Source organism: Acinetobacter sp. YH1901141 (assembly GCF_013416935.1).
GTDB lineage: Bacteria > Pseudomonadota > Gammaproteobacteria > Pseudomonadales > Moraxellaceae > Acinetobacter > Acinetobacter towneri.
In genome coordinates this window covers 1-179,120 of sequence record NZ_VPEY01000003.1, presented here as the reverse complement: position 1 = coordinate 179,120, position 179,120 = coordinate 1, and the positions used below count along the sequence as shown (strand labels likewise).

Here is a 179,120-nt window from a genome sequence, read left to right as displayed (position 1 = left end):
TACATTAGCCAACCATTGAAAGAAACACTTAAAGAGCAAGGCATTGATTTAATTACTTATCCAAGAAAAAATATGAGAGTGACCTTATTGCCATTTTCTGATGAATTTCATCTACGACAACGTAAAAGAATTGAAACATTGATAGGATTATTGAAAGAAAAATATCACTTAGTTACGAGTAAACATCGTTCGATTGCTGGTTTTTTAGCAGGCGTATTTTCTTCACTATGTGCGTATCAACTTTGCCAAAAGAATAAGCCTAAAATTCATGTGATTAAATCTTTGGCTTATCCGTAACTGGGGTTATTCTAATAAAAATGCGAAGCCGAAGCTTCGCATTTTTGTATTGTGATGAATGCTTTTACAAATTAGATTTTAGCAATTAAATCTTGAATTTGTTTTGCTTGTTCAGCTGCATTACCTGTGTAAGTTGCAGGCGTCATTGTCGCTAAACGTGCGCGATCTGCTGCAGGAACGCCTTCCAACTCATTACCATTCACGAAATCTAGCATCATGTCACGTGTCATAGCTTGACCACGTGTAAGAGCTTTTAATTTTTCGTATGGTTTTTCGATGTTATAACGACGCATCACAGTTTGAATTGGCTCAGCCAATACTTCTTGAGCATTGTCTAAATCTTCAAGAATACGTTGTGCGTTCAATTCAAGTTTGCCAATACCTTTAGAGCAAGCTTCAAATGCGATCAAGCTTTGTGCAAAACCAACACCCATATTACGCAATACAGTCGAGTCAGTTAAGTCACGTTGCCAGCGAGAGATTGGTAATTTTTCGCCTAAGTGAGCCAAGACTGCATTGGCGATACCCAAGTTACCTTCAGAGTTTTCAAAGTCAATTGGGTTTACTTTGTGCGGCATGGTTGAAGAACCAACTTCACCTTCTTTCAGTTTTTGCTTGAAGAAACCAAGTGAGATGTAGCCCCAAACGTCACGGTTGAAGTCGATTAGAATGGTGTTGAAACGACGTAGCGCATCAAACAATTCTGCCATATAGTCGTGTGGCTCAATTTGAGTCGTGTATGGGTTAAAGCTTAAACCTAAAGACTCTACAAATGCTTGAGAATGTGCAGGCCAGTTGATTTCTGGGTATGCAGAAAGGTGAGCGTTGTAGTTACCTACTGCACCATTGATTTTGCCCAAAAGCTCAACTTGCTTGAACTGTTTGATTTGACGTGCAAGACGATATGCCACGTTTGCCATTTCTTTACCCAAAGTTGTTGGGCTTGCAGTTTGACCGTGAGTACGTGACAACATTGGTTGATCTGCGTGTTTTTCTGCCAATGCAACAATCGAATCAATGATTTGCTGCATCGCTGCAACCAATACTTCACGACCATTTTTAAGCATTAAAGCATGTGACAAGTTGTTGATGTCTTCTGAAGTACAAGCAAAGTGAATGAACTCACCTGCATTTTTTAACTCATCAATGTTGGCAATTTTTTCTTTTAAGAAATATTCAACTGCTTTTACGTCATGGTTGGTGGTGCGTTCAATTTCTTTAATGCGGTTGGCATCATCTTCAGAGAAATCTGCAACAATTGCATCTAATGCAGCATTCGTTGCAGCACTGAAAGCAGGTACTTCGGTAATTTCAGGACGATTGGCAAGCGCTTGTAACCAACGCACTTCAACAGTCACACGAGCATGGATTAAACCAAACTCAGAGAGGAAAGGGCGGAGTGCATCACATTTGCTTGCATAGCGCCCATCTAATGGAGAAAGTGCGGTTAAAGCGTTCATATCGATTCCTTAAACTTTGGAATTAAACCTAAAACAAAAGCGTGTTCAGCATGGTTTAAACCACCTGATACTGTAAACGCGCCAGATCTTGAATATCACGTAATAATTTACGTTTGCTAAATACCATGCCCCATGAACTGCCACCAAGTTGACGCCAAAGGTGTGCCATTTGTAAGCCTGTAAAAAGCGAAGCTCGAATTCGGTTGGTATGTGCAGAATCCTTAAATGCTTCTGCATTGCCACGTACCATAATGCGCGGGTTAATTTGTCCCGCAGTATCGACATAAGTTTGGGCTAAATTGGCAATAATACTGGGATGCAAATAGTTATGATCAAAAAATGAAAGTTGTTTTAAGATTTTTTGCTGTGACTGCTCAATAATTTCGACGTATTTAGGATTGCTATACACTTTCTTTTCTAATTGTAAGAGTGCCATCGCATACGACATGGGTAGTTTGGTATTGGATAGTTTAGGTAAACGCGATTTAGGAGCAGTATTAAAAGGTTGGTTGATGCTGCTTTCTAGCGTTTTTAAACCCAAAGAAATATCGGCCAAATGATTAAAAAAATCCAAAGTTTGCGAACTGTGGTTGCTACTTGGACGGATATTTAAACTGGCTTTAATCAATTGCTCAAAATAAAAGTTACCGCTTTCACCAATACTTTGTCTGCCTGTGAGTGCAGTCATGTGCGTGAGCTGGGTGGCTTGAAACACACCCGCTAACGCCAAGGCACGATTTTGGCGAACATTCAGAGTTGGTGACTGTTGAAACGGTAACTCTGTCATCCAAAACAATCCTTAAATAAAATCGGGTTTAGGTGCATTGGTATGGTGAATCACACCACCACCTAAACACACTTCGCCTGAATAGAATACGACACTTTGACCAGGAGTGACTGCACGTTGTGGCTCATCAAATTCCACACGTACACCGCCAGGCATGCTGTCATCATTGAAAATTACACAGTCCTGATCATCTTGGCGATAGCGAGTGCGACAAGTACAACGGAAGCCTGACGCTGGAATTTCTTGTTCACCTGCCACCCAATCAATTGCTTCGCTCCATAAAATAGTGCTTTGCATGAGTGGATGTTCATGACCTTGACCAATCACTAAACGATTGTTTTCAATATCTTTATGCAGGACAAACCATGCACCTTCAGCAACACCTTTTAAGCCGCCAATACCAATCCCGCCACGCTGACCGAGCGTATAGTACATTAAGCCGTGATGTTCACCAACCTCTTTGCCATCGTCTAAAACAATTTTTCCAGCTTGAGCAGGCAAATATTGTTTTAAGAAATCATTAAAGCGACGTTCACCAATAAAGCAAATCCCTGTCGAGTCTTTTTTCTTGGCAGTGACTAAATCTAGTTCTTCGGCAATTTTTCGGACTTGCGGCTTTTCAATTTCGCCCACAGGGAACAAGGTTTTATTGATTTCACGACCATGCACTGCATGTAAGAAATAGGTTTGATCTTTATTTTTATCTAAACCACGTAACAGTGGAGCGTATGCTTCACCTTTGGAGTTGTACTGCGTTCCACCACGACGAGCGTAGTGACCTGTGGCGATAAAATCTGCGCCTAAATTCATGGCGTGATCTAAAAAGGCACGGAACTTAATTTCTTTATTGCATAAAATATCTGGGTTTGGCGTGCGTCCTGCGGCATATTCGGCAAGAAAATGCTCAAAAACCCGATCCCAATATTCCATCGCAAAGTTGGCTGTATGCAACTTAATGCCTAGCTTGTCGCACACCGCTTGCGCATCGGCAAGATCTTCCATCGCGGTGCAATATTCAGTGCCGTCATCTTCTTCCCAGTTTTTCATGAAAAGCCCTTCAACCTGATAACCTTGTTGAAGTAGAAGTGCAGCAGAAACAGATGAATCTACACCACCTGACATACCGACGATGACACGTTGTTGCATAGGATTAGGCATCCAAACTAGAAATAAGGGGAGAATTTTGGTGCTCGTAAATGAGCGATAAAGGATAAGATTGACCACTGAGCGCATCTTGAACCGCTTTCAGTACCAACGGACTTCGGGCACGTGCTGATTCAGCCAGTTCGTCTGCAGACATCCATACTGTACCAATAATATCGGGATCGAGCTGGGCTTGCGCATCATGTTGCAGCGATTCGGCTAGAAAGCAGAAGCGATAATAGGTGCGGTCAGGAAACATAGGCGGAGTATAGCTATAAATACCGAGTAAGGCATTAATTTTCACCCGATGCCCAGTTTCTTCCATGGTTTCACGTATTGCTGCTTCAATTAAGCTTTCGCCAGCTTCAACATGCCCTGCAGGCTGATTAAACACGCTATGCGTCACACCTTCTGTATGTTCTTCAACAAACAGGAATTTTCCGTTTTTTTCGATAACGGTGGCGACAGTAACGTGAGCAGTCCAAGCGGTCATTGAAAAGCACCATGGGGTAAAACGCATATTCTACAAAATTTAGGGGGATGTGGCTATGTTGAAAGGGGATTTCTTTAAAACTGTAAATGTAGGTTTGTGTAGTTGTGGGAAGATGTGAGGGGTACTTTGTTCTTTGATTCATTTGGTGATGCTGGATGTGATCTCATTTGCGCTAGGTGTTGTTGCCAAAGTCAAAGCTATTGCACAAATAGAAAAAGAGGCAGATATTGACCGTAAAGCTTTGTATAAAACTCTAAGTCAAGATTCAGCCTCTCGATTTGATAAGATTAATCATGTCATTCATACACTGAGTTTAAAATTAACGGTGCAGAACGTGTAATCCCTCAAATTACAACAATCAAAAAGAACTTTGAGGGGTGGATTATTGATAATTCCCCGCCACTTTTACATAGTGCCGTGCAGAATAAGGCAAAAACTCTTTTTCCTTGTCGGTTAAAGGACGAACTTTTTGCACAGGGCTACCCACGTACAAATAGCCACTTTCCAAACGCTTACGCGGTGGCACTAAAGACCCTGCGCCAATCATTACATCATCTTCAATAATGACATCATCCAAAACAATTGTGTTGATGCCCAATAACACCCGATTGCCAATGGTGCAGCCGTGTAAGGTCACACCATGTCCAACTGTGACATCTTCGCCAATAATCAGCGGTGAACCTTCAGGTTTGTCGGCTTTTTTATGGCTAACATGCAGCATGGCATGATCTTGCACATTGGAATTTTGACCAATCCGAATATGGTTAACATCACCACGAATCACGGCAAATGGCCAAACCGATACATTTGCGGCCAAATGCACATCACCAATCACCACCGACAATTCATCTACATAACAGCTTGCGTCAATTTTTGGGGTTTGCTCTAAATAAGCACGCACATTTTTTTTCATGATGGACAAATCTTTAGCTTATAAATTTAGGATTGAGGACAGTATAAAATAAAAAAGCACACATGCGGGCATGTGTGCTTTGCGCTTTAGTCTAAGCTTATGAATCTTAGAATAAGTTGCTAAAGAATTGTTTGATATGGTCTAGCATACGTGCAAAGAAACCCGCTTCTTCCACTTCCTGCAACGCCACCAATGGTTTTTCAGCAATCACTTTACCATCTAAGGTTGCGACATATTTACCAATCACTTGACCTTTTTTCAAAGGAGCAGTCAATTTAGGTTGAACCACCAATTGAGTTTTAATTTGGTTGGCTTTGCCTTTTGGCATGGTCACGTTAAAGTTTTCTGGCAAACCAATTTGTGCTTCTTTGCTTTTACCGTACCATACTTTTGCTTTAGCTAAGACTTGGTTGGCAGGCTGTACACGTACAGTTTCGTAGTTTGCATAACCCCAAGCTAACAATTCACGAGTTTGAGTTGCACGAGCTTGCATGGTTGGCGCACCAAAAATCACCGAAATTAAACGCATTGGGCCACGTTTAGATGAAGTGGTTAAGCAGTAACCCGCTTCGTTGGTATGACCTGTTTTTAAACCATCCACGCTTGGGTCGGTATATAACAGGGCATTACGGTTGCCTTGTTTAATTCCATTAAAAGAAAACTCTTTTTCAGAATAAATTGGGTAGTATTTTGAGCTGTCATGGATGATGTGCTGCGCTAAAGTCGCCATATCTTTTGCGGTAGAAAAGTGACCTTCAGCAGGCATACCCGTAGAGTTCATAAACTGGGTATTGCTCATGCCAATACGTTTGGCTTCTTCATTCATCATGTGAACGAATGTGCCTTCATTACCTGCAATGTGCTCTGCCATGGCTTTAGATGCATCGTTGCCCGATTGCACGATAATTCCGCGTAGCATTTCAAGTACGGTTGCTGTGCCATTTAAAGGAACATACATACATGATTCTGTGCTGCTGCCACGACACCATGCAGACTCATTCATGCGGACTTGTTCATCTTCCGTGAGTTCGCCTTTTAATAACTTTTGTTCAATGATGAAACTAGTCATCATTTTGGTCATTGAGGCAGGGGCGAGTTTTTCGTTTTCATTTTTTGAAGCTAAAATTTGTCCCGTCTCATAATCCATCAAAACGTATGATTTGTTATTGAGTTCTGGTGGTGTAGCTAAGACAGTTGCTGCATAAGAAAAGCTTGGTAATAGTAATAATGCAGCAAGGGCGCTTTTTGGGGTCATTCTAAGAGGTTCCAATACTTGAGGTATGCACAAAAGAGCTAGCATTTTAGGGCAAAGCTCAGCCGACTTCTATGGGAGAAATCGGCTTATTGATAAAAGTATTGTAACCAAATTGTATTATCTGCTATATGCTGTCAATTCTTGGCAAATTGCTTGGTTTTTGGCTGTTCCAGCAGCTTTGGCATCGGCACGGGCTTCTTTTAAAATTGGCTGGAAGCTTTTTTGTTTGCTGAGTTTACTTAAGGCAGTAACAGCGTCTTTTTCTTTAGGCATATATTCTTGGGCAAGTTTTGTATAACCCTGATGAAATTGATCTTGTTCTTTGACTAGTGAAGGGCAAACTTCAGATAACACATAAATAGCGGCTAATTCTTGCTGAGTCACTTGTTGTAATGGCGTCACTTCAATATTTTCTTCTTGCGCAATTGCGGCTTGACTTAAACCCAAACTGAGCGCAACTGCGCCAAAAAAATGAACTGCACGTGAATTTTTTAAGCCAGAAAATTGCATATCAAGTACCTTAAATATTGTTTGAACTGAATCTACCGATTCATTTAAGTGCTTATAAGATGAATCATTTATTTGCGAATTGAAAGAGTGAAAATGTATTAAAGCTGTGTGATCTGAGCGCAAATCATGTATAAAAAGTGAAGATTAAAGTCTGAAATTTGAAAATCAGTGGCTTGATATAAAGCGTAAAATAATAGTGGAAAAATACCAGATATAAAAACTAAGCATAAAATTTAAGGCAAACTTTGAAAGTTTGCCTTAAAGGGTGAGTATGCAAAATTATTTACAGGCTCAAAATAGTATTTAAATCATGTGATTTAAAGTGCTAATTCTAAAGCTTCCTGACACACTACTTTTTGCTCTTCTTTGGCTGTATCTTTTGCTGCTTCACGCGCTTCAGCTAAAACGGATTGATATTCTGCGTCGGCTTGTAGTTTGGCAAGCGTCATGTTCGATTCTGAATAATCTTGTAGATAAGTTTGAATCAGTGCTTGAATATTGGCATCTAATTTTGCATTTTTTCCAATCAGTGCAGGGCACATTTCAGTCATGACTTGTGCCGCTGCAACATCTTCTTTCACAATCGTATTGGCTTCTGCTGCAGTCAAATCTTCTGCAATTACAGACTGCGTTAATACAGCAGCAAAACCTAGACCCAATAAACGACGAAATGACAAAGCTAAAATCATGAGAATCACATATATTTTTGGATGGATGTTAAGCGCTAAATATATATAATCTTTTGTATATTTCAATGAAATGTGCTGATCAGTCATTTTGTTGTCGTGTGCTTATTAAATGTGCTTAGGCATGAATCAGGCACAAACAAGTTTAAGATTGAACCGACGTTGCTATATTTTAGTATATAACCTTTATATTTGTTTTATCTGAGATTTTTCTGTGAATATTTTGATAGCCAATGATGATGGCGTGTTTGCACCTGGTATCCAAGCTTTGGCGAAAGCCTTAAAACCTTTGGGTCGCGTGGTGATTGTTGCACCCGAAAGTGAACGCAGTGGTTTTTCGAGTGCGCTGACTTTAGACCGACCATTACGTCCTGTGCAAATTGCTGAAGATGTCTGGGCAGTGAATGGTACACCTGCAGACTGTGTCTATTTGTCGATGAATGGATTGTTCGATTTCGAATTTGATTTGGTGGTCAGCGGCATTAACAGCGGTGCAAATCTAGGGGATGATGTACTGTACTCAGGCACAGTCGGTGCGGCATTTGAAGGACGTTTGATGAAACAGCCTGCGATTGCGGTATCACTTGCAGGGCATAATGTACGTGCTTATCAGCATCCGCAAGATTATATGCAGGCAGCGCAGTGGGTACATGACTTTATTGCTCAAGGTTTACCAAGTTTACCTGCACGACATATTTTTAATGTGAATATTCCAGATGTGCCAGTGTTGCAGGGCACAAAAATTACCTATCAAGGACAGCGTACCCAATCTAAGCCAATTACTAGTCAGGTCGATCCACGAGGGCGTCAAGTGTATTGGATTGGTTTGTCGGGCGAGGCAGTGGCTGCACCGAAAAAAGGCTTAACTGAAATTGAGTCTGATTTTTTTGCGGTAGCAAATGGCTATGTCAGCGTGACACCAATTCAGATGGATGCCACCAATTATGACGTTTTGCAATCATTGCACAGTCAATTTTCCCAAATTGGCTAACTAATGTTATAACTTTGTGAAAAAGTAGCTTGTAAGCCTCATTACAAGGACTTTTTTGCTACTCTTAGCGCAATAGAAAATATTTAGAATTTGTAGAGAGGAAAGAATGCCTGTGGTGTTTCAGTATCGTTTATTTAGCACACCAACAGCATTGTTGAAAACCTTAGTGTTATCAAGTGCTGTTGTGGCTACCGTCGTGTTGAGTGGTTGTGCCTCTAAACCTCAAGTGAATAATTCTGCACGTTATGCAACAGCGCCGAATTTTTATACTGTACGTTCAGGTGATACTTTAAGTGGTATCGCTGCACGTTATGGTTTGAGCTATCTCAGCATTGCAGAAATGAATGATATTGCACCGCCGTATCGTATTTATGTCGGGCAGTCGATTCGTTTGAAAGCGGGCAATGCACCACGTACAACAAGCACTCGCCCTGTAACGCAGGCTGCACCAATTCAACGTCAAACAGTCACTTTACCAACGACACCTGCACCGGTAACATCGACTACAACCACGACCACTAGCTCAACAACACCAAGTACACCGGTGCGTAGCAGCACATTGCGCTGGGTGAAACCATCTCAAGGTGCTGTGATTGCACAGTTTAATTTGGCAAGTAATATCAAAGGAATTCGTTACGGTGGCAATGTAGGTGACCCAATTTATGCCGCAGCAGATGGGCAGGTGGTTTATGCTGCAGATGGCTTAAAAGAATATGGAAACTTGATTTTAATCAAGCACATTGATGGTTATATCACCGCCTATGCACATAACAGTAAGATGAATGTGAGCAGTGGTCAAAACGTAACAGCGGGTCAAAAAATTGCAGAAATGGGCTCTTCTGGTGCAACACGTACCATGTTGGAGTTTCAGGTACGTCTAGATGGCAAGCCAATCAATCCAACTAATGTTTTACCAATAAATTAAATATCACGAATACAAAGCATAAATTTCACCGTATAATACAATAAGTTGCTTTTATCGATAGATGAGGGCAACGATTATAATTTCAGAGGGAATTTATGTTAGATCAACTTCGAGCAATGGGTGTATTTGCTTGTGTTGTTGAAAAAAGCTCGTTTAGCGGTGCAGCACGTGATTTAGGGATCACCACCAGCGCCGTCAGTCAGCAAATCCGTTCACTAGAACAAGATATGGAAGTCACGCTTCTGCATCGTTCTACTAGAAAACTGAGTTTGACTGAAGCAGGACAAGCTTTTTTCCACAGTTGTCAAGAAATGCTCGCCGCTGCTGAGCGTGGTAAAATACGCATTAATGAGTTAAGAGATGATTTGGTCGGTGATTTAAGAATTGCCACCACTCCAGAATTAGCCGCGAACCATGTGATTCCCGCACTTTCTCATTGGCTGTCTGCCCATCGTGGCTTGTCTGTACATCTAGAAACCGACAATCAATACATTGACCTGATTGATGGTCGTATTGATATTGCGCTGCGTATGAGTCCAATAATTGAAGATCAAAACCAGCATGTGATTCCTATTGCACATATTGACCAAGTTTTAGTCGCATCACCTAGTTATTTAAATCAAACCGCGCCCATTTCACGTCCTGAAGATTTAAAACATCATGAGTTAATTCCATTGACCATTATGAAGAATTTTCAGCAACTCAATTTTAAGCATATCAGCACTGCTGAAAATGTGGATGTAGAGTTGGGCTCGCGTCTATCGACCAATAATGTGTTGGTGTCTAAATCTTTGTGTATGCAAGGGCATGGGCTTGCGCGAATTTTGCATTTGGATATTCAAAAAGATTTGCTTAATGGCAGTTTGGTTGAAATTTTGCCTGAGTGGAAATTACCCGCATTTACTTTGTATGCAATCATTTCTAAGCACGAACAGCAACCGATGAAAGTACATCGCTGTTTGGAAGCTTTAAAACAATATTTTTCTCAATTGCCGGGTGGGCGAGTGTTTCAAGAAGCATCTTAATTGAATGTTGATAATATACTGATCGACCATTTAGTTAGCAAAAAGCCGCAGTTCAAACTGCGGCTTTTTGTTAGGGATTTATTTAACCCAAGAATTTTTTAATCATTGCTACAAGGCGTTCAATCAATTGATCTGCCTGGGCTTGAGTAATATTTAAAGTTGGTAATAAACGCACCACAGAACCTGCAGTTACGTTAATAATCATTTTGTATTCATCGCGGGCAATATCAACCAATTCTGCACATGGTTTTGGTAGTTCAATACCAATCATCAAACCAAAACCACGCACGCTTACATTTTGGTCTGCTAATTGTTGACGCAATTGTTCCACAATATAGCCGCCCATTTTTGCTGCATTTTCTACCAAGTTTTCTTTCTGGATGGTGTCAATCACGGTATAAACGACACGTGAACCAAGCGCAGTACCGCTATAGGTGGAACCATGATTTCCTGCGGTAAGAACGCCCACACCGCGACCTTGTGTCATCACCGCACCAATTGGGAAACCGTTGCCCAAACCTTTGGCAGTAGTCAGAACGTCAGGCACAATATTGGTGTGTTGATAAGCAAAGAATTTACCTGTACGACCATTTCCTGTTTGCACTTCATCTAGCATCATCAGCCAGTTGTGTTGATTGCATATGCGACGGATATCTTCTAGGTAACTAAAACCTTGTGGTGCAGTATTCACACCGCCTTCACCCTGAATCGGCTCGACTAAAATAGCTACAATATCAGGATACTGAATCGCAGCTTCTTCAATGGCTTCGACATCACCAAAAGGCACACGAATAAAACCTTCAACCAAAGGTGCAAAACCTTCCTGAACTTTTTTATTGCCTGTTGCAGATAGGGTTGCCAAGGTACGACCATGGAAAGAATGATCGGCCACAATAATTTTAGGATTGGCTACGCCTTGCATATGACCGAATTTACGTGCAATTTTAATTGCACCTTCGTTAGACTCTGCGCCACTGTTTGAAAAAAACACTTCTTCCATGCCAGCAACTTGCGCCAATTTTTGTGCAGCAGCAGTCTGCCACGGCACTTCAAACAAGTTACTGGTGTGAATTAAGGTAGCCGCCTGATCTGCAATGGCTTCGGTAATTGCAGGGTGTGCGTGACCTAAACCACATACGGCAATGCCTGTAAGTGCATCTAAATATTCTGTGCCATCTTCAGTATAAAGATAAGAACCTCGACCGCGGACAAAGCTGATCGGCTGACGGCCAAATACAGGCATCAAATGTGATGGTTGATCAGTTTGCACAGGAGCAAGGGTAATGTTATTCATGACTAACTCTTATCTGTTAGGTTGGAGGGAAAAACTTATATAAGCAAAATCTACTGCAGATGAAAAGCCTAATTGTAAATAAAATTGGATTTATTGCTTTAGACGTACTGTTTTGCTCGGTTTTGGGTATAATGCCACACAGATGAGTTGAGGATTTACCAATGACTGAACAAGTACGCGATACCGAAGCGTTAATTCGTGAACAAATTGCTAAACATGCTGTTCTTCTTTACATGAAAGGCACACCACAATTTCCACAATGCGGTTTTTCTGCGCGCGCAGTAGAAGCACTCAGTCAAATTGGTCGTCCTTTTGCTTATGTGAATATTTTAGAAAATCAGGATATTCGTACCACTTTGCCAAAAATTGCCAACTGGCCAACTTTCCCACAATTGTGGATTAACGGTGAGTTGATTGGTGGTAGCGATATTATGTTGGATATGTTCCAGAAAGGTGAGTTAAAGCCTTTAGTTGAGCAATACAGCCCAGCACCTGAAGCTTAAAGTATTGGACTTGGGTCACACTAGACCAAAGTCATCCATACAAAAAAGTTGATATAAAAAAAGCGCCTTGGCGCTTTTTTTATATCTGGAATTCACTTGAATAGCTGATTTGAATCACTGCACTTAGTTTACCGCAGTACTTTCAGTTGCAAGTTCAGCAGTTTCAGCCGACTCAGCAGTGACTTCATCAGAAGTTGCCGCATCAGATGGTTCAGCCGATTTCTGTTTTTTCTTGGCTTTTTGCGCTTTTTCCTTTTTCTCTGGGTCTTTTTTGTCCTTTTCTTTCTTGGACTTTTTCTTTTTCTTTGGCTCTTCTTCAATTTCAGCACCATCTTCAATGGCTTGCCAATACTCAAGTTGTTCCATCACTGCAGCGTAAATTGAACCTTTACTGTAACGTCCTTTTTTAGTGAGTTTACCCACAGGACGCGCCATTAAAATTTCTAAGGCTTGGTCAATGGTATCAATGGCGTGAATGTGGAACTGACCTTGTTCTACCGCTTCAATCACATCTTTACGCAACATAAGGTGCTGCATATTTTGACGTGGAATAATCACGCCTTGCTTGCCAGTTAAACCTTGCAGTTTGCAGGCATCAAAGAAACCTTCAATTTTTGCATTCACGCCACCAATTGGCTGTACTTGACCAAGTTGGTTCATGGAGCCTGTAATGGCCCAAGATTGGTCAATAGGTAGTTGGCTGATTGCAGAAATCAAAGCAGAAAGCTCTGCCACTGTTGCACTGTCACCATCAACCTGACCATAACTTTGCTCAAAGGCAAGGGCAGCAGAAAAATGTAAAATTTGCTCACGGCCAAAATGTGCTTTGAGGAAACTGGCCATCAACAACACGCCTTTGGCATGTAAAGAACCGCCAAGTTCAACACTGCGTTCAATATCTAAAATATCGCCGCCGCCTTGATAGACTGAGGCGGTTAAGCGCGAAGGTAAGCCAAACTCGACATCGGCATAGTGAATGACCGACAGGGCATTAATTTGCCCTAAACGATGTCCGCGAGTTTCTATTAACTGCGTACCGCGTGATAAATCTTGCCAGTACAGTTCTCTTAAATAGCCTAAGCGATATTTGCGATGATCCAGTGCGGTATTGATATGCTGTTCGGAAACCGTTTTATCGCCCGCCTGTGCCGCATGGTGATGCGATTCACGAATTAAATCCCCCAAGGTGAGGGCATGTAAGGAGAGTGAGCTTTGATCTTCAGCTTGACGACTTGAGTCAGTAAGTAAAGCTGCCAAAGCAGAACGGTCAAATGGTAATAATTTGTCAGATTGCACATAGTCGGCAATCAGCTGCATATATGCCTGCTCGTTTTCGTCATTACGTTGTAATGTATCGGTAAAGTCGGCACGGATTTTAAACACGCTGCCAAGTTCGGGTTCTAGCTCTAAAATTTCATAATAAATTTCAGGCTCTGCCAGTAAAATCACTTTAATATTTAGTGGAATGGCTTGTGGTTCAATTGAAATGCTGCCTGTTAAAGTTAGCATGTGTTCCAAAGATGAAAGTTTCAATTGCCCCGATTTTAAAGCGCGTTTCAGTCCTTGCCATGCATAAGGCTGTTCCAGTAACTGCTCTGCTTCGAGCATCAAAAAGCCGCCATTGGCTTTATGTAAGCTACCTGCACGAATTAAGGTGAAGTCAGTGGTAATGGTGCCGTTTTGCGTGAGTTGTTCTACATGCCCCAATAAATTGTAATGGGTTGGAAAATCTTCAAAAATAACAGGTACACCGCTGTTGGGTTTGTGCGTCACAATAATATTGGCTTGGTAGCGCGCAGGAATACGGCTAAAGGTGCCAGGACGGAAATCATCTTCTTCCTGTTCTAAAACAAACTCGACATTATTAATAATATCTTCGGCATAGTATTGTAAATATTCAGTCAAACCTTCGACACTAGGATATTTATTGTGAATAATATCAATGCGTGGCATTACCACTTGTTTGGCAATATCACGGTTCAGGTCTTGTACTTTGTCACGTGCGTCATCTTCTAAATCGCCTAAATGCAAACCCAAACGCTCCAGTTTTTTATTCATATAACGAATATTGGACGCAATTTCTGCACGGGTTTTGCTGTCCAAGGCGTTAATATCTTCCTTAGACATTTCCTGCATTTTGTCATTTTTCAGATGCACGGGTACAAAGCAATGTTCATCTTCCTGCGCAATCAGTTTTAAATCGAGTTCTTCACCTTCACTGGTCAGCTCAATTAAGGCTTGTTGCTGTTCATCACCCGCTTGCTGACGAATCATTTCAATGCGGTTGTGATAGGTTTCTGCGGTAAAGCGACGTTCGAGTTGCTTTAAAATAGTTTGCCAAGTTTGATGTAACAAACTTTGAAATTTAGGCGCTTGACCTGCAGGCAGTTGCAAGGCAATCGGTTGGCGCGGGTGTTTGAAATTATTGACATAAACCCAGTCATTCGGTGTGGGCATGCTCTTGGCATGTTGCTGCAGCAAACGCTTGACCATGGTACGTTTGCCCAATCCCGCCGTACCCACTGCAAAAATATTGTAGCCAGAATATGGCAGGGAAATACCTGCTTCCACCGAAGCGCGTGCCCGATCTTGTCCTAAAAAATTATTCAGCGGTTTAATGCGTCGGGTCGAAGCGGGAATGTTATCGTAATTTGGAATATGGGTTAGTTGTGTTGCTTTGAGTCGTGTATTTTCTAAAGTCGTTTGTATTTCGCTTTGTTCAAAGGCAGAGCTGAGAAGCGGTTGTTGTTCATCTTGCGCTGCTGTTGTTGTGTTGGTTGTCATTGATGGGGTGATTTGATCAAGTCTTTGGGTCACTGTAGAAATCCAAAACGAAATATTGCAGTTAGAAGTTTAAAGGTATACAGGTTTAAGCGGAAAATTCAAGCTAAGCCGTAATTTTTACTACAAAATGACAAAGCTGTTGTGGATAATTTCATAAATACTGTTGAAACAGAAGCTATTCCGCGATTGAATAACAACAATTTGACTTGATAGAAAATAATAATCGAATGACCACACAACAGACTGGGCAAACTTCAGCACAAAATACAGGGTGGAAAGCTGCATTTACGGCATTTTTAGACCGTCGTGCGCTGATTATGCTGTTTTTGGGCTTCTCTGCAGGTATTCCAATTTTACTGATTTTTTCCAGTCTATCTTTGTGGTTGGGCGAAGCAGGCATTGACAAAAGTGCGGTCACTTTCTTTAGTTGGGCTGCCTTGGGTTATTCCTTTAAATTTGTCTGGGCACCATTAATTGATGAATTACCCGTACCCTATTTAACCAAAAAACTGGGGCGACGTCGGGCATGGCTGCTCATCGCCCAATGTTTAATTGTTTGTGCAATTGCGGTGATGGCATTTTCTGACCCAGCTTTGGGACAGGCGCATTTATATCAAATGGCATTGGGTGCAGTATTACTAGGCTTTTCTGCAGCCACGCAAGATATTGTGATTGATGCTTACCGTATCGAACTGGCTGAAACTCAAATGCAAACCGTGTTGGCATCGACCTATAACGCGGGCTATCGCATTGGGATGATTGTCGCAGGGGCAGGTGCTTTATTTTTGGCAGCCTCGTTAGGTACAGCCAAAGGCAACTATATTTATAGTGCATGGAAAATTACCTATTTGGCGATGGCTGCGGTGATGCTGATTGGCATTATCACGACTTTGGTGATTCGTGAGCCGCAAGTGAATCGGGTCAGCAAGCATTATCAACGACGCGACTATTTTCGTCTGGTTACGGTGTTTTTTGTTGCGGTATTCAGTTTTGTATTGTGCTACGTCTTTTCGGGTAATTTTACCGAAGCCTTAAAACAACAATTCCAACTCAAAGATGCATTTTTATTATTTTCTATAGAAGCTTTACGTTTTATTGCATCGGGTGCGGCTGCTGTAGGCATGGGCACAATTTTGGTCAAATTGGGCGCAGTCAATAAACAGATGGCATTTGAAACATGGGTGCATCCTGTTGCAGATTTCTTTAAACGCTACGGCATGAAACTGGCACTGGTGTTATTACTCTTGATTGGTTTTTATCGAGTTTCAGACATTATTGCAGGTGTAATTTCCAATGTGTTCTATCAGGATTTGAACTTTAGCAAAGAACAAATTGCCGAAGCGGTTAAGGTTTATGGGGTCATTTTCAGTTTAGTGGGTGGCTTCTTGGGCGGTTTACTGGCACAGCGTATGAACATTATGAAATTAATGTTTGTTGGCGCGGTGTTGGCATCATCCACCAATCTTATTTTTATTGGTCTGGTGAAGTCAGGACAGCAACTGAGCGATGTGCAAGTTTCTGTGGGGCAACAACAATATCAAACCCAGGCCGATGAAGTTGGATATTGGAAAGTGGCTGTGCCTAGTCAGGTTTTAGCAACACAGGATGAAATTCAGGTACGTGCGCAATACCAAACGGGCGATACGCCGTCACGTTTAGTGTCGATGCCGTATTTGCACCAAACTGAGATTGAAACTGCACAACTCCAGTTTTTACCACTGACTTCGGATAATCGTATTAGCGAAAATGAAGCCAGCAACAGTATTGTCGTACGTGGGCAATATGCAGGGCCTGCCTTAACCGAACAGCAAAAAATTGTACTGCAGCTAGATGGTCAAAATTTTGATGCAAAACTAGATGCACAAGGAATTTTTACGGCAGCGATTGCAGGGCAGCTTTTGGCAGACTCACCAAGTAAACAACTGCAAGCCGTATTATTGAATAGACAGCAAACAGTACAACAACACAGCCAAACCTATCAGGTCGATTTAAACACACATGAAGGCAATGCTTTGGATGTAGATATACAACCTTTGCCGATCGTTCAATCATCTTCAAACAATATGGTTGAAATTCAGGGCAAGGTGATTAAGCCATATAGCACAGCATGGTTATATTTTGCGATTATTGTCGATAACTTGGCTTCAGGTTTAGCGGGCGCGGCTTTTATCGCATTTTTATCCAGTTTAACCAGTGTGTCATTTACTGCTGTGCAATATGCAATTTTTAGCTCACTCATGACCTTGACTCCTAAGATTTTAGGTGGTTATTCAGGTACTATAGTGACCAATATTGGTTATCCAAACTTTTTCCTCATGACCACATTAATTGGAATCCCTATTTTAATTTTAGTGGTGTGGGTGGCGAAATTGTTACGTGACCATCAACACATACAAGCAAAACCGATTGAACAAAAGGATGAATGACATGCGCATGCTGCATACCATGTTACGTGTAGGTAATTTAGAGCAATCATTAAAATTTTATACAGAAGTTTTAGGCATGACTTTGCTGCGTAAGCGTGATTATGAAGAAGGTCGTTTTACCCTTGCTTTTGTAGGCTATGGCGATGAAGAAAATCACACCGTTTTGGAGTTGACGCATAACTGGGATACAGACAGCTATGATTTGGGCAATGGTTATGGTCATATTGCAATTGCGGTAGACGATGCCTACAAAGCATGTGAAGAAATTAAAGCGCGCGGCGGCAATGTGGTACGTGAAGCAGGGCCAATGAAAGGTGGTGTAACTGTCATTGCTTTTGTTGAAGACCCAGATGGTTATAAAGTTGAATTGATTCAGCAAGATCAGAACGCACGTAATAACTAAGTCTTCATCAGTGAAGCAGTAAAAACCAAACCTTTATGGCGCAATAAACTGAATGTTGTTCAGTATTCATTTTGAAAATATTGAACATCGCCTGAAAATGCTCGCTTTTTGAATATTGCTCAGTAATATACCTTTATCGAAAGGTAAAAATTGCTGGGCTTTTTTGCAACAGTAAAAGAATATACAGGATGTGTTTATGTTGAAGTTATTGGCATTGGATCGCTTTACCATTCTTTTGTTTGTGATAGTCATCCTCGCCAGTGTCGTGCCTGTGTCAGGGCAAGCAGCCGAAGTTTTTAGTATGATTACGACAGTTGCCATTGCAATCTTATTCTTTTTGCATGGGGCGAAATTATCACGTGAAGCTGTCATTCAGGGCATGATGCATTGGAAATTGCATGCGTTGGTATTTACTTTTACCTTTGCGTTATTCCCAATTTTAGGTTTGCTGGCAAAGCCAATTCTAGTGCCAATGCTCGGGCAGGAGCTGTATTGGGGCTTTTTGTTCATGTGCTTTTTGCCTTCAACCGTGCAATCTTCAATTGCCTTTACGTCAGTGGCAAAAGGCAATGTTGCCAGCGCAGTCTGCAGTGCGTCATTCTCTAATTTAATTGGGATGTTTATTACCCCAGTTTTAGTAGGCATCTTTATTTTAGGGCAGTCTGAACACGGTTTTGACCCGACAAATTCGATTATTCAAATTACTTTATTGTTATTGGTGCCATTTATTTTGGGGCAGTTATTACGTCCTTATGTTTTTCCTCAGATGTTGAAATTACCAAAGCTGGTCAAGGTATTTGATCAGGGTTCGATTTTGATGGTGGTTTATGGTGCATTTAGTGGGGCAGTGGTAGCAGGATTGTGGCATCAAGTTAGTGGTATGACTTTATTGCTGTTGATTATTGCTTGTTCCGTGTTATTGACCCTTGTGATGTGGTTGGCGTGGGTTGTGCCGCAATGGTTGGGTTTTGCACGTGAAGACCAAATTGCCGCATTTTTTTGTAGCTCCAAAAAAACCTTAGCCAGTGGTGTACCGATGGTGCAAATTTTATTTATTGGGCAGCCGTTGGGGATGATTGTTTTACCGATCATGATTTTCCATCAAATTCAGTTGATGGTGTGCGGTGTGATAGCCAATTATCTCGAAAAGCAGCCCGATTCGACTGAACCTCAGGAATTAAATTCCTAAGAATAATTAGCTTTAAAATATTTTATTCCGTATAATATTGCCCAACTTGTTGTGCTTAGCTCTGACGGTATCCGTCTCGGTGGGCCAAAAGAATGGTCTGTTGTGGTGTTGGTCTGCTTTTAAAGCATGTCCTCATTTTTTTAATGAGAGTGACCAATTGCGATGACAGCTTAAGCCTTCTTAAATCTTAGGAGTAATCGACGATGCGCGCCGATATTCACCCAAAATATGAAAAATTAGTTGCAACTTGTTCTTGCGGTAACGTAATCGAAACTCGTTCAGCAGTTGGTAAAGAAACTCTTTATCTTGACGTATGTTCTGCATGCCACCCGTTCTACACTGGTAAGCAAAAGAACGTTGACACTGGCGGTCGTATCGACAAGTTCAAACAACGTTTTGCTGGTATGTCACGTTCTATCAAACGTTAATATCCAGTACGAAAAAAACGGGCAATTGCCCGTTTTTTTGTGCCTTAAATTTTAGGGTCTACAAATAGACCCTAATGCACAAGACCTTATTGGTCTTGCACATCAATTAAATGATCGAGTTTTTTCTGGAAATAATCACCCTGAATAAAGCGCGCATCGACATTCCACGCATTCGCAAACAGGTTCATATCATTTAAGTCACGCAATAACACTTCTACAGGTTTAATTTCACTATAAATGCTCAATTGTTCCTGTAATTCTTGCGTCGAGTCATCAGCAGCCAGTTTTTCAGTCAGTGCACTGTGCAAGGTCAAGTAGTGAATATCGACTTGTTTCAAGATAGATTCACTATAAATCGAATGACCAAAATCACGCAGAGAAATTTCAGCGCCGTGCTGACGTAATAAACTGATTTGTTTCTGCGCATCACCTAAGTTTTGGCTGATGTCTTCTTCAGAGAATTGCAAAATTAATGGATGGCTGAGGCGGCTACCAATAATCGTTATCAGTTTAGACACAAACTCAGGGAAGCTGCGGTCTTGTAATAAAACAAATTTGTTTAAATTGATAATCAGCTTCGCTTCAGGATATTGGGTGATGAAGTTGTGCAATTGTTTACAAGCTTCGACCAAAATCCAACGATCCAGTTTAATGGATAATTCTGGGTCTTCAGCCAAATCTATTAAGCCTGTCAGTGATTTCCATTCACTATTGAAAATAAAGCCACTAGTTACTTCATAGGTATATAAATTGGTGTCTTGCTTATCATAAAGTTGTTGATACTTCAGATGAATTTCACCACGATCAAGACTTTGACGTATCGCTGCAATAATCGCAGATTCACTATACGATTGTGGTACAGCTGCAGCAGATTCAATTACATTTAAGTTAGATTCACCAAAGGACAAGTCTAAGGTTAAACCTGAGTTATGTTGTTCTTGCTGTTGTGGTAATGCGTTGGCAAAACCTTGGCTAATCAGTTGCTCAAAACTGCTTTCATTTTGAATGTCTGGAGTGAATGGCACATAACCAATACGCAAATTAAGTGGGTAAGTATGTTGATCTACCGTAAGTAATTGCGGTTTCGTGAGTGAATTTAAGCCAATCAGTTTCGATTCTAAAATTGCAGGCGATTCTGCTTGGAACAAACCAACCACTAAACCATTACTCACATTAAATAATGGTACATTGGTCTGTTCTTTTAAAAAATTTTGAATGTTGGTAAAGTAATTTTTTGTGGTTTGCCAGTCGGCTTGGAAAATTGATTCAGGGCAGTTCGCCAAAGAAAACACCACCAAAGCATTGGCATTAGATGGCTGTTTGGCTAAAGTGCGATTTACCAATTGGTAGGTGCTTGGTTTTGTCGCTGCTTTGTCTGCTGTCGTTTGAGCAGGGACAGTATTTTGCGCCGTATTTTCAATATCTATGGTGATTTGTATGGCGTCGTCAGCTGCTCCAACAAATTCAATTTTGAGCGGGTTTTGTTTTGCTAATAGCGGGTTTTGGCTATGAATATCAAAACGGCCGTGTTCAAATTGTCCTTGACTGACTTTCTTAAAGCGGAATTTAAAATCTGTAATATCTTGCGGTTGCAATAAATCCAATAATGGCAAGCCAATAAGGTCATCTTCACTTTTTAAACCAAATAGCTGTAAATATTCAGCATTGGCTTGTGCATGAATTCCTTCCTGAATAATGGCTACTGCTTTGCTACTGTCTTCGACCAACGCCTGAGCTTGTGATTGTGCATTTTCCAGTTCAGTCATAAGTTGTTCTTGTGACTGCTGTAAGCGACTAAAAGACAGTGCGCGAATTAAGCCAAAATAGAAGCGTTCGGGGTAATCTAAATTGATAATGTCATAGATGCCTTTGCGCACATAACTGGTGTATTGCGTGGCATCGTAATCGTCTGGTTTGAGCAAAAGTAGCGGTAAATTTGGTTGCTGTGATGCACGAATTAAAGTGAGTGCCTGATCGACTTTTAGGTCATAAGCACGACCAAAGATCACCAAATCCCAAGTTAAATGTAATTGTTTTTCAAAGTTTTTAATGTCATCTAATAGATAAGCCTGAACACGGTGCTCATTTGCAGTGAGTTGTTCACAAATTTGATTAAAACGTATTTGGTTGTCATCGATTATGAGTAAACGTGTTTCGGTACGTTTGAGCTTTTTAGACAATAATGGATTTCTCACTTTAATGCTTCCCATAAATCGTGATTTTTAACTTCATTCACTTGTTTCTGAATAAAACCATCAAGTAAAGGCTGTTGTTGGTCATTCAACAACTCAAAATCAAAGCGCATAAAGCTTTGGGTAATCAATAACGGCTTAATTAAGAACACTTTTAGTTCTTCTTCACCTAAACGTAGCTGTACGGTTTGTTTGTCACGTAATAATTGCAGACTTGGCAAAATCAATGAGGTATTGACTTCATTGACCTGCGTACTTTGTACCAATAATGCTGGATGATAATGTCCTGTATGCCGATCTGTTTTAACAAAAACAGCACAAGGGTAAATATCTTGGGTTAAAATTTCCAAGCCAAGTTCTAAGCTTTTTTCAGCAGATTGTTTAATCCAGCGAATGACACCACCACGCCACGGACTTTGGCTATTTTCCTGAACCAGAATAAATTCACCTGTTTTAAGGTTTTTCGGTGTTTCACCCGTCCATTTAATACGATAGCCATTGACACTAATATCTAAAACATCGGCATTGTAAATTTGTTTGGCTTCACGGTCTAAGGTTTTAACAGCGCTAATATCTACCGTAGAGTTGGTATGCATGGCATTGATAAACTGGCTTTCATTCTGGAATTGGTAGTTATCGCCCAAAGCCAGCGTTTCATTGAAGTTTTTACCATTAGACAGATAAAAATGTGCCACAGTCAAACCAAAGCAAATTTTAATCCGTGCCGAATATTCATAACGCTCATGCACACGTTCTGCTGTATTGGTCAAAATATTGTGCAAGTGGAAATGCAAAGCAGGGGTTAAGAATAGCTTTTCATTGCGTGATAAATGTTCACCTTTACGACCTTGAGCTTCATTTAAATGATCGAGTAGGGGTTGAGTTGCAATAAAAATATTGGCATGAAAACCTTGGCTTTGGTGCGTATTGTAAATAGGTGGATGATCTTTGCTTGCATCGACCACATAACGTGAAAGCGTCGTTTCTTTGGGTAAAACTTGAATCAGTTTTGCCCAATCAAAGCTACAGAGATATAAGCCTTGAATTTCTGCAGGTCGAATTTGATGGGTATTGAAAATTTCCAATAAAATCAGCTGTGCATAGGCTTGAGCAATATTAATCAGTTGATGTTGTGTGCCTTGTAACTGATTAATATTATTTAAATAATAATGTTGTTGAATGGCTGTATCTAAAAGTTGGTGTGCAATTAACCACTGATTTGGCAAGGCGTGGCTATAAAGCATGTGTTGTTGATAGCGCAGTAGAGCTAATTGTTGTAAAGCATAATAGCTAGATAGAACTCGTGCAGTTTGTAAGTTCTTTTTTAAATTAAAGGCAAATAAAGAAAATTTTTGTTGGGTGAGTTGTTGGTGGCTACGTCGGGAAATATTAATATAGACTTTGGCGAAATGACTGCGTAATAACAGCGCGAGTTCAATAATATGATCGTTGCGGTCATTACTAATCAAAGCCTGGTTGAAAAAATGCTTTTCCAGACTGGTAAGCACATTTTCAAGTGTCGGATGAATAGCTTGAATTAAGTCAAAACGTAATGTTTCCTGACATTTCAGTTCTGAAATTTCTAAAAGTGCATTAAATAGAGCTTGGGAAGAATCACCCAATTGTAAAATGGATAAATCCGCTGCCCATGCCTGAATGCTTTTAACCGTATTTTGACAAAAACTCAATTGCTCCAGCTTTAGTTCGCTGGGAACTAGAAAAAGATCTGAAGTATTCATATTCATGATTGTTATTTAACTCAATAAGTTGAAACCCCAAAAAGCGGTGTCTTGTTTTTTTCGCCCGCAATTTCCCTAACGAGTTTAGGAACTAAATAGCCAGGTAAGTTCGCTAAAAGCTCTTTATAGATGTGATCAATGTCTTGCGGCATTAAATCAAAATGATGCGCTCCTTTTACTTTATCTAACAGGTGTAAATAGTAAGGCATCACCCCTGCATCAAAAAGACGATAGCTTAAATCGACCAAGACCTGAGCAGAATTATTGACCCCATTTAATAAGACTGCTTGATTCAGAACGGTGATGTTTTGTTCGACTAACTTGGCAAGTTGCGAACAGGTAAAGTCATCTAATTCTGATGCGTGGTTCGAGTGTACCACTAGAATAATACGCAGCCTACTATTTTTTAGTAAGGAAATCAGCGATTCATCGACACGGTTGGGAATAACAATCGGAACTCGTGAATGAATTCTCAAAAATTTTATTTGCGGAATAGACGCCAATCGCTCAATCCAGATATTTAATTTACGATTTGACAAAGTGAGCGGGTCGCCACCACTTAAAATCACTTCATTAATATCGGGCTGACTTTCAATGTAATTACGGATATTGTCCCAGTCTTCAGTTTTTGGCAGATTTTCCTGATAAGGAAAGTGCCTGCGGAAACAATAACGACAATGTACTGCGCAAGCACCAGTCAAGGTCAGCAAAAAGCGTGATTTATATTTGTGTAAGACTCCAGGTTGTTGATTGGCTTGTTCCTCACCCAAAGGGTCGGTCACAAATCCAGGATGATCTTCCAGTTCTAAATGATGCGGCAGAACCTGTAATAGTAAAGGATCGAGTGGATTGCCTTTTTGCATTTTGGCCACAAATGCACGCGGGATACGCAATTTAAACTGATTGGATGCCAGTAAAGCACCTGACAGCAACTGCTGTTCAGACAGCTCTAAAATATTTAACAATTCGCGTGGGTCGGTGATCAAGTCACTGAGTTGAGATTGCCAGTTTTGTTCTTGGTACAGGTAGTTGATCATGCCAGAAAAGATTTAAATATGAGGTGAAAGGAACCAAGTACAGATCTATTTAGCGTAGATGAATTCTTTGTTCATTGAGCGTGAATGCCGCGAATGATTAATCGCTTTGAATCAGAATCATTACAAAACAGCTGATTTTACCGATATCTTGAGGTGATCGGTAGTGGATTTTCATTGCTTCGTTATGGCTTGCTCATTTACAATACGTCCGATGAAAAAAGATGTTGCAAGATGGCGAGCATCGCAAAGCTGCGTTGGTCATTTGCTTTGTAACATAAATAGTTAAGTTAGTCAGTTTGGAGTGTGCCAGTCATGGCCTATTATTCTACGAATGATTTCAAGTCAGGCCTTAAGGTTATGCTTGATGGTAACCCATGTTCAATCATGGAAAATGAATATGTAAAGCCAGGTAAAGGTCAAGCGTTTAACCGCGTAAAACTTCGTAACCTTCGTTCTGGTAAAGTTTTAGAAAAAACATTTAAGTCTGGTGATTCACTAGAAGCAGCTGACATTGTAGAAGTAGAAATGGAATACCTCTACAACGATGGCGAAATGTGGAACTTCATGGATCCTGTATCTTTTGAGCAAATTGCTGCTGACAAAACCGCAATGGGCGATGCTGCAAAATGGTTAAAAGATGATTCAAACGAAAAATGTACCATTATGTTGTTTAACGGTGTGCCTTTAACTGTAAACGCACCAAACTTCGTGGTATTAAAAATTGTCGAAACTGATCCGGGTGTACGTGGCGATACTTCTGGTGGTGGCGGTAAACCAGCGAAATTAGAAACAGGTGCAGTGGTACGTGTTCCTTTATTCGTACAGCAAGAAGAAAGCGTTCGTGTAGATACACGTACAGGTGAATACCTAGAACGCGCATAGTGATTTATTGATAAATCATAAGTAAAAGAGGGGGATGATTCGCGTCATCCCCCTTTTTTGTTGATTTGATTATGTGGTAAAAGAATAGGTGAAAAGTATAGGAAACTGTTGGTGCTCCATTTAAGTGTACGGTAGCGCACACTATGGATGTAAGGGCAGCAGACATCAAAATAAAAGGAGCAGGATCAACCAAGGATTTAGGAAATAAAGCTACATCTCGACAATAAAAGTAACGCTTAAAAAATGTAACAAGAAGAGAGATTGACATGGAAACAGTTCAACCGAAGTCAGGTCTGACTTCAAAAATTATATGGCTTTTGGTCGCTATATTGGGTGCAGTATCTTTTGGGATATTGGCAGTCAGTAGAGGCGAACACGTCAATGCAGTCTGGTTAGTTTTAGCTGCGGTCTGTGTCTATAGCATTGCATACCGCTTCTACAGTTTATTTATTGCCACCAAAGTATTTGAGTTAAATGAGCGACGCTTAACGCCCGCACATCGTTTGGCTGACGGTTTAGATTATGTGCCCACCAATAAAAGTGTGTTATTTGGTCACCACTTTGCCGCGATTGCAGGTGCAGGCCCTTTAGTTGGGCCTATTCTTGCAGCACAAATGGGTTATTTACCCGGCACGATCTGGCTTTTAGTCGGGGTGGTGTTGGCAGGTGCAGTCCAAGACTTTTTGGTTTTGTTTATTTCTACACGTCGTGATGGGCGTTCTTTGGGAGAAATGGCAAAACAAGAGTTGGGTTCATTTGCTGGTGTGATTGTCATGCTGGGTGCGCTGGGCGTGATGGTGATTATTCTTGCCGTACTCGCTTTGGTTGTCGTGAAAGCTTTAACCAATAGTCCGTGGGGCGTATTTAGTATTGCAGCCACCATCCCAATTGCGATTTTCATGGGCATTTATATGCGTTTTATTCGTCCGGGGAAAATTGCTGAGGTTTCCATTATTGGTTTTGTCCTGATGATGATGGGTATTATTTATGGTGAAAATGTTGCACAGCATCCATTCTGGGGGCCTTTATTTACTTTAAGTGGCACAGAATTAACGTGGTGTTTAATTGCCTACGGTTTTATTGCTTCAGTTTTGCCAGTGTGGTTGTTATTGGCGCCACGTGATTATTTATCGACGTTCTTAAAAATTGGTGTTATAGCGGGTTTGGCTGTCGGGATTGTGTTTGCAATGCCTGAAATGAAGATGCCTGCGGTGACCCATTTTATTGATGGTACAGGGCCAGTATTTGCGGGTTCATTGTTCCCATTCTTATTTATTACCATTGCCTGCGGTGCGATTTCAGGTTTCCACGCCTTAGTGTCTTCAGGTACGACGCCAAAACTAGTCAATAACGAAAAAGACATTCGGATGATTGGTTATGGCGGCATGTTGATGGAGTCTTTCGTGGCAATCATGGCAATGATTTGTGCCACGGTGCTAGACCCAGGCGTGTACTTTGCCATTAATGCACCCACTGCAGTTTTAGGTACAACGGTGGAAAGTGCAGCAGAAGCGGTACGAAATTTAGGCTTTGTAGTGACTCCTGAGGCTTTAACCATTTTGGCAAAAGAAGTCGGTGAAAGCTCGATTCTGTCACGTACGGGTGGTGCGCCAACGTTTGCAATTGGTATGGCACATATCATCACCGAGATTTTTAATAACCGCTCAATGATGGCATTCTGGTATCACTTTGCCATTTTATTTGAAGCCTTATTTATTTTAACTGCAGTAGATGCAGGCACACGTGCTTGCCGTTTTATGGTGCAAGATACTGTAGGTATTGTTATTCCTGCAGTGAAAAACTCACATAACTTCTTTGGTAACTTGCTTGGCACAGCAGTTGCGGTGGCTGGTTGGGGCTTCTTCGTCTATCAAGGCGTGGTCGATCCTTTAGGCGGTATTAATAGCTTATGGCCTCTATTTGGTATTGGTAACCAAATTTTGGCAGCGATGGCGCTCATTTTAGGTACAGTGATTCTGTTTAAAATGAAAAAAGAAAAATATGTTTGGGTGACGATTATCCCTACAGTTTTCTTGTTCATTACTTCAATGACTGCAGGTTGGCAAAAGATTTTCCACGACAATCCCAAAATTGGTTTCTTGGCGCAAGCAGATCGTTTCAATGCTGCAATTCAACGCAATGAAATTTTAGCACCTGCAAAAACAGTGACTGAAATGCAAACCATTGTCATGTCCAATCAAATTAATGCCGTGTTATGTGGTTTCTTTATGATTGTGGCATTTGTGATGTTGTTCGCTGCCATTGGGGTGATTCGTCGTGCCTTGGCAAGTCCAACACCAACTGTACATGAAGCTGAAGCGATTTATCGTGATCCTGAAACGATTCAGCCGAATAGTGGTCATTAGGAGTGAGCACATGATTAAGCTTAAATTTGCCCAACAGAGTAAAACGGTGATTTACAACATCATTAAAATGACCATCATGTCGCAAAAGGATTTGATTCTGAATCCGAAAAACTGGTCGCGTATCGCTACTTTATGGCAGCGTTTGCAACAAAGTTTTCGTTTAATGGTCGGTGTACCCGATTATCAGAATTATTTGGAACACATGCGTAAGCATCATCCAGATTTAGAAGCCATGGATCCGAAGACTTTTTATCGCTACTGTGTCGATGCGCGTTATCCATCGGCAAAAGGTGGTTTGAAAAAGTGTCCGTGTTAATCCCGTATCACGATGGAAACGTATAGAGATACGAGCTGTTTAAAACTTACTTTTTTAGGCAGTTTAGAATATCTCGAGGATTTCTTTGGAAATTTAGCAAAACGGTGTATGTTTAAACATGCGCCGTTTTTTATTGGGGATAAGGGGATTTACTGTGATTTGGGGTACAGAAAAAGTTCAAAAACAACAACTGACGCAAGCGCAGCAACAGCTCAATGCACAGATTGAATCTTATGCTGGAAAAATTCAGGCTTTTTTGACTGAAATTAATACCATTATTTTAGATAAAGAACAGCAGACCAAATTGGCGTTAAGTTGTTTGTTGGCGGGCGGGCATGTGCTTTTTGAAGATTTACCCGGATTAGGTAAAACGACTTTATCGAGTGCCTTATCGCACTTGGCGGGTCTGCAATTTCAGCGTATTCAGTTTACCAATGACATGCTGGCCAGTGATGTGATTGGCGTGAATATGTTTAATCAAAAAGAACATCAATTTGAGTTTAAGCAAGGCCCTATTTTTACCCAAATTTTATTGGCAGATGAAATTAACCGTTGTTCGCCTAAAACCCAAAGTGCCTTGTTGGAAGCGATGGAAGAAGGCGCGGTTACGGTGGATGGTGTGCGTTATAGCTTGCCGCAACCTTTTTGGGTGATTGCCACACAAAATCCACTGTTTCAAAGTGGTACTTATGCGCTGCCAGAATCACAGCTTGATCGTTTTTTAATGCGTCTGTCTTTGGGTTATCCATCACGTTTTGCTGAAAAAATGTTGCTGCAACAAAACTCCAGACATGCGCTGATTGCCAGTTTGGCCCATATTTTTACTGAAACAGAAATTTTAAATTTACAGCAATTGGTCACGGAAATTTATGTGTCAGATACCGCGCTAGATTACTTACTCGACTTAGCCACAGAAACCCGTAAAGCGCGTCACGGATTATCTACCCGTGGTGTTTTGGCATTGAAAAAAGCAGCACAAGCACATGCTCTAATTGAGCAACGTAGTTTTGTCACTGCCGATGATATTCAAGCGGTATTTGTGGCAGTTGCTGCACATCGTATTGGATTGAGTGAGGCAGAAACTTTGTATGTGATGCAACAGGTTAAAGTGAGTTAGTACACGCATGTTTAAGCAGGCATGGCAAAACTGGATCAAGACACGTTTTAAATTTGATCGACACAAGGCCTTAAAACAAAAAGATATTTTGGTTTTTATTTACCAACAGGGCTATCTGTATTTAGTGCTGATTTTGATCACGTTTATTGCAGGCGTGAATTATGGCAATAACCTAATTTTAGGCTTTTGCTTTTTGATCAGTGCCATTTTATGTATCAGCTTTTATTTGACCTTTAAGCAGTTGCATGAATTAGAGATAGAAATTGTGACTACTGAAGTTGGGCAAGTGGGCGAAGTATTGCAATTACAATTGCATTTCAAACAAGAGGTCGCGCAGGCACGCTATTTATGGATTAAAGCCAATCATCAATTAGAAAAGGTTCTTATTCAAGACACCCAGCAGCAGTATGTATTGACATTTTTTGCGGAGCAACGTGGGCAGTTTAATTTCCCTCATTTACACATTTATTCGGTTTATCCTTTTGGCTTGGTACGTGCGTGGACTTATTTGAATTTGACACGTACCGCGTGGGTTGCGCCCAAAGCCGCCATGTATAGCGCAGAGAATAAACAGCATCAACACAGCTTTCAACCTGATTTAGACGAGTTTCGTGAGCTGCGTGATTTTCAATTGGGCGATTCTTTGCAAGCTGTGTCGTGGAAGCAAGCGGCACGAGGGCAAGGCTTATATGTCAAAGTTTTTGAACAATATCAGGATCAACAGAGTATCGACATTCACTATGAACACATGCCTGCACCGACCCACGAAGAAAAATTAAGTTTGATGATGGGTTTGGCCGAGCAATGTGAACAACAACAGTTGAATTATGCGATGTTTTTGCCACATGCGACCCTTGAAAAAGGCGTAGGTGAGCGGCAGTTGAAACAGGCAAAAATTCTTTTGGCACAGGCTTGATGATCATGCACAATTTGATTCAGCAATCTATTCTGCTTAGCCTGATCTTAATTTTGGCTGCTCACATGCTGTTTAGCCCTGTGGCATTGAGTGTCATTTTCGGACTCATGTTGTTGCTGTTGTATCTTCACTATAAAAACAAGACAGCGCGTATTTCTAAAGTTTGGACTTATGGATTGACCTGTTGTGCCTTAGCCAGCATTTATTTGAGTTATAAAAGCCTGATTGGTGTAGAGGCAGGGGTTGCCTTATTAAGCACCTTTTTGTTTGCCAAAGCTTTAGAAAGTCATACTCAGCGCGACCTGATTATTTTATTTAATTTTGCGCTTTTTGTGAGCGCCAGTTCATTTTTATACAGCCAAAGCATGTGGATGACCGTGTTGGTCATTCTATGTTTAATCAGTTGTTTAATTGGGTTATATCGGATTCAAAAAAGTGCATTTTCAGATTATGCGTCGCGTCATTCGAGCAGCCAAGATGCAAAGCATGACCTTAAAAATGTCGCCAAGTTTATCGCATACGCTTTGCCATTCTTTTTATTATTGTTTTTATTCTTTCCACGTTTACCGCCATTGTGGCATGTACCTATTCCTGATGCCAAAGGCGTGACAGGTATTAGTGACACGATGTCACCGGGCGATATTGCCGAATTATCACAATCTTCTGCTTTGGCATTTCGTATTGTGGGGAATATGCAGCAACTGCCGCCACGTTCAAAACTATATTGGCGGGCGATGGTACTGGATCAATATGATGGTCGCACATGGACAAGCAATTTCAGCAATCAACAACCCGTTCAGGCAGCACAATTACAGCCAGAGCAAGTCGATTTTCAGTATCAATATATTGCAGCAGATCCACGTGTACAGTGGATTTTGGCGCTGGAAAAATCTGTACCGAATCAACACGGCTATGTGTTACGCCGTGATTGGAGTATGGTGCCACAGCGTCAAAATGGTCGGATTCAACCGATTGCTTTGCAGTGGGTTGGGGAATCTGCACGTATTCAAGGGGATGATGCACAGAACGAGCGTTATCGACGCTTTAGCCAGCGTTTAAATGTTCAGGTACAGACGCAATCTGACCCAAAAGCTCAGCAATTTGCCCTGCAGATGTTTGCTCAAAGTCAGCAACAACCTGAACGCTACGTGCAGAATGTATTGCAGTGGTATCGCAATAATGGCTTTAGTTATACCTTAAAACCTGGAATGCTCGGACAAAACCGAGTCGATGAATTCTTGTTTCAGAGTAAGCAAGGTTTTTGTGAACATTATGCCTCAAGTTTTGCCTTATTGATGCGTTATGTCGGGATTCCAGCGCGTGTAGTCGTGGGCTATCAGGGTGGGGAACTTGCACCCGATGGACAAAGCTGGGAAGTACGACAGCAAGATGCACATGCTTGGACAGAAGTGTTGCTCAATCAACAATGGGTACGCATAGACCCGACAGCCATCATTGCACCTCAACGTATAGATGATGGTATGCAAAACCTAATGGCAGATGATCGGGCCGTTTTGGGTGCTGACACACAAATGTGGCAATACCAACATTCTAATTTTATTCGTTCTTTACGGGTGTGGAGTGATTATGCAAGTTATCAATGGCAAAGCAAGGTCGTGGGTTATGATGCCGAGTCACAGCGTCACTGGTTTGGACGCTTAGGGCTGCACTCAAACTATGCTTTGGCAGCGGTGTTGGTTTCAAGTATTCTCATGATCTTAGCAGGGTATTTTGGCTGGATTTTTTGGAAAAAACGTCAGCAAGGTTCTCGCATAAATCGTGCCTTAGACAAATTTTCTAAAAGATTGCCCGCTCAGTTGCAAAAACAGGATGCAGAAACAGTGAGTGTGTGGATGCAGCGTTTAGCAGCGCAGGTAGATGCAAATGAACAAGAGGCATTTAAGCGTTTAGGCGTGTGCTATCAACAATATTCTTATGCGCCTGAACATGACCGTGTTTCAGAGCAGGTGTTTTTTGATTTGCTTAAAACTTGCTCGGATGTGTTGAAAAAACACAGAAAGGACTTGTCTTAAAAATCAAAACTGAATATGATGCGAAGCACTTTAGGCGTATAGCTCAGTTGGTTAGAGCGCTACGTTGACATCGTAGAGGTCTCCAGTTCGAGTCTGGATATGCCTACCAAAATTAACTGTTAAATCAGTATATTAAAGCCCACCTTGAAACGTGGGCTTTTCTATTCGGGGTTCTTTCGGGGTATTTTCGGGGTATTAAATTATTCCGTACTGTTGATAAGTCCTCAATTAGAATTTAAAAACTATAATTAACGATAGCTTACCCGTTCCGGTTTTGGCGCTTCATGACCTTCCAGATAGTGATCTGTCATCTTCACAGTGGCGTGTCCAGCCAGTGCCTGTGCATACTTTTTTCCATACTTTTGAGTAATGTTATAAATACCCAAAGCACGTAGGTCATGCAGTGATGGCCGTTCATTTGGTTCCAGATGATCATATGCACCAGACAGGTCCCGATACTTCTTAAACTGTTTTGTCAGGTGGTCTTCAGTCACTGCAAAAGGATGCAGTTTAATATTCCGGTTGTGTGCGGTAATACGCTCTGGACGTGTAGCAATGAGGAAAGGGCAGCGTAGTCTCATTGAGTGCTCAATACACTGCAAAATCACTTCTCTCAATTCTGGATGCATATCCACTTCAATAAATACCGGCTTGTCATAATTCAGTGATTTATGCTGTAGCACAGTCATGGTGTTGTCTTTGATATTAATGCTGGACCGTTCAATCACCACCAGATCGGCACGCCGTTGAATAGAATGAATGGCTAGATCAATCGCAAGTTTTAACCATGATGGGCATATTGCCTTAATCACTTCAATCGATTCATTTGAATGTCGGGTTCGAGTCTTTTCTGGGCGTATCGGTTTTAAAGTCTTTTCAGCAATATTTTCATGTGCCCATCCATTCGCGACAAAATACTTCCAAATGTCGATTAATTGGGAACGGTGTTTTTCTGCCTGAAAATCGGTTTGCTGTTTTAAAAACTCCGAAATCATTAATAGGGAAATATCTTCACAATAATACTGATCCCACATTTCGTGATATTTGCCGATATTCGCCGTGATAATTTCCAAAGTGTTTTTGGCATATTTCTTTTTGGGCAAATGAATCTTTTCATATTCAGCCAGCGCCTGGGCAAATGTCGGGATGGTCGATTGCTTTTGAGCTTTTTCTACTGACGTTAGTATTTTTGAAACAATATCAGGATTACGTTCAAGCACAGAATTTAGTGCCTGGGCTGCTTTAATCGCTTCGGATTTATCTTTGCCTAGCGACTTCCGTTGACCATTTGGCAATAGGTAGCGGTAATAAACCGTACCATTTGCCTTTTTATCGATTTCAACATGAGGTGGGAGATCTCGATTTCCCACAGTACGACCACGAGGAGCCATATTAGATCTCCGCTAAAATTTTGTCTGCAATTGAATTTCCTGTTTTTGGTGGAGATTTTAATTCCACCTTAGGAGTTTCAGTTGTATAAAACAATGGTGCACCCCAAGACGTGCATTCAACGTACCAGTGCGTGCCAATTTTCTTGCCACTTAACCAACCGCGTTTAATGTGGTTGATCAGAGTTTCACGGCATGGACGAGATTCTTCATCCTGCCAGTAGCGTTTAGAAAACACGCCAAGCTTGATACGTTGAATACTGCTTGTCATTTCAGAACACCTCACTTAAACCCACATTTACTACAAAACACGCCACAGCGAACCGTGAACCTTTTACACATGAAGCAGTATTCAGTCATCCCAATCTTCCTCAAACACTGTTTCACTAAGCTCCCCACCACAAAAACAACAAAACTTAAAAGAATGTTCCGATGGCAGCATGCAATCATTAAAAACAAAGGTTTCACCACACCCTGTTTCCCAATTTGCATCTTGATTCTCAACCCAAGCACATTGTTTTTCAGTCATTGGCTGGCTCCTGTGCTTTAAGCACATCATCCAATACACTTGCTTGTTTGGCGCAAAGATCACCATCTTCATTAGATGCCCATTTCAAAGCATCAATCGCACATTCAAGATCTGTTTTTTCAACCAAAACAAACCCATTAGGAACGGCTTGGGCTTTGGCTGCTTGCCATGTGCACCAGCTTGAATTAATTTCATTCAGGGCTTCGCTATATTCCTCACCCCATTCAATTAGCTCATAAACATTTTCCAATTCGTTATATTGAATATTCGGCAAATATTTAAAATCCACACCTTGTGAAAGCAGGTGTATTTCATGAGCAATTTTTTCTTTCTGTAAATCCATCACGCCACCTCATATCTATGCGCTACGTCATAACAACGCTGAATCTGCGGTTTAAACCGTTCCTTGTAGCAAGCCTTGCAGTTAGCATCTAAACAAGGCGAACCATCTTTTTTCTTGCGACCAGTGCCAAAGAAAAATTGCTTTGTTGCAGGGTAGTAGTCACCACAGGTAATGCACTGCTTTTCAATACCAAGCTCTGTTTCGATGTACTTAGCCATCACGCCACCACTTCTTGACCAAAATTTTGATCATTTGGAGCAGCTATAAAACTTTCAAGTAATTGCTGTTTTTTACATTCAGCAACTGAGTCTAAGTTTTTTAATGCCATCACGACACCTCTCCCAATGCTTTAACCACACCATACTGGTCATGTTTATTAATATATAAAGCAAGCATGTTGTAGAGCGGATGCACAAAGTGTTTTTGCACACGGATAATGACTCCAGTGCCATTAGCCTTTCTGCTCTTTGTGACATTGATAACCCATTCAACAAAATCAGAATTTAAATGACGCATATCAACCGCTATTTCATAAAGAGCGCCTGTTTCACCTAGATCTAACACCAAGTCAAAGGGCAACATCTTGTGCAACTCACCAGCAATGAAATTCGCCACGCCGACGTTCGTTTGTTGAATTTCAGTCATTGATTTGCTCCAGTGCTGTCTTAACAGCAATTGCAATTAACTCTTGCAAGCGCTCATGGGTAACAGTTATGTAACCTGGTGCATCGGCTTGCGATTTGGCATCACGTTTTGCACGCAACCACATAACCCAACCAGTGTTTAAAACCTCATAAGCCAATTTACGATCCTCATCTTCGGCAAATTCACTTTTGATTTCGTAATCACCAGTGCTTTCATTGAAATTGAAATACGGTAGAAGGTGAGAGTGAATAAACTCAGCTTCAAATAGTGGGCGTTCTTGACGCCATTTTTCTTGTTTGATCGAAATATCCATCACGCCACCTCTTCTTGAGAAAGATGCACACCCACTAAACGGCTACCTTCAACACAAAAATTGACTGTGTTTAAACCGAATACACTTGATAAAAGTTCACTCAGTTGGTCTTGCTGTAGAGTCAATTCACTTTTACGTGTGACCACTGTTTTAATCTGGTCTTTTAATAAAGCGATAGCATCAGGCTCACTTGGTTGTGGATCTTGAGCAGACGTTTCTACAACAGGTTGCACTTCAATCGTATTTTCTTCAGCAACTGGTGCCGCAATAACTTCAGTATTCATTTCTTGGCCATTAGTTTTTAATTGGTATTTGTAGCCGCCGAACTTACCAGTGCGGATAATTTCACCCTCGTTTTTCAGCTTATAAATGCCATTGGTGAATTGCTTATCATTTAGTTGCAAAGCAGCCATCAATTCAGGCTTTGTTAAACCTGCAGGAAAGTCATGCAAATATTGCAAAATTGCATCATGAACCTTTCCCCGTACCACAGGTGTGACTTCTTCTGCTTGTGGCTCAGTTGAAATTTCTGCTCTAGCTACACCTGACAGAAAATAAACACCGTGTTCTTCTTTAACATCAATAACAGCTAGGATGTTTTTCACTGTCTTGATACTCAAGCGGCAAACAGTCATTAATTGGTTTGCAGATAAGCCAAGCGGGTCATTCTTTAAAGCATCAATTACCTTGTCTTTTGCTTTTTGTAGAGCTGTCTGCTCATGTAATCGTTTTAGATCAGCTGCTGAGTTCATCACACTACCTCTTTCAAACTTTCCAGAATTTCACCTGGCAAGGTGAGGCTGCCATCCGCACCACAATTCATGCAGTGAGTATAGGTTCCAAGGCCATCGGCTTCAGGATCCGGTTCAAAGTTTTCCGGCCATTCTTCTGGTGACGCAAAAGCGGTGCCGATCAGCACGCCGTTGTGCTTGTAGTGCGTATGCGGTGCTGTGCCGTAATATGGGAAAACGGTAACGTCATTCCCATCAAAACAGTCTTCACAGTATTTTTTACGAATCATTTTTCATTCCAATCTGTTGAATAAAATCCCCATCCGGCAAGCGCAGGGGGTGACGCCATGAATACCTTTCTGCCTAGTGATTACGGTTCATTGCTACTCTTTCATGCTGGTCATTCCTACATGACCAACAGACCGACCAAGGAGGAGTCTTTCACAAATTCTCCATCACCTACGGAGCTACAGGCCGATCCACCATGCTTACGGCCAAGCGACAATCCTTTGTCGGTGAACGTCAAATTTCTTCATTGGTTAATTTTTTAAGATGGTCTTCAGCGACAAATATTTGTCCATCACGCCATGCTTTATCCGCTTTGAGCATCTCTAGGCGGTTCGCCGTTTTGATGCGTGCCAACAGGTTTCTAAACTTCAGCCATACGTCCTGTGTGGCTTGGTCCTTAAACTGAACCTTGTCCGATTCATCCATGTCTTTCACTGGCTGGAACCCGAATACGGCGCACCAGCTGTAGAAATCATTCAGTGCCTGTTCCCGTTGTTGCGCTGCACGTTCCAGGTGGTTCATTGTTTTGCGCTCAAATTTGTCAAGGCTGCATTAATCTTTTCAATCTCATAACGATCAATGTGCGCATTTACGCTTTCATCAAAATGCACCACATTCAGGATGTCTAAAAACTCAACCGAGCCATCATCAAGCGCATATTCAACATAAATGCTGTATTCGTCAGCTTTGACAGTAGCGACACACACCTGGTTGCAATTCACGCTTTTAACTTCGTATTGCTGTGCAGCAATACTGATTTGTGGTTCTGCTGATTCGTTAGCAGTTTTAGTAGGCTGAAACGCATAAGCTGCGACCAGTCCTGTGCTAATAGATGCTGCAATGAATGCAGACTTGAGAATATTGGATTTAGTTGTCATAATGACCTCGTTGTATTCGAGCCCGCCTGATTTGACCGTCTGCGGGCTTTTTGTTGTTTACGAGGTTTAATTTAGTAAATACTAAATGATTAGTCAATAGTATTTACTAAATAAATTTAGTGTTGATTTAATTTTTGCTAAATTTCATGTTTTAATAGACAAAAGAAAACCCACCGCTGGGGTGGGTTGATTGGGGTTTGTTATGGATTTTGAAAATTTAGCTAGTGTGCTTCCAGCAGATGTGCCACCAGAATTAAAGGCATGGCGACATGAAGTGATGTGTAAATTGATTGATGTTGGTGTAACCAATCCTGACGAGATCAAGCAATCCGTTGATGCTCTTTATGAACTGGTAACTAGTCAATCAAATTTGCAAGATTTGAAACATCCTTGTTTGGATACTGAAACATTACAGGTTCGCTTGGAAGGTATATTACATGGTAAGACTTTTCTTGATCGTTTAACCAACTTTGTATATTTGCTAGAAGATGAGAAGCGTGCTCAAGCTCGAATAGAAAAACGCTAGTTGATAACACCTCGTAACCTTTGGAAGACTCGACTCCTGCAAGCTCATTAAAACGATTTAAGTTAAAATTGTGATTTTTTAAAATTAGCAAAGCTTTCATTCTTCTCTCCACCCGATCAACGAGCCGCTCGGGTTGCGACATTAATAAAACAACCTAAGCCGCATATAGCGGCTTTTTTTACTTATTAAAACTTCTCAGATGCTCAACCACCACACCGATAATGCGTATTTCTTGTTGTACTGAGTTCATGGTTGGGAAGTCGGGATTTAATGGAATCAATTCAAAGGTTTCGCGCCCATGCTCATCATACCCAATGGCGCGATACTTCTTAAATGTAGCCTCATGACTACCATTTTGAGCAATTACATAACAACCTGGATATGGCGGCTTTGATGCATCAACTACCAGCTTATCCCCTGGATTAAATTCGGGCGCCATGCTTAAACCTGACACCTCAAGCGAAAATACACATTCGGGCTTTGCGTTTTGGTAGGTTGTATATGTGTCGCCTTTAGGGTTGATGCCATCGTAACCACATTCATGGAACAATCCCGCTTGAACAAAATCAAGCACGGGGATTTTGTGCAGTGGCGAGGTACTGGGTTGAACATTACTAAATTTTAATTCTGCGGTGGACTGATGGGTTGCTTCATCCACTCTATCTAAAAAACCATCCTCCCAACCCACCTTTTTCTCAAGGTTTCGGGCTGCACGCTCGCCAAAACTCCCATGCCCTTTTACGAGTTGGGATATGTGACTGGGGTTTAAATCATAACGCTCACAAAATGCGGCATCTGAAGCAAGCCCTTCTGATTTATTTTTAGCATCAATTGCTCGGCGTAAATTCGCGCGTCGTAAAGAAGTAATGTCCATAACTCTATTTCATCTATTTTTTAGTAAAAAGTAAATTCGTAAAAACTAAATCCCTGTTGACTTGCTTAGTAAATAAAATTAGTATTTACTAAATATATCTAATAGGAGATTTAGCTTTGTCTTCTGCAAACACAACTGAACTAAAAACCTTCCTAAGCAAGCTTTCTTTGGATGCTCGCGAAGATTTTGCAAAACGCTGCCAAACATCATTGGGCTACTTAAACCAAATCATGTACGGCAATAGTAAGTGCAGCGCATCCCTAGCAATCAAAATTGATAAAGAAAGTTTTGGTGAGGTTAGCTGTGATCTGCTTTGTCCAGAGGCTGATTTTGATTACATCCGTAACCAAGCATTAATCGCATAGGTGGAAACATGGGGGTCGATGATTTGAAAGAAGCAATCGAAAAAGGATATTTGGGCGGGAAATACACCGTTCCAAAAACTATCAAACTTACACATGAAATGCTTGATGCAATCGCTGTTGCTAGTGAAACCAACGAGCAGGATACGTGTAGTTGGATGCGTGAAGTCATAGCGAAAGCCCTACTAGCTGAGGATGCTAAGTATGAGCGTATGGCAAGGGCGCGTAATCGGTCAAAGTGTACTTCGGGCACTTTGGTACACCAAAAAGAAAGCCCAGTGGGTGCAACCACTGAGCCTGATGTTCAATAAGGAGATTAGCCAAAATGAACATGCCAATTTTACCACAGTTCGGAAATTCCGAGCAATCAATGACAAGTCTGGAAATCGCAGAGCTTTGTCAAAAACGTCACGACAATGTGAAGCGCACAATAGAAATCCTTTCAGGGAAAACAGACAAGCGTGATGCCGTAATAGCACGTCCTCACAGTGAGGTTGTACAAAAGGAAGTAAACAACCGCATTTACGATGTTGAGGTTTATGTTTTTTCTGGCGAACAAGGAAAATTAGATTCAATCACTGTGGTTGCTCAGCTTTGCCCAGAGTTTACCGCAGCACTGGTAAAGCGTTGGTATGAACTAGAAAACCAAAACGCTGTGCGACTACCTCAAACATTTGCTGAGGCACTTCAACTGGCAGCCGATCAAGCGCGCCAATTAGAACTCGCAGCACCAAAGGTTAAATACTTCGACAAGGTTGTAGATCGCTCAACACTTCTCAATGCAACGCAAGTAGCTCAAAAGCTCGGTATGTCAGCAGTGGCAATGAATAAGTTGCTAGATGACTTAGATGTGTATAGCCGCAATGTGAAGCGCGCACGTGTGTTTAAGCAGTGGTTTATCGATGCTGGCTATGGCGAATTAAAACAAACAGAGCTTGGCTTTTCCCAACCAATGTTCACCACCAAAGGTGAGGCGTGGGCCATCGAGAAATTAGTAAGTGAGGGTGTGGCGTAATGCATTATTACAAACGCAACATAGGTGATTATGCCAAAAAAGCAGGGCGCTTATCCATGCTTGAACATGGCGCTTACACCTTGCTTATGGATGCAATTTATGACCGTGAAACATTCCCAACTTTAGAAGAAGCATTAGATTGGGCGTGGGCGCGTGATGAAGCAGAAGTGGCGGCAGTTAAATTCGTCCTAAGTAAGTTTTTCGAGCTTCGGGAAGATGGTCGTTTTGTGCAAAACCGTATTCAAGAGGAGCTAGATTCCTACAAATACAAGGCTGAAACAAATGCACGAATTGCCAAAGAGCGTGAAGAAAAACGTAAATATAAACACGAAGCGTCACGAACCGTGCACGAAGCGTGTGAGGAAATACACGAACCGTCACCTAACCATAAACCATTAACCAATAACCAAGAACCATTAACCAATATAAATATTACGGCAGATGAATCTGCAAAAAATCCGAAGCCGAAACGCATCACCAAAAAACAGAAAGCGATTAATGCGCTGATTGAAATGGGGGTTGGTGAGAAGTATGCGCAAGCCGTTATTGAAAAACGTAAAGGCTCTGAGTTCACAGAATTGGCGATAGAGGAAATCAAACTTCAGGCTGAAGCTGTGAATCTTAATTTTGTGCAGGCAATTGAGTTTGCTGCAAAGCAAGAATGGGGATCGTTTAGAGCTGATTGGTATCAAAACCGAATGGCTAAGCAGCAACAAGCATACCACCCACAAAGCCAAGCTAACCCATGGGCTGAATACAACCAGCGAGTAGGCGAGCAATTTAGCCAAAACGAAATGGTGGATGTCACACCAAAAAAGTCGGTACTGATTGAGGAGGTGGGTCATGCGTAATGAGTTCACCAGAGAGCAGACTTTGCTTCAAACATTGCAAGTACGCTATGGCGGTCAATTCCAAAAGCGTTATGCACACCTAAAACCCGAAGTGATGGAAACCGTTGTTCGTGGCGCTGTGATGATGCTAACCGATGAGCAATTCAATCAGGGTATGGCACGACTGTATTCAAGTCGATATTGCCCAGACATTGCTGAGTTCCAATCATGGTGTGTTGCTGGATCGTGGTGGACTGTCGAGGAAGCTTGGCAGCGTGCTTGTGATTACTCGAATCAATCAGAGCGTGAATTACTCGCTGAAAAACTAAAAGTTACCACTTTGACCAAAAAAGCTTGGGATTCGGTTTATTGGCTGGTTGAGCAGGGAAGCATGAAAGAGGCTTTCAAGCAGTTCAAATCGATCTATGAAACCTATTTGACCAAAGCGCAAATGCAAGGACGCCAACAAGAGTGGTATGTGCCACCAAAAATGATTGCCACAACACAACCAAAAGGAATTGCCAAAAACCTCAATAAAAAACTCAGTGACAAAGATCAGGCAATTTGTGATCTGACTCAAAAATTCATGTCTGAGGGACTTGGATGGAAAGATGCGTTTAATCGCGCTCAAGTCGAGGTTTTAGGGCAGCCAAAGCCACTTTTCAAAAACATGAATGCAGGCGGTGCGACGTGAAAGACCTAAACAAAGTTTTGATGTTTGTATTTATGGCGATTGGTGCTGCGTTGGTTAAGTGGGGTGGGGTGTGAGCAAAACAGTTGAAGATTTCTTAAAGAATGGCGGGGATATTAAACCAGTTGAAAGCGTGTTTGATAAAACAAGGAAGCTCACATTTGAAGATCAGTTAAATATTTTGCTTTTCGCATGCTATGCAACTCAGTTGTTCACTGTGAAAGATATTCAAGAAGACGTTATTGATGCACACAGGGCAACCGTTTATAGCCAACTGCAAAATTTTGTTGAATGGCGATATTTGGAGCGTGTTTCAGGTAGTCACTACAAGGCAACGCAGTACGCCAAAGACATCATGAATGTTGAAAGGGAGTTGAAGGCATGAATTTAACAATCGAACAGATGCGGAAAATTGTGGATGGTGCGCCTGATCGGACAGCGGATGTTTACTGTGTAGGCGATTGGGGTATTGCTTATTTTTCACTAGAGTTTAGGTCGGTTTGGTGTGAAGAAGAAAAAGACTGGTTCGATTCGGACTATGAAACAGTGGATGAATTGGGCTGTGATTACAGGGATATTGTCTTATTAAAAGACCTCCGTGCCGCAATTGCAGACCATGACCACACAGACTTTGTAAGTGATATCCGCAACCACATATCGCCGATGACGATTGTGCAGGGGGATTTATGAGCAATAAAGACTTTTTGATTTGTGTGCTGCTTAGCGCATTTTTATTTTTTGCAATTAGGTTCTTTTGGAAGTGGCTCAGTGGTGGATTCAATAACACCGCGGTTATGGAATGGATGAACCGAGGGTTTAGCTTTGGGATTGGATTTTGCAGTGCATTGGTTGTTGTGGCGTTGGTTTTGAAGTTGCTGCAGGGGGATTGAGCATGATTAAGGTAGGCAATCGCGTACATGTTGATTTTATTTCTGAATCAGCAACCAAGTTTTCAAATAATCACTTCACTGGTGATGGTGTAATTGATCGTATTGAAGATGGGCGTGTATTTGGTCGATTAGACGACGGCACGCCGTTCATGTGTGATTTATCGGATGCAATTGTTATTGAGCAACAGGACAAGCGCAAAGAGTACGAAGCTTTCTTCATGAAGCAACCGTTTTATCTGCAGTTGAAATATATCCACGGCGACCGGTTATTTGATTTTGATCAGGGAATTGGGTACCGCAATTTAACTGTTCAGGTCGGGTATGTGTGCTGGTGCAAGGGTGACAAGGAGTTTGTGATTTGAAAATCCTCATCGGTATCGATACTGGTGTTCATACAGGCTTCGCCGTTGCTATAGATCATGGCAACGGCGGGGAGCTTGAGCAGGTCACGTGTTTAACCATTACCCAGGCGATGCACCAGGTGAATGAGTTGATTATTCAGCATGGTAAAGGTTCCTTGCAGTTAATCATTGAAGATGCCCGGCAACGGACATGGTTCACCGGCGGCAGAGAAAAGGCGCAGGGCGTTGGATCGGTCAAACGTGATGCACAGATATGGGAAGACTGGTGCAATGAAAACCAGATCAACTTCAAGATGATTCACCCAAAAAACAACAGCACCAAATATAAAGCGGACACATTCAAGAAAATTACCGGTTGGACAGGCCGAACCAATGAGCATGCACGCGATGCAGCCATGCTGGTATTCCGCCGTTTCTATAAACCATCCATTGAAAAGTCAGAATTATTTTAGAGGGAAGCATGCAGGACGATATTTCAGATTTGAAAGGTGATTTACACGCAATTGCTGAAGTATTGGGCAGACAGAAAGCGTTGTATCTGGTGAGTAAGTGTCCGCGTTATAAAGTGGAAAAACGGCAGGGTGCGGGCCAGTTATTATTGTATGTGCCAAAGCTGAAAAACTTTGATCTCAAGCATAATCTGGTACAGATGATTGGTTATGAAGATGCATATAAACTCAGTCAGCATTTTGGCGGTGAGCTATTAACACTTTCCCAGTGCAAACAGATTATCCTGAAAAATCGCAATCTAGGCATTAAGGCCATGCTGCAGCAGGGGTTTAAAAAAGAGCAGATTGCAGAGTTCTTTGATTTAACGCCGCGTGCAGTTTGTATGGTTGCGTCTAGTATAAATTAATAATCAAGTGTTATATTGACCGACAAGTAAAACTTTAAAACCAAAGAAAAGAGATAAACATGGCATTTATTAATGGGTTATTTGCATTCGTATTTTTAGGGTGTTTAATTGCGTTTCTGATTGGTTTGGTCAAACCAAGTGTATTCAAAATAAAAGGCCAGCCGCTGAATCGTCAACAAGTTGCTCTTTATTCCATGATTGGTGTGATTGTATCGTTATTGGTGTTTTCTTCTACCCTATCTGATGAGCAAAAAGCCGAACAGAAAGCGCAGCAAGCCGTTGCAGTGGCTGAACAGGAAAAGCGGGATTCTGAAAAAGCCAAAATAGAACTTGAAGAACTTAAAAAGTCGGTAAACTTAACAGCAAATAATGTGAATGATGACATTATACGAAATGTAATTGTGGCAGTGGAGCCTGAAAAAGATCGAATTTCCAAGGTGGAAATTGAAGGGAATAACAGTTTGCACGTTTATTTAAAATCTAAAGATGCATTTAGTGAAAAATGGATTTTAACCCATACGGCCAAGACTGCTGAAACCATTTTAACCAACATGAAAAAACAAGGTTTGAAGAACTTTAAAAAAGTCATGTTGCATGCAAATGCTGAGTTGCTAGACCAGTACAATAATAAATCCGATGAGCGTGTTTTTTATATCGAATATGACTATCCAGAAGTTTTAAAACTTAATGCTCAACCTGGCTTATATCAGGAGTTTTTAAGATTTTCCAAATTTCATGTTTATCAGAAAGTTGGGCGTGAATCATTTAACCAGTGGTGCGATGATGAGGACAATGTGAAATGGTCGGGTAAATTCTGTTTTAATCCATAAAACGACATTTATCTTACAAAGCACCTTAGGGTGCTTTTTTATCGCCTAGTGAAAAACTACATAATGAAGAAAAACAGTAAATAACTTCAAATTGTTAAAAATTAGTCCATGAGATTGGCGAAACAATGAACTTGCATGAATTATATGCAGCAGCAATGAAGATTTTCGGGGATTTTCAGTATTTCATTGCCGGCTTATTAGGAGCATCGGTAGTGACAAGATATCACGCAGAACGACTTCAAACTCGGATGGATCATATTGTGTTTATTCTCTCTGGTGCCATCACGGCGCATTATCTCACCCAGTTGGTAATCTACTTACTGAATCAGTTCGGCATAGATTTTAAACCTGAACATACTGGTGGCATTGGTTTTCTACTTGGTGCTTTCGGCGGTATGTTTATTCAGGAGTTTATTTCATGGATTAAAACAGGTGCATATAAAGAACAGAATTTCTTTTCTTATTTCGCTGAAATCATCCGTGAATGGTTAAGCAAGGGGAAAAAGTAATGTCAGACTTTGAACAGAAAATTACCCGCTTGTTACGTGCCGAAGAAGGCGAAGTTTTACATGCTTATGATGACCATTTGGGTTATACCACGATTGGTGTCGGTCGTCTGATCGATAAGCGCAAAGGCGGTGGAATCACGGCGGAAGAATCTGCTTTCTTATTGAAGAACGACATCCAAAAACGTATTACCGCATTAGAAGCCAAATTACCTTGGATTAAAACACTGGACGATGCCCGCCGTGGCGTATTGCTATCGATGGCATTCCAGATGGGTGTAGAGGGTCTACTGGGATTTAAGAACACATTGCGTTTGATCCAGGCTGGTAAATATGCTGAAGCCGCCACCGGCATGATGAATTCCAAATGGGCCAAGCAAACGCCGTCACGAGCCCAACGCCATGCAGAACAGATGCGCACAGGCAAATGGGTCATTAAGGCAGGATTCTAATGAATATCAGATTAATTATCGGATTGTTGTGGATCGCATTTATTTGCTTTGTGTCCTGGTGCAGTTATGACTATGGCTATAAGAAAGCGCGAACAGAACAAATCGATAGTTATGAGAACATGATTCAGCAACTGAAGGCTGATGTAGGCAAGGCGCTCCAACGTGAGCATATTGCTTATGCTAAACAAGAGCAAATTGAATCCAACTACCTTGCCAAACAGAAGGAAATCGAGCACAATGCGAATAGCACTATTGATGAGTATCGCACTAACAATGTTAGGTTGCGCGAGTCACTCAAAGCCAAACAATGTCCCGATGTGTCCTCAGTTGCCAGCAGCACCAGCGGCAATCATGCAGAAACAACAGGCGGACTTCTCGACACAGATGTCGAATTTCTTATTCGTCAAGCCGCAAGGGCAGACCAAGTCGCAGAGCAACTAGCAGCTGCGCAGCAACTCCTAGAGCAAGATCGGGAGGTGTGCAATGGTCAGACGTGATGTAACTCGTTGTTTACAAATAATAGTTTCTCAAGGTACTTCCCAGGGGGCACCCCAAGCGGGGGCAAAGTCCTCGCGCCGTTCCATATCTGTGTCAATTTTCAAACCGGTTTAAACATCTATATCTCAACCATATTTGAGCTGGAACTTGTGCTTTTATGTCAGTTACACAAAAGGGTCGAATCGTAAACAGGACGGGGCTTTCAGAGGTTTTTGGAGTCGCGCTCAATACGATCGATTCTTGGGTTCGCCAAGGTTGTCCAGTTGTTCAAAAGGGTGGGGGAAAAGGGCAGGAATGGCAGTTCAATACAGCTCATGTTTCAAAGTGGTTGCGTGATCGAGATGTGGAAGAAGCTACTGGCGGCATTCCAGATGACATTGAGATGCTACGGATCCGTAAGCAGAAAGCAGAAACTGAATTGGCAGAGCTGGAACTGGCCACAAAAAAAGGTGAAGTGGCATTGGTTTCTGAATATGAAAAAGTCTGGGCAATGTCTATGGGGCAACTTAGACAAAATATCATGGGTGTTCCGCAACGTGCAGTTTTACAGTTGCTTGGTGAAACTGATGAATTGGTGTTTAAAGAAAAGCTCAGAGCTGAAATTGTATTAGCACTGGAACAGACTGTTGAATCAGAGGAATTTTTCGAGGAAGAAGAACTGTGATTGTAATCAGTAGAAATGAGGCTTTGGCGCAAGGTTTAAAACGTTATTTTACTGGAGTCGCTTGCAAGAATAATCACATTGCCGAACGTACGGTTTCTAATTTTACATGCATTGAATGTCAAAAAGAGAAAGCTAAAAAAGATTATGAGGAAAATCCAGATAAATGGATTAATCGTCGCATGGATTACTACAAAAACAATAAAGAAAGTGAACGTAGTAAGATGAAAGCCTATTATTTAGATAATCTGGAGAAGCAAACTGCTGCACGAAAAAAAAGATATTATGAGAAAGCAGAGGAAAATCGTGCTTATAGTCGAGAGTGGTCCAAGAAAAATAAATTACGCCGTAAAGTTAGTCATGCCAACAGAAAGAAAAAGATAATTCAGGCAACACCAAGCTGGTTTGGTGAGTTGGATCAGTTTGTTTTATCTGAATCTTATGCCCTCGCAGAATTAAGACAGCAAATAACGAGTATTGAATGGCAGATTGACCACATGATTCCAGTACAAGCAAAGAACGTATGTGGTTTGCATGTTTGGAATAATTTTCAGGTCATACCTGCATATTTAAACAATTCAAAGAAAAACAAATTAAAGTTTATTCATCCATTTGAATGGATTTATGCAGCATGATGATGTTTAGCAATATGAACGCTGTTTATTCTGCTATGCAACGATCAATGCAGAATTTACTACCCCCACCGGATCTAAAGCCAAGCGACTGGGCTGAGAAAAATATTAAAATTCCAGTGGGGAATGCTATTCCAGGTCCAATCAATTTTGATAATGCACCTTACCAGCGCGGCATGATCGATGCCATTAAAGAGCGTGGGGTAAGACGTATTTCCTATATGACCGGCGCACAGCTGGGGAAAACGACGGTTCAACAATGTGCAACCAGTTATTTCATTGCGCATGAACCAAGGTCTCAAATATTTGTCCAGCCGACCCAAGGCGATGTTCAGACATTTTTGGAAACCAAACTTCGCCCAATGCTGGAATCAAACCCAGAAATAGCGAGAAAGATGGCAAAGCCACGTAGCAGGGATGGTGTGAACAACAGTCGCATGATTTCTTATATTGGTGGGTGGTTGTTATTTAGTTGGGCGGGCTCACCAAAGACCTTGCGCGGCCGTTCAGCACCGGTGACGCACGCGGACGAAGTGGACGGAATGGAGGCTACAGCAGAAGGCGATCCGGTGGAGTTATTGTCTCAGCGTGCTGCTACGTTTGGAGACCAGGCACTAAGAACCGAGTCCAGCACACCAACGGTCGCTGGTGCCAGTCGTATCGAAAATGCCTTTAATGAAGGTGACCGCCGCCGTTATTACGTGCCATGTCCACATTGTAGTGAAGCCCAGTTTTTAAAATGGGAAAATGTCACCTGGGAGGGGCGTAAATCCAGCAATATTCAGGATGCGCGTGAAGATTTAGACCAGGAACATCATCCGGAAACCGCCGGTTATCGCTGTGAGTGTTGCGGTCAGGTCTGGACGGATGGCGAACGGATTGCAGCCATTCGTAATGCTGAAAAACTCGGACATGGCTGGAAAGCGGAAAAACCGTTCCGTGGCCATATCAGTTTTCATGCTCCTGAAATGCTGTCTACATTCCGTAAAATGCGGGACATCGTGCAGTCTTATCTGGATAAGCTGGCACTGGATGATTTGCAGGTATTCGTCAACGTATCACTGGGTGAAACCTACGAGGAAAAAGGTGATAAAGCCGATCCGGAAACCTTGCAAAACCGGGCTGAAGAGTACAAATCCACGGTGCCCAATGGTGGTGTGTATCTTACGTGCGGTATTGATATGCAGATGGACCGTTTAGAACTGGAAATCGTCGCTTGGGGAGCAGGTGAGGAAAGCTGGTCCATTGATTACCGGGTATTGTGGGGTGATCCACTGGGTGAAGAAGTCTGGGAAGATTTAGACGATATTCTGGAAAGTACCTATCTGCATGAATCTGGCGCTCAACTTTCGATTTCAGCATCGTGTCTGGATACCGGTGGTACAGCTGGCTATACACAACGGGCCTATGAATACGTGAAAAGCCGCCGCAACCGTAAACTGTTTGCCATCAAAGGACGTGGTGGTTGGGGCATGCCGATTGTGCAAAGTCCACAACGTAAACAGTCGGGTAAAGACAAACGTAAAATTGACCTTTTCATTGTCGGCACGGATGAAGCCAAACTGGTAGTGATGCGTCGTTTGGATCTGGACAAACAAGGACCGGGTTATTGTCATTTCCCGATTGAACGGGAAACAGAATGGTATCGGCAATTAACGGCTGAAAAATTGGTGACCCGATATATTAAAGGCCAGCCGATCCGCGAATGGCACAAGCCAGACCGGGCACGTAACGAGGGCTTGGACTGCCGTGTCTATGCATTGGCTGCTTTGAAAATCATGCAGCCAAATTTAAAACGCATTGCGGAACGTGTGGCGATGGGTGGTGACAGTATCCGTACTGTTCAATCTGATGAACCCGTGAAATCATCATCTACCATCATTCGCAAGAAAGCAAAAGTGACTGAAACCAATGTGGATGCTGTGCAGCCGACGACGATCATTAAAAAACGTAAGGTGTTCGGGAACAAGAAGTAGACAAGAAAAACTGAATAATGAAAAAAAACCACTGATTATCGAAGATTGACGCTAGAAAAAGCGCATTTTCGGTAATCATTCTTCATGAGTTATGTACGATTCCCCACAAAAATTACGGCAGGTGTGACGTTTAAGCAGAGATTTAACTTAACCGCATATCCTGCATCGGGTGGCTGGTCACTGCTGGTTTATCTGCGTGGTGCCACGAGCATAAACATGCAATCCACTGCCGATGGCAACCAGCATCTCTTCAATATTTCCGCTGAAACCACAAAAACCTACCAGGCCGGGCATTACGGCTATTCATTACGTGCCGTCAATATTTCCGGTGAAGTTGAAGAACTGGACAGTGGTGTGCTGGAAATTATTGCCGATTTATCTGCGATTAACACCAGTACAGACCTGCGCAGCCATGCACAGAAAACACTGGCGGCACTGGAAGCGGTGATCGAGGGGCGTGCGTCACTGGATCAGGAACGTTACCGCATTAATAACCGCGAACTTTACCGGACGCCTTTAGAAACTTTACTGAAATTGCGCTCTTTATACCGTGCCGAAGTTGCACGTGAACAAGCCAAGGCCAAAGGCAAAAGCCTGTTTGGTCAAGTTGTCCGTGTGACATTGGAGTAATTACGCATGTTTAGTTTTAAAAGACAGGTTCCCGATGTTCCGCACGTGGCCCAGCTTGAAAATACCGAATTTGAAGCGGTTAGCAAGGGACGCCGTTTATACCGTAACGCAGTGCGCATGTTTAAGGCTGGGGTTAGCAACCGCTTAACCAACAACTGGCCATCTACACCGATAACAGCCGATCTGATCATTGAGCGTTATCAGCGTACGCTTGTTGCTCGTAGCCGTGAACAATGCACAAACAATGATTATGGCAAGCAATACCTGCGCTTAACCCATCAGAATATTGTTGGTCCGCAAGGTGTAACACTTCAGGCGCAGATCAGAACAGCAGCTGGTAAATTGGACAATAAAGCCTGTGATGCTATTGAAATAGCTTGGGAGCAATGGAGCAAAAAACAGAACTGTGATATTCAAGGCAAGAAGTCATGGCGCTCTATTCAACGTTCATGTGTGATTTCAGCAGCCAAGGATGGTGAATTTTTTGCACGAATTATTCGGGGTGATGATGCAGGTCCGTTGGGCTTTGCTATTCAGTTGATTGATGCCCAACGTTGCCCTGTGAGTTATAGCGCAAAGCTACGAGATGGCTATTTCATCCGTCAGGGCATCAAGTTCAACAAATATGGCCGTCCAGTGTCCTATTTCTTTGATGCAGATAGCGAAGAAGAAACCCAATACCGACACGGCAGCGGTAATTATATCGAAGTTCCGGCGGATCAGATCATTCATGGTTATCTGGAAGAAATTATCGGCCAGAAACGTGGTTTGCCCTGGACAGCGACCAGCCTGTTCCGTATGCGCCAGCTGTCCGAGTTTGAAGATTCAGCACTTGTCAACGCGCGTACATCAGCAAACAAGATGGGCTTTATCCAGTGGAAAGATGGTCATGGACCTGAATTTGATTCAGAGGAAGATGAAATCCTGATTGAATCACAGGCTGGTGAATTTCCTGTACTGCCGCAAGGTGCTGAGCTGAAAGAATGGTCACCGAATTATCCAACAGGTGAATTTCTACCATTTCACAAAGCAATGCTCAGATCTATGGCAGCAGGCATGGGCGTGCTTTATAACAATTTGGCCTCTGATTTGGAGGGTGTGAACTTCAGTTCGATCCGTCAAGGTACATTGGATGAGCGTGAACACTGGAAAGAGTTACAGCAATGGCTGATCGAGTCGCTGGTTGAGCCAGTATTTAATGCCTGGCTGGAGTATTCGTTACTACGTGGCCAGATTTCAAAAGGCAATATGCCGTTAAAAGCGGTTGATATTGATCGTTACAGAGCAGTGTCATGGCAGCCGCGCCGCTGGCAATGGATTGATCCATCCAGTGATGTGGCCGCTGCTGAAAAATCTAAGAACAACATGCTGACTTCACCCGGGGCCATCATCCGTGAACAGGGTAAAGATCCACAAACGGTCTGGGCAGAGATTGCCCGCGATACCCGCGCCATGATTGATGAACTAGTGGCTCAGGGAATTTCACAGGAAGTTGCAGAAGAAATGGTACTGGCCAGCATGGGCCGCAAACAAACAGGCGCTGTAGGTCGTCCTAAAGAGGGTATGTAATGCGTACAAATCGAGTGAATTTTGCAATGGCATTGGTGGGCATGAGCTTTACCCGTGATGCCTCTCAGGCACAGCTGCCAGAATTTAACAAAGAAGCCTTAACCCGCTCATTCATTTTTGAGCGTGCCTCGGTGGATGAAGAGAAACGCACGGTCGAGCTGTCATTCTCCAGTGAAGTGGAAGTGGAACGCTGGTTTGGTTATGAGGTTTTAGACCATTCCGCTGGTGCCATGCGTATGGATCGCATCATTGGCGGTTCCTTGCTGATTAACCATGACTGGGATGATCAGGTCGGGGTGGTGGAATCGGTGCGGGTGGATGCCGACAAGAAAGGCCGTGCCGTAGTGCGTTTTGGCCGTTCATCCCGTGCGGAGGAAATCTTCCAGGATGTGAAGGACGGTATTCGCAAACAGGTATCGGTAGGTTACCGCGTACTTGGGGCAAAACTGAAAGAAACCCGCGAAGATGACGATGTGTATCTGATCACCGACTGGGAACCTTACGAGATTTCACTGGTATCCGTTCCGGCTGACATCACCGTGGGTGTGGGGCGTTCCGGTGAAAAACTGAATAATGAAAAACCGCCAGTCAATGCTGAAAATGAACCCAAAGCAGCTACTCCAGCGAAACAGCAAAGAGCACTCAATATGAAGTTTGAATATTTTACCGATGCGAATGGCAACTACTGCCGCCAGCAAGTCAACGAAAATGGTGAGCGTTTCGGCCAGATCGAAATCGTACGCGCAGCGGATGACACAGCACAACGTGGTGCCGAAAATGAGCGTAAACGTGTTGCTGAATTGATGCAACTGGGCGAGCGTTTCGGTGCGTCTGATCTGGTACGTCAGTACATTGATGAAAATAAAACCCCGGCTGAGTTGCAGACGGCCATTTTAGAGCGTCAGCACAGCAACCAGGGTAAACCGGTCACTGAAAAACCAAAAGCGCAAAACGCCAATATCGGCATGACCGGTGATGAAGTTCGTCGTTTCTCCTTGATGCGTGCCGTTCGTGCCATGTTGCCGGGTGCAACTCAGGCGGATATTGAAGCAGCATCGTTTGAACGTGAATGTTCTGAAGCAGCAGCAAAAGCCTATGGCCGCAGTGCACAAGGCATCATGGTGCCTGCAGATGTATTGAGCCGTGCCTTTGAAATCGGTGGCAATACATCGGGTGCAACTTTGGTGGGTACAGATCATCGTGCCGATATGTTCATTGACCTGTTGCGCAAGCGTACAACATTACTTCAGCTTGGCTACATGATGAATGGCCTTGTGGGTGATGTGGATATTCCGAAACAAACCGGTGGTGCAACTGCTTACTGGGTCGGTGAAGGCGGAGCTGCAACCGGTTCACAACCATCTGTGGGTCAGCGCAAATTGACACCGCATACGGTTGCTGCTTACACCGACATCACCCGTAAATTGCTGCAACAAGGTACGCCAGATGCTGAAAATCTGGTATGGAATGACTTGAACAAAGCGATTGCTTTGGAAATTGACCGTGCCGGTTATTACGGTACAGGCCTGAACAATCAGCCAACAGGTTTGAAAAACATTTCCGGCATTAATGCAGTGAACTTTGCTGCAACCAATCCGACATTTGCGGAACTGGTCAGTATGGAAACCGCCGTTGCGGCTGACAATGCTGAAGTGGATCGCATGGCCTATGTGATTAATGCCACCACCCGAGGTACGTTAAAAACTACGCCAAAATTCGGTTCAGGCACAGAAGCGACGATTTGGGAACAGGGCAACACGGTCAATGGTTACCGTACTGAAGTCACCAACCAGATCGCGGCGGGTGATGTGTTCTTTGGTAACTTCGCTGACCTGATCATCGGTTTGTGGGGTGGTCTGGACATTACCGTTGACCCGTATGCACTGAGCACTTCAGGCGGCCTGCGTATTGTGGCATTCCAGGATGTGGATTTTGTGCTGCGTAACAACGAATCCATCTGCTACGGTGTGAAACCTGCCATCTAATAGCTAAAGGGCAAGCCACATCACGTGGCTTGTTTTAACTGATAATTTTGGTGATGAATATGTCAAAAGTAGTTATTGCACTGACTTCAGCGATTGTGATCAGCGGTGTAATCCGTAAAGCGGGTGAAGAAGTGGAAGTCAGTCAGGAATTCGCCCGTGAGTTGCTGCACCGTGGCCGTGGCACATTGGTCCAGGCGGATGCGGTTCAGGATGACGAGCATGAAGAAACCATTGATTTATCCAAAATGAAAAAGGATGAACTGGTGGCCTTGGCGACTGAATACCAGATCGAGAATCCGGCCTCTTTTACCAAAGAACAGCTGATTGAAAAGATTTCTGCTGCTGCACACGAGGCTGAATAATGCCTGCACCAAGTTGGGAAAATCTGGATGTTTTTCTGCAGACAGACGCTGCTGGCGGTTTTGCAATTTCCGCTACAGTTGAATTTGCGAATGGATCAGCAAGCCGGACCATGACCGGTATTTTTGATGAACCGTATCTGAATGCCCAGCTTGGAGAATATGAGGTTGACGATGCTCAGCCTCGTTTCACTTGTAAAGAAGTGGATGCCGTTGGGATCAAACGCCAGGATACGTTGATACTGGGTGACGGTCGCCGGTTTTTTATCATGTCTTATCCTCAGCCAGATGGCACCGGCATGGCGATGCTGAAACTTGAGGTGCTGGATGATTCAACTTGATATTCGTGCCGAAGGGATTCAGGCCATTGTTAATGAACTGGAACCGACCGAAAAACAGGCGCAAGCTGCTTTAAAACGAACCCTGAGCCGCATGGCGAAATGGTTGCAAACCCGTACTGCACGTGGTTTGAGTAAAGAGCTGGAAATGCCGCAAAGGATTATCCGCCGCCGCCTCAAAAAAAGCTCGATTGTGAAAACCAGTGCCGGATTCTCCATCCGTCTGTTCTATGGTTTGAATGATGTGGCGCTGATCCATCTGGGTGCCAGACAGACCAAACGCGGTGTATCTGCTGGCAAGCGCCGTATAGACGGTGCGTTTATCAGTAAAACCAAACATCAAGTCTTTAAACGTGTCGGAAAGGCACGCCTACCGATCGAAAAACAAGCCGAAACCATCAAGGCCAAAGCAGACAGTTATCTGGAAGGTGATGAATTTAATTCAGTGGATTTTCACGCGCAGTTTTTTAAGACATTGGAGCATGAATTGAAATGGCAAATGCGTTAGCCGGTGCTGATCTGGAGCTTTTGCACAGCACCATTGTTGAAAAATTAAAAGCTCAATTTCCGCAGTTTAAAATTGTCGAGTTCTACCGTGAGGAAGAAGAACGCCGTGCGCCAAGCCAGCAGAATTTGCCTGCGTTAATTCTGGACCTGCCGGAACTGGAGCTGGATCCTGAAGGCGATATGTGCACGGAACAGTTGCCACTGGTGGCACGTTTTGAAGCACGGGTGATTGATACCTTTAACCAGCCAAACGCCAAACTCAATATTAAAAAACTGGCCGTTCAATTGGCCTATTACATTTTTAAAAACAAACGCTTTCACGCCTTGAATAATTCGGCGGTAGGTCATGCCACGGTGGATGCCATTGTAGAAGATGATTTCTTTCCTGAACTGGACCGTTTTGAAGTCTGGCGGGTGGATTTCTCCATGCAGTTGGGGGTCGGTGCAAATATCTGGGATGAAACTGGTGAAGTGATACCGAATAATCCCGTTTTTAGTTATGCGCCTGATACCGGTACTGTCAATGCGGATGATTATCAGCAGGTGATGCTATGAGTTATGAAGCATCGCAAACAGACCGCTTACTGGCAAATTTAATCCGCTATGGCCGGGTGCAATCCGTTTCTGGCGGTGTGGCTACGGTAGATTTTGATGGTGAAGTCGTTTCAGGTCTGACATGGACCAAACAGCGTGCCGGCGATGATCGGGAATACCATGCGCCCAGTGTCGGGGAGCAAGTGGTAGTCTTGTCTCCCAGTGGAGAATTATCGCAAGGTGTGATTGTTGGTTCGATTTCTCAGGATCTTTTTCCGGATGCAGGCAGCGATGCCAATCCACGAACCATCTATGCTGATGGCACGGTCATTGAGTACAACAAAACCAGCCACACCCTCAGCATTGATACCAGTGCAGCATCAGGCACAGTTTTAATTAAATGCAATGCGGCCACGATTGAAGCGGTTTCAAACGTCACGATTGACGCACCGAATACCACATGCACTGGTAATTTATCGGTGGCCAAATCACTCACCATGGGTGATGGTGGCGGTACCGCAACCATTACCGGCAATGTGGCCATTAGTGGCGGAACATTAACCCATAACGGCAAAAACATTGGTGCTACACATCAGCATACTGGCGTGCAGACAGGCGGTGGCAATACCGGCGGGGTGCTGTAAATGATGAGTCGTGACACGGGAAAAACTGTAGAAGGACTGGAGCATCTGAAACAGTCCATTATTGACATACTGACCACACCGATTGGCAGCCGCGTGATGCGCCGTGATTATGGTTCACGGCTGTTTGAGCTGATCGACGCGCCAGTCAACCGGGAAACACTGGTGGACTATTATGCCGCTGTTGCTGAAGCGCTGGATCTTTGGGAACCTCGGATTCAACTGCAGCAAGTAGATATTACCAGCGCGGTGGTTGGGTCAATCACTTTGAGCATCACCGGTAAATATCTGATTGATGGTCAGGCTGTGAGACTGGACGGAATTGTAATTAACAAGTAAGGGTTATATGAGCTTAGCGGATTTCAGCACGATTGCAGCGCCAGAACTCATTGAAGAACTGAGTTTTGAAACGATCTTTGCGCAGCGGAAAGCTGCTTTTCTTGCTCTATACACCGATGCAGCTGCAAAAGCTGCAATGGCCGAAACACTGACTTACGAATCTGAACCTGTCGTTAAGCTGCTTGAAGAAAGCGCTTATCGTGAGCTGTTATTCCGGCAGCAAAGAAATACAGACGTAAAATCACTGTTGGTACTGTATTCCAATGGAGGCAATCTGGATAATCTGGTTGCTGACCGTGGCTTAAAGCGTTTAACCATTACGCCGGCTACAGAAACCACGGCCGCCGTGATGGAAAGCGATGATGATCTGCGTTACCGCTATATTTTGGCAATGGATGGTTTAAGTGTTGCCGGTCCTACATCCGCATATGAGTTTTATGCGCAATCTGCCGACGGTCGTGTTGGTGATGTGTCCGTGGTATCCCCCCAGGTAGATCTGGCTAATATTGTGCTGGAGAATCTGACGCAGCAGCAATTGATCGATTTAATCCGAACACTTTTCTATGTCGATATTTATGTTCTGCAAAATGATACGACCAATGGTGAAGCATCAGCAGAGTTGATTAGCATTGTGCAGGCTGCTTTGGATGATGAAACGGTACGTCCGTGCTGTGACAAAGCTGTCGTGCACAGTGTGACTGCAGTGAATTACAGCATTTCCGCCACGATTTATGCGGAACAAACTGCTCAGGCGGCAAGTGTATTAGAGCAGGCCCAGGCGAACCTGGCTGCTTATGTTGAGGATCAGCAACGTATTGGCCGTTCAATCCGCCGTTCAGCAATTTTTAAAGCATTGCACGTGGATGGGATTGAACACGTTGAAATCACTACACCAGCAGCGGACGTTGTGATTGATCAGACACAGGCCGGTTATTGCACTGGCGTTACTGTCACTGTAGCGGTCTATTAGATATGACGACGTTATTACCGCCCAATTCGACAGAGCTTGAATACAAGCTGGAAACTGCAAAAAGTGCAGAGACCAATCTTGAGCGTCGTTTAAATAGCATGATCAATGTGGACAGTATTCCGGATGTCTTTCTTGATTTCCTGGCTGTTCAATTGTCAGTGGATTACTGGCGTTTTGACTGGATGCCCTCATTAAAACGTAGCCGCTTAAAACTGGCTTTTGATCAGCATCGTAAAAAAGGCACGCCGTACGCCATCAAGACAGCACTAGAACCCTTTGGTTATGTGGTGAAACTGGTGGAGTGGTGGCAGACCAATCCGGTGGGTATCCCTGGGACATTTTATTTAGAGCTGGATCTGGTCGGTAAAGAACTAACCGAAGAAACCTATAAAGAAGTAAACCGTTTGATTGATGAAACCAAGCCGGCCAGCCGCCGTATTTCATCCGTCAATATCACATCCAATCCTGTGCTGAATATGGGCAACATTATTGCCATGCAGGACTCCATTATCTTTGAATGTAATCCAGGACCATAAACATGGCATCTCAATTTTATAACGTCACAACCAACAATGGTGATGCAAAGATTGCAAATGCCATTGCAACAGCGACTAAGCTCAATATTACTCATGTGGTGTTTGGCGATGGTAACGGTAGCGTGCCGACACCAGATAAGAGCCGTACAGCACTGGTCAATCAAGTCTACAGCGTTGCACCATCCAACTATTATTTGCATCCAACGATTGCTAATCGCTTAATTGTGGAAGCGATTATTCCAAGTGATGTTGGTGGCTTTTATATTCGTGAAGTCGGATTGATTGCGGATACGACTGTTTTGATCAGTGATGGATCTGTAGCACCGATTTTTAAAGAAGCGTCTACAGATGGCAATCGTGAATACAAGCTGAAGTTTGCGATCAATATTGTAGACAGCAGCATTGCAAATATTACGCTGGATAGCTCACTGATATACGTCACTCAAGATACGATTGTAGATAACCTGATTACTAATGATTCGACAAAGCCGTTATCTGCAGCACAGGGTAAAGTTCTTCAAGATAATAAACTTGATGCAAGCGAAGTCGGACTTGCCGGTGGTGCTGCTAGCCTCGGAATGGATGGTTATGTACCAGATGCTGAATTGAAAAAAGCTTCAATTACGCAGGCGGGTATTGTTCAACTAGTCAATGATTTGATCACTGGTGGAACAGATAAAGCATTAACGGCTGAGCAAGGAAAGTTGCTTTTAGGGATGTTTGAATCATCAAAAACAGAAAACGGCTATCAAAAATTACCCAATGCTTTGATATTCCAGTGGGGAAAAGTAAATTTCCCATCAGTTGCATCAACGGCTGGATCACACGTAACTGCTACATTTACCTTTCCAGTTGCATTCCCAAACGGTGTTTTTCATGTATTTAATACAAATAATAATTTCGGGATTGGTACGGAGGGTAATGAGTGTAATGTTGCTTTAGATTCAACAACTAATTCGAGTGCGGTTCTTAAAGCTGTTCGGATTATCGGCAGCAACAGTGCCGGCACAGAAAAATTTACTGGATCACTGTTTGCCATAGGATATTAAAATGATCAAATTTAGCCCAAAAAACCAAACATTTTATGATCTTGAATTAAAATATCCTGATCTACCGGAGGATTTAATTGAAGTTACAAGCGAGCAGCATTACGAACTACTAGGCAAGATTAATCTTGGCTGCATCATCTTTGCTGACTTAACTGCATCTCCACCACGACCTGATAAATTCCACATGTGGAATGGCACAGCATGGATAGATCAGCGTACGGATGCTGAAAAACGTGCGGCTTACCTTGCATCAGTACCACCATTAACCAAACGCCAGTTCAATCTTTATCTCTATGATGCAGGATTGAAAGATGAAGTCGATGCTTTGCTGGCTACAAACCCACGGGCCAAAGTCGAATTCGACAGCACGGATAAAGTCATCCGAACTAGCCCAACAGTTGAAGTCATGATTGCACTGCTTGATTGGACAGATGAACAAGTGGATCAAATGTGGCAGCAGGCTTTGACGCTATGAAGATAGAACAGGTGTTGATTGCTATTGATCAATTACTGAATGCTTTTTGTAACGGCATGGCGGATGAAACATTATCCAGCCGTGCACATCGACGACAGCACAAAAACCGCTTCTGGAAGCATGCAAGAAAATATATTGATCTATTCTTTTTAGTATTTTTCTTTCAAAAAAATCACTGTTACCAATCTTATTTGTCGGAAGTGAAGCGCAAGCATTTACCCTCAGAGTTTCACGAGTAAATTCTGATTTATACACCATTCAGCATGAAAAACTGAATAATGAAAAACCGTCATAAATCCTCAAAAATGAATCCAAAATCAGAGCAAGATTGTGGATTCACACATGGCAGACAAATTCCTTCACGGTATTGAGAACGTCACTGTCGATGATGGCTTACGCCCGATCACGACAGTACGCAGCTCAACCATCGGTTTGATTGGTACAGCACCACTCGCAGACGAAACTACATTCCCTTTAAACACGCCGGTACTCATTGCCGGATCACGACTTGAAGCCGCCAAACTCGGTACAACCGGTACATTACCAGACGCGATTGATTCAATCTTTGACCAGATCGGCGCCGTGGTGGTGGTGATCCGTGTCGAGCAAGGTCTGACAGATACCGAAACACTGGCCAATATCTTGGGTGGTGTAGATGCGGTGACAGGCCAGTATGAAGGCGCACATGCATTCCTTGCAGCAGAAAACATGCTCGGTTTTGTACCAAAAATTCTGCTTGCACCAGGCTTTACCCAAACCCGTACTTCAGGTGGCGTGTTGACTGCTGGCGTGACTGCTGGTGGTACGGGTTATACCGATGGCACTTATAACCTGACCGTGACCGGTGCCGGAACGGGTGCTGTGATCACGGCAACCGTCGTGGGTGGCATCGTCACCAGCACATCAATTGTGAATCCGGGTAGTGGTTATACCGTTGCACCGACCTTGGCACTTCCAGCCGGAGCGGGTGCAGGAACCGGTGCGACATTCAGCGTCACCGTCGGCACCGTGGGTAACGCCGTAGTGGCGGAAATGATTGGCATTGCTGAACGTTTAAAATCTGTAATTATTGCCGATGGCCCGAATACCAATGATGCCGATGCAATCGCGTATTCTGGTGATTTCGGTTCCAAACGTGTGTTCCTGGTTGATCCAAAAGCCATGAAAATTGATGTTACAGGCGCGATTGCGACCTCTTGGGCCAGTGCTCATGTTGCCGGTCTGATTGCCAAGTCAGACAATGATCGTGGCTGGTGGTGGTCTCCATCGAATCAGGAGATTAATGGTATTGTCGGTACAGCACGTGCGATTGATTTCCAGATGGGTGATGCGAACTGTCGCGCCAATTTGCTGAATGAAAAAAATGTCACCACCATCATCCGTCAAAACGGCTATCGTTTATGGGGTAACCGGACATTGTCCAGTGATCCGAAATGGCAATTCCTGTGTGTGGTACGTACCGCTGACATGATCGACGAATCATTAAAAGCAGCGCATTTATGGGCGGTGGATCGTGGCATCACCAAAAACTATGTGAATGATGTCGTGGAAGGTGTCAATGAATACCTGCGCTATCTGAAAAACATCGGGGCCATCTTGGGTGGTCAATGTTGGGCAGATCCACAACTGAATTCAGCATTGGTCATTAAATCAGGTAAAGTCTATTTTGACTTTGACTTCACGCCAGTTTATCCAGCCGAGCATATTATTTTCCGCTCGCATTTGGTGGATGACTACATCAAAGATATTTTTGCGTAAGAGGGCATAAAGCATGAGCGTAGCAAAGAATATTCGCAAGAATTTCAACCTGTTTGTAGATGGTCGTGGTTATGCCGGGCAAACTGATGAATTCAATTTTCCAGAACTCAGCCTGCAGACTGAAGAATACCGTGCTGGCGGTATGGATGCACCGATTGACCTGACCACCGGTTTGGAAAAGCTGGTTGCCGACTTTACGTTAAGCTCAGCCAGTAAAGATGTGATGTCTTTATTCAGCGTGCGTGAAGGTGCGCAGGTGAAGTTTACTGTGCGTGAAGCCATGGAAGATTTTGATGGTACGGTGGGCAGCATCGTGCATAACCTGACTGGCAAAATCATCAAGATTGCCCAGGGTGGCGCAAAAGCTGGTGAAGTGCCAAAAGACAAATATGACCTGTCTTTAACCTATTACAAAAAGACCATCAATGGTGCTGTGGTCCATGAAATCGACGTGATCAACATGGTTTCGATCATCAATGGTAAAGACGTTCTTTCAGATATCCGTTCAGCATTGGGAATGTAAAAAATGACGCAACAACTACCAGAATACATTACAGAAACGGCTGAAGGTGATTATCAAGTTACCCTCGGCAAAGCAGTGGATATTGACGGTGCCAAGGTTTCGGTTTTAACCATGCGTGAACCGACTGTTCAAGACATACTGGCAGCAGAATTGCAGAGCAAAGGGCAAGGTGCGGCTCAGCAGGAAATCAACCTGCTGGCAAACCTGTGTGACGTAGCACCAGAGCATATTAAAGGTATGACGTTGAAAAACTACAGCCGCATGCAGGAAGCATTCAAACTTTTTACATCATAAGTACAAAAGACATCCGTGCTTTTGTGCTGGGTTTGGCTTCATACACATCATGGCCTCTGTCAGAAATTAAAGTTTTAAAAATTTCGCAGTTGCTGTGGTGGTGCGAGGATTTGCCCAAAGAATAAGATGGCAGCCGTAATGGCTGCTTTTCTACTTTGAAAAACTGAATAATGATAAATAGTGCCGCGCTCAGCAGAATAATTACATGAATTAAACTCGTGTGATTGAAATGGCAAACAAGCGTTTAAATGCGGTGATTGAAATTGGTGGTGCAGTATCGGGCACATTGCGCTCTGCCGTCGGCTCAACCACCAGCCAGCTGTCAAAAATCGGCAGTGAAATTACCAAAGTCAAAAATAATCAACGCCAGTTGGGTAATGCAATTAAAACATTCGGCGCCATGGGCAAGGATGTGGATAATTTGCGTGCACGGTACTCTAGTGTTACTGATGAATTGAATCGTTTAACGCGCGCACAAGAAAAACTTAATAAAATTGAACATGCGCGACTTAAGAACCAAGAAAAAGCACAAGAATTAAAAGGTCAAATTGGCTCTACAGTGGCACAAGCTGTGGCGGTTGGTGCATCACTTTATACCACCGTATCTGCATCATCAGAATTTAATTACAACATGCAGATGATTGGCAACACTGCCAATATGACAAATGAGCAAATCAAAGCCATGAAGAATGAAATCATGGAAACATCTAAGTTTTTGGGTGCAACCGTCCAGGATGTTCAGACTTCACAAGGTTTTTTGATTGCTGCAGGTATGAATGAGGATGTGGCAACTAAAATGCTTCGTCCTGTCGGTATGGCTGCTGTTGCAGCAGGTGCAGCAATTGAGGATGTGTCAAAAGCAGCCTTCACTTTGAACGACACACTTGGAGTTGCACCAAGTGCAATGAAGGATAACTTAGGTATTTTGGTGCAGGCTGGTAAAGAGGGTAACTTTGAGTTTAAGGCGATGGCTCAATATCTACCAACTCTTGGCGCATCGTTTAAAGCTCTAAAAATGGAAGGCAGTGAAGCAGCCGCTACCATGGGTGCAGCATTGCAAATTGCTCGTAAAGGTGCAGGTGATGAATCTGAAGCGGCAAACAACATGAAAAACTTCATGGCAAAGATTTTATCACCAGATACGCTGAAAAAAGCCAATAAGTTTGGCGTTGACTTATATGCAAACATTACCGAAGCGCAGCGCAAGGGGGAAAACCCGTTTGAAGTGGCGATGCGTGATGTTATGAAGATGACAAATGGCGGGGATCAGAAGTTACTTGGTGAGTTGTTTGGCGACATGCAGGTACAAAACTTTGTCCGTCCGATGATTCAAAACTGGGAAGAATATGAGCGCGTTAAAAATTCGGCATTAAGTGCGGGTGGTGATGTTATTGATGATGACTTTGCCAAAATGGGGGGTACAACCAAAGCAGGTCTGAGCAGTATGGTTGCTGCCTTTGGTCGGCTGAAAATTATAATTGGTGATTCACTTGAGCCTGTTGTGAACAAGCTTGCAAACGCAATTACACCAGTGATTGATGGGTTTGCTACGTTTATTTCAGCGAATCCGCGTTTAGTTGGAGGTATTGCCTTAACAGTGGCAGGGTTGACTGCTTTTAAAGTGGCTTTCTTAGTAGCACGCCTAGCGATGGTTGCTGTGAAGTCTCCAATTTTGGGTGTAGTGGGTACATTTACTCGATTACAAACAAGCATGATGTTGTCGAAAGTTTCCTTTGCTAAATTTATTCCGATTATCAAGCAGGTTGGATTTGCGTTGATGCGAACCCCGTGGGGGATTGCAGCCGCTGCCGCCGTCGCTGCGGGTCTGATGATTTACAAATACTGGGACCACATCAAGGCGTTCTTTTCTGGATTCTGGACGGGACTACAGCAAGGCATTGCGCCGTTTAAACAGGCGGTGGTCGGCCTGGTTGCGACTGTCCCTTTGCTGGGTAAGGCATGGGATTTGGTCAGCTCGGCTGTATCTACAGTATTCACCTGGTTTACCCAACTATTGGCACCGGTGAACGCCAGTAAAGAACAAATTGAGGGGGCCACTAATGCAGGTGTGGCCTTTGGTGAATTTGTCGGGCGTGCGATTAATCTAGTGCTTACGCCGTTGCGCGGTGTGGTCAATCTGTTTACTTGGATCATGAATAATGCCGGTAAGGTAATTGGCGTGGTGCAGACCGTTGCCAATTCACGCGTAGGTCAGATGGTCGGTGGCGCAGTTTCGGCGGTTAAAAACCTTGTGGGTGGTGGATCATCAGCACCGCCGGCAGCGGTGGCACGCCCAGTACAAAAACCACCACAGGTTCGTGGTGCGCAATCCTTTATGGGCAATCAAAGCAATTCATTTGCACCATCATTCACAATTAATGCCGCACCTGGGCAAAGCCCGGATCAAATTGCCGATGCTGTCATGCGCAAGCAAAAGCAGGCGCAAGGGGTGCAACAACGTAGTTCAATGGTTGATTGGGGGTATGCTCAATAATGAAAGGTCAAATTTACGGCTCATTTTTAACCATGATGCGTCTTGGTTATTTCAAGTTTGCTATTTATACCGCAGCATATCAGGAGCTTAACCGCAGCACACAGTACCAGTGGGGTGAACAGCCAGTGTTTGGCGGTTGGGATAACCTTCAGTTTTTGGGACCTGGGCAAGATACGCAAACCTTAACTGGAGTGATATTTCCAGAGTACAAAGGTGGAACCGGACAGCTGAATGCCTTGCGTGAAATGGCCAGCAAGGGTCAGCCGCGATTGTTGATTTCTGGAACCGGAAAGATTCTGGATTACTGGGTGATTACCCAGATCGATGAGGGACAATCCAAGTTCGCCGCGCTCGGTGTTCCGCGCCGCCAGGAGTTCACCATCACGTTACGCAAATATGGCGAGAAGTCAGGGAATTTGGGTCTGGTGCAAGGCATCATGAATGCGACGGGGTACTCACTGTAATGGCAGCAAGCTACATCACCAAAGAAGGCGATACCGTTGATTATATTGCCTATCAGTATTATGGACATACTGGAAACCTGGTAGTCGAAAAAATACTGGATGCGAATTACTCATTAGCAGAACAACCAGCAGTGTTGCCACAGGGCATCATGATTACATTGCCAGATGAGAACAGCACATCAGTCGTCACAACTAACAAGGTGAAACTATGGGATTAAAGCCTTGTTTTAGAGTCGTAGCAAATGGATCGGACATCAGCAGTGTGATTGAAGAACTGTTTGAATACATTTCAGTGACAGATCAGACCGGTATTGAATCTGATACCTGTGAGATTAGTCTGATTGATGATCCAGTCACACCGATTGCTATACCGCCCCGTGGTGCAGAGATGGAAATACTCATGGGCTATGATGATGCGTTTGTGTCTATGGGAAAGTATGTTGTTGATGAGATTGAGCTGGATGGTCCACCGGAAAAGATGGTGATTCGTGCCCGGGCAGCTGCTCAGACATCTTCTAAAAACGGTCAGGTATCCATGCAGACACAAAAGAGTCGCACTTGGGCAAAAGATACAACGATTGAAGCCGCTGTACGCAAGATTGCAAAAGAACACAACCTAGATTTTATGGTCAGTGATTCATTGAAAGCGGTGAAATTGCCGCAAACTTCGCAGTCGGATGAATCTGATCTGTCTTTCCTGTTCCGTCTGGCCAAACGTTACGATGCGATCTGTAAGCCCGCCGGTGCCAAACTGCTGTTTGTGAAACGTGGTGAAATCCAGATGGAAACACTGGCATTCACACGCTGTCAGTTGTCGAAATGGAGCATGGTACGAAGTTCACGGGATAGTACAGGCACAGTCATTGCTTACTGGCATGAGAAAGCCAAAGCGAAAAAGCATGAAGTGAAACTCGGTGATGGCGAACCGGTGCGCCGTTTACGTCATGCCTATGCTGATGCAGCCAGTGCAAAAGCAGCTGCTCAAGCTGCACTGGATAAATCCAAAAGGGATGAAGATAAACTGTCGATTACTTTGCCAGGTGATCCGTACATATCTGCCGAGTCACCAGTGACCATTAGTGAAATCCGGGATGGTATTGATGGGGATTGGATCGTGGATTCAGTGACACATAAAATCGATAAGTCCGTGGGTTTTAATACGTCGTTTGAGGCGGTGAAAAGTTTGAACCAGGCGAAATAGAAACCCATATTATGGTCGAAATTAATCGTTTTTAAGTTGCACGGAAGTTGATCGTGACATCCAAAAACCTTTCGGGGAATAGGTCAATAACTATCTGATTTTATTAGTCCTAGTTTCGTACTTTTAGCATGTTTTTTGGTATCAAAAAAATTATGTTTTTATTTTGAAATCATAATATTAGAAATGCTTCGCCATAATATTGACATCGTAGAGGTCTCCAGTTCGAGTCTGGATATGCCTACCAATACATTAAAATTATATGTTGTTACATAACTTCATATAAGTAATAAAGCTCTGAATTATAACGATTTAGGGCTTTTTTATTGCTTTTCTTAAAGATACATAAATTCGCTTATAGTTTAAAAATATGTACACAGTGGTGTACACATGTAAGTTTTCGGCTTATTTTGCACTAATTGGTTTTTATTTTGCACTAGAGCTTTGAAGCCTCTTTCCACATTTCATCTGTGCACTGATTCGTGAGCGAGAACATGGCACCATTAAGTATTTAACGGTTATGCTAGTCACGGTTTTTGAAATTATGCTGGCAAAGGTTTTATCGATGAGCCTTGTGGTGCTTTTAGCAGCTTTTTTAGGCTTAAAAGTAGTGGTGCAGGGGGCATTACAGCTACCCATAGAAGGAAGTTTGCTGTTATTTTTCTTTGGAGCCTTGCTGACCTTATTTGCAACAACCTCAATGGGTATATATATGGCAACCGTGTCTAAATCGATGCCGCAATTCGGTTTGCTGATGATGTTTATTCTGATTCCCTTGCAAATGTTGTCTGGGGCAAGTACACCACGAGAAAGCATGCCAGAAATTATTCAAAATATCATGTTGATTGCAACGACAATGCATTTTGTAACATTGGCGCAAGCAATTTTATACCGAAATGCAGGATTGGATGTGGTCTGGCCTTCCTTTCTATGGTTAATCGCAATTGCAACAACATTTTTCTATGTATCTTGGAAACGTTTTAAAAATACCATTCATACAATGGCTTAATGTAATAGATTGAGTTTGATCGCTGAAGCACAAATTTTGACTGGGGCGTATTAAGAGTTACACCGCGCATAATTTTTGCTAATATGTATGAAAATTGTTCAATAAAAGTAAATGACATGAAACACATTCTTGTGCCAGTTTTGGTGGTGTTGGTCGTTTTATTAGGTTATCTCGTTTACTTGGAAGAGGAAACGCGAAAGCAGGCAGAACTGAACCAAGTTTTGACTGAATCTGCAAATTTATCGCTAGAAAAAACAGAATCGGCTACACCACAGATTTTGCAAGTCACAGAATAAGCGTAGAAATTTCTAACATAATGTGTGGTAATTGCTTTATTCATCACACTTTTGTGTGCTTCACTTTATCGTAAAATTTTATCTTTAATTCAAAAAACTAGAATTTTTAAAAAATCCCTATGGTATAATTTGCCAATTGAAACTGCTTCATCACAACTCAAAGGCATTACTTTTGAGAGTGACTGAAGTAAAAAAAGGATGAACAAAGCTGCATAAAATTTATGCGGCTTTTTTATTTAGCATTCCGAATTTTTGATTTTGATAAAATCAAATGCTTGATTGTGAATTAAGTTTATCTTTTTCATGTAATTTTACATGCTCATTGGGCAAATCCATTGCCGCAACTGACACAGGCTTTTAAGTGCTGACTTAAAATTGCGTCATGCTGCAAATTCAGTTTATTTACAGGGGCTAGGTCATGACGACTCCTAATCCATCCTCAGCGGGAATGCTTGAGCGCTTATTCAAATTAAGCGAAAACAAGACCACATTCCGTACCGAGATTTTGGCGGGTGTAACCACATTCTTAACCATGTGTTACATCATTATTGTCAATCCGATGATTTTATCTGAAACAGGAATGGATCATGGAGCTGTCTTTGTCGCCACCTGTTTAGCCGCAGCTATTGGCTGCTTGGTGATGGGAATTGTTGCCAATTACCCAATCGCACTCGCACCAGGCATGGGGCTAAACGCCTATTTCACTTACTCGGTTTGTTTAGGCATGGGTGTGCCTTGGCAAACGGCTTTGGCTGCAGTTTTTGTATCAGGGATTATTTTCATTGCCATTAGCATGTTTAAAATCCGTGAAGCCATTGTTAATGCCATTCCCATGTCATTAAAACTAGCCATTGGCGGTGGTATTGGTTTATTCCTAGCTTTAATCGCGCTTAAAAATGCTGGTGTTATTGTTGATAATCCTGCGACTTTGGTGGGCTTGGGTGACTTAAAACAACCATCAGTACTGTTAGCGCTACTTGGCTTTTTAATGGTTGTAGTAATGCATCACTTTAAAGTACGTGGTGCAATTATCATCAGTATTTTGGTGCTGACTGCGATTTCAACAGCTTTAGGTTTAAGCGAATTTAAAGGTGTGGTTGGTGAAATTCCATCTATTGCACCTACTTTTATGCAAATGGACTTTGAAGGTCTATTTACAGCAAGTTTAATTGGCGTAATTTTCGTATTTTTCTTAGTCGATTTATTCGACTCTACAGGTACTTTAGTGGGTGTTTCACACCGTGCAGGCTTGTTGCAAGATGGTAAATTACCCCGTTTGAAAAAAGCACTTTTTGCCGATTCTTCTGCAATTGTTGCAGGTGCGGCATTGGGTACATCTTCAACAACGCCGTATATTGAATCATCTGCAGGTGTTGCAGCGGGTGGTCGTACAGGCTTAACCGCAGTGATTGTTGGCTTGTTGTTTATTGCCTGTTTGTTCTTGGCACCACTTGCGCAATCGGTACCAGGTTTTGCGACTGCACCTGCCTTGTTATTTGTGGGTGTGTTGATGATTCAAGGCATTGTGCATATTGATTGGGATGACATCACCGAAGCCGTGCCTGCATTCTTAACAGTCGTGTTCATGCCATTTACTTATTCTATTGCCGATGGCATCGCTATGGGCTTTATTAGCTATGCGCTGATTAAACTACTCACTGGCAAAGCCAAGTCTGTACCTTATATGGTGTGGATTATTGCTGCACTTTGGGCATTAAAATTTGCCATGTTTGGCGGTTAATATTCTTAAACTGAAAAGGGGTGTAAACTCAGTTTGCACCCTTTTTTATTTTGATCAATTTTTTAAAATTCTCCCATAAAATAGCAAAAAGGACAGAACATGAATCAACTTGAGCTAATCTGTGCATTACCTAAAGCAGAATTGCATGTGCATATTGAAGGTACTTTTGAACCTGAATTGATGTTTGCCATTGCGCAGCGCAACCAAATAGACATCCCTTATCAGTCCGTAGAAGAAGTCAAACAAGCCTATAACTTTCATAACTTGCAGTCTTTTTTAGATATTTATTATGCAGGCGCACAAGTGTTGGTGCATGAGCAAGATTTTTACGATTTGGCTTGGGCATATTTTGAAAAATGTGTTGAAGACCGTGTGGTACATACCGAAATGTTTTTTGATCCGCAAACCCATACCGAGCGTGGTGTGGCATTTGCAACCGTGATTAATGGCTTACAACGTGCTTGTGATGATGCGCAAACAAAATTAGGCATCAGTTCAAATTTAATTATGTGTTTCTTGCGTCATTTAAGCGAAGATGCAGCATTTGCCACACTTGAACAGGCTTTGCCTTATAAAGATCAAATTATCGCAGTGGGTTTGGACTCAAGCGAAGTTGGACATCCACCTTCAAAGTTTGAACGTGTCTTTGCCAAAGCACGTGAAGCAGGCTTTTTAGTCGTGGCACATGCAGGCGAAGAAGGGCCAGCCGAATATGTTTGGGAAGCATTAGATTTACTGAAAGTAAACCGTATTGATCATGGTGTGCGTTCTGAAGAAGATCCTGTATTAATGCAACGTCTAATTGCAGAGAAAATGCCGCTCACGGTCTGTCCATTGAGTAATTTAAAGCTATGCGTAGTGGATGATATGGCACAGCACAACATCCGCCGTTTATTGCAGCAGGGTGTTAAAGTGACAGTTAATTCAGATGATCCATCTTATTTTGGTGGTTATATGAATGATAACTTTGTTGCTATTAGCCAAGCTTTAGATTTAAGCAATGCTGAATTAAAACAATTGGCGGTTAATTCTTTTGAAGCTTCATTTATTTCGGCTGAAGAAAAGCAAAAATGGATTGAGCAAATTCAAGCATTGGTGTGAGTTAAACTGAATTTAGATAGCTTAGACTACAAAAAAGCAGCTTTAATTAAGCTGCTTTTTTGTGGGCGAGTGTTTTGAATCGCGTTCAATTCAAGTTTTAAACAAATTATTTACCTTGCTGCGTCATACTACGCAATACATCGTCTTTATCTATAAAGTGATGTTTAAGTGCTGCAAGCACATGCTCAACCACCATTGCCGCTGCAAACCAAGACAAATAAGTATGTACAGGTTTTACAATCGCTAATAGTTCAGGATTTTTATCCACCAATGCTGGAATTTCAAATAAATACAGCACAGGCACAGGTTTACGCGCACTCCAGCTAAACAAACAGCCCGTAATTGGAATCTCAATCAGCATAAAATACAGCCCTAGATGCCCTAAATGCGCTAATGTTTTCATCAACGGTGACATGCTGTTAGGCAGTTGCGGTGCAGGGTGGGTATAACGCCAAAATAAACGAATTACCAATAAAAATATAATTGGTGTGGCGACATTTTTATGCAGGGTAATCACATCACCTTTGAAGCTGCCATCGGCTTCATAGCTTAAAAAGTTGCCACTAAAAAAACCGATTGCCCATGCGGCAATAAAAATAATCGCCATGAGCCAATGTAAAACTTGTGCGGTACGGGTGTAATATGAAGTGGAACTGTTCATGTTGTATTTCAGGCGAATAGTGTGCTTGCATGCTAAACAACAGCATGTAGCGAAAAAAGTATCCACCTGCAACGGAGTGTTGAAAATCTGCGACGCTGCAAAAAAATAGCGTTCTTGAGGGAACGAGCATATTTTTTGCTGCTATTGCGTTATGAGTCAGTCATTTAGAATGACTAATTTCCTGCCTCATGCTTTATATCGGCTAAAAAACGTTGCGAGATATATCTCTCATGTCGCAAACATAGAAGAATTATCAACAGCCTCTAGCCTAAGCACTTGAATGTAGAAATTGCAAAAAGCTATTCCTTCGCCAAACAGGTTTAGGCACAATAGCGGCATTGTTTCACCCAAATGACTTGAATATTAAATACAGGAAATATCCATGAAAAAACTACTCGCTGTATTGGCACCTATCGCTTTGGTTTTATCTGCATGTACCACAACTACAGGTACTACTACAGGAACGACAACTGCACCGACAGCAACTCAACAATTGGGTATGGCGGCTATTAAAATTGCAATTAATGCCAAGTGCGTGACTGAATTAAATAACATTCCTGCATGGCACACTGCGACACGTGTTATGACACCAACGCAAAAGCAAAATGTTCAAGCGGAAATTTGTGGTTGTGTCAGTGAAAAAGCACCACAAAACGTGACTGCAGTAGATTTAGCCACTGCAGCAATTGACCCTGCTGCACGTGCAACGATTGTGAGCAATGCAGTATCAAGAACCATTAATGCATGTGTGGCAGAAGCAGTAAGATAAGTTTACTGATTCTGTAAAATTAAAGATGGTGCGTGTTGATTCGCATCGTAAGATAGGCTGAAGATTTCAGCCTATTTTTCTGGAAAAAGATGATGAAAATTGCAGGTGTAGATGAAGCAGGACGTGGGCCTTTAGTGGGTTCTGTTGTCGCTGCGGCAGTTATTTTAGATCCGAATAACCCGATTGAAGGTTTGAATGACTCTAAAAAGCTGACTGAAAAAAAACGTGAAAAGTTGTTTGTTGAAATTCAGGAAAAGGCTTTGGCTTGGGCAATTGCAGAAGCCTCTGCAGCCGAAATTGATGAGCTGAATATTTTGCAAGCATCTTTATTGGCGATGCGCCGTGCGGTGGAAGCCTTGTCTATTCAACCTGAACATGTCTTAGTCGATGGCAATAAAATTCCACAAGGTTTAGCGATGTCATGTGACGCAGTTGTTGGGGGAGATGCATTACATGCAGAGATTTCGGCAGCCAGTATTTTAGCTAAAGTGGCGCGTGACCGTGAAATGGTATTGCTTGATCAAGCATTTCCACAATTTGGTTTTGCCAAACATAAAGGTTATCCAACCAAAGCACATTTTGAAGCCATTGCACAGCATGGCGTGATTGCGGCACATCGACGTAGTTTTGCACCTGTGCGTAAAGCTTTAGAATTAATGGAAAACTCACAGTAATTTTCATGCAAAACTTGTGCTGAGTTGCCTGTAAAATAGTCTTTACATGCTTCGAATCAGCGAGCAACTCTGAAATGATGCGAGTTTTTAAAAAGCATTCAGCAGAAAAATTTAAAGCGGCAAATGAGCCGCTTTATATTCAATTACCTTAATCGTTTAACGATTAAAGTCATTTTGCGAGTAGTTATCTTCTTCAAATGAAGGTTGATAATCTTGATCTAAATGTTGCAAATGCTCATGCATGGCACGCTCGTGTTGAATACGTTGATAGATTTCTTCACGATGAACCGATACTTCTTTCGGGGCATTTACACCAATACGAACTTGGTTACCTTTGACACCAAGCACAGTCACGCTGACTTGGTCCCCAATCATTAATGTTTCTCCGACACGTCGGGTCAGAATCAGCATGTTTATCTCCTTGCAAAATGCTAAACCTGCATTGATTTTTAAAGCAATTTAAAAGTCACAACCAAATAAAAACCAGTAAATTTTAACGGAACGTATCATTATTTATTTTATAAGATACAGCGCTGCCAAAATTTATGAAAGCATATTGCTCAATATAACAGAGCCACTATAAAAAAAACTATAGTGGCTCTATTTTTTTGTACTTTTTCGCAAAATTTGTCAGACAATTACATTTTCTGACAGGGGCGTATTAAGCGCGTGCGCTAGACTCACCGCTTTCACGATCTAGACCAAATACAGTGTGTAAAGTACGTACTGCAAGCTCTAAATAGTTTTCTTCAATAATGACTGAAATTTTAATTTCAGAAGTAGAAATCATGAGAATGTTAATGCCTTCATCTGCAAGGGCAGTAAACATTTTGCTTGCAACACCTGCGTGTGAACGCATACCTACACCTACGATAGATACTTTCACGATGTCACCACGTGTAGCGACTTCACGTGCACCAATTTCTTTGGCAGTTGCTTCAAGAATTGATTTTGCTTTGGCAAGTTCGCCACGGTTTACAGTAAAAGTAAAGTCGGTAGTACCATCTTCTTCTACGTTTTGGATGATCATGTCAACTTCAACATTGGCAGCGCCAATAGGTGACAAGATTTTAGATGCAATACCTGGCTCATCAGGCACACCTAAAATAGTTAATTTTGCTTCGTCACGGTTAAACGCGATACCTGAGATGATAGGTTGTTCCATGTTGTCTTCCAATTCAGTAGTAATGAGTGTGCCGACATTTTGTTTAAAATCTTCGTCGAATGCGCCATCATTGTCATTATCAAAACTTGATAATACACGTAAAGGTACTTGGTATTTACCTGCAAATTCAACCGCACGAATTTGCAATACTTTAGAACCTAAAGAAGCCATTTCTAGCATTTCTTCAAAAGAAATACGATCTACTTTTTTGGCTTTTGGTGCAACGCGTGGGTCTGTGGTGTAAACGCCATCTACGTCAGTGTAAATTTGACATTCATCGGCTTTCAATGCAGCAGCAAGTGCAACGCCAGAAGTATCAGAACCGCCACGACCTAAAGTCGTGGTGTTACCTTCAGCATCAAACCCTTGGAAACCAGCAACCACAATCACACGGCCTGCGTCTAGGTTTTCAGTTAACACGTCAGTATTAATCGCTTCAATACGTGCTTTGGTAAATGCGCTGTCAGTTTGAATACCAACTTGGCGACCAGTTAGTGATTTTGCTGCAACGCCAATAGAATTCAGCGCCATCGCTAACATCGAAATCGTCACCTGTTCGCCTGTAGACACCATTTGGTCTAATTCACGCGGATCAGGGGTTTCGGTAATGGCTTTCGCGAGAGCGAGTAGGCGATTGGTTTCGCCACTCATGGCAGAAACGACAACCACTACTTTGTGGCCATGATCATGCCAGCGCTTCACACGACGAGCAACATTTAAAATGCGCTCGGGAGTACCCATTGAGGTACCGCCATATTTTTGAACGATTAGTGCCATAGTTGTTCCATATAAGCCATGACCCCGAATTTACCTGCTCAGGGTCAGTTACACAAAAAGTGAGATTATTTTGCCGCAAGCCAAGCAGTTAAACCTGCCATCACCGTTGCAAAGTTCTCGTTAAGTGGCGCGCCACCTTGTGCCAAATCAGGTTTACCACCACCTTTACCACCTAGTTCTGTAGCCAAGTGTTTGATGATGTCTCCTGCTTTAATCGTAGCAGTAAAGTCTGGTGCAACAGAAGCGATTAAGCTGACTTTATCGCCTTCTACACCTGCAAGTACAATCACTGCTTGGTCGAGTTTGGATTTTACACCGTCGTGCAAATTACGCAGTGATTTTGCATCCATATTTTGTACAGTGGTAATGAGCGTGGTACGTCCAGCAAGTTCTTGTACTTGACTTAAAAGTTCAGCTGCTTGGAAGTGCGCTAATTTTTGATTGAGCTGTTCAATCTGCTTTTGAAGGCTAGATGCTGTATCGACCAATGTATTCACTTTTTCTAAAGTTTGGTCTTTTTGTGCTTTCAACAAAGCATTGATGCTGTTGATATCGCGTTCAGTTTTTTGAACGGCTTCAACGGCTTTGCTGCCTGTAATTGCTTCAATACGACGTACACCAGCTGCAACACCACCTTCAGAGATGATTTTGAACAGACCAATATCACCTGTACGTTTCACGTGAATACCGCCACAAAGTTCAATGGAGAAGTTTTTATCTTCAATGATTGAACCCATAGAAAGTACGCGAACTTCATCGCCATACTTTTCACCAAATAGCATCATTGCGCCTTTGGCTTTGGCTGCTTCAATATCCAGTAATTCAGTAGAAACTGCGGTATTGGCAATGACTTCTGCATTTACCAAACGCTCAATTTCTTGCAATTGTTCAAATGACACAGGTTGGTCATTGGCAAAGTCAAAACGTAAAATATCAGAAGCAACCAACGAACCTTTTTGCTGTACGTGTGCACCTAAAACTTGACGTAGGGCAGCGTGCAATAAGTGTGTTGCAGAGTGGTTGCGTGCAGTAGCTTCGCGGATGTCTGCTTTTACAATCGCTTCCACCGCTTGCGCAGCTTTTAAACTGCCCATGGTAACAATACCTTGATGAACAAAAGCACCGCCAGATTTTTTGGTGTCTTGAACTTCAAAAATACCTGTTTCGTTTTTGAATAGACCTGTATCACCAATCTGACCACCGCTTTCTGCATAGAACGGGGTTTGATTGAGTACGATTAAAGCTTCATCGCCTTCAACTACTTCATCGACTTGTTCGCCATCTTTATAAATAGCCACAATTTGACCCTGACCAGTCGTTGCGTCATAGCCATCAAATTGAGTTTCACCTTCAACTTTTACAATTGAGTTGTAGTCAACTGCAAATTTACCTGCATCGCGTGCACGTTGACGTTGCGCTGCCATTTCAACTTCAAAGCCTGCTTCGTCAATGGTCAAGTCGCGTTCACGTGCAATATCTGCCGTTAAATCTGTTGGGAAGCCGTAAGTGTCATATAGTTTAAATACCACTTCACCAGGAATGACCGAGCCTTTAAGCTGTGCCAATTCACCTTCAAGCAATTTCAAACCTTGCTCAAGCGTTTTGGCAAATTGTTCTTCTTCTTTTAGAAGTTGCGCTTCAATACGCGCTTGATTTGCTGCAAGTTCAGGATAAGCTTGACCCATTACTTCAATTAAAGGCTGAAGCATTTTGTGGAAGAATGAACCTGTTGCGCCAAGCTTGTTGCCGTGACGTACTGCACGACGAATAATACGACGCAAGACATAACCACGACCTTCATTCGATGGATTCACGCCATCGGCAATTAGGAAGCAGCAAGAACGAGCGTGGTCAGCAACTACTTTGAGTGAAGCAGGGTAGTCTACAGGCTTGCCAGTTTGCTGTGCAGTTACTTCAAGAGCAGTCGTGTCTAAACCAATAATCTGTGCTGCATTTTTGAGTAAGTGCTGGAACAGGTCAATTTCGTAGTTTGAATTCACATGTTGCAATACTGCAGAAATACGCTCCAAGCCCATACCTGTATCTACAGACGGTGCTGGAAGTGGGTGCAATACGCCATCTGCAGTACGGTTAAACTGCATGAATACGTTGTTCCAAATTTCAATGAAACGGTCGCCATCTTCTTCAGGTGTGCCTGGTAAGCCACCCCAGATATGATCGCCATGATCATAGAAAATTTCAGAACACGGACCGCAAGGACCTGTATCACCCATTGCCCAGAAGTTGTCTGAAGCATATTGGCCGCCTTTGTTATCGCCAATACGGATAATACGAGAAGCATCTAAACCAATTTCTTTGTTCCAGATGTCAAATGCTTCATCATCGGTGTGGTAAACCGTGGCATATAAACGGTCTTTTGGTAGCGCTAACCATTGTTCACTGGTTAAAAATTCCCAAGCAAATTTAATTGCATCACGTTTGAAATAATCACCAAACGAGAAGTTACCTAACATTTCAAAGAAAGTATGGTGACGTGCGGTATAACCCACATTGTCTAAATCGTTATGTTTACCGCCTGCACGCACACATTTTTGTGACGATACAGCACGTACATAATCACGTTTTTCTAACCCAAGGAAACAGTCTTTAAACTGGTTCATACCTGCATTGGTAAATAACAGGGTTGGGTCATTGGCGGGTACTAGAGAACTCGATGCGACACGTGTATGCCCTTGCGATTCAAAGTAACGCAAAAATGCTTCACGAATTTCAGCTGATGTCATAAAACGAGTACTCACAACCAAGTCACTCCATAATTTCCGATTGGGCTAAACGCAAGACAGTCTGACAAAAATAATTCTTTTGCTGTCATGCAGGCTTAAAATTTTAAAAACGCCAAATTATAACGGAAAAAGCCATTATCACCAATCATTTTAGTGTGAATAGATGACAATTCTGAATCAATCTCTGTTGCTGTGCGCAGAATAAATCTTTTGAATAGAGGATGATGGAAAATTGCTGACGAAAGTGGGGCATGATGAGCTGTTGTTGAATGTTTGTGCGTAGGCGAGAGTGTCAAACTAATCAACCACAAGCTGAAATTGTTAGATGGGTATTTTGAGTTTGCCGAATTAATCAGCAAATTAAGTGAAAAATCCCAGAATTGATCTGATTTTTTTCAGTAAGGCCTCAAAATCTATTAACATAGTCTGTGCTTAAATTTTGATTTCATTATGAAAGGATCAGTCATGCAACGAGTGGCAATCAATGGCTTTGGTAGAATCGGGCGCAATGTGCTGCGGGCTTGGTTTGAAAATCCCAAAGACTTTCATTTTGAAATCGTCGCCATAAATGACATTGCCGATGTAGAAACCTTGGTTCATTTATTTAAATATGACAGTACCCATGGTCGTTTTAAAGGACAGGTGGAAATTAGCCTCGAAAATGAACAGATTTTTTTGAATATTTCTGCAGGTTTGGCGCAATTAAAAGTTCAGGTGTTGAATCAGGCTCAACCTGCGCAATTACCGTGGCAAGCCTTAAATGTTGATGTGGTATTGGAATGTACAGGGTTGTTCCGTTCCCGCGAGGCGGCAACGCAGCATATTACTGCGGGCGCCAAACGTGTAATTATTGGTGCTGCACCATTCGATACTGTAGATGCTGCGATTGTTTATGGTGTGAATCATCATGAAGTCAAAAGTACCGACCAAATTATTTCCAGCGTATCTTGTACCACGCAGGCTTTAGTACCATTAGTTAAAATCATTGATGATGCTTTCGGAATTGATACCGCATTAATGACTGAAATTCATGCAGTCACAGCCGATCAAACTGTATTGGATCAAGCACACCGTGATTTACGTCGTGCGCGTGCATCAGGGCAAAATATTATTCCTACAACTTCATCTGCCTTGGGTGCATTAAAACAAGTCATGCCAAAAATGGCAGATCGGATTGATGGTTACTCGATTCGTGTACCGACCATTAATGTTGCAGCTATTGATTTAACTTTTATTTCTCAGTCACCAATTACGGTGCACAAATTGAATCAGGTGTTGTGTGCTTCGGCAGCGCATGATTATGCCGAAATTATGCAAGTGACCGATGAGCCTTTGGTATCGAGCGACTTTAACCATTCACCTTATTCTTTAATTGTCGATTTAAGTCAAACCATGGTCGTGGGTCATCAAGCCAAAGTTTTTGCGTGGTATGACAACGAGTGGGGTTATGCCAACCGTTTACTAGATTTGTGTGAATCTTTTAGTCAACGGGCGGTGTAAGCGGCTACTTTTTAAGACATATACAAAGTGTAAAAAGCATGTAATAGTGATGAAAGATTTTATAATTCGTATTCACAGTTAATTCACTGATTGATATAACAAAGTTTGCATAGAAAATTTGAATAGAGTAGTGGCATGATGATTATTTTATTGTGGGGATTTATTTTTTTGCTGGCACTTGCTGTCATTTTTCTGATTTGGTTGCAATTTAAAAATCAGGCAGACAGCAGCAGCGACGTGCAGCATCAACAGCAAGTCGAGCAAAAAGTATTACATTTAGAAGAGCATCTAAAAAAGACGTTGGAGATTATGCAAGATTTGGCTAAAAAGATGCAGGTTCAGCAAGATGCGCTAGATAAAACCGTGCAAAAAACCGCACAGCTTGAAATGCAAAATGCTGAGTTGGTCAGTTTATTGGCAAAGGCGGTGAAATCAAATCAGGACTTTTAAATGATGGCTTTGAAAGATGTGGTGTATTCATATTTTTTACCGCATATTTCAGAAAAAGTCAGGTGCATGAGCAAAAGTATCATGCTAAACTAGGAGAAATCGGGTGTGCTCCCGATTTTTTTATGCGGATTCGTTCCGCGCAAACAAGAATTTAGGTTTACAACATGCCCATTTCAGAGACATGGTTATTACCTGATGGTGTAGCTGATGTATTACCAGAACAAGCGCAAGTGATTGAAAGCTTGCGTCGTAAGTCACTGGATTTCCTCGCATCTCGAGGTTATCAGTTGGTGTACACGCCATTCATAGAATACATTGAATCTCTATCTTCTCTTTCAGAATCGAATCAAGATTTAGACCTTGCCACATTTAAAGTGATCGACCAACTTTCAGGTCGTTTGCTGGGTGTTCGTGCCGATATGACACCACAAGTGGCACGTATTGATGCGCATGTACATCCTGTAGATGGCATTGCACGTTACTGCTATGCAGGTACGGTTTTACATACCAAACCACAAGGTTTTAATACCACACGTGCACCATTGCAATTGGGTGCAGAGTTATTTGGTTCAGACAGCATTGATGCCGATGTAGAAATGGTTGATCTGATGCTCAGCTTGCTAAAAGAAGCAGGTTTGGCAGAAGGTGTGCATTTAGACTTGGGTCATGTCGGCTTGTTCCGTAGCTTGGTTAAACAAGCAGAATTAAGCAAAGCCACTGAACGTCAATTGTCAGATTTATATCAGCGTAAAGCATTGCCTGAATTGGCAGAATTTACCCAAGATTTAAATTTCGGTTCAGATTTTTATGCTTTAGGTCGCTATGCCAGTGATTTAACTGCTTTGCAGGCTCATTTAAGTGCTGATGTGTTGGAAAATACCGAATTTAAGCAAGCGTTTGAAGCCGTGAAAGCAACACAAGCTGAAATTCAGGCACGTTGGCCAAACTTGCATATTGGTATTGATGTGGTTGAGCTGCGTTCTTATCACTATCACACAGGTTTAATGTATGCAGTGTATGCGCCAAATCGTGCTGCACCATTGGCACAAGGCGGTCGTTATGATGGCATTGGTCAGCATTTCGGACGTGCGCGCCCTGCAACAGGTTTCTCTTGTGACTTGTTTGTATTAAGTGCAGGTCGTTTTGAATCATCGTCTGTTGTTGTTGCGCCTAAAGGCTCACAACCTGATTTAATCGCGGCTATCCAAAACACACGTGCGCAAGGCTTTAGTGTAATTCAATTGTTGGGTAATGATGATTTAAACTCGGTTCCATACGCAACGCACCAATTGGTTCTTGCAAATGGTGAGTGGACAGTCGAAAAAATTTAATCGCCAAGGCATGTTTCATGTTACAGGTCTTGGTTTTCAATTTTAACAGCATGATGTAATGAGGCTATTATGGGCAAGAATGTTGTGGTACTTGGTACCCAATGGGGCGACGAAGGTAAAGGTAAGATCGTCGACCTGCTCACAGATCAGGCGGCGGCAGTCGTTCGTTATCAAGGCGGACACAACGCAGGCCATACTCTCGTGGTTGGTGGTAAGAAAACTGTATTACACCTCATTCCATCAGGTATTTTACGTGAAAACGTACTGTGCTTAATTGGTAATGGTGTAGTACTTTCTCCTGAAGCACTCATTAAAGAAATGGGTATTTTGGAACAAGAAGGCGTGCCAGTGAAAGAGCGTTTACGTATTTCACCAAACTGTCCGCTTATTTTGCCGAACCACATTGCACTTGACCAAGCACGTGAGAAAAAACGTGGTAATGCCAAAATTGGTACAACAGGTCGTGGTATTGGCCCAGCTTATGAAGACAAGGTTGCACGTCGTGCGATTCGTGTTGCTGACTTGGTTCGTGGCGGTGAAGCACTACGCGCTCAATTGACTGAATTATTGGACTATCACAACTTCCAATTGACACAATACTACGGTGTTGAAGCAGTTCAGTTAGATGAAGTTTTAGCGCTATGTGACCAATGGCGTGAAGTGATTGCACCATTAGTGGTTGATGTAACGACTGAAATTCATAATTACCGTAAAAACGGTGACAACATTATGTTTGAAGGTGCGCAAGGTTCATTACTTGATGTTGACCACGGTACTTATCCGTATGTGACTTCATCGAATACAACTGCGGGCGGTGTAAGCTCTGGTTCAGGCTTAGGTCCATTACATTTAGACTACGTTTTAGGGATTACCAAAGCTTATACCACACGTGTAGGTGCAGGCCCATTCCCAACTGAGTTGGTGTATGACGCAGCAAATGACGTAGGTGATGCGATTGGTAAACACTTAGGTACTGTGGGTCACGAGTTCGGTGCTTCTACAGGTCGTCAACGTCGTTGTGGTTGGTTTGATGCCGAAATTTTACGTCGTTCAGTCGATGTAAACTCACTGTCTGGTATCTGCTTGACCAAGTTAGACGTATTGGACGGTTTAGAAGAAATCAAAATCTGCGTAGGTTATGAAAATACCGATTCAGGTTGCGTAGGTTCTTCTGATGCGCTTGCATACGAAAACTTAAAGCCAATTTATGAAACAATGCCAGGTTGGTCTGAATCAACTGTGGGCGCGACCAGTGTAGAACAATTGCCTGAAAATGCAGTGAACTACATCAAACGTCTTGAGCAGTTAATTGAATGCCCAATCGACATTATTTCTACAGGCCCAGACCGCGCAGAAACTATTGTATTACGTCATCCATTTGATGCTTAAGTTGTTGTGCTTTGACATAACACTCAAGTTCAGATGATGTACTCAGCCCTGTCTAAATGATGGGGCTTTTTATTGCTGTTGTTTCAGTTTCAATAGCGACTCATTTTGGGAATCATTGTAGATGATGCTGAGTGAGTTGTTTTTCAAGACTAAAGTTGCAGATGACTGGCGCTGTGCAGAGCAGGGTGGCTTGTTACAATGGCTTTAGAAAATTAAATTTAATTAAGGTTATGCAGGATGCATAAAAATATTACCAGTACGATTTTTTATTCTTTATTGTTTGCGATGGGCGGCGCACCGACCATTGCCATGATGCTGATTTTATCGCAAAAGCATGATCCGAATATTATGTATCAGGCGTTTATTGGTTTGAGCGTTATTTTTGCCTGTATTTTGGTGCCACTGATTCTGATTCAAAATGCTTACCTACTCTACAAACGCAAAAATCCAGAAATGGAAGAAAAAGTAGAAGTGGTGTCTAAAATTTACTTGGGTTTAAATATTTTCTGTTTAGTATTTTGGTTGTGTTATCAATTTCTTTACTAGGGTAGTGATTGATCGCTTAGACATACAATCTGTACACAGCTTGGGCGTTGTTTACATAAATGATATGATTATGAAGTGATTATAGATTTAAAGCCTTGAATTGATTTCATATAATTGATTGGTATGAAGATAGCTCGCAAGGCGGAGATTATTATAATGAACAAAAAACTGATGTTAAGTTTATGTGCCGCAGGCGCAATCACAGTTTCAGGGTGTACCACTGTTGCAGACATGGCGGGTGCAGATACTGCGACCTTAAATGCAACTGCAACCAAAAGCTATAATGAAATGGTGCAAGACGCACGCAATAAAAATCAGTTAGACACAAGCTCCACCACGTATAAACGTATCAATACTGTGTTTCAGCGTTTGATTCCACATGCCAATCAAATGAACCAAACAGGTCAGCCTTTCCAGTGGCAATTGGCGGTACTTAAGTCTGATCAAGTCAATGCTTTTGTCGCACCTGGTGGTAAAGTGGTGTTCTACACTGGTATTGTGAATAAACTGAATTTAACTGATGCTGAAATTGCCGCAATTATGGGGCATGAAATGGTGCATGCTTTAGAAGAACACGCGAAAAGTAAAATTGGTGCACAGGCTTTAACCAATATTGCCTTGAACGTAGGTTTAAGTGCGGCAGGCAATAACGTTGGTCAATTGGGTGCAGCAGCAGCGCAATTGGGTACCCAAATTGGGATTGGCTTGCCATATTCACGTAATTTGGAAAGTCGTGCCGATCAGGGTGGTTTAATGCTGATGGCGCGTGCAGGTTATAACCCACAAGCTGCAATTACCCTTTGGGAAAAAATGAACAAGCTTGAAGGTGGCGGCGGTGCGTCCTTCTTATCGACTCACCCATCGAACAGTCAGCGTATTGAAGCAATGCGTAAAAACTTGCCAGCAGCACAAGCGCTATATAACCAAAGTCGTCGTTAAGATGACCTCAGCCAGTTCAACTGGTTAAGATAAAACACAAAAAAGATGCGCATGGTTTTATGCGCATCTTTTTTTATGAAGACTTTTTGACTTTAAACAGCATAAAAATGATGAGTTATTGCTGAGTTCATATTTTTAATTTCATTTTAAAGCAGTGCTTAAAATAAAATTAGGGCGCTGGATTGGGTTGTTGACGATGAATGGCTTCAATGCCTTGTAAAATTTCATCTGATAAGGTGATGTCAAAGGCATCAATATTTTCTTTGAGTTGCGCCATATTCGTCGCGCCAATAATGGTACTTGTCACAAAAAATTGCTGCTTGATAAATGCCAGCGCCAGTTGCGTCAAACTCAAGCCGTGTTGTTCTGCAAGTTGGGCGTATTGCTCGGTTGCCCATTCGCTTTGTGGATTACTGTAACGGCTAAAACGTGAATATAGCGTGACACGTGCATTGGCAGGGCGTGCGCCATGACGGAATTTACCAGTTAAATAACCAAAAGCCAAAGGTGAGTAGGCGAGTAGTCCAACACCTTCATAATGGGCAATTTCAGACATACCAATTTCATAAGTACGATTCAGCAGGTTATACGGATTTTGTACGCTAACAAATTTGCTTAATCCTAACTGTTCTGCCAAGTGTAAAAACTTCATGGTGCCCCACGGGGTTTCATTCGACAGACCTATATAGCGAATCCGTCCTTTTTGAATTTCTTGTTGCAACGCGGTTAAGGTTTCAGCAAGGTCGGTTACTTCTTGCGTATTTTGTGCTTCTTGGTTGCCATAACCAAGTTTGCCAAAAAAGTTGGTTGGGCGTTGTGGCCAGTGCAGTTGGTATAAGTCGATATAGTCGGTTTGCAGGCGTTTTAAATTGCCATCCAGTGCAGAATGAATATCCTCTGCGTTAAAGCGGGTTTTGCCATCTCGAATATGACTGCCGCCTTGCGAAGGGCCTGCAATTTTAGAGGCTAAAAACAATTTGTCACGTCCGCCACGTTGTTGTAACCAATTGCCAATAATAGTTTCAGTTGCACCTTGAGTTTCTACTTTTGGTGGTACGGGATACATTTCTGCGGTATCCCAAAAATATAAGCCTCGTTCTAGCGCATAATCGAGTTGTTGAAAGGCTTCTTGCTGGGTATTTTGTTCACCAAATGTCATGGTGCCTAAACAGATTTCTGGAACTAGAATGCCTGTTTTTGCCAAAGGTCTAAATTGCATCTTAGCATCTCGCTTAACATTGTCTTTATGAAGTCATGTCCTAAGAGGCTAAACCATTTTGAGCCGCTTGTGGCAGTTAAAATTGCTGATGCTTTGTAATGGTCGTAAGAATTATATTTTTATAGTTGAAAATGGCTATAAGTTATATACAGGCAATAAAAAAGCAAATCCGAAGATTTGCTTTTTTAATGAGCATATAGATGGTTTACTCGTCATCAAAGTTGCCATCAGTGGATTCATTTTGCTCCAAAGAAGCATCAAAAATCAGAATGGCTTTACCATCAGTTTCAATCATGCCTTGTTCTTCAAGTGTTTTTAGAACACGCCCGACCATTTCACGTGAACAGCCGACAATACGACCAATTTCTTGGCGTGTAATACGAATTTGACGACCGTTTGGCAAAATCATGGCTTCTGGTTGCGCAGAAAGATCAATCAAGCAACGTGCAATACGACCAGACACATCTATAAAGGCAAGGTCAGTTACCTTACGTGTAGTATTTTTTAAACGACGTACCAGCTGTGCAAAAACGGCATAGCTTAAGTCAGGATATTGTTTGCTGAGTTCGTGGAAGTTTTCATAAGTAATTTCTGCAATTTCACAGACATCACGAGTACGAACTTCTGCAGTACGTTGTGGATTCGATTCAAACAGACCCATTTCCCCAAAAAAGTCGCCTGGATTCAAATATGCCACAACAATTTCGCGATCATCATCTTCGCGAAGAATAATTGATACTGAACCTTTTAAAATCAAATATAACGATTTAGATTCAGTCCCCGCATCAACAATAGTTGTCCGTTTTGGATAACGGTTGATGTATGCACGTTTTAATAATGCTTTGACTGAGTCAGGCAGTTGTCCAGGGGACAATGCATCAGTGCTCAGCTGTGAAAAGTTTGAAGTCATGCTAACGGTTCCGAAAATGGATAAATAATAGATCGCACAAGACCTAGTCTGAACTTGTCACACAGTAGAGATGAAATTCCTTATCAACTCAAGTTATGTTAGTGTACAAATACCCGTGTCAATTTATAGTTTTTTTTAGGTAGTTGCAATGCAAACAAGTGTTCAGTGGTTAGAGAACGTTGCTTTTGAAGCCAAATCAGAAAGTGGTCATTCTGTGGTGATGGATGGATCTGCAGAATATGGCGGTGAAAACCGTGGTCCACGTCCTATGGAGTTAATCTTAATGGGACTTGGTGGTTGTGCTTCATTCGATATTGTGACTATTTTAAAGAAATCACGCCAAGAAGTGACGCATGTTGAATGTCAGTTAAAAGCAGAACGTGCCGATAGCATCCCTGCCGTGTTCACCAAAATTCATTTGCATTTTGTGGTCAAAGGCAAGGCTGTCAAGGAAAAGCAGGTTGCGAAGGCGGTTGAACTTTCAGCAGAAAAGTACTGTTCTGCAAGTAAAATGCTATCTGATGGTGGCGTCGAAATTAGCCATGATTTTGAAATTATTGAACAAGATTAAGCTTTGACTGATAGGTCATACAATGGTTGGTATATTTTGCCAATCATTGTAACTAAATATTTCAAATGGCATAAATAACAATCAAAAGCCTTTAATTGATTGATATGCAAGTGTATGTCAATGACTCAACTAAAATAAAAAATTACCAGACTAAACTTGAAATTTACTTTAATCAGTCCAATATTATTACTGAAATCTATCTGTTAATTTTAATTAAGATTTTGAAAAATATATAAAAAATTTAATTGAAATTTACGCCTGCGTTCCCATATATCCATCAAGTACACAATTTGTTGTGAGGAATAACAAGAATGCGTTTTGAAAAGTTTACCAACCGACTACAGCAAGCTTTATCCGATGCCCAATCTCTTGCGATAGGGAAAGATCATACTGCCATTGAAGGCATTCACTTATTGGCGACTTTGCTCGAAGAAGCTTCCAATGTCAGTTTATTACAACAAGCAGGCGCAAACCTACGTGATTTGCAAAGCAAATTACAGCAAGCGATTGCTGATGCACCGACTTTGGCCAATCCAACAGGCGATATCAACTTAAGTCCAGATGCGGTTAAAGCCTTGAATTTGGCTGACAGTTTTGCCCAAAAAGCAGGTGATGAGTTCTTGTCAACCGATTGGTTGATGCTGGGTTTGACCGAAGTGGGCGCGACCAAAACACTACTGAACAGTGTAGGCGTGACCTCAGATAGTTTGCGTAGCGTGATTGACAAAATTAGAGGGGATGAAAAAGTCATGAGCAATAATCACGAAGATCAACGTGACTCACTCAATAAATATACCATCGATTTAACCGAACGTGCGTTGGCGGGCAAGCTAGACCCTGTAATTGGTCGTGATGATGAAATTCGCCGTACCGTTCAGGTGTTGTCACGCCGTACCAAAAACAACCCAGTACTCATTGGTGAACCTGGTGTGGGTAAAACTGCGATTGTTGAAGGTTTGGCTCAGCGTATTGTGAATGGTGAAGTGCCTGAAAGTTTAAAAGGTAAACGTGTTTTATCTTTAGATTTGGGCTCATTGTTGGCAGGTGCGAAATATCGCGGTGAGTTTGAGGAACGCCTAAAAGCGGTCTTAAAAGACTTGGCGAAACAAGAAGGTGAAGTCATCTTATTTATTGATGAATTACACACACTTGTGGGTGCAGGTAAAGGCGATGGTGCCATGGATGCAGGCAATATGTTGAAACCTGCATTGGCGCGTGGCGAATTGCGCTGCGTCGGTGCCACTACTTTAGATGAGTATCGTCAATATATTGAAAAAGATGCGGCTTTAGAGCGTCGTTTCCAAAAAGTATTGGTCGATGAGCCAAGTGTAGAAGACACCATTGCAATTTTACGAGGTCTGAAAGAACGCTACGAAGTGCACCACGGGGTTAAAATTTTAGATTCGGCGATTATTGCCGCCGCTAAAATGTCGCACCGTTATATCACTGACCGTCAACTTCCCGACAAGGCAATTGATTTGGTGGATGAGGCAGCGTCACGGATTAAAATGGAGCTAGATTCTAAGCCTGAAGCCTTAGATAAATTAGAGCGCCGTTTAATTCAATTAAAACTGCAACTTGAAGCCGTGAAGAAAGATGAAGATGCAGGCAGCCGTGCTGAAGTTGCACATCTGGAAAAACAAATTATTGAAGTTCAAAATGAATACAATGATTTGGAAGAAGTTTGGAAAGCGGAAAAAACCTTGGTTGAAGGCACTAAGCAAATTCAGACTCAGCTTGATCAGGCACGTATGGCATTGCAAAAAGCGCAGCGTGAAAATGACTTGGCGGAAATGTCACGTTTACAATACGGTGTGATTCCTGAGTTGGAAAAACAACTGGCACAAGATGAGTTGGTTGAAGAGAAAGAAGAACCAAAATTATTGCGTAACAAAGTTACGGACAATGAAATTGCTGAAGTCGTGAGTGCTGCAACGGGCATTCCTGTATCGAAAATGCTGCAGGGTGAACGTGAAAAATTGCTACACATGGAAGATTTCTTGCATAACCGTGTGGTGGGGCAAGATGAAGCTGTGGTGGCGGTGTCGAATGCGGTACGTCGTTCACGCGCAGGTTTGTCTGATCCTAACCGTCCAAGTGGTTCGTTCCTGTTCCTTGGCCCAACAGGGGTAGGTAAAACAGAATTGACCAAAGCGTTAGCGAACTTCTTGTTTGACAGCGATGACGCCATGATTCGGATTGATATGTCTGAATTTATGGAAAAACACTCGGTCAGCCGTTTGGTCGGTGCGCCTCCAGGCTATGTCGGTTATGAAGAAGGTGGTGTATTAACCGAAGCAGTACGTCGTAAACCGTACAGTGTGGTGCTGTTTGATGAGGTGGAAAAAGCCCATCCAGACGTATTTAACATCTTGTTGCAGGTGTTGGATGATGGACGCCTAACCGACTCGCAAGGTCGCGTGGTGGACTTTAAGAACACTGTAATTGTGATGACTTCTAACTTGGGTTCACACGAAGTACGTGAATTGGGTGACAATCCAACACGTGAAGAAGTGCGTACCGTGGTCATGGCCGCAGTTTCACAACATTTCCGCCCTGAGTTTATTAACCGTATTGATGAGTTGGTGGTGTTCCATTCACTGGAAAAAGCACAAATTCGTGGCATTGCCGATATTCAATTGGATCGTTTACGTGCGCGTTTAAGCGAACGCGACTTGAGCTTGTCGATAGACGATACTGCATTTGATCAATTGATTGAAGCAGGTTTTGACCCAGTCTACGGTGCGCGTCCATTGAAACGTGCAATTCAGCAACAAGTGGAAAACACATTGGCGCAAAAAATCCTCGCAGGTGACTTTGTTGCAGGTGATACGATTTTAATTAAAGCTGAAAATGGTCATTTGCTGTTTGAAAAAATGAAACTCAGCTAATTGGCTATGTGTAAGCAACTTTTAAGAAACCCAGCTTCGGCTGGGTTTTTTATGACTGACAATTTAGGTCACATAAGTAAAATTTTTGGTAAAAAATGACAGCTATTTTTAATATTTTGTGATGAATATTATATTTAAGTGATTTATTTGCAAAACAATTATCTTTTTTAAAGAAGATTAATTATAATTTATTGTTCAATAAGAATAGATAAATTCTGAGCAGAATCTATGTCAAAAATAGTATGGGGTGGAATGGGGGTTGCAGTGTTGGCAGGAGCTGTCACTGCAGGAAATTTATATGCAGATAAGAGCCTGCGTGAGCATTATCAACAAAATTTAAATCCTGTACCCAATGTGAGCGTCCAATATACGGACTACGACATGGGGACTTTAACAGGTAGTGCCAAATGGAAAATGACCATTATTGCAGACCCATGTAATGCTAAAGAAAAACTGGTGTTTCACGGACAAGATCAAATTCAGCGGACATGGAAAGGTTACCAAATTGATTCTAAAATGAATCTGGAACAAGGGCAGGGACAATTTTCCGAGTTCTTTCAGCAGCCTCTAAATGTGACAACGCAAGTGAATTGGTTGGGTGTATCGACCACGAAATTGAGCATACCTGCTATAGAGAAAAAAGATGCAGGACTTGAAGCTAAATTTTCTCCTATACAGATTGAGTTTCAGGCGAAACAAAGTCAGGGGCAGCAGAAAATTGTAAATATGAGTTTTGATGTGCCTCAATTGACGGTGCTGGATCAATTTGGACATCTTCAAGTAAAAGGCATGCAGTTTAAAACCAATCAGGCTTTGAATGTGCAGTCTTTAGAGCCGGGCTATTTCCAATTCAGTATTGCAGAAATGCAGCGTCAAGACCCAAAAGCAGTGGGTTCAGGCAAAATGAAAGACTTCAGTTGGCGTATGGATACTCAACTGCATGAGCGCACGGTAGATATTCAATCGAAATTTAAAATTGCCGAGTTAGGTTTAAATAATGTGCCTGCCATGCAAGACCTGCAAGTGAATTGGGATGTTAAAAACTTGCAGCGCAGTAAAATGCAGACGTTTCTTGATATTGTGCAAAAACAAAACAACTCATGCCTAGAAGCGGAAAACTTTGAGAAAGAAGTTCAACAAGCCTTGTTGGCTGTGATTAATGAGGGCTTTCAGTTCGAATCCAAGAAGAATCAGTTGAAATTAGGCACAGGCAGTATTCGGGCAGATTTGGTTGGTAAAGTGATGCCAGGGCATCAAACCACTGTAGAAGGCTTAGCGAAAATGTTCCCAAGTTTATTGGAAATGCAAACCGATGTGAGTTTTAACAAGCAAGTGGTCAAAACCATTATGAATAATTATATGAATGCTGCAGGTAAAAGCATGTCTGATCAAGAGTTGGAACAGATACTCAGTGCGATGCAAAGCAATCAGCAAATTCAACGTGATGGTGATGAATTTAAACTGTCGATGCATTATCAATATGGTGAAAAGAAGTTTTTAACTGGTCAATAATCTAGATACTGATCTACGATAAAACAAAGCCTGTTCAAATGAACAGGCTTTGTTGTATTGCCATATCGTTTATTTAAACAGGCGGGTGCTGAATTTTCCAAGCACGGTGGATTTTGGTGTTGCGTTTGAAATCTTGTCCAATGGTTTCATGGCTAATTTCCTGCACATCAAACATGGCTTCAATTTCTTCATCCATTTCAAAACCACGGTAGTTGTTGGAGAAGTACAGCGTTCCGCCTGTGGTTAAGCGGTTCATGGCACGCTTAATTAAAGAAACGTGGTCGCGTTGTACGTCAAATGTTCCGTAGAACTTTTTAGAGTTTGAGAAAGTTGGTGGGTCAATAAAGATCAGATCATATTGTTCATGACCTTCTTTGAGCCATTCAAAACAATCACTGGCAAAGAATTGATGTTGTTCATCGGCATGGTCTACCGTTAAACCATTCAATACAAAGTTTTCTTTAGACCAATTCAAATAAGTATTGGATAAATCGACGCTGGTGGTACTTGCTGCACCGCCAAGCGCGGCATGTAAACTTGCAGTTGAGGTATAACTGTATAAATTCAGGAAGTGCTTGCCACGTGCTTCTTTGGCAATACGTAAACGCATTTGACGATGGTCAAGGAACAAGCCTGTATCTAGATAGTCGGTGAGGTTAACCAAAATTTTAGCCTGACCTTCTTGCACAATAAAACGCTTCGAGGCGGTACTTTGTTTGGTGTACTGGTTTTTACCTTCCTGACGGGCACGGGTTTTAATAAATACCGCATCGCGCCCTAAACCTGTGACAGCGCGAATGGCTTGTAAGGCAAGGTTAAAACGCTTTTTGGCTTTTTCAGGATCAATTTTTTTCGGCGGCGCATATTCCTGCACGTGCAAACGGTCGCCGTATAAATCGACTGCGACATTAAAGTCAGGTAAGTCTGCATCGTATAAACGCAGGCAATGCACATTTTCTTTCACCGCCCATTTTTTCAGGCTCTGCATGTTTTTTTGCAAACGGTTGGTGAAATCTTCTGCGCCTTCAATGGGTTCAAACTGTTGCGGTTGCCAATCTGCTAAGAATGGGCGTGCGAATGTTGCAGGTTTGATCGTACCAAAACGGACATAAATTGGCAGTTTACCGTTCATCAAACGTAAAATTTGCGGGTCATTGAAAGCCAACACATCGGCTTGTTCAACTTGGGCTGCAATGACGGCTGCTTTTTGATTTGGGAAATGCTTTTGCAAGAGGGCAGACAGACCCAAATACAAGGCACGGTTCGAGGCTTTATCGCCCAAACGCTCACCATAAGGTGGGTTGGTGACAATAAAGGCCTTTTTACCTTCGGCTTGAAAGTCGGGCCAGTCAGCCAAAGTACGTTCTTCAATTTGAATCTGATCGAGCAGACTTTCAAAACCTGCTGCAATAATATTTTGCTTGGTGGCTTTGACTGCTTCCCAGTCGGCATCGAAAGCATAAAATTTTGGCAATGGTTGTTGTAATGCAGTTTGATGGCGTTCAGCCGCTTCTGCTTTAATGCTCATCCATAATTCATGGTCGTGACCTTGCCAACCGTTAAAACCGAAACGACGTACCAAACCCGGTGCACGGTCAGTCAGCATCATCAATGCTTCAATAATAAACGTACCCGAACCACACATTGGGTCTAAAATAATGTCGGGTTGAATTTGTTGTAATTGACCTTTTTGCAGAATCGCTGCGGCAAGGTTTTCTTTAATTGGGGCATCGGTCATAAAACGACGATAGCCGCGTTTATGCAGTGAATCGCCAGATAAATCTAGGCAGTATGTATGTTCTTTTTTACCTGCCAACACGTATAAGGTAATTTCAGGCTGTTTGATGTCAATGCTTGGACGTTTGCCCACTGCATCCATAAATGAATCGACCACACCATCTTTAACGCGCAAGGTCGCAAATTGGCTGTTCACTTTAATGTCACGCTCTATATGCAAACGCACTGCAAAAGTACTTTGTGGCGCAAAAATCAGTGACCAGTCAAAGCTCAGCGCACCTTCATAAAGCTCTTCGGCTACATCGCGCGCGTCGTGACTAAATTCAATTTCGTGTGTGTGAATTGGTGTAAGGACACGTGAGGCTAAACGTGACCACATGCAGACACGATAGGCATTTTCGAGTGTGCCTTTGAAAATTAAACGACCCGGTAAACGTTCGATATTTTGAATACCTAAACCTTGCATTTCTTCTTGCAATAAGGTTTCAAGTCCATCTGCACAGGTGACCCAATATGTAGAAAGACGGGGTTTCGAATTCATGAAAATTTCCAAAAGCAATTCAGCAATCGGCTATTTTACCGTATTTTGTGCTAGAAAACTTAGTGATTTAGCGTGAATCGTGCAGAATTTTAAAGGTCTAGGTTTGAAGAGCTTCAGGGCATTTTTTACTGTTTTTTTCTAAAAAGGCAATGAGGATGTAATGACATCTCTAAAAAATTTTGAGTGATTGTATTGCGGAAAAATAAAAACCTGAATATTCACATGATTGGTATGTATTTTGCTCATACATTGTTGTGATGGTGAACATTTTGCAGATGAGCATCAAACACTGCAAAACAACAATGAAGCGATAAGGGGAATATTTAAATGACCACGGCTACTTTAAACACGGCACAGGCTTTAACAGCAAATAACGAGATTTTTTCAGTTGCCACTTTAATTTATACGCGATTAAGACGGGTCAGTGGACGTGTGATTGATGTCATGTATCTGGTTGAAAATTCAGACTATGCACGTGCTGTGCTGCAATTGGCACTCGCTACACACGATGAGGAATTGTGCCGTTATGCGCTGCGCTTAAACAGTATATTGGCTAACTTAATGGATGCTGATGCAGAAATAACGTCGCCACAGACTGAAGCGCAGCAATTAGATGCAGTAGAAAATATAGAAAATATAGATGACTTGACAGAACCTACAGCTGAAGAAATTTATCGGGCGCAGGTGTCCCATCATTATATAGGGGCACTGCGTTAAACGGTGAATTGTACAGACTATGCCTACATAGCCTGAAGGTTGCGTAGGCAGTTGTAGGCGAAGATTGACCCACCAGATGTTCATCAAGCTCATATCAAGATGATTGGCTAGCAGAGCAGTTAAATATAAATGCCATCCTTTCACATCGCTTTGTAGAGTATTAAGCATGAAAGAAAGTGTAGATGATTCTGCATGACTTAATTTTTAAAATCATAAGTTTCTTTTGACTAAATCATGCCAAGTTACACTGCTTTGCCAAATCAATTTCTGTATAATGCGTTAACTTAACGTATAAGGAATCTCTCATGCATTTGGCGGCATTGCATACTCCGAGCCAGATTCAATTGAATAAAGATGGGCATTTAAAACACTTTTTAACCATCGAAGGTCTTTCCAAAGAAACCCTCACCCAAATTCTGGACACAGCACAGTCCTTTTTCAATGAACAAAACCAACTGATCACCAATAATTTGCTCGAAGGGCGCACGGTGATGAATTTGTTCTTCGAAAACTCTACTCGTACCCGCACCACATTTGAAGCCGCAGCCAAGCGTCTTTCTGCCAATGTACTCAATATTGATATTGCCCGTTCAAGTACCTCTAAAGGTGAAACTTTGCGTGACACTTTGTGGAACTTAGAGGCGATGGCTGCTGACATTTTTGTGGTGCGTCATTCATCTTCAGGTGCAGCACATTTTATTGCTAAAACGGTTTGCCCAAAGGTTGCCATTATTAATGCGGGTGATGGCCGTCATGCACATCCAACGCAAGCGATGTTGGATATGCTGACCATTCGCCGTGAAACCCAACGACCTTATGAAGAATTAAGTGTTGCGATTATTGGTGATATCAAACATTCACGCGTGGCGCGTTCCGATGTGGCTGCCTTGCAAACACTGGGCTGTAAAGACATTCGCGTGATTGCACCGAACACCTTGTTGCCCTACGGTTTTGATGAATATGGCGCAGGCGTGCGTTTATTTAACAAAATGGAAGAAGGCATTAAAGATTGCGACGTGATTATCACCCTGCGTATTCAAAATGAACGTATTGATTCGCCAGCACTTGCCTCACAAGCCGAATTCTACAAAATGTACGGTTTAAACAAAGAGCGTTTGGCGCTTGCAAAACCAAACTGTATTGTGATGCATCCTGGTCCAATGAACCGTGGTGTCGAAATTGATTCAAGCATTGCCGATGGGCCTCAATCGGTGATTTTAAATCAAGTAACCAACGGTATTGCGGTACGTATGGCGGTATTGGCCTTGGCGATGCAAGGTCAATTGCAAGAACAAGGTTTGATTGACGCGATTGCGGTATAAGGAAAAAGTCATGGCGATTGTAAAAATTGAAAATGTACGTGTGCTTGACCCAATCCAGCAAATTGACCGCGTACAAACGGTATATCTTGAAAATGGCAAGTTGGTTGCAGAAAGTGCAGATATTAGCGAAAGCATAGATGCCCAAGGTCAATGGCTCATGCCAACTATGGTCGATTTATGCGCACGTTTACGTGAACCTGGTCAGCAACAACATGGCACGCTCAAATCTGAAGGCAAGGCCGCACGTGAAAACGGAATTCTGCACTTATTTACGCCACCCGATTCTAAACCAATCGTGCAAGACAACGGTGCACTCATTCATGGTTTGGTCGAAAAAGCCATGTTGGATGGTGGCATTTATTTAGAAGTGATTGGTGCACAAACTCAAGGTTTAAACGGCAAGCAGCCTGCCAATATGGCGGGACTGAAAAAAGGCGGCTGTAGTGCAGTGTCCAATGCCAATGCACCTTTTGAAGATGATGATGTCGTGATTCGCACACTGGAATATGCTGCAGGTTTGGACATGACCGTGGTGTTCTATGCCGAAGAACCGCAAATTGCTAAAGATGGCTGTGTGCATGAAGGTTTTATTGCATCGCGTCAGGGCTTGCCTATGATTCCAACTTTGGCAGAAACCGTAGCGATTGCCAAATATTTGCTGATGATTGAAGCCACAGGTGTACGTGCGCATTTTGGCTTATTGTCTTGTGGTGCATCAGTTGAATTGATTCAACAAGCTAAAGCCAAAGGTTTACCTGTCACTTGTGATGTTGCGATGCATCAACTGCATTTAACCGATCAAATTATTGATGGTTTTAACTCGTTAGCGCATGTACGTCCGCCACTGCGCTCAGAGCAAGACAAAGCATTACTGCGTCAAGGTGTAAAAGATGGTGTGATTGATGCGATTTGTACTCATCATGAGCCGTTAAATAGCTCTGCAAAAATGGCACCATTTGCAGATACTTTGTCAGGTTTTACTGCATTTGATACTTATATTCCATTTGGGATTCAACTGATTCAGGAAGGTCTGTTCAGTCCATTGGAATGGGTAGAAAAAGTGACACTTGCACCTGCGCGTGTGGCAAAAATGCAAAGTCGTTGGGAACAGGAAGCGGGTTGGGTCTTGGTTGATCCAGAAGTGGAATGGACACTGAACAAAGAAACGATTGTGTCACAAGGCAAAAATACGCCTTTGATTAATCAAGTTGTAAAAGGCAAAGCAGTACGCGTCTTTACTGCTTAATATGCTCTGATTGATATTTTATTTTCAAGTTTAAATAAGAGTCAGCTTCGGCTGGCTTTTTTATTGAATTTTAACAATCCCCAAATAGAAAATCGAAGAAGAGACTCTACATTCCGTTGACTCAAATTTCACAACAAAATCAAAACACCACAATTTATTACATTTGTTTAAATTTTAAGCATATACACTAAAAAACAACTTGAAAACAAAGACAAAAAAGAGGGCATATATATGCAAACAGATTTTATAGACTTGCTCAAACAAAGTGTGTCATCCATTGTATTGGAAGGGGAAACCCAGCATTTGCTTGAAAAAAATCAGGCATTAAATAGTTTTTATCCCATTTTATTGTCTATTTTAAATTCACGACCTGAACTGATTGACAATCTGCTGCGACAACTGAATCCACGTGTGGGCGATGTATTTGGTTCAAATCTATCTTTAAAACAGCAGTTTTTAGATTTGGTCAGCGGCACAGCACCGCAAACCGAAATTGAAAACACCCTGAATCGTTCAATTGCACCAAGTTTAAACTTTTTGGAAAATCAGGCAGGTTCATCTGACCCAGTTGCCATTCAGCATTTACTGCAAAACAATTTAGATTCAATTCAGGCGGCTTTACCGCAGTGGGCAACAGCATTATTGGCTGCTTTGGGGGTAAATAATGCTGCGGGCCAAACCGTACATCAAGCACCTGAAGTCATTGTGACTGAGCCCGTAGAAGAACGCCGTTCGTGGTTATTGCCAATTTTAGCTTTAATTATTTTAATTGGTTTATTGGCATTTTTATTCCGTGCATGTAGTGACCGCAACCAAGCGCCTGCAACCACACAGACCCAAGTGGCAGCGAATCAGGCTGCAATGTTGCAAGTCAGTACAGGCAGTGATGGTAATTTGGTGACCTGTCAAATTTTGCTGAATAATCCAAGCTATATGGAAATTATGCAGAATGAAGTGAAGCAAATTTTCAATCATCCAACAGGTTGTGGTGCAGAAAATTTTGCCAACTATCATTCGGAATTTATTGATCAGGACGTGATTCCAAGCGTTTTAAAAATGCTGAAAGGTGTACCGAATGTCAATTTAAACTGGGTGGGTAATCAACTGTCTATTCAAGCCGCGAACCCTGCCGATGCAGAGCGTTTAGCCAGTCAAATTCGTCCATTGGCTAAAAACATGACTGTAGTGACTCAGCAACCTGCAGAAACTACAGTAACCGATGTGAATCAGGCTGTAACCAGCAGTATTAGCAATGCCGAGCAGGCTTTGGCTGCAATTAATCCTGACAATATTCAAGCTTTGGATATTGCGACGGCACTCAATATGCAAATCATTAATTTTGATTCTGCATCGACTGAAATTCCAGCAGCCAATAAGTCTATTTTAGATCAGGCTGCGGTATTGATGCAGCGCGCGCCACAAGTGCAATTAACCGCGAAAGGGCATACCGATGCCGTAGGTGATGCCAATGCCAACAAAACTTTGTCACAACAACGTGCGCAAGCAGTGGTCGATTATTTAGTATCACGTGGTGTAAATCCGGGTCAATTGCAAGCCATTGGTTTTGGTTCAGAGCAGCCGATTGCGGCAAATGCAACGCCAGAAGGTCAATTTAAAAACCGCCGGATTGAGTTTGAAGTCTTGAATGTAGATACAGGCACAGTGCGTAGTGTGGAAGATGCAGGCGTGGTAGAGCAAAAGACGCCTTAATCTTAAACAGGTTTATTTTCTTGTAAGATTAAACTTTTATAGAGCCCTCACTTTACACAGTGATGGCTTTTTTATTGCAGATCAACCCCGAACCATCGTGCAAATATCGAAATTGAAAGTGAATTTTGTATGATCTTTGGTTTAGCGGAATGGTTTTATAAATTAGTGATTTATTGATTTTGCAGAGTAGGGAAGTATGAAAGTCAAAATAAACCCTCTCCCTTGTATTAAGTTTTAAAGCAGTGCATCAAAACTTGCAAAGGAGAGGGTTATTCACTCGAGATAAATTCATCAAGCTGCGACTTTTTGTAAGGCAACACCTGTGACTTTTTGAATTTCATCAAAACTGACATCGGGTGCAAGTTCAATCAACTTTACGCCTTGTGGAGTAATATCAAGCACGCCTAAGTCGGTAATGATACGATGCACCACCGCTTTACCTGTGAGTGGCAAACTGCACTGCGATACAATTTTAGGCGTACCATCTTTGGCACAATGTTCCATCAGCACTACAACTTTTTGTACGCCTGCAACCAAATCCATTGCACCGCCCATACCTTTAACTTTCTTGCCGGGAATCATCCAGTTGGCAAGATCGCCTTGTTCAGAAACTTCCATTGCCCCTAAAATAGCGATATTGACATGCCCGCCACGAATCATGGCAAAGGAATCTGCGCTAGAGAAAAAAGCCGCACCTTTACGCGCTGTCACAGTTTGTTTACCTGCATTGATCAGGTCGGCATCTACAGTTTCGGCAGTTGGGAACTCACCAATGCCAAGCAAGCCATTTTCGGACTGTAACCAGACATTGATATGTTCAGGAATATAATTGGCGACCAGTGTGGGTAAGCCAATGCCTAAATTGACATAAAAACCATCTTCTAATTCTTGTGCAGCGCGCTGCGCCATTTGATTACGCGTCCAAGCCATGTCTTAAGCCTCCGCCTTTAAAGTCATTTGTTCAATCCGTTTTTCTGGGCTTGCATTGAGGACAATGCGGTTCACATAAATACCAGCTAAGTGGATTTCGTCGGGGTCTAAATCGCCAATTTCAACGATTTGTTCAACTTCGGCAATGGTGATTTTGCCTGCCATAGCACAAACAGGATTAAAGTTTTGTGCTGTTTTACGGAAAATAAGATTACCCGCTTTATCTGCTTTGTAGGCTTTGACCAAAGCGACATCTGCAGTCAAAGATTCTTCTAAAATATAATCTTTGCCGTTAAATTCACGGACTTCTTTGCCTTCTGCAATGACAGTGCCTACACCTGTTGGGGTGAAAAATGCAGGAATACCTGCACCGCCTGCGCGTAGTTTTTCTGCCAGTGTGCCTTGCGGGGTGAGTTCAACTTCCAATTCACCGCTTAAAAACTGGCGTTCAAATTCTTTATTTTCGCCGACATAAGATGAAATCATTTTTTTAATTTGTTTGGTTTCAAGCAATAAGCCTAAACCAAAACCATCGACGCCAGCGTTATTAGAAATACAAGTCAGTTGTTTGACGCCTGTATCTTTTAACGCAGCAATCAAGGCTTCAGGAATACCGCATAAACCAAAACCGCCCACCGCCAAGGTATGCCCATCTTGAACCACGCCATTTAATGCAGCTTGTGCGCTGTCATATACTTTATTGGACATTTGTCACCTCTATTTATTCTCTGCACGGCATTCACTTGCCATGTTGTGTTGTTGTCATCCTTGTCGCTTATGTTCCAAAGTTATTGAGGATGAAATAGGTTTTAAGCACAAACCTTTTGCCAGTAGGCATTGGCATAGTGAGATGGATTATTGCGCTGTAAGACATTGCTGATGTTACGACTAGCTGTCATCAGCGGTTCTAACCGCACACCTGTTTCAAAACCCATCTTGGACAGTAAATAGTACAAGTCTTCGGTAGATACATTGCCCGATGCACCTTTGGCATACGGACAGCCACCTAAACCTGCAATGGATGAATCAAATACACGAATGCCTTGCAAGAGCGACTGATAAATATTGGCAATCGCCATGCCGTAAGTATTGTGAAAATGACCTGCTAAAACTTTGGCATCGACCTGTGCTAAACAAGCATCCCAGACTTTTTGCACACGGTCAGGGGTTGCTGTACCAATGGTTTCACCCAAAGACACTTCATAGCAGCCCATATCCAATAATTGCTGTGTGACTTTTGCGACTTGTTTCGGGTCAATCGCACCTTCATAAGGGCAGTCCACCATACAAGATACATAACCACGCACGCGAATGTTGTGTGCTTTGGCTTGACGCATCACATCGCTAAACTTTTCCAGACTTTCTTCAATTGAGCAGTTGATATTTTTTCGGGTAAAGCTTTCAGAAGCGGCGGTAAACACGGCAACTTCTTTGCAACCCACCGCCAAAGCCGACTCAAAACCTTTTGAGTTTGGGGTCAGTAAACTGAATTGAATGTTTGGGTTTTGTGGCAGGCTGGCAAACAGCACATCGCTGTCTGCCATTTGCGGTACCCATTTGGCCGATACGCAAGAACCGACCTCAATGCTGCTTAAACCTGTTTGCATTAAATCCAAAATCAGGTTTTTACGGTCTGCCAAAGTGAGTGGCGTTTTCTCATTTTGCAGACCATCTCGTGGGCCAACCTCTACAATTTTGACAAATTCAGTCATGCAACTTCCTCCGTCAAGGCTTCAAATTCAACCAGTTCATCGCCTGCTTTGACCTGATCGCCCGCTTGGAAGTACGAACTTGCCACAATGCCATCGAAAGGCGCACGAATTGAATATTCAATTTTCATGGCTTCCAGTGTCATCAGTACATCATCTTTTTTCACACGGGCATTGGCTGCCACCAAAACTTGGGTGATTACACCCGGCATTGGTGCAGTCAGATTGTTGGCATTGTCTTGTTGATCATCGCTGTTAAAGTTTGCTTGTACATAGCTAAACACATGACGCTGACCGTTTTGGAACAGGGTGATGCCTTGCGCATGTTGGTTAAATGCTATTTTTTGTTGCTGACCATTGATACAAACCTGTAGACGATGTGCATCCAAAAGCTCGCCTTGAACGCTCAGCGTTTGCCCATTGTAGTGAGCCTCAAAACCAGAAGTGCATGGTTTTAACTGGATTTTGAGTGTTTGGTCATTGCACTGTAATTGCACTGTGTGGGCGCTTTGCTGATTTAAGCGCCAGAAGTGGTCTTTTTGCCAAACCGCGTTGTTTGCCGCTTTGTTGTTTTGAATACGAGAAAGTACATCAATTAACGCAGCTGCAACGACAGTTTCTGTAGCGACTTCAGGTTTTGCGTTAAGTAAAAATGCTTCCTCACGTTGAATAAGCCCTGTATCCAAATTGGCATGTTTAAAGGAATCACACAGCACCAAACGATCCAAGAATGCAATGTTGTTGCCTAAACCATCGACGTGGAACTGACCTAAAGCATGGTGCATTTGCGTTAATGCTGCTTCACGGTTTTTACCCCAAACAATCAGTTTGGCAATCATTGGGTCGTAGTAGGTGCTGATTTCATCACCTTCGACAATCCCGCTATCGACACGTACGGCATCATTTTGCTCTGGATAATGCAGATAGCTGATTTGACCAATGGCAGGAATAAAGCCTTTTTCTGGTTCTTCGGCATACACACGCGCTTCAAGGGCATGACCATGAATTTGCAATTCATGTTGCTGTTTTGGCAATGGCTCACCAAAAGCAACTCGCAATTGCCACTCAACCAAGTCTTGCCCTGTAATCATTTCTGTGACGGGGTGTTCGACCTGCAAGCGGGTATTCATTTCCATGAAATAAGCAGTACCGTCTTGCTCGACAATAAACTCTACCGTACCTGCGCCCACGTAATTTACAGCACGTGCGGCATCAATTGCGGCTTGGCGCATAGTTTCGAGTTTATCTTCTGGCATTTTTGGTGCAGGTGCTTCTTCAAGCACTTTTTGGTGGCGACGTTGTACCGAGCAATCACGTTCAAACAAATGCACGTAGTTGCCGTGAGTATCGCCAAAAACCTGTACTTCAATATGACGTGGTTGAATCACATAGCGTTCAATCAGCACATCTTCATTACCAAAGCTAGAACGTGCTTCACTTTTACATGAAGCGAGTGAGCTGAGAAAGTCTTCACTGCGTTCTACTAAACGCATGCCTTTACCGCCACCGCCTGCACTGGCTTTAATGAGCACAGGATAACCAATGCTGTCGGCTTGTTGCTTTAAAAATGCCGCATCTTGATTGCTGCCGTGGTAGCCCGGAGTTAGTGGCACACCTGCTTTTTCCATCAAGGCTTTAGAGGTTGCTTTTAGACCCATCGCCAAAATGGCTTCAACTGGCGGGCCAATAAAAACAATATTGTTGTCTTTACAGGCAAGTGCGAATTGGTCATTTTCAGATAAGAAACCATAACCCGGGTGAATCGCTTGTGCACCTGTGCTTTTGGCTGCCTGAATAATACGTTCAACTTGCAAATAACTTTGTGCCGCAGGCGATTCACCAATATAAATGGCTTCGTCTGCCAGTTTAACGTGTTGTGATTGCGCATCGGCATCTGAATACACCGCGACAGTCGCAATCCCAAGTTTTTTTGCGGTACGAATTACACGGCAGGCAATTTCACCACGGTTGGCAATTAAAATCTTTTCAAACATCGTGCGATCCTTCTTTTATTCTGCCGTGGTCTTGATCCAAGCCGGGCTTTGTTTATTTAAAAAAGCATTTAAGCCATTTTTCGCCTCAGTTCCTTGGCGAACATGTGCAATATGCTGTGCAGTTTGTTGGAGTAAATCTTCGGTCAAAACTTGATGATTAACCATCTGAATCAGTTGTTTAGAAGCATGTTGCGCTTCTGGGCCACCAAGCAATAAGGCTTGCACAATTTCATCAATTTTGCTGTCTAAGTCTTCGGCTGAAGTGACTTCATGCGCTAAACCAATTTGCTGTGCCTGTTCTGCAGAAATACGCTCTGCCGTTAAAAAGTAACGTGATGCCTGACGTGCGCCAATCGCACGAATGACGTAAGGGCTAATGGTAGATGGTGCTAAACCTAAACGTACTTCAGAGGTCGCAAACTTGGCATCGGTGCTGGCAACGCAAATATCACAGGCAGCTGCCAAACCCATACCACCACCAAAGGCAATACCATGCACACGGGCAATAGTCGGTTGTTTTAACGTCGCTAAACTTTGCAGCATTTTTGCCAGTTTTAGGGCATCGGCTTGATTTTCTGCTGTAGAAGCTTGACCTGCCTGTTTCATCCAGTTCAAATCTGCACCTGCAGAAAAGCTTTTGCCGCGTCCTGCCAAAATCACCACTCGAATATCATCACGGCTATTCAGTGCCTGAAAGCAGGCGTGTAATTCTTCAATCACCTCTGTATTGAAAGCGTTATGCAATTCCGCACGATTAATCCAAACCGTAGCCACTTGGTTGTTCTGTTCGAGCTGTAAAAACTGATAATCCATTTTGTCACCTCTTACATGCGGAACACGCCAAATTTGGTCGGTTGGATGGGTGCATTGAGGGCAGCGGCTAAACTTAATGCCAAAACTTCACGCGACTGTGCTGGATCAATCACACCATCATCCCATAAGCGTGCAGACGCATAATATGGATGACCCTGACGTTCGTATTGTTCACGAATTGGCTGTTTGAACTGATCTTCTTCTTCTGCAGACCAGCTACCACCTTTGGCTTCAATCTGATCACGCTTTAAGGTAGACAATACGCTCGATGCTTGTTCGCCACCCATCACTGAAATACGTGAGTTTGGCCATGTCCACATAAAACGTGGTGAATAAGCACGACCACACATCCCGTAGTTACCTGCACCAAAAGAACCGCCAATCACCAAAGTCAGTTTAGGCACATTGGCTGTGGCAACCGCCATCACCAGTTTGGCACCATTTTTGGCAATGCCTTCATTTTCATATTGGCGTCCAACCATGAAGCCTGTGATATTTTGAATAAATAACAGGGGAATGTTGCGTTGGGTGCATAGTTCAATAAAGTGTGCGCCTTTTTGTGCCGACTCGGAAAATAAAATACCGTTGTTGGCAATAATCCCGACAGGCATACCATATAGTTTGGCAAAACCTGTAATTAATGTGGTGCCAAAGCGCGCTTTAAATTCATCAAAACGTGAACCATCGACAATACGGGCAATCACTTCACGTACATCAAACGGTTTACGCGCGTCAGTCGGAACAATGCCATACAGTTCAGAGGCATCGAATAATGGTGCTTCTATATGCTCAGGCTGCGGGTTTGGCTTTTTATTTAAATTGGCAACGATGTTGCGGGCAATTGCCAAGGCATGTTCATCATTTTCTGCCAAATGATCGGCTACACCTGAAAGGCGAGTGTGTACATCGCCACCACCCAAGTCTTCGCTGCTAACCACTTCACCTGTTGCGGCTTTAACCAGCGGTGGGCCGCCCAAGAAAATTGTCCCCTGATTACGCACAATGATGGTTTCATCTGACATGGCAGGGACATACGCACCGCCTGCGGTACAACTTCCCATCACAACGGCAATTTGGGCAATGCCCATGCTCGACATACGCGCTTGGTTATAGAAAATGCGTCCGAAATGATCACGGTCTGGAAAGACTTCATCTTGTAGCGGCAAATATGCACCGCCAGAATCGACCAAATAAATACAAGTCAGGTGATTCTGTTCGGCAATTTCCTGTGCGCGTAAATGCTTTTTCACAGTCAGTGGATAGTACGTTCCACCTTTTACTGTGGCATCGTTGGCAATGATCATGCAGGTCACGCCATTCACTTGACCGACACCCGCCACTACACCCGCAGCAGGGACATCATCCTGATAGACCTGATAAGCGGCCAACTGACCAATTTCAATAAATGCAGTACCCGGATCGATCAGGTGGTCAATCCGTTCACGTGGCAGTAATTTGCCACGGTCTAAATGTTTTTGGCGTGCAGTTTCGCCACCACCCAAAGCAATTTTTTGGACTTTTTCTCTGAGGTCATCGACTAGGCTTTGCATCGCAGCTTGGTTGTTTTTAAACTCGTCGCTGCGAATATTAATTTTGCTCTGTAATTGATTCATGCCAACATCCTTGTCTATTCTTGTGATTTATTTTTAGGCAGTTTCGTTAAACAATTCACGGCCAATCAACATACGGCGAATTTCTGAAGTACCCGCACCAATTTCATAGAGTTTGGCATCACGCCATAAACGTCCTGCAGAGAACTCATTGATATAGCCATTACCGCCCAAGGTTTGAATGGTTTCACCTGCCATCCATGTGGCTTTTTCGGCAGCGTATAAAATGGCACTGGCTGCATCTTTACGTAAACTACGGCTGTGTTCAGCTTTGTCACATTCTGCGCCAACGGCATAGACCAGTGCTTTACATGCCAACCAAGTCGAATACATATCGGCAATTTTGCCTTGCATAAGCTGGAATTCACCCAATGCCTGACCAAACTGTTTACGCTCATGAATATAAGGAATCACGGTATCCATGCAGGCATCCATAATGCCTAGCGGCCCTGCACTTAAAACTGCACGTTCATAGTCCAGTCCACTCATTAGTACTTTTGTACCATTGCCCACACCGCCCAAGACGTTTTCTTTTGGTACTTCAACATTGTCAAAGAACAATGGATAGGTATTTGAGCCGCGCATCCCGAGTTTGTCTAAATGGCTGCCGTGGCTAAAACCTGACATGGTTTTTTCAATTAAGAAAGCAGTCATACCTTTGGCGCCTGCCTGTAAGTCAGTTTTGGCATACACCACCAAAACATCGGCATCACCGCCATTGGTAATCCACATTTTTGAGCCGTTGAGCAAGTAATGATCGCCTTTATCTTCAGCTTTCAGTTTCATGCTAACCACGTCTGAGCCTGCATTTGGTTCAGACATTGCCAAAGCGCCGACGTAATCGCCTGAAATCAGTTTTGGTAAATAGCGTTGCTTCTGTTCTTCTGTCCCATTTCGCTTAATTTGGTTCACACATAGGTTAGAATGAGCACCGTAAGACAAACCAATGGATGCTGATGCACGAGAAATTTCTTGCATGGCAATGATGTGAGCTAAATAGCCTAAGTTAGTGCCGCCGTATTCTTCACTCACGGTTAAGCCAAGTAAGCCCATATCGCCAAATTTTTTCCAAAGCTGGGCAGGGAATTCGTTATCACGATCAACCTGTTGAGCAATGGGTGCAATTTCCTTTGCACAAAAAGCAGCGATTGAATCGCGCAGGGCGATTAAGGTTTCATCTAAGCCGAAGTCTAAGCTTTGTAAAATCATGTGTTCATCCATCCTGTGGTTATATTTGTTGTTCCTAAAACAAGCATTGTTGTTGTGCTTAGGTTCTAACATACATCGAAAATTTAAAAAAGTGAACTAAAATTCACAAAATGATTTACAATTCATTTTATCTGGTTGAGAATAAGATATGAGTTATAAAAGATCATCATTGATGCAGGAACGTATGGAACAAAATCGCATGGCGATTTTAGATTCTGCTCGTGAACTTATTGCTCATGGGGGCTTTAAAGAAGCGTCTATCCAAGCCATTGCAGAACGCGCAGGCGTATCTACAGGTTTGGTGTATCGCTACTTTGAAAATAAAAGTCAGATTTTGATTGAAGTTTTATCGGATGCGATTCGTCGTGAGGTCGAAATTTTGGACCACATTGCGAAGTCAGATTTAAGTGCAAAACAAAAATTGCAAAAATCTGTCACCACTTTTGTGAAGCGTGCGATGAACAGCCCTCAATTGGCGTATTCGTTAATGTTCGAGCCTGTAGACCCAGAAATGGAACATGAGCGTTTTCGCAGTAAACAACTGATCAAACAGAGCATCAAGGAAATTTTGGCTGAAGGAAAAGTCAATGGTGAGTTTGATTTTGAAGATTTGAACACTGCTGCTTTAGGTGTGGTTGGCTCCATGACCTTTGTAGTGATTGAACCTTTAAACCCGTCTCGCAATGTGATGTTTGATCAAAATTATAAAGATTACTTTGTCAAACAAATTGCCGACTTTTGTGTAAATGCAGTGCGAAAACAGCAGGGAGGGTAGTAAAACAACGCACAAAACAGGCAAAAAGTAATCGTCGTCATAATGGAAAACAGAATTACAAAGAATCAAGGAGATCGATTCAATGACACAAGTACGGTTAAGTTATGCCTATGGCACCAGTAATCAGCCTTTGTTAGGCATGACCATTGGTGAAAAGTTTGATCAGGCTTGCCAGCAATATGCAGATCAGGATGCTTTGGTAAGCGTGCATCAAAATGTGCGTCTGACCTATAAGCAACTACAGCAACAGGTCAATGCCTTTGCCTGTAGTTTGTTAAAACTCGGTTTTAAAAAAGGTGACCGCCTTGCCATTTGGTCTCCGAATTGTGTGGAATGGACGATCACTCAATTCGCAGCCTTTAAGGCAGGGGTGATTTTGGTGAATTTAAACCCAGCCTATAAAAGCAATGAACTGGAATTTGTGCTCAACAAAGTTTCCTGTAAAGGTTTGGTAATTGCATCGCAGTTTAAAAGTACCAACTATCAGGACATCTTAACGAAAATTGCCCCAGAGCTGTGTCAGGCAGACAATAAAGTCCTCAACGCCAAGCGTTTACCGCATTTAAAGCATGTGATTAAAATTGATGATCAAGCACATACAGGAATGCATCGTTTTCAGGATTTATTGACAGCTCCAACCACACACATGCTGAAAAAACTGCAACACATTGCTAGTGAGTTGCAGTTCGATGAAACCATTAACATTCAATTTACCTCAGGCACGACGGGCAATCCGAAAGGCACTATGCTGACCCACAACAACATTTTAAATAATGGTTGCTTTGTAGGAGAAGCAATTCATTTAAGTCCACAAGACCGTGTTTGTATTTCCGTACCGCTGTTTCACTGCTTTGGTATGGTGATGGGCAATTTAGCGTGTATCACACATGGTTCAACCATGGTCTATCCATCGGCAGTGTTTAACCCGCTCGATACCTTAAAAGCCATTCAGCAAGAAAAATGTACAGCTGCTTACGGCGTACCGACCATGTTTATTGCCATTTTAGAGCATGAACAGTTTGATGAATTTAATTTATCTAGCTTGCGCACAGGCATTATGGCAGGCAGTCCGTGTCCGCAGGAAATTATGCAACGCGTCATCGACCGTATGCACATGGCGCAAATCACCATTTGTTATGGCATGACCGAAACAGCACCTGTGAGCGCACAAAGTTCGACTGAAGATTCTGTGGAGCGTCGTGTCAGTACGGTGGGGCGTGTACATCCACATCTGGAAGTAAAAATTGTCGATGAAGAAGGCAAAGTCGTGCCGCGCGGACAGTTAGGAGAATTGTGTGTGCGTGGTTATTCAGTCATGCTGGGTTACTGGGATGAACATGACAAAACCCAAGAAGTCATTGATGTTGCACGTTGGATGCACACAGGCGACATTGCAGAAATGGATGATGAAGGCTTTGTAAAAATCAAAGGTCGCATTAAAGATGTGGTGATTCGTGGCGGTGAAAACCTGTTCCCGAAAGAAATTGAAGATTTCTTATATACTCACGATGCGGTCTGCGATGTGCAAGTAATTGGCGTGCCAGATCATCGTTATGGTGAAGAACTATGTGCCTGTATTATTTTGCATGAACACCATGAATGTACCGAAGAGGCAATTCGCCAATACTGTGCAGAACACATTTCACACAATAAAGTCCCACGTTATGTGCGCTTCTTTAGTGAATTTCCAATGACCGCTTCAGGCAAGGCACAGAAATTTAAATTACGTGAATTTATGCGTGAAGAATTAAATTTAAAGGAAATTGCTTAAGGCATTATTTCAGCTATTTACTGCTGCAAGATCGACCTTTTAATTTTGTCAGCACACACCCTTTATTTCTCACGCAGAGATAAAGGGATACTCTATACAGGAATAATCACACTAAAAATATATCGCATGCTCGGCTTAATAAAAGATGGCACAAGTTTAAGCATGATGCGTGATAATCAAGGATGAAAATAATGACCGTACGCAATGATTGGACTCGAGAAGAAATTCAGCAGTTATATGAACAACCTTTTCTGGATTTAGTCTTTGAAGCACAGCGTGTGCATCGCCAACATTTTGCTGCCAATACCGTACAAGTCAGTACCTTATTGTCTATTAAAACAGGCAAATGCCCTGAGGACTGCAAATATTGCTCGCAATCTGCGCATTATGATTCACAGCTTGAAGCTGAAAAACGTATTGCAGTTGATAAAGTCATTCAGGAAGCCAAAGAAGCTTTAGCATCAGGTTCTTCACGTTTTTGTATGGGCGCTGCTTGGCGTAATCCGCATGAACGCGATATGCCCTATGTTCTGGAAATGGTGCGTGAAGTCAAAGCTCTGGGCTTAGAAACTTGCATGACTTTAGGGATGTTAAACCAATCGCAGGCAGAACGCTTAAAAGATGCAGGCTTAGATTATTACAACCATAACCTAGACACATCGCGTGAGTATTATCCTAATGTGATTAGTACCCGCTGTTTTGATGATCGCTTAAACACTTTGGATATTGTGCGTCAAACAGGTATGAAAGTATGTAGTGGCGGTATTGTCGGTTTAGGTGAAGATACCCAAGACCGTATTGGTTTATTACATGAATTAGCGACTTTACCGTTACATCCTGAATCTGTGCCGATCAATATGTTAGTTCCGATTGAAGGTACACCATTGGCTGAAGTAGAAAAACTGGATGTGATTGAGTGGATTCGTACCATTGCAGTTGCACGTATTATCATGCCAAACAGCTATATTCGTTTATCTGCAGGGCGTGAATCATTATCTGATTCAGATCAGGCGTTGGCATTTATGGCAGGTGCGAACTCGTTATTCTCAGGTGAAAAGCTTTTGACCACACCAAACGCAGGCGAAGGCAAAGACAAACAATTGTTCCAAAAATTAGGCTTAGTGCCTGAACGTGCCAAGCCAACCGTTTCGGAATTGTCGGTAGATGCAATGGCTGTGGCTTAAGCAGATCTTGAAAAAGACTCAGATATTTAATGTCAGTAAATTAAAGAAGAATCATGTGATATGGCAAAAGATTTTCACAGTGCAACTGTGGTTGCAGGCTATGACAGTCATATTCGGAAACTCATTCCCGGATATGAATTGGTACATCAACACATCAATGCAATTTTAAGTAGTCATTTGCCCGAAACAGCACAAGTTTTAGTGGTGGGGTGTGGCACAGGCTATGAGTTGCAGTATTTACTGCAGCAACATCCACAGTGGCAATTTACGGCCATCGACCCATCTTTAAGCATGTTACAGCAGGCAGAAAAAAACATTCAGTCTGTGGCAGGGCATGAGCGAGTACGTTTTATACAGGCAGATACCCACCAATTTGCCCAACAAGCGCAGGTTGAAAATTTGCAGTTTGATGCGGCATTGGCGATTTTGGTGGCGCATTTTGTGCCAGTCGCAGAAAAAACATTATTTTTTCAAGATATTTACCAAACATTAAAACCTACAGCGATTTTATTAAGCTATGATCTGATGCAGCAGACTGAAAATATAGAACTGCGCTGGATGCAGAATTTGGCTTTGGATTGTGGTTTAACTACGACTCAAGCGGAAAAAATGCTTGCACGACTGGCCGATGATTTTCATTTAATTATGGCAGATGCGCAGGCAGCATTGCTTACTCAAGTGGGTTTTCGTCAGTGTAAAACATATTGTCAACTTATGAATTATTATGGTTTTTTTGCAGAGAAATAGTTGATCAATAACATTATTTAGTCAGTAATCTTTGTAGTAAAAGTATCCGCACAAGAAAAGTTAGATCAGGGAAAGAGACAAAATGTCAGCATATTACACTTTACTCAAACGTGAACAACATGCCGATGGTGGCTGTACTGCGCACTATCGTTGCAACATTCATGCACAAGGCGCGTGGAATCCGCATGAACAACACATGGCACCTGCAACGGGTATTTTGTGTGCAGAACTTGAGCAATTTATGCCGCGTGATGATATGCGAATTGGTCGGGTCGGTTTAGATATTTTTGGCTTAATTGCCTTTGGTGAATTTAGTATCACCACCCGTATGATTCGACCGGGTAAAACCATTGAGCTGATTGAAGCGGAAATGTGTGCTGAAGGAAAAACCTGTATTGTGGCGCGTGCATGGAAAATGAAAACCTCAGATACACGCGCAATTGCAGGATTGGAAGATTTACCGATAGAAAACCCTGAATATTTGCCCGATTGGGATGGCATGCGTTGTTGGCCGGGCGGCTATATTCAAAGCATTGAAACCCGTGCGCATTTAGATCGTCGTGCAGGTAAGGGCATCGTTTGGTTAAGAAACCAATTGGATATGGTTGAAAATCAAAGCACATCTAGTTTTGTGCGTTTATTGGGGATGGTGGATACCGCCAATGGCGTAGTGCCACGTTTAGACCCGAATGCGGGTTGGGGTTTTCCAAATTTAGATTTGCAAATGCATTTACACCGTTTACCGCAAGGCGAATGGCTAGGCTTGGAAGTAACACAACAATATGGTGAAGATGGTATTGGCTTAACGAGTGCAGTTTTGCATGATACTCAAGGGCCATTTGGACGTAGTGAGCAGATTTTAACTTTGCGTCAATTCTAAATCTATTCAATATCAAACAAAAAACATCAGGACGAATTGCTTCGTCCTTTTTTTATTGGCATGCTGTGTGCAGATTATTTCATCTTATTTTATCTGAAAATATTATGCGAATTAGTTTGATTGGTGCAGGGCGCGTTGCACATCATTTGGCTCATGTTTTAAACGCACAGCATCAAATTGTGCAAATTTATAGCCGTAGTCTGGACAAGGCGCAGCATTTGGCTGCGCAGGTTGGCGCAGAAGCGATTGCTGAAGTAGAAAAACTTCATTCAGATCTAGATTTAGTGATTATTGCAGTGAGTGATCAGGGCATTGGACAGGTGATTCAGGAAGTTCATCGTGATTTAAATCATGTGTTGATTGTGCATACCTCAGGCAGTACTAAATTAGATGTATTGCAACAGCATCATGTACGTTCAGGGGTATTTTATCCCTTGCAAACCTTTAGTTTAGAGCGTGAAATTGATTGGTCAGAAACGCCTTTATTTATAGAAGCTGCATTTGCTGAAGATCAGCAGCTTTTAATGACTTTGGCAAATAGCCTAAGCAAAAGGGTTTATGCCTATACTTCAGCACAGCGTTTGAGTTTGCATTTGGCTGCGGTATTTGCCTGTAATTTTAGTAATTATTGTTATGACATGGCCAAGCAAGTGGTCGATGCTCAGCAAGTAGATTTCAGTCTGCTGTATCCTCTTATTTTGGAAACTGCGCATAAAGCGACCCAGAATGATCCGCGTCAAATGCAAACAGGGCCTGCTATGCGGGGTGATCACAATATTTTAAAAATGCATCAGGACTTATTGGTAGCAGGGCAGCAACATGCACTTGCCGAAGTTTATGCGCTAATGAGCCAACAGATTTTAACGCGGCATCAATCTTAGTCATTTGATACGATAACACGAGTTCAAATAAAAAATGCTTCCTTGTGGAAGCATTTTTTCTAGCAGAAATTAGTTAATTTTCTTGAAGATAAAATCATTAATCTTATGACCTGCTTCAATTCCGCGGCGTTCAAACTTGGTTTGTGGACGCCATTCAGGGCGAGGGTAGCTATTGCCTTTACCCGCCAAGTTTTCTAAACGTGGACGGTTGTCCAATACATCCAGCATCCATTCTGCATACGGTTCCCAGTCGGTTGCTGCATGGAACGTACCACCTAACACTAATTTTTGCTCTACCAATTCCATGCGTTCATGAGCAACAAAACGGCGTTTGAAGTGACGTTTTTTCTGCCATGGGTCTGGGAAATATAACTGCACCGTATCAATGCTATTGTCTGGCATTTCACGTAGCACTTGAATTGCATCGGCATCTAAGACACGTAAGTTGCTTAAACCTGCTGTACCTGCTTCATAAACGCACTGTGCAATCCCTGGAATATGGACTTCAATCCCGACAAAGTTACGTTCAGGATTGGCCTGCGCCATAAGTACCAAAGAACGCCCCATCCCAAAACCAATTTCTACTGTAAGCGGGTGTTCAGGGTGTTCAAAATGTTGACGTAAATCGCCAACAGGATATTCCAAAATTAAGTCGCCGTATTGTTCCAAGGCGCTACGTTGTGACGTATTCAATGGTGAAGAACGGCGCATGAACGTTACAATTTCACGATGCTCGTTGAGGTTGTCCAGCTCGACAACGTGCTGGTCTAATTGATCGTTCGACATAATTTTGGCAAATCTAATAAATTCGAATGCGGTATTTTAAGTCCTGAGCCATTGAAGTCAAATTTTTTCGCTGTTTTTCGCAGCGCCGTGCAAGATTGCGATACATCTGCATCTTTTGAGCATAAAAAATGCCGAATCATTAAGATTCAGCATTTAACATCATCAACGGTATTTTAATACAATAATTACGAATGGGTACTGTATTGATCAATTAAGGTATGACTGGCCTCATTCAATCCAATAATATGCACTTTAATTTGTTGGGCTTTAAATTTGTTCACCACGCTATTCAGCATATTTACAGAGGTAATATCCCAAATATGCGCATGCGTTAAGTCGATGGTGACATTGCTAATATCTTCTGAAAAATCAAAAAACTGATAAAACTTTTCTGAACTGCTAAAGAAAATTTGCCCTGAAATCACATATTGGCGGGTATGTTCGCCCAATAAAAACGAACTGACTTTAACTTCACTTTCCAGTTTATTCACCAAAAATAAAGCAGAAAGCAGTACGCCAACAAAAACACCCAAAGCAAGGTTATGGGTAGCTAACACCACAATCACCACAGCTAACATGACTATATTGCTTTGTTTCGGATGCTTTTTAAAATTACGGATGGAATCCCAGTTAAAAGTCGTGAATGACACCATAATCATAATCGCAACCAAGGCTGCTATAGGAATATATGCCAACCAATCTTTGAGAAAAACCACCAAGCACAGCAAAAATACGCCTGCTGTAAGTGTAGATAGCCGTGTACGCGCCCCAGAACTGACGTTGATAATAGATTGCCCAATCATGGCACAGCCTGCCATACCGCCCATAAAGCCACTCACAATATTGGCATAACCCTGACCACGACATTCCTGATGCCGATCTGCTTCTGTGCCTGTGGCTTCATTGACAATCGTAGTGGTCATCATGGTTTCGAGTAAACCGACTGTGGCTAAGGTCATGGCATAAGGAAAAATAATAAATAAAGTTTCAAAATTCAGTGGAATGTCAGGCACTAGAAAAATAGGCAGCGTGTCGGGAAATTGTCCCAAATCGCTTACGGTACGCATATCTGCACCAAGTAATAAAGCAACCACACTCAGCACAATAATGCAGACCAAAGGCGAGGGAATGCTTTTACCAATTTTAGGAATGTATGGAAACAGATAGACTACCGCTAAACCTAATCCTACAAATAAATAGCCTAAGCCATCCATTTTCGATAATTCAGGCAGTTGCGCCACAAAAATTAAAATCGCCAAAGCATTTACAAAGCCATAAACCACCGATTGCGAAACAAAACGCATCAGTTTGGCAACTTTAAAATAACCTGCCACAACCTGAATCAGCCCTGTGAGTACTGTTGCAGCCAATAAATATTGCAAACCATGTTCTTTGACGAGGGTAATCATCAGTAATGCCATAGCGCCTGTCGCGGCAGAAATCATGGCAGTACGCCCACCAAAAAAAGAAATCGTGACCGCAATACAGAACGATGCATATAAGCCGACTTGCGGATCGACGCCTGCTATAGCCGAAAAGGCAATTGATTCAGGAATTAATGCCAAACCCACCACTAAACCTGCCAAAACATCGGTGCGGATATTGGAAAACCATTCTTCTTTTTTCAGGCTAATCACAATCTCAATTTCATGAAACTTTAAAGGGCTGTATGTTAAAACATCTAGAGATAAAAAAGCAGGCAAAACAGACTTGAAAAAGCCTGTCTTTTGCAGGATAGTCAAAGCGTAAGGGCTTTTTAAGACATTTTCGCTTTTTTGCAATTTATAGGTTCAATCACTTGCAAGTTTGTGACAAGCGATTTACAACAGAGATAGTTATATAACAAGGATCAAATATGAAGCTTTATTATTCACCTGGCGCATGCTCTTTGGCAGCACATATTATTTTAAATGAAGTGAATGTCGATTTTGATATTGAGCGTGTAGATTTAAAAACCCATAAAACAGAAAAGGGTGCCGATTATTATGAAATTAACCCTAAAGGTTATGTACCTGCTTTAGAAATTAACCCAGGTTTAATTTTGACGGAAAACGTAGCGCTATTGCCATTTTTAGCGCAGCAAGACCCTAAACAGGATTTAATTCCGCCATCTGGTTTAGGTCGTGCTAAAGTATTGGAATGGTTGGGTTATTTAAACTCTGAATTACATGACGCTTACTCAGTATTTTTTGGCGCGCCTTTAGATGCAGAAGCCAAAGAAAAAGCCTATGCAGAAATTGATCGCTTGTTGACTTATATTGATCAAGCGATTGCATCATCAGACCATGAATATTTGGTGGATGATAACTTTGGTCCAGCCGATGCGTATTTGTTTGTTATCACTAATTGGTCAAACTATATTGAGCATGATTTAACTCCGTATAGCCATGTGGTTGAAATCCGTAATAAAGTTGCTGCGCGTCAGTCGGTACAAATTGCTATGCGTGATGAAGGCTTGATTCCTTAATCGGCTTTTACTTGCCAGAATCAGATAATAAAAAAGACGTTGAGTTAACACTTAACGTCTTTTTATTTGAGTTGTCGGACTTGGAAAAGACCCTAATGATTATTTAAAGAAATAACCCGTTTCAGGTGAGCTGGCATTCGCCATACGCTTACGTGGCATACGTCCTGCCAAATAAGCTTCACGTCCTGCTTCTACTGCTTTACGCATCGCAGATGCCATTAGCACTGGGTTTTGTGCTGCTGCAATTGCAGTATTCATCAGCACACCATCGCAACCTAATTCCATTGCAATCGCAGCATCACTGGCAGTACCCACACCTGCATCTACCAATACAGGTACTTTGGCATTTTCTTTAATAATCGAAATGGTATGCGGGTTAAGAATACCTAAGCCTGAACCAATTAAACTACCTAATGGCATAATTGCCACGCAGCCCATACTTTCCAATTCTTGCGCCACAATCGGGTCATCGGAAGTGTAGACCATGATCTCAAAACCATCGTCAATTAGCGTGCGCGCAGCTTTTAAAGTTTCGGTGATATTTGGGTAGAGGGTTTTTTCATCGCCCAAAACTTCTAGTTTGACGAGGTTGTGACCATCTAGCAATTCACGCGCCAACATGCAGGTGCGCACGGCACTGTTGGCATCAAAACAGCCTGCTGTATTTGGCAAAATGGTGTATTTTTCTGGTGGAATTACGGAAAGTAAGTTTGGCTGATCTGGATGTTGCCCAATGTTTACACGACGAATGGCAACCGTAACAATTTCTGCGCCACTGGCTTGAATCGCCAAATCTGTTTCGGTTAAATCTTTGTATTTGCCCGTACCCACCAATAAACGTGAATTAAAGGTACGTGAACCGATTTTAAAGGTATCTTGCATGGGTGCTCCGAGTTTAGCCGCCACCAACGGCATGAATAATTTCAATGCGGTCTTGATCGCAAATAGGGGTTTCGGCAAGTTTGCTTTTGGCAATAATTTTTTCGTTTTGCTCCACAGCAAAACGTTTGCCTTCTAAATCTAATGCCTGAATCAGTTGTAACAGGGTCGTGTGAGTGGTCTGTTGTGCTTCGCCATTCAGATAAATTTGCATGACCGAGAATCCATCTTCAAAATTACAAAATATAATTGAGCTTTATTTGGCATATTTCATGGCTTGCCAAGCTAAGCTTAGCCAGCCTGCAATCATGAGTGCTCCACCAATTGGGGTAATCATGCCCAAGCCACGGGCTAAATCCAATGCCATGATATACAGTGAACCGCAGAAAAATAAAATACCCAGTTGAATCAGAATAAAACTGGCTTTAATAGGAAGTTGTGGAATTACTTTGGCCAATATGCCCAATGCTAAAAGTCCAAGGGCATGATAGAAAAAATAATCTGTTGCAGTTTGCCACCAAAGCAATTGCGCTTCAGTTGCACGGGCCTTTAAGCCATGTGCACCAAATGCACCGAGCATGACTGCTATAGCTAAATTCAGGGCAGAAATTGCAATCCACATACGCAAATTGACCTATTTAATTTTGCGCTTAACCTTAGCACATTTTTAGGGGCGGGAAAATCTGAGATTTGCCTGCCTGTATGTAGCTGTACCAATTAAAGACAATAAAAAAGGGCAGTTTGCCCAATTTTATTTTTCGATGTGTCTGCATCAATTTGGAGAATGTCAGTTTAGTTTGATGACATCGCCACTTTAATTTTTTCCATGGCATTTTTTTCGAGCTGACGAATACGTTCTGCCGAAACATTATATTCTGCTGCCAATTCATGCAGGGTCGATTTATCATCATCTAACCAGCGACGCTGCAAAATATTACGTGAACGATCATCCAACTGCTCCATAGCTTCATGTAGGGCAGAAGTGCTTTGTTCTTCGTAGTCTTCGTTTTCGACTAAACGTGCAGGGTCGTAACGGTTATCTTCCAAATACAATGCAGGTGCAACATAAGTTGAACCTTCATCGTCATCATCGCCTTGTGCTTCAAAAGCCGCATCATAAGCGGTTAAACGACCTTCCATTTCCAAGACTTGTTCTGCAGTCACATTTAAGTCATTGGCAATAGATTGTGCTTCTTCGAGCGTCAGTTTTTTGCTAGATTTTTTGAGGCTACGCAAATTAAAGAACAATTTACGCTGCGCCTTGGTGGTGGCAATTTTAACAATACGCCAGTTACGAATCACATATTCGTGAATTTCAGCTTTAATCCAGTGCACGGCAAATGACACCAAACGCACGCCCATATTCGGGTCAAAGCGTTTCACGGCTTTCATTAAGCCCAAGTTGCCTTCCTGAATTAAATCGCCCTGCGGTAAACCATAGCCCGCATAACTTCGTGCAATATGCACCACAAAACGTAAATGCGACATGACCAACATTTTGGCCGCGTCTAAATCTTGATCGTAATAATAACGCTCGGCTAACTCTTTTTCTTGTTCAGCCGTTAAAATAGGAATTTGGTTAACAGTACTAATATAAGCCCCGAGGTTTACCCCTGGTGCAGATAATGACAGGGGCATCAACTGATTGCTGCTGTCACTCATGAGATCTCCTTATAGGATTAGGTAGGTAAAATAACCGATGTCTTTATCTTAATGCCAATATTCTACTTAAATAAGTAAAATTGGTGTAGATATGTAAATCTTTATAGCAATAAGCGGCGAATATTAAGTCATTAAAACAAATGAACAATCAAACAGATACGCTTATTACGATGCTTTTGGCTTGGCAACATCAATCACATAATGAAACTCTGTTGCCGAAATCTGACTTGCTTCACAGCTATATTGATGTAACTGACAATAACGCGCCACATCTTGCTGGCTGTGCGGATCAGATGACTTCAATAAAAACCGTGCAGAATCTGAATGTTTAAGGGCACGTTTCAGCATCAATAAAGGCATAGGACAAGGTTGTCCCATGGCATCAATCACTATGATAGGTTGTTCAGCATCACACAGCATTGAAGTAAAAATTCGCCTTAAAAAACAGAATGATCATACTAGCAAATTCGCTCACAAATCCCAAATAAATTTCATCTGAAGCATCGGGGCTATTCATTGCGCGGCTTACTGCGCATAAGGGCAAGAGAATTGGCTTATTTTGCGAGATATTTGCAATAAAATTTATAGATCAAAATTGTGCTAAGTCACTTAACAGAAATAAAAATTTTCTATTTGTTCAACTCGTTTCAAACTGAACAAGATAAATCAAAAAAAATCTATTAATTGTCATAAAGCCGTGTTAAGCTCGATGCGTATTTAGGATTTTAGATAGACAATCGTTGTTTGTCGCCCTATTACAAATGGATGTAACCGGGATTTTGTTAATAGTTATACAGAATGATTACAAGCTTAGAAATAAAAATATTTTTAAACTTTGTTTGCTCTGCTGTTTGCAACACCGGGTGGTCCTTCTTTTTAATCAATGAGGATTAACTTATGACAGCTCGTGAACAAGGCGTAGTTAAATGGTTCAACGACACTAAAGGCTTTGGCTTTATCCAACGCAATGGCGGCGACGATGTATTCGTTCACTTCCGTGCGATCCAAGGTGACGGCCACCGTTCACTTCGTGACGGCCAACGTGTTGAATTCAGCGTAGTAAAAGGCCAAAAAGGCTTCCAAGCTGAAGAAGTACAGCCATTAGACTAATCACTCGATTATTCTAAAAAAAACGCTCCAATCCTGATTGGGGCGTTTTTTATTTGTATTTCTGTTTATAATAGGTCAGTTTTTTGTCTGTATAAGTTCGAGCACATATTTATGTCATCTGGTTTTGAAACCTTAAATTTACATCCGCAATTGAAACAGGCTATTGATGCTTTGGGTTTCAAGGAAATGACGCCAATTCAGCAAAAGGTTTTAAAATTTACTTTGGCTGGACATGATGCCATTGGTCGTGCGCAAACAGGTACAGGAAAAACTGCTGCCTTTTTAATTAGTGTGATCAACGATTTATTGAATAACCCAATTCAATGGCAGCGTTATCGTGGTGAACCACGTGCATTGGTTTTAGCGCCTACGCGTGAATTGGCTTTGCAAATCGAAAGTGATGCAAAAGACTTAACCAAATTTACCGACTTAAATGTGGTGACTTTGTTGGGTGGTGTAGACTTTGATAAGCAAAAGTCACAACTCAATAAAAACTTTGTCGATATTATTGTTGCGACACCAGGGCGCTTGATTGATTTTGTAGAACAAAAAGAAGTTTGGCTAGATCAGATTGAGTTTTTAGTGATTGATGAAGCAGACCGCTTGCTGGATATGGGCTTTATTCCATCGGTAAAACGTATTGTGCGTTATTCACCGCGTAAGGAACAGCGTCAGACGTTAATGTTCTCGGCAACTTTTAGTTATGATGTGTTGAACTTGGCTCAACAGTGGTTATTTGAACCTGTTACAGTCGAAATTGAACCTGAAAAGAAAACCAATGCCGATGTTGAGCAACGGGTATATATGGTTGCCAAAACCGATAAATACAAATTGCTTGAAGAAATTTTACGTGATGAGCCGATTGAAAAAGTCATGATTTTTGCCAATCGGCGTGATCAGGTGCGTAAGCTTTATGATCATTTAAAGCGTGATGGCTATAAAGTGGTGATGTTGTCAGGTGAAATTGCCCAAGACAAACGCTTAAAAATGCTGGATCAGTTTAAAAATGGCAAACATAACATCATGATTGCAACAGACGTTGCAGGGCGTGGTATTCATGTCGATGGTGTTTCGCATGTGGTGAATTTCACTTTGCCTGAACAGTCAGATGATTATGTGCACCGTATTGGTCGTACAGGTCGTGCAGGTACACGTGGTGTGAGTATTAGCTTCTTGTCGGAAGATGATGCGTTCTATTTACCAGAAATTGAAAAAGCCATTGGTCAAAAATTGCCATTAACACGTTTAGATGGTTATTGCTAATTACTCATTTAAGCTATTTTTTAGTTTAAATCCTGCTGTTCTTAGTTTAAAAGTCGCTCTCAGTGGAGCGACTTTTTTGTATTTGCTTCTTATGTCGTGCTGTAATAATTTACTTTGCCTGACATCTAAAGGTCAGCACAGTTTGATAATCATCATCACGGGCAATATCAGTATTACGTCCCGCAATTGTACCTAAAACAGTTGCTGCCGCCTGAATCATTTGTCCCGTTTGCTCATCGACTACACCTTTGAGTGCGCCGTTATAAGATGTTTTTTCATCAACCAAGACTGGAGCGGCACGAGTACCACAGGTTTTATTGGCAGCTGTAATTGCATTATTTTTGGCAATAATATTACTTTTACCTAAACCTGTGACTTCATATAGGTTGTTTTCTTTTTGAATGGCAAGAGAATTATTTGGCGTGGTGGCACATGCGGTTAAAAGTGCAAAAACGGCAAGGCTAGAAAAGGCGACTATTTTTTTCATATCTACCTCGGGGCTAAAACGCTGTAGCGCGTATTGTTTGTTGATGATATTTCAATTCAAATGTGTAGAGATTGAAAATAACAATTTGATCTAGTTGAACATAATCTGGATGGTTTTAGATGTAGACACTGTATAGGCTGTGTTGATAATTCGTCATTCATTTATACACATCAAACCCAATCCATAATGTATTTTCATGCTCTTAAACTATAGATGAATGCGTCAAAGCATCATTGTTTAGATGTGCTGAGCAGGTTCATCTTAAAAGTGCAGACATATAGACCCTAATCAGAATCTTGCAAATAAGCATACGGAAATAGCGCAATTTTTTGAGTTTATGCTAATCTTAACCGAGCTTTTTGAAATAGTTATATAAGTCAATGACGGATACAGCGGTAGAAATCGTTCATCAAAATATTCATCAACGTCAGTCTACGGGGCAGTTAGTTGAACCTGCACCAAATACTGAGCAGCTAGAAATGGCTTTTCAGGCAGCTTTAACCGCACCAGATCATCATCGTTTAAAACCTACGCGCTTTGTGGTGATTACTGCCGAGCAACGTGCAGCATTTGGTGAGTTACTTTCTCAAGCCTTGGCAGACATGGGCGAAACCGATGCGGTTCAGTTGGAGCGAGTGAAACAGCATCCATTTCGTGCGCCACTTTTAGTGTTGGCGTTAACGCAATTTCAGGATCATCCAAAAGTGCCACGTTTTGAGCAGACTTTAAGTACAGGCGCTGCGGTACAGAACTTTTTACTGTCTTTGCAGGCGCAGGGCTTTGCCAGTATGTGGCGTAGTGGGGCAGTCGTTGAGTCGAACTTGCTGAAACAAGCTTTAAACTTAAATGCAGATGATTTAATTTCAGGCATTATTTATGTGGGAACAGCGGCTAAAGCCATTCCTGCACGCGCTGAGTTGAATACGCAAGCTTATGTTCGTTATTGGAACGCATAAGTCTTTATTTTTAGGATATAACAATAATGTCAGAGTTAAATTTTGCCGATTTGGTTGAACCTGTTGCAATAGATCGAAAAACTGCGTTACGCATTACAGTGCTAGGTGGTGGCAGTTTTGGTACAGCAATGGCCAATACAGCAGTGCGTAATGGCTGCGACACGATGATTTGGATTCGTGATGAAGCGACTGCCAAAGAAATTAATGAAACGCATATTAATCGACGTTATTTGCCAGATTTTCAGTTGGAGCAGGGTTTAAGAGCCGTTTCAGATTTGGAAACTGCAGTTCGTGACCGTGACATTATTTTAGTGGCTATTCCAAGTCATTCTTTCCGTGATGTGTTGCGCCAAATTAAACCTTTTATTAGCGCACAAGCAGTGGTGTCTTTAACCAAGGGTATTGAAGCCAAAACCTTTAGTTTTATGAGCGATATTATCCGTGAAGAATTGCCAGAAGTGCCGTATGGTGTATTGTCTGGCCCGAACCTTGCCAAAGAAATTGTGGCGGGGCAGCCTGCAGGTACGGTTATTGCCAGTCATTCTGAATTGGTGCGTTATGCGGTGCAGCAAGCTTTACACAGTGCGTTATTCCGTGTTTTTGCCAGCGATGATGTGAATGGTGTGGAATTAGGCGGTGCGCTAAAAAATATTTATGCTGTGGCGATGGGCATGGCAGCCGCTTATAACGTGGGTGAAAATACCAAGAGTATGATTTTAACCCGTGCATTGGCAGAAATGAGTCGTTTTGCGGTTAAGCTTGGTGCAAATCCATTGACCTTCTTAGGGTTGTCTGGTGTCGGTGACTTGTTTGCAACATGTAGCAGTCCATTGAGTCGTAACTATCAAGTGGGTTATGCACTGGGTAAAGGTAAAACTTTGGAACAAGCCACAGAAGAATTGGGGCAAACAGCCGAAGGCATTAATACCATTGTACAAGTGCGGGCGCGCTCGAATGAATTAGATGTGTATATGCCAATCACTTGTGCGCTTTATGAAGTGATTTTTGAAGGTGCGCCGCCTATGAATATTGCACTGTCTTTAATGAAAAATGGACATCGCAGTGATGTGGAATTTGTCTTGCCGCATCATCAAGTTTAGTTTTACATCCATAAAACTGCGCCACAGTAGGTAAAAACTTGCGTGGAATATGACAGTTTGGTGAACTGAATTGTCATATTCTCAGGTTATACTGAGCGCATAATTTGAGTTAAATTGACACAACTTAATGTGTATCATCCTATAAGGAAATTCTATGCAACTGACTCTTGTTCGTCATGGTGAAGCCGCTCCTGCGATTATGGGCAATGATCATCAGCGTCCATTGACTGAGCGTGGTCATATACAAGCACAAGAAACGGCAGATTATGTAAAAAATATCATTCAGCCCGATGTGTTTGTAGTCAGTCCTTTACTGCGTGCACAAGAAACTTTGGCACATTTGCAGCAATATTTTAAAGATGTGCCTGTGGTGGTCTGCAATACCATTAAACCTGAAGATGATGCAAAAGTTGCTGTGGAATGGTTGTCACAATTGCCGTATGAGTCAATTGCAGTGGTGTGTCACATGAATGTAGTGGCGCACATGGCAGAGATTTTGACTTCAGAATCATTCCATCCCTATCATTTGGCAGAAGCACGGATTTATGAGCAGGCAGTAATTGCTGCGGGGCTTTCAACCCAAATCAAAAGTTTTATTCCAAACGCATAAAATAAATGTATAAAGTTAAATATAATTCAACGGTAGAACGATAATAATGCTGTATTTATGGATGCCAGAAGCCAATGGGGTTTGGCAATGGTCAAATGGGGAATACTGGACAGAGGCAGATAGTCTTGATGCCTTGATTCAGGCATTGCAGGCTTTTCAAGGAAAAGATGCTGTGGTGTTTTTCCCAAGCCGTGATGTGCAAATCATGCAACAAACTTTGCCTAAAGCTCAATATAAACAATTGGGTACCGATGGCGTGAAGTATTTATTAGAAGAATATACCGTATTGCCAATTGATGCGATGCAGGTGGTTCATCATTTTCAGCCACCTGAGCAAATAACCGTGCTGGGAGTTGCCAAGCATAGTATTGAAACCTATTTGCATGTATTAAGTTTGTTGCCAGTTAAAATCAGTGCATTGTTACCTGATTTTTTAATTTTGCCGCAACCTGAACCAGGGCAAACGGTGATTGGAAATATTTGCGGACGCTTGTTGGTACGTGAAAGTGAATTTTTAGGTTATTCAGTTGATGATCTGGCACTTTATCTAGATTATCAAACTGCAGAACGAAACTATAAAATCACCAACTTTAGTGCAGAACAAATGCAAAGTATTGAAGCATTTGCAACACAAGAACAATTAGAAAGCTTTCATTATGTAGTACCTGCATTAGTGAAAGCCAAACAGCATCCATTCAATATGCTGCCAAAATCCAAGCAAGACACGGGTGTTTCAGGTTATTGGAAAGCCTGTGCAGCAGTATTTCTTGGGATTTTAATTGTACAGTTTAGCTATGATGCACTGCGTTGGAGCAAACTTAAAAAAGTAGCAGATCAAACAGCGGTTCAAGCCATAGAACAATATCAATATTGGTTTGGTGCAAATAGTCGTATTACCGAACAAAATATTCAAAGCCAGTTTGAAAGTCAGGTACGCATGAGTAAAAATGCAGATACTCAAGCGCTGCAATTGCTCAGTCGTGTTGGCCCTGTGTTGATGCAAAATCAAATTGTGGCCAATCGTGTGAGTTTTGATGCCAATATGTTGAACATGGAATTGAATGCCAACTCGGCAGCGACCTTACAAGCGCTCACTCAGCAATTGAATCAGCAGGGTTTTAAGGTCGAGCTGGGTAATATTCAGCCGAGCGCGTCAGGTGCAGTAGGATTGGTGAAAATACAATAATGAAAGCCATGGAAAAAATGTCAACTTGGTTCGATCAACGTATTGAACTGATACAAGATTATCTAGATCGTTTAAATACACGTGAACGTGTTTTGGTGGTATTTACCACAATCTTTGTGATCGTTGCTGCTGTGGGTTCTGCGTTGTGGTATATGCATGCCGCAGCCGAAAAACAGCAAAAACGGGTGAATGATCTTAAAGATTTGGTGGTGGTGATGCAAAGTCATGCAGTCACCATGAAACCTGCCAATGATGCACAACTCAGTGCAGCCGATAAAATTCAGCGTGTGGCTCAGCAACAGGGTTTATCGGTTGCTTCGCAGCAAAGTGGTGACAAGATGCTACTGGTGGCGAGTCATGCCAATTATGCTGTGTTGGCAAATTTTTTAACCCAATTGGCGCAAATGGGTTTAAGTATCGAAAAAATGGAATTAATTTCTGAAGCAGGGCAGATTAAATTAACAGCGACAGTCCAGTAAAGGTTAAAAATAAAGTCCGAAACTCGGAAAATAAACCCATGTCAAGCATAGCGTTTTGACTGGGCTAAGCCTATAATATGGCGACTTAGAAAGCAGTAGACTTTTGCAGATATGTTGTATTCTCTAGCCCGCCCGTTGTTATTTTCTTTAGCACCAGAGCGTGCACATGAGCTGACACTATCACTATTGAAATCGAGCCATAAAATGGGCTTGATGCGTCAAAAGACTGTAGCGAAACCTGTGACGTGTATGGGAATTGAATTCCCTAATCCAGTAGGTTTGGCAGCAGGTCTAGACAAAAATGGTGCGTATATTGATGCCTTGGCTGGTTTAGGCTTTGGGTTTATTGAAATTGGTACCATTACGCCACGTCCTCAAGTGGGCAATCCGCATCCACGTTTATTCCGCATTCCGCAGGCCAAAGCCATTATTAACCGTATGGGTTTTAATAATGATGGGGTCGATCAGCTGATTGAAAACGTCAAAGCGGCAAAATTTAAAGGCATTTTGGGGATTAATATTGGTAAAAATGCCGATACGCCAGTTGAAAATGCAGTAGATGATTATCTGATTTGTTTAGAAAAAGTCTATAACTATGCCTCTTATATCACCGTAAACATTTCATCACCGAATACCAAAAACTTGCGCAGTTTGCAAAGTGGTGATGCGCTGACTGAGTTATTGCAAACCCTCAAACAGCGTCAGTTGGAGTTAGCCGAAGAACATCAACATTATGTGCCGTTGGTATTAAAAGTTGCTCCAGATCTAGACCCTGAAGATATTCAGTTTATTGCCAAACAATTATTGCAATTCAAAATTGATGGCCTGATTGTGACCAATACCACTTTGTCGCGTGAAGGCGTAGAAAACTTGCCGCATGGCGATGAAGCTGGTGGTTTATCGGGCGCGCCTGTGTTTGAAAAAAGTACTGCATGTTTGGCAGCATTTTCAGCAGCACTGAAAGGTGAAATTCCTTTAATTGGTGTCGGTGGCATTTTGTCGGGCGAACAAGCGGTTGCCAAAAAAAATGCAGGTGCAAGCTTGGTTCAGGTGTATAGTGGTTTAATCTATGCAGGTCCTGAGTTGGTTCAAGATTGTGTGAACGCCTTATAACTTATGAATACCATTGATATCGTTATTCTGATTCTCTTGCTTATTGGAGGGTTGAACGGTTTGCGACAAGGATTTATTAAAGCCTTTGCGAACTTGGTAGGATGGATTTTTGCCCTAATTGTTGCGGCAAAATATGCAGTTGTCCTAGCACCTTCGATGACAGCACTCAGTAGCGATCCTGTGGTACAAAAAATTGCAGCCTTTGCATTTATTGTCTTGGTAATTGTGGTACTGACCTGGATTGTAACCGCTGTTCTAAATGGTGTTTTAAAGAGCTTGAAGCTTGGCCCATTAAATCGTTTGGCAGGCGGTGCATTTGGTACCTTGAAAGGCTTACTCATTGTCCTTATTACCATTCAAGGCATTGGTCCTTGGGTCGAAAGCTCGCCTTATTGGAAACAGTCTAAATTTGTACAAACTTTATTGCCGTATGCACCGTGGGCAACAGAACTGTCCAAAGACGCTGCCAATGAGGCTTTACAGCACATCAAGTCGAAAGATGCCGCGCCATCTTCCGACATCGCATCTGACGCAAAAGAAAATCGCTCTGGCGCAGATGGCTCAACGAATAATCCTTTTTATTAATCCCTAGCTGGTCTGCGAGGTTGCTATGTGTGGAGTTGTTGGTATAGCTGGTAAATCACCTGTTAACCAAATGTTGTTTGATGCATTAACGATGTTACAACATCGTGGACAGGATGCAGCTGGGATCGTAACTTGCCACAATGGGCGTTTGTTCTTGCGTAAAGATAACGGTATGGTGCGTGATGTATTCCATACGCGTCACATGCGTGCGTTGCAAGGTAATTATGGTATTGGGCATGTGCGTTATCCAACTGCAGGTTCATCAAGCAGTGCCGAAGCGCAGCCATTTTATGTGAACTCGCCGTACGGGATTACTTTGGCACACAATGGTAATTTGACCAATGCCGAAGAAATTCACGAAGATCTGTTTAAAACAGATTTACGTCACATGAACACCGATTCTGACTCAGAAGTGTTATTGAACGTATTTGCACATGAATTGCAAAAACGTGGCAAATTAAACCCAACTTCAGAAGATATTTTTCATGTGATCAGCCGTGTGCATGAGCGTTGTAAGGGTGCTTATGGCGTTGTTGCTATGATTACAGGTCAAGGATTGGTTGGCTTCCGTGATCCAAATGGTATCCGTCCATTGATTTACGGTTCACGTGAAACTGAACAGGGCATGGAATATATTATTGCATCAGAATCAGTTGCAATTACCGCACTTGGCTTTAAAGTTGAGCGTGATATTGCGCCAGGCGAAGCGATTTTTATTAATGATGCAGGTGAATTGTTTACCCAGCAATGTGCAGCTAAACCTGAATATCGCCCATGTATTTTTGAATATGTATATTTTGCTCGTCCAGATGCGACCATTGATGGTATTTCAGTGTACAAAGCGCGTTTGAAAATGGGCGAAAAACTGGCGCATAAAATTACCCAAGAGTGGGGCGAGCAGCACGATATTGATGTCGTTATTCCAATTCCAGATACATCGCGTACTTCAGCTTTAGAATTGGCAAATACTTTAGGGGTTAAATTCCGTGAAGGTTTTATGAAAAACCGTTATATCGGACGTACCTTTATTATGCCAGGTCAGCAATTGCGTAAAAAATCAGTACGCCAAAAACTGAACCCTGTAGAGCTTGAGTTTAAAGGCAAAAATGTACTGTTGGTGGATGACTCGATTGTCCGTGGTACGACCTGTAACGAAATTATTCAAATGGCACGTGATGCTGGGGCGAAAAAAGTATTCTTTGCTTCTGCAGCGCCAATGGTGAAATATCCAAACGTGTATGGTATTGATATGCCAGCCAAAGATGAATTAATCGCGTCTAACCGTAATGTCGAAGAAATTCGTGAAATTATTGGTGCAGACCGTTTAATTTTCCAAGATTTAGAAGATTTAAAACAAGCCGTTCGTACCCATAAAGTACCGCATTTAACTGAATTCGATTGTTCAGTATTTGATGGTGTGTATGTGGCTGGCGGAATTGACGAAGCTTATCTGAATGATCTTGAGCAAAAGCGTAACGACTTGGCTAAAAAAGGCAAAGATGGTTATATTGATGTCAATATTGATGCCGCGTCAGTAGACTTAACTGGTGTAAAAGAGAGTTAATTTTTTTCTGATCAGCTCAGTGAGAAAAGCGGGAAATTCCCGCTTTTTTCATTTATGATGGTGGCTCAAATACAATGTAATTCAGGATGTTTACATTGAGGTCTGTGAGTAGTTACTTGATTAAAAACAAAAATATGATTTGGTCTGCAATTTTATGTTTGGTTGCAGTCGCTTTGACCCTGTTTATCTTAAACACAGTTTTGGGTCTGTTGGTCTATTATGTCGATTCAAGCCAATCCATCTATTGGCACAGTCTAAGCCCATACTGGATTACGGTCTTGGTGCTGATTATGACAGTATCCGTCATTTTGGAATTTTACGTTTTTCGCTCAGGTGGTCATTCTTTGGCAAAACAATTGGGTGCGCGTCGTTTAACCCAGTTCGAAAGTACCCCAGAAGAAAGTACCGCACTTAAACTGACCGAACAATTGGCCGATACCTTTCAAATCCCAGCGCCTACTGTATATGTATTGCCCGATGAAATTGGGGTAAATGCCCTCACTGCAGGCTTTAGTCATAAAGATATTGTGATTATTTTGACTTGGGGTGCTTTGCAAAACTTGGATGAGCAAGAGCTTTATGGACTACTCAGCCATGAGTTTAACCATATTTTAAGTGGTGAAACCATTGATAATACCAAGCTTAAAATCCTCTACAGTAGCCTAACCACGTTTAGTAAGTGGGGCAGTAGCATCGCCAAACTTGGCTTTGGACAACATCGTGATGCACCGCCACATAAGTTAGCGACTTTTTTTGTTGCTGTAGGTGGTGGTATCTGGTTGTTTGGTAGCTTGGGCGTGTTGATTACCCGCTTAATTAAATATATTAGTCTAAGCGGACGTACCTTTAAAAATGATTTAAAAACCAAACGTTTGATTCAAAATAATGCCAATATTCAAACTTTGCTGCGAATTTATGTGCATCATGCAGGGTCGCAAATTCATAGTGAATATTCAGAATCTATTTCCCACATGTGCTTTGCTAACTCGCTCAGTCCGCAAAGCTGGATGAATATTCATCCAAGTATTGAAGCCCGTATTTTTGAGCTTGATCCAACCTTGGTGCAAGACTTACAACTCGAAAATTTGAAGCGTTTACGCAATCAGCCTTTGTTTAGCCTATTTCGCTCGTTAGAAGAAATGAATGCTGAATATTATGCGCCGTGGAGCTCGCCGCAACCTTTGCCTTTGCTGCGCTTGTCGCCGATTAGCTTTGCAATTAATGATGCAATTAAGCCACTCAAGCCTGAAATTCGCAATAACATGCCGCGTCCAGAGCTAATTCAGAGTGCCTTACAAACGGCAACGGGTTCGCGTGAGGTGATTGTTGCTATTTTAATGATTCGCCAATATCGTGAATTTATTCCTGCTGAAGCAGAAGTGAGTCGTGCAATTGTAGATGCTTTATTACATTTGGATGGGCGAGTACATATCTCGATTTTCCATGAAGCGTGTAAAAATATTGGTGGTATGCCGCTGAGTATCGCACGGCAGTTTCTAACCAAATTGGCAAAAATCATTCAGGAAGATGGCGAGATTGGTTTGTTGGATGCCTTGCTGCTTGAACGTATTAAGTTTGAATTGAACTTGCTGCCTTTACATACACCTGCAGCGTTACACGAAGTTAAACCGCAAATTGTACGTTTAATCGATGCTTTATTGCATGTGCAGCAAATTAATAGTGTTAATCAGTTAGATGTACGTGAACGTATTTTAGAACGTGTTTTAACTGCAGATGAATTGATTGATTATGAAGAAATTTCAGATGAACCGATTGATTTATCAGAAATTTTAAATGATATGGCAGGTTTGCTGCTGCGTGATCGACTGATGGTGTTAGGCATTGCTGAAATTTGTTTGTGGAATGACCGTATTATCACCCAAGATGAATTGGATGTTTTGGAGTTGCTCTATTGGCGTTTAGGTTTTAAAACCGAAGAAATTGTCGAGCAAATGCAAAAACAAAACAGTTTGATGATTGTGTGACACTGATTGACTAGGTGTGTTTAAAGCAGATTTTGAAAAAATACGAATAGGTCAGATTGGGTGAAAGAAAGCACAGCATTGTGCAGCCTTTCTAGGTAGAATAGGTGCTATCTTGCATGTTGTTCTGTGATAAATACGTGCAGCGAAAAATTAGATGGGTGATGATAAACATGATGGGGCATCAGCGTGACATTTTAGCCAGTTTGGGAATCGATATTTGGGTTTCCAGAATGGCTGTGTCTCAAACTTTGCCACAATCATCGGTTTGGCGCGACCAAGCTGCACCTGAAATACACAGCGAAATTATTGTTCCTGCTGCAGTACCTCAACAATTAAAACAACAACAGCCGATTATTCACGAAAAGCCTAAGCAAGAACCATCTCCGCAACATACGACAGTTGAAGCGGCCGCGCCAGAAGTTGTTCCTGAAGCGCGTGTCATGCTGCAAATTGAAGCATTTAGTATTGAAGCTTTGCAGTTGCCACATTGTGTCATTTTGGTAGAAAGCACTACCTTGAGTCAGGAACAGCAACAATTGTGGCGTAATATTCAACATGCGCTACAGGCCGAATATCACGTATTGCAATGGCCTTTTGCTTTAGAAGTATTACAAGACGGCATCGGGGTAGAAAATTATGTGCAAGGTTTTGTTGATGTCTTGAGCACAGATAAAAACATGCTGATTTTAGGTCAATTACCACATTTTAAATCTGAACAATGTTTGCATTTAGCCAGCTTGCAAGAGATGTTAGATCAACCGCTGTTGAAAAAAAGTCTGTGGGATGCGATACAAATCACATCGTTACAGCCTAAAGCCTAAGTCAATTCAGATATTTAAAACTCTACATATACAAGCAATTGTAGACACGAAACAGGGATAATCATGCGTAAAAAAGTGGTAGTGTTTAGTCAAATTGATGCAGAAATTTTAAGTAAGCTAGAGCAAGATTATCAGGTGGTGCAGGTCAGCCCGAAGTTGGGTGACGTGAATCAACAGTTGCTTGAGCATGTGCAAGATGCGGATGGCATGATTGGTGCAGGGCGCTTGCTTAATCAAAGCAACTTGCATACTGCGACTAAACTCAAAGTGATTTCGAGTGTAAGTGTCGGTTACGACAACTATGATGTAGATTATTTAACTCAACAAAAGATTAGTCTTTGCCATACACCGCATGTCTTGACTGAAACCACAGCAGATTTAGCCTTTACTTTATTGATGAGTGCAGCACGACAAGTGCCATATTTAGATCGGTGGACTAAACAAGGGCAATGGAAACGTACCGTGGGTGCAGCACAGTTTGGACAGGATATTTATGGTAAAACCATTGGTATTGTAGGTTTGGGGCATATTGGTGCGGCTATCGCACGGCGTGCATTTCATGGTTTTAATATGAATGTGGTGTACCACAATCGTCGTGAAAAAATGGAAGTGGCGAAGGCATTTAATGCAGAATATTTAAGTCTGGATGAATTGCTGCAACAGTCTGATTTTGTTGTACTGGCAGTCGATTTAAATGCAGACTCTAAAGCCTTAATTGGTCAGCGTGAACTTGATTTAATGCCGTCTCATGCAATTTTGGTCAATATTTCGCGTGGTTCGGTCATTGATGAGCAGGCACTTATTCAGACCTTACAAGCAGGCAAAATTTTTGCCGCAGCTTTGGATGTCTATGACAAAGAACCACTGCAAGAATCGCCATTATTTGAGTTAGATAATGTCGTGACTTTGCCACATATTGGTTCGGCAACCGCAGCAACTCGAAAAAAAATGGCAAATTTGGCCTATAAAAATTTGGTTGATGCGTTGGAAGGGCGTTGTCCGCAATATGTGGTCAATCCTGCATGCTATACGCTTTAAAGTTAAAGATGATTTGGTAAAAATTGATAACACATCATTGCAAATGCGTTCATTTTTCAATGTTATAGTGAATCATTATGCAAGATATGTATTTGAGATCATCCATTGAAACGTCTATTACTGATTTGCGGTTTGAGTTTTGCCAGTATTGCGACAACCCAAAGTGCCAATTTAACCACCACACCACAATTTAATGTGCCTGAAATAGGTAGTGGTGTGGGATTAATTGATCAGCAAAAAGAACGCAGTATTGGTGAAAAAGTCTATCGGGAAGTGCAGCGTAAAATGCCTGTCACGCAAAACCCGTGGTTGGAAGATCAATTAATCAATACATTTTCGCATCTACTCAGCCAAACTCAGTTGGGGCAACCCATTGGGCTACTCATTATCAATGATCCACAAATTAATGCTTTTGCTGTGCCAGGCGGTTTATTTGCGCTAAACACAGGTCTCATTAATTCTGCCCGCAATATGGATGAAGTTGCGGGTGTGATGGCGCATGAAATTGCCCATGTGTCGCAACGTCATTACAGCCGATCCCAAGAGGCATTTAAAGGACAGGGTTTGTTGGCACTGGCTGGGGTTGTGGTTGGTGCATTGGTTGCCTCACAAGCCGATGGTGATGCAGGCGCAGCGGTGATGATGGGTTCTCAAGCCGCTTTAATGGATCAGCAATTGACTTATAGCCGTAATCAGGAACGTGAAGCAGACCGTATTGGCATGCAATATATGTATAGCGCAGGCTATAACCCACAAAGCATGGCAGACTTTTTTGAGGTGATGCACCGTACTACGAGTCGAGTGAGCTTCTTACCTGACTTTTGGTTTACCCATCCCTTAACCACAGAGCGGATGAGTGAGGCGCGTTTACGTGCCAATCAATTGCCACCAGTGCCAACCTCGCTGCGTGATGAAGACTTTGAGATTTTAAAGTTATATAGTTTGGTGGTTTCGCAGCAGGCGACAGAACAGCAGCTTAAAGCATTTGCAACCCGTAACCATTTTGCGGCGAATTTGGCTTTGGCTTATTTTTATAGCCAGCAAGGCGATTTTGTTTTGGCGCAACAAAGTATAGATCAGGCCAAAAGTCACAATCGTTTACATAATTTATTGACACTTATTCAAACTGACATTTATTTAGGGCAAAATAAAATTGATTTAGCGCTCAAAACAATTGGTTCACCTGCGCGAATTATGCCTGAAAATCGTGCGCTGAATTATAAATGGGCCGAGGTTTTGATTCGTCAAAATCAAACTACGCAAGCAGAAAGTATTTTGAAGGATTTCTTGCAAAAAAATCCACGTGATTTATCGGCATGGAATTTAATGCAGCAAGCGGCAAATGTAGACCGAAGCTCTGCATTACGCACGGTAAATGTGTTACGGTATCGTGCAGAAGTACAGTATTGGTCAGGTTGGGAAGAAGAGGCAATTAAATCATTACTGCACGCGCAGCGTTTAGCCAAAGACAATCAGGCGATGTCGGCAAATATAAAAAACCGTGTGACTGAAATGCAAAGAGAACGACAGTTAAAAATATAAGTCGGGCGTACATGCGGTGGCATAACAATAAAGAAAGGGAGTTTAAGAATGATTGAGGGACAATGTTTATGTGGTGCGGTGTATTACCGTTACCATGCCGAAATTGAAAAAACAATATTATGTTTTTGCCAGCATTGCCGTCGTGCGCAAGGCGGTATTATGGGATGGAATAGTCCAGTGGCACGCGAACATTTTGAAGTGGTGCGTGGCTTAAAATATCTAAAAGAATATTTTCATAGTCCCAATAAAGCACGGGTATTTTGTCAGGAGTGTGGCAGCCCGATTTATTCTTATCGGCTAGATTTACCCGATATTATTCGCTTACGTTTAGGGACAGTGACTCAAGGCAAAGTTCCCGAACCATGTGAGCAAGCATTTGCGCAATACAAACCCAACTTTTTGGCAATTGAGTCGTGTGAATAGTTATTCACCGAATATACAATGCTAAAATAGAACTTGAGTTGAAACGACCCTGACTTGAAAATGAAAAAATATATTTATTTATGCCTTACTTTGGGGATGACCTTGCAAAATGTCTATGCTGCGAGTGCAGAGCAGTATGTGTTGGCTGTTGAAGAAATTAATGCGCAATATAAACAAGATACCCGACAGTTTTTACGAGGCTTAAACCCACAACAGCAGGGTTTTAATCCGCAGCAACAGCAGCAGTTTTGCGGCATTGTTAGTCGTTATGTTGATCGTTTATATCAGGCAGCAGATGAAAACCGTGCCTATTTGGATCGTCGTTATCAGAATATTAATAAACAGGACGTGATTCAGCAGGTCAGCACATCTAAAGAAATGCAATTACTGAAAAAATATCAAGTGAACTGCGATTTAAAGTAAAAAGTTAAAGCAGAAGTGTCTAAGGGTGAATAGATAATCTATCTCATCCTAGGTTTAGCATTTTACTTAATAGCATTAGATAGAAAGATTAAAGCGGGCTTAATCTGACATTTAAATCAGTGTTCGGAGAAGCACAAATTTGGGGTGAGCTAATTAGCTTAATTTGGCTTTAATTTTGGCAGATACTTGAGCAGGATCGGCGCGCCCGGCTATGAGCGGACGCAGAGAGTTCATCACCTTACCCATATCTTTCATGCTAGTAGCTTGTTGCGCTTCAATGGTTTGCGCAATCATGGAATCAAGTTCTTCCTCAGTCATAGCTTCTGGTAGAAACTGAGATAACACCTCAATTTCGGCTTGTTCCTTACTAGCTAAATCTTCTCGGCCAGCGCCTTCAAAGGCTTTAACCGATTCTTTACGTTGTTTAATTTGCTTTTCAATGACCGCAAGAACCTGAGCATCGTCAAGCTCTTTGCGCTCATCGACTTCGATTTGCTTAATTGCCGCCTGTAGACTACGAATTACCGTTAACTTATCCATTTCTTTGGCGCGCATTGTCGCTTTCAAAACGTCAGTAATTTGGTTTTTTAAAGTCGTCATCATTTAATCCAGACAGGCAATCACAAATTAATTAGTAAAGGCGAGTAGTACGTACTGATTCACGCGCCAATTTCTTTTGGTAGCGTTTAACAGCAGCAGCTTTTTTGCGCTTACGTTCTTGAGTTGGTTTTTCGTAGAATTCACGCTTACGTACGTCAGCTAAAACACCTGCTTTTTCGCAAGAACGTTTGAAACGACGGATAGCTACGTCTACTGGTTCGCCTTCTTTCAATTTAACTTGTGGCATGAAGAATCCTCATTAAGTTATGGATAAGATCTGGGCGAAATTGCCCACGATCACAAGTGAAGGTCAGTATTTTACTCATTTACATCTCATATCACAAGTCTATAATAGGTTTCGCAATAGAATTGATACAGGTTATAGGCAATTTAATGATCGTTTTAGGCTTAGAAACATCTTGTGATGAAACAGGACTTGCACTGTATGACAGCGAGTTAGGTTTGCGCGGGCAAGTACTGTATAGCCAAATTAAATTGCATGCAGAGTATGGTGGTGTGGTACCCGAACTGGCTTCACGTGACCATGTGCGCAAACTTATTCCTTTAATCAATCAATTGCTTGAGCAGAGCCAAGTCAAAAAATCTGAAATTGATGCAGTGGCTTATACCCGTGGGCCGGGGCTAATGGGCGCACTCATGACAGGCGCATTATTTGGACGAACTTTAGCTTTTGCCTTAAATAAACCTGCAATTGGGGTGCATCACATGGAAGGGCACATGCTTGCACCATTATTGTCTGCGACACCGCCAGAATTTCCGTTTGTCGCTTTATTGGTTTCGGGTGGACATACACAGCTCATGGCAGCTTATGGCATTGGCCAATATGAATTGTTAGGCGAGTCGATTGATGATGCTGCAGGCGAGGCTTTTGACAAAGTTGCCAAAATGATGGGTTTACCGTATCCGGGTGGGCCAAATATCGCCAAACTAGCTGAACAAGGCGATGCCAAAGCTTTTGAATTTCCACGTCCAATGTTGCACCAAGGCTTAGAATTTTCATTTAGCGGTTTAAAAACTGCGGTTTCAGTACAAATGAAAAAGTTAGGTGATGAAAACCGTGATGCCGATATTGCGGCAAGTTTCCAAGAAGCGATTGTTGATACTTTGGTGAAAAAATCGGTAAAAGCTTTAAAACAAACAGGTTTAAAACGCTTGGTGATCGCGGGTGGGGTGAGTGCAAATACTCGGTTACGTGAGCGTTTAGAAGCAGATTTAGCTAAAATTCGTGCAACGGTTTATTATGCAGAACCTGCATTGTGCACCGACAATGGTGCAATGATTGCTTTTGCGGGCTATCAGCGTTTAAAAGCAGGGCAGCAAGATGGTTTATCGGTTACGACTACACCACGTTGGCCGATGACGGAGCTTACCAATCCAACTGCGGGTTAAGTTGTTCGTAGCATAAAATCAATCAGAGGCAATAATCTGCCTCTGACTTTATATGCTAAATTTTTACATTAATATTAGAAACGAATACTTAAGACTTAGCGAACTGCGTCCATTAAACCTTTGGTAAGATCTTTCATCATGCCTTGCATCACAGCATTCCCTGCATTTGTACAGTTTTCTAATTTTTTACCTTCTAGTGATTTACCTTGATTGGCCATTTCTTCGCACTTCTGCAAAACTTTTTTAGCTTCATCTAAGTTCTCGGCATAATACTCTTGCGTTTTCACTTGTGTACATGCTGTAAGCGTTGTAATTAAACTTACTGTAATTAACAAATTTTTAAATTTAAACATTATTTTTTAACCGTTGTTTGTTTTAAAGAGATTGCATCTTAAGCGAATAATGGGTTCATAAAATAATACAATGGACTAAAGTTGATCTTATTAAGTAAAATTAAATAATTGCAATATAAATATTTTTAATTTTTTTGAAGTTTTATAGTCATATTCTATCCCAAACTTTATTTCACGTATTGGTTTCAAATAGAACTGCTTTATTTTTTTTGTGCACTCATCCTACAATTTATAGAAATCTATAAAGTAGCTGACAGCAGTATTTAAATCTGTGAATCCTGTCCAATTGTTGTGTTTGCAACTTTAAACTATGATTTTTGGTAGATATTTAATATAAAACTAATTGAGATAAACATGCGATTTAAAAATACATTTTGCATTATTTGTGTGATGGGGATGATGGTATTGACCGCTTGCGAGGGCGCTGAGTCAATACAGCAAAATATAAATAGTACAGAAAATCAGCCGAGTTCAGTGACAGCCCAACAGGTCGAAGTACCGACTCGTTTGACTACTGCAGCAACTCATCCTTCGGCTATCACACCTGAAGCGACAGCACCGCAAGAAGTATATGTAGGAGAGCCGACTGTGGCAGAAATGCAGGCGCATGGCGAAGAATTTTATAAAGACACATTGGCACGGATTGCTGCAGAACAAGGTCAGTAGTCGCTCAGTCATTTAGCGCGTTTAAATAGAGTGGGTTGCTGACTATCTTCTATATGCAAACAACCCATTAAAATATTTAAAGTGCTTTAAGTTGCTGCGAGCCAATCCAGTGTTTAGAAAATTGATAGGCAGCACGCCCTGAACGCTGTCCACGTGCCTGACACCATCTTAATGCTTCTGCACGTACTTCGGCAGTCATTGGCATTTCGGCTTTGTGTAAATAATGCTCCACAATTTCTAAATATAGATTTTGATCCATTGGATAAAACGACAGCCATAGACCAAAGCGATCAGACAGTGAAATTTTCTCTTCAATTGCTTCTTGAGGATGCAACTCAGTATATTGCGGCACATCTACACGAGTGACAGGTGTATTTTCATGCATAAATTCAGGTAATAGATGACGTCTGTTACTGGTTGCATAAATAATAAAATTACTGGAACCTGATTGTAATGAACCATCTAAAACACTTTTTAAACTACGATAATTTTCATCTTCTGCGTTAAAAGCTAAATCATCACAGTAGACAATAAATTTTTCAGGACGATGCTGAATGATTTTTTGAATTTCTGGCAATTCAGACAAATCATCGCGTTCAATTTCAATTAAACGTAATCCTTGATTGGCATACTCGGTCAATAGGGCACGTACAATAGATGATTTTCCCGTACCGCGTGAGCCTGTAAGTAACACATCATTGGCAGGTAAGCCATTTAAAAACTGCAAGGTGTTTTGAATGACTTTTTCTTTTTGCTTTTCGATGCCTTTTAAATCATCTAAATCAATTTTTCTTGGTTGTTGAATCGCTATCAATTGTCGATCTTGCCATTTGAATGCGATGGCGGAAAAGTCGGTTTCTTGTTTTAAAGCAGGTAAACTTTGCTGTAGTTGTTGGAGTACATGAGAAAGTGATAATAAGATGTTGTCGGGTAAATCTAGGTTTGCCATGATAATTCAGCTTAAAAAATGCAGATCAGATTGCTACACTTTAAGACTAGCGCAATTGACCTAGATTTGACAATCAAAGTGTGAATCGAGTCATTGACGCGTATTACAATTTTTTAGATATTGTTGTGTATAGTAGGCATAGGCAAGCGTAGTGCTGCGAATAAACCAACGGATTGAGGAATGCTATGTTATTTAAAGATTTCACCGAAGATGTTAATCCGCATCAAGCCTATCGCATAAAAAAACTCAAGCGCCAAATTCAAAATGCCGAATCGTATGAAGAATGGAAAAGTATTGCCATTCGTATAGATGAAGAAACTGGTGCGCAAGAATGGAAATATGACAACAGTTCGCCATATTTTGATGCGGAAATTATCTCGCATCGTTTAAATTTATTACGCCGTTATCGCACCACCGAACGCAGTCACGATTTAATTTATATTTTGCGTGAAGGTTTAACTTTTGACATAGCCAATATTGCCCATCCGATGTTGTTTACTGCAACCTATGTGGGTACTAAAAAAATTATTGAAGATTATGTGGATGAAGTCAGTAAAAGTTTGGCTTTTGTCGCTTCAGATGAATGTCAGGCTTTAACCAAAGTAGAAAAAATAGAGTTTTTTCAGCAATGCCAAACTGCATACGGACAACCTGCCTTGATGTTCTCTGGTGGGGCAACGCTAGGTTTGTTTCATACAGGTGTTTGTAAGGCCTTACTTGAACAGGATTTAATGCCTAAAGTGCTGTCGGGTTCGAGCGCGGGTGCAATAATGACTGCAATGCTAGGCATTGCAAAACCTGAAGAAGTACAGCATATTTTGGGTGGTGAGTCATTTTTCCACGAAGCATTTCAGTTTAGACAAATGCGCGAAATTCTTAAAGGCAATGGTGGAATTGCCGATGTGCATTATTTAAAAAAATTCCTGATCAAAAACTTGGGCGATACCACGTTTGAAGAAGCTTTTCAAAAATCAGGTTTGCATATTAATGTGGCGGTTGCGCCTTATGATGCATCGCAAGACTCACGCATTATGAACAGCTTCACTGCGCCAGATTTGTTGGTTTGGAGTGCGGTGTTGGCCTCGTGTGCTGTGCCAATTTTATTTCCACCAGTACGTTTAACCAACAAGCGTTATGATGGCGAACACACTCCATATATGGGTAAAACCCGTTGGGTGGATGGCAGTGTGCGTAGCGATTTCCCACAGGAAAAAATGGCACGTTTGTATAATATTAACTACACCATCGCCAGTCAGGTCAATCCACATGTAGTGCCTTTTATGCAGGATGATATTAAGCGTTATCGTAAAGATATGCTGAGTTGGCCAGAACGGATTATTCGTCGTCAGGGCAAAGTCATTAGTCGTGGGGTAATGGATTTTGTACGTGAGCGAGCAGGAGCTGTACCGCCTGTGCGTCGTTTGCTAGATCATGGCTATGGTATTGTCGATCAACGCTATTATGGTGATGTGAATATTGTAGGAAGCTATAACCTGCGTCATTACAGCTATATGTTGCAAAACCCGAAACCACATTTATTTAAAATTTTACAGCGTGAAGGCGAGCGTGCGACTTGGCCGAAAATTTCATCGATTGAAACGCATGCACGTGTCGGTAAAACTTTGCAACATTGCTTAGAATTATTAAATGCAGCTCAAATAGAGGTATCCACCGAAGTCGCAGCAGAAATGCGCACTGGCGCAAGTGTTGTTTAATGTTTTAAATTTGGATGTTCAACAGCTAGATACTGCGCAGTTCGAGTTGCGCAGTAAAGCGCAAAGTTTGCAACATGGTCGGCATATTTATCGTTTTGAACATCAAGGGCAGTTTTATTGGCTGAAAGCCCAACAACAGGGAGTTTATGCGACAGTAGAGCAGGGCTTTGCACAAGAATGGAACTTTTATAAACAGTACGCGCAATCATCACATTTATCTTTTTTATTGCCATGTGAATTGATGGATGCTGCACCCATTCATATTCAGCCGCAGGGTAATTCACACGACATTTCATCGCATTATTCACAGGTCTATTCACGTGCTTTAATTCTGTCTGAGGCGCAAGCTGTTTTTGCGATGGGTAATCTACCTGAATATACAGAAGCGATTAAACACATATTTTTGCGTGTCTTTGAAGCAGTGGATGCATTGCATCAATTGGGTTGGATTCATGCCGACTTAAAAGCTGAACATATTGTGCAGTTAGATGGGCAAATCAAACTGTTAGATTTTGAGCAAGCACAGCAAGTTGCAGATATTCAATGTCAGGGGATGACTGCAACGCCACGTTATATGGCACCAGAATTATTTCACGGACAGCTCAAAACTGCACAAAGTGATATTTATGCTTTAGGCATTATTTTTTATGAATGGTTAACGCAACAACGCTTGCAGGCAAATAGTTACCACGATTGGGCGTATTTACATTGTCAAAGATTGCATATCCAACTTTCTACGCATCTACAAGCATTTTTACCACTGCTGAATCACATGTTGGCAAAGTCCTATTCGCAGCGTGCAACGAGTATTGCAGAGTTGAAATTATGGCTTAGTGGCTGAATATGCTTAAGAAAAAATCAAAAAATAGTTTTTTGTTTTTTATTTAAACAGTCATTGTGCTTTTTTATAAAAAAGGCTTGTCATCAGGAAGTGATCTCTATAATATACACAGCCATCGGGGACGTGGCGAAATTGGTAGACGCACTGGATTTAGGTTCCAGCGCCGCGAGGTGTGAGAGTTCGAGTCTCTCCGTCCCCACCACTTAAATATCAAGTCAGCTTGATTTTAAGTTACAGAGGATTGGTGTAATGGTAGCATGACGGTCTCCAAAACCGTTCGTCAAGGTTCGAATCCTTGATCCTCTGCCAAATTAAAATCCAACAACTCAGTTGGTACCCGATGTTGGGGACGTGGCGAAATTGGTAGACGCACTGGATTTAGGTTCCAGCGCCGCGAGGTGTGAGAGTTCGAGTCTCTCCGTCCCCACCATACATTAAAGAGCAAGGCAATGACCTTGCTTTTTTATTGCCTGTTATTTTAGCTTTAAATCATTGCATCTCTTTGACAAGGCTTAGATGTATTTTAAGATTTAAAGTTCAGTATAAAAAAAAGCCCATAAACAGGTTAAGGGCAAGATCATCTTTAAGTGTTGATGAAATACGATTTGAATTTTTATTTTTGCATCCTATCAAGTTCAACCGTTATCGCATACTTATCTATATTGTATAAGTACTTATGCTTTTAAATGGTCTTCAAATTCCTCGCCTAATTTCATTGCTAAAGCATTACCAGAAAGCTCGCAAGTGACCAAACCATATTCTTTTTGAAAGCTAAATGTGAAACCGTGACCATCCGCCAAATTTTTGACTGAATAACCTAATTTTTCTAACCAAATACGAAACGCAATTAAATTTTTTGCTTTAACAACTTTTTTCACGAGAGAACTCCTATCCATTTATTTAATTATTAATAGGGATATTTCTTGAATTTTTAAAGGGCAGAAATGTATTTCTTTGACATTTTTTTCACTGATTTTTAGAAATCTAAAGTCCTTTTAAGCAATTAGAATATTTTAAAAGAATTATTTATTTGTAAATTATTGATATTTATTATTTTAACTGAGGTGGCGTAATTAATTTTAAGGTCTTAGATATATTGCCAAAAGATGACTTAGAAATATTTTGTTAATGATTTTTAGTTTTAGGCTGTATTTATTTTCAGCATGAACATATGGGGATTATCCATTTTTTATGCCAAGCTTTAATTTAGCGCAATGCATATCAGTATGGAGCATGTCGGTACCAAATAGACATTAGCTTATACTATGGTTGAGTTTGAAGGTTTGGAAAATAGACATGACTGCACAAACAATCCAACAGCAGGTTGAGCACATAGTGAAGCAGATGCAAAATCAAGGGCTAGAGCCAGTTGCCGTGATGCTTGGGCATGAAGATTGGTTGCTATTTTCTTCACAATCCAATGTGGCTTATACGCCTTTTGGCAGTGCACGCCGTTATCAGCCCGCATTGTCCAATTTGCTTTTGGTGCGGGTCGATGAAATGAATGCTGTGCGTGTGGTGACACAAACTCAATTAGATGAGTTTGCTGCCAGTAATCAAATTTTATAAGCCGAGAAAATATGAAATATCATGCACTTTCTTATCCAAATTTCAATTTAAAAGTTGTCTTTGAGTTCACGTAATTTCTGAAATTCTTCGACACTTTCGGCTCTTAAAAATGGATTAGTTTCCAGTTCTAGTTCGATGCTGCTTGGTAAAGTCGGTTGATTAAGCATGCGTAAACTTTCAATCTGTTGATAACGCTCTTGAATGGCAACATTGTCTGGTTCTACATGCAGTGCAAATTGAGCATTCGCCAATGTATATTCATGGGTGCAATATACTTGGGTACGCGGAGGTAGAGCTGCCAATCGGTTTAAAGATTGATACATTTGCAAATGTGTACCTTCAAAAACACGTCCACAGCCCATCGCAAATAAAGTGTCGCCACAGAACAATACATCCAACGCATCTATAAAATACACAATATGCCCCAAGGTATGTCCCGGAACGGCAATAACATCGACCTGTAAATCATGAAAATTGATATGATCTTGGTTTTGTAAAGGATGCGTGATAAACGGAATTTTGCTCAATTCTTCACGTGGCCCATAAACAGGTAAATTACGTTCTGCAATGAGTTCAGGCACACCGCCAATATGGTCTTGATGCCAATGCGTCAACCAAATTTGCGCGATCTCTAAACCATGATTTTGGCAAAAATCTTCAACAGGTTTGGCATCGGTTGGGTCGATCACCACCACTTGTTTGCTAGCACAATGTTCAAGCAACCAAATATAGTTTTGTGATGGTTTTTGCGCATCAATAAGATGGACTTGGTAGTGCATGCTCAATTCCTGAAACTTAATCGCTTGTGGCTATTACAGCATGCTTTTGCGGGCGTGTAAAAGTGTATCCCTAAGTGTCTGAGTATCGCTTTGCTGTGTTACTGCTTGGTGATGAACAATAGGTGAAAGATAAAATAGAAATAAAAATCAAATCCATAAAAAATGCCGTGATCAACACGGCATTTTAAAACAGAGATTCGGTTTGATCTTAGCGGATTTTTGCCAAGAAACGGCCTAAACGTGTCATTGCTTCACGTAATTCATTTTCTGCAGGCAAGAACACGACACGGAAATGATCAGGCGTTGGCCAGTTAAAACCTGTACCTTGAACCAATAAAACTTTTTCTGCTTTGAGTAAATCGAGCATTAACTTTTCGTCATCTTCAATTGGATAGACGTTTGGATCAAGTTTCGGGAAGCAATACATTGCACCCTCAGGTTTGACACAAGACACGCCAGGAATGTCATTCAGCATTTCCCATGCAATGTTACGTTGTTCGTATAAACGACCACCCGGACGAATCAAGTCATTGATAGACTGATAACCACCCAATGCTGTTTGAATCGCGTACTGCGCCTGATGGTTGGCACACAAGCGCATAGACGCCAACATGTCTAAACCTTCAATGTAGTCTGCAGCGCGTGATTTATCGCCTGTAATCGCCATCCAGCCTGAACGGAAGCCCGCAATGCGATACGATTTAGACAAGCCATTAAATGAGATACAGAGTTGATCACCCGCTAAAGCTGCAACCGCAACATGCTCAATGCCGTCATAAATAATTTTGTCGTAAATCTCATCGGCAAATAAAATTAAGTCATATTTTTTTGCCAATGCTACAATTTGTTCCAACACATGACGTGGATAAACCGCACCCGTTGGGTTATTCGGGTTAATAATGACAATACCGCGCGTATTTGGCGTGATTTTGCTTTCCATATCGGCAATGTCTGGATACCAAAAGTTTTCTTCATCACATTTGTAGTGAATAGCAGTACCGCCCGATAAATTCACTGCCGCAGTCCAAAGCGGGTAGTCAGGCATTGGTACCAGCATTTCATCGCCATCGTCCAACAAGCCTTGCATCGCCATAACAATCAGTTCAGACACGCCGTTGCCTATATACACATCATTGACATGCATATCGAAAATGCCTTTTTGCTGATAGTACTGACAAATCGCTTTACGCGCAGGGAAAATCCCTTTGGAGTCGGTATAACCAATCGCATTAGGCAAATTCAATGCGACATCATTAATAATTTCCTGTGGCGCTTCAAAACCGAATGGGGCAGGGTTGCCAATATTCAGTTTAATAATTTTATGACCGGCCTCTTCCATTTCATTGGCCGCTCGTAACACAGGTCCGCGAATGTCGTAGCATACATGCTCAAGTTTTGATGATTTTTTTATTTCGCGCGGAGTCGTGTTACCTAGTACGGACATAGTTCCATCCAATGATTAGAAGATAAATAAATTATAGATTACTGAAATATCACAATCTATGCTGAAATTTAGCTAGATATTTTGCAAGGTCTAGCGTAAAAATGGAAGTACTGAAGCATGACACTGAATGTCAAAGATTTAAAGGAGTTAGTGATGGGAAAACTCAATAAAACAGACCGAGAATGGCAAAGAGAGTTATCACCAGAGGAATTTCGGATTACACGTCAAAAAGGCACGGAGCCTGCTTTTACGGGGAGATATTGGAATACTAAACAAGAGGGGATTTATACCTGTCGTTGTTGCGGTACAGCGCTATTCTCATCTGAAACAAAATATGACAGCGGTAGCGGTTGGCCAAGTTTCTATCGTCCAATCCAGCCTGGGGTGATTGAAGAACATCAGGATGGTTCGCACGGCATGCAGCGTACTGAGATTGTTTGTCATCATTGTGACGCACATTTAGGGCATGTTTTTGATGATGGTCCACAGCCAACAGGATTGCGCTATTGTGTCAATTCGGCTTCTTTAGAACTCAAAACACAAGAAAAAAATGATGAGGGAAATTATCCATGACCAACATTTATCAGTTTGAAGCTGAGTTGTTAGATGGACAAAATAAAGCCTTTAGCGATTATGAAGGGAAGGTTTTGTTGATTGTAAATACAGCCAGCAAGTGTGGTTTTACGCCTCAATTTGCGGGTTTGGAAAAGTTATACCAACAATATAAAGACCAAGGTCTTGAAGTTTTGGGCTTTCCGTGCAATCAGTTTGGTGGGCAAGATCCAGGTTCCAATGAGCAAATTGGGAGCTTCTGCCAAAAAAACTATGGTGTCAGTTTTCCAATGTTTAGCAAAATTGATGTGAAAGGGCCTGAAGCACATGCGATTTTCCGTTACCTGACCAATAACAGTAAAGGTATTTTGGGCAACGGAATTAAATGGAATTTCACCAAGTTTTTAATTGGCAAAGATGGCAAGGTGTTGAACCGTTTTGCTCCGACCACAAAACCTGAAGATTTGCAGGCGGAAATTGAAAAGGCTTTACGATAAAGGCTTGCGCTTGTGCAAATAATTTAGGGTCTGTTGACACTTCGTCTATATTTGCGACAACGCATATTTTTTAGCTGATATAAGGCATGAGACAGGAAATTTAGTCATTCTAAATAACTGACTCATAACGCAATAGCAGCAAAAAATATGCTTGTCCCCTTGCGCAGCAAACAAAGCAGTGCTTTGTTATTGCTCATGTGGCTAAAACTTTCTCAGATTGCGTCATGAAACTTGGCAATAGTCTCGCTATTACTTGCGTTTCATGCCTGATCTGCTCAGTTTTAGCCTACAGCGCAAGCCATTTATGAAATGTCAACAGACCCTGATTAAGGCGATCAGATGATCGCCTTAAATTTAGTTGAAATCATTAACTTATAAAATCGCTTTAAGACGTTGAATTACTTGTTCACATTGTGCCAAATCTGCAACCAAAGCCAAGCGAACATGGTTTTCACCTGGGTTACCTTGTGCGGTTTCACGAGATAAATATCGCCCTGGTAGCACTTTAATATGGGTTTTTTCCATCAACATTTTGGCAAAGTTTTCATCATGATCGACTTTGAGCCAGTAATAAAAACCTGCATCTGGTTTTTTTAATGGCAGTAAATGCCCAAGTTCCATTTGAAATAATTCAAACTTGGCGCGATATTGTTGACGATTATCTTCAACGTGCTGTTCATCATCCCAAGCTGCAATAGATGCCAATTGATGTTGAACAGGCATTGCCGCACCATGATAGGTACGATATTGCAAATAAGGTTTTAATAAGTTGGCATCGCCCGCAACAAAGCCTGAACGCATGCCGGGTAAGTTTGAGCGTTTAGACAAAGAATGGAATACGATGCAGTTTTTGTAGTCATCGCGTCCAAGTTCGGCACAGACTTCCAGTAAACCTGTAGGAGCTTGGTCAAACCATAATTCCGAATAACATTCATCAGATGCAATGACAAAATTATATTGATCTGACAAAGCTATTAGCTTTTTAAATTGTTCTTTTGAAAGGACAGCACCCGTTGGATTTCCTGGTGTGCAGACAAATAATAAAGCGGTTTTTTCCCAGACTTCTGCAGGTACGGCATCAAAATCACCCAAGTAATTATTGTCTTCGGTGCAATTGATGAAATAAGGTTGGGCACCTGCCAATAAAGTTGCCCCTTCATAAATTTGATAAAACGGATTGGGCATCACTACATAGGGTGCATCTTCACGTCGAATCAATGCTTGTACGAAGGAAAAAATCGCTTCACGTGTACCTGAAACGGGGAGAACTTGAGTGTCTGGGTTAACTTGTTTTAAATGAAAGCGTTGTGTCAGCCAATGGGCAATGCTGTGACGTAATTCAGGCAGACCTTTGCTGTTCGGATAAGTCGATAAATGCTGAAAATTATCAATAATGGCTTGTTTGACAAATTCAGGTGCAGGATGTTTAGGTTCGCCAATAGACAGTGGAATTAACGGCAAATTTGCAGGTTGTACGTCCTGAAATAGTTTGTTTAGCTTTTCAAAAGGGTAAGGATGTAATAAGGACAAACTTGAGTTCATGGATGTTCCGTAAATTGAAGTTAATGTTGACCACAGACCTGATTAGAGGCCTCATCTAAAGCAGCTTTGAGCTGGATTGCAAAGATATCTGCTTCAGACTTTGTCATTGGGTTACCATCTTTTTTGGTGACGAAGAAAATATCTTCGGCACGTTCGCCCAGGGTGGCAATTTTGGCGGAGTGAATATCTAAGCCTTGCATCATAAACAAGCCGCCAATTTTGGCGAGTAACCCGGGATGATCTAGTGTGGCAATTTCGACCATGTTTTGATTCAGCGCTGCATTGAAAGTCACTTCTACTGTATTTTCAATGTCAAAATGACGTAATTGACGCGGAATGCGGCGTTGCATCAGACCCGGATATTTATCTGACTGGCTCAAGGCATTCACTAAAGCCTCAATCACCATTTCTTCACGTTCAGGGTCTGTTAAGAGTGTGCCAAAACGGTCTAAGACCACGTAAGTATCCAAACTAAAGGCTTTGGTCGCAGTAATAATTCGTGCATCCTGAACGTCAAGGTTCATGCGGTCTAAAATAGCGACAGTTGTGGCAAATAGGTTGGGTTGGTCTTGCGTGTAAATAAAGATTTGTACTGCGTCTTGTGCTGATTTTCGGTGCGCGCGCATGAGCACTAATGGTGCAGGATTATCGCCATGCTCCAAAATCGCGCGGGTATGCCATGCAATTTCATCGGCAGATTCTTTAATAAAGTATTCATCGCCCAGTTCTTGCCAGACTTTTTCAACAGCACTGAGTTCAAAATCTTTAACCAGTAACTCGCTTGCCGCAAATTTGGTGTCTTCAATCAGCATTTGATAATCGACGGGACGCCCAAGTCCTGAGCGAATGACATCACGCGCTTGCGTATAAAGTTGGCGCATTAAGGATGCACGCCATGAGTTCCAGAGTGTTGGATTAGTCGCATTAATATCAGCAACCGTTAAGGTATAGAGATAATCTAAATGCTCCATATCTCCCATTTTTTCGGCAAATTCCTTGACCACATCGGGGTCAGAAATATCTTTTTTCTGTGCTGTGACTGACATCAACAAGTGATTTTTGACTAACCATGCCACAAGGTTACATTCACGTTCAGTAAATCCGTGTTTACGGCAAAACTCAATCGCATCTACCGCACCAAGTTCACTGTGATCACCACGACGACCTTTAGCAATATCATGGAAAATCGCAGCCAAATAAATAATGTCACGACGGGCTAAACGCTGAAATACCGAACTGACCACAGGAAAATCTTTCGCGAATTCAGGTTCTTTGAAGCGGCTTAAATTGCGGAGTAATAGTAAAATGTGCGCATCGACTGTATAAATATGGAATAAGTCGTATTGCATTAAACCTGTAATTTGACCAAAAGCGGGGATGTAATTGCCCAATACACCTAAGCGTTTCATAGTCACCAAGGTATTATACAAGCGGTGCGGTGAGCGCAAAATTGCCATAAACAGCGCTTGATGCGTTGGATCATCACGGAAACTTTGGTCAATACGCTTGGCTGCAAGTGTCAGCAGGCGCAGTGTTCGTGCGCGAATTCCTTCAATTTCAGGACGATTGGCCAATAAATAGAAAATTTCTAAAATTGCGCTTGGTTTTTCTGAGAAAATTTTGTGGTGCTGCACGGCAAGTTTGCCATCGACCAGTTTAAAATTTTCATTAATTTCTTCAATGTTACGTTCATAATTAGGCAAACGCGGGGTAATGACCGACTCATTAAAATAGGCCAGCAACATTTCATTTAAAGTGGAAACTTGCTGTGCAGAGCGATAATAACGCTTCATAAATTGTTCAATCGGGTAATTTTGTGGTTTACCTTCTTCTCGAACATAGCCAAAAGTTGCTGCAATATCTCGTTGATAATCAAACAATAAACGGTTTTCATCACGTTTGGTTAAACGGTGGAGATGATGACGAATTTCCCATAAAAAGCTTTCGGCTTCTTCGAGTACACCCAATTCAAACTCTGAAATAAAACCTAAATGCACTAAGTCGTAAATACGATTGACCCGAAAATGGCGTTTGGCAATCCAGCCAATTTGGTTGATGTCACGAATACCGCCCGGAGCATTTTTAATATCGGGTTCTAAATTACTTTCGGTGTCATTGTGCTGCGCATAACGCTTGCTTTGTTCCTCCATTTTGGCATCAAAAAAAGTTTTATCTGTCCAAGTTTGCGAAACAATACGACGCGGCCATTTGGCAAGCTGCTGATTTCCCGTAATTAAACGCGCTTCAATCAAGGCAGTCGCAACAGTTAAATCACTGGTTGCCTGAATCACACAGTCCTGAATAGTCCGCACGCTGGTGGCAGGTTTGAAATTGCCAACATCCCATAAAGATGAAATAAAGGTCGAAATGAGTTGTTCTTGTTCTGCTGTAATTGCATCTTCCGATAACACCATAATATCGACATCTGAATAGGGCAGCATTTCTTTGCGCCCATAGCCACCTACCGCAAATAGGCTTAAATCGGTTTTGTCTAATTCAGCATGTTGCCATAAGAAAGTGAGCGCTTCATCAATCAGGTTAGAACGCGCCAAAATCACTTCACGAATGGATTGTCCATTTTCAAAACATTGTTGTAGCTGATTTTCGACATCGGTGCGCCATTGGTTAATGGCCTGAATGTCATGGTTGCTTTTTACATAATTCAGCAAGGGTAATGTAATGATCATGGACAATTCCGTTATGCAATGACGAGCTTAATTTTGATTTTCGTTTAAATGAACACGAACAGTGTCCGCAGTCTGCTGAGCTAGCTCACGCGCTTGCTCTGTGGTTTCTGCTCGCGCAGTGGCAACGCCCATACGACGACGTTCAAAACCTTCAGGTTTGCCAAATATACGTAAATCTGTATCGGGATGTGCTAATGCAAGATTCAGGCCAGAAAATGAAAGATTTGTTGCATCGACACCTGCATAAATCACTGCACTGGCTGCAACGCTATGGCGTGTGGTATTGACAGGTAAGCCTAAAATCGCGCGGGCATGTAATTCAAATTCACTTTGGAATTGTGAAGCCAATGTCACCAAACCTGTGTCGTGTGGACGTGGAGATACTTCACTGAACCAGACTTTATCGCCTTTCACAAACAGCTCTACACCAAAAATACCGCAACCACCTAAGGCAGTAGTCACTTTGTGTGCAATTCGTTTGGCTTCAGTCAAGGCAGCATCACTCATGGCTTGAGGTTGCCAGCTTTCTACATAGTCGCCTGCATCTTGACGGTGACCAATTGGGTCGCAATATGAAGTTTCGATCGCACCAGTTTCTGGGTTTTTAGCACGTACGGTTAATAAGGTAATTTCAAAATCGAAGTCAATTTGTGATTCAACAATCACAGTGCCTTGATTGACGCGCCCGCCAGTCTGGGCATATTCCCAAGCTGCATCAACTTCATCAAAGCAGGTGACACGCGATTGTCCCTTGCCTGAAGATGACATCACAGGCTTCACAAAGTTTGGATAACCAATGTCATCACATGCAGCGCGGAAAGATTCGAGAGAATTGGCAAAGCGATAAGCGGATGTCGGCAAACCTAATTCTTCTGCAGCCAAACGACGAATGCCTTCACGGTTCATGGTCAAATTTACCGCTTTGGCAGATGGAATCACTGTTGCAATATTTTGCGCTTCAATTTCAAGTAAAACTGATGTCGCAATGGCCTCAATTTCAGGCACAATTAAATTGGGTTGAATTTTTTCAATCAGTTGTTTTAATTCTGTGGCATCTGCCATGTTTAAAGTATAAGCATAATGTGCGACTTGCATGGCTGGCGCATGGTCGTAGCGATCGGCGGCATGTACTTCTACGCCTAAGCGTTGCAGTGAAATTACCACCTCTTTACCGAGTTCCCCTGAACCCAATAGCAAAACTTTAAAAGCAGAAGATTGAAGGGGAGTACCAATGGTCACGCTCATGTGAATCGTCCTTGCTAAAGTGGGCTTTTAGCATAGCAGAACTGTTCCATGAGTTAAGCCCTGTTTGCAACAAAATCATGATTTTGTCATCTACTTATATTGCATTCAGTGCTTTAAAGCAGTTAAGGCTGAATCCTGAAATAGATCATTTGGACGATTCAACCTCTAAATTTCAGCAACATTAGAACGAAAATGGCACATAAGTATAAATTAAACCATAGGTGATGGCTGCGGTAAGCGTTGCAGGTACGATTTTCTTAAACTTAAAATACAAACCTGTCAGCACTAAAAAGCCAATCAACATCGCAAAACTTTTATTGGGTGTTTCAAGCAAAGGTGGCAAGGTTGCAACCACGAGCATAGAGCTAATTGCGGCTATACCAATGCTGCCCAAAGCGATTTTAAGCCATAAAGCACCACGTTGCTGTGAGCCTTGTTGAAACTTTTGAATCACAAAAAATGGCCCAAAACGTGAGGCGAAGTTTGCGATACCGACTATAATACCGACCAAAATAATTTCTAAACTCATGATTTTGATCCTGTATGTTCAGGGTCGGGTTGTTTTAAAACATAGTGTTTAAATAATCCCGCCAAAATACCTGAAGAAATCCCAATAAAAATTGCAGCAGATAAGTCAATAAAATAACAAGCTACGGCAGATACTAGAATGGTGATTCCCACGACAAAGGTGTGTTTCTTTTCAAATGCTGCCAATAAGAAGCTAAGGAATAAAGCGGGCAGTAAAAAGTCGAGCGCCGCTTGCAAAAACTGTGGCATTTTAGTGACTTGATCGGCAAATAATCCGCCTAATAAAGAGCCTAATGCCCAAGACAACCAACTAAATAAACTCAGTCCAAGCATCCATGATTCAGACCATTCCTGACGGCGCTGTGACAGTTTAATCATGCCTGAGGCAAAAACTTCATCGGTCAGACCCCATGACCAAATTGCAGTTTTTTTTAGGTTTAAACGATCTTGAATCAGGTTTTGTAAGGCCGGGCCGTAAAGTAAATGTCGAATATCCAAGGCGATTACCGTTAATGCGGTCATCCAGATTGAAGTTCCACTGCCCAATAAGGCAACGACTAAAAATTGACTCGCCCCTGCATACATCGAGCAAGATAAAAATAAGGCTTCCCATGCGCTAAAGCCGAATTGAGTTGCAGAAACACCAAAAGCAAAAGAAACAGGCAGATAGGTGAAAATAATCGCCTGACTATCTTTTGCACCTTGCCAAAAACTTGCTGCGGGCGCAGTTTGAATATTGTGTACGGACACGACACACCTTGTGGGAGAAAGTTGAACGATGGGTCAAATGAAGATTGTGTATTATACTTGAATTCATTAGCATGATGCCGAATTGTTTGTATGGGCGAACCGATATGTTGAAATTGAAAACACCTGTAATCCTGCTTGCTTCAATGTTATGCAGTAGCCTGTTATTGCAAGCGTGTAGCAATGACAACAACCCGCAAAAAACAGTAGAAATTAAGCCTGCGCCAAAACTCACCAATGATGCGACTGTGTATGCGCAAGCCGCGTGGGAATTAATGAATGAAGTTGAGCCGTACGTGTATCGTAAACAGCGTAACTTAATTGAAGATAAAGTCCGCAAACCTGCCCGTAAATTAAGTACCGACTGGCGTATTAATGTCAAAATGACCGACTCTGTAACGGAAGGGAAATATGCGCTGTGTCGTAAGGCTTTGACCAGTTTGGAAATTTGGGCACGTGCGACGATTGACAGTTCAAGCAGTCTTGCACAAAAACAAGCCGATTATGAACGTGATAAAAAACAATGTGCCGATGCTTTGGCGCATCCTGAATTGGGTAATACCGACCCGAAACAAAAGGGCAATGTGGTGCAGTCTTAGTTGAGATTATTTTGCATTGATGTGATGCAGAATCGCCTATAAAAAAACCTCGATGCTTACATCGAGGTTTTTTTATTGAATCAATGCTCGGCTGTAAGCATTGTTCTAAAACTAAACATAAAAACAATTAAACATTAAAACGGAAGTGTAAAACATCACCGTCTTGTACGATATAAGTTTTACCTTCCAAGCGCCATTTACCTGCTTCTTTTGCACCTGCTTCGCCGTTGTATTGTACGAAATCCTCATAAGCAATACATTCTGCGCGGATAAAGCCTTTTTCAAAGTCAGTGTGAATTACGCCTGCTGCTTGTGGTGCAGTTGCACCTACTTTCACTGTCCACGCGCGGACTTCTTGTACGCCTGCAGTAAAGTAAGTTTGCAGACCTAACAGCGCATAACCTGCACGAATCACTACGTTCAGCCCTGGTTCTTCCATACCAAGAGCTTCTAGGAATTCTGCACGGTCTTCATCTTCAAGTAATGAAATTTCGGCTTCAATTTGGTTGCATAAAGGCACCACAATCGCATTTTCTTCTGCAGCAAGTTTTTTGACTGCATCTAAGTGCGGGTTGTTTTCAAAGCCATCTTCTGCCACGTTCGCAATATACATGGTTGGTTTTAAGGTTAATAAACCAAAACCACGAACCAATTTGCGTTCATCGTCATCTAAATTGGCTGCACGTGCAGGCTTGCCATCATCCAGTAAAGGTTGGATTTTTTCTAAAACGGCTTTGGTCGCTACGGCTTCTTTATCGCCACCTTTGGCAGATTTTGCTAAGCGTGTAATGGCTTTGCTCACCGTTTCTAAATCGGCCAACGCAAGTTCGGTATTGATGGTTGCAATGTCATCTAATGGGTCAATCTTACCATTTACGTGAATGACGTTTTCATCTTCAAAGCAACGAACTACATGCGCAATCGCATCAGTTTCACGAATGTTGGCAAGGAATTGGTTACCTAAACCTTCACCTTTAGATGCACCTGCAACCAAACCTGCAATATCCACAAATTCCATCGTGGTGGGTAATACACGTTGCGGATTTACGATTTCCGCCAATTTGTCCAAACGTGAATCTGGCACAGGTACAATGCCTGTATTTGGCTCAATGGTACAGAACGGGAAGTTTTCCGCTGCAATTGCAGCTTTGGTTAAAGCATTAAAAAGCGTAGATTTACCAACGTTTGGCAGGCCCACAATACCACAATTAAAACCCATGAATAACTCACAACGTGTTATTTAAAAATTAGGCACGATTTTACATGAAAGGGCAGATAAAGTCAGGTCATCGGACAGATGTTTCTCCAATCTAGCGTGCTTGATGCTGTACGTTGAATTTCTTTTCGGAATTGATTTTGAATTGCTGACTGTTTCGCCTGAATTTTGAATAAAAAGTACATTGTAATTATAAGAGGCTATGACTAAAGTATGACAAGCACAGTATTGATACTGCTTTGGATATCAAAATTTTAAATATGGAGATTTTATGCGCATCTTATACCAGTTTCCTTTGTCTCATTTTTGTGAGAAAGCTCGCTGGTTATTGGATCATAAAGAGTTAGATTATGATGCGCAAAACTTAATTCCAGGCGTGCATCGCGCTTTTGCCCAATTAAAAACAGGGCAAAATAAATTACCTATTTTACGTGATCAAGATCGCTGGATAGCAGATTCGACTCAAATTGCTTTTTATCTGGACGATGTTTATCCCGAACATGCCTTGTTGCGTAGTGATGCCGAACAATATAAACATGCATTGGCGATAAATACTTTGGCTGATGAATTGGGCCAGCATGTGCGTCGTTGGGGATTGGCGCATGCATTATCTGAAAGTGAAGAACCTTTGGAAATTTTAATTGGCGAAAAAGGCTATTTGCGTCAATTTTCTAAATATTCCAAGCCAATTATTAAAGCCTTGGTGTCTAAGGGCTATCAGCTCGATCAAGATAAAGTTGCAGAATCCAAACAGCGGATGGATGAATTAATTGTCATTTTAAATCAGCATTTGATTGATAATTACGGGCGTTATTTTGTGGGTGAGCGTTTAGGTTTAGCCGATATTTCAGTGTGTTCGATGCTTGCACCTATTTTGGAAATTTCTGGAACGCCGTGGGAAAAAGAACATGATGAAGTGATTTCTGAAGAATTTAAAGATTATAAAAAATATTTGCTGGATTTACCTTTAGGGCAATATGTTTCTCGTATTTATCAAACTGAGCGTAATGCACGTGTAGATTGGCGCGGTATTTAAATGTTATCGCCTCAGATAAAATACGCGCAATCTGCGCGTATTTTTTGGATACTGATGTATAAAAACCTAAAACCAAGGATTAGAACAAAGAATTTAAGTTATTCAAATCAAAAGTCTGTACCAAATTTGGCAGGGTAGCTAAATCAAATTGAGTGTCTGATGTGCCACCAGTTAAATTGCCAAATGCATCGCCTAATGCAGGGACTAAGCTATCAATATTGATCTCTGAACTGGTTGTAGATGACGCACCTTGCAGTAAGTCGCTGATGTTAAAATCTGAACCAGAAATTAAGTTGTCAAAACCATCACTCAAGCCATCTAAGCTGAAACCACCAGTTGTATCTCCAGTCAGATTATTTAATAAACCACCTAGATCAAAGTCACTTGCAAGCTGACCTTCAGGATTAAGCAACGCAAGAATTGGTTCTAGAGCAGCGATATCTAGACCACCTAAATCACCACCGATGTTACCGCCAATTAAGCCGCTTGCCAGTTGCGCAATTTGTGCAATATCAAGATCGCCATTGCCTTGCATTAAACCGCCTACTAATTCAGCAATGACCGCGATATCCATACCGCCTAAACCGCCACCGATATTGCTGCCAATCAAGCCGCTTGCCAGTTGAGCAATTTGCGCAATATCAAGATCGCCATTGCCTTGGATTAAACCGCCTACAAGTTCAGCAATCACTGCGATATCTAGACCGCCTAAACCTCCACCGATGTTGCCACCAATCAAGCCACTAACCAGTTGAGCAATTTGAGCAATATCAAGATCGCCATTGCCTTGGATTAAACCACCCACCAGTTCAGCGATAGCACCAAAATCCATACCGCCTAAACTGCCAGTATTGCCGCCAATTAAACCACCAACCAGTTGTGTGATTGCGGCCATATCGAGGTCACTATTACCCAAAATCAAACCGCTGACCAATTGAGTAATTTGAGCAATATCAAGATTACCCGTATTACCACCGATTAACCCACTCACTAATTGGGTGAGTTTCGTAATATCTAAATCACCTGCATTGCTGCCAATCATGCCGCTGAGTAAATTGGTGATGGAAGCAATATCGAAGCTACCGCCATTGGATTGTGTCAGTTTGCTAATTAAACTGGTGATATCTAAGTTGGTATTCGAGCTTGAAAATTGGCTGATTAGATTGGTTAGGCTAGAACTATCTAAGCTGCTGCCAGAGAGTAAACTTTTTAATAAAGAATCTAGGGTAGGTGTGGTCGAGGTCGAACTAGTCAGGCTGCCAAGCAAACCAGAAAAGGTATTGCTTAAAGAGCCACCACTTAAGAGTCCATCGAATAAAGAGCTGGTCTGAGTTTCTACGGTAAATACAGAGCTAATTTTATTTTCAGCAAGCTTAGAGATTTAAAAGCCATGACGATTCCTTGTATTTTTATTGGTTTTGTTGTGCTGCATTGTGCTTATTGTCGAGCGCATCTGTTTTAATACATTTCTATACACTTGTAAAAGATAGACGGTCGGGATTGTGAAAATGTATGAGTAGATTCGTTGTTTTGTTGAGTTTTTTAAATTTAAAAATTTGAAAATCAATAAATTAGAAAGCTGTTCCGTTTGTCTGTTAAGTTGTTCAAAACGATAAGCGGTGATCTGTTGAATCATAAACATTTTGCTTTAATAATGGAAAATAATTTTCGATAAAGATGCTTAGTCTGCAAAATAATTTAAGTATAATGGCAGCATGAGTTTAAATTTTATCAGATTAGATTGAGTGCTTGAAAATGGAATTAGATCGCTACGATAAGCATATTTTAGAAATTTTAAGCAATGAAGATGTCAATTTGAATGAACTTTCCGAGCGGGTTAATCTGTCGGTAAGTTCGGTGCATCGCCGTATTAAAAGTCTGATCGATCATAAAATTATTTCAGGTTTAAAGCGTGAAATTAATTATCAAAAACTGGGCTTTAGTTTGCATGTGTTGTTGCAGGTGTCTTTGAGCAAACACGATACCGATATTTTTGCCAAATTTTTGGATGAATTGGAAAGCATTCCTGAAGTGATACGTGCATTTTTGGTGACAGGACAGACTGCAGATTTTATTGTAGAGGTTGTGGCACGAGATATGGAAAATTACAGCGAAATTTTATTAAAACGGATTGGTAAAATTGAGCATGTGGCAGGTTTGCATTCTAGCTTTGTGATTAAAGAATATGATGTTTTAAACTGTCATGGTTTATTAAATAAAGTTTAATTTATTAGAATCTTAGAATTATTTTGACTGGATCTATAAAAAAACGCACGAGAACGTGCGTTTTTAGGAATTGCAGTTAGACCGATTATGCGTCTAATTGTGCTAAAACTTCATCAGAGAATTCAACGTTGGTATATACGTTTTGAACATCATCTAAATCTTCAAGCATATCAATCATTTTCATAATTTTTTTCGCTTGATCGATGTCTGTAATTTCTGCTTTGGTCGATGGACTCATAACCACTTCAGCATTGTCAGATTTCAAACCTGCTGCTGTTAGCGCATCTTGAACTATACCAAAAGCTTCTGGCGTAGTAATAACCAAAATGCCATCTTCAGACACTTCAATATCTTCTGCGCCAGCTTCTAAAGCCACTTCCATCACTTGATCTTCTAAAGATGAATCTTCAAATGAAATTTCACCACGTTTGGTGAATAGGAATGCTACAGAACCATTGGTGCCTAAGTTACCGTCAGTTTTAGAGAAACAGTGACGTACATCTGGCACGGTGCGGTTTAAGTTGTCTGTCATGGTTTCTACAATAACCGCAACACCACCTACACCATAACCTTCATAGGTTACTTCTTTAAGATCGTCGTTATCTTCACCGCCTGCACCACGCTGGATGGCACGGTTAATGACGTCACGTGTCATGTTAACTGAAAGTGCTTTTTCCACAACAGCACGTAAACGAGGGTTACTTGCCGCATCTGGACCGCCGAGCTTTGCAGCAGTTGTTAATTCACGAATAAATTTGGTAAACAACTTACCACGACTAGCATCTTGTTTGGCTTTACGATGCTTAATGTTGGCCCACTTGGAATGACCCGCCATGCGAACTATGCTCCTTACAGATTGGCAGTATGCCTATCAAAATTGCGCCCATTCTAACATAAGCCCTTTTTTTAGATAAAGGGCAGAGTTTTAGGTTTTTTAAGTGTTGCTTTGAGTTGTTTTTGGCTCAGGAATGACAATATCTAAGCCCACTTGTTCTTTATATAATTGTTGGATAAGTGCCATATCGTGATCTAAATCTGTCGGATAGATTTTGCCAAAAATCCCACCTTGTTTGGTTTGTGAGTTGGCATACATTAAAACGATAGGCACATTGGCTGCTTTGGCAATATGCCAAAAACCTGTACGAATTGGCTTGCGGGCTTCACCTGTTTTTGCGCGAGTTGCTTCGGGTGCGATGACCAAATTGAAATGTTCATTTTGATCAAAAAGTTCGACCATTTGCGACACAATATCTTTGTTAGATTTACGGTCTACTGGAATACCGCCGACTTTTTCTAAAATAGGTTTAAGTGGCCCTTTAAAAAGCTCTTTTTTGATTAAAGTATGAATTTTAATATCATAAATTTGGAACAGAGCAAGCGAGAGGATTGCATCCATCATTGAGGTGTGTTCAAAACCGACGATCACTTGTTTATTTTCGAGGATGTTGGGTTCTACCTGATATTGCCATCCTGCAAGTTTGAATGCGGACTCGCCTATAAATTTTTTCAACATAGATTTAACAGCTGATGAATCTGGAAATGCATAATTTCTGCTTGTTTTATATAAGAGTCAACAGAAAATTGTTTGAAATATAGCAATCTCAAGTGATGCAGTTGATATAGCGTTATATCTTTTATTGGTTTTAACTCTAAATACTTTGTTTTTAATATTAAAAATATATGAATTGAGAGAAATTAAGTCTTAAATTGAGCAAAAATGCACTATTCAAATGATTTGTAAATCATTAGACTTTGGTCGTAATTAGCTATGATTCTATTCATCATTTCACTATTCCACGCATCATGGAAGGATACTAAAGTGGCTTATTTGACGACTTTTCTTGTGGCATTGACTGTGTTGTTATTGGTCTTGGTATGGTCAATGTTTGAGTTGTTTTTAGAAGTGCGTAAAGAGAAGCGTTTAAAGTTGCATCGGGCAATGTTTCGGAAAGTGAAGGTGTAGTTTTTATATTTCAATAATAATCAAATTCGTCTGCTGACTATCTATACAGCAATTTCTGAAAATGGCTTGTGTTTTTAAAAAATCTTCGCTAGTATTCTTTGCGCTTGAACTTGTTGAAATATAACAAATTCAATTATAGGGCCTATAGCTCAGTCGGTTAGAGCAGCGGACTCATAATCCGTTGGTCGACAGTTCAAGTCTGTCTGGGCCCACCAGTTTTTTGTAATCATATGCACAGTTTTGTAATGATTTAATATATAAACCCATGAATTATAATGATTCATGGGTTTTTTATTTCTGCTTTTTGCACAACTATGTTTGGTTATGCACAGCTTTATTTGGCCCTCTTGTGTATCCAATCTTGTATCCGATACTCTTTCTGCATTACTCGGATACAAGAGATTCTGCTATGAAAAGAACGGCTTTAGATAACATCAAACAAATCAAAGATACCCATCTTCTTAATCTTGAACCTGAGGATAAGGAATATCGTATTTCATGTGATGCTGGGCTTTATTTTCGTGTATCACCAAAAGGGAAAAAAACTTGGCAAGTCCGCTTTAAGGATGAGGCGGGGAAGTGGAAATGGCACAGTATTGGAAGTTATCCGCAGTTATCGCTTGTAGCAGCTAAACTTGAAGCTTCAACTATTTTTCTTAAGTTACAGCAAAATGAAAAAGTATTAACAAAAAAAGAAATTGAATTGCAAAAGATTGAGGAACAACAACTTAATTTAAAAAGTTTGATGTATGACTGGCTTGATACTAAGAAAACAACTTGGGCTGCAATAACAATAAAGAAAGAAACTCAATCAATTGAAAAACGTATCTTATCTGTTTTTGGTGAATTGGATTTCACCAAAATTTCACCTCAACAATGGCTGACATTTTTTCAGGATATGCTTAGAAGTGAAAGTATTTACAATCGTGTAGAGAAACTAGTTTCACATTGTCGCAATGCCTATGATCTTGCAAAGTTTCATGGACAAATAGAGTCGAACCCTTTGGATGGAATTTTGAAGTATCTTGATAAAGGTAGTAAAGGGAATATGAAGCATGTCAGTCTTCAGGAACTGCCCGAGTTGGTGCAGTCTATTCGAAGCTATAGAAATTCGCATACAGCAATTGCTTTAGAGTTACTTGTTATTCTTTTTCCTCGACCACAAGAATTGCGCTATGCAAAATGGCAAGATTTTGACTTTGAGAAAAAAATCTGGATAAAGCCTGCCGAAACAATGAAATGTGGTATTACCCATGTTGTACCTTTACCAAAACAGGCAATAGAACTGTTATTTAAATTAAAAGAAATTAGGACAGTATCGGATTTTTTATTTCCTAGCAGAGATAGTCTTATACAGCCAATGAGTGAAGCAACTTTAAATAATGCTTTGAAAAATCTAGGCTATCGAGGCCGTCAAAGTCCACATGGATTTAGACATATTGCAAGTACTGCCTTAAATAATCAATTCAGTGATAAAGAACAGGTTATTGAAGCTTGTTTAGCGCATAAAAAACAGGGTGTAAAAGCTGTTTATGACAAAGCTACACATTTAGAAGAACGAATTGAAATTATGCAATGGTGGGCTGACTATCTCAGTAATGTTACTGATAACATTAAAGCCGTAGCATAATTTTTTAATAAGACAAGGCTCGTCCCTAAGGGATCGAGCCTAATGCATTTGTTAACGCTCTTTGTTGAGCAGATGATTACGCCTGTACTGGCGGTTCAATTTTTTCATGCCGACTTAGGCCATATTCCATTTCATATTTCTACTGCTAGGCAATAGTTTTATGCTTGTCTAATCTGGAAGAACAAGCCACGATTTTTTCATGCTGGTGTAGCATTATCCTGATTTAAGTTTCAGGCAAACCCGTATAAGTTTATTTTCATCAGTGACCAAACTTCAGAATACTTACACTGTACCAATCTCGGCCTAGTCAAGGAGACCAATCCCCGACTGAGAAACACGACCAGTGTTCCATTAACCTTTCTTTTCTACATATTGTCCAACATGCTCACGCATGTGCCGACTCAAGTTTTCGCAATGAGCATCCCGACTGAAAAAATCGAAATGTTTTAGGATTCGCTTTAAGCTAGCTATCTCATTTTATCCAACCGACCTAAAAAACAGAGTGTTTTTAAAAATTACTAATGTTTAAAACATCACTAATAATTAAATATTATTTAGGTCGGGAATTACAATTTCCACAATTCATCTTGAACTAAAGTACCTCAAGTTTAATTGTTTTATATGCGCTACTCACCATCGCTCCCACACTGAAAAAATACAGCAGACTTTTAACCAATTTAAGCCTTTTTATTCAGTGCTTCCCAAGTTATTTCAAAGTGTCTTAATGTGCAGACCGTTTATCCTCTCGCCTGTATACATGCTTCCTGTTTCCCCCGACCGTAGTTCCTTAAAAAATATCGGGATATGATGTATACACAACTTTGTAAAGGGTAAAACTCTTACACTCCAATCAGCATCTATCGATTAATGCCGTTACACGTTTAAGCTATCCAGCGACCCATTCAGCTTGCGCAAAATGGTGCCAGCTTTTCCAGCGTTAGCCTCAAAGCCCTAGTACCTTACGGCACTCTCAGCAGCCATCGTGATTGGAAATGAGCATACTTTTCCAAGTAAAAAAACTTGTTCGATCAAGCATACACATTCAGCTATTAACGGAGACTATCGCACATCCTATGCTGCTCCTGACTGTATCACTTTGAACAGGGTTTCAATGTTCCACTATTTTCATAATTTCACACCTAACTTGGCTATTACTAACCAAATGACCATTTCACGATAAATCGCTTATAGGCTCCCGTTTCCTTGTCGCCCAACCACTTTTTATTTGCTTGGAACTCTTAAAAAGTGAATGAACGGATAGAAAAAGGATATTGCAATCCTCTAGCCCCCGTTGCAACGTACCGAGCGAGGTTTCCCCAGCAGTCCGCTACATCGGCAGTATTAAGATGGTTAGTCTTATACTCAGGGCAATATGTATCAAAGTTTTTGAATGGTGGTCAGCCATTCAAACAACTTCAAAAAAGAAAGTTGGAATGGATGGTCAATCCACAATTCGATTGATATGCAGTCATATTATCAGAGTCAATTTAATATATCAATAATATTGATATATTATTTAAACAAGTATAAGATTTGCTGATCAAGGTTCGTAATGCGCACTAGGAACTACTTTATTGTCACCTTACAACGTGAGGTGACAGTGCTAGCGCAATTTGATCAATGCTGATTGCTGACGCGCTCAGCAAAATGGGAAATGTAGAGAAAATTATTGTTGATGAACAATTCAAAAATGAATGAACAAATTTGGATTTAAGTGGATTGTTGATTGACATCAAAAGTGCATAGTTGGATGACATAAAATGATTGATTACAGCCCCCACACAAAATACACCGCACAAAAAATTCAAGATAAGGTCACAAGAGGATCATATTTTTATTGCAAATTTATAGTACAAACTGAGTTAGGTAAAATTGATATTGAAAAGATTATTCATAAATTAACTGAACGCTATTCATTAAATTTAACCAGTCGGCAAAGAACATATCGACTAAAACAAGGATTACCTGTCGCTGATCTCATAGTTCAAGACATTCTTTATAAAGATGCATGGTTATTTGTCTTGTTGGTCAAAACCCCTAATAGCCATCGTCACAGCAAAGAAACCATAGGCAAAGTGACTTCAACAACGGGTTCAGCATATACATCAAAAGATAAAATTGCTGAACTTGAACCTGTCATCTGGGACAAAATCACAGTCGGGCAAGAATTAACTTTTATCCGTCATTACTATAAAGACAATGAACAATTTAATTTCATATTGAATAAACCCTATTTAAGCTTGGATTTTGGAAAATATGAGGCTGAATTAGTACGGTTAAGCCATAAAAAGTATGCTGAACATCAAACTAAGTTTTACCGTAAAAGTAATAAGAATTTCTCATGGACGTGGCGATTTAAGAAAACTGAAGTAGAGAAACAAAAAAAAGAATTAACCCAAATTCTCAATCGAGTGATTTCACAGAAAGATCAGACCAAAGCGCTCAATGATCTTCTTGCATGGCAGAATTATTTTAAAATTTATGCTGTATTCAGAGGTAATCGACAACAGGCGGGACGTTTATATACCTTCGGGAAACTATTCTTTTTCAGTCGGAAAAGACAACGATGGGATCAAGCACAAATGCCTGTGATGGACTTAACAATAATCGCGCGTTATGAAACCTATGCGGATTCTTATACTGAGTATTGTATGCGTAGATATTTTTATGAATCCTTTGAAGCAGAGCTTCCACGTGAAATTTCAAAAACTGAAGATTGGACATTAATCAATGCGTATATTGATGTTGAATATAACCAACTTTAACAAACTGTCTTGTTATTTATTTTGCTTATAATTTAAGTTTTAAATATTAGTAAATATGATATATGGCTTAATTTAAGATACGACATATAAGTCCATTGATCATTTTAAAACCCAAATAAAACCTTATATATCAATATTATTGATATGCATTTAGTGCGACAAATTTTGTCTTTCTATATCCAATTTTGCTGAAAAAACTTTAATTTTCGGTAAACTAGTCATGTTTTATTCATTTCATCGGACATGCATAACAATGACCCAAGTACAACTGCAACAATTACAAAAACAACTTTGGAATATTGCCAATACTTTGCGCGGCACCATGGGCGCCGATGAATTCCGTGATTACATTCTGGGTTTTATTTTCTTTAAATATTTATCAGAAAAATCGGTGAACTTTGCCAATGAATTGCTCGATGGTGAGGAGGTCAGCTTTTTAGAATTAGATGAAAATAATGCTGAGCATGTGCCGTACATCGAAGAAATTAAAAAGAATGCCATTGCCGAAGTCGGTTATGCGCTCACCCCAAAACAGCTATTCCATACCTTAGCCGAGCGTGGTCGTCAGGGCGAATTCATTTTGGATGATTTAACTGCGACCTTAAAATCAATTGAACAAAGTACTTTAGGCACCGACTCTGCCGATGACTTTGCCAACCTGTTTGAAGATCTGGATCTGAACTCCACCAAGCTCGGCAATAATGCCAGCGACCGTAATGCACTGGTGGCGAAAGTCCTGAGTCATTTAGATGATATTGATTTTGATATTTCCAATACCGAAGCCGATGTACTGGGGGATGCTTACGAATACCTGATTGGTGAGTTTGCCTCAGGCGCGGGCAAAAAAGCGGGGGAATTCTATACCCCTCAAACGGTATCGACTTTACTAGCGAAGATTGTCACCCAAGGCAAAGAGCGTTTACGTTCAGTCTATGACCCGACTTGTGGTTCAGGTTCATTATTGCTTCGGGTAAAACGTGAAGTGAAAGATGTCGATATGATTTACGGTCAGGAAATGAACCGTACCACCTACAACTTGGCACGTATGAACATGATTCTGCATGACGTGCATTTTGCCAAGTTCGACATCAAGCAGGAAAATACTTTAACCCGTCCGCAGCATTTAGATAAAAAGTTTGATGCGGTGGTGGCCAATCCGCCATTTTCTGCAAAATGGTCTGCCGATCCGTTATTTTTACAAGATGAACGCTTTGCCGCGTATGGCAAACTGGCGCCAAGTTCTAAAGCCGATATGGCTTTTGTACAGCACATGCTGTATCAACTGGATGACAATGGCACCATGGCGGTGGTGTTACCGCATGGCGTATTGTTCCGTGGTTCAAGTGAGGGCGTGATTCGTCAGTATTTGATTGAGCAGATGAACGTGGTGGATGCCATTATTGGTTTACCAGCCAATATTTTCTATGGCACTTCAATTCCGACCTGTATTTTGGTGTTGAAGAAAAACCGTGAGCATAGCGGCAATATTTTGTTTATTGATGCCAGCAACGAGTTTGAAAAGCAGAAGAATCAAAACAAGTTATTGCCTGAGCATTTGGATAAGATTGTTGCGGCATTTGAACAGCGTGAAAATATTGAAAAATATGCGCATGTCGCGACCTTGCAAGAAGTCAAAGATAACGATTACAACCTGAATATTCCACGTTATGTGGATACTTTTGAAGCGGAAGCCGAGATTGATTTAGATGCGATTGCAAAACAGCTTCAAGCCTTAGAAGTGGAGAGTCAAAAGACCGATGTTGTGATTGCAGGGTTCTGTAAAGAGTTAGGGATTGATTCACCGTTTGCGGAGGTGAAGTAATGGCTGCGCCTCAGTTACGGTTTAAAGAGTTTGATGGGGAGTGGAATAATTTTGAATTAGGGACACTTGGTTATTTTATTAATGGGTTGACTTATGCACCAGAGAATATAGTAGAGAAAGGACTATTGGTTTTAAGGTCCTCTAATGTTCAAAATGGTGAATTAGCTTTTGAAGATAATGTCTTTGTTGATTTAAATGTTGATCAAGAAAAATTGACACAAAAAAATGATATTTTAATTTGTGTAAGAAATGGCTCAAAAAGTCTTATTGGGAAGAATGCATTAATTAAAGATTTACCATGCAGTGCCACGCATGGAGCATTTATGACCGTTTTTAGAAGTGGTTTAGGTGAGTTCGTTTACCAATTACTTCAAACTAAAAGATATTATGAATATATATATGCAGATTTAGGAGCCACAATAAACTCAATAAATGGTAATAATTTAAAAAAATACAAATTTTATTTACCTGAGAAAAAAGAACAAACCAAAATCGCCTCTTTTCTATCGAACGTGGATGAAAAGATCAGCCAACTCACGCAAAAACATGAGCTGCTGAGCCAATATAAACAAGGCATGATGCAAAAGCTGTTTAGTCAGCAGATTCGCTTTAAAGCTGATGATGGGAGTGAGTTTGGGGCGTGGGAAAAAGTGAAGCTTGGAAGCTTGCTAATTAAGCATGACGAAAAAACAGAATTTAATAATCAATATCCAGTGCTTACTTCATCTAGACACGGTATTTACTTTCAAAAGGATTATTTTGCGGGGCAAGATGTAGCAAGTGCAGACACTACAGGATATAACGTTGTTCCATATGATTATTTTACTTATCGACACATGTCAGATGATTTAGTATTCAAATTCAATATTAATACAATTTGTCCTAAAGGTATTGTGAGTACTCTTTATCCTGTGTTTACAGTAAAAGACGAGCATTTAAATAAATATTTTTTGCAGACTATTTTAAATGAAGGACAAGAATTTAAGAATTTTGCAATCATGCAAAAACAAGGCGGTTCAAGAACCTATATGTATTTCTCTAAATTATCAGAGCTGGTTTTAACAATCCCTTGCCTAGAAGAACAAACCAAAATCGCCAATTTCTTATCTGCCATTGACCAAAAAATTGAAGTGGTGGCACAGCAAATTGAACAGGCCAAGCAGTGGAAAAAAGGCTTGTTGCAGCAGATGTTTGTGTAGGGGGAACTGAATGCAACTTTATCAAACCCAAGCACAGACATTACTAGAACTCACCGAAGATCCTTTTCGTTTGGAAAGAGAAATTCAAAGCCTGTTTGAAAGCAATCTTTACAGTTTTACAGGTCTGGAATTCATCAAGTCCGAGTTCACGATCAAGAATAATCGTATAGATACACTGGCTTTCGATCCCGAAAGTCAGGCGTTTGTAATTATCGAATACAAGCGTGAACGCAATTATAGCGTGATTGACCAAGGCGTTTCTTATCTGAATCTGATGCTCGACTACAAGGCAGATTTCATCGTTGAGTACAACGAGAACCAGAGTAAACAGCTTAAACGTCAGGATGTCGACTGGTCACAAAGTCGAATCATCTTTGTTTCACCGAGCTTTACCGACTTTCAAAAGCAGTCTACTAATTTTAAAGATTTGGGCATTGAGCTGTGGGAAATCAAACGCTATCAAGGTGGAATTGTTTCAGTCAATCCATTGCAGAAAGCCAAATCAGCCCCTTCAATTAAGCAAGTGCAAAAGGTTGACTCTGAAGATATTCAAAAAATTGCTAAAGAAATCCAGCAATATGATGAAGCCTATCACTTGGCGGATAAGTCCGATGACATCAAAGAGCTATATGAGCAATTCAGGGACTCAATTCTGGGCTTAACTACCGATTTAGAGGTTCATCCCAAGAAAATGTACATAGCCTTCCGTAAGGGTAAGCGTAACTATGTCTATATGAGTATTGGGACAAAGCAAATTCGTATATGGCTGAATATGCCTTTTAATCAACTGGATGACCCGAAACAGCTCGCGAAAGATGTGACCAATATTGGACATTGGGGAAATGGTGATTGTGAGGTGATCGTCTCAGATACAGAAAATTTAGAATATATCTTGAGTTTAATTAAACAAACATTGAAGTGAATAATTTAAGATTTTAGAGGGGAAGGAAATGACAGTACAAAGCGAATATCAACTTGAAAATGAACTGATCGGCCAACTGCAACAATTAGGTTATGCCTCAGTGACGCTCAAGGACGAAAGCCAACTACTGTCTAACCTGAAAACCCAGATTGAACGTGCCAATGGACTAGCGCCCCTGTCAGAAACGGAATGGAAGCAGGTCATTAGTTTTTTAAACACGGGCACCGTGTTTGAGCGCGCCAAGAATCTGCGTGATCTGTTCCCAGTCAAATTTGATGATGGTACCAGTAAACACCTTTTTTTCCTGTCTGATGATCCTAGCAAGAATATTTATCAAGTCACCAATCAGATTACGATAGATCACCGCGACTATAATGGCAGAACCAGCCGTTTTGATGTGACCTTACTGGTCAATGGTTTGCCTTTGGTACAGATCGAGCTGAAAAAACGCGGCATGGAAATCGCCGAAGCCTTTAATCAAACGCAACGCTATATTCGTGAAGCCTATTGGGCAGGGCAAGGATTATTTGGCTTTATCCAGCTGTTTGTCATTAGTAATGGTGCCAATACCCGTTATTACTCCAACGGCACCACAGGCATCGAGTTTGCCTTTCCCTGGGCGGATGTCCATAACAAGCACATCAATGAAATTGTCGACTTTGCCGAGGCATTTTTAAATCAGCAGCATCTAACCCAAATGCTGACCCAGTACATGGTGCTGCTAGAAACCACCAAAAGCCTGATGGTGCTGCGTCCCTATCAGATTTATGCAGTACAGAAAATTGTGGAGCATGTGCAAAACTCCAATCAGAACGGCTATATCTGGCATACTACAGGTTCAGGCAAAACCTTGACTTCATTTAAAGCCAGTCAGATCATCATGCAAATGCCCGATGTAGAAAAGGTCTTGTTTGTGGTGGATCGTAACGATCTCGACACACAAACCTCACGTGAGTTTAATGCTTTTAAAGCTGAGAGTGTGGACAGCACCGATAACACATCGACCTTGGTGAAACAGCTGGATCAACGCCACGACAAGCTGATCGTCACCACTATTCAAAAGTTAAATCGTGCGATTAGCACAGACCGTTATTTAGAATCGATTGATTATCTTAAAAATAAAAAAGTAGTCTTTATTTTTGATGAATGTCATCGCAGCCAGTTTGGTGAGACCCATCAGAATATCAAGAAGTTCTTTGGCAATGCCCAGATGTTTGGCTTTACTGGAACGCCAATTTTTGAGGAAAACAGCCAGTCCAAGGCCGGTTTAAAGCTCACCACGGATTACCTGTTTAATGAGTGTCTGCACCAGTATGTGATTGTCGATGCGATCCGGGATCGTAACGTGCTGCAGTTCCAGATTGATTATCGTGGCAAATACACCGCCAAAGGCATGGCGACGAATGAAAGTTATGAGGAAGATGTAGAAGGCATCGATACCAAAGAACTGTATGACAACCCGCAACGCTTAGAAATGATTGCCCGCTACATTGTCAATATCCACGATACCAAAACCCGTAATCGTGAATTTACCGCAATGTTCTGTGTCAGTTCGGTCGAAACACTGACCCAATATTACGACCTCTTTGAAAAGGTGCAGGCTGAAAAGCAAATTGAAGATGAAGCACAAGGTCGGATATTTAAACCTTTGACCATTGCCACCATCTTTTCCTATGCGGCAAATGAGGCTGTACCGACTGATGACTTAACTGGCTTGATTCACGAAGAAGCCGCAGATATTCCAAGTCAAGTCAACTCATCCAGTCGGGATAAGCTGGATCGTTACATTGCCAATTACAACCGACAGTTCAAAACTAACTACAATTCAGGTGATCAATTTTATGCGTACTACCGCGACATTGCACAGCGCGTAAAAAACAGACAGATTGATATTCTAATCGTGGTCAATATGTTCCTCACGGGCTTTGACTCCAAGCCGCTAAATACCTTGTATGTTGATAAGAACCTAAAATATCATGGCTTGATTCAAGCATTCTCACGTACCAACCGTGTCTATAACGATAAAAAACCATTTGGCAATATCATCTGTTTCCGCAATCTGAAACGCGCTACAGATGAGGCGCTGGCACTATTTTCCAATAAAGAAACGACCAAGATCGTCCTTGTTCCCAGCTATGCAGAAATTGAACAGGATTACCAAGCAGCGGTGAGCAAACTGTTTGCCTTAACGCCCAATTACCAATCAGTCGATGATCTTGTTACTGAAGAACAGCAACTGGAATTTATTAAAGCTTTCCGTGAAGTGATGCGCTATAACGCGCAATTACAAACTTTTATTGAGTACGATCAAGACCAAACACAACTTGATAAGCAGCACTTTGCAAACTTCGCCTCTAAGTATGCTGACCTATGCCGTGCCGTTAGAAAGACCACCAAGAAAGAAAAAGTATCGGTATTGGATGATGTCGATTTTCAACTGGATTTACTGCACAGTGACCGTATCAATGTTGGCTATATTATCAATCTACTACAGCTCGTAATCGATACAGACTCAGAGGACAAGCGTAAGAAGTACCAAGCGCAAATTTACGATTTAATCAGTAGCGATATCAGCTTGCACGATAAGCAAGACCTCATTCAAAAATTCATTGAAGAAAACATGCCGAAGATGATCAACGGCCAAAGCGTCCAAACAGCTTTTTCTGAATTCTGGGATGCTGAAAAAGAACAGGCCTATCAGCATCTTTGTAAAGAAGAAAACCTGAAACCAGAAGCCATGAAGCAGGTTCTGGAGCATTATGAGTTCACCAAACGCCTACCACGTAAAGAAGAGTTGAAGGACTTACCAAACTATAAGGTTAAGCTGTTTGAGCGGGATAATGTGTTCACTCACTTGATGGTCAAGACACGCCAGTTGATTGAGAAGTTTTATACTGGTTTATAAATCAGTAACGCAGAATTTCAATTTGAGATAATTAAATGGAAAGAGTTACACAAGAAGACAAAGAGGAAGTAGCTATATTTCTAAAAGAATATAGCAAAATTAATAATAAATTTATTAAAATTAAATTTATAAGTAATAATATAAAATTTAAAACTTACCTTAGTAATGAGGAAAAGGATTTCCATGTTGAGAAAATTTATTTATTGTTGGAGGATAAGTCTTTTAAAAAAATATTGGAGTGTGAGTTAAAGCTAAGTGATTTAATTCTTTTTTCTAAAAAATATTATTTCTCAATAAAATATAAGGAAAAACTAGATAGTGGTTTGGTATATAGTGGCACTGAATTGAAAAATTGGCTCAATAAACTTGAGTCAGCAAAAAATAAAATGACAAATTTATTAAATGCATCGCCTCTATCGAAAACTAAGACAACAGTTTTTTATTTAAGTTCAAGCTATGTTAATAAGATTTTGAATTATTTGAGAGAAGAAAAAATAATTGCTGTTATAGATATGGAAATGATAGATGTAAGATTTCATGAACTAAAAGAATATGCAAAAAAATATGATAATAAAGATATTGAAGATTTTTTGGAGTATATGAAAAATAATAATTATATTTCTCCTTTAAGTGGTATGGAAGATGATATAAAAATACCAGAATATAAGTTTTTAAGAAAATATAATGATATTTTACTAAGTGAAAAAATATATAATAAATTAATTGATTATATTGAATTTGTGGATAGTGATCTGCTTGATTTTTTTTACAAGAAAATAGAAACAGAAATATTAAATATGAAATCTCCACGAGTTGATAATACATCGCATAGAACATTCTTTATTAAAAGCATGTGGGATATTGATGGAAAGGCAGAGATTTCCCCAGATAAGAGACCATACAATATAAATATAATTTCTAAATTAATTCAAATTTTTTACACCGACTTAGATGTACTAAGTGATGATGCCGCAAAGGCTAAAGTTAAAGAAATATTAAAAATAAAATAATTTATTTCAATTGTTTAGGTTTTTTTTGGAAAAATATTAAAAAAACATAAGGGCTTATAAATTCAAAAAAACCATGATGGCTCTAGCATTGTTATTGGAGCTCACAAATGCTTTTGAAGATTAAAGATGTTTGCCGTATTCTAAAAGTTAGTAGAAATACGCTATATAACTTGCAACAAAAAGATCCTTCATTTCCGAAACCAATAAAATTTGGAGATAAAAAACAAGCTAGAATTTTTTATCGTGAAAATGAAATAAAAAATTGGGTTTTGAGTTTAGATGCTTCGGATTCTGAGCTGGAGGCTGGAAAATGAATTCAAAATATTCAAACAATACGAGCATAGCTGTTGAAGAAGCAGAAAGCACAAATGCTGCTGATTACTTTGAATATGATTCAATGGTAATTCAGGAGGGGACTGAAACAGCAAATGCTATGAATAGGATTTATGGCCTACTGCCTAAAGAATTCAAAAGGGCTACTAGAAATTTAGAGAACTATCCGAATCTAGAGGACATGCCAGTTATACCGTTGAGAAATTTAAATGGTGAAATTATTGGATTACGATTCATAAATTTAATTAAAGGTAATGAAATAAATATTGGGAATGGTAATATCATTTTTAATGAAAAAAGTAAGTCAGTGCTTTTAGTAACGGAAGATAGTCAAACTGCTTATAAACTATCAGACTCAAAATATAAAATATTATTAGTAAATAATTTAAGTCAAAATAAAGCTCAGCAGATTAAAGAAAAATTTAATGAGGTTTGTATTGTTACTACTTGTGATCATGTGAGCGATCTAAAAAGGCGTCTTTTTAGTTTAGATATTAAAATTATTGGTTTATCTCTACCTGTAGATTCTTTTACATGTACCAAAGAATTAGAGAATGAGATAAATAATCTTATCGCTAGCACTCAACTAATTGATTGGAAAGAGCCACAACCAATTAGAGCTGAATTGTTGCCTGTAAAAAAAATTACCAAAAGTATGTTACCAATGGATCTTGCTGATTATGTGTTTGATGAGGCTGAACGTGCAGATAAAATGCCAGTAGATTTTGTTGCAGTCACACTATTATCATCACTAGGTTCGGTCCTAGGTACAAAAGTGACGATTAAACCTAAACCTTTAGGGGATTGGAGAGTGATGTCAAATCTATGGAGTGCAATAGTTGGAACACCTAGTATGAAGAAATCACCAGCCTATGAAGCAGGGCTTCGTCCAATTTCACAACTAATAGATAAAGAAAAAGAAACAAGTAAGTCTAAAGATTTTGATATGGAAATAGATAAAATTGAAATAAATCATAATTTTAATTGCTCAAATGACGAGTTAGTTATTAAGATGCGAGCTGAAAAATTATCTGCGGAGCAGGAGCTCAAAGAACTAAAAAAAGAACTTACTAAAATAAAAGATGAAATTGAGCGTGAAGAGTTATTTTTAAAAATTGCTAAGCAAGAGCTTAGAATTGAAGCCAACAAAAAAAATGAAGTAGCTAATAAAGAGGATATACCAGAAAAGCGGTATAAAACTGATGATACAACGATAGAAGCTTTATCAGACTTGGAAGTAAATAATCCAAATGGAATTTTAGTATTCCGTGATGAATTGGTTGGATTATTTGCTTTTCTTGAAAAAGATGGTGGATTAGGTAGAACGTTCTTTCTTGAAGGGTGGAATGGTACAGGATCATATCAAATTGATCGGATTGGGAGAGGACCGCAATTTATTCCAAATCATTGTTTAACAGTCATGGGGGGAATTCAGCCTGATAAATTAATTAAATACCTAGAACCAGCAATAAAAGGTTTAGGAAATGATGGGCTTATACAGCGCTTTCAATTACTTGTGTACCCTGATGTTGAAAATTGGGAGTATATTGACCGAATACCAAATAATGATGCACGAAACGCGGTTGACTCAATATTTGAAAGTATAGATAAACTCGATGAAGTTTCTCTTTGTAGTATGGGGGCGAATAGCTCTGATAATTATAACAAGAGTCCATATTTTATATTTTCAGATGAAGCTCAAAATCTTTTTATTGAATGGACTACTGCACTTCACAAGGAGAAAATACAGAATGAAGAACATCAAATAATCCAAGAGCATTTATCTAAATATCCTAAACTCATGTCAGGATTGGCATTATTGTTTCATATTATTGACGGTATAAATTTAGGGGTCGTAGGTAGAGTTAGCAAGCGAGCTACTGAAATGGCAATTGAGTGGTGTGAATATTTAGAAAGTCATGCAAGAAGAATTTATGGACTTGTACTACATTCTTCTAACTTTAGAGCAAGTACATTAGCTAACAAATTGAAAAAACTTCCAGAGTCAGATAAATGGCGGACAGATGGTTTTAGTGCTAGAGAGGTATTTCGTAAAAATTGGAAATCATTAACAGACATACAACATGTATATGAAGCATTAGATATCTTAAATGAAATATGTTGGGTACACGTTGAAAAAGTTGAAGCGACCTTAAAAGGTGGACGACCGACAAAACGATATTGGATAAATCCAAAAATTTATGAAATGATCTAAAACCATACTGACAAAACTGACAGAACATAGTTTTGTCAGTTTTGTCAGTTGGAATATTGAGAAATTACATAAATCATAAAACTAAAAAATCCTTATATATATAGAATTATTAGTAGACAGAAATTTTTCAAAGTATTATTGATTTAGATGAAATTAAATTTTTTACAAAAAACAACAAAAATAACCTATGTATCCAAGTTTGTATCTTTTTTACTTTATTGAAATAATTTTTCTTTAAAACAATGATTTAAGTTAGATTATGGTAATGTCTGGGCAGAACATAATATTTATAGATTTACTTTACTAAGATACGAAAGTTTACTTGTAAAAAAAACAGAACAGCTGACATTTTTTGATTAACCCGCATTCTGTTTAAGCCAATCATTCCATTACTGGCTGTATCATTTCGAAAGTTACCCAGCATGACTCTGATCAGGTTCACAAGCCCCCCGATATCCCCAAACTACTATGAGCCAAATCGAGGTGACCATGACAGAAAATGAGATGAGAGGCCAAAGATCCAGTTTGAGAAAAACGCCAGCGTAGAGTGAAATGATCATTTAGCGATACAGGTTTATCAACTATTAAAAAAATGCTAAATTATTATCATAAAAGAGCAATGTAAAAATATTTTTTTGAATTTTAGAGGTTTTTAGACTAAATGACCGAGGGTACAGCAACATTTGCATATGATTCATTGGAGTCGATTCGTAAGAGACTATTGGATTTAAGTTCAAGAAATTCGCTGTTAAATTATAAGTTTCCACGTGGTAAGTGCCTTCAGTTCATTGAAACTACACCAAACTCTATATTCAAAGCATTAAATGACAGAAAAATAATAGATCTACTACCAATTCCTAAACCATTAGATGCAGAGCTCAAGAGCTACTATGGGGTGGAGGAAAAGAATGGTAGTGGTATTAAAGATCACGGACCAAGTGTTGAATCTTGGGCAAAGCATTTAGGTTATGAGATTAGTTTTGAATTGAGTCACAATTATACGAGTAATTCATCAAAACCTGAAAATACACATGTTTTACAGAGTTTACTTTATCCAAAGGACTTAGAAACTCGAGTTAAATATATTAGACAACAAGCCGAATCATTCATAAATGAAACAGGTTCGAATGTTTTATATATTGCGATTGGTTTTTTAGAATGGACTGAAAGTAAAGATTCAAATCTGAAACGGTTAGCTCCACTTTTCACTCTACCTGTAAAAATTGAAAAAAAGCCAAAAACAAAACATGGGGGCTATGATAATTTTGAATTATCTATGTCAGATGAAGGATTATTAAGTAACGTTACATTACATGAAAAGTTAAAAAATGAATTTGGCTTAGAATTGCCTTTATTGGATGAAGAAAGTACGCCAGAAGATTATTTTGACTTAATTGAAAAAAATATTTTGTCTCATGAAGTAGGTTGGAGTATTAAACGCAAGGTCTGTATGTGCTTGCTAAATTTTTCTAAGCAAGCAATGTATCAGGATCTTGATCCTACGAATTGGCCTAAAGGGTATTCAATAGAAGATCATCCAGTTATTCAACAATTATTTAGTAAGGTGGCCAAAGAAAGTCAGTCTCATAGTTTCGACTCTGAATATGAAATTGATGATATAGAAGATATCCATGAAAAATTCCCAATCATTTACGATGCTGATAGTTCTCAACATAGTGCTTTAATCGATGCCGTAAAGGGGGAAAACTTAGTTATTGAAGGTCCTCCAGGATCTGGTAAATCTCAAACAATTACAAATTTAATTGCTGCAGCAATCAATGATGGCAAGAAAGTACTTTTTGTTGCTGAAAAAATGGCTGCATTAAATGTAGTAAAAGATAGACTAGATAAAGCTGGATTAGGTGGATTCTGTTTAGAATTACATAGTCATAAGTCTAATAAGTTAAAAATATTACATGACTTAAATGAACAATATAAGCAATTGGAGCACAATGCTAAAATACATGAAATACAAATCACAAAAAACAAACTTGAGTTAAGTAAAAATTATTTAAATCAATATGTAAAAAGAATTAATAAAGAGTGGGGAGAGACGAAATATACAGCACATGAAATTTTAACAAAAGCAACTTACTTCAAGAATTTATTGGATATAAATCCTGAAGATGTATTAATCGATAATTTAAATTTGATTACATTAAATCAGGATGATATCCAAAACTATATTGATTGGGGGAAGTTGTTAGAAAATTCATTTATACAAACTCGAGATCAATGCCCTGACAAGGAGATCTATAAACACTATTGGTTTGGGGTTAATAAGGTAAACTTAATTGATTCTGAAAAAGCAGAAATTGTGAAATTTCTTAAAGAGTGGAACTATGAATTAACAGTAATACAACGTTTATTTTCTGAGCTTTTTTTTTGTGATGATGTGAATTTAGAATTAGTTGAAAGAGTAACTAATAATGCAAAAGAATTACCAAATTTCGATGAGGAAATATCTTATCATTTAATTAATGATCAAATCGATAATATTAGTTTGCTATCTGAATACATTAATTTGTATGATGAAATTAATAAAAACTACAGAGTAATTGTTGCGGTAATTAACAAAGAATATCTTGGAGAGTCAAATTCTCGTGAAGTTGAAATCATTAGGAATTTGATAAATGAAAGCAAAGCATTTGATAAAAGTATCACTTTAGAAGATATAGATGAAGCGATACACCAACTAGAAAAAATTAAGACTGCTTTGTTGGATTTAAAGCCTGATATTGAACTAATTGAAAAGAATATACCTTCTGAACTTAAGAAGGTGTTTGGATATTCAGAAGAAAATTTTAAAGCTATGGAGATATTGGTAGGACATTTAAAAGGGTTGCCATTTGATCTTCTAAAACATAGAAATGAAATATTTGATGAATCTAGTATTGATCAGTTTATAGTTGATTTTGAACCAATATTTAAACAGTTGCATCAAAACTATCAAGATTGTCAAAGACTGTACAAATTAGAGATCTTGCCTAGTGTGGAAGACTTAGAGATAAATTACAAAAATATATGTATAGGTGGATTTTTTAAATATTTTACGATGCGTTGGTGGAGCGCTCGAAAGTTTATATTAGGTATCAGTAAAAATGAAGGTACTCCACTTATTGAAATACAAAATAATTTTTCTAAATTAATAGATTTTAAGAAAGGTATTGATTCTGCAAATAAATTGAATGATAAATTTAAAATATTAAATCATATGTATGATGGAGTTAATACGCCATTAAATGATATTAAAATATTGCGTGATTGGTACAAAGGCGTTCGTCATGAATATGGTATTGGTTTTGATGAGAAGGTGAAGATAGGTTCTGCTATCTTAAGATTAGAGAGCCACTTAGTAAAATCTATCATTGAAGAATATGATCGTAAAGTTGCACCTAAGATTAAAGATTTATTGAATTTACTGCAGGGCTTTTCTACTTTATATGCAAGTAAAATTAGTTATTTGAGAAACGTCCACGAAATTATTGATGATGAAAGTGAGATTTCTCGTACATTAATTTCTCTTAAAGAATTAAAGTTAAAACTTGGGCCCTTTATTATTGATAAAAAATCTTCATTAGCTCGTATTGAAAATGAATTAATTTTATTTGATGCTAATGTAGTAAAAGTAACTCGATTTAATGAAATTAGAAAAAATTATCCTCAATTGTCTAAAGAATGGAACTTTGATGATTTAAAAGGGGAAATTAATGTTGCTGAACTAAATCGCGCTCAAAAGACTCTTAAGCTTTTAAATATAATTTCTGATTCATTCGGAATTTTAAGAGAGAAACTATCTAAGATATCAGATAAGGAAAGTTATCAAAGATTAAAAAAATCTTTAGATGAAATCTCTCATCATTTCAAAAATGAAGGAATAAGAAGAAAACAATTTGAAGAGCATTCTAATGTTGAAGCAAATTGGACCAATCAGCTTAAAAATTCTTTTATTGAAACGATAAAAAGAAATAATTTAGCTTTAGAGAATGAAGATTGGTTATTTACATGGAGTAATTACCATACTATTAAGAATAAAGCTGAAAATTCTGGTTTAAGATGCATTATTAAAAAGTTGGAAAATGCCGAATTAGAGAGGTATTCAGTTGCTGACGTGGTGCAACTATCTTTATATAGTTCTTTAGCAAAGCATATTATTAATACAGATACACTGATTCAAAAATATAACGGTATAGAATTATCGACTATGGTTAGTAATTTTCAGAATTATGATAATGAATTACTAGTATTACAAAGAAAGCAGATTGCTTGTAATGCCTCATCAGTCGATGTTCCTGTAGGGATTGCTTATGGTAGAGTATCTGATTTAACAGAATATTCATTAATTGCAAAAGAGGTTTCAAAAAAAACAAGACATATTCCAATTCGGTCTTTGCTAGAAAGAGCACCTAAATCAATTCAAGCATTAAAACCATGTTTCATGATGAGTCCTATGTCTGTTGCTCAGTACTTAAAGCCAGGACTTTTTGATTTTGATTTGGTTGTGATGGATGAAGCATCTCAAATTTTGCCAGAAGATGCGATTGGAGCATTAGCTAGAGGCAAAAGTGCAATTATTGTCGGTGATCCAAAACAATTACCACCTACAAGCTTTTTCAGCACATCAGTTAACTTTGACGATGCAAATGAAGATGAACTTGTTGGAGTAGAGGATGCTGAAAGTATCTTAGATTCAGTCTCAATGTTTAAGAAGAGGCGTTTACGTTGGCATGGTAATACCCCCATTTTTAATTGAATTAATGGGTAGAAAATCTAAAGCCTTGTTATTGTTTAAAAATAGGTGGACAACCATTTACTGACATATGAGGTCGTTCATGATTATAAAAGTACTGCCAGTC

At 41.2% G+C, this 179,120-nt stretch carries 181 protein-coding genes, 5 tRNA genes and 1 pseudogene; 124 read left to right on the top strand and 63 right to left on the bottom strand.

Annotation, left to right across the window (positions count from 1 at the left end; translation table 11 throughout):
• Nucleotides 1–297 (top strand): transposase (locus tag FTV52_RS03390; RefSeq protein ID WP_026438422.1); only part of this gene is annotated, 297 nt, incomplete at its 5' end.
• A gap of 71 nt (nucleotides 298–368) precedes the next feature.
• On the opposite strand, the gene purB is transcribed toward FTV52_RS03390, so the two are convergent.
• The 4 genes from purB to FTV52_RS03370 are packed head-to-tail and all read right to left on the bottom strand — an operon-like array spanning nucleotide 369 to nucleotide 4,180.
• Nucleotides 369–1,757, bottom strand: a complete 1,389-nt coding sequence (gene purB / locus FTV52_RS03385; protein ID WP_004971661.1) for an adenylosuccinate lyase — start codon at nucleotides 1,755–1,757, stop codon at nucleotides 369–371.
• Nucleotides 1,758–1,812: 55 nt separating this feature from the next.
• Complete coding sequence (hflD, locus tag FTV52_RS03380; protein WP_004971659.1) at nucleotides 1,813–2,544, bottom strand: high frequency lysogenization protein HflD; 732 nt, start codon at nucleotides 2,542–2,544, stop codon at nucleotides 1,813–1,815.
• Between the two features lie 12 nt (nucleotides 2,545–2,556).
• Complete coding sequence (mnmA, locus tag FTV52_RS03375) at nucleotides 2,557–3,690, bottom strand: tRNA 2-thiouridine(34) synthase MnmA (protein WP_004971657.1); 1,134 nt, start codon at nucleotides 3,688–3,690, stop codon at nucleotides 2,557–2,559.
• Between the two features lie 4 nt (nucleotides 3,691–3,694).
• Nucleotides 3,695–4,180, bottom strand: coding sequence for an NUDIX hydrolase (locus FTV52_RS03370; RefSeq protein WP_096901080.1), 486 nt, complete (start codon nucleotides 4,178–4,180; stop codon nucleotides 3,695–3,697).
• Nucleotides 4,181–4,313: 133 nt separating this feature from the next.
• On the opposite strand from FTV52_RS03370, the gene FTV52_RS03365 reads away from it, so the two are divergent.
• Nucleotides 4,314–4,520 carry a DNA-binding protein gene (locus FTV52_RS03365; RefSeq protein ID WP_104851773.1) on the top strand — a complete coding sequence of 69 codons (207 nt, stop codon included), beginning with the start codon at nucleotides 4,314–4,316 and terminating at the stop codon, nucleotides 4,518–4,520.
• 42 nt (nucleotides 4,521–4,562) lie between these two features.
• On the opposite strand, the gene FTV52_RS03360 is transcribed toward FTV52_RS03365, so the two are convergent.
• The 4 genes from FTV52_RS03360 to FTV52_RS03345 form a co-directional block, all read right to left on the bottom strand.
• Complete coding sequence (locus tag FTV52_RS03360) at nucleotides 4,563–5,093, bottom strand: gamma carbonic anhydrase family protein (RefSeq protein WP_004971648.1); 531 nt, start codon at nucleotides 5,091–5,093, stop codon at nucleotides 4,563–4,565.
• A gap of 106 nt (nucleotides 5,094–5,199) precedes the next feature.
• The gene (dacC, locus tag FTV52_RS03355; RefSeq protein WP_004971646.1) at nucleotides 5,200–6,348 is read right to left on the bottom strand and encodes a D-alanyl-D-alanine carboxypeptidase PBP5/6; all 1,149 of its coding nucleotides are present in this window, start codon (nucleotides 6,346–6,348) and stop codon (nucleotides 5,200–5,202) included.
• Nucleotides 6,349–6,465: 117 nt separating this feature from the next.
• Nucleotides 6,466–6,858: an MCR_0457 family protein gene (locus FTV52_RS03350; protein WP_004971644.1), complete on the bottom strand. Its 393-nt coding sequence runs from the start codon at nucleotides 6,856–6,858 to the stop codon at nucleotides 6,466–6,468.
• A gap of 317 nt (nucleotides 6,859–7,175) precedes the next feature.
• On the bottom strand, nucleotides 7,176–7,547 hold the full coding sequence (locus FTV52_RS03345) for an MCR_0457 family protein (RefSeq protein WP_026438310.1): 372 nt from the start codon (nucleotides 7,545–7,547) through the stop codon (nucleotides 7,176–7,178).
• Nucleotides 7,548–7,758: 211 nt separating this feature from the next.
• Between FTV52_RS03345 and surE the strand changes: the two genes are divergently transcribed.
• The 3 genes from surE to FTV52_RS03330 all read left to right on the top strand — a co-directional run bounded on the left by surE (nucleotide 7,759) and on the right by FTV52_RS03330 (nucleotide 10,485).
• A complete protein-coding gene (gene surE / locus FTV52_RS03340; RefSeq protein ID WP_096901077.1) occupies nucleotides 7,759–8,535 on the top strand; it encodes a 5'/3'-nucleotidase SurE in 777 nt (258 codons plus the stop codon).
• A gap of 106 nt (nucleotides 8,536–8,641) precedes the next feature.
• Nucleotides 8,642–9,460 carry a peptidoglycan DD-metalloendopeptidase family protein gene (locus FTV52_RS03335; protein WP_104851774.1) on the top strand — a complete coding sequence of 273 codons (819 nt, stop codon included), beginning with the start codon at nucleotides 8,642–8,644 and terminating at the stop codon, nucleotides 9,458–9,460.
• Between the two features lie 95 nt (nucleotides 9,461–9,555).
• The gene (locus FTV52_RS03330; RefSeq protein WP_179989879.1) at nucleotides 9,556–10,485 is read left to right on the top strand and encodes a LysR family transcriptional regulator; all 930 of its coding nucleotides are present in this window, start codon (nucleotides 9,556–9,558) and stop codon (nucleotides 10,483–10,485) included.
• 82 nt (nucleotides 10,486–10,567) lie between these two features.
• Here the strand turns inward: FTV52_RS03330 and FTV52_RS03325 are convergent, their stop codons facing one another.
• Complete coding sequence (locus FTV52_RS03325) at nucleotides 10,568–11,779, bottom strand: aspartate aminotransferase family protein (protein WP_096901074.1); 1,212 nt, start codon at nucleotides 11,777–11,779, stop codon at nucleotides 10,568–10,570.
• A 161-nt stretch (nucleotides 11,780–11,940) separates the two neighbouring features.
• On the opposite strand from FTV52_RS03325, the gene grxD reads away from it, so the two are divergent.
• A complete protein-coding gene (gene grxD / locus FTV52_RS03320) occupies nucleotides 11,941–12,282 on the top strand; it encodes a Grx4 family monothiol glutaredoxin (RefSeq protein ID WP_019837647.1) in 342 nt (113 codons plus the stop codon).
• Nucleotides 12,283–12,405: 123 nt separating this feature from the next.
• Here the strand turns inward: grxD and FTV52_RS03315 are convergent, their stop codons facing one another.
• Entirely contained in the window at nucleotides 12,406–15,099 is a 2,694-nt protein-coding gene (locus FTV52_RS03315) for a Lon protease family protein (RefSeq protein WP_179989877.1), read from the bottom strand.
• A gap of 194 nt (nucleotides 15,100–15,293) precedes the next feature.
• On the opposite strand from FTV52_RS03315, the gene FTV52_RS03310 reads away from it, so the two are divergent.
• The 4 genes from FTV52_RS03310 to rpmE all read left to right on the top strand — a co-directional run bounded on the left by FTV52_RS03310 (nucleotide 15,294) and on the right by rpmE (nucleotide 19,512).
• A complete protein-coding gene (locus tag FTV52_RS03310) occupies nucleotides 15,294–17,492 on the top strand; it encodes an MFS transporter (RefSeq protein WP_004971628.1) in 2,199 nt (732 codons plus the stop codon).
• 1 nt (nucleotide 17,493) lies between these two features.
• Nucleotides 17,494–17,895: a lactoylglutathione lyase gene (gloA, locus tag FTV52_RS03305; protein ID WP_004971627.1), complete on the top strand. Its 402-nt coding sequence runs from the start codon at nucleotides 17,494–17,496 to the stop codon at nucleotides 17,893–17,895.
• Between the two features lie 190 nt (nucleotides 17,896–18,085).
• Nucleotides 18,086–19,084 (top strand): bile acid:sodium symporter family protein, encoded by a 999-nt coding sequence (locus FTV52_RS03300; RefSeq protein WP_179989875.1) that lies wholly within the window; start codon nucleotides 18,086–18,088, stop codon nucleotides 19,082–19,084.
• A 203-nt stretch (nucleotides 19,085–19,287) separates the two neighbouring features.
• Nucleotides 19,288–19,512 (top strand): 50S ribosomal protein L31, encoded by a 225-nt coding sequence (rpmE, locus tag FTV52_RS03295; RefSeq protein ID WP_004971624.1) that lies wholly within the window; start codon nucleotides 19,288–19,290, stop codon nucleotides 19,510–19,512.
• An 86-nt stretch (nucleotides 19,513–19,598) separates the two neighbouring features.
• Here the strand turns inward: rpmE and FTV52_RS03290 are convergent, their stop codons facing one another.
• Genes FTV52_RS03290 through epmB form a run of 3 tightly spaced genes read right to left on the bottom strand, consistent with a single transcriptional unit; the run spans nucleotide 19,599 to nucleotide 24,480 of the window.
• Complete coding sequence (locus tag FTV52_RS03290) at nucleotides 19,599–21,722, bottom strand: EAL domain-containing protein (RefSeq protein ID WP_179989873.1); 2,124 nt, start codon at nucleotides 21,720–21,722, stop codon at nucleotides 19,599–19,601.
• Nucleotides 21,704–23,449 carry a GTPase gene (locus FTV52_RS03285; protein WP_096901069.1) on the bottom strand — a complete coding sequence of 582 codons (1,746 nt, stop codon included), beginning with the start codon at nucleotides 23,447–23,449 and terminating at the stop codon, nucleotides 21,704–21,706. The genes FTV52_RS03290 and FTV52_RS03285 overlap by 19 nt, the downstream gene beginning before the upstream one ends.
• A 14-nt stretch (nucleotides 23,450–23,463) precedes the next feature.
• On the bottom strand, nucleotides 23,464–24,480 hold the full coding sequence (gene epmB / locus FTV52_RS03280; RefSeq protein ID WP_179989871.1) for an EF-P beta-lysylation protein EpmB: 1,017 nt from the start codon (nucleotides 24,478–24,480) through the stop codon (nucleotides 23,464–23,466).
• Nucleotides 24,481–24,792: 312 nt separating this feature from the next.
• Here epmB and efp point away from each other — a divergent pair, with 312 nt between their 5' ends.
• From efp to FTV52_RS03245, 7 genes are all read left to right on the top strand, one after another.
• Entirely contained in the window at nucleotides 24,793–25,362 is a 570-nt protein-coding gene (efp, locus tag FTV52_RS03275; RefSeq protein ID WP_004971615.1) for an elongation factor P, read from the top strand.
• A gap of 266 nt (nucleotides 25,363–25,628) precedes the next feature.
• A complete protein-coding gene (locus FTV52_RS03270) occupies nucleotides 25,629–27,728 on the top strand; it encodes a carbon starvation CstA family protein (RefSeq protein ID WP_004971612.1) in 2,100 nt (699 codons plus the stop codon).
• A gap of 10 nt (nucleotides 27,729–27,738) precedes the next feature.
• The gene (locus tag FTV52_RS03265; protein ID WP_004971610.1) at nucleotides 27,739–28,044 is read left to right on the top strand and encodes a YbdD/YjiX family protein; all 306 of its coding nucleotides are present in this window, start codon (nucleotides 27,739–27,741) and stop codon (nucleotides 28,042–28,044) included.
• Between the two features lie 157 nt (nucleotides 28,045–28,201).
• Entirely contained in the window at nucleotides 28,202–29,161 is a 960-nt protein-coding gene (locus tag FTV52_RS03260; protein WP_096901148.1) for a MoxR family ATPase, read from the top strand.
• 7 nt (nucleotides 29,162–29,168) lie between these two features.
• Nucleotides 29,169–30,077 carry a DUF58 domain-containing protein gene (locus FTV52_RS03255; RefSeq protein WP_167845921.1) on the top strand — a complete coding sequence of 303 codons (909 nt, stop codon included), beginning with the start codon at nucleotides 29,169–29,171 and terminating at the stop codon, nucleotides 30,075–30,077.
• Between the two features lie 5 nt (nucleotides 30,078–30,082).
• The gene (locus FTV52_RS03250; RefSeq protein ID WP_179989869.1) at nucleotides 30,083–32,110 is read left to right on the top strand and encodes a DUF3488 and transglutaminase-like domain-containing protein; all 2,028 of its coding nucleotides are present in this window, start codon (nucleotides 30,083–30,085) and stop codon (nucleotides 32,108–32,110) included.
• A 32-nt stretch (nucleotides 32,111–32,142) separates the two neighbouring features.
• A tRNA-Val gene (locus FTV52_RS03245) sits at nucleotides 32,143–32,219 on the top strand.
• A gap of 139 nt (nucleotides 32,220–32,358) precedes the next feature.
• Here FTV52_RS03245 and FTV52_RS03240 read toward each other — a convergent pair.
• The 11 genes from FTV52_RS03240 to FTV52_RS03190 all read right to left on the bottom strand — a co-directional run bounded on the left by FTV52_RS03240 (nucleotide 32,359) and on the right by FTV52_RS03190 (nucleotide 37,225).
• On the bottom strand, nucleotides 32,359–33,501 hold the full coding sequence (locus FTV52_RS03240) for a phage integrase Arm DNA-binding domain-containing protein (RefSeq protein ID WP_179989867.1): 1,143 nt from the start codon (nucleotides 33,499–33,501) through the stop codon (nucleotides 32,359–32,361).
• A 1-nt stretch (nucleotide 33,502) separates the two neighbouring features.
• Complete coding sequence (locus FTV52_RS03235; RefSeq protein ID WP_109291593.1) at nucleotides 33,503–33,769, bottom strand: hypothetical protein; 267 nt, start codon at nucleotides 33,767–33,769, stop codon at nucleotides 33,503–33,505.
• An 81-nt stretch (nucleotides 33,770–33,850) separates the two neighbouring features.
• Nucleotides 33,851–34,027, bottom strand: a complete 177-nt coding sequence (locus tag FTV52_RS03230) for a hypothetical protein (RefSeq protein WP_179989865.1) — start codon at nucleotides 34,025–34,027, stop codon at nucleotides 33,851–33,853.
• Complete coding sequence (locus FTV52_RS14685) at nucleotides 34,020–34,370, bottom strand: hypothetical protein (RefSeq protein ID WP_257221649.1); 351 nt, start codon at nucleotides 34,368–34,370, stop codon at nucleotides 34,020–34,022. Before FTV52_RS14685 ends, FTV52_RS03230 begins: the two co-directional genes overlap by 8 nt.
• Nucleotides 34,370–34,588, bottom strand: a complete 219-nt coding sequence (locus FTV52_RS03220; RefSeq protein ID WP_179989863.1) for a hypothetical protein — start codon at nucleotides 34,586–34,588, stop codon at nucleotides 34,370–34,372. The genes FTV52_RS14685 and FTV52_RS03220 overlap by 1 nt, the downstream gene beginning before the upstream one ends.
• A 109-nt stretch (nucleotides 34,589–34,697) precedes the next feature.
• Nucleotides 34,698–35,015 (bottom strand): hypothetical protein, encoded by a 318-nt coding sequence (locus FTV52_RS03215; RefSeq protein WP_179989861.1) that lies wholly within the window; start codon nucleotides 35,013–35,015, stop codon nucleotides 34,698–34,700.
• The gene (locus FTV52_RS03210) at nucleotides 35,008–35,328 is read right to left on the bottom strand and encodes a hypothetical protein (RefSeq protein WP_257221648.1); all 321 of its coding nucleotides are present in this window, start codon (nucleotides 35,326–35,328) and stop codon (nucleotides 35,008–35,010) included. Before FTV52_RS03210 ends, FTV52_RS03215 begins: the two co-directional genes overlap by 8 nt.
• Nucleotides 35,328–36,080, bottom strand: coding sequence for a hypothetical protein (locus tag FTV52_RS03205; protein ID WP_179989859.1), 753 nt, complete (start codon nucleotides 36,078–36,080; stop codon nucleotides 35,328–35,330). Before FTV52_RS03205 ends, FTV52_RS03210 begins: the two co-directional genes overlap by 1 nt.
• Nucleotides 36,080–36,349: a hypothetical protein gene (locus FTV52_RS03200; protein WP_179989857.1), complete on the bottom strand. Its 270-nt coding sequence runs from the start codon at nucleotides 36,347–36,349 to the stop codon at nucleotides 36,080–36,082. The genes FTV52_RS03205 and FTV52_RS03200 overlap by 1 nt, the downstream gene beginning before the upstream one ends.
• A 232-nt stretch (nucleotides 36,350–36,581) precedes the next feature.
• A complete protein-coding gene (locus FTV52_RS03195) occupies nucleotides 36,582–36,869 on the bottom strand; it encodes a hypothetical protein (RefSeq protein WP_179989855.1) in 288 nt (95 codons plus the stop codon).
• Nucleotides 36,866–37,225 carry a hypothetical protein gene (locus FTV52_RS03190; protein ID WP_179989853.1) on the bottom strand — a complete coding sequence of 120 codons (360 nt, stop codon included), beginning with the start codon at nucleotides 37,223–37,225 and terminating at the stop codon, nucleotides 36,866–36,868. Before FTV52_RS03190 ends, FTV52_RS03195 begins: the two co-directional genes overlap by 4 nt.
• 202 nt (nucleotides 37,226–37,427) lie before the next feature.
• On the opposite strand from FTV52_RS03190, the gene FTV52_RS03185 reads away from it, so the two are divergent.
• Complete coding sequence (locus FTV52_RS03185; RefSeq protein WP_179989850.1) at nucleotides 37,428–37,751, top strand: type VI secretion system contractile sheath small subunit; 324 nt, start codon at nucleotides 37,428–37,430, stop codon at nucleotides 37,749–37,751.
• A gap of 178 nt (nucleotides 37,752–37,929) precedes the next feature.
• On the opposite strand, the gene FTV52_RS03180 is transcribed toward FTV52_RS03185, so the two are convergent.
• Nucleotides 37,930–38,625, bottom strand: a complete 696-nt coding sequence (locus tag FTV52_RS03180; protein WP_179989848.1) for a LexA family transcriptional regulator — start codon at nucleotides 38,623–38,625, stop codon at nucleotides 37,930–37,932.
• A gap of 116 nt (nucleotides 38,626–38,741) precedes the next feature.
• On the opposite strand from FTV52_RS03180, the gene FTV52_RS03175 reads away from it, so the two are divergent.
• The 43 genes and pseudogenes from FTV52_RS03175 to FTV52_RS02965 all read left to right on the top strand — a co-directional run bounded on the left by FTV52_RS03175 (nucleotide 38,742) and on the right by FTV52_RS02965 (nucleotide 69,996).
• Complete coding sequence (locus tag FTV52_RS03175) at nucleotides 38,742–38,990, top strand: hypothetical protein (protein ID WP_179989846.1); 249 nt, start codon at nucleotides 38,742–38,744, stop codon at nucleotides 38,988–38,990.
• Nucleotides 38,991–38,998: 8 nt separating this feature from the next.
• Nucleotides 38,999–39,298 carry a hypothetical protein gene (locus tag FTV52_RS03170; RefSeq protein WP_179989843.1) on the top strand — a complete coding sequence of 100 codons (300 nt, stop codon included), beginning with the start codon at nucleotides 38,999–39,001 and terminating at the stop codon, nucleotides 39,296–39,298.
• A gap of 14 nt (nucleotides 39,299–39,312) precedes the next feature.
• Nucleotides 39,313–40,002: a phage antirepressor KilAC domain-containing protein gene (locus FTV52_RS03165; RefSeq protein WP_179989841.1), complete on the top strand. Its 690-nt coding sequence runs from the start codon at nucleotides 39,313–39,315 to the stop codon at nucleotides 40,000–40,002.
• Nucleotides 40,002–40,853, top strand: coding sequence for a YdaU family protein (locus FTV52_RS03160; RefSeq protein ID WP_179989839.1), 852 nt, complete (start codon nucleotides 40,002–40,004; stop codon nucleotides 40,851–40,853). The genes FTV52_RS03165 and FTV52_RS03160 overlap by 1 nt, the downstream gene beginning before the upstream one ends.
• Nucleotides 40,846–41,526: a hypothetical protein gene (locus FTV52_RS03155; RefSeq protein WP_179989837.1), complete on the top strand. Its 681-nt coding sequence runs from the start codon at nucleotides 40,846–40,848 to the stop codon at nucleotides 41,524–41,526. The genes FTV52_RS03160 and FTV52_RS03155 overlap by 8 nt, the downstream gene beginning before the upstream one ends.
• A gap of 70 nt (nucleotides 41,527–41,596) precedes the next feature.
• Nucleotides 41,597–41,908 (top strand): hypothetical protein, encoded by a 312-nt coding sequence (locus tag FTV52_RS03150; protein ID WP_179989835.1) that lies wholly within the window; start codon nucleotides 41,597–41,599, stop codon nucleotides 41,906–41,908.
• Nucleotides 41,905–42,213 (top strand): hypothetical protein, encoded by a 309-nt coding sequence (locus FTV52_RS03145; protein WP_179989833.1) that lies wholly within the window; start codon nucleotides 41,905–41,907, stop codon nucleotides 42,211–42,213. The genes FTV52_RS03150 and FTV52_RS03145 overlap by 4 nt, the downstream gene beginning before the upstream one ends.
• Nucleotides 42,210–42,413, top strand: coding sequence for a hypothetical protein (locus tag FTV52_RS03140; RefSeq protein WP_179989831.1), 204 nt, complete (start codon nucleotides 42,210–42,212; stop codon nucleotides 42,411–42,413). The genes FTV52_RS03145 and FTV52_RS03140 overlap by 4 nt, the downstream gene beginning before the upstream one ends.
• A 2-nt stretch (nucleotides 42,414–42,415) precedes the next feature.
• Nucleotides 42,416–42,775, top strand: coding sequence for a hypothetical protein (locus tag FTV52_RS03135; protein WP_218950437.1), 360 nt, complete (start codon nucleotides 42,416–42,418; stop codon nucleotides 42,773–42,775).
• Nucleotides 42,772–43,227 carry a hypothetical protein gene (locus FTV52_RS03130; RefSeq protein ID WP_179989829.1) on the top strand — a complete coding sequence of 152 codons (456 nt, stop codon included), beginning with the start codon at nucleotides 42,772–42,774 and terminating at the stop codon, nucleotides 43,225–43,227. Before FTV52_RS03135 ends, FTV52_RS03130 begins: the two co-directional genes overlap by 4 nt.
• A gap of 8 nt (nucleotides 43,228–43,235) precedes the next feature.
• On the top strand, nucleotides 43,236–43,631 hold the full coding sequence (locus FTV52_RS03125; protein ID WP_179989827.1) for a hypothetical protein: 396 nt from the start codon (nucleotides 43,236–43,238) through the stop codon (nucleotides 43,629–43,631).
• Between the two features lie 59 nt (nucleotides 43,632–43,690).
• Complete coding sequence (locus tag FTV52_RS03120) at nucleotides 43,691–44,461, top strand: hypothetical protein (RefSeq protein ID WP_179989825.1); 771 nt, start codon at nucleotides 43,691–43,693, stop codon at nucleotides 44,459–44,461.
• 125 nt (nucleotides 44,462–44,586) lie between these two features.
• Nucleotides 44,587–44,970 carry a hypothetical protein gene (locus FTV52_RS03115; protein WP_179989823.1) on the top strand — a complete coding sequence of 128 codons (384 nt, stop codon included), beginning with the start codon at nucleotides 44,587–44,589 and terminating at the stop codon, nucleotides 44,968–44,970.
• Nucleotides 44,946–45,419, top strand: a complete 474-nt coding sequence (locus tag FTV52_RS03110; protein ID WP_218950436.1) for a glycoside hydrolase family protein — start codon at nucleotides 44,946–44,948, stop codon at nucleotides 45,417–45,419. The genes FTV52_RS03115 and FTV52_RS03110 overlap by 25 nt, the downstream gene beginning before the upstream one ends.
• Nucleotides 45,419–45,916: a hypothetical protein gene (locus FTV52_RS03105; RefSeq protein WP_179989821.1), complete on the top strand. Its 498-nt coding sequence runs from the start codon at nucleotides 45,419–45,421 to the stop codon at nucleotides 45,914–45,916. The genes FTV52_RS03110 and FTV52_RS03105 overlap by 1 nt, the downstream gene beginning before the upstream one ends.
• A gap of 158 nt (nucleotides 45,917–46,074) precedes the next feature.
• Entirely contained in the window at nucleotides 46,075–46,581 is a 507-nt protein-coding gene (locus FTV52_RS03100) for a terminase small subunit (RefSeq protein WP_179989819.1), read from the top strand.
• A complete protein-coding gene (locus FTV52_RS03095) occupies nucleotides 46,578–47,213 on the top strand; it encodes a hypothetical protein (protein ID WP_179989817.1) in 636 nt (211 codons plus the stop codon). The genes FTV52_RS03100 and FTV52_RS03095 overlap by 4 nt, the downstream gene beginning before the upstream one ends.
• Complete coding sequence (locus FTV52_RS03090) at nucleotides 47,210–49,186, top strand: phage terminase large subunit family protein (RefSeq protein WP_218950435.1); 1,977 nt, start codon at nucleotides 47,210–47,212, stop codon at nucleotides 49,184–49,186. The genes FTV52_RS03095 and FTV52_RS03090 overlap by 4 nt, the downstream gene beginning before the upstream one ends.
• Nucleotides 49,187–49,270: 84 nt before the next feature.
• Nucleotides 49,271–49,816 (top strand): hypothetical protein, encoded by a 546-nt coding sequence (locus FTV52_RS03085; RefSeq protein ID WP_179989813.1) that lies wholly within the window; start codon nucleotides 49,271–49,273, stop codon nucleotides 49,814–49,816.
• Between the two features lie 45 nt (nucleotides 49,817–49,861).
• A complete protein-coding gene (locus tag FTV52_RS03080) occupies nucleotides 49,862–51,385 on the top strand; it encodes a phage portal protein (RefSeq protein WP_179989810.1) in 1,524 nt (507 codons plus the stop codon).
• On the top strand, nucleotides 51,385–53,370 hold the full coding sequence (locus FTV52_RS03075; RefSeq protein ID WP_179989808.1) for a phage major capsid protein: 1,986 nt from the start codon (nucleotides 51,385–51,387) through the stop codon (nucleotides 53,368–53,370). The genes FTV52_RS03080 and FTV52_RS03075 overlap by 1 nt, the downstream gene beginning before the upstream one ends.
• A 59-nt stretch (nucleotides 53,371–53,429) precedes the next feature.
• A complete protein-coding gene (locus tag FTV52_RS03070; RefSeq protein ID WP_179989806.1) occupies nucleotides 53,430–53,732 on the top strand; it encodes a Rho termination factor N-terminal domain-containing protein in 303 nt (100 codons plus the stop codon).
• A complete protein-coding gene (locus FTV52_RS03065; protein WP_179989804.1) occupies nucleotides 53,732–54,070 on the top strand; it encodes a hypothetical protein in 339 nt (112 codons plus the stop codon). Before FTV52_RS03070 ends, FTV52_RS03065 begins: the two co-directional genes overlap by 1 nt.
• On the top strand, nucleotides 54,045–54,575 hold the full coding sequence (locus FTV52_RS03060) for a phage tail protein (RefSeq protein ID WP_179989802.1): 531 nt from the start codon (nucleotides 54,045–54,047) through the stop codon (nucleotides 54,573–54,575). The genes FTV52_RS03065 and FTV52_RS03060 overlap by 26 nt, the downstream gene beginning before the upstream one ends.
• Nucleotides 54,560–55,129, top strand: coding sequence for a hypothetical protein (locus tag FTV52_RS03055; protein ID WP_179989800.1), 570 nt, complete (start codon nucleotides 54,560–54,562; stop codon nucleotides 55,127–55,129). Before FTV52_RS03060 ends, FTV52_RS03055 begins: the two co-directional genes overlap by 16 nt.
• Nucleotides 55,126–55,752, top strand: a complete 627-nt coding sequence (locus tag FTV52_RS03050; protein ID WP_257221647.1) for a phage baseplate assembly protein V — start codon at nucleotides 55,126–55,128, stop codon at nucleotides 55,750–55,752. Before FTV52_RS03055 ends, FTV52_RS03050 begins: the two co-directional genes overlap by 4 nt.
• A complete protein-coding gene (locus tag FTV52_RS03045) occupies nucleotides 55,753–56,088 on the top strand; it encodes a GPW/gp25 family protein (protein ID WP_200224408.1) in 336 nt (111 codons plus the stop codon).
• 7 nt (nucleotides 56,089–56,095) lie between these two features.
• A complete protein-coding gene (locus FTV52_RS03040; RefSeq protein WP_179989796.1) occupies nucleotides 56,096–57,058 on the top strand; it encodes a baseplate J/gp47 family protein in 963 nt (320 codons plus the stop codon).
• 2 nt (nucleotides 57,059–57,060) lie between these two features.
• Nucleotides 57,061–57,594, top strand: coding sequence for a phage tail protein I (locus FTV52_RS03035; protein ID WP_179989794.1), 534 nt, complete (start codon nucleotides 57,061–57,063; stop codon nucleotides 57,592–57,594).
• A gap of 2 nt (nucleotides 57,595–57,596) precedes the next feature.
• A complete protein-coding gene (locus tag FTV52_RS03030) occupies nucleotides 57,597–58,643 on the top strand; it encodes a phage tail protein (protein WP_179989792.1) in 1,047 nt (348 codons plus the stop codon).
• A 1-nt stretch (nucleotide 58,644) separates the two neighbouring features.
• Nucleotides 58,645–59,118: a hypothetical protein gene (locus FTV52_RS03025; RefSeq protein WP_179989790.1), complete on the top strand. Its 474-nt coding sequence runs from the start codon at nucleotides 58,645–58,647 to the stop codon at nucleotides 59,116–59,118.
• Complete coding sequence (locus FTV52_RS03020; protein ID WP_218950434.1) at nucleotides 59,094–59,357, top strand: hypothetical protein; 264 nt, start codon at nucleotides 59,094–59,096, stop codon at nucleotides 59,355–59,357. The genes FTV52_RS03025 and FTV52_RS03020 overlap by 25 nt, the downstream gene beginning before the upstream one ends.
• A gap of 103 nt (nucleotides 59,358–59,460) precedes the next feature.
• Complete coding sequence (locus tag FTV52_RS03015; protein WP_179989788.1) at nucleotides 59,461–60,876, top strand: phage tail sheath C-terminal domain-containing protein; 1,416 nt, start codon at nucleotides 59,461–59,463, stop codon at nucleotides 60,874–60,876.
• A 13-nt stretch (nucleotides 60,877–60,889) separates the two neighbouring features.
• Complete coding sequence (locus FTV52_RS03010) at nucleotides 60,890–61,399, top strand: phage major tail tube protein (protein WP_179989786.1); 510 nt, start codon at nucleotides 60,890–60,892, stop codon at nucleotides 61,397–61,399.
• A 3-nt stretch (nucleotides 61,400–61,402) separates the two neighbouring features.
• Nucleotides 61,403–61,693, top strand: coding sequence for a phage tail assembly protein (locus tag FTV52_RS03005; RefSeq protein ID WP_179989784.1), 291 nt, complete (start codon nucleotides 61,403–61,405; stop codon nucleotides 61,691–61,693).
• A gap of 229 nt (nucleotides 61,694–61,922) precedes the next feature.
• The gene (locus FTV52_RS03000; RefSeq protein WP_179989782.1) at nucleotides 61,923–64,187 is read left to right on the top strand and encodes a phage tail tape measure protein; all 2,265 of its coding nucleotides are present in this window, start codon (nucleotides 61,923–61,925) and stop codon (nucleotides 64,185–64,187) included.
• Nucleotides 64,187–64,651 (top strand): phage tail protein, encoded by a 465-nt coding sequence (locus tag FTV52_RS02995; RefSeq protein WP_179989780.1) that lies wholly within the window; start codon nucleotides 64,187–64,189, stop codon nucleotides 64,649–64,651. The genes FTV52_RS03000 and FTV52_RS02995 overlap by 1 nt, the downstream gene beginning before the upstream one ends.
• A complete protein-coding gene (locus FTV52_RS02990; protein WP_179989778.1) occupies nucleotides 64,651–64,869 on the top strand; it encodes a tail protein X in 219 nt (72 codons plus the stop codon). The genes FTV52_RS02995 and FTV52_RS02990 overlap by 1 nt, the downstream gene beginning before the upstream one ends.
• 44 nt (nucleotides 64,870–64,913) lie before the next feature.
• Complete coding sequence (locus tag FTV52_RS02985) at nucleotides 64,914–65,852, top strand: contractile injection system protein, VgrG/Pvc8 family (protein ID WP_218950433.1); 939 nt, start codon at nucleotides 64,914–64,916, stop codon at nucleotides 65,850–65,852.
• A 469-nt stretch (nucleotides 65,853–66,321) separates the two neighbouring features.
• Nucleotides 66,322–66,858, top strand: a pseudogene (locus FTV52_RS02980) (ABC transporter permease); the annotation flags it as partial.
• Nucleotides 66,859–66,974: 116 nt separating this feature from the next.
• A complete protein-coding gene (locus tag FTV52_RS02975; protein WP_179989774.1) occupies nucleotides 66,975–67,154 on the top strand; it encodes a hypothetical protein in 180 nt (59 codons plus the stop codon).
• A 418-nt stretch (nucleotides 67,155–67,572) separates the two neighbouring features.
• Nucleotides 67,573–68,895: an NCS2 family permease gene (locus tag FTV52_RS02970; protein ID WP_096901065.1), complete on the top strand. Its 1,323-nt coding sequence runs from the start codon at nucleotides 67,573–67,575 to the stop codon at nucleotides 68,893–68,895.
• A 99-nt stretch (nucleotides 68,896–68,994) separates the two neighbouring features.
• The gene (locus tag FTV52_RS02965; protein WP_179989772.1) at nucleotides 68,995–69,996 is read left to right on the top strand and encodes an adenosine deaminase; all 1,002 of its coding nucleotides are present in this window, start codon (nucleotides 68,995–68,997) and stop codon (nucleotides 69,994–69,996) included.
• A 106-nt stretch (nucleotides 69,997–70,102) separates the two neighbouring features.
• On the opposite strand, the gene FTV52_RS02960 is transcribed toward FTV52_RS02965, so the two are convergent.
• Nucleotides 70,103–70,657 (bottom strand): cytochrome b, encoded by a 555-nt coding sequence (locus FTV52_RS02960; protein ID WP_179989770.1) that lies wholly within the window; start codon nucleotides 70,655–70,657, stop codon nucleotides 70,103–70,105.
• A 382-nt stretch (nucleotides 70,658–71,039) separates the two neighbouring features.
• On the opposite strand from FTV52_RS02960, the gene FTV52_RS02955 reads away from it, so the two are divergent.
• Both FTV52_RS02955 and rnhB read left to right on the top strand, forming a co-directional pair.
• Nucleotides 71,040–71,426, top strand: a complete 387-nt coding sequence (locus FTV52_RS02955; RefSeq protein WP_004971594.1) for a hypothetical protein — start codon at nucleotides 71,040–71,042, stop codon at nucleotides 71,424–71,426.
• An 89-nt stretch (nucleotides 71,427–71,515) separates the two neighbouring features.
• The gene (rnhB, locus tag FTV52_RS02950; protein ID WP_286416765.1) at nucleotides 71,516–72,100 is read left to right on the top strand and encodes a ribonuclease HII; all 585 of its coding nucleotides are present in this window, start codon (nucleotides 71,516–71,518) and stop codon (nucleotides 72,098–72,100) included.
• Between the two features lie 156 nt (nucleotides 72,101–72,256).
• Here rnhB and csrA read toward each other — a convergent pair whose 3' ends face one another.
• From csrA to alaS, 3 genes are all read right to left on the bottom strand, one after another.
• A complete protein-coding gene (csrA, locus tag FTV52_RS02945) occupies nucleotides 72,257–72,511 on the bottom strand; it encodes a carbon storage regulator CsrA (protein ID WP_004971589.1) in 255 nt (84 codons plus the stop codon).
• Nucleotides 72,512–72,761: 250 nt separating this feature from the next.
• Nucleotides 72,762–74,042 (bottom strand): aspartate kinase, encoded by a 1,281-nt coding sequence (locus FTV52_RS02940; RefSeq protein ID WP_004971586.1) that lies wholly within the window; start codon nucleotides 74,040–74,042, stop codon nucleotides 72,762–72,764.
• Between the two features lie 65 nt (nucleotides 74,043–74,107).
• Entirely contained in the window at nucleotides 74,108–76,801 is a 2,694-nt protein-coding gene (gene alaS / locus FTV52_RS02935; protein WP_179989323.1) for an alanine--tRNA ligase, read from the bottom strand.
• Nucleotides 76,802–77,251: 450 nt separating this feature from the next.
• Between alaS and FTV52_RS02930 the strand changes: the two genes are divergently transcribed.
• The 6 genes from FTV52_RS02930 (at nucleotide 77,252) to FTV52_RS02905 (ending at nucleotide 82,941) form a co-directional block, all read left to right on the top strand.
• Nucleotides 77,252–78,286: a type I glyceraldehyde-3-phosphate dehydrogenase gene (locus FTV52_RS02930; protein ID WP_096901062.1), complete on the top strand. Its 1,035-nt coding sequence runs from the start codon at nucleotides 77,252–77,254 to the stop codon at nucleotides 78,284–78,286.
• 135 nt (nucleotides 78,287–78,421) lie between these two features.
• On the top strand, nucleotides 78,422–78,736 hold the full coding sequence (locus FTV52_RS02925; RefSeq protein ID WP_004971580.1) for a hypothetical protein: 315 nt from the start codon (nucleotides 78,422–78,424) through the stop codon (nucleotides 78,734–78,736).
• A gap of 164 nt (nucleotides 78,737–78,900) precedes the next feature.
• The gene (locus FTV52_RS02920; RefSeq protein WP_096901061.1) at nucleotides 78,901–80,067 is read left to right on the top strand and encodes an ATP phosphoribosyltransferase regulatory subunit; all 1,167 of its coding nucleotides are present in this window, start codon (nucleotides 78,901–78,903) and stop codon (nucleotides 80,065–80,067) included.
• A 69-nt stretch (nucleotides 80,068–80,136) separates the two neighbouring features.
• Nucleotides 80,137–81,456 carry an adenylosuccinate synthase gene (locus FTV52_RS02915; RefSeq protein ID WP_004971574.1) on the top strand — a complete coding sequence of 440 codons (1,320 nt, stop codon included), beginning with the start codon at nucleotides 80,137–80,139 and terminating at the stop codon, nucleotides 81,454–81,456.
• A gap of 237 nt (nucleotides 81,457–81,693) precedes the next feature.
• Entirely contained in the window at nucleotides 81,694–82,002 is a 309-nt protein-coding gene (locus FTV52_RS02910; RefSeq protein WP_168542510.1) for a hypothetical protein, read from the top strand.
• Between the two features lie 156 nt (nucleotides 82,003–82,158).
• The gene (locus tag FTV52_RS02905; protein ID WP_004971571.1) at nucleotides 82,159–82,941 is read left to right on the top strand and encodes a M48 family metallopeptidase; all 783 of its coding nucleotides are present in this window, start codon (nucleotides 82,159–82,161) and stop codon (nucleotides 82,939–82,941) included.
• Nucleotides 82,942–83,110: 169 nt separating this feature from the next.
• Here the strand turns inward: FTV52_RS02905 and FTV52_RS02900 are convergent, their stop codons facing one another.
• Nucleotides 83,111–84,160 carry an NADP(H)-dependent aldo-keto reductase gene (locus FTV52_RS02900; RefSeq protein WP_179989325.1) on the bottom strand — a complete coding sequence of 350 codons (1,050 nt, stop codon included), beginning with the start codon at nucleotides 84,158–84,160 and terminating at the stop codon, nucleotides 83,111–83,113.
• Nucleotides 84,161–84,365: 205 nt separating this feature from the next.
• Nucleotides 84,366–85,070: a cAMP-activated global transcriptional regulator CRP gene (crp, locus tag FTV52_RS02895; RefSeq protein WP_004971566.1), complete on the bottom strand. Its 705-nt coding sequence runs from the start codon at nucleotides 85,068–85,070 to the stop codon at nucleotides 84,366–84,368.
• A gap of 148 nt (nucleotides 85,071–85,218) precedes the next feature.
• Between crp and FTV52_RS02890 the strand changes: the two genes are divergently transcribed.
• From FTV52_RS02890 to FTV52_RS02880, 3 genes are all read left to right on the top strand, one after another.
• A complete protein-coding gene (locus tag FTV52_RS02890; protein ID WP_004971563.1) occupies nucleotides 85,219–85,641 on the top strand; it encodes an OsmC family protein in 423 nt (140 codons plus the stop codon).
• A gap of 311 nt (nucleotides 85,642–85,952) precedes the next feature.
• On the top strand, nucleotides 85,953–88,532 hold the full coding sequence (clpB, locus tag FTV52_RS02885; protein ID WP_004971561.1) for an ATP-dependent chaperone ClpB: 2,580 nt from the start codon (nucleotides 85,953–85,955) through the stop codon (nucleotides 88,530–88,532).
• Between the two features lie 228 nt (nucleotides 88,533–88,760).
• Nucleotides 88,761–90,044, top strand: coding sequence for a DUF945 family protein (locus FTV52_RS02880; RefSeq protein ID WP_179989768.1), 1,284 nt, complete (start codon nucleotides 88,761–88,763; stop codon nucleotides 90,042–90,044).
• A gap of 73 nt (nucleotides 90,045–90,117) precedes the next feature.
• Here FTV52_RS02880 and rlmKL read toward each other — a convergent pair whose 3' ends face one another.
• Nucleotides 90,118–92,322, bottom strand: a complete 2,205-nt coding sequence (gene rlmKL, locus FTV52_RS02875) for a bifunctional 23S rRNA (guanine(2069)-N(7))-methyltransferase RlmK/23S rRNA (guanine(2445)-N(2))-methyltransferase RlmL (RefSeq protein ID WP_004971555.1) — start codon at nucleotides 92,320–92,322, stop codon at nucleotides 90,118–90,120.
• 327 nt (nucleotides 92,323–92,649) lie between these two features.
• Between rlmKL and FTV52_RS02870 the strand changes: the two genes are divergently transcribed.
• The 4 genes from FTV52_RS02870 to FTV52_RS02855 all read left to right on the top strand — a co-directional run bounded on the left by FTV52_RS02870 (nucleotide 92,650) and on the right by FTV52_RS02855 (nucleotide 97,317).
• Nucleotides 92,650–93,039: a hypothetical protein gene (locus tag FTV52_RS02870; protein WP_104851793.1), complete on the top strand. Its 390-nt coding sequence runs from the start codon at nucleotides 92,650–92,652 to the stop codon at nucleotides 93,037–93,039.
• 305 nt (nucleotides 93,040–93,344) lie between these two features.
• On the top strand, nucleotides 93,345–94,361 hold the full coding sequence (locus FTV52_RS02865) for an aspartate carbamoyltransferase catalytic subunit (protein WP_004971550.1): 1,017 nt from the start codon (nucleotides 93,345–93,347) through the stop codon (nucleotides 94,359–94,361).
• A 10-nt stretch (nucleotides 94,362–94,371) separates the two neighbouring features.
• A complete protein-coding gene (locus FTV52_RS02860; RefSeq protein WP_004971548.1) occupies nucleotides 94,372–95,607 on the top strand; it encodes a dihydroorotase in 1,236 nt (411 codons plus the stop codon).
• Nucleotides 95,608–95,838: 231 nt separating this feature from the next.
• The gene (locus FTV52_RS02855; RefSeq protein ID WP_179989766.1) at nucleotides 95,839–97,317 is read left to right on the top strand and encodes an OmpA family protein; all 1,479 of its coding nucleotides are present in this window, start codon (nucleotides 95,839–95,841) and stop codon (nucleotides 97,315–97,317) included.
• Between the two features lie 291 nt (nucleotides 97,318–97,608).
• Here the strand turns inward: FTV52_RS02855 and FTV52_RS02850 are convergent, their stop codons facing one another.
• From FTV52_RS02850 to FTV52_RS02820, 7 genes are all read right to left on the bottom strand, one after another.
• On the bottom strand, nucleotides 97,609–98,247 hold the full coding sequence (locus FTV52_RS02850; protein ID WP_004971544.1) for a CoA transferase subunit B: 639 nt from the start codon (nucleotides 98,245–98,247) through the stop codon (nucleotides 97,609–97,611).
• A 3-nt stretch (nucleotides 98,248–98,250) separates the two neighbouring features.
• Nucleotides 98,251–98,955, bottom strand: a complete 705-nt coding sequence (locus tag FTV52_RS02845) for a CoA transferase subunit A (RefSeq protein WP_004971542.1) — start codon at nucleotides 98,953–98,955, stop codon at nucleotides 98,251–98,253.
• A 101-nt stretch (nucleotides 98,956–99,056) separates the two neighbouring features.
• The gene (locus FTV52_RS02840) at nucleotides 99,057–99,959 is read right to left on the bottom strand and encodes a hydroxymethylglutaryl-CoA lyase (protein WP_179989764.1); all 903 of its coding nucleotides are present in this window, start codon (nucleotides 99,957–99,959) and stop codon (nucleotides 99,057–99,059) included.
• A complete protein-coding gene (locus FTV52_RS02835; RefSeq protein WP_167845930.1) occupies nucleotides 99,956–101,950 on the bottom strand; it encodes an acetyl/propionyl/methylcrotonyl-CoA carboxylase subunit alpha in 1,995 nt (664 codons plus the stop codon). The genes FTV52_RS02840 and FTV52_RS02835 overlap by 4 nt, the downstream gene beginning before the upstream one ends.
• Nucleotides 101,951–101,965: 15 nt before the next feature.
• Entirely contained in the window at nucleotides 101,966–102,763 is a 798-nt protein-coding gene (locus FTV52_RS02830) for an enoyl-CoA hydratase/isomerase family protein (RefSeq protein WP_004971533.1), read from the bottom strand.
• Between the two features lie 11 nt (nucleotides 102,764–102,774).
• On the bottom strand, nucleotides 102,775–104,376 hold the full coding sequence (locus tag FTV52_RS02825) for a carboxyl transferase domain-containing protein (protein WP_131261348.1): 1,602 nt from the start codon (nucleotides 104,374–104,376) through the stop codon (nucleotides 102,775–102,777).
• A gap of 33 nt (nucleotides 104,377–104,409) precedes the next feature.
• Nucleotides 104,410–105,582, bottom strand: coding sequence for an isovaleryl-CoA dehydrogenase (locus FTV52_RS02820; protein ID WP_004971528.1), 1,173 nt, complete (start codon nucleotides 105,580–105,582; stop codon nucleotides 104,410–104,412).
• 148 nt (nucleotides 105,583–105,730) lie between these two features.
• Here FTV52_RS02820 and FTV52_RS02815 point away from each other — a divergent pair, with 148 nt between their 5' ends.
• From FTV52_RS02815 to FTV52_RS02790, 6 genes are all read left to right on the top strand, one after another.
• Nucleotides 105,731–106,357 (top strand): TetR/AcrR family transcriptional regulator, encoded by a 627-nt coding sequence (locus tag FTV52_RS02815; protein ID WP_004971526.1) that lies wholly within the window; start codon nucleotides 105,731–105,733, stop codon nucleotides 106,355–106,357.
• Nucleotides 106,358–106,439: 82 nt separating this feature from the next.
• Nucleotides 106,440–108,128 carry an AMP-binding protein gene (locus FTV52_RS02810; protein ID WP_179989763.1) on the top strand — a complete coding sequence of 563 codons (1,689 nt, stop codon included), beginning with the start codon at nucleotides 106,440–106,442 and terminating at the stop codon, nucleotides 108,126–108,128.
• A 191-nt stretch (nucleotides 108,129–108,319) separates the two neighbouring features.
• Nucleotides 108,320–109,312 carry a biotin synthase BioB gene (gene bioB / locus FTV52_RS02805; RefSeq protein WP_004971522.1) on the top strand — a complete coding sequence of 331 codons (993 nt, stop codon included), beginning with the start codon at nucleotides 108,320–108,322 and terminating at the stop codon, nucleotides 109,310–109,312.
• Nucleotides 109,313–109,372: 60 nt separating this feature from the next.
• On the top strand, nucleotides 109,373–110,059 hold the full coding sequence (locus FTV52_RS02800; RefSeq protein WP_004971520.1) for a class I SAM-dependent methyltransferase: 687 nt from the start codon (nucleotides 109,373–109,375) through the stop codon (nucleotides 110,057–110,059).
• A gap of 82 nt (nucleotides 110,060–110,141) precedes the next feature.
• The gene (locus FTV52_RS02795) at nucleotides 110,142–110,939 is read left to right on the top strand and encodes a thioesterase family protein (protein ID WP_104851802.1); all 798 of its coding nucleotides are present in this window, start codon (nucleotides 110,142–110,144) and stop codon (nucleotides 110,937–110,939) included.
• A gap of 104 nt (nucleotides 110,940–111,043) precedes the next feature.
• Nucleotides 111,044–111,820 carry a Rossmann-like and DUF2520 domain-containing protein gene (locus FTV52_RS02790; protein ID WP_179989761.1) on the top strand — a complete coding sequence of 259 codons (777 nt, stop codon included), beginning with the start codon at nucleotides 111,044–111,046 and terminating at the stop codon, nucleotides 111,818–111,820.
• A 69-nt stretch (nucleotides 111,821–111,889) separates the two neighbouring features.
• Here the strand turns inward: FTV52_RS02790 and trmB are convergent, their stop codons facing one another.
• The gene (gene trmB, locus FTV52_RS02785; RefSeq protein ID WP_179989759.1) at nucleotides 111,890–112,606 is read right to left on the bottom strand and encodes a tRNA (guanosine(46)-N7)-methyltransferase TrmB; all 717 of its coding nucleotides are present in this window, start codon (nucleotides 112,604–112,606) and stop codon (nucleotides 111,890–111,892) included.
• A 185-nt stretch (nucleotides 112,607–112,791) separates the two neighbouring features.
• Nucleotides 112,792–114,243, bottom strand: a complete 1,452-nt coding sequence (locus tag FTV52_RS02780) for a SulP family inorganic anion transporter (RefSeq protein ID WP_179989757.1) — start codon at nucleotides 114,241–114,243, stop codon at nucleotides 112,792–112,794.
• 218 nt (nucleotides 114,244–114,461) lie between these two features.
• On the opposite strand from FTV52_RS02780, the gene FTV52_RS02775 reads away from it, so the two are divergent.
• Nucleotides 114,462–115,073, top strand: a complete 612-nt coding sequence (locus tag FTV52_RS02775; protein WP_131261343.1) for a glutathione binding-like protein — start codon at nucleotides 114,462–114,464, stop codon at nucleotides 115,071–115,073.
• Between the two features lie 99 nt (nucleotides 115,074–115,172).
• Here the strand turns inward: FTV52_RS02775 and FTV52_RS02770 are convergent, their stop codons facing one another.
• The 5 genes from FTV52_RS02770 to FTV52_RS02750 form a co-directional block, all read right to left on the bottom strand.
• Nucleotides 115,173–115,955, bottom strand: a complete 783-nt coding sequence (locus tag FTV52_RS02770; protein WP_004971502.1) for a thiazole synthase — start codon at nucleotides 115,953–115,955, stop codon at nucleotides 115,173–115,175.
• A gap of 13 nt (nucleotides 115,956–115,968) precedes the next feature.
• Nucleotides 115,969–116,166 (bottom strand): sulfur carrier protein ThiS, encoded by a 198-nt coding sequence (thiS, locus tag FTV52_RS02765; RefSeq protein WP_004971499.1) that lies wholly within the window; start codon nucleotides 116,164–116,166, stop codon nucleotides 115,969–115,971.
• Between the two features lie 42 nt (nucleotides 116,167–116,208).
• On the bottom strand, nucleotides 116,209–116,574 hold the full coding sequence (locus FTV52_RS02760) for a DUF423 domain-containing protein (RefSeq protein WP_131261341.1): 366 nt from the start codon (nucleotides 116,572–116,574) through the stop codon (nucleotides 116,209–116,211).
• Nucleotides 116,575–116,744: 170 nt separating this feature from the next.
• Complete coding sequence (gene rpoH / locus FTV52_RS02755) at nucleotides 116,745–117,614, bottom strand: RNA polymerase sigma factor RpoH (RefSeq protein WP_004971496.1); 870 nt, start codon at nucleotides 117,612–117,614, stop codon at nucleotides 116,745–116,747.
• 165 nt (nucleotides 117,615–117,779) lie between these two features.
• Nucleotides 117,780–118,034, bottom strand: coding sequence for a sulfurtransferase TusA family protein (locus FTV52_RS02750; RefSeq protein WP_154320852.1), 255 nt, complete (start codon nucleotides 118,032–118,034; stop codon nucleotides 117,780–117,782).
• 477 nt (nucleotides 118,035–118,511) lie between these two features.
• Between FTV52_RS02750 and FTV52_RS02745 the strand changes: the two genes are divergently transcribed.
• Together FTV52_RS02745 and rhlB are read left to right on the top strand one after the other, a co-directional pair.
• Nucleotides 118,512–118,724 (top strand): cold-shock protein, encoded by a 213-nt coding sequence (locus FTV52_RS02745; RefSeq protein ID WP_004648643.1) that lies wholly within the window; start codon nucleotides 118,512–118,514, stop codon nucleotides 118,722–118,724.
• A gap of 111 nt (nucleotides 118,725–118,835) precedes the next feature.
• Nucleotides 118,836–119,987: an ATP-dependent RNA helicase RhlB gene (rhlB, locus tag FTV52_RS02740; protein WP_179989755.1), complete on the top strand. Its 1,152-nt coding sequence runs from the start codon at nucleotides 118,836–118,838 to the stop codon at nucleotides 119,985–119,987.
• Nucleotides 119,988–120,096: 109 nt separating this feature from the next.
• Here rhlB and FTV52_RS02735 read toward each other — a convergent pair whose 3' ends face one another.
• Nucleotides 120,097–120,474, bottom strand: a complete 378-nt coding sequence (locus FTV52_RS02735; protein WP_004971490.1) for a hypothetical protein — start codon at nucleotides 120,472–120,474, stop codon at nucleotides 120,097–120,099.
• A gap of 380 nt (nucleotides 120,475–120,854) precedes the next feature.
• Between FTV52_RS02735 and FTV52_RS02730 the strand changes: the two genes are divergently transcribed.
• The 14 genes from FTV52_RS02730 to FTV52_RS02665 all read left to right on the top strand — a co-directional run bounded on the left by FTV52_RS02730 (nucleotide 120,855) and on the right by FTV52_RS02665 (nucleotide 134,299).
• A complete protein-coding gene (locus FTV52_RS02730; RefSeq protein WP_131261340.1) occupies nucleotides 120,855–121,430 on the top strand; it encodes a nitroreductase in 576 nt (191 codons plus the stop codon).
• Nucleotides 121,431–121,456: 26 nt separating this feature from the next.
• Complete coding sequence (locus FTV52_RS02725) at nucleotides 121,457–122,530, top strand: NAD(P)H-dependent glycerol-3-phosphate dehydrogenase (RefSeq protein ID WP_004971486.1); 1,074 nt, start codon at nucleotides 121,457–121,459, stop codon at nucleotides 122,528–122,530.
• 154 nt (nucleotides 122,531–122,684) lie between these two features.
• A complete protein-coding gene (locus FTV52_RS02720) occupies nucleotides 122,685–123,140 on the top strand; it encodes a histidine phosphatase family protein (RefSeq protein WP_179989753.1) in 456 nt (151 codons plus the stop codon).
• 46 nt (nucleotides 123,141–123,186) lie between these two features.
• Nucleotides 123,187–124,326 (top strand): type II secretion system protein GspL, encoded by a 1,140-nt coding sequence (gene gspL, locus FTV52_RS02715; RefSeq protein WP_179989334.1) that lies wholly within the window; start codon nucleotides 123,187–123,189, stop codon nucleotides 124,324–124,326.
• On the top strand, nucleotides 124,326–124,805 hold the full coding sequence (gspM, locus tag FTV52_RS02710; RefSeq protein ID WP_096902527.1) for a type II secretion system protein GspM: 480 nt from the start codon (nucleotides 124,326–124,328) through the stop codon (nucleotides 124,803–124,805). The genes gspL and gspM overlap by 1 nt, the downstream gene beginning before the upstream one ends.
• 111 nt (nucleotides 124,806–124,916) lie before the next feature.
• A complete protein-coding gene (locus tag FTV52_RS02705; RefSeq protein ID WP_179989335.1) occupies nucleotides 124,917–125,918 on the top strand; it encodes a quinone-dependent dihydroorotate dehydrogenase in 1,002 nt (333 codons plus the stop codon).
• Between the two features lie 3 nt (nucleotides 125,919–125,921).
• Nucleotides 125,922–126,503, top strand: coding sequence for a CvpA family protein (locus FTV52_RS02700; protein WP_004971476.1), 582 nt, complete (start codon nucleotides 125,922–125,924; stop codon nucleotides 126,501–126,503).
• Between the two features lie 25 nt (nucleotides 126,504–126,528).
• Nucleotides 126,529–128,067, top strand: a complete 1,539-nt coding sequence (gene purF, locus FTV52_RS02695) for an amidophosphoribosyltransferase (protein ID WP_096902526.1) — start codon at nucleotides 126,529–126,531, stop codon at nucleotides 128,065–128,067.
• Between the two features lie 95 nt (nucleotides 128,068–128,162).
• Entirely contained in the window at nucleotides 128,163–130,052 is a 1,890-nt protein-coding gene (locus FTV52_RS02690; protein ID WP_179989751.1) for a M48 family metalloprotease, read from the top strand.
• 170 nt (nucleotides 130,053–130,222) lie between these two features.
• Entirely contained in the window at nucleotides 130,223–130,873 is a 651-nt protein-coding gene (locus tag FTV52_RS02685) for a hypothetical protein (protein WP_004971470.1), read from the top strand.
• 63 nt (nucleotides 130,874–130,936) lie between these two features.
• Nucleotides 130,937–131,911 carry a D-glycerate dehydrogenase gene (locus FTV52_RS02680; RefSeq protein WP_179989749.1) on the top strand — a complete coding sequence of 325 codons (975 nt, stop codon included), beginning with the start codon at nucleotides 130,937–130,939 and terminating at the stop codon, nucleotides 131,909–131,911.
• A gap of 105 nt (nucleotides 131,912–132,016) precedes the next feature.
• Nucleotides 132,017–133,453: a M48 family metalloprotease gene (locus FTV52_RS02675; protein WP_179989747.1), complete on the top strand. Its 1,437-nt coding sequence runs from the start codon at nucleotides 132,017–132,019 to the stop codon at nucleotides 133,451–133,453.
• A 48-nt stretch (nucleotides 133,454–133,501) separates the two neighbouring features.
• A complete protein-coding gene (locus FTV52_RS02670) occupies nucleotides 133,502–133,876 on the top strand; it encodes a GFA family protein (protein WP_096902524.1) in 375 nt (124 codons plus the stop codon).
• A 60-nt stretch (nucleotides 133,877–133,936) separates the two neighbouring features.
• Nucleotides 133,937–134,299 carry a hypothetical protein gene (locus FTV52_RS02665; RefSeq protein ID WP_004971462.1) on the top strand — a complete coding sequence of 121 codons (363 nt, stop codon included), beginning with the start codon at nucleotides 133,937–133,939 and terminating at the stop codon, nucleotides 134,297–134,299.
• 153 nt (nucleotides 134,300–134,452) lie between these two features.
• On the opposite strand, the gene FTV52_RS02660 is transcribed toward FTV52_RS02665, so the two are convergent.
• Entirely contained in the window at nucleotides 134,453–134,899 is a 447-nt protein-coding gene (locus FTV52_RS02660; RefSeq protein ID WP_096902523.1) for a GatB/YqeY domain-containing protein, read from the bottom strand.
• A 31-nt stretch (nucleotides 134,900–134,930) separates the two neighbouring features.
• A complete protein-coding gene (gene rpsU / locus FTV52_RS02655) occupies nucleotides 134,931–135,146 on the bottom strand; it encodes a 30S ribosomal protein S21 (protein ID WP_001136722.1) in 216 nt (71 codons plus the stop codon).
• Nucleotides 135,147–135,292: 146 nt separating this feature from the next.
• Between rpsU and tsaD the strand changes: the two genes are divergently transcribed.
• On the top strand, nucleotides 135,293–136,309 hold the full coding sequence (gene tsaD, locus FTV52_RS02650) for a tRNA (adenosine(37)-N6)-threonylcarbamoyltransferase complex transferase subunit TsaD (protein ID WP_004971458.1): 1,017 nt from the start codon (nucleotides 135,293–135,295) through the stop codon (nucleotides 136,307–136,309).
• Nucleotides 136,310–136,404: 95 nt separating this feature from the next.
• Here the strand turns inward: tsaD and FTV52_RS02645 are convergent, their stop codons facing one another.
• Nucleotides 136,405–136,662 carry an EexN family lipoprotein gene (locus FTV52_RS02645; RefSeq protein WP_004971457.1) on the bottom strand — a complete coding sequence of 86 codons (258 nt, stop codon included), beginning with the start codon at nucleotides 136,660–136,662 and terminating at the stop codon, nucleotides 136,405–136,407.
• Nucleotides 136,663–137,016: 354 nt separating this feature from the next.
• On the opposite strand from FTV52_RS02645, the gene FTV52_RS02640 reads away from it, so the two are divergent.
• Nucleotides 137,017–137,328: a hypothetical protein gene (locus FTV52_RS02640; protein ID WP_004971456.1), complete on the top strand. Its 312-nt coding sequence runs from the start codon at nucleotides 137,017–137,019 to the stop codon at nucleotides 137,326–137,328.
• Between the two features lie 76 nt (nucleotides 137,329–137,404).
• Here the strand turns inward: FTV52_RS02640 and FTV52_RS02635 are convergent, their stop codons facing one another.
• A complete protein-coding gene (locus FTV52_RS02635; RefSeq protein ID WP_096902520.1) occupies nucleotides 137,405–138,277 on the bottom strand; it encodes an ATP-binding protein in 873 nt (290 codons plus the stop codon).
• A 185-nt stretch (nucleotides 138,278–138,462) separates the two neighbouring features.
• Here FTV52_RS02635 and FTV52_RS02630 point away from each other — a divergent pair, with 185 nt between their 5' ends.
• The 5 genes from FTV52_RS02630 to FTV52_RS02610 all read left to right on the top strand — a co-directional run bounded on the left by FTV52_RS02630 (nucleotide 138,463) and on the right by FTV52_RS02610 (nucleotide 141,263).
• Nucleotides 138,463–139,992, top strand: a complete 1,530-nt coding sequence (locus tag FTV52_RS02630) for a DUF3336 domain-containing protein (RefSeq protein ID WP_104851817.1) — start codon at nucleotides 138,463–138,465, stop codon at nucleotides 139,990–139,992.
• On the top strand, nucleotides 139,982–140,833 hold the full coding sequence (locus tag FTV52_RS02625; protein ID WP_179989745.1) for a protein kinase: 852 nt from the start codon (nucleotides 139,982–139,984) through the stop codon (nucleotides 140,831–140,833). Before FTV52_RS02630 ends, FTV52_RS02625 begins: the two co-directional genes overlap by 11 nt.
• A gap of 117 nt (nucleotides 140,834–140,950) precedes the next feature.
• Nucleotides 140,951–141,035: transfer RNA gene (locus FTV52_RS02620), tRNA-Leu, on the top strand.
• Between the two features lie 33 nt (nucleotides 141,036–141,068).
• Nucleotides 141,069–141,142: transfer RNA gene (locus FTV52_RS02615), tRNA-Trp, on the top strand.
• 36 nt (nucleotides 141,143–141,178) lie between these two features.
• Nucleotides 141,179–141,263, top strand: a tRNA-Leu gene (locus FTV52_RS02610).
• 244 nt (nucleotides 141,264–141,507) lie between these two features.
• On the opposite strand, the gene FTV52_RS02605 is transcribed toward FTV52_RS02610, so the two are convergent.
• Nucleotides 141,508–141,711 (bottom strand): hypothetical protein, encoded by a 204-nt coding sequence (locus FTV52_RS02605; RefSeq protein WP_004971452.1) that lies wholly within the window; start codon nucleotides 141,709–141,711, stop codon nucleotides 141,508–141,510.
• A gap of 418 nt (nucleotides 141,712–142,129) precedes the next feature.
• Here FTV52_RS02605 and FTV52_RS02600 point away from each other — a divergent pair, with 418 nt between their 5' ends.
• Nucleotides 142,130–142,402, top strand: coding sequence for a hypothetical protein (locus FTV52_RS02600; RefSeq protein ID WP_179989743.1), 273 nt, complete (start codon nucleotides 142,130–142,132; stop codon nucleotides 142,400–142,402).
• A gap of 47 nt (nucleotides 142,403–142,449) precedes the next feature.
• On the opposite strand, the gene gloB is transcribed toward FTV52_RS02600, so the two are convergent.
• Nucleotides 142,450–143,181, bottom strand: a complete 732-nt coding sequence (gene gloB / locus FTV52_RS02595; RefSeq protein WP_179989741.1) for a hydroxyacylglutathione hydrolase — start codon at nucleotides 143,179–143,181, stop codon at nucleotides 142,450–142,452.
• Between the two features lie 208 nt (nucleotides 143,182–143,389).
• Nucleotides 143,390–144,625 (bottom strand): pyridoxal phosphate-dependent aminotransferase, encoded by a 1,236-nt coding sequence (locus FTV52_RS02590; protein ID WP_004971448.1) that lies wholly within the window; start codon nucleotides 144,623–144,625, stop codon nucleotides 143,390–143,392.
• Nucleotides 144,626–144,778: 153 nt separating this feature from the next.
• Between FTV52_RS02590 and msrB the strand changes: the two genes are divergently transcribed.
• Together msrB and FTV52_RS02580 are read left to right on the top strand one after the other, a co-directional pair.
• On the top strand, nucleotides 144,779–145,198 hold the full coding sequence (msrB, locus tag FTV52_RS02585) for a peptide-methionine (R)-S-oxide reductase MsrB (protein ID WP_096902313.1): 420 nt from the start codon (nucleotides 144,779–144,781) through the stop codon (nucleotides 145,196–145,198).
• Nucleotides 145,195–145,674: a glutathione peroxidase gene (locus tag FTV52_RS02580; RefSeq protein WP_096902294.1), complete on the top strand. Its 480-nt coding sequence runs from the start codon at nucleotides 145,195–145,197 to the stop codon at nucleotides 145,672–145,674. Before msrB ends, FTV52_RS02580 begins: the two co-directional genes overlap by 4 nt.
• A 372-nt stretch (nucleotides 145,675–146,046) precedes the next feature.
• Here the strand turns inward: FTV52_RS02580 and dapC are convergent, their stop codons facing one another.
• The 5 genes from dapC to FTV52_RS02555 form a co-directional block, all read right to left on the bottom strand.
• Complete coding sequence (gene dapC / locus FTV52_RS02575; RefSeq protein ID WP_096902293.1) at nucleotides 146,047–147,216, bottom strand: succinyldiaminopimelate transaminase; 1,170 nt, start codon at nucleotides 147,214–147,216, stop codon at nucleotides 146,047–146,049.
• 20 nt (nucleotides 147,217–147,236) lie between these two features.
• Nucleotides 147,237–149,903, bottom strand: coding sequence for a [protein-PII] uridylyltransferase (glnD, locus tag FTV52_RS02570; RefSeq protein ID WP_179989739.1), 2,667 nt, complete (start codon nucleotides 149,901–149,903; stop codon nucleotides 147,237–147,239).
• A 27-nt stretch (nucleotides 149,904–149,930) separates the two neighbouring features.
• The gene (gene purT / locus FTV52_RS02565) at nucleotides 149,931–151,148 is read right to left on the bottom strand and encodes a formate-dependent phosphoribosylglycinamide formyltransferase (RefSeq protein ID WP_179989737.1); all 1,218 of its coding nucleotides are present in this window, start codon (nucleotides 151,146–151,148) and stop codon (nucleotides 149,931–149,933) included.
• A gap of 181 nt (nucleotides 151,149–151,329) precedes the next feature.
• Entirely contained in the window at nucleotides 151,330–151,677 is a 348-nt protein-coding gene (gene ygaH / locus FTV52_RS02560; protein ID WP_179989735.1) for an L-valine transporter subunit YgaH, read from the bottom strand.
• The gene (locus FTV52_RS02555; protein WP_179989883.1) at nucleotides 151,674–152,411 is read right to left on the bottom strand and encodes an AzlC family ABC transporter permease; all 738 of its coding nucleotides are present in this window, start codon (nucleotides 152,409–152,411) and stop codon (nucleotides 151,674–151,676) included. Before FTV52_RS02555 ends, ygaH begins: the two co-directional genes overlap by 4 nt.
• A gap of 119 nt (nucleotides 152,412–152,530) precedes the next feature.
• Here FTV52_RS02555 and FTV52_RS02550 point away from each other — a divergent pair, with 119 nt between their 5' ends.
• Nucleotides 152,531–153,022 (top strand): hypothetical protein, encoded by a 492-nt coding sequence (locus tag FTV52_RS02550; RefSeq protein ID WP_026438320.1) that lies wholly within the window; start codon nucleotides 152,531–152,533, stop codon nucleotides 153,020–153,022.
• A gap of 127 nt (nucleotides 153,023–153,149) precedes the next feature.
• Here the strand turns inward: FTV52_RS02550 and ychF are convergent, their stop codons facing one another.
• Nucleotides 153,150–154,241 (bottom strand): redox-regulated ATPase YchF, encoded by a 1,092-nt coding sequence (ychF, locus tag FTV52_RS02545; RefSeq protein ID WP_004971435.1) that lies wholly within the window; start codon nucleotides 154,239–154,241, stop codon nucleotides 153,150–153,152.
• 268 nt (nucleotides 154,242–154,509) lie between these two features.
• Between ychF and FTV52_RS02540 the strand changes: the two genes are divergently transcribed.
• Nucleotides 154,510–155,274, top strand: a complete 765-nt coding sequence (locus tag FTV52_RS02540; RefSeq protein ID WP_004971433.1) for a glutathione S-transferase family protein — start codon at nucleotides 154,510–154,512, stop codon at nucleotides 155,272–155,274.
• 79 nt (nucleotides 155,275–155,353) lie between these two features.
• Here the strand turns inward: FTV52_RS02540 and FTV52_RS02535 are convergent, their stop codons facing one another.
• Nucleotides 155,354–156,541, bottom strand: a complete 1,188-nt coding sequence (locus FTV52_RS02535; RefSeq protein ID WP_218950432.1) for a hypothetical protein — start codon at nucleotides 156,539–156,541, stop codon at nucleotides 155,354–155,356.
• 488 nt (nucleotides 156,542–157,029) lie between these two features.
• Here FTV52_RS02535 and FTV52_RS02530 point away from each other — a divergent pair, with 488 nt between their 5' ends.
• Complete coding sequence (locus FTV52_RS02530) at nucleotides 157,030–157,500, top strand: Lrp/AsnC family transcriptional regulator (protein ID WP_004971430.1); 471 nt, start codon at nucleotides 157,030–157,032, stop codon at nucleotides 157,498–157,500.
• Nucleotides 157,501–157,585: 85 nt separating this feature from the next.
• Here FTV52_RS02530 and FTV52_RS02525 read toward each other — a convergent pair whose 3' ends face one another.
• Together FTV52_RS02525 and FTV52_RS02520 are read right to left on the bottom strand one after the other, a co-directional pair.
• Nucleotides 157,586–158,335, bottom strand: coding sequence for a YebC/PmpR family DNA-binding transcriptional regulator (locus tag FTV52_RS02525; protein ID WP_070155957.1), 750 nt, complete (start codon nucleotides 158,333–158,335; stop codon nucleotides 157,586–157,588).
• Between the two features lie 99 nt (nucleotides 158,336–158,434).
• The gene (locus tag FTV52_RS02520; RefSeq protein WP_131261328.1) at nucleotides 158,435–159,013 is read right to left on the bottom strand and encodes a 1-acyl-sn-glycerol-3-phosphate acyltransferase; all 579 of its coding nucleotides are present in this window, start codon (nucleotides 159,011–159,013) and stop codon (nucleotides 158,435–158,437) included.
• A gap of 306 nt (nucleotides 159,014–159,319) precedes the next feature.
• Here FTV52_RS02520 and FTV52_RS02515 point away from each other — a divergent pair, with 306 nt between their 5' ends.
• The 12 genes from FTV52_RS02515 (at nucleotide 159,320) to FTV52_RS02460 (ending at nucleotide 179,017) form a co-directional block, all read left to right on the top strand.
• Nucleotides 159,320–159,463: a hypothetical protein gene (locus FTV52_RS02515; RefSeq protein WP_154320842.1), complete on the top strand. Its 144-nt coding sequence runs from the start codon at nucleotides 159,320–159,322 to the stop codon at nucleotides 159,461–159,463.
• Nucleotides 159,464–159,601: 138 nt separating this feature from the next.
• Nucleotides 159,602–159,678: transfer RNA gene (locus FTV52_RS02510), tRNA-Ile, on the top strand.
• A 194-nt stretch (nucleotides 159,679–159,872) separates the two neighbouring features.
• Nucleotides 159,873–161,093, top strand: coding sequence for a tyrosine-type recombinase/integrase (locus tag FTV52_RS02505; protein WP_179989733.1), 1,221 nt, complete (start codon nucleotides 159,873–159,875; stop codon nucleotides 161,091–161,093).
• A gap of 1,760 nt (nucleotides 161,094–162,853) precedes the next feature.
• A complete protein-coding gene (locus tag FTV52_RS02500; RefSeq protein ID WP_179989731.1) occupies nucleotides 162,854–163,858 on the top strand; it encodes a hypothetical protein in 1,005 nt (334 codons plus the stop codon).
• A gap of 253 nt (nucleotides 163,859–164,111) precedes the next feature.
• Nucleotides 164,112–165,680, top strand: coding sequence for a type I restriction-modification system subunit M (locus FTV52_RS02495; RefSeq protein WP_179989729.1), 1,569 nt, complete (start codon nucleotides 164,112–164,114; stop codon nucleotides 165,678–165,680).
• Entirely contained in the window at nucleotides 165,680–166,879 is a 1,200-nt protein-coding gene (locus FTV52_RS02490; RefSeq protein ID WP_179989727.1) for a restriction endonuclease subunit S, read from the top strand. The genes FTV52_RS02495 and FTV52_RS02490 overlap by 1 nt, the downstream gene beginning before the upstream one ends.
• A 10-nt stretch (nucleotides 166,880–166,889) precedes the next feature.
• Nucleotides 166,890–167,801 (top strand): DUF5655 domain-containing protein, encoded by a 912-nt coding sequence (locus FTV52_RS02485; protein ID WP_001177806.1) that lies wholly within the window; start codon nucleotides 166,890–166,892, stop codon nucleotides 167,799–167,801.
• 28 nt (nucleotides 167,802–167,829) lie between these two features.
• Nucleotides 167,830–170,706: a type I restriction endonuclease subunit R gene (locus FTV52_RS02480; RefSeq protein WP_179989725.1), complete on the top strand. Its 2,877-nt coding sequence runs from the start codon at nucleotides 167,830–167,832 to the stop codon at nucleotides 170,704–170,706.
• A 35-nt stretch (nucleotides 170,707–170,741) separates the two neighbouring features.
• Nucleotides 170,742–171,716 (top strand): hypothetical protein, encoded by a 975-nt coding sequence (locus FTV52_RS02475; protein WP_127801931.1) that lies wholly within the window; start codon nucleotides 170,742–170,744, stop codon nucleotides 171,714–171,716.
• Between the two features lie 107 nt (nucleotides 171,717–171,823).
• Nucleotides 171,824–172,030, top strand: coding sequence for an AlpA family transcriptional regulator (locus FTV52_RS02470; RefSeq protein ID WP_127801930.1), 207 nt, complete (start codon nucleotides 171,824–171,826; stop codon nucleotides 172,028–172,030).
• On the top strand, nucleotides 172,027–174,264 hold the full coding sequence (locus FTV52_RS02465; protein WP_179989723.1) for a YfjI family protein: 2,238 nt from the start codon (nucleotides 172,027–172,029) through the stop codon (nucleotides 174,262–174,264). The genes FTV52_RS02470 and FTV52_RS02465 overlap by 4 nt, the downstream gene beginning before the upstream one ends.
• Nucleotides 174,265–174,925: 661 nt before the next feature.
• Nucleotides 174,926–179,017: a DUF4011 domain-containing protein gene (locus tag FTV52_RS02460; protein WP_179989721.1), complete on the top strand. Its 4,092-nt coding sequence runs from the start codon at nucleotides 174,926–174,928 to the stop codon at nucleotides 179,015–179,017.
• The last annotated feature ends 103 nt before the right edge of the window (nucleotides 179,018–179,120 follow it).

Excerpts from the sequence above, each read along its gene's own strand:
- efp (WP_004971615.1), top strand. The coding sequence starts at position 24,793 with ATGGCCTATTATTCTACGAATGATTTCAAGTCAGGCCTTAAGGTTATG.
- FTV52_RS03070 (WP_179989806.1), top strand. The coding sequence starts at position 53,430 with ATGTCAAAAGTAGTTATTGCACTGACTTCAGCGATTGTGATCAGCGGT.
- glnD (WP_179989739.1), bottom strand. The coding sequence starts at position 149,903 with ATGATCATTACATTACCCTTGCTGAATTATGTAAAAAGCAACCATGAC.
- epmB (WP_179989871.1), bottom strand. The coding sequence starts at position 24,480 with ATGATCAACTACCTGTACCAAGAACAAAACTGGCAATCTCAACTCAGT.
- FTV52_RS03050 (WP_257221647.1), top strand. The coding sequence starts at position 55,126 with ATGAGTTATGAAGCATCGCAAACAGACCGCTTACTGGCAAATTTAATC.
- FTV52_RS03135 (WP_218950437.1), top strand. The coding sequence starts at position 42,416 with ATGATTAAGGTAGGCAATCGCGTACATGTTGATTTTATTTCTGAATCA.
- FTV52_RS03195 (WP_179989855.1), bottom strand. The coding sequence starts at position 36,869 with ATGAACCACCTGGAACGTGCAGCGCAACAACGGGAACAGGCACTGAAT.
- FTV52_RS03010 (WP_179989786.1), top strand. The coding sequence starts at position 60,890 with ATGAGCGTAGCAAAGAATATTCGCAAGAATTTCAACCTGTTTGTAGAT.
- purT (WP_179989737.1), bottom strand. The coding sequence starts at position 151,148 with ATGAGCGTGACCATTGGTACTCCCCTTCAATCTTCTGCTTTTAAAGTT.
- FTV52_RS02705 (WP_179989335.1), top strand. The coding sequence starts at position 124,917 with ATGTTGTATTCTCTAGCCCGCCCGTTGTTATTTTCTTTAGCACCAGAG.
- FTV52_RS03250 (WP_179989869.1), top strand. The coding sequence starts at position 30,083 with ATGCACAATTTGATTCAGCAATCTATTCTGCTTAGCCTGATCTTAATT.
- FTV52_RS03065 (WP_179989804.1), top strand. The coding sequence starts at position 53,732 with ATGCCTGCACCAAGTTGGGAAAATCTGGATGTTTTTCTGCAGACAGAC.
- clpB (WP_004971561.1), top strand. The coding sequence starts at position 85,953 with ATGCGTTTTGAAAAGTTTACCAACCGACTACAGCAAGCTTTATCCGAT.
- rlmKL (WP_004971555.1), bottom strand. The coding sequence starts at position 92,322 with ATGAATTCGAAACCCCGTCTTTCTACATATTGGGTCACCTGTGCAGAT.
- FTV52_RS02495 (WP_179989729.1), top strand. The coding sequence starts at position 164,112 with ATGACCCAAGTACAACTGCAACAATTACAAAAACAACTTTGGAATATT.
- FTV52_RS03055 (WP_179989800.1), top strand. The coding sequence starts at position 54,560 with ATGGCAAATGCGTTAGCCGGTGCTGATCTGGAGCTTTTGCACAGCACC.
- FTV52_RS02995 (WP_179989780.1), top strand. The coding sequence starts at position 64,187 with ATGAAAGGTCAAATTTACGGCTCATTTTTAACCATGATGCGTCTTGGT.
- FTV52_RS03240 (WP_179989867.1), bottom strand. The coding sequence starts at position 33,501 with ATGGCTCCTCGTGGTCGTACTGTGGGAAATCGAGATCTCCCACCTCAT.
- FTV52_RS03230 (WP_179989865.1), bottom strand. The coding sequence starts at position 34,027 with ATGACTGAAAAACAATGTGCTTGGGTTGAGAATCAAGATGCAAATTGG.
- FTV52_RS02760 (WP_131261341.1), bottom strand. The coding sequence starts at position 116,574 with ATGTGGATTGCAATTTCTGCCCTGAATTTAGCTATAGCAGTCATGCTC.
- FTV52_RS02905 (WP_004971571.1), top strand. The coding sequence starts at position 82,159 with ATGAACAAAAAACTGATGTTAAGTTTATGTGCCGCAGGCGCAATCACA.
- FTV52_RS02475 (WP_127801931.1), top strand. The coding sequence starts at position 170,742 with ATGGAAAGAGTTACACAAGAAGACAAAGAGGAAGTAGCTATATTTCTA.
- bioB (WP_004971522.1), top strand. The coding sequence starts at position 108,320 with ATGACCGTACGCAATGATTGGACTCGAGAAGAAATTCAGCAGTTATAT.
- FTV52_RS02525 (WP_070155957.1), bottom strand. The coding sequence starts at position 158,335 with ATGGCGGGTCATTCCAAGTGGGCCAACATTAAGCATCGTAAAGCCAAA.
- FTV52_RS02865 (WP_004971550.1), top strand. The coding sequence starts at position 93,345 with ATGCATTTGGCGGCATTGCATACTCCGAGCCAGATTCAATTGAATAAA.
- FTV52_RS02940 (WP_004971586.1), bottom strand. The coding sequence starts at position 74,042 with ATGGCACTAATCGTTCAAAAATATGGCGGTACCTCAATGGGTACTCCC.
- FTV52_RS03165 (WP_179989841.1), top strand. The coding sequence starts at position 39,313 with ATGAACATGCCAATTTTACCACAGTTCGGAAATTCCGAGCAATCAATG.
- FTV52_RS02825 (WP_131261348.1), bottom strand. The coding sequence starts at position 104,376 with ATGAATCAATTACAGAGCAAAATTAATATTCGCAGCGACGAGTTTAAA.
- FTV52_RS02775 (WP_131261343.1), top strand. The coding sequence starts at position 114,462 with ATGAAGCTTTATTATTCACCTGGCGCATGCTCTTTGGCAGCACATATT.
- FTV52_RS03170 (WP_179989843.1), top strand. The coding sequence starts at position 38,999 with ATGGGGGTCGATGATTTGAAAGAAGCAATCGAAAAAGGATATTTGGGC.
- FTV52_RS02640 (WP_004971456.1), top strand. The coding sequence starts at position 137,017 with ATGCGATTTAAAAATACATTTTGCATTATTTGTGTGATGGGGATGATG.
- FTV52_RS02975 (WP_179989774.1), top strand. The coding sequence starts at position 66,975 with ATGAAACACATTCTTGTGCCAGTTTTGGTGGTGTTGGTCGTTTTATTA.
- FTV52_RS03335 (WP_104851774.1), top strand. The coding sequence starts at position 8,642 with ATGCCTGTGGTGTTTCAGTATCGTTTATTTAGCACACCAACAGCATTG.
- ygaH (WP_179989735.1), bottom strand. The coding sequence starts at position 151,677 with ATGAGTTTAGAAATTATTTTGGTCGGTATTATAGTCGGTATCGCAAAC.
- FTV52_RS02820 (WP_004971528.1), bottom strand. The coding sequence starts at position 105,582 with ATGATTTTACAAAGCTTAGACTTCGGCTTAGATGAAACCTTAATCGCC.
- FTV52_RS03140 (WP_179989831.1), top strand. The coding sequence starts at position 42,210 with ATGAGCAATAAAGACTTTTTGATTTGTGTGCTGCTTAGCGCATTTTTA.
- FTV52_RS02505 (WP_179989733.1), top strand. The coding sequence starts at position 159,873 with ATGAAAAGAACGGCTTTAGATAACATCAAACAAATCAAAGATACCCAT.
- crp (WP_004971566.1), bottom strand. The coding sequence starts at position 85,070 with ATGACTTCAAACTTTTCACAGCTGAGCACTGATGCATTGTCCCCTGGA.
- FTV52_RS02815 (WP_004971526.1), top strand. The coding sequence starts at position 105,731 with ATGAGTTATAAAAGATCATCATTGATGCAGGAACGTATGGAACAAAAT.
- FTV52_RS02550 (WP_026438320.1), top strand. The coding sequence starts at position 152,531 with ATGTTGAAATTGAAAACACCTGTAATCCTGCTTGCTTCAATGTTATGC.
- FTV52_RS03125 (WP_179989827.1), top strand. The coding sequence starts at position 43,236 with ATGCAGGACGATATTTCAGATTTGAAAGGTGATTTACACGCAATTGCT.
- rpsU (WP_001136722.1), bottom strand. The coding sequence starts at position 135,146 with ATGCCACAAGTTAAATTGAAAGAAGGCGAACCAGTAGACGTAGCTATC.
- FTV52_RS03200 (WP_179989857.1), bottom strand. The coding sequence starts at position 36,349 with ATGATTCGTAAAAAATACTGTGAAGACTGTTTTGATGGGAATGACGTT.
- FTV52_RS02600 (WP_179989743.1), top strand. The coding sequence starts at position 142,130 with ATGACTGCACAAACAATCCAACAGCAGGTTGAGCACATAGTGAAGCAG.
- FTV52_RS03110 (WP_218950436.1), top strand. The coding sequence starts at position 44,946 with ATGGTTAAGCAAGGGGAAAAAGTAATGTCAGACTTTGAACAGAAAATT.
- FTV52_RS02960 (WP_179989770.1), bottom strand. The coding sequence starts at position 70,657 with ATGAACAGTTCCACTTCATATTACACCCGTACCGCACAAGTTTTACAT.
- FTV52_RS03160 (WP_179989839.1), top strand. The coding sequence starts at position 40,002 with ATGCATTATTACAAACGCAACATAGGTGATTATGCCAAAAAAGCAGGG.
- gloA (WP_004971627.1), top strand. The coding sequence starts at position 17,494 with ATGCGCATGCTGCATACCATGTTACGTGTAGGTAATTTAGAGCAATCA.
- FTV52_RS02900 (WP_179989325.1), bottom strand. The coding sequence starts at position 84,160 with ATGCAATTTAGACCTTTGGCAAAAACAGGCATTCTAGTTCCAGAAATC.
- FTV52_RS03185 (WP_179989850.1), top strand. The coding sequence starts at position 37,428 with ATGGATTTTGAAAATTTAGCTAGTGTGCTTCCAGCAGATGTGCCACCA.
- FTV52_RS02580 (WP_096902294.1), top strand. The coding sequence starts at position 145,195 with ATGACCAACATTTATCAGTTTGAAGCTGAGTTGTTAGATGGACAAAAT.
- tsaD (WP_004971458.1), top strand. The coding sequence starts at position 135,293 with ATGATCGTTTTAGGCTTAGAAACATCTTGTGATGAAACAGGACTTGCA.
- ychF (WP_004971435.1), bottom strand. The coding sequence starts at position 154,241 with ATGGGTTTTAATTGTGGTATTGTGGGCCTGCCAAACGTTGGTAAATCT.
- FTV52_RS03025 (WP_179989790.1), top strand. The coding sequence starts at position 58,645 with ATGATCAAATTTAGCCCAAAAAACCAAACATTTTATGATCTTGAATTA.
- grxD (WP_019837647.1), top strand. The coding sequence starts at position 11,941 with ATGACTGAACAAGTACGCGATACCGAAGCGTTAATTCGTGAACAAATT.
- gspL (WP_179989334.1), top strand. The coding sequence starts at position 123,187 with ATGCTGTATTTATGGATGCCAGAAGCCAATGGGGTTTGGCAATGGTCA.
- FTV52_RS03290 (WP_179989873.1), bottom strand. The coding sequence starts at position 21,722 with ATGGGAAGCATTAAAGTGAGAAATCCATTATTGTCTAAAAAGCTCAAA.
- FTV52_RS02910 (WP_168542510.1), top strand. The coding sequence starts at position 81,694 with ATGCATAAAAATATTACCAGTACGATTTTTTATTCTTTATTGTTTGCG.
- gloB (WP_179989741.1), bottom strand. The coding sequence starts at position 143,181 with ATGCACTACCAAGTCCATCTTATTGATGCGCAAAAACCATCACAAAAC.
- rnhB (WP_286416765.1), top strand. The coding sequence starts at position 71,516 with ATGATGAAAATTGCAGGTGTAGATGAAGCAGGACGTGGGCCTTTAGTG.
- FTV52_RS03325 (WP_096901074.1), bottom strand. The coding sequence starts at position 11,779 with ATGAATAACATTACCCTTGCTCCTGTGCAAACTGATCAACCATCACAT.
- gspM (WP_096902527.1), top strand. The coding sequence starts at position 124,326 with ATGAAAGCCATGGAAAAAATGTCAACTTGGTTCGATCAACGTATTGAA.
- FTV52_RS03120 (WP_179989825.1), top strand. The coding sequence starts at position 43,691 with ATGGCATTTATTAATGGGTTATTTGCATTCGTATTTTTAGGGTGTTTA.
- FTV52_RS03210 (WP_257221648.1), bottom strand. The coding sequence starts at position 35,328 with ATGGATATTTCGATCAAACAAGAAAAATGGCGTCAAGAACGCCCACTA.
- FTV52_RS02720 (WP_179989753.1), top strand. The coding sequence starts at position 122,685 with ATGCAACTGACTCTTGTTCGTCATGGTGAAGCCGCTCCTGCGATTATG.
- FTV52_RS02465 (WP_179989723.1), top strand. The coding sequence starts at position 172,027 with ATGAATTCAAAATATTCAAACAATACGAGCATAGCTGTTGAAGAAGCA.
- FTV52_RS03100 (WP_179989819.1), top strand. The coding sequence starts at position 46,075 with ATGTCAGTTACACAAAAGGGTCGAATCGTAAACAGGACGGGGCTTTCA.
- FTV52_RS03085 (WP_179989813.1), top strand. The coding sequence starts at position 49,271 with ATGAGTTATGTACGATTCCCCACAAAAATTACGGCAGGTGTGACGTTT.
- FTV52_RS03255 (WP_167845921.1), top strand. The coding sequence starts at position 29,169 with ATGTTTAAGCAGGCATGGCAAAACTGGATCAAGACACGTTTTAAATTT.
- thiS (WP_004971499.1), bottom strand. The coding sequence starts at position 116,166 with ATGCAAATTTATCTGAATGGCGAAGCACAACAGACCACTCACACGACC.
- FTV52_RS03215 (WP_179989861.1), bottom strand. The coding sequence starts at position 35,015 with ATGACTGAAATTCAACAAACGAACGTCGGCGTGGCGAATTTCATTGCT.
- FTV52_RS02855 (WP_179989766.1), top strand. The coding sequence starts at position 95,839 with ATGCAAACAGATTTTATAGACTTGCTCAAACAAAGTGTGTCATCCATT.
- FTV52_RS02735 (WP_004971490.1), bottom strand. The coding sequence starts at position 120,474 with ATGAAAAAAATAGTCGCCTTTTCTAGCCTTGCCGTTTTTGCACTTTTA.
- FTV52_RS03345 (WP_026438310.1), bottom strand. The coding sequence starts at position 7,547 with ATGATTTTAGCTTTGTCATTTCGTCGTTTATTGGGTCTAGGTTTTGCT.
- FTV52_RS02840 (WP_179989764.1), bottom strand. The coding sequence starts at position 99,959 with ATGACTGAATTTGTCAAAATTGTAGAGGTTGGCCCACGAGATGGTCTG.
- FTV52_RS02660 (WP_096902523.1), bottom strand. The coding sequence starts at position 134,899 with ATGACGACTTTAAAAAACCAAATTACTGACGTTTTGAAAGCGACAATG.
- FTV52_RS03005 (WP_179989784.1), top strand. The coding sequence starts at position 61,403 with ATGACGCAACAACTACCAGAATACATTACAGAAACGGCTGAAGGTGAT.
- FTV52_RS03090 (WP_218950435.1), top strand. The coding sequence starts at position 47,210 with ATGATGATGTTTAGCAATATGAACGCTGTTTATTCTGCTATGCAACGA.
- FTV52_RS03360 (WP_004971648.1), bottom strand. The coding sequence starts at position 5,093 with ATGAAAAAAAATGTGCGTGCTTATTTAGAGCAAACCCCAAAAATTGAC.
- FTV52_RS03265 (WP_004971610.1), top strand. The coding sequence starts at position 27,739 with ATGATTAAGCTTAAATTTGCCCAACAGAGTAAAACGGTGATTTACAAC.
- csrA (WP_004971589.1), bottom strand. The coding sequence starts at position 72,511 with ATGCTGATTCTGACCCGACGTGTCGGAGAAACATTAATGATTGGGGAC.
- FTV52_RS02955 (WP_004971594.1), top strand. The coding sequence starts at position 71,040 with ATGAAAAAACTACTCGCTGTATTGGCACCTATCGCTTTGGTTTTATCT.
- FTV52_RS03370 (WP_096901080.1), bottom strand. The coding sequence starts at position 4,180 with ATGACCGCTTGGACTGCTCACGTTACTGTCGCCACCGTTATCGAAAAA.
- msrB (WP_096902313.1), top strand. The coding sequence starts at position 144,779 with ATGGGAAAACTCAATAAAACAGACCGAGAATGGCAAAGAGAGTTATCA.
- FTV52_RS02750 (WP_154320852.1), bottom strand. The coding sequence starts at position 118,034 with ATGCTGTGTGATGCTGAACAACCTATCATAGTGATTGATGCCATGGGA.
- FTV52_RS03220 (WP_179989863.1), bottom strand. The coding sequence starts at position 34,588 with ATGGCTAAGTACATCGAAACAGAGCTTGGTATTGAAAAGCAGTGCATT.
- FTV52_RS03000 (WP_179989782.1), top strand. The coding sequence starts at position 61,923 with ATGGCAAACAAGCGTTTAAATGCGGTGATTGAAATTGGTGGTGCAGTA.
- FTV52_RS02540 (WP_004971433.1), top strand. The coding sequence starts at position 154,510 with ATGCGCATCTTATACCAGTTTCCTTTGTCTCATTTTTGTGAGAAAGCT.
- purF (WP_096902526.1), top strand. The coding sequence starts at position 126,529 with ATGTGTGGAGTTGTTGGTATAGCTGGTAAATCACCTGTTAACCAAATG.
- FTV52_RS03040 (WP_179989796.1), top strand. The coding sequence starts at position 56,096 with ATGAGCTTAGCGGATTTCAGCACGATTGCAGCGCCAGAACTCATTGAA.
- FTV52_RS03145 (WP_179989833.1), top strand. The coding sequence starts at position 41,905 with ATGAATTTAACAATCGAACAGATGCGGAAAATTGTGGATGGTGCGCCT.
- FTV52_RS02890 (WP_004971563.1), top strand. The coding sequence starts at position 85,219 with ATGCAAACAAGTGTTCAGTGGTTAGAGAACGTTGCTTTTGAAGCCAAA.
- FTV52_RS03105 (WP_179989821.1), top strand. The coding sequence starts at position 45,419 with ATGAATATCAGATTAATTATCGGATTGTTGTGGATCGCATTTATTTGC.
- rpmE (WP_004971624.1), top strand. The coding sequence starts at position 19,288 with ATGCGCGCCGATATTCACCCAAAATATGAAAAATTAGTTGCAACTTGT.
- FTV52_RS02745 (WP_004648643.1), top strand. The coding sequence starts at position 118,512 with ATGACAGCTCGTGAACAAGGCGTAGTTAAATGGTTCAACGACACTAAA.
- FTV52_RS03035 (WP_179989794.1), top strand. The coding sequence starts at position 57,061 with ATGACGACGTTATTACCGCCCAATTCGACAGAGCTTGAATACAAGCTG.
- FTV52_RS03155 (WP_179989837.1), top strand. The coding sequence starts at position 40,846 with ATGCGTAATGAGTTCACCAGAGAGCAGACTTTGCTTCAAACATTGCAA.
- FTV52_RS02490 (WP_179989727.1), top strand. The coding sequence starts at position 165,680 with ATGGCTGCGCCTCAGTTACGGTTTAAAGAGTTTGATGGGGAGTGGAAT.
- FTV52_RS02925 (WP_004971580.1), top strand. The coding sequence starts at position 78,422 with ATGATGATTATTTTATTGTGGGGATTTATTTTTTTGCTGGCACTTGCT.
- FTV52_RS02970 (WP_096901065.1), top strand. The coding sequence starts at position 67,573 with ATGACGACTCCTAATCCATCCTCAGCGGGAATGCTTGAGCGCTTATTC.
- dacC (WP_004971646.1), bottom strand. The coding sequence starts at position 6,348 with ATGACCCCAAAAAGCGCCCTTGCTGCATTATTACTATTACCAAGCTTT.
- FTV52_RS02880 (WP_179989768.1), top strand. The coding sequence starts at position 88,761 with ATGTCAAAAATAGTATGGGGTGGAATGGGGGTTGCAGTGTTGGCAGGA.
- FTV52_RS02845 (WP_004971542.1), bottom strand. The coding sequence starts at position 98,955 with ATGTCCAATAAAGTATATGACAGCGCACAAGCTGCATTAAATGGCGTG.
- FTV52_RS02520 (WP_131261328.1), bottom strand. The coding sequence starts at position 159,013 with ATGTTGAAAAAATTTATAGGCGAGTCCGCATTCAAACTTGCAGGATGG.
- FTV52_RS03075 (WP_179989808.1), top strand. The coding sequence starts at position 51,385 with ATGCGTACAAATCGAGTGAATTTTGCAATGGCATTGGTGGGCATGAGC.
- FTV52_RS02590 (WP_004971448.1), bottom strand. The coding sequence starts at position 144,625 with ATGTCCGTACTAGGTAACACGACTCCGCGCGAAATAAAAAAATCATCA.
- FTV52_RS03285 (WP_096901069.1), bottom strand. The coding sequence starts at position 23,449 with ATGAATATGAATACTTCAGATCTTTTTCTAGTTCCCAGCGAACTAAAG.
- FTV52_RS02800 (WP_004971520.1), top strand. The coding sequence starts at position 109,373 with ATGGCAAAAGATTTTCACAGTGCAACTGTGGTTGCAGGCTATGACAGT.
- FTV52_RS03350 (WP_004971644.1), bottom strand. The coding sequence starts at position 6,858 with ATGCAATTTTCTGGCTTAAAAAATTCACGTGCAGTTCATTTTTTTGGC.
- mnmA (WP_004971657.1), bottom strand. The coding sequence starts at position 3,690 with ATGCAACAACGTGTCATCGTCGGTATGTCAGGTGGTGTAGATTCATCT.
- FTV52_RS02500 (WP_179989731.1), top strand. The coding sequence starts at position 162,854 with ATGATTGATTACAGCCCCCACACAAAATACACCGCACAAAAAATTCAA.
- FTV52_RS02965 (WP_179989772.1), top strand. The coding sequence starts at position 68,995 with ATGAATCAACTTGAGCTAATCTGTGCATTACCTAAAGCAGAATTGCAT.
- FTV52_RS02635 (WP_096902520.1), bottom strand. The coding sequence starts at position 138,277 with ATGGCAAACCTAGATTTACCCGACAACATCTTATTATCACTTTCTCAT.
- FTV52_RS02770 (WP_004971502.1), bottom strand. The coding sequence starts at position 115,955 with ATGCAAGATACCTTTAAAATCGGTTCACGTACCTTTAATTCACGTTTA.
- FTV52_RS03270 (WP_004971612.1), top strand. The coding sequence starts at position 25,629 with ATGGAAACAGTTCAACCGAAGTCAGGTCTGACTTCAAAAATTATATGG.
- FTV52_RS14685 (WP_257221649.1), bottom strand. The coding sequence starts at position 34,370 with ATGGATTTACAGAAAGAAAAAATTGCTCATGAAATACACCTGCTTTCA.
- FTV52_RS02645 (WP_004971457.1), bottom strand. The coding sequence starts at position 136,662 with ATGTTTAAATTTAAAAATTTGTTAATTACAGTAAGTTTAATTACAACG.
- FTV52_RS02485 (WP_001177806.1), top strand. The coding sequence starts at position 166,890 with ATGCAACTTTATCAAACCCAAGCACAGACATTACTAGAACTCACCGAA.
- FTV52_RS02685 (WP_004971470.1), top strand. The coding sequence starts at position 130,223 with ATGATGGGGCATCAGCGTGACATTTTAGCCAGTTTGGGAATCGATATT.
- FTV52_RS03190 (WP_179989853.1), bottom strand. The coding sequence starts at position 37,225 with ATGACAACTAAATCCAATATTCTCAAGTCTGCATTCATTGCAGCATCT.
- FTV52_RS02810 (WP_179989763.1), top strand. The coding sequence starts at position 106,440 with ATGACACAAGTACGGTTAAGTTATGCCTATGGCACCAGTAATCAGCCT.
- hflD (WP_004971659.1), bottom strand. The coding sequence starts at position 2,544 with ATGACAGAGTTACCGTTTCAACAGTCACCAACTCTGAATGTTCGCCAA.
- FTV52_RS02930 (WP_096901062.1), top strand. The coding sequence starts at position 77,252 with ATGCAACGAGTGGCAATCAATGGCTTTGGTAGAATCGGGCGCAATGTG.
- FTV52_RS03205 (WP_179989859.1), bottom strand. The coding sequence starts at position 36,080 with ATGAACTCAGCAGCTGATCTAAAACGATTACATGAGCAGACAGCTCTA.
- FTV52_RS02920 (WP_096901061.1), top strand. The coding sequence starts at position 78,901 with ATGCCCATTTCAGAGACATGGTTATTACCTGATGGTGTAGCTGATGTA.
- rhlB (WP_179989755.1), top strand. The coding sequence starts at position 118,836 with ATGTCATCTGGTTTTGAAACCTTAAATTTACATCCGCAATTGAAACAG.
- FTV52_RS02850 (WP_004971544.1), bottom strand. The coding sequence starts at position 98,247 with ATGGCTTGGACGCGTAATCAAATGGCGCAGCGCGCTGCACAAGAATTA.
- FTV52_RS02665 (WP_004971462.1), top strand. The coding sequence starts at position 133,937 with ATGAAAAAATATATTTATTTATGCCTTACTTTGGGGATGACCTTGCAA.
- FTV52_RS02700 (WP_004971476.1), top strand. The coding sequence starts at position 125,922 with ATGAATACCATTGATATCGTTATTCTGATTCTCTTGCTTATTGGAGGG.
- trmB (WP_179989759.1), bottom strand. The coding sequence starts at position 112,606 with ATGTCGAACGATCAATTAGACCAGCACGTTGTCGAGCTGGACAACCTC.
- FTV52_RS02630 (WP_104851817.1), top strand. The coding sequence starts at position 138,463 with ATGTTATTTAAAGATTTCACCGAAGATGTTAATCCGCATCAAGCCTAT.
- FTV52_RS03310 (WP_004971628.1), top strand. The coding sequence starts at position 15,294 with ATGACCACACAACAGACTGGGCAAACTTCAGCACAAAATACAGGGTGG.
- FTV52_RS02835 (WP_167845930.1), bottom strand. The coding sequence starts at position 101,950 with ATGTTTGAAAAGATTTTAATTGCCAACCGTGGTGAAATTGCCTGCCGT.
- FTV52_RS02795 (WP_104851802.1), top strand. The coding sequence starts at position 110,142 with ATGTCAGCATATTACACTTTACTCAAACGTGAACAACATGCCGATGGT.
- FTV52_RS02670 (WP_096902524.1), top strand. The coding sequence starts at position 133,502 with ATGATTGAGGGACAATGTTTATGTGGTGCGGTGTATTACCGTTACCAT.
- FTV52_RS02990 (WP_179989778.1), top strand. The coding sequence starts at position 64,651 with ATGGCAGCAAGCTACATCACCAAAGAAGGCGATACCGTTGATTATATT.
- FTV52_RS02470 (WP_127801930.1), top strand. The coding sequence starts at position 171,824 with ATGCTTTTGAAGATTAAAGATGTTTGCCGTATTCTAAAAGTTAGTAGA.
- FTV52_RS02680 (WP_179989749.1), top strand. The coding sequence starts at position 130,937 with ATGCGTAAAAAAGTGGTAGTGTTTAGTCAAATTGATGCAGAAATTTTA.
- FTV52_RS02460 (WP_179989721.1), top strand. The coding sequence starts at position 174,926 with ATGACCGAGGGTACAGCAACATTTGCATATGATTCATTGGAGTCGATT.
- FTV52_RS02530 (WP_004971430.1), top strand. The coding sequence starts at position 157,030 with ATGGAATTAGATCGCTACGATAAGCATATTTTAGAAATTTTAAGCAAT.
- FTV52_RS03235 (WP_109291593.1), bottom strand. The coding sequence starts at position 33,769 with ATGACAAGCAGTATTCAACGTATCAAGCTTGGCGTGTTTTCTAAACGC.
- FTV52_RS03045 (WP_200224408.1), top strand. The coding sequence starts at position 55,753 with ATGATGAGTCGTGACACGGGAAAAACTGTAGAAGGACTGGAGCATCTG.
- FTV52_RS02860 (WP_004971548.1), top strand. The coding sequence starts at position 94,372 with ATGGCGATTGTAAAAATTGAAAATGTACGTGTGCTTGACCCAATCCAG.
- FTV52_RS02870 (WP_104851793.1), top strand. The coding sequence starts at position 92,650 with ATGACCACGGCTACTTTAAACACGGCACAGGCTTTAACAGCAAATAAC.
- FTV52_RS03115 (WP_179989823.1), top strand. The coding sequence starts at position 44,587 with ATGAACTTGCATGAATTATATGCAGCAGCAATGAAGATTTTCGGGGAT.
- FTV52_RS03030 (WP_179989792.1), top strand. The coding sequence starts at position 57,597 with ATGGCATCTCAATTTTATAACGTCACAACCAACAATGGTGATGCAAAG.
- FTV52_RS03015 (WP_179989788.1), top strand. The coding sequence starts at position 59,461 with ATGGCAGACAAATTCCTTCACGGTATTGAGAACGTCACTGTCGATGAT.
- FTV52_RS02725 (WP_004971486.1), top strand. The coding sequence starts at position 121,457 with ATGTCAGAGTTAAATTTTGCCGATTTGGTTGAACCTGTTGCAATAGAT.
- dapC (WP_096902293.1), bottom strand. The coding sequence starts at position 147,216 with ATGAACTCAAGTTTGTCCTTATTACATCCTTACCCTTTTGAAAAGCTA.
- rpoH (WP_004971496.1), bottom strand. The coding sequence starts at position 117,614 with ATGAGTGACAGCAGCAATCAGTTGATGCCCCTGTCATTATCTGCACCA.
- purB (WP_004971661.1), bottom strand. The coding sequence starts at position 1,757 with ATGAACGCTTTAACCGCACTTTCTCCATTAGATGGGCGCTATGCAAGC.
- FTV52_RS02790 (WP_179989761.1), top strand. The coding sequence starts at position 111,044 with ATGCGAATTAGTTTGATTGGTGCAGGGCGCGTTGCACATCATTTGGCT.
- FTV52_RS03330 (WP_179989879.1), top strand. The coding sequence starts at position 9,556 with ATGTTAGATCAACTTCGAGCAATGGGTGTATTTGCTTGTGTTGTTGAA.
- FTV52_RS02915 (WP_004971574.1), top strand. The coding sequence starts at position 80,137 with ATGGGCAAGAATGTTGTGGTACTTGGTACCCAATGGGGCGACGAAGGT.
- FTV52_RS02730 (WP_131261340.1), top strand. The coding sequence starts at position 120,855 with ATGACGGATACAGCGGTAGAAATCGTTCATCAAAATATTCATCAACGT.
- FTV52_RS03180 (WP_179989848.1), bottom strand. The coding sequence starts at position 38,625 with ATGGACATTACTTCTTTACGACGCGCGAATTTACGCCGAGCAATTGAT.
- FTV52_RS02480 (WP_179989725.1), top strand. The coding sequence starts at position 167,830 with ATGACAGTACAAAGCGAATATCAACTTGAAAATGAACTGATCGGCCAA.
- FTV52_RS02830 (WP_004971533.1), bottom strand. The coding sequence starts at position 102,763 with ATGGATTATCAGTTTTTACAGCTCGAACAGAACAACCAAGTGGCTACG.